Annotated in this window: 213 protein-coding genes and 3 pseudogenes (2 of these 216 cut by a window edge); 134 read left to right on the top strand and 82 right to left on the bottom strand. The window is 59.4% G+C overall.

Annotated features, from left to right (window positions below; genetic code table 11):
- From BMZ46_RS17805 to BMZ46_RS17765, 9 genes are all read left to right on the top strand, one after another.
- Positions 1-835 carry the 3' portion of a Re/Si-specific NAD(P)(+) transhydrogenase subunit alpha gene (locus BMZ46_RS17805; RefSeq protein ID WP_039764785.1) on the top strand. 287 nt of this gene lie to the left of the window's left edge, so only the last 835 of its 1122 coding nucleotides appear in the window; its start codon lies beyond the left edge, outside the window; its stop codon occupies positions 833-835.
- A 15-nt stretch (positions 836-850) separates the two neighbouring features.
- On the top strand, positions 851-1171 hold the full coding sequence (locus tag BMZ46_RS17800; protein WP_003220416.1) for an NAD(P) transhydrogenase subunit alpha part 2: 321 nt from the start codon (positions 851-853) through the stop codon (positions 1169-1171).
- Positions 1171-2604, top strand: coding sequence for an NAD(P)(+) transhydrogenase (Re/Si-specific) subunit beta (locus tag BMZ46_RS17795; protein WP_074689735.1), 1434 nt, complete (start codon positions 1171-1173; stop codon positions 2602-2604). The genes BMZ46_RS17800 and BMZ46_RS17795 overlap by 1 nt, the downstream gene beginning before the upstream one ends.
- Positions 2605-2818: 214 nt before the next feature.
- The gene (locus tag BMZ46_RS17790) at positions 2819-4312 is read left to right on the top strand and encodes an acetyl-CoA hydrolase/transferase family protein (protein ID WP_074689736.1); all 1494 of its coding nucleotides are present in this window, start codon (positions 2819-2821) and stop codon (positions 4310-4312) included.
- Positions 4313-4633: 321 nt separating this feature from the next.
- Entirely contained in the window at positions 4634-4849 is a 216-nt protein-coding gene (locus BMZ46_RS17785) for a DUF1127 domain-containing protein (RefSeq protein WP_011331828.1), read from the top strand.
- 331 nt (positions 4850-5180) lie between these two features.
- Positions 5181-5498 carry a DUF2388 domain-containing protein gene (locus tag BMZ46_RS17780; protein WP_074689737.1) on the top strand — a complete coding sequence of 106 codons (318 nt, stop codon included), beginning with the start codon at positions 5181-5183 and terminating at the stop codon, positions 5496-5498.
- A 107-nt stretch (positions 5499-5605) separates the two neighbouring features.
- Positions 5606-5914, top strand: a complete 309-nt coding sequence (locus BMZ46_RS17775) for a DUF2388 domain-containing protein (RefSeq protein WP_064592548.1) — start codon at positions 5606-5608, stop codon at positions 5912-5914.
- Between the two features lie 27 nt (positions 5915-5941).
- Complete coding sequence (locus tag BMZ46_RS17770; RefSeq protein ID WP_039764795.1) at positions 5942-6262, top strand: DUF2388 domain-containing protein; 321 nt, start codon at positions 5942-5944, stop codon at positions 6260-6262.
- On the top strand, positions 6259-8220 hold the full coding sequence (locus BMZ46_RS17765; RefSeq protein ID WP_039764797.1) for a DUF7844 domain-containing protein: 1962 nt from the start codon (positions 6259-6261) through the stop codon (positions 8218-8220). The genes BMZ46_RS17770 and BMZ46_RS17765 overlap by 4 nt, the downstream gene beginning before the upstream one ends.
- Positions 8221-8285: 65 nt before the next feature.
- Here BMZ46_RS17765 and BMZ46_RS17760 read toward each other — a convergent pair whose 3' ends face one another.
- From BMZ46_RS17760 to trpB, 3 genes are all read right to left on the bottom strand, one after another.
- The gene (locus BMZ46_RS17760) at positions 8286-8729 is read right to left on the bottom strand and encodes an anti-virulence regulator CigR family protein (RefSeq protein ID WP_007953914.1); all 444 of its coding nucleotides are present in this window, start codon (positions 8727-8729) and stop codon (positions 8286-8288) included.
- A gap of 122 nt (positions 8730-8851) precedes the next feature.
- Positions 8852-9664 carry a tryptophan synthase subunit alpha gene (gene trpA / locus BMZ46_RS17755; protein WP_074689738.1) on the bottom strand — a complete coding sequence of 271 codons (813 nt, stop codon included), beginning with the start codon at positions 9662-9664 and terminating at the stop codon, positions 8852-8854.
- Positions 9664-10911: a tryptophan synthase subunit beta gene (trpB, locus tag BMZ46_RS17750; RefSeq protein ID WP_064379337.1), complete on the bottom strand. Its 1248-nt coding sequence runs from the start codon at positions 10909-10911 to the stop codon at positions 9664-9666. The genes trpA and trpB overlap by 1 nt, the downstream gene beginning before the upstream one ends.
- Positions 10912-11023: 112 nt before the next feature.
- Between trpB and BMZ46_RS17745 the strand changes: the two genes are divergently transcribed.
- Positions 11024-11941 (top strand): LysR family transcriptional regulator, encoded by a 918-nt coding sequence (locus tag BMZ46_RS17745; RefSeq protein ID WP_039764803.1) that lies wholly within the window; start codon positions 11024-11026, stop codon positions 11939-11941.
- On the opposite strand, the gene BMZ46_RS17740 is transcribed toward BMZ46_RS17745, so the two are convergent.
- Complete coding sequence (locus BMZ46_RS17740) at positions 11914-12240, bottom strand: ElaB/YgaM/YqjD family protein (RefSeq protein WP_011331820.1); 327 nt, start codon at positions 12238-12240, stop codon at positions 11914-11916. The two genes, BMZ46_RS17745 and BMZ46_RS17740, sit on opposite strands and share 28 nt — an antisense overlap.
- Before the next feature lie 156 nt (positions 12241-12396).
- Here BMZ46_RS17740 and BMZ46_RS17735 point away from each other — a divergent pair, with 156 nt between their 5' ends.
- Both BMZ46_RS17735 and BMZ46_RS17730 read left to right on the top strand, forming a co-directional pair.
- Positions 12397-12612: a dodecin gene (locus BMZ46_RS17735; RefSeq protein ID WP_007953919.1), complete on the top strand. Its 216-nt coding sequence runs from the start codon at positions 12397-12399 to the stop codon at positions 12610-12612.
- A 128-nt stretch (positions 12613-12740) separates the two neighbouring features.
- On the top strand, positions 12741-12965 hold the full coding sequence (locus tag BMZ46_RS17730; RefSeq protein ID WP_039764805.1) for a DUF1161 domain-containing protein: 225 nt from the start codon (positions 12741-12743) through the stop codon (positions 12963-12965).
- 61 nt (positions 12966-13026) lie between these two features.
- Here the strand turns inward: BMZ46_RS17730 and BMZ46_RS17725 are convergent, their stop codons facing one another.
- On the bottom strand, positions 13027-14028 hold the full coding sequence (locus BMZ46_RS17725; RefSeq protein ID WP_039764807.1) for an LLM class flavin-dependent oxidoreductase: 1002 nt from the start codon (positions 14026-14028) through the stop codon (positions 13027-13029).
- A 243-nt stretch (positions 14029-14271) separates the two neighbouring features.
- On the opposite strand from BMZ46_RS17725, the gene BMZ46_RS17720 reads away from it, so the two are divergent.
- Both BMZ46_RS17720 and BMZ46_RS17715 read left to right on the top strand, forming a co-directional pair.
- A complete protein-coding gene (locus tag BMZ46_RS17720) occupies positions 14272-14703 on the top strand; it encodes an OsmC family protein (RefSeq protein WP_011331817.1) in 432 nt (143 codons plus the stop codon).
- 112 nt (positions 14704-14815) lie between these two features.
- Complete coding sequence (locus BMZ46_RS17715; protein WP_074689739.1) at positions 14816-15055, top strand: DUF1161 domain-containing protein; 240 nt, start codon at positions 14816-14818, stop codon at positions 15053-15055.
- 6 nt (positions 15056-15061) lie between these two features.
- Here the strand turns inward: BMZ46_RS17715 and BMZ46_RS17710 are convergent, their stop codons facing one another.
- On the bottom strand, positions 15062-15481 hold the full coding sequence (locus BMZ46_RS17710) for a PA0061/PA0062 family lipoprotein (RefSeq protein WP_074689740.1): 420 nt from the start codon (positions 15479-15481) through the stop codon (positions 15062-15064).
- A 40-nt stretch (positions 15482-15521) separates the two neighbouring features.
- A complete protein-coding gene (locus tag BMZ46_RS17705) occupies positions 15522-15944 on the bottom strand; it encodes a PA0061/PA0062 family lipoprotein (RefSeq protein WP_074689741.1) in 423 nt (140 codons plus the stop codon).
- A gap of 58 nt (positions 15945-16002) precedes the next feature.
- On the opposite strand from BMZ46_RS17705, the gene BMZ46_RS17700 reads away from it, so the two are divergent.
- Entirely contained in the window at positions 16003-17085 is a 1083-nt protein-coding gene (locus tag BMZ46_RS17700; RefSeq protein ID WP_074689742.1) for an aminopeptidase, read from the top strand.
- 102 nt (positions 17086-17187) lie between these two features.
- Here BMZ46_RS17700 and BMZ46_RS17695 read toward each other — a convergent pair whose 3' ends face one another.
- The gene (locus BMZ46_RS17695) at positions 17188-17838 is read right to left on the bottom strand and encodes an HAD family hydrolase (protein ID WP_074689743.1); all 651 of its coding nucleotides are present in this window, start codon (positions 17836-17838) and stop codon (positions 17188-17190) included.
- Positions 17839-17866: 28 nt separating this feature from the next.
- Positions 17867-18412 (bottom strand): gamma carbonic anhydrase family protein, encoded by a 546-nt coding sequence (locus BMZ46_RS17690; protein ID WP_074689744.1) that lies wholly within the window; start codon positions 18410-18412, stop codon positions 17867-17869.
- Between the two features lie 62 nt (positions 18413-18474).
- On the opposite strand from BMZ46_RS17690, the gene prlC reads away from it, so the two are divergent.
- The 3 genes from prlC (at position 18475) to BMZ46_RS17675 (ending at position 22996) form a co-directional block, all read left to right on the top strand.
- On the top strand, positions 18475-20553 hold the full coding sequence (prlC, locus tag BMZ46_RS17685; protein WP_170844917.1) for an oligopeptidase A: 2079 nt from the start codon (positions 18475-18477) through the stop codon (positions 20551-20553).
- Complete coding sequence (locus BMZ46_RS17680; RefSeq protein ID WP_007953955.1) at positions 20550-20840, top strand: YheV family putative zinc ribbon protein; 291 nt, start codon at positions 20550-20552, stop codon at positions 20838-20840. Before prlC ends, BMZ46_RS17680 begins: the two co-directional genes overlap by 4 nt.
- Positions 20841-20953: 113 nt before the next feature.
- Positions 20954-22996 (top strand): M3 family metallopeptidase, encoded by a 2043-nt coding sequence (locus tag BMZ46_RS17675; protein ID WP_074689745.1) that lies wholly within the window; start codon positions 20954-20956, stop codon positions 22994-22996.
- On the opposite strand, the gene BMZ46_RS17670 is transcribed toward BMZ46_RS17675, so the two are convergent.
- Positions 22983-23627 (bottom strand): phosphatase domain-containing protein, encoded by a 645-nt coding sequence (locus tag BMZ46_RS17670; RefSeq protein ID WP_074689746.1) that lies wholly within the window; start codon positions 23625-23627, stop codon positions 22983-22985. The two genes, BMZ46_RS17675 and BMZ46_RS17670, sit on opposite strands and share 14 nt — an antisense overlap.
- A 297-nt stretch (positions 23628-23924) precedes the next feature.
- Between BMZ46_RS17670 and BMZ46_RS17665 the strand changes: the two genes are divergently transcribed.
- The 3 genes from BMZ46_RS17665 to BMZ46_RS17655 are packed head-to-tail and all read left to right on the top strand — an operon-like array spanning position 23925 to position 27772.
- Positions 23925-24671 carry a gluconate 2-dehydrogenase subunit 3 family protein gene (locus BMZ46_RS17665; protein WP_039764821.1) on the top strand — a complete coding sequence of 249 codons (747 nt, stop codon included), beginning with the start codon at positions 23925-23927 and terminating at the stop codon, positions 24669-24671.
- A 2-nt stretch (positions 24672-24673) separates the two neighbouring features.
- Positions 24674-26458 carry a GMC family oxidoreductase gene (locus BMZ46_RS17660; RefSeq protein WP_074689747.1) on the top strand — a complete coding sequence of 595 codons (1785 nt, stop codon included), beginning with the start codon at positions 24674-24676 and terminating at the stop codon, positions 26456-26458.
- Between the two features lie 12 nt (positions 26459-26470).
- Complete coding sequence (locus BMZ46_RS17655) at positions 26471-27772, top strand: c-type cytochrome (RefSeq protein ID WP_039764825.1); 1302 nt, start codon at positions 26471-26473, stop codon at positions 27770-27772.
- A gap of 53 nt (positions 27773-27825) precedes the next feature.
- Here BMZ46_RS17655 and BMZ46_RS17650 read toward each other — a convergent pair whose 3' ends face one another.
- Positions 27826-28128, bottom strand: coding sequence for a hypothetical protein (locus tag BMZ46_RS17650; protein ID WP_007953977.1), 303 nt, complete (start codon positions 28126-28128; stop codon positions 27826-27828).
- Between the two features lie 233 nt (positions 28129-28361).
- On the opposite strand from BMZ46_RS17650, the gene BMZ46_RS17645 reads away from it, so the two are divergent.
- The 3 genes from BMZ46_RS17645 (at position 28362) to BMZ46_RS17635 (ending at position 32007) form a co-directional block, all read left to right on the top strand.
- Positions 28362-29420, top strand: a complete 1059-nt coding sequence (locus BMZ46_RS17645) for a PA0069 family radical SAM protein (protein WP_074689748.1) — start codon at positions 28362-28364, stop codon at positions 29418-29420.
- Between the two features lie 238 nt (positions 29421-29658).
- Positions 29659-30390, top strand: coding sequence for a carbonic anhydrase (locus BMZ46_RS17640; protein WP_064592510.1), 732 nt, complete (start codon positions 29659-29661; stop codon positions 30388-30390).
- Between the two features lie 90 nt (positions 30391-30480).
- On the top strand, positions 30481-32007 hold the full coding sequence (locus tag BMZ46_RS17635) for a SulP family inorganic anion transporter (protein WP_074689749.1): 1527 nt from the start codon (positions 30481-30483) through the stop codon (positions 32005-32007).
- Positions 32008-32058: 51 nt separating this feature from the next.
- Here the strand turns inward: BMZ46_RS17635 and BMZ46_RS17630 are convergent, their stop codons facing one another.
- Positions 32059-32691, bottom strand: coding sequence for a hypothetical protein (locus tag BMZ46_RS17630; protein WP_039764833.1), 633 nt, complete (start codon positions 32689-32691; stop codon positions 32059-32061).
- 369 nt (positions 32692-33060) lie between these two features.
- On the opposite strand from BMZ46_RS17630, the gene coxB reads away from it, so the two are divergent.
- The 4 genes from coxB to BMZ46_RS17610 all read left to right on the top strand — a co-directional run bounded on the left by coxB (position 33061) and on the right by BMZ46_RS17610 (position 37355).
- Positions 33061-34188 carry a cytochrome c oxidase subunit II gene (gene coxB, locus BMZ46_RS17625; RefSeq protein WP_039764835.1) on the top strand — a complete coding sequence of 376 codons (1128 nt, stop codon included), beginning with the start codon at positions 33061-33063 and terminating at the stop codon, positions 34186-34188.
- Positions 34189-34270: 82 nt separating this feature from the next.
- Positions 34271-35863, top strand: a complete 1593-nt coding sequence (ctaD, locus tag BMZ46_RS17620; RefSeq protein WP_039764837.1) for a cytochrome c oxidase subunit I — start codon at positions 34271-34273, stop codon at positions 35861-35863.
- Between the two features lie 27 nt (positions 35864-35890).
- A complete protein-coding gene (locus BMZ46_RS17615) occupies positions 35891-36442 on the top strand; it encodes a cytochrome c oxidase assembly protein (protein WP_074689750.1) in 552 nt (183 codons plus the stop codon).
- A gap of 25 nt (positions 36443-36467) precedes the next feature.
- Positions 36468-37355 carry a cytochrome c oxidase subunit 3 gene (locus tag BMZ46_RS17610; protein ID WP_011331798.1) on the top strand — a complete coding sequence of 296 codons (888 nt, stop codon included), beginning with the start codon at positions 36468-36470 and terminating at the stop codon, positions 37353-37355.
- Between the two features lie 76 nt (positions 37356-37431).
- Here the strand turns inward: BMZ46_RS17610 and BMZ46_RS17605 are convergent, their stop codons facing one another.
- On the bottom strand, positions 37432-37635 hold the full coding sequence (locus tag BMZ46_RS17605; RefSeq protein ID WP_011331797.1) for a twin transmembrane helix small protein: 204 nt from the start codon (positions 37633-37635) through the stop codon (positions 37432-37434).
- A gap of 72 nt (positions 37636-37707) precedes the next feature.
- Here BMZ46_RS17605 and BMZ46_RS17600 point away from each other — a divergent pair, with 72 nt between their 5' ends.
- The 5 genes from BMZ46_RS17600 to BMZ46_RS17580 are packed head-to-tail and all read left to right on the top strand — an operon-like array spanning position 37708 to position 41616.
- The gene (locus BMZ46_RS17600; RefSeq protein WP_074690194.1) at positions 37708-38448 is read left to right on the top strand and encodes an SURF1 family protein; all 741 of its coding nucleotides are present in this window, start codon (positions 37708-37710) and stop codon (positions 38446-38448) included.
- Positions 38414-39007, top strand: coding sequence for a hypothetical protein (locus tag BMZ46_RS17595; protein ID WP_039764840.1), 594 nt, complete (start codon positions 38414-38416; stop codon positions 39005-39007). The genes BMZ46_RS17600 and BMZ46_RS17595 overlap by 35 nt, the downstream gene beginning before the upstream one ends.
- A 10-nt stretch (positions 39008-39017) precedes the next feature.
- Complete coding sequence (locus BMZ46_RS17590) at positions 39018-40097, top strand: COX15/CtaA family protein (protein WP_074689751.1); 1080 nt, start codon at positions 39018-39020, stop codon at positions 40095-40097.
- Positions 40085-40984 carry a heme o synthase gene (cyoE, locus tag BMZ46_RS17585; protein ID WP_007953992.1) on the top strand — a complete coding sequence of 300 codons (900 nt, stop codon included), beginning with the start codon at positions 40085-40087 and terminating at the stop codon, positions 40982-40984. The genes BMZ46_RS17590 and cyoE overlap by 13 nt, the downstream gene beginning before the upstream one ends.
- The gene (locus BMZ46_RS17580; RefSeq protein ID WP_007953994.1) at positions 40981-41616 is read left to right on the top strand and encodes an SCO family protein; all 636 of its coding nucleotides are present in this window, start codon (positions 40981-40983) and stop codon (positions 41614-41616) included. Before cyoE ends, BMZ46_RS17580 begins: the two co-directional genes overlap by 4 nt.
- Positions 41617-41773: 157 nt before the next feature.
- Here BMZ46_RS17580 and BMZ46_RS17575 read toward each other — a convergent pair whose 3' ends face one another.
- The 3 genes from BMZ46_RS17575 to BMZ46_RS17565 form a co-directional block, all read right to left on the bottom strand.
- The gene (locus tag BMZ46_RS17575; protein WP_039764846.1) at positions 41774-42547 is read right to left on the bottom strand and encodes a MetQ/NlpA family ABC transporter substrate-binding protein; all 774 of its coding nucleotides are present in this window, start codon (positions 42545-42547) and stop codon (positions 41774-41776) included.
- 74 nt (positions 42548-42621) lie between these two features.
- Positions 42622-43296 (bottom strand): methionine ABC transporter permease, encoded by a 675-nt coding sequence (locus BMZ46_RS17570; protein ID WP_011331789.1) that lies wholly within the window; start codon positions 43294-43296, stop codon positions 42622-42624.
- Entirely contained in the window at positions 43296-44303 is a 1008-nt protein-coding gene (locus BMZ46_RS17565; protein WP_007953999.1) for a methionine ABC transporter ATP-binding protein, read from the bottom strand. Before BMZ46_RS17565 ends, BMZ46_RS17570 begins: the two co-directional genes overlap by 1 nt.
- Before the next feature lie 260 nt (positions 44304-44563).
- On the opposite strand from BMZ46_RS17565, the gene katE reads away from it, so the two are divergent.
- Complete coding sequence (gene katE, locus BMZ46_RS17560; RefSeq protein ID WP_074689752.1) at positions 44564-46705, top strand: catalase HPII; 2142 nt, start codon at positions 44564-44566, stop codon at positions 46703-46705.
- Positions 46706-46797: 92 nt separating this feature from the next.
- Here katE and BMZ46_RS17555 read toward each other — a convergent pair whose 3' ends face one another.
- Genes BMZ46_RS17555 through zur form a run of 4 tightly spaced genes read right to left on the bottom strand, consistent with a single transcriptional unit; the run spans position 46798 to position 49597 of the window.
- Positions 46798-47511: a PA5502 family lipoprotein gene (locus BMZ46_RS17555; RefSeq protein WP_064592487.1), complete on the bottom strand. Its 714-nt coding sequence runs from the start codon at positions 47509-47511 to the stop codon at positions 46798-46800.
- 37 nt (positions 47512-47548) lie between these two features.
- Positions 47549-48337 carry a zinc ABC transporter permease subunit ZnuB gene (gene znuB, locus BMZ46_RS17550; protein ID WP_007954005.1) on the bottom strand — a complete coding sequence of 263 codons (789 nt, stop codon included), beginning with the start codon at positions 48335-48337 and terminating at the stop codon, positions 47549-47551.
- The gene (gene znuC / locus BMZ46_RS17545; RefSeq protein WP_039764852.1) at positions 48330-49115 is read right to left on the bottom strand and encodes a zinc ABC transporter ATP-binding protein ZnuC; all 786 of its coding nucleotides are present in this window, start codon (positions 49113-49115) and stop codon (positions 48330-48332) included. The genes znuB and znuC overlap by 8 nt, the downstream gene beginning before the upstream one ends.
- Positions 49115-49597: a zinc uptake transcriptional repressor Zur gene (gene zur, locus BMZ46_RS17540; protein ID WP_011331783.1), complete on the bottom strand. Its 483-nt coding sequence runs from the start codon at positions 49595-49597 to the stop codon at positions 49115-49117. Before zur ends, znuC begins: the two co-directional genes overlap by 1 nt.
- Before the next feature lie 57 nt (positions 49598-49654).
- Here zur and BMZ46_RS17535 point away from each other — a divergent pair, with 57 nt between their 5' ends.
- On the top strand, positions 49655-50584 hold the full coding sequence (locus BMZ46_RS17535) for a zinc ABC transporter substrate-binding protein (RefSeq protein WP_074689753.1): 930 nt from the start codon (positions 49655-49657) through the stop codon (positions 50582-50584).
- A 42-nt stretch (positions 50585-50626) separates the two neighbouring features.
- On the opposite strand, the gene BMZ46_RS17530 is transcribed toward BMZ46_RS17535, so the two are convergent.
- On the bottom strand, positions 50627-51580 hold the full coding sequence (locus BMZ46_RS17530) for a homoserine kinase (RefSeq protein ID WP_039764854.1): 954 nt from the start codon (positions 51578-51580) through the stop codon (positions 50627-50629).
- A 61-nt stretch (positions 51581-51641) separates the two neighbouring features.
- Positions 51642-51938 (bottom strand): DUF2782 domain-containing protein, encoded by a 297-nt coding sequence (locus BMZ46_RS17525; protein WP_074689754.1) that lies wholly within the window; start codon positions 51936-51938, stop codon positions 51642-51644.
- A gap of 74 nt (positions 51939-52012) precedes the next feature.
- Here BMZ46_RS17525 and polA point away from each other — a divergent pair, with 74 nt between their 5' ends.
- Positions 52013-54820: a DNA polymerase I gene (gene polA, locus BMZ46_RS17520; protein ID WP_074689755.1), complete on the top strand. Its 2808-nt coding sequence runs from the start codon at positions 52013-52015 to the stop codon at positions 54818-54820.
- Positions 54821-55234: 414 nt separating this feature from the next.
- Here the strand turns inward: polA and yihA are convergent, their stop codons facing one another.
- Positions 55235-55879: a ribosome biogenesis GTP-binding protein YihA/YsxC gene (gene yihA, locus BMZ46_RS17515; RefSeq protein ID WP_074689756.1), complete on the bottom strand. Its 645-nt coding sequence runs from the start codon at positions 55877-55879 to the stop codon at positions 55235-55237.
- Between the two features lie 191 nt (positions 55880-56070).
- Between yihA and BMZ46_RS17510 the strand changes: the two genes are divergently transcribed.
- The 7 genes from BMZ46_RS17510 to BMZ46_RS17480 all read left to right on the top strand — a co-directional run bounded on the left by BMZ46_RS17510 (position 56071) and on the right by BMZ46_RS17480 (position 63412).
- Positions 56071-56376, top strand: coding sequence for a c-type cytochrome (locus BMZ46_RS17510; RefSeq protein ID WP_074689757.1), 306 nt, complete (start codon positions 56071-56073; stop codon positions 56374-56376).
- A gap of 32 nt (positions 56377-56408) precedes the next feature.
- Positions 56409-57020 (top strand): c-type cytochrome, encoded by a 612-nt coding sequence (locus tag BMZ46_RS17505; RefSeq protein WP_039764863.1) that lies wholly within the window; start codon positions 56409-56411, stop codon positions 57018-57020.
- Between the two features lie 200 nt (positions 57021-57220).
- Positions 57221-57862: a thiol:disulfide interchange protein DsbA/DsbL gene (locus BMZ46_RS17500; protein WP_039764866.1), complete on the top strand. Its 642-nt coding sequence runs from the start codon at positions 57221-57223 to the stop codon at positions 57860-57862.
- Between the two features lie 14 nt (positions 57863-57876).
- Positions 57877-58755, top strand: a complete 879-nt coding sequence (locus BMZ46_RS17495; protein WP_074689758.1) for an endonuclease/exonuclease/phosphatase family protein — start codon at positions 57877-57879, stop codon at positions 58753-58755.
- Positions 58752-60842: a GGDEF domain-containing protein gene (locus tag BMZ46_RS17490; protein ID WP_074689759.1), complete on the top strand. Its 2091-nt coding sequence runs from the start codon at positions 58752-58754 to the stop codon at positions 60840-60842. The genes BMZ46_RS17495 and BMZ46_RS17490 overlap by 4 nt, the downstream gene beginning before the upstream one ends.
- 101 nt (positions 60843-60943) lie before the next feature.
- A complete protein-coding gene (locus BMZ46_RS17485) occupies positions 60944-61723 on the top strand; it encodes an N-acetylmuramoyl-L-alanine amidase (protein WP_039764871.1) in 780 nt (259 codons plus the stop codon).
- 75 nt (positions 61724-61798) lie between these two features.
- Entirely contained in the window at positions 61799-63412 is a 1614-nt protein-coding gene (locus BMZ46_RS17480) for an EAL domain-containing protein (RefSeq protein WP_170844919.1), read from the top strand.
- Here the strand turns inward: BMZ46_RS17480 and BMZ46_RS17475 are convergent.
- Both BMZ46_RS17475 and algB read right to left on the bottom strand, forming a co-directional pair.
- Positions 63409-65199: a KinB sensor domain-containing domain gene (locus BMZ46_RS17475; RefSeq protein WP_074689760.1), complete on the bottom strand. Its 1791-nt coding sequence runs from the start codon at positions 65197-65199 to the stop codon at positions 63409-63411. The genes BMZ46_RS17480 and BMZ46_RS17475 overlap by 4 nt on opposite strands.
- Before the next feature lie 10 nt (positions 65200-65209).
- Positions 65210-66556 carry a sigma-54-dependent response regulator transcription factor AlgB gene (gene algB / locus BMZ46_RS17470; RefSeq protein WP_039764876.1) on the bottom strand — a complete coding sequence of 449 codons (1347 nt, stop codon included), beginning with the start codon at positions 66554-66556 and terminating at the stop codon, positions 65210-65212.
- A 427-nt stretch (positions 66557-66983) separates the two neighbouring features.
- On the opposite strand from algB, the gene BMZ46_RS17465 reads away from it, so the two are divergent.
- From BMZ46_RS17465 to BMZ46_RS17440, 5 genes are all read left to right on the top strand, one after another.
- Positions 66984-67268, top strand: a complete 285-nt coding sequence (locus tag BMZ46_RS17465) for a hypothetical protein (RefSeq protein ID WP_074689761.1) — start codon at positions 66984-66986, stop codon at positions 67266-67268.
- 67 nt (positions 67269-67335) lie between these two features.
- On the top strand, positions 67336-67500 hold the full coding sequence (locus tag BMZ46_RS17460; RefSeq protein WP_003177151.1) for a DUF1328 domain-containing protein: 165 nt from the start codon (positions 67336-67338) through the stop codon (positions 67498-67500).
- Positions 67501-67502: 2 nt separating this feature from the next.
- On the top strand, positions 67503-67967 hold the full coding sequence (locus BMZ46_RS17455) for an inhibitor of vertebrate lysozyme family protein (RefSeq protein ID WP_039764879.1): 465 nt from the start codon (positions 67503-67505) through the stop codon (positions 67965-67967).
- Positions 67968-68664: 697 nt separating this feature from the next.
- Positions 68665-69996, top strand: a complete 1332-nt coding sequence (gltP, locus tag BMZ46_RS17445) for a glutamate/aspartate:proton symporter GltP (protein ID WP_074689762.1) — start codon at positions 68665-68667, stop codon at positions 69994-69996.
- 102 nt (positions 69997-70098) lie between these two features.
- On the top strand, positions 70099-71328 hold the full coding sequence (locus BMZ46_RS17440; protein ID WP_074689763.1) for a nucleoside recognition domain-containing protein: 1230 nt from the start codon (positions 70099-70101) through the stop codon (positions 71326-71328).
- A 3-nt stretch (positions 71329-71331) separates the two neighbouring features.
- On the opposite strand, the gene BMZ46_RS17435 is transcribed toward BMZ46_RS17440, so the two are convergent.
- The 9 genes from BMZ46_RS17435 to BMZ46_RS17395 form a co-directional block, all read right to left on the bottom strand.
- Entirely contained in the window at positions 71332-71958 is a 627-nt protein-coding gene (locus BMZ46_RS17435; protein WP_074689764.1) for an ABC-type transport auxiliary lipoprotein family protein, read from the bottom strand.
- Positions 71955-72893 (bottom strand): MlaD family protein, encoded by a 939-nt coding sequence (locus BMZ46_RS17430; protein WP_039764886.1) that lies wholly within the window; start codon positions 72891-72893, stop codon positions 71955-71957. Before BMZ46_RS17430 ends, BMZ46_RS17435 begins: the two co-directional genes overlap by 4 nt.
- 1 nt (position 72894) lies before the next feature.
- On the bottom strand, positions 72895-73698 hold the full coding sequence (locus tag BMZ46_RS17425) for an ABC transporter ATP-binding protein (RefSeq protein WP_039764888.1): 804 nt from the start codon (positions 73696-73698) through the stop codon (positions 72895-72897).
- Entirely contained in the window at positions 73695-74843 is a 1149-nt protein-coding gene (locus tag BMZ46_RS17420; protein WP_064592455.1) for an ABC transporter permease, read from the bottom strand. The genes BMZ46_RS17425 and BMZ46_RS17420 overlap by 4 nt, the downstream gene beginning before the upstream one ends.
- 55 nt (positions 74844-74898) lie before the next feature.
- On the bottom strand, positions 74899-75927 hold the full coding sequence (locus tag BMZ46_RS17415) for a DUF5924 family protein (RefSeq protein ID WP_039764894.1): 1029 nt from the start codon (positions 75925-75927) through the stop codon (positions 74899-74901).
- Between the two features lie 75 nt (positions 75928-76002).
- Positions 76003-77394: a M16 family metallopeptidase gene (locus tag BMZ46_RS17410; RefSeq protein WP_074689765.1), complete on the bottom strand. Its 1392-nt coding sequence runs from the start codon at positions 77392-77394 to the stop codon at positions 76003-76005.
- Between the two features lie 94 nt (positions 77395-77488).
- On the bottom strand, positions 77489-79147 hold the full coding sequence (locus BMZ46_RS17405) for a Na/Pi cotransporter family protein (protein WP_074689766.1): 1659 nt from the start codon (positions 79145-79147) through the stop codon (positions 77489-77491).
- Between the two features lie 214 nt (positions 79148-79361).
- Positions 79362-80129, bottom strand: a complete 768-nt coding sequence (locus tag BMZ46_RS17400) for a TerC family protein (RefSeq protein WP_074689767.1) — start codon at positions 80127-80129, stop codon at positions 79362-79364.
- 71 nt (positions 80130-80200) lie between these two features.
- Positions 80201-81508: a CitMHS family transporter gene (locus BMZ46_RS17395; RefSeq protein WP_007954069.1), complete on the bottom strand. Its 1308-nt coding sequence runs from the start codon at positions 81506-81508 to the stop codon at positions 80201-80203.
- 336 nt (positions 81509-81844) lie between these two features.
- Between BMZ46_RS17395 and BMZ46_RS17390 the strand changes: the two genes are divergently transcribed.
- Positions 81845-82246, top strand: coding sequence for a GFA family protein (locus tag BMZ46_RS17390; RefSeq protein ID WP_074689768.1), 402 nt, complete (start codon positions 81845-81847; stop codon positions 82244-82246).
- On the opposite strand, the gene BMZ46_RS17385 is transcribed toward BMZ46_RS17390, so the two are convergent.
- Entirely contained in the window at positions 82247-82573 is a 327-nt protein-coding gene (locus BMZ46_RS17385; RefSeq protein ID WP_074689769.1) for a DOPA 4,5-dioxygenase family protein, read from the bottom strand.
- 84 nt (positions 82574-82657) lie between these two features.
- On the opposite strand from BMZ46_RS17385, the gene BMZ46_RS17380 reads away from it, so the two are divergent.
- Entirely contained in the window at positions 82658-83317 is a 660-nt protein-coding gene (locus BMZ46_RS17380) for an NAD(P)-dependent oxidoreductase (protein ID WP_074689770.1), read from the top strand.
- Between the two features lie 4 nt (positions 83318-83321).
- Here the strand turns inward: BMZ46_RS17380 and BMZ46_RS17375 are convergent, their stop codons facing one another.
- Positions 83322-84272, bottom strand: a complete 951-nt coding sequence (locus tag BMZ46_RS17375; RefSeq protein ID WP_074689771.1) for a choline sulfate utilization transcriptional regulator — start codon at positions 84270-84272, stop codon at positions 83322-83324.
- Between the two features lie 114 nt (positions 84273-84386).
- Between BMZ46_RS17375 and betC the strand changes: the two genes are divergently transcribed.
- The 3 genes from betC (at position 84387) to BMZ46_RS17360 (ending at position 88506) form a co-directional block, all read left to right on the top strand.
- Entirely contained in the window at positions 84387-85901 is a 1515-nt protein-coding gene (gene betC, locus BMZ46_RS17370; RefSeq protein ID WP_039764911.1) for a choline-sulfatase, read from the top strand.
- Between the two features lie 16 nt (positions 85902-85917).
- Positions 85918-86835 (top strand): choline ABC transporter substrate-binding protein, encoded by a 918-nt coding sequence (gene choX, locus BMZ46_RS17365; protein WP_074689772.1) that lies wholly within the window; start codon positions 85918-85920, stop codon positions 86833-86835.
- 102 nt (positions 86836-86937) lie between these two features.
- On the top strand, positions 86938-88506 hold the full coding sequence (locus BMZ46_RS17360) for a SulP family inorganic anion transporter (RefSeq protein WP_074689773.1): 1569 nt from the start codon (positions 86938-86940) through the stop codon (positions 88504-88506).
- Between the two features lie 7 nt (positions 88507-88513).
- Here the strand turns inward: BMZ46_RS17360 and aroE are convergent, their stop codons facing one another.
- Complete coding sequence (gene aroE, locus BMZ46_RS17355) at positions 88514-89335, bottom strand: shikimate dehydrogenase (protein WP_039764917.1); 822 nt, start codon at positions 89333-89335, stop codon at positions 88514-88516.
- Between the two features lie 9 nt (positions 89336-89344).
- Positions 89345-90259, bottom strand: coding sequence for an oxygen-dependent coproporphyrinogen oxidase (hemF, locus tag BMZ46_RS17350; RefSeq protein WP_007954079.1), 915 nt, complete (start codon positions 90257-90259; stop codon positions 89345-89347).
- Between the two features lie 147 nt (positions 90260-90406).
- Here hemF and BMZ46_RS17345 point away from each other — a divergent pair, with 147 nt between their 5' ends.
- Positions 90407-91384 (top strand): NADPH:quinone reductase, encoded by a 978-nt coding sequence (locus BMZ46_RS17345; RefSeq protein ID WP_074689774.1) that lies wholly within the window; start codon positions 90407-90409, stop codon positions 91382-91384.
- A gap of 23 nt (positions 91385-91407) precedes the next feature.
- Here the strand turns inward: BMZ46_RS17345 and BMZ46_RS17340 are convergent, their stop codons facing one another.
- The 8 genes from BMZ46_RS17340 to BMZ46_RS17305 form a co-directional block, all read right to left on the bottom strand.
- On the bottom strand, positions 91408-92706 hold the full coding sequence (locus BMZ46_RS17340) for a phenylacetate--CoA ligase family protein (protein WP_074689775.1): 1299 nt from the start codon (positions 92704-92706) through the stop codon (positions 91408-91410).
- Positions 92696-93964, bottom strand: coding sequence for an aminotransferase class I/II-fold pyridoxal phosphate-dependent enzyme (locus BMZ46_RS17335; RefSeq protein ID WP_074689776.1), 1269 nt, complete (start codon positions 93962-93964; stop codon positions 92696-92698). The genes BMZ46_RS17340 and BMZ46_RS17335 overlap by 11 nt, the downstream gene beginning before the upstream one ends.
- Positions 93961-95055: a DUF3419 family protein gene (locus tag BMZ46_RS17330; protein WP_074689777.1), complete on the bottom strand. Its 1095-nt coding sequence runs from the start codon at positions 95053-95055 to the stop codon at positions 93961-93963. The genes BMZ46_RS17335 and BMZ46_RS17330 overlap by 4 nt, the downstream gene beginning before the upstream one ends.
- A gap of 42 nt (positions 95056-95097) precedes the next feature.
- Positions 95098-95832 carry an iron-containing redox enzyme family protein gene (locus tag BMZ46_RS17325; protein WP_039764924.1) on the bottom strand — a complete coding sequence of 245 codons (735 nt, stop codon included), beginning with the start codon at positions 95830-95832 and terminating at the stop codon, positions 95098-95100.
- Entirely contained in the window at positions 95810-96481 is a 672-nt protein-coding gene (locus BMZ46_RS17320; protein ID WP_039764926.1) for a GNAT family N-acetyltransferase, read from the bottom strand. Before BMZ46_RS17320 ends, BMZ46_RS17325 begins: the two co-directional genes overlap by 23 nt.
- A gap of 270 nt (positions 96482-96751) precedes the next feature.
- A complete protein-coding gene (locus tag BMZ46_RS17315; RefSeq protein WP_039764929.1) occupies positions 96752-97309 on the bottom strand; it encodes an L-threonylcarbamoyladenylate synthase type 1 TsaC in 558 nt (185 codons plus the stop codon).
- A 54-nt stretch (positions 97310-97363) separates the two neighbouring features.
- Positions 97364-98464 (bottom strand): DNA-processing protein DprA, encoded by a 1101-nt coding sequence (gene dprA / locus BMZ46_RS17310; protein ID WP_039764930.1) that lies wholly within the window; start codon positions 98462-98464, stop codon positions 97364-97366.
- A gap of 79 nt (positions 98465-98543) precedes the next feature.
- Positions 98544-99569, bottom strand: a complete 1026-nt coding sequence (locus BMZ46_RS17305; RefSeq protein WP_039764931.1) for a LysM peptidoglycan-binding domain-containing protein — start codon at positions 99567-99569, stop codon at positions 98544-98546.
- A 169-nt stretch (positions 99570-99738) separates the two neighbouring features.
- Between BMZ46_RS17305 and def the strand changes: the two genes are divergently transcribed.
- From def to BMZ46_RS17280, 5 genes are read left to right on the top strand one after another with little or no spacing between them, the layout of a single operon-like run.
- Positions 99739-100245: a peptide deformylase gene (gene def / locus BMZ46_RS17300; RefSeq protein ID WP_039764933.1), complete on the top strand. Its 507-nt coding sequence runs from the start codon at positions 99739-99741 to the stop codon at positions 100243-100245.
- 56 nt (positions 100246-100301) lie between these two features.
- Complete coding sequence (gene fmt, locus BMZ46_RS17295; RefSeq protein WP_074689778.1) at positions 100302-101261, top strand: methionyl-tRNA formyltransferase; 960 nt, start codon at positions 100302-100304, stop codon at positions 101259-101261.
- A complete protein-coding gene (gene rsmB / locus BMZ46_RS17290) occupies positions 101258-102568 on the top strand; it encodes a 16S rRNA (cytosine(967)-C(5))-methyltransferase RsmB (protein ID WP_074689779.1) in 1311 nt (436 codons plus the stop codon). The genes fmt and rsmB overlap by 4 nt, the downstream gene beginning before the upstream one ends.
- A gap of 22 nt (positions 102569-102590) precedes the next feature.
- Positions 102591-103967 (top strand): Trk system potassium transporter TrkA, encoded by a 1377-nt coding sequence (gene trkA / locus BMZ46_RS17285; protein WP_039764938.1) that lies wholly within the window; start codon positions 102591-102593, stop codon positions 103965-103967.
- A gap of 20 nt (positions 103968-103987) precedes the next feature.
- Positions 103988-104302 (top strand): tetratricopeptide repeat protein, encoded by a 315-nt coding sequence (locus BMZ46_RS17280; protein ID WP_074689780.1) that lies wholly within the window; start codon positions 103988-103990, stop codon positions 104300-104302.
- Positions 104303-104353: 51 nt separating this feature from the next.
- Here BMZ46_RS17280 and BMZ46_RS17275 read toward each other — a convergent pair whose 3' ends face one another.
- Together BMZ46_RS17275 and tag are read right to left on the bottom strand one after the other, a co-directional pair.
- On the bottom strand, positions 104354-105241 hold the full coding sequence (locus BMZ46_RS17275) for a lysophospholipid acyltransferase (RefSeq protein WP_039764942.1): 888 nt from the start codon (positions 105239-105241) through the stop codon (positions 104354-104356).
- 40 nt (positions 105242-105281) lie between these two features.
- A complete protein-coding gene (tag, locus tag BMZ46_RS17270) occupies positions 105282-105839 on the bottom strand; it encodes a DNA-3-methyladenine glycosylase I (protein ID WP_039764945.1) in 558 nt (185 codons plus the stop codon).
- Positions 105840-105920: 81 nt separating this feature from the next.
- On the opposite strand from tag, the gene glyQ reads away from it, so the two are divergent.
- From glyQ to BMZ46_RS17250, 4 genes are all read left to right on the top strand, one after another.
- Complete coding sequence (gene glyQ / locus BMZ46_RS17265) at positions 105921-106874, top strand: glycine--tRNA ligase subunit alpha (RefSeq protein ID WP_003187265.1); 954 nt, start codon at positions 105921-105923, stop codon at positions 106872-106874.
- A complete protein-coding gene (gene glyS, locus BMZ46_RS17260) occupies positions 106871-108925 on the top strand; it encodes a glycine--tRNA ligase subunit beta (protein WP_039764947.1) in 2055 nt (684 codons plus the stop codon). The genes glyQ and glyS overlap by 4 nt, the downstream gene beginning before the upstream one ends.
- 4 nt (positions 108926-108929) lie before the next feature.
- Complete coding sequence (gene gmhB / locus BMZ46_RS17255) at positions 108930-109469, top strand: D-glycero-beta-D-manno-heptose 1,7-bisphosphate 7-phosphatase (RefSeq protein WP_166742338.1); 540 nt, start codon at positions 108930-108932, stop codon at positions 109467-109469.
- A gap of 82 nt (positions 109470-109551) precedes the next feature.
- On the top strand, positions 109552-110331 hold the full coding sequence (locus BMZ46_RS17250; protein WP_039764952.1) for a lysophospholipid acyltransferase family protein: 780 nt from the start codon (positions 109552-109554) through the stop codon (positions 110329-110331).
- 157 nt (positions 110332-110488) lie between these two features.
- On the opposite strand, the gene BMZ46_RS17245 is transcribed toward BMZ46_RS17250, so the two are convergent.
- A complete protein-coding gene (locus BMZ46_RS17245; protein ID WP_039764954.1) occupies positions 110489-112030 on the bottom strand; it encodes a sensor histidine kinase in 1542 nt (513 codons plus the stop codon).
- 166 nt (positions 112031-112196) lie between these two features.
- Between BMZ46_RS17245 and BMZ46_RS17240 the strand changes: the two genes are divergently transcribed.
- Entirely contained in the window at positions 112197-112913 is a 717-nt protein-coding gene (locus BMZ46_RS17240; protein WP_039764956.1) for a response regulator transcription factor, read from the top strand.
- Between the two features lie 62 nt (positions 112914-112975).
- Here the strand turns inward: BMZ46_RS17240 and gyrB are convergent, their stop codons facing one another.
- From gyrB to dnaA, 4 genes are read right to left on the bottom strand one after another with little or no spacing between them, the layout of a single operon-like run.
- Positions 112976-115393 (bottom strand): DNA topoisomerase (ATP-hydrolyzing) subunit B, encoded by a 2418-nt coding sequence (gene gyrB, locus BMZ46_RS17235; protein WP_011331734.1) that lies wholly within the window; start codon positions 115391-115393, stop codon positions 112976-112978.
- Between the two features lie 5 nt (positions 115394-115398).
- Positions 115399-116502, bottom strand: coding sequence for a DNA replication/repair protein RecF (recF, locus tag BMZ46_RS17230; protein ID WP_003220208.1), 1104 nt, complete (start codon positions 116500-116502; stop codon positions 115399-115401).
- Positions 116503-116516: 14 nt separating this feature from the next.
- Positions 116517-117620 (bottom strand): DNA polymerase III subunit beta, encoded by a 1104-nt coding sequence (gene dnaN / locus BMZ46_RS17225; RefSeq protein ID WP_011331733.1) that lies wholly within the window; start codon positions 117618-117620, stop codon positions 116517-116519.
- Positions 117621-117659: 39 nt separating this feature from the next.
- The gene (gene dnaA, locus BMZ46_RS17220) at positions 117660-119183 is read right to left on the bottom strand and encodes a chromosomal replication initiator protein DnaA (RefSeq protein ID WP_039764962.1); all 1524 of its coding nucleotides are present in this window, start codon (positions 119181-119183) and stop codon (positions 117660-117662) included.
- A 568-nt stretch (positions 119184-119751) separates the two neighbouring features.
- Here dnaA and rpmH point away from each other — a divergent pair.
- The 22 genes from rpmH to BMZ46_RS29855 all read left to right on the top strand — a co-directional run bounded on the left by rpmH (position 119752) and on the right by BMZ46_RS29855 (position 141340).
- Positions 119752-119886: a 50S ribosomal protein L34 gene (gene rpmH, locus BMZ46_RS17215; RefSeq protein WP_003213577.1), complete on the top strand. Its 135-nt coding sequence runs from the start codon at positions 119752-119754 to the stop codon at positions 119884-119886.
- A gap of 16 nt (positions 119887-119902) precedes the next feature.
- Positions 119903-120304: a ribonuclease P protein component gene (gene rnpA / locus BMZ46_RS17210; protein WP_039765426.1), complete on the top strand. Its 402-nt coding sequence runs from the start codon at positions 119903-119905 to the stop codon at positions 120302-120304.
- Positions 120297-120542, top strand: a complete 246-nt coding sequence (gene yidD, locus BMZ46_RS17205) for a membrane protein insertion efficiency factor YidD (protein WP_010465488.1) — start codon at positions 120297-120299, stop codon at positions 120540-120542. Before rnpA ends, yidD begins: the two co-directional genes overlap by 8 nt.
- A 2-nt stretch (positions 120543-120544) precedes the next feature.
- Positions 120545-122227, top strand: coding sequence for a membrane protein insertase YidC (gene yidC, locus BMZ46_RS17200; protein ID WP_074689782.1), 1683 nt, complete (start codon positions 120545-120547; stop codon positions 122225-122227).
- A gap of 81 nt (positions 122228-122308) precedes the next feature.
- Positions 122309-123679, top strand: coding sequence for a tRNA uridine-5-carboxymethylaminomethyl(34) synthesis GTPase MnmE (gene mnmE, locus BMZ46_RS17195; RefSeq protein WP_039764968.1), 1371 nt, complete (start codon positions 122309-122311; stop codon positions 123677-123679).
- Positions 123680-124231: 552 nt separating this feature from the next.
- Positions 124232-126130 (top strand): tRNA uridine-5-carboxymethylaminomethyl(34) synthesis enzyme MnmG, encoded by a 1899-nt coding sequence (mnmG, locus tag BMZ46_RS17185; protein WP_074689783.1) that lies wholly within the window; start codon positions 124232-124234, stop codon positions 126128-126130.
- Complete coding sequence (gene rsmG / locus BMZ46_RS17180) at positions 126127-126771, top strand: 16S rRNA (guanine(527)-N(7))-methyltransferase RsmG (RefSeq protein WP_074689784.1); 645 nt, start codon at positions 126127-126129, stop codon at positions 126769-126771. Before mnmG ends, rsmG begins: the two co-directional genes overlap by 4 nt.
- Positions 126772-126789: 18 nt before the next feature.
- Positions 126790-127587 (top strand): ParA family protein, encoded by a 798-nt coding sequence (locus BMZ46_RS17175; RefSeq protein ID WP_039764974.1) that lies wholly within the window; start codon positions 126790-126792, stop codon positions 127585-127587.
- Positions 127588-127596: 9 nt separating this feature from the next.
- Complete coding sequence (locus tag BMZ46_RS17170) at positions 127597-128469, top strand: ParB/RepB/Spo0J family partition protein (protein WP_011336720.1); 873 nt, start codon at positions 127597-127599, stop codon at positions 128467-128469.
- A gap of 148 nt (positions 128470-128617) precedes the next feature.
- A complete protein-coding gene (locus BMZ46_RS17165; RefSeq protein ID WP_003229783.1) occupies positions 128618-129025 on the top strand; it encodes a F0F1 ATP synthase subunit I in 408 nt (135 codons plus the stop codon).
- A 16-nt stretch (positions 129026-129041) separates the two neighbouring features.
- On the top strand, positions 129042-129911 hold the full coding sequence (atpB, locus tag BMZ46_RS17160; protein ID WP_039764981.1) for a F0F1 ATP synthase subunit A: 870 nt from the start codon (positions 129042-129044) through the stop codon (positions 129909-129911).
- 134 nt (positions 129912-130045) lie between these two features.
- Positions 130046-130303, top strand: coding sequence for a F0F1 ATP synthase subunit C (gene atpE / locus BMZ46_RS17155; RefSeq protein WP_003097235.1), 258 nt, complete (start codon positions 130046-130048; stop codon positions 130301-130303).
- 57 nt (positions 130304-130360) lie between these two features.
- Positions 130361-130831 (top strand): F0F1 ATP synthase subunit B, encoded by a 471-nt coding sequence (locus BMZ46_RS17150; protein WP_007954149.1) that lies wholly within the window; start codon positions 130361-130363, stop codon positions 130829-130831.
- Between the two features lie 12 nt (positions 130832-130843).
- The gene (locus tag BMZ46_RS17145) at positions 130844-131380 is read left to right on the top strand and encodes a F0F1 ATP synthase subunit delta (RefSeq protein ID WP_011336717.1); all 537 of its coding nucleotides are present in this window, start codon (positions 130844-130846) and stop codon (positions 131378-131380) included.
- Between the two features lie 21 nt (positions 131381-131401).
- The gene (atpA, locus tag BMZ46_RS17140; RefSeq protein ID WP_039764983.1) at positions 131402-132946 is read left to right on the top strand and encodes a F0F1 ATP synthase subunit alpha; all 1545 of its coding nucleotides are present in this window, start codon (positions 131402-131404) and stop codon (positions 132944-132946) included.
- A 50-nt stretch (positions 132947-132996) separates the two neighbouring features.
- Complete coding sequence (gene atpG, locus BMZ46_RS17135) at positions 132997-133857, top strand: F0F1 ATP synthase subunit gamma (protein ID WP_007954161.1); 861 nt, start codon at positions 132997-132999, stop codon at positions 133855-133857.
- A gap of 27 nt (positions 133858-133884) precedes the next feature.
- The gene (gene atpD, locus BMZ46_RS17130) at positions 133885-135261 is read left to right on the top strand and encodes a F0F1 ATP synthase subunit beta (protein ID WP_007954162.1); all 1377 of its coding nucleotides are present in this window, start codon (positions 133885-133887) and stop codon (positions 135259-135261) included.
- Between the two features lie 45 nt (positions 135262-135306).
- Entirely contained in the window at positions 135307-135732 is a 426-nt protein-coding gene (locus BMZ46_RS17125) for a F0F1 ATP synthase subunit epsilon (RefSeq protein WP_007954164.1), read from the top strand.
- Positions 135733-135850: 118 nt separating this feature from the next.
- Entirely contained in the window at positions 135851-137218 is a 1368-nt protein-coding gene (gene glmU / locus BMZ46_RS17120) for a bifunctional UDP-N-acetylglucosamine diphosphorylase/glucosamine-1-phosphate N-acetyltransferase GlmU (RefSeq protein ID WP_074689785.1), read from the top strand.
- 128 nt (positions 137219-137346) lie between these two features.
- A complete protein-coding gene (locus BMZ46_RS17115) occupies positions 137347-138123 on the top strand; it encodes a DeoR/GlpR family DNA-binding transcription regulator (protein WP_039764989.1) in 777 nt (258 codons plus the stop codon).
- A 2-nt stretch (positions 138124-138125) separates the two neighbouring features.
- Positions 138126-139958, top strand: a complete 1833-nt coding sequence (gene glmS, locus BMZ46_RS17110; protein WP_074689786.1) for a glutamine--fructose-6-phosphate transaminase (isomerizing) — start codon at positions 138126-138128, stop codon at positions 139956-139958.
- A 239-nt stretch (positions 139959-140197) separates the two neighbouring features.
- Entirely contained in the window at positions 140198-141340 is a 1143-nt protein-coding gene (locus BMZ46_RS29855; protein WP_074689787.1) for a TniQ family protein, read from the top strand.
- 557 nt (positions 141341-141897) lie between these two features.
- Here the strand turns inward: BMZ46_RS29855 and BMZ46_RS17100 are convergent.
- Positions 141898-143238: an NtaA/DmoA family FMN-dependent monooxygenase gene (locus BMZ46_RS17100; protein WP_074689788.1), complete on the bottom strand. Its 1341-nt coding sequence runs from the start codon at positions 143236-143238 to the stop codon at positions 141898-141900.
- Positions 143239-143599: 361 nt separating this feature from the next.
- Positions 143600-144613 carry a zinc-dependent alcohol dehydrogenase family protein gene (locus BMZ46_RS17095; protein WP_074689790.1) on the bottom strand — a complete coding sequence of 338 codons (1014 nt, stop codon included), beginning with the start codon at positions 144611-144613 and terminating at the stop codon, positions 143600-143602.
- Between the two features lie 170 nt (positions 144614-144783).
- Between BMZ46_RS17095 and BMZ46_RS17090 the strand changes: the two genes are divergently transcribed.
- Positions 144784-145158 (top strand): winged helix-turn-helix transcriptional regulator, encoded by a 375-nt coding sequence (locus tag BMZ46_RS17090; protein WP_074689792.1) that lies wholly within the window; start codon positions 144784-144786, stop codon positions 145156-145158.
- Positions 145159-145269: 111 nt separating this feature from the next.
- Positions 145270-145419, top strand: a pseudogene (locus tag BMZ46_RS29850) (IS5/IS1182 family transposase); the annotation flags it as partial.
- A gap of 11 nt (positions 145420-145430) precedes the next feature.
- On the opposite strand, the gene BMZ46_RS17085 reads toward BMZ46_RS29850, so the two are convergent.
- Positions 145431-146075, bottom strand: coding sequence for a TetR/AcrR family transcriptional regulator (locus tag BMZ46_RS17085; protein ID WP_074689794.1), 645 nt, complete (start codon positions 146073-146075; stop codon positions 145431-145433).
- Between the two features lie 111 nt (positions 146076-146186).
- On the opposite strand from BMZ46_RS17085, the gene BMZ46_RS17080 reads away from it, so the two are divergent.
- The 11 genes from BMZ46_RS17080 (at position 146187) to BMZ46_RS17030 (ending at position 159917) form a co-directional block, all read left to right on the top strand.
- Complete coding sequence (locus tag BMZ46_RS17080; protein WP_074689796.1) at positions 146187-147080, top strand: NAD(P)/FAD-dependent oxidoreductase; 894 nt, start codon at positions 146187-146189, stop codon at positions 147078-147080.
- Between the two features lie 21 nt (positions 147081-147101).
- Positions 147102-147575, top strand: coding sequence for a methyltransferase family protein (locus tag BMZ46_RS17075; protein ID WP_074689798.1), 474 nt, complete (start codon positions 147102-147104; stop codon positions 147573-147575).
- Positions 147576-148516: 941 nt separating this feature from the next.
- Entirely contained in the window at positions 148517-148945 is a 429-nt protein-coding gene (locus BMZ46_RS17070) for a hypothetical protein (protein WP_074689800.1), read from the top strand.
- Positions 148946-149178: 233 nt separating this feature from the next.
- A complete protein-coding gene (locus tag BMZ46_RS17065; protein ID WP_074689802.1) occupies positions 149179-149694 on the top strand; it encodes a GrpB family protein in 516 nt (171 codons plus the stop codon).
- Positions 149695-150110: 416 nt separating this feature from the next.
- Positions 150111-150626: an Hcp family type VI secretion system effector gene (locus tag BMZ46_RS17060; RefSeq protein ID WP_074687775.1), complete on the top strand. Its 516-nt coding sequence runs from the start codon at positions 150111-150113 to the stop codon at positions 150624-150626.
- 135 nt (positions 150627-150761) lie between these two features.
- Positions 150762-152804, top strand: coding sequence for a type VI secretion system Vgr family protein (gene tssI, locus BMZ46_RS17055; protein WP_074689806.1), 2043 nt, complete (start codon positions 150762-150764; stop codon positions 152802-152804).
- The gene (locus BMZ46_RS17050) at positions 152794-153534 is read left to right on the top strand and encodes a DUF4123 domain-containing protein (RefSeq protein WP_074689808.1); all 741 of its coding nucleotides are present in this window, start codon (positions 152794-152796) and stop codon (positions 153532-153534) included. Before tssI ends, BMZ46_RS17050 begins: the two co-directional genes overlap by 11 nt.
- A complete protein-coding gene (locus tag BMZ46_RS29845; protein ID WP_254778415.1) occupies positions 153531-158384 on the top strand; it encodes an RHS repeat-associated core domain-containing protein in 4854 nt (1617 codons plus the stop codon). Before BMZ46_RS17050 ends, BMZ46_RS29845 begins: the two co-directional genes overlap by 4 nt.
- A gap of 15 nt (positions 158385-158399) precedes the next feature.
- Complete coding sequence (locus BMZ46_RS17040) at positions 158400-158828, top strand: SMI1/KNR4 family protein (RefSeq protein ID WP_092163875.1); 429 nt, start codon at positions 158400-158402, stop codon at positions 158826-158828.
- 335 nt (positions 158829-159163) lie between these two features.
- Positions 159164-159460, top strand: a complete 297-nt coding sequence (locus tag BMZ46_RS17035) for a DUF7660 family protein (protein ID WP_074689810.1) — start codon at positions 159164-159166, stop codon at positions 159458-159460.
- A gap of 139 nt (positions 159461-159599) precedes the next feature.
- Complete coding sequence (locus BMZ46_RS17030; RefSeq protein WP_074689812.1) at positions 159600-159917, top strand: hypothetical protein; 318 nt, start codon at positions 159600-159602, stop codon at positions 159915-159917.
- Positions 159918-160138: 221 nt separating this feature from the next.
- On the opposite strand, the gene BMZ46_RS17025 is transcribed toward BMZ46_RS17030, so the two are convergent.
- The 4 genes and pseudogenes from BMZ46_RS17025 to BMZ46_RS17010 all read right to left on the bottom strand — a co-directional run bounded on the left by BMZ46_RS17025 (position 160139) and on the right by BMZ46_RS17010 (position 163564).
- On the bottom strand, positions 160139-160777 hold the full coding sequence (locus BMZ46_RS17025) for an antitoxin Xre/MbcA/ParS toxin-binding domain-containing protein (RefSeq protein WP_254778416.1): 639 nt from the start codon (positions 160775-160777) through the stop codon (positions 160139-160141).
- 228 nt (positions 160778-161005) lie between these two features.
- Positions 161006-161401 carry a DUF6957 family protein gene (locus tag BMZ46_RS17020; RefSeq protein ID WP_074689814.1) on the bottom strand — a complete coding sequence of 132 codons (396 nt, stop codon included), beginning with the start codon at positions 161399-161401 and terminating at the stop codon, positions 161006-161008.
- A gap of 290 nt (positions 161402-161691) precedes the next feature.
- Positions 161692-161880: pseudogene (locus tag BMZ46_RS17015) on the bottom strand (IS5/IS1182 family transposase); the annotation flags it as partial.
- Between the two features lie 67 nt (positions 161881-161947).
- Positions 161948-163564: a TnsD family Tn7-like transposition protein gene (locus tag BMZ46_RS17010; RefSeq protein WP_074689816.1), complete on the bottom strand. Its 1617-nt coding sequence runs from the start codon at positions 163562-163564 to the stop codon at positions 161948-161950.
- 719 nt (positions 163565-164283) lie between these two features.
- On the opposite strand from BMZ46_RS17010, the gene BMZ46_RS17005 reads away from it, so the two are divergent.
- Genes BMZ46_RS17005 through BMZ46_RS16995 form a run of 3 tightly spaced genes read left to right on the top strand, consistent with a single transcriptional unit; the run spans position 164284 to position 168621 of the window.
- Complete coding sequence (locus BMZ46_RS17005) at positions 164284-165246, top strand: PDDEXK family nuclease (protein WP_224794717.1); 963 nt, start codon at positions 164284-164286, stop codon at positions 165244-165246.
- Positions 165243-167276 carry a transposase gene (locus BMZ46_RS17000; protein WP_074689818.1) on the top strand — a complete coding sequence of 678 codons (2034 nt, stop codon included), beginning with the start codon at positions 165243-165245 and terminating at the stop codon, positions 167274-167276. Before BMZ46_RS17005 ends, BMZ46_RS17000 begins: the two co-directional genes overlap by 4 nt.
- Positions 167269-168621: a transposase gene (locus BMZ46_RS16995; protein WP_081353120.1), complete on the top strand. Its 1353-nt coding sequence runs from the start codon at positions 167269-167271 to the stop codon at positions 168619-168621. Before BMZ46_RS17000 ends, BMZ46_RS16995 begins: the two co-directional genes overlap by 8 nt.
- A gap of 163 nt (positions 168622-168784) precedes the next feature.
- Here BMZ46_RS16995 and BMZ46_RS16990 read toward each other — a convergent pair whose 3' ends face one another.
- Positions 168785-169681 (bottom strand): FitA-like ribbon-helix-helix domain-containing protein, encoded by an 897-nt coding sequence (locus tag BMZ46_RS16990; RefSeq protein WP_074689820.1) that lies wholly within the window; start codon positions 169679-169681, stop codon positions 168785-168787.
- Positions 169682-170115: 434 nt separating this feature from the next.
- Here BMZ46_RS16990 and BMZ46_RS29535 point away from each other — a divergent pair, with 434 nt between their 5' ends.
- The 7 genes from BMZ46_RS29535 to BMZ46_RS16955 all read left to right on the top strand — a co-directional run bounded on the left by BMZ46_RS29535 (position 170116) and on the right by BMZ46_RS16955 (position 179591).
- A complete protein-coding gene (locus BMZ46_RS29535; RefSeq protein ID WP_074689822.1) occupies positions 170116-170706 on the top strand; it encodes a DUF6088 family protein in 591 nt (196 codons plus the stop codon).
- A 247-nt stretch (positions 170707-170953) separates the two neighbouring features.
- Entirely contained in the window at positions 170954-171940 is a 987-nt protein-coding gene (locus tag BMZ46_RS16980) for an AAA family ATPase (RefSeq protein ID WP_074689824.1), read from the top strand.
- A 25-nt stretch (positions 171941-171965) separates the two neighbouring features.
- On the top strand, positions 171966-174392 hold the full coding sequence (locus BMZ46_RS16975) for a S8 family peptidase (RefSeq protein WP_074689826.1): 2427 nt from the start codon (positions 171966-171968) through the stop codon (positions 174390-174392).
- Positions 174393-174614: 222 nt separating this feature from the next.
- Complete coding sequence (locus BMZ46_RS16970) at positions 174615-176321, top strand: ATP-dependent nuclease (RefSeq protein ID WP_074690205.1); 1707 nt, start codon at positions 174615-174617, stop codon at positions 176319-176321.
- Positions 176314-177744: a UvrD-helicase domain-containing protein gene (locus BMZ46_RS16965; RefSeq protein ID WP_074689828.1), complete on the top strand. Its 1431-nt coding sequence runs from the start codon at positions 176314-176316 to the stop codon at positions 177742-177744. The genes BMZ46_RS16970 and BMZ46_RS16965 overlap by 8 nt, the downstream gene beginning before the upstream one ends.
- A gap of 78 nt (positions 177745-177822) precedes the next feature.
- Positions 177823-179097, top strand: coding sequence for a YiiX/YebB-like N1pC/P60 family cysteine hydrolase (locus tag BMZ46_RS16960; RefSeq protein WP_074689830.1), 1275 nt, complete (start codon positions 177823-177825; stop codon positions 179095-179097).
- 86 nt (positions 179098-179183) lie between these two features.
- Entirely contained in the window at positions 179184-179591 is a 408-nt protein-coding gene (locus BMZ46_RS16955) for a hypothetical protein (protein WP_074689832.1), read from the top strand.
- 212 nt (positions 179592-179803) lie between these two features.
- Here the strand turns inward: BMZ46_RS16955 and BMZ46_RS16950 are convergent, their stop codons facing one another.
- Positions 179804-180487 carry a GNAT family N-acetyltransferase gene (locus tag BMZ46_RS16950; protein WP_074689834.1) on the bottom strand — a complete coding sequence of 228 codons (684 nt, stop codon included), beginning with the start codon at positions 180485-180487 and terminating at the stop codon, positions 179804-179806.
- 9 nt (positions 180488-180496) lie between these two features.
- Positions 180497-180832, bottom strand: a complete 336-nt coding sequence (locus BMZ46_RS16945) for a hypothetical protein (protein ID WP_046070196.1) — start codon at positions 180830-180832, stop codon at positions 180497-180499.
- A gap of 262 nt (positions 180833-181094) precedes the next feature.
- Here BMZ46_RS16945 and BMZ46_RS16940 point away from each other — a divergent pair, with 262 nt between their 5' ends.
- The 8 genes from BMZ46_RS16940 (at position 181095) to BMZ46_RS16905 (ending at position 190824) form a co-directional block, all read left to right on the top strand.
- A complete protein-coding gene (locus BMZ46_RS16940) occupies positions 181095-182144 on the top strand; it encodes an adenosine deaminase family protein (RefSeq protein WP_046070195.1) in 1050 nt (349 codons plus the stop codon).
- Positions 182141-182701, top strand: coding sequence for a non-canonical purine NTP pyrophosphatase (locus tag BMZ46_RS16935; protein ID WP_046070194.1), 561 nt, complete (start codon positions 182141-182143; stop codon positions 182699-182701). The genes BMZ46_RS16940 and BMZ46_RS16935 overlap by 4 nt, the downstream gene beginning before the upstream one ends.
- Positions 182698-183492: an SIR2 family protein gene (locus BMZ46_RS16930; RefSeq protein WP_046070193.1), complete on the top strand. Its 795-nt coding sequence runs from the start codon at positions 182698-182700 to the stop codon at positions 183490-183492. Before BMZ46_RS16935 ends, BMZ46_RS16930 begins: the two co-directional genes overlap by 4 nt.
- Before the next feature lie 540 nt (positions 183493-184032).
- Complete coding sequence (locus tag BMZ46_RS16925; RefSeq protein WP_046070192.1) at positions 184033-184659, top strand: DUF6338 family protein; 627 nt, start codon at positions 184033-184035, stop codon at positions 184657-184659.
- A 1228-nt stretch (positions 184660-185887) separates the two neighbouring features.
- On the top strand, positions 185888-187087 hold the full coding sequence (locus BMZ46_RS16920; RefSeq protein WP_239065528.1) for a Fic family protein: 1200 nt from the start codon (positions 185888-185890) through the stop codon (positions 187085-187087).
- 10 nt (positions 187088-187097) lie between these two features.
- Positions 187098-188024: a LysR family transcriptional regulator gene (locus BMZ46_RS16915; RefSeq protein ID WP_074689836.1), complete on the top strand. Its 927-nt coding sequence runs from the start codon at positions 187098-187100 to the stop codon at positions 188022-188024.
- A 104-nt stretch (positions 188025-188128) separates the two neighbouring features.
- The gene (locus tag BMZ46_RS16910; protein WP_064600620.1) at positions 188129-188755 is read left to right on the top strand and encodes a glutathione S-transferase family protein; all 627 of its coding nucleotides are present in this window, start codon (positions 188129-188131) and stop codon (positions 188753-188755) included.
- Positions 188756-188793: 38 nt separating this feature from the next.
- The gene (locus tag BMZ46_RS16905; RefSeq protein ID WP_074689838.1) at positions 188794-190824 is read left to right on the top strand and encodes a 2Fe-2S iron-sulfur cluster-binding protein; all 2031 of its coding nucleotides are present in this window, start codon (positions 188794-188796) and stop codon (positions 190822-190824) included.
- Positions 190825-190828: 4 nt separating this feature from the next.
- Here BMZ46_RS16905 and BMZ46_RS16900 read toward each other — a convergent pair whose 3' ends face one another.
- The 8 genes from BMZ46_RS16900 to BMZ46_RS16865 are packed head-to-tail and all read right to left on the bottom strand — an operon-like array spanning position 190829 to position 199818.
- Positions 190829-191959, bottom strand: coding sequence for a glycosyltransferase family 4 protein (locus BMZ46_RS16900; RefSeq protein ID WP_074689840.1), 1131 nt, complete (start codon positions 191957-191959; stop codon positions 190829-190831).
- Complete coding sequence (locus BMZ46_RS16895) at positions 191960-193090, bottom strand: glycosyltransferase family 4 protein (protein ID WP_039764999.1); 1131 nt, start codon at positions 193088-193090, stop codon at positions 191960-191962. It abuts the gene before it with no gap.
- Positions 193074-194441: a glycosyltransferase family 4 protein gene (locus BMZ46_RS16890; protein ID WP_074689842.1), complete on the bottom strand. Its 1368-nt coding sequence runs from the start codon at positions 194439-194441 to the stop codon at positions 193074-193076. The genes BMZ46_RS16895 and BMZ46_RS16890 overlap by 17 nt, the downstream gene beginning before the upstream one ends.
- Positions 194438-195688, bottom strand: coding sequence for an ABC transporter ATP-binding protein (locus tag BMZ46_RS16885; protein ID WP_039765002.1), 1251 nt, complete (start codon positions 195686-195688; stop codon positions 194438-194440). The genes BMZ46_RS16890 and BMZ46_RS16885 overlap by 4 nt, the downstream gene beginning before the upstream one ends.
- The gene (locus BMZ46_RS16880; RefSeq protein WP_074689844.1) at positions 195688-196485 is read right to left on the bottom strand and encodes an ABC transporter permease; all 798 of its coding nucleotides are present in this window, start codon (positions 196483-196485) and stop codon (positions 195688-195690) included. Before BMZ46_RS16880 ends, BMZ46_RS16885 begins: the two co-directional genes overlap by 1 nt.
- Positions 196486-197928, bottom strand: coding sequence for a mannose-1-phosphate guanylyltransferase/mannose-6-phosphate isomerase (locus BMZ46_RS16875; RefSeq protein WP_039765006.1), 1443 nt, complete (start codon positions 197926-197928; stop codon positions 196486-196488). It abuts the gene before it with no gap.
- Positions 197929-197935: 7 nt separating this feature from the next.
- Complete coding sequence (gene gmd / locus BMZ46_RS16870) at positions 197936-198907, bottom strand: GDP-mannose 4,6-dehydratase (protein WP_039765008.1); 972 nt, start codon at positions 198905-198907, stop codon at positions 197936-197938.
- A complete protein-coding gene (locus BMZ46_RS16865; protein WP_074689846.1) occupies positions 198904-199818 on the bottom strand; it encodes a GDP-mannose 4,6-dehydratase in 915 nt (304 codons plus the stop codon). Before BMZ46_RS16865 ends, gmd begins: the two co-directional genes overlap by 4 nt.
- Before the next feature lie 426 nt (positions 199819-200244).
- Here BMZ46_RS16865 and BMZ46_RS16860 point away from each other — a divergent pair, with 426 nt between their 5' ends.
- The 7 genes and pseudogenes from BMZ46_RS16860 to BMZ46_RS16830 all read left to right on the top strand — a co-directional run bounded on the left by BMZ46_RS16860 (position 200245) and on the right by BMZ46_RS16830 (position 209297).
- The gene (locus BMZ46_RS16860) at positions 200245-201792 is read left to right on the top strand and encodes a glycosyltransferase (RefSeq protein WP_235375855.1); all 1548 of its coding nucleotides are present in this window, start codon (positions 200245-200247) and stop codon (positions 201790-201792) included.
- Positions 201786-203090, top strand: coding sequence for a glycosyltransferase (locus BMZ46_RS16855; RefSeq protein ID WP_074689849.1), 1305 nt, complete (start codon positions 201786-201788; stop codon positions 203088-203090). The genes BMZ46_RS16860 and BMZ46_RS16855 overlap by 7 nt, the downstream gene beginning before the upstream one ends.
- The gene (locus tag BMZ46_RS16850; protein ID WP_074689851.1) at positions 203087-203971 is read left to right on the top strand and encodes a class I SAM-dependent methyltransferase; all 885 of its coding nucleotides are present in this window, start codon (positions 203087-203089) and stop codon (positions 203969-203971) included. Before BMZ46_RS16855 ends, BMZ46_RS16850 begins: the two co-directional genes overlap by 4 nt.
- Positions 203968-205122 carry an acyltransferase family protein gene (locus tag BMZ46_RS16845; RefSeq protein ID WP_074689853.1) on the top strand — a complete coding sequence of 385 codons (1155 nt, stop codon included), beginning with the start codon at positions 203968-203970 and terminating at the stop codon, positions 205120-205122. Before BMZ46_RS16850 ends, BMZ46_RS16845 begins: the two co-directional genes overlap by 4 nt.
- Positions 205116-205934, top strand: a complete 819-nt coding sequence (locus tag BMZ46_RS16840; RefSeq protein ID WP_074689855.1) for a class I SAM-dependent methyltransferase — start codon at positions 205116-205118, stop codon at positions 205932-205934. The genes BMZ46_RS16845 and BMZ46_RS16840 overlap by 7 nt, the downstream gene beginning before the upstream one ends.
- A gap of 48 nt (positions 205935-205982) precedes the next feature.
- Entirely contained in the window at positions 205983-207176 is a 1194-nt protein-coding gene (locus BMZ46_RS16835; RefSeq protein ID WP_074689857.1) for a DUF3142 domain-containing protein, read from the top strand.
- Positions 207163-209297: pseudogene (locus BMZ46_RS16830) on the top strand (hypothetical protein). The gene BMZ46_RS16835 and the pseudogene BMZ46_RS16830 overlap by 14 nt, the downstream one beginning before the upstream one ends.
- Here BMZ46_RS16830 and BMZ46_RS16825 read toward each other — a convergent pair.
- Positions 209294-209923, bottom strand: a complete 630-nt coding sequence (locus BMZ46_RS16825) for a LysE family translocator (RefSeq protein WP_039765022.1) — start codon at positions 209921-209923, stop codon at positions 209294-209296. The pseudogene BMZ46_RS16830 and the gene BMZ46_RS16825 sit on opposite strands and share 4 nt — an antisense overlap.
- A 144-nt stretch (positions 209924-210067) precedes the next feature.
- Between BMZ46_RS16825 and BMZ46_RS16820 the strand changes: the two genes are divergently transcribed.
- Positions 210068-210541, top strand: a complete 474-nt coding sequence (locus BMZ46_RS16820) for an Lrp/AsnC family transcriptional regulator (protein WP_007954205.1) — start codon at positions 210068-210070, stop codon at positions 210539-210541.
- 37 nt (positions 210542-210578) lie between these two features.
- Here BMZ46_RS16820 and lpdA read toward each other — a convergent pair whose 3' ends face one another.
- Positions 210579-211979 carry a dihydrolipoyl dehydrogenase gene (lpdA, locus tag BMZ46_RS16815; RefSeq protein ID WP_074689859.1) on the bottom strand — a complete coding sequence of 467 codons (1401 nt, stop codon included), beginning with the start codon at positions 211977-211979 and terminating at the stop codon, positions 210579-210581.
- 210 nt (positions 211980-212189) lie between these two features.
- Between lpdA and hflK (BMZ46_RS16810) the strand changes: the two genes are divergently transcribed.
- The 5 genes from hflK (BMZ46_RS16810) (at position 212190) to cfaB (ending at position 219503) form a co-directional block, all read left to right on the top strand.
- Positions 212190-214136, top strand: coding sequence for a protease modulator HflK (gene hflK / locus BMZ46_RS16810; protein WP_074689861.1), 1947 nt, complete (start codon positions 212190-212192; stop codon positions 214134-214136).
- Positions 214133-215179 (top strand): protease modulator HflC, encoded by a 1047-nt coding sequence (hflC, locus tag BMZ46_RS16805; RefSeq protein ID WP_045121726.1) that lies wholly within the window; start codon positions 214133-214135, stop codon positions 215177-215179. The genes hflK (BMZ46_RS16810) and hflC overlap by 4 nt, the downstream gene beginning before the upstream one ends.
- Positions 215176-216234 (top strand): protease modulator HflK, encoded by a 1059-nt coding sequence (gene hflK, locus BMZ46_RS16800; protein ID WP_074689863.1) that lies wholly within the window; start codon positions 215176-215178, stop codon positions 216232-216234. The genes hflC and hflK (BMZ46_RS16800) overlap by 4 nt, the downstream gene beginning before the upstream one ends.
- Positions 216231-218138: a heavy metal translocating P-type ATPase gene (locus tag BMZ46_RS16795; protein ID WP_074689865.1), complete on the top strand. Its 1908-nt coding sequence runs from the start codon at positions 216231-216233 to the stop codon at positions 218136-218138. The genes hflK (BMZ46_RS16800) and BMZ46_RS16795 overlap by 4 nt, the downstream gene beginning before the upstream one ends.
- A gap of 177 nt (positions 218139-218315) precedes the next feature.
- Entirely contained in the window at positions 218316-219503 is a 1188-nt protein-coding gene (gene cfaB / locus BMZ46_RS16790; RefSeq protein WP_039765033.1) for a C17 cyclopropane fatty acid synthase CfaB, read from the top strand.
- 2 nt (positions 219504-219505) lie between these two features.
- On the opposite strand, the gene cls is transcribed toward cfaB, so the two are convergent.
- The gene (gene cls, locus BMZ46_RS16785) at positions 219506-220945 is read right to left on the bottom strand and encodes a cardiolipin synthase (RefSeq protein ID WP_074689867.1); all 1440 of its coding nucleotides are present in this window, start codon (positions 220943-220945) and stop codon (positions 219506-219508) included.
- 146 nt (positions 220946-221091) lie between these two features.
- Here cls and BMZ46_RS16780 point away from each other — a divergent pair, with 146 nt between their 5' ends.
- The gene (locus BMZ46_RS16780) at positions 221092-221610 is read left to right on the top strand and encodes a DUF3617 domain-containing protein (RefSeq protein WP_007954220.1); all 519 of its coding nucleotides are present in this window, start codon (positions 221092-221094) and stop codon (positions 221608-221610) included.
- A gap of 46 nt (positions 221611-221656) precedes the next feature.
- On the opposite strand, the gene BMZ46_RS16775 is transcribed toward BMZ46_RS16780, so the two are convergent.
- The 6 genes from BMZ46_RS16775 to folE2 are packed head-to-tail and all read right to left on the bottom strand — an operon-like array spanning position 221657 to position 226869.
- Positions 221657-222994 carry a dihydroorotase gene (locus BMZ46_RS16775; RefSeq protein ID WP_074689869.1) on the bottom strand — a complete coding sequence of 446 codons (1338 nt, stop codon included), beginning with the start codon at positions 222992-222994 and terminating at the stop codon, positions 221657-221659.
- Positions 222995-222997: 3 nt separating this feature from the next.
- Positions 222998-223558, bottom strand: coding sequence for a gamma carbonic anhydrase family protein (locus BMZ46_RS16770; protein ID WP_074689871.1), 561 nt, complete (start codon positions 223556-223558; stop codon positions 222998-223000).
- Complete coding sequence (locus BMZ46_RS16765; RefSeq protein WP_039765040.1) at positions 223555-224430, bottom strand: metal ABC transporter substrate-binding protein; 876 nt, start codon at positions 224428-224430, stop codon at positions 223555-223557. Before BMZ46_RS16765 ends, BMZ46_RS16770 begins: the two co-directional genes overlap by 4 nt.
- A gap of 11 nt (positions 224431-224441) precedes the next feature.
- On the bottom strand, positions 224442-225308 hold the full coding sequence (locus BMZ46_RS16760; protein ID WP_039765042.1) for a metal ABC transporter permease: 867 nt from the start codon (positions 225306-225308) through the stop codon (positions 224442-224444).
- Positions 225308-225976, bottom strand: a complete 669-nt coding sequence (locus tag BMZ46_RS16755) for a metal ABC transporter ATP-binding protein (protein WP_074689873.1) — start codon at positions 225974-225976, stop codon at positions 225308-225310. The genes BMZ46_RS16760 and BMZ46_RS16755 overlap by 1 nt, the downstream gene beginning before the upstream one ends.
- Positions 225973-226869, bottom strand: coding sequence for a GTP cyclohydrolase FolE2 (folE2, locus tag BMZ46_RS16750; RefSeq protein ID WP_039765046.1), 897 nt, complete (start codon positions 226867-226869; stop codon positions 225973-225975). The genes BMZ46_RS16755 and folE2 overlap by 4 nt, the downstream gene beginning before the upstream one ends.
- Positions 226870-226953: 84 nt before the next feature.
- On the opposite strand from folE2, the gene BMZ46_RS16745 reads away from it, so the two are divergent.
- Entirely contained in the window at positions 226954-228153 is a 1200-nt protein-coding gene (locus tag BMZ46_RS16745) for an N-acetylmuramoyl-L-alanine amidase (RefSeq protein WP_074689875.1), read from the top strand.
- Here the strand turns inward: BMZ46_RS16745 and BMZ46_RS16740 are convergent.
- Entirely contained in the window at positions 228150-228524 is a 375-nt protein-coding gene (locus tag BMZ46_RS16740) for a glutamine synthetase (RefSeq protein WP_074689877.1), read from the bottom strand. The genes BMZ46_RS16745 and BMZ46_RS16740 overlap by 4 nt on opposite strands.
- A gap of 223 nt (positions 228525-228747) precedes the next feature.
- On the opposite strand from BMZ46_RS16740, the gene zigA reads away from it, so the two are divergent.
- Positions 228748-229953, top strand: a complete 1206-nt coding sequence (gene zigA / locus BMZ46_RS16735) for a zinc metallochaperone GTPase ZigA (RefSeq protein WP_074689879.1) — start codon at positions 228748-228750, stop codon at positions 229951-229953.
- Positions 229953-230603, top strand: a complete 651-nt coding sequence (locus BMZ46_RS16730; protein WP_074689881.1) for a DUF1826 domain-containing protein — start codon at positions 229953-229955, stop codon at positions 230601-230603. The genes zigA and BMZ46_RS16730 overlap by 1 nt, the downstream gene beginning before the upstream one ends.
- A 4-nt stretch (positions 230604-230607) precedes the next feature.
- On the opposite strand, the gene BMZ46_RS16725 is transcribed toward BMZ46_RS16730, so the two are convergent.
- A protein-coding gene (locus BMZ46_RS16725) for an NADH:ubiquinone oxidoreductase (protein ID WP_074689883.1) crosses the window boundary here: on the bottom strand, positions 230608-230686 show its end. Its footprint extends 278 nt past the window's final position; only the last 79 of its 357 coding nucleotides appear in the window; the start codon falls outside the window, past its right edge — the gene reads right to left on this strand; it ends in the stop codon at positions 230608-230610.

Below are 230686 nucleotides of genomic sequence, written 5' to 3'. Positions count from 1 at the left end.
CAACAACGACACCATCGCGAAGATGGCCGAGTGCGGGATTACCGCGTTCGCCCTGGAAGCGGCGCCACGCACCTCCCGGGCCCAGAGCCTCGACGTGCTGTCGTCCCAGGCGAACATTGCCGGCTATAAGGCGGTGCTGCTGGCCGCCCACTACTATCCGCGCTTCATGCCGATGCTGATGACCGCTGCGGGCACCGTGAAAGCGGCGCGCGTGCTGATTCTGGGTGCTGGTGTGGCCGGGTTGCAGGCGATTGCCACGGCGAAACGTCTGGGTGCCGTCATCGAAGCGTCCGACGTACGTCCGGCCGTGAAGGAACAGATCGAATCCCTCGGCGCCAAGTTCGTCGACGTGCCTTACGAGACCGATGAAGAACGCGAATGCGCGGTCGGCGTCGGTGGTTACGCACGCCCGATGCCGGCGAGCTGGATGCAGCGTCAGGCCCAGGCCGTGCACGAGCGCGCCAGGCAGGCTGACATCGTCATCACCACCGCACTGATTCCGGGCCGCAAGGCACCAACGCTGTTGAGCGCGGACACCGTGGCGCAGATGAAACCCGGCTCGGTGGTCATCGACCTCGCGGCAGCACAGGGTGGCAACTGCCCGCTGACCGTGGCCGATCAGGTCGTGATCGAGAACGGCGTGACCATCGTCGGCCCGACCAACCTCGCCGGTGAAGTCGCCGCAGACGCCTCGGCGCTGTACGCACGCAACCTGCTGGACTTCCTGAAGCTGGTCTTTACCAAAGAAGGCCAGTTCGAAGTGAACCTCGAAGACGACATCGTCGCCGCGTGCCTGATGTGCCGCGACGGCCAAGTCATCCGCAAAAACGCCTAAGCAGGGATTCAGACGATGGAAGAGCTTATCTCCCCCGGTATCTACAACCTGATCATCTTCGTGCTGGCGATTTATGTCGGTTATCACGTGGTATGGAACGTTACACCCGCGCTGCACACGCCTTTGATGGCGGTGACCAACGCCATTTCGGCGATCGTGATCGTCGGCGCCATGCTCGCCGCCGCACTGACCGTCACCCCTCTGGGCAAGACCATGGGCACCCTCGCCGTGGCACTGGCCGCGGTCAACGTATTCGGTGGCTTCCTGGTGACCCGCCGCATGCTTGAGATGTTCAAGAAGAAAGCCCCGAAAGCAAAAGAAGAGGCGCCTAAGTAATGAGCATGAACCTCGTCACGACGCTCTACCTGATCGCGTCGATCTGCTTCATCCAGGCCCTCAAGGGCCTGTCGCACCCGACCACGTCGCGCCGCGGCAACCTGTTCGGCATGCTCGGCATGGCACTGGCAATCATCACCACGGTCGGCCTCATCTATAAGCTGGGCGCCGAGCTGGCGACTGCTGGCATCGGTTACGTGATCGTCGGCCTGCTGATCGGCGGCACCGCCGGTTCGATCATGGCCAAACGCGTTGAAATGACCAAGATGCCGGAACTGGTTGCGTTCATGCACAGCATGATCGGTCTGGCAGCGGTGTTCATCGCCATTGCTGCCGTGGTCGAGCCGCAGTCGCTGGGCATCGTCAAGCAACTGGGCGACTCGATCCCGGCGGGTAACCGTCTGGAGCTGTTCCTGGGCGCCGCCATCGGTGCAATCACCTTCTCCGGTTCAGTGATCGCGTTCGGCAAGCTGTCGGGCAAATACAAGTTCCGTCTGTTCCAGGGTGCACCGGTACAGTTCAACGGTCAGCACAAGCTGAACGCGGTACTGGGTCTGGCGACGCTGATCCTCGGCGTCACCTTCATGCTGACCGGCAACCTCGCCGCGTTCGCGCTGATGCTGGCTCTCGCGTTCGTCATGGGCGTGCTGATCATCATCCCGATCGGCGGCGCCGACATGCCGGTGGTGGTGTCGATGCTCAACAGCTATTCCGGCTGGGCGGCGGCGGGTATCGGCTTCTCGCTGAACAACTCGATGCTGATCATTGCCGGTTCCCTGGTGGGTTCGAGCGGTGCGATCCTCTCGTACATCATGTGCAAGGCGATGAACCGTTCCTTCTTTAATGTACTGCTCGGCGGTTTCGGCAATACAGCAGAAGCCGGTCCTGCCGGTGAGAAGGAAGCCCGTCCGGTGAAATCCGGTTCGGCTGACGACGCGACCTTCCTGCTGACCAACGCCGACACCGTAATCATCGTTCCGGGTTACGGCCTGGCCGTGGCCCGTGCACAGCACGCGCTGAAAGAGCTGACCGAGAAGCTGACCCACCATGGCGTGACCGTGAAATACGCGATCCACCCGGTGGCCGGTCGGATGCCTGGCCACATGAACGTACTGCTGGCCGAGGCCGAAGTGCCGTACGACCAGGTGTTCGAGATGGAAGACATCAACTCCGAGTTCGGTCAGGCCGACGTGGTGCTGGTGCTGGGCGCCAACGACGTGGTCAACCCGGCTGCCAAGAACGATCCGAAATCGCCGATTGCCGGCATGCCGATCCTCGAAGCGTTCAAGGCCAAGACCATCATCGTCAACAAGCGCTCGATGGCCAGCGGCTATGCCGGTCTGGACAACGAACTGTTCTACCTGGACAAGACCATGATGGTGTTCGGCGACGCGAAGAAAGTCATCGAAGACATGGTCAAAGCGGTCGAGTAACCCTCGCCGGCAACACCGAACGCCCCGACTTGTCGGGGCGTTTTTGTTTGCGCAAACCGTCGGACAATTTGCCGCGTTGTTGCAGATCCGGTAACGGTGTTTTACTTGAAACCCGCAAAATAGACGCCTCGTTTGCGACCTTGGTAGCGGGACAGGCGCTCGCGAAATTCACTAGACTGCGCATCCTGCTACTCGCTGCCCGAGAAAATAATCCATGTACCGTGACCGTATTCGCCTGCCTTCGTTGTTGGATAAAGTGATGAGCGCCGCCGACGCCGCTGCGCTGATCGAGGACGGCATGACCGTCGGCATGAGCGGCTTCACCCGCGCCGGCGAAGCCAAGGCCGTTCCCCATGCGCTGGCCGAGCGAGCCAAGGTCACGCCGCTGAAGATCAGCCTGATGACCGGCGCCAGTCTGGGCAATGACCTCGACAAGCAACTGACCGAGGCTGGCGTGCTGTCCCGGCGCATGCCGTTCCAGGTCGACAGCACCTTGCGCAAGGCAATCAACGCCGGCGAAGTGATGTTCATCGACCAGCACCTGTCGGAAACCGTCGAGCAACTGCGCAACCAGCAGCTGAAGCTGCCGGACATCGCCGTCATCGAAGCTGTGGCCATCACCGAACAGGGCCACATCGTGCCGACCACTTCGGTGGGCAACTCGGCGAGCTTCGCGATCTTCGCCAAACACGTGATCGTCGAGATCAACCTGGCGCACAACGCCAACCTCGAAGGTCTGCACGACATCTATATTCCGACCTACCGCCCGACCCGCACGCCGATCCCGCTGGTAAAGGTCGACGACCGCATCGGCAGCACCGCGATCCCGATCCCGCCGGAGAAGATTGTCGCCATCGTCATCACCCAGCAGTCGGACTCGCCGTCCACCGTGTCGTCGCCGGATGTCGATACCAAAGCCATCGCCGATCACCTGATCACTTTCCTCAAGCAGGAAGTCGACGCCGGGCGCATGACCAACAAGCTCGGCCCGTTGCAGGCCGGGATCGGCAACATTGCCAACGCGGTGATGTGCGGGCTGATCGATTCGCCGTTCGAAGACCTGACCATGTATTCCGAAGTGCTGCAAGACTCGACCTTTGACCTGATTGATGCGGGCAAGCTGAGCTTCGCCTCGGGCAGCTCGATCACTCTGTCGGAGCGGCGCAACAGCGACGTGTTCGGCAATCTGGAGAAGTACAAGGACAAGCTGGTATTGCGTCCGCAGGAAATCTCCAACCACCCGGAGGTGGTGCGGCGCCTGGGCATCATCGGCATCAACACCGCCCTTGAGTTCGACATCTATGGCAACGTCAACTCCACCCACGTCTGCGGCACGCGGATGATGAACGGCATTGGCGGCTCGGGCGACTTCGCGCGCAACGCACACCTGGCGGTGTTCGTGACCAAGTCGATCGCCAAGGGCGGCGCGATTTCCAGCGTGGTGCCAATGGTCAGCCACGTCGACCATACCGAGCATGACGTCGACATCCTGGTGACCGAAGTGGGCCTGGCCGACCTGCGCGGCCTGGCGCCACGGGAACGCGCCCGGGTCATCATCGATAATTGCGTGCACCCGGATTACCGCCCGGCGCTGAACGATTACTTCGAAAAAGCCTGTGCGATCGGCGGCCACACCCCGCACATCCTGCGTGACGCCCTGAGCTGGCACATCAATCTGGAAGAAACCGGACGCATGCTGGCGGTGTAATCCGCACAGATTTTCCGCTGGCGCAAACACAGTTTCGTCAGCGGAATTTTGAAAACCGCCGCAGCCGTCAAAAACTGTACTGCTGTACCGGTCTTTTCCTACGGCTTTTGCCTACTCTAATCATCGATTTGGGTAAAAATGCACCAAATAAGCGCAGACAAGTACAGTTTGCGCAATTTTGACCCGTACACCCCCTATAAACAGTTAACTGGTCACTCACAATACAGGTGAACTGTATCTAGAGAGTCTGGCCAAACGAGAGGATCATGGGCACCAGTTAAACCACTACCTAATCCCGCCACAAGCGGAAGGATGTCAACCATGGAACGTACACTCAGTTCCGAACTGTTCTTCGAAGACAAAGCTGTAAAAACCCAGGCTTCCCTGCCTCTGCGCGTTATCGCCAACCTGATGTTGTGGCAGCGCCGCATCTCCAGCCGCCACCAACTGGCTCGCCTGGATTCGCGTCTGCTGGCCGATGCCGGTATCAGCGAAGCACAACGCTACGAAGAGCTGAGCAAGCCGTTCTGGCGCTAAGCAGCGTCGCTGGCTCTGGTCGCTAGACCCACCGCCAGCAACCCGAATTGAATACACAAGACCCGTCGCGGGAAACCGCGACGGGTTTTGTCGTTTGTGGTCTAGGAAAACCGAGTCTCCACCCTGATCATCGAACAGGTACAGTTCTCATAATCTAATTAAAGGCAGGTACAGTTACGAGAAATCGATTAAGGCCAGCATCCTGACCACTGTGCGAAGTCGCAATGGAAGCCTAAGATCCATGCAGAACGTGGCGAATGCTGTGCGACTGGCGTCTGACCTTCAGACACCGAGCCACCTCTCAATACGGTTTATCCACAGGAGTTCTCCCATGTCCCGTCTTCGTCTGCTCAGCGCCGCCGCCATGTTGGCCGTAGCTGCCAACGCCAGCGCCACCAGCTTCATCGTGACCACCGACGCCGTTGTTGGCGCGCTCAAGTCCTCTTCCGATGCCACCTCCGACGTTACTTCGTCCTTCCGTGACGACAAGATCGTGCTCGCTGCCCGTGACGACGCTGCCAGCTTCGTAGCCAGCGAAGGTGAAATCCGTGGCGTGAAACTGGAGAGCGCACTGGATCACATCCGTCATCAGGCTCCGCAACTGAACGCGACCGACGCACAGCTGGCCCAGGCCATTCTGACGATCTAAGCGACAGAAACATTACGGGGCACGCCGGTCGTGTCCCGATGTTTCGGCGCTGGCTCTAGTCCGGGCATTGCGCTAGCCTTGGGACTCGCCAACAGTTGCCGAGTCCCATGCGTTTTCTTTCAAATCTGCTTATCCCTTCTTTACTGCTCACCGCCTGCTGGATTCCTCTGGCAGACGCCTTCGATGTGTCCACACAGAACACCGTCGTCAGCGTCTGGGCCACGGGCATGGTTTCTTCCGCACCGTTCGACCGTAAACTGATCATCGCCGCGCACGACGATGCCGCAGCGTTCGTTGCCAGTGACGGCCAGATGCGCGGCGCACAGCTCGAATCTGCGCTGCATTACCTGCGCAAGAGCCGGCCAAAACTTCATGTCAGTGACCTTGAACTGGCACAGGCAATTCTCGTCCAATAGTCATCCCTGTCCTTTCGGAGTCGTTCCATGCGTAGCCCGCTGATTGCTGCCGCCCTTGGCCTGCTGTTGTTGGCCGATATGGCCCAGGCACACACCCTGGTAGCCACCAGTAACATCATCGTCCGCGCCTCCCAGCGCACCATCGATTTCACCTCCGACACCACTACGTCGATTCGCGATTCGAAAATCATCCGCGAAGCCCATGACGACGCTGCCAGTTTCGTGGCCAGCGACGGTGATATCCGTGGTGCAAACCTGGAAGCGGCCTTCAAAACCTTGCGCACCCGCGTGCCGGAAGCCCGCGACGCCAGTGATCAGGTACTCGCCGAAGCCATCCTCGCACTGTGAGGTCACTCGGCGCCTGGCTGCTGGCCGGGGCGTTGTTGCTGCTTGGCAACAGCGCCCACGCCGGCCTGCAATTGCGGCTCAAGACCGATGGCTTGAGCCCCGCCCAACAACAGGCCAGCCAGGCGCTGCTCGATGAAGCCATGCAGGCATTGCCGCCGAGCTTCATCGAACGCCTGGACCGGCGCATCGATGTCGGCTGGACCGACGACATGCCTGGCAACGCCTACGGTCAGGCAACGCTCGTCTCCGAGCTGGACCTGAACCGCAAACTGCTCGCCGGACTAACCGATGGCAGTGCGGCCAAAGAAAAAACCAATCGCCCCCATGGCACCGTTCGCCGAGAACTGCTGGCCACGGTGCTGCATGAAATCACTCACATTTACGATCGCGCGCGCTTGTGGCCAGCGGCCGAACGCACGCTGATCCAGCGCTGCACCCGGCGCAATAACAGCGCCGGGCTGATCGGCATTCCCGATGAGTGCCGCGGCCAGAACGGTCGGCGCTTCACCCTCAGCGATGATCCACGCCTGCTCGATCTCGCCGGCTGGCAGCAATACGTCGGGCGTCGGGGTGAGCGGGAACAGCACAACCGGCAGATCGCTCGCAGCCCCGACCTCTACGAAATCTCCAGCCCGAAGGAGTTTGTCGCGGTCAACATGGAGTATTTCCTCCTCGACCCGAGCTACGCCTGCCGTCGCCCGGCGCTGTATCGCTATTACCAGGAACACTTCGGCTGGGCACCGCCAGCAAAGGATGAATGCGCCAAAACCTTCGCCTTCCTCAACGCCGGCAACGATTTTGCCAAACAGCCCCTGGGCCAGGTCGATCCGGAACGCGTGTACGCGGTGGATTACCTGTTGGCCGAAGCCAACCAGAACTGGGTCAGTCGTTGGGGCCACAGCATGTTGCGTCTGGTGATCTGCGCACCGGGGCGGCCACGCGGGCCTGACTGCCGACTGGATCTGGACCAGCATCTGGTGCTGTCATACCGCGCCTTCGTCGGCGACGTGCAGTTGTCGAGCTGGGACGGGCTGGTCGGCAAGTACCCGTCGCGCCTATTCGTGTTGCCGCTGGCGCAGGTGATCGACGAATACACCAAGACCGAACTGCGCAGCCTGGCGTCGGTGCCGCTGAATCTCTCGCGCAGCGAAATCGAGGGCGTGGTCGAACACGCCGCCGAAATGCACTGGAGCTACGACGGCAATTACTTCTTCCTCTCCAACAACTGTGCGGTGGAAGGCCTGAAACTGCTGCGCAGCGGCAGCAACAACGCCCGACTCACCGGCCTCGACAGCATCATGCCCAACGGCTTGCTGGAAGTGCTGAAGGGGCGCGGCCTGGCCGACACCAGCGTGCTTGATGATCCGAAAGAGGCGTTGCGCCTGGGTTATCGCTTTGACTCGTTCCGTGACCGTTATCAGGCGATGTTCGATGTGTTGAAGAAGCAATTGCCGATCAAGCAGACAACCGTTGAAGAATGGCTTTCGCTGTCCGCCGAAGAGCGTCGCCCATGGTTCGAACGGGCCGACCTGCGCACCAGCGCCGCGCTGTTGTTGCTGGAACAAGCCAGTTTCCGCCGCCAACTGTTGCTGGCTCAGGATGAGGTCAAGCAACGTTACCTCGGCGCCCGGGAGCTGGAAAACGGTGGCATGGACAAGGCCAACGCGACGTTGCAGCAGATTCTCGCCAACAGCGGCTTCCTCAGCCGGCCGGCAGAATTGCTCGACTCCCGAGGTTATGGCCTGCCGCAACCAAGCGAATTCAGCCGACTGGAAGCAGAAAGCAGCCAGCGCCAGAAACAATTGCTGGCCCTGACCGGCGATCTGGATAAGGAAGTGCGCGCGCTGCTGGAGCCCAAACGAGCAGCCGAGATTGCGGCCAGCGAGGCCAACGTAAAGCAGATTGGCGAACATCTGCGCAAACTGCACAAAGCCTCGGGCGGATTGGAGTTGCCCTGAACAACAGCCCTGAAAACAAAAGACCACAGCCCGTAAAGGCTGCGGTCTTTTTTATTGCCTGACGGTCAGTACAGAACGCCATCCAGTACTTCGTAAACAACCCCGCTACCCACCGCGATCAGCACGATGTCACCGCCGGCACGACGCCATTCATAACCCGGGTAATACGGCAGACGACTCAACGCCCGGTTATCCAGCCGCTCGCCGTAATAGCCGTGGGGCAGCGGCCGGCCACGTACGAGGTGGATGCCTGGAGGGGGCGGCGCACCGCGCACGAAGTAGCCATGATTGTCACGGATCACCTGACGCACCGGGCCGAAGTCCCGAGGCGGCGGGCCGCCGCGATGGTTGCTTTGCCAATCATGGTGATCACCACCGCGATTGTCGTAGTGGCCCTGCTGCGGGCCGCCGTGGTCGTGATCGTCGCGCGGATCGGCGCTGGCCAGCAGCGGTGTCGCGCTGATCATCAGCACGCCCAGACTGGCAATCAGACGTTTCGGCATTTTCATCGGGTCTTTCCTCACTGCACTGACAGCAAAAAGGGATTCAGAACGTGGTTCTGAATCCCTCGGTCTTGCTTGGTTAGTCTGTGCTTGGAGGCTCTAATTCCTCTGTATCAGGAACTTTACCTTCAGCTGACGCGAGCCTTACGCACGCCTTCGGACAGCGCCGAACACAGGCTCAGCACGCCGTCGATGGCCTGGTCCGGCGTGGTCGCGTTGGCGATGTGATCGATCAGCGCCGAGCCCACCACCACACCGTCGGCCAGACGCGCAATGGACGCGGCCTGCTCCGGCGTGCGGATACCAAAACCGATGCTGATCGGCAGATCGGTATGACGACGCAGACGCGCCACCGCCTCCTCGACGTGTTCCAGAGTCGCCGCACCGGCGCCGGTCACACCGGCAACCGACACGTAGTAAACGAAGCCTGAGCTGCCATTCAACACTTTCGGCAGACGCGCATCATCGGTGGTAGGAGTGGTCAGACGGATGAAGTCGATGCCCGCCGCCTGGGCCGGGTCGCACAGCTCCGAGTTATGCTCCGGCGGCATGTCGACCACGATCAGGCCATCAACGCCGGCCTCTTTGGCTTCAGCGATGAAGCGCTCGACGCCGAACTTGTGGATCGGGTTGAAGTAACCCATCAGCACCAGCGGGGTGTCGCTGTTGCCTTCACGGAACTCGCGAACCATTTGCAGGGTTTTGATCAGGTTCTGTTTGGCACCCAAGGCGCGGATGTTGGCCAGTTGGATCGCCGGGCCGTCGGCCATCGGGTCGGTAAACGGCATGCCCAACTCGATCACGTCGGCACCGGCTTTCGGCAGGCCCTTGAGGATCGCCAGCGAGGTGTCGTAGTCCGGGTCGCCAGCAGTGACGAAGGTCACCAGGGCGGCGCGGTTCTGTTCCTTGAGTTCGGCAAAGCGGGTTTGCAGGCGGCTCATCAGTGTTTCTCCTGCTTCGATTGCTCTTGTTGAGAGTGTTCCATGTGGTGCATGACGGTCTGCATGTCTTTGTCGCCGCGACCGGACAGGTTGACCACCATCAGGTGATCCTTCGGCAGTTTCGGTGCGCGTTTGAAGACTTCGGCCAGGGCATGGGCGCTTTCCAGTGCCGGAATGATCCCTTCCAGACGGCAGCACTGGTGGAACGCAGCCAGGGCTTCGTCGTCGGTCACCGAGGTGTACTGGACGCGGCCGATGTCATGCAACCACGCGTGCTCAGGGCCGATGCCCGGATAGTCGAGGCCGGCGGAAATCGAGTGGGCGTCGATGATCTGGCCATCGTCGTCCTGCAGCAGGAAGGTGCGGTTGCCGTGCAGCACACCCGGTACACCGCCGTTGAGGCTGGCCGCGTGCTTGCCGGTCTCGATGCCGTAACCGGCGGCTTCGACGCCGATGATCTCGACGCTCTTGTCGTCGAGGAACGGGTGGAACAGGCCCATGGCATTGGAACCACCGCCGATGCACGCCACCAGGCTGTCCGGCAGGCGACCTTCCTGAGCTTGCAGCTGATCGCGGGTTTCCTTGCCGATAACCGCCTGGAAGTCGCGAACCATGGCTGGATAAGGGTGCGGGCCGGCCACGGTGCCGATCAGGTAGAAGGTGCTGTCGACGTTGGTCACCCAGTCACGCAGCGCTTCGTTCATTGCGTCTTTCAGGGTGCCGGTGCCGGCGACCACCGGGATCACCTCGGCGCCCAGCAGCTTCATGCGGAACACGTTGGCCTGCTGGCGCTCAATGTCGGTGGTGCCCATGTAGATCACGCAGTCCAGTCCAAAACGCGCAGCCACGGTGGCGGTAGCCACGCCGTGCATGCCGGCGCCGGTCTCGGCGATGATGCGTTTCTTGCCCATGCGCCGCGCCAGCAGGATCTGGCCGATGCAGTTGTTGATCTTGTGCGCGCCGGTGTGGTTCAGCTCTTCGCGCTTGAGGTAGATTTTGGCGCCGCCGCAGAACTCGGTCAGGCGCTCGGCGAAATACAGCGGGCTCGGACGTCCGACGTAGTCGCGCTGGAAGTAGGCCAATTCCTCTTTGAACGCCGGATCTTCCTTGGCCGCCTCGTATTCGCGGGCCAGGTCGAGGATCAACGGCATCAGGGTTTCCGCGACATAACGGCCGCCGAACGAGCCAAACAGGCCGTTGGCGTCAGGGCCGTTACGCAGATCGGAGGTGTTCGAAGTCTGGGTCATGGTTCGCTCCAGCGGATTTCACGAGAAGACAATGGCGTTCACTCTACCCCTGACCTTCCAGGCTGAAAACCGATAAGATCGCCACAACCTGTCAGGAAAACTCACAGATATCATGAGCCATGATCTTCCCCCGCTGAACGCCCTGCGCGCCTTCGAAGCCACCGCTCGCCTGAACAGCGTCAGCCAGGCTGCGGAACAGCTACACGTCACCCACGGCGCGGTCAGCCGCCAGCTCAAGGTGCTGGAAGAGCATCTCGGTGTCAGCCTTTTCGTCAAGGACGGTCGTGGCCTGAAACTCACAGATGCCGGCATCCGCCTGCGCGATGCCAGCGGCGAAGCGTTTGATCGCCTGCGCAGCGTTTGCGCCGAACTCACCCAAAGCACCGCCGATGCGCCGTTCGTGCTCGGTTGCTCCGGCAGCCTGCTGGCGCGCTGGTTCATTCCGCGATTGGGACGCTTGAATGCGGATCTGCCGGATTTACGTCTGCACCTGTCAGCCGGCGAAGGCGATCTCGACCCGCGCCGTCCGGGACTGGATGCATTGCTGCTGTTCGCCGAACCGCCATGGCCGGCAGACATGCAAGTCTACGAGCTGGCCAGCGAGCGCATCGGCCCGGTCATGAGCCCGCTGTTCAGCGGCTACCAGCGCCTGCAATCGGCACCGCCCATCGCCCTGCTGGACGAGCCCTTGCTGCACACGACTTCACGCCCGCAAGCCTGGCCGAGCTGGGCGCAGCAAAGCGGCTTCGACGCCAAGGCGTTAAAACTGGGGCAAGGTTTCGAACATTTGTATTACTTGCTGGAAGCGGCCGTCGCCGGGTTGGGCGTGGCAATCGCACCGGAACCGCTGGTGACCGAAGACTTGAAGGCCGGACGCCTGGTCGCGCCGTGGGGCTTCAGTGAAACCCCGGCGCAACTGGCGTTGTGGCTACCCAAGCGCGCCGCGGACGGACGCGCCCGGCAATTGGCGCAGTGGCTCAGGAACGAGCTGCGCCAGACGGATCACTCGCCGCGCTTGAACAGCAAGTAAGCGGCCAGCAGACCCAGCGCACCGACCGCCACACCGGCAGTCGTCCACGGGTGTTCCTGCGCGTAATCGCGGGTGGCGATCCCGGTCTCGCGGGTTTTGACTTTGACTTCTTCGTAGGCATCGCTGAGCAGGCTGCGCGAATGTTTCAGCGCGCTTTCAGCGTTGCTCTTGAGCGCCTTGAGGGTCTTGCGCGACTCGTCAGAAGCGTCGTCCTTCAGGCTTTCCAACGACTTGAGCAGACTCTCGATCTCCGCTTCCATGCTTTGCAACGAGGCTTTGCGTAACGAGGTGTTGGCCATGGTGGCTCTCCTGCATTGGTGATGAGTGGCGTGTGTTGGTTGGGACTTCAGCGTTTCTGGAAAGTGCAGAAAATCTGAACTTCCTCTTGTCCGGATCGCCGAAATCAACACGGCAAATCGCTGCTAGGCTCAATTGCACACTTCAAGGAGAACACCATGAGTGACCATCACACCTACAAGAAAGTCGAGCTGGTCGGTTCGTCCACCAGCAGCATCGAAGACGCCATCAACAATGCGTTGGCCGAGGCCAACAAGAGCATCAAGCATCTGGAATGGTTTGAAGTGACCGAAACCCGCGGCCACATCAAGGATGGCAAGGCTGCCCACTTTCAAGTGACCCTGAAAGTCGGGTTCCGGATAGCCAGCAGCTGAGTTTGGTCTACGCTTCTGAACTTGCGCGCTGGCCGAGTGCCATAGGAATGGCAATGCGCTACGAGGTGAGTGCATCGAGCGAACGGCTCGATGCCCGCCTTAATTAATCCGACCAGGGAGTGCGACCGATGAAGAAGTTGATATTGGCAGTAGGTTTGTTGAGCCTTGCGGGTGGTGCGTTTGCTGCCGGCAAGCCCTGTGAAGAACTGAAGGCTGAAATCGCGGCCAAGCTGGATGCCAAGGGCGTTTCCGGGTATTCGCTGGAGATTGTCGACAAGGGTGCGGCCAGTGGCGGCAAAGTCGTCGGCACCTGCGAAGGCGGCGCCAAAGAGATCGTCTACACCCGCGGCTGATCACGCCGGAAAAACAAAAGCCGACGCTATGCGTCGGCTTTTTTGTGCGCGGCTATCGGGCTCAGCCCTTCATCACCTGCGCCAGCAGTTCGTAGGAATGCAGGCGATCGGCGTGCTCGTACAGGTCGCAGGTGAAGATCAGCTCATCAGCCTGGGTCTGTTCGATCAGCACTTCGAGTTTCGCGCGGATTTTCTGCGGGCTGCCGACCATCGCCAGACCGAGGAAATCACCCACGGCCTCACGCTCGTGGGGCAGCCACAGGCCGTCCATGGTTTTCACCGGTGGGCGCTGCACCAGACTTTGCCCACGCATCAGCGCGAGGATTCGTTGGTACACGGAGGTCGCCAGGTAGTCGGCCTGTTCATCGGTGTCGGCTGCCACCAGCGGCACGCCGAGCATCACATACGGTTTATCGAGCACCGCCGATGGCTTGAAGTGATTGCGGTAGACGCGAATCGCCTCGTGCATGAAACGCGGCGCGAAATGCGAGGCGAAGGCGTAGGGCAAACCGCGCTCACCGGCCAGTTGCGCACTGAACAGACTCGAGCCGAGCAGCCAGATCGGCACGTTGGTGCCGGTGCCCGGCATCGCGATCACCCGCTGATCCGGCGTGCGCGGACCAAGAAAGCGCGCCAGCTCAGCCACGTCTTCGGGGAAATCATCAGCACTGCCGGAACGCTCACGACGCAAGGCACGGGCGGTCATCTGATCGGAACCCGGCGCACGCCCCAGACCGAGGTCGATACGTCCCGGATACAGGCTTTCGAGGGTGCCGAACTGCTCGGCGATCACCAGCGGTGCGTGGTTGGGTAGCATCACGCCGCCAGAGCCGACCCGGATGGTCGACGTGCCGCCGGCCAGATAACCCAGCAACACCGAGGTGGCGGAACTGGCGATGCCATCCATGTTGTGGTGCTCGGCGACCCAGAACCGCGTGTAGCCAAATTTCTCGACATGCTGCGCCAGGTCCAGCGAGTTGCGCAGCGACTGGGCCGGGCTGCCGTTCTCGCGCACCGGCACCAGATCGAGGGTGGAAAATTTTACGTCGGACAGTTGCTTCATAAACCTGCATCTCCGATTGAGGGCGCAGGTGTGTTCTTGGCGAACGCGAACCTGCCCAATTCATAAGCGTGTTGTGTGCAATGAGGGCATATACCCGAGTTTCAATAGCCGATCCGAAATTTCCTACTAAAAAAGTCAACGATTCACATGGGCTGAACTTTGTTCCGACGTCTATCCTCAGAAGCCTTGCAGGCAAAAACCACGACGGCGCGGCATTTCGCGCCCGATTTGAAGGAGGCACACATGGCTATCGTGAAGAAGGCATCCGCGCATTGGGAAGGTGACCTGAAAACCGGCATCGGCTCGATTTCCACCGAAACCGGCGTCCTGCGTGAAGCGCCCTACGGCTTCAAGGCCCGCTTCGAAGGCGGCAAGGGCACCAATCCGGAAGAACTGATCGGCGCCGCCCATGCGGGCTGTTTCTCCATGGCGTTCTCGATGATTCTCGGTGACGCCGGGCTCAAGGCCGACAGCATCGACACCCAGGCCGAGGTCACGCTGGATCAGGTGGACGGCGGTTTTGCAATCACCGCAGTGAAACTGATCCTCAAGGCAAAAATTCCGGGAGCGACCCAGGCGCAGTTCGAGGAGCTGAGCAACAAGGCCAAGGAAGGTTGCCCGGTGTCCAAGGTGCTGAATGCGAAGATCAGCCTGGACGCTTCGCTAGTGAGTTAAGACGATTCAATCGCTTGAGCCGAATCAGAACCCGCCAGGCAAAAATGTGGTCGAATAAATGACAGCAGCTTTCGCGCATCTTCGTGCGCGCTGCTTCGATGGAGCTTCAACCATGAAACGTTTTGCCTTGGCGGTTATCTGTGGCGTGCTGGCAACGTCGGCCTTCGCAGCGCCCAAAGACTGCGAAGAACTCAAGCAAGAGATCGAAATCAAGATTCAGGCGAATGCCGTGCCCTCCTACACCCTGGAGATAGTGTCCAAAGAGGAGGCTGAAAAACACGACGTCGCCATGATCGTCGGCACCTGCGACAACGGCACCAAAGCCATCATCTATCAAAAGAACGACCGCTGATACGTCTCAGATGATGCAGTTGACTTCGCGATCCTCGGCGACGATTTCCCGCTTGTCGTTGTACAGGCGGGCACTCGGGGTGAACGCCAGCGAGCGGCCTTCCAGCCTGTAACGCTGCCCTGCCTCGAAATGATCGTAGCGGATGGTCAGGTAGCACAGGCGCTCCACAGGGCCGGTCATCAGGCTGCCGCCTCCGCCGAACACTTCAAAGTCGAAGCGCACCCGCAACTCATGGCTGCCGGGCGTAACCTGAAAGAAACGCCCATCAGTCAGTCGCTTATTGTCGAGACGCTCAGCCATCAGCAACTTACCGCCCGGGGACGGCGTCGAGAACTCGACCCAGGCCATGTTCGGATCGACGGGGGGCAACGGTGTCTGGCAACCGGCGAGCAGGCTGACGGCGAGCAACAGCATCATCGTACGCATGATGGATGTCCGTGAGTTCGGACATCCAGCATAACGCCGATCAGGTTCGCTGACAGCCCGCCGGCGTGCCCTGGCCCACCACGTTGCGTTGTTGATCGTAGAGTTTGGCCCACGGGCGGAAACCGATGCTTCCCGCCTGCAACTGATAACGCTGGCCGGCGTTGAAATCCTTGAATTTCACGTTCAACTGACAATCACGCCAAAGTGGCTCGGCATCCGGGCCGATGTTGGTCGCCTCGACCGGAAATTGATAACGCACCCTCAGCTCATGGCTGCCGGGCTGCACTTCGAAGTAACGATGATCGACGGCAGCCTTGTCGTCGACTTCCAGCGCCTGCAGCGCCGTGTCCTGTTGCCGGGCATCCAGATCGATCCAGGCTTGCGAGGGGTCAGGGTTCGGCATTCCGAATCCGGCACAACCGGCCAGCGTCAGCACGCTTCCTGTCAGTATCAACATGCGCATAGCGAAGCTCCAATGGGCGGGATAGTCTTGGGCAGACTTTCCGGGGGGATTTCTTATTTTGATCAGGCCGCTTCCAAGCCATGGGTTACTTGATCGCGTTTTGCGGATTTTGTTTCCGGGTGTGATGATTTTGTTGCTCAACGGTTGCTCAAGCCTGAGCTATTACAGCCAGCTGGCCAGCGGTCAGCTGCAGCTTTTGCGGGCGCGGGAGCCGGTGGCCAAGGTGATCGCCGAACCGGCTCGCGACGCCAAACTGCGCACTCACCTGGCTCAGTCCCAGAAAGCCCGGGCTTTTGCCAGCGAACACCTGCATCTGCCGGACAACCAAAGCTATCGCCTCTATGCCGACATCGGTCGGCCGTTTGTCGTGTGGAATGTGTTCGCCACCCCGGAGTTTTCCCTGAGCCCGCAGAACCATTGCTTCCCGATTGCCGGTTGCGTGGCCTATCGCGGCTATTACAGCCAGAGCGCGGCGCGGGGCGAAGCCGCGATTCAGCGCCTGCAAGGCATGGACGTGTCGATCGGCGGCGTCGAGGCTTACTCGACCCTGGGCTGGTTCAATGACCCGATCCTCAATTCGATGATGGGCTGGGGCGACGAGCGTCTGGCAACGCTGATCTTCCATGAACTGGCTCACCAGCGTTTCTATGTGAAGGACGACACCGAGTTCAACGAGTCCTTCGCGACCTTCGTCGAGCAGGAAGGTACGCGGCAGTGGCGAGCGTTTCGCGGCTTGCCCCCGGAAAATGACTCGAAGCTCAAGCAACGGGACCAATTCATTCAGTTGATCCTCGATACCCGCTCACGTCTTGAAAAGCTTTATGCACAACCATTGGCGGCAGCGCAGATGCGCGAGCGCAAGGCGGCGGAGTTCGAACGGTTTCGACACGACTACCGAACAATGCGCGATAGCCAGTGGGCCGGCGACAAACGCTATGACGCCTGGGTCAATGCGCCGTTGAACAACGCGCGGCTGTTGCCGTTCGGGCTGTATGACCAGTGGGTGCCGGCGTTTGCGGCGTTGTTCAGGCAGGTCGGTGGGGATTGGCTGAGGTTTTATGCGCAGGTGGAGAGGTTGGGTGAGTTGCCAGTGACTGAGCGCAAAGCGGCGCTGAAAGCGTTGGTAGATTCGAAAGTCTGAGTGGCTGAAAGGTCCTGTTCGCGAGCAAGCCCGCTCACACATTAAGTCTGTGTTCAACACAAAACCAATGTGTGAGCGGGCTTGCTCGCGAAGGCTATCTGATCAGCGCTGCAAAAATGCCTGATGCAACTGATCCAAAGTCTCGAAGTGATAAGCCGGCGCCTCGGCATTCAACTCTTCAAAACTGCCAAACCCATAACCAACAGCCGCCGCATCCAGACCGTTGCTGCGAGCACCGATCAGGTCATGCTTGCGGTCACCGATCATCAGCGTATTGGCCGGATCCAGACCCTCTTCAGCGATCAGGTGCGCAATCAGCTCGACCTTGTTGGTACGGGTGCCGTCCAGTTCGCTGCCGTAGATCACCTTGAAGTGCCTGGCAAAATCAAAGTGCCGGGCGATTTCCCGGGCGAACACCCACGGCTTCGACGTCGCGATATACAGCTGCCGGCCTTGGCCGCTCAGAGTTTCCAGCAACGGCGTGACGCCTTCGAACACCCGATTCTCGTAGAGGCCGGTGACCTTGAAGCGCTCGCGATAGAAATTCACCGCCTCCCACGCCTTCGCTTCATCAAAACCATAAAACTGCATGAACGCCTGCAACAGCGGCGGGCCGATGAAGTGTTCCAGCTTGGTCAGGTCCGGCTCATCGATGCCGAGTTTGCTCAAGGCGAACTGGATGGAACGGGTGATGCCCTCGCGCGGATCGGTGAGGGTGCCATCGAGGTCGAACAGTACGGTCTGGTAATGCATGAAAAATTCCGGGAAATAGAGAGAAAAGTCAGAGCTGGTCGTAGCCTTCAGCCAGATGCAGGTCCTTGAGCTTCACGTAGTTCGCCGCGCTGTAGGTGAAAAAGGCGTTTTCCTTGTCGGTCAGCGGGCGAACCTGTTTCACCGGACTGCCCACGTACAGAAAGCCGCTTTCCAGGCGCTTGCCCGGCGGCACCAGGCTGCCGGCGCCGATGATCACGTCGTCCTCGACCACCGCGCCGTCCATCACGATGCTGCCCATGCCGATCAATACGCGGCTGCCGACGGTGCAGCCGTGCAGCATGACCTTGTGGGCGATGGTCACATCATCGCCGATCAGCAGCGGGAAGCCGTCCGGGTTGAACGGGCCGGCGTGGGTGATGTGCAACACGCAGCCATCCTGCACGCTGGTGCGCGCGCCGATGCGGATGCGGTGCATGTCGCCGCGGATCACGGTCAGCGGCCACACGGAGCTGTCTTCGCCGATTTCGACGTCGCCGATCACCACCGCCGAGCCGTCGACAAAAGCGCCTGGGCTCAAGCGTGGGGTGTGATTCTGGTACTTGCGAAGGGACACGATTAGTTCTCTCTCTGTCGCCGATAGCTGCGGTGGGTGTCGATTGTAATTAAGATGGGCGCATGTTTCTTCCAGCCAAGGTGCCAACCGTGAGCGTGAACAACCCTCTTCTGCAGTCCTACGACCTGCCGCCGTTCTCCGCGATCCGTGCCGAACACGTGCAGCCTGCCATCGAAACCATCCTGGCCGACAACCGCGCCGCCATCGCCGAAATCCTCAAGACCCAGGGCCAGAACCCGACCTGGGCCGGGCTGGTGCTGGCGATGGACGAACTCAATGATCGCCTGGGCGCCGCGTGGAGCCCGGTCAGCCACCTCAATGCCGTGTGCAACAGCGCCGAACTGCGTGAAGCCTACGAGTCGTGCCTGCCGGCATTGAGCGCCTACTCCACCGAGATGGGCCAGAACCGCGAGCTGTTCCAGGCCTATGAGGCCCTGGCCAACAGCCCGGAAGCCGCCGGTTTCGACGTGGCGCAGAAAACCATTCTGGAACACGCCCTGCGCGATTTCCGCCTGTCGGGTATCGACCTGCCGGAAGCCGAACAGAAACGCTACGCCGAAGTGCAGAGCAAGCTATCGGAGCTGGGCAGCCGCTTTTCCAATCAGTTGCTCGACGCCACTCAGGCCTGGACCAAGCACCTGACCGATGAAGCCGCCCTCGCCGGCCTGACCGATTCGGCCAAGGCGCAAATGGCTGCTGCCGCCCAGGCCAAAGGCCTCGACGGCTGGCTGATCACCCTGGAATTCCCGAGCTACTACGCGGTGATGACCTACGCCCAGGACCGTGCGCTGCGCGAAGAAGTCTACGCCGCCTACTGCACCCGTGCGTCGGATCAAGGCCCGAACGCCGGCCAGAACGACAACGGCCCGGTCATGGATGAAATCCTCGACCTGCGTCAGGAACTGGCGAAGCTGCTCGGTTTCTCCAGCTTCTCCGAACTGAGCCTGGCCACCAAAATGGCCGAGTCCAGCGATCAGGTGCTGAGCTTCCTGCGCGATCTGGCCAAGCGCAGCAAACCGTTTGCCGCCCAGGATCTGCAACAGCTCAAGGCTTACGCCGCCGAGCAGGGCTGCGCCGATCTGCAAAGCTGGGACAGCGGTTTCTACGGTGAAAAACTCCGTGAACAACGCTACAGCGTGGCTCAGGAAACCCTGCGCGCCTACTTCCCGATCGACAAAGTGCTGGGCGGTCTGTTCGCCATCGTTCAACGTCTTTACGGCATCGAAATCGCCGAACTGAAAGGCTTCGACACCTGGCACCCGGATGTACGCCTGTTCGAGATCAAGGAAAACGGCCAGCACGTCGGCCGCTTCTTCTTCGACCTTTACGCCCGCGCCAACAAACGCGGCGGTGCCTGGATGGACGGCGCCCGCGACCGTCGCCGCACGGTCGGCGGCGTGCTGCAAAGCCCGGTAGCCAATCTGGTGTGCAACTTCACCCCGGCCGACAGCGGCAAGCCTGCACTGCTGACCCACGATGAAGTGACGACCCTGTTCCACGAATTCGGCCACGGCCTGCATCACCTGCTGACCCGAGTCGAGCATGCCGGCGTGTCCGGCATCAACGGCGTGGCGTGGGACGCGGTCGAGCTGCCAAGCCAGTTCATGGAGAACTGGTGCTGGGAGCCGGAAGGTCTCGCGCTGATCTCCGGCCACTACGAAACCGGCGAGCCGCTGCCGCAGGATCTGCTGGAAAAAATGCTCGCGGCGAAGAACTTCCAGTCCGGTCTGATGATGGTGCGCCAACTGGAGTTCTCGCTGTTCGACTTCGAACTGCACGCCACCCACGGTGACGGCCGCAGCGTCGCGCAGGTGCTCGAAGGCGTGCGCAACGAAGTCTCGGTGATGCGTCCGCCGGCCTACAACCGCTTCCCGAACAGCTTCGCCCACATCTTCGCCGGCGGTTACGCGGCGGGTTACTACAGCTACAAGTGGGCGGAAGTGCTGTCGGCGGATGCCTTCTCCAAGTTCGAAGAAGACGGCGTACTCAATGCCGACACCGGTCGCGCCTTCCGCGAAGCGATCCTGGCTCGCGGTGGTTCGCAGGCGCCGATGGTGCTGTTCGTCGACTTCCGTGGCCGTGAGCCGTCGATTGACGCACTCTTGCGCCACAGCGGCCTGAGTGAGGACGCGGCAGCATGAGTGAGGCACCCGTGAAGACCAAAAAACGCTTTATCGCCGGGGCGGTCTGCCCGGCGTGCAGCGAGCCGGACAAACTGATGATGTGGAGCGAGGACGATGTCCCGCACCGTGAATGCGTGGCGTGCGGTTACAGCGACACGCTCAATGCCCAGGGGCTGTCGGTGCCGAAAGAGCTGGGCACGCGGGTCAACACCAGCGCGCTCAAGCCTGCACCGGACAAAACGGTTCAGGCGGTGCAGTTCTTCCCGAATCCGAAGCTGAAGAAAAAGCCTGACGAGCAGCACTGATCCTCAACCACCTTCCACGATTCGTCGGTGGAAGGTGGTATTGGCTTAACACCTGTCCCCCGCACTTGCTTCGTAGGCTGGCCTCTTTGCGCCACGCCTCGAAGGAAGCTGCCATGCCCGACACCAATCCCCTCCTGCAACACTGGACGCTGCCACCCTGGCCAGCGATTCGCGCCGAGCATCTCGTGACGGCAGTCAACCGCATCATTGCCGACAATCGACACATCATCGCCCAAGTGATCGCCAGTCAGTCCGAACATCCCGGCTGGGACGATCTGGTGCTGAGCATCGACGAAGCCGATGCCCGCCTCGGTGAAGTCCGCTCGATTCTCGAAACGTTGTCGATGGTCAGGTCCGACGATCCCACCTGGCTCGTGGAAAGCGCCAAGGCGCATCTGGCGATCAATCAGTATCGCTCTGAAAAATCCCGCAATCGCCCGTTGTACGAGGCATACCAGCGTTTGGCACAGAGTTCGATCGCGGCCAGTTTTGATGAGTCGCGCAACATCGCACTGTTGCGGATTCTGCGCCGGTTCAAGCAGTCGGGCATTGAGCTTCCCACTCAACAGCAACAGGAGCTGGCGCGGTTGAACCTCGAGATCGGCGGGTTGGAGCACGTATTTCTGGACAACCTCGAGCGCTGGACCGAGGCGTGGAGCAAGCGTGTCGACGACATTGCGCTGCTCGCAGGCTTGTCGCCGGCGATGAAGGATCGTCTGGCGCGCGCCGCACGCGAGGCCGGGCATGACGGCTGGCTGATCCGGCTGGAGCAGAACACCTGCCAGCACATTCTCAAGTACGCCGAGAACCGCGCCTTGCGTGAGGAATGCTACGTAGCCTACATGACCCGCGCCTCCGATCAGGGCCCACTGGCCGGCCGCTTCGATAACGGCCCGGTGCTGACCAAGCTGCTTGCCTTGCGCCAGCAGAAAGCCCGTTTGCTCGGCCACGAAAACGCCGCGCAACTGAGTCTGGCCAAACACAGCGCCGGGACGACCGCATGGGTCAGTGGTTTTCTCCAGCGTCAGGCGGCGCAGCTGGCACCTGCCCTCGCGCAGGATGCAGAACAACTGGCGGCCTTTGCGCAGCAATGCGGGATCGACCGGGTCCAGCCGTGGGATGAAGACTTCCTCGCAGAACAATGGCGCCAGCAGCAGTTTCCCGGCGCACTGGAAAACCTGCGTGATTACTTCCCACTCGAGGGCACCCTGCGCAGGCTCTTTCTGTTCTGTGAACGGATGTTCGGGATCCGCATCGTCGAGCAGTCCGGCGGCGGGCATTGGCATGACGATGTGCGCCTGCTGGAAATCAGCGAGCATGAACAGCTTATCGGCTACATCTACCTCGACCCGTTTCACCGCGACAAGGCGGTGGACTTTCCCGGCACCACCACACTGCGCAATCGCCGGATCAACGCCGAAGGTCGCCCGGCGCTGCCGATTGCGCTGCTCTACAGCAATTTCACACCGGCCACCGACACCCATCCGTGCCGGCTCGAAATCGACGATCTGCGGGTGCTGTTTCATGAATTTGGCCATTGCCTCCAGCACGTGCTGACTCGCTCGCCCCATCACAGCCTGTCCGGCATCCTGCAACTGGGGCATGAAGCGGCGGAGTTTTCCGGGCAATTGTTCGAGCAGTGGTGTCAGTCGCGGGAGTTTTTGCTGTGGCTGGGTGCGCATTTTCAGACCGGCGAACGCTTGAGCGACGCACGGGTCGAAGCGGTACTGTCAGCTGCTCAGTCCCATTCCAGCCGGCAACAGGCCTTGTTGCTGATGGGGGCGATGATCGATTTCGAGCTGCACCTGACCCACGGCGACGGGCGCTCGGTCGAGGAGGTCTGCACCGATGTGCAGCGCAGTTTGGGTCATCTGCAACTGCCGGACGATCATCGCTTCGCCAATGGATTCGATTACATGGTGACCCAGTACGACGCCTCGGTTTACGCGTACGTCTGGTCGGGCGTGCTGGCTCAGGAAGCGTTCAAGCGCTTCAGCCGGGACTGGGTGTTCAACGCGCAAACCGGCCGTGAGTTTCGTGCAACGTTCTTTGCGCCGGGTGCGGGGCGTCCGTTGCTGGGCGCGGTGGAAGCGTTCGTCGGCCGGCCGGTTGCCGGCCTCGTTGACGGGGAGGCCGGACTAATTACTTCAAATTGACCGTCTGAAACCAGCTCTTCATCGAACACGTGGCAAACGCGCTGGTGCTGCAATCGCCATTGGCCAGCGCGGTGCGTAATTTGTCGACATCGGCCTGCATCACGTAACGCACGCTGTCCCGGAAGTGCCCACTCTCACCAAAGCCGCCTTGAGTCATTTCGTTCAGCGCGTCTTCCTTGCTCCAGCCCTGCACGACGATCCGGTACATCGCCGCCATCAGGCCGGTGCGATCGGAGCCGTGCTTGCAGTGCATCAGCACCGGGCCGTCGGCTTCGGCGGACTGAATGGCACGCAGGGTCTTGAGCACATCGCTGTCGTCCACGTGATTGGTGCGATAGGGCAATTGCACCTGATGGATACCGGGGGCTTTCAGCCAGTTGGAATCCGCTTCCGGCAGGAAGTTGATGACCGTGGCCACCTTCAGGTTGTTCAGCAACGGTACCGCGCCGTCGTCGGGGAGCGCGCTGCGATACAGCGTGGGCGACATCTGGAACAGGTTGTATTGCACCTCTACCGGTTGCGCCCACTCGACGGGACGGGAAGCCGGGGTTTGCGCGGCCTGAGCTGGACTCCAGCTGAACAGGGCCAGCAGCGATAAACAGAATGCGAAGGAAAAACGCGTCAGGAACATGCTTTACGGCGACCGTGTGGGTTTCGTCAGTGAAGACCGCAGCTTGCTAGCCACGTAGTCAAATCCCCGTGAGGCGCTTGTAAAAGAATCGTGAATAGGCCGGTTCCCTTGGTCGAAAAGCGGTCTTTTTTCGGCTGAATCGATTCATCCGGTTGCTTAGCCTGCTACCATTTGTCACATCATGTTGCAGACGTGTACCCCTTCTACCGGTCATTCCGGCCACGTCGCAGCCAGAAAATTCTTGAGCCGTTCGCAGAAACGGCTGACAACCATCAATGCCTGATGAGGTGCATCCCCATGTCTGATGAAGATCGAGACAACCCGCGGCGTGAGTTTTTGCGCAAATCCCTGACCCTTATTCCGGTCGTCACCCTCGCCGGTAGCGGTCTCGGCAGCACGGTGCTGCAAGCCGCGCCTGAAAGCGCGCCTGCCACAGCCCCGGCAAAATCGGCCGCGTTTGAAGCCAGCACTTATCAGCCAAGCTACTTCACCGCCGAAGAGTGGGCGTTCATCAATGCCGCCGTCGCGCAATTGATCCCCAACGACGCACAAGGCCCAGGTGCACTCGAAGCTGGCGTGCCGGAATACATCGACCGTCAGATGAACACCCCCTACGCCGCCGGTGCCCTTTGGTACATGCAGGGCCCGTTCAATGCCGACGCCGCGCCGGAGATGGGCTGGCAGAGCAAACTGGTGCCAAAAGAGATCTATCGCCTCGGCATCGCCGCCACGGATCAGTGGGCAAAATCCATCAACGGTAAAACATTTGCCGAGCAAGACAGCGCTACCCGAGACGATCTGCTCAAGCAGCTTGAAGCCGGAAAACCACAATTCGACGCGGTTCCGGCGAAGATTTTCTTCAGTCTGCTGCTGCAAAACACCAAGGAAGGGTTCTTCTGCGACCCGATCCACGGCGGCAATAAAGGCATGGTCGGCTGGACCATGATCGGCTTCCCGGGCGCCCGCGCCGATTTCATGGATTGGGTGGAACGCAACGAGCAGTACCCCTTCCCGGCAGTTTCGATTCGCGGCGAGAGGGCGTGAGCATGGCAACGGTAATGAAGAAGGTCGACGCAGTGATCGTCGGTTTCGGCTGGACAGGCGCGATCATGGCCAAGGAGCTGACCGAGGCCGGACTGAACGTGCTGGCGCTGGAGCGCGGGCCGATGCAGGACACTTACCCGGACGGCAACTATCCTCAGGTAATCGACGAACTCACCTACAGCGTGCGGAAAAAACTCTTCCAGGACGTTTCCAAGGAAACCGTCACCATCCGCCACAGCATCAACGACATCGCCCTGCCGAATCGCCAGTTGGGCGCGTTCCTGCCCGGCAATGGCGTGGGCGGCGCCGGGCTGCACTGGTCGGGCGTGCACTTTCGGGTCGACCCGATCGAGTTGCGCATGCGCAGCCACTACGAAGAGCGCTACGGCAAAAGCTTCATCCCCAAGGACATGACCATCCAGGACTTCGGCGTCAGCTATGAAGAGCTGGAGCCGTTCTTCGATTTCGCCGAGAAAGTCTTCGGCACCTCCGGCCAGGCCTGGACCGTGAAAGGCCAACTGGTCGGCCAGGGCAAGGGCGGCAACCCGTACGCACCGGATCGCTCGAACCCGTTCCCGCTGGAAGCGCAGAAGAACACGGTTTCCGCACAGCTGTTCGGTAAAGCGGCTACGGAGGTGGGTTACAAACCCTACAACCTGCCTTCGGCAAATACGTCGGGGCCGTACACCAACCCTTACGGCGCGCAGATGGGCCCGTGCAACTTCTGCGGTTTCTGCAGCGGTTACGTCTGCTACATGTATTCCAAGGCCTCGCCGAACGTGAACATTCTGCCGGCGCTGAAGCCGCTGCCGAATTTCGAACTGCGGCCCAATGCCCACGTGCTGCGGGTCAACCTCGACAGCACGAAAACCAAGGCAACCGGCGTCACCTACATCGACGGCCAGGGCCGCGAGATCGAGCAACCGGCGGATCTGGTAATCCTCGGCGCGTTCCAGTTGCACAACGTGCGCCTGATGCTGCTCTCCGGCATCGGCAAACCCTACGACCCGGTCAGCGGTGAAGGCGTGGTCGGGCGCAACTTTGCCTACCAGAACATGGCCACCATCAAGGCGTTCTTCGACAAGGACACCCACACCAACAACTTCATCGGTGCCGGCGGCAACGGTGTGGCGGTGGATGACTTCAACGCCGACAACTTCGACCACGGGCCTCACGGTTTCGTCGGTGGCTCGCCGATGTGGGTCAACCAGGCCGGCAGCCGACCGATCGCCGGCACCTCCAACCCGCCGGGCACCCCGGCCTGGGGCAGTGCGTGGAAACGCGCGACCGCCGATTACTACACCCACCAGGTGTCGATGGACGCCCACGGCGCACATCAGTCCTACCGTGGCAACTACCTCGATCTGGATCCGGTGTACCGCGATGCCTACGGCATGCCGCTGCTGCGGATGACGTTCGACTGGCAGGAAAACGACATCAAGATGAACCGCTTCATGGTCGAGAAAATGGGCAAGATCGCCGAGGCCATGGGCCCGAAAGCCATCGCCGTGATCGGCAAGAAAGTCGGCGACCACTTCAACACTGCGTCGTACCAGACCACCCACCTCAACGGTGGCGCGATCATGGGCACCGATCCGAAGACCAGCGCGCTGAACCGTTACCTGCAGAGCTGGGACGTGCACAACGTATTCGTTCCGGGTGCCTCGGCGTTTCCGCAAGGGCTGGGCTACAACCCCACCGGCCTGGTTGCCGCGCTGACCTACTGGTCGGCGAAAGCGATCCGCGAGCAATACCTGAAAAACCCCGGCCCGCTGGTTCAGGCTTAAGGAGCGATGACCATGAAGACTCTCGTTATCGCGACCCTCGCGCTGCTCGGCTGCACTGCCGTTCATGGCGCCGAAGTTGATCAATCCTTGATCAAACAAGGCGAATACCTCGCCCGTGCCGGCGACTGCGTGGCCTGCCACACGGCCAAGGATGGCAAGCCGTTCGCCGGTGGCCTGCCGATGGAAACCCCGATCGGCACGATCTACTCGACCAACATCACCCCGGATAAAACCGGCGTCGGTGACTACAGTTTCGAGGATTTCGACCAGGCCGTGCGGCATGGCGTGGCCAAAAACGGCAGTACCTTGTACCCGGCGATGCCGTACCCGTCCTACGCCCGTGTCAGCGAACCCGACATGCAGGCGCTTTACGCCTACTTCATGCACGGCGTGGAACCGGTGGCGCAAGAGAACAAGGCCAGCGATATCCCGTGGCCATTGAGCATGCGCTGGCCGCTGATGGGCTGGCGCTGGCTGTTCGCGCCGAAGGTCGAGGATTACAAAGCCGCGTCGGACGACGCCGTCGTCAGCCGTGGGGCGTATCTGGTGGAAGGCCTCGGACATTGCGGCGCGTGCCATACGCCACGGGCCCTGACCATGCAGGAAAAATCCCTGAGCGCGGCCGAAGGCAGCAGTTTTCTGTCAGGCAGTGCGCCGCTGGAAGGCTGGATCGCCAAAAGTTTGCGCGGCGACCACAAGGACGGCCTCGGCAGCTGGAGCGAAGAGCAACTGGTGCAGTTCCTCAAGACCGGTCGCAGCGACCGCAGCGCAGTGTTCGGCGGCATGAGCGACGTGGTCACCCACAGCATGCAGTACATGACCGACGCCGACCTGACCGCGATTGCCCGTTACCTGAAATCGCTGCCGGCCAATGATCCTGCCGACCAGCCACACCAGTACGACGAGAAAGCCGCCAAGGCCTTGTGGAACGGTGATGACAGTCAGCGTGGCGCGTCGGTGTACATCGACAACTGCGCCGCCTGCCACCGCACCGACGGCCATGGCTACACCCGGGTGTTCCCAGCGTTGGCAGGTAATCCGGTGTTGCAATCGGACGACCCGACTTCGCTGATCCACATCGTGCTCAAGGGCGGCACGCTGCCTGCGACGCACACGGCGCCGTCGACGTTCACCATGCCTGGCTTCGCCTGGCGTCTGTCGGATCAGGAAGTGGCGGATGTCGTGAGTTTTATTCGTGGAAGTTGGGGTAACAAGGCATCCCCTGTCACCGCGAAAGAGATTGCCAAGTTACGCACCGACGATATGACTACAACATCAGCCGGTGATCTTGGCCAAGTAACAAGCCACAAATAAGCGCAATAACCCCTGCATGATTAATCATGCGGGGGTTATTTATTTAATGGCTGTTACGGATTGGTAATACTGGCATAGGCTTTGGCCAGGGCAACCAGTTTGGCTCGATCCTGCTCACCGATTTCACCGTCACGATCCACATCGTGCTCCAGACGGCCGATGCTGAAGGTATGGCCGCCATCCCGGGAGGTCGCGGTGACAAAAATCGGATCAACCAGCATTTCGGTCTGTACGCCGGCCTCGGCATCCCAGCCCAGTTCCTTACGCGCCAGTTGCATGGAAACCAGTGTATTGGGTTCCGATGGGCCGGGTTGCATCAGTTGCAGAAAAATACCGCGCGAATTAAAAAACGACATCATCAAATCCTTTTGTCTTTTATATAGTCAAGTGGTGTGAAGCGGAGTGGATACTACGAACTTGAACAGTGAACGAACAGCCAACTTATGTTTCTTCAATTTGCACAACTGCAACTTTAGCTCTAAACAAACTTACAACTAACTGCGCGATTTATTGATGGACGGCTGAACGGTAGTGGATCCTCCGCCACCTTGCGGATACTGTATGCATGTACAGACCAAGGACACCCGTGATGACCAGCCCCTTGCCCCCGCGCGGTCGCGGCACCGCGACCAACCCGCACAACCGCTTCGCACCGAGTCGTTCGGTGGCCGAAGATGATGGCTGGTATCAGGAAGTGCCTTTGACCCAAGGCACCGAAGTCAGCTTTGAGACGGCAAAGACCATCATCACCCGCAACACCTCGCCGGACCTGCCCTTCGACCGCTCGATCAATCCCTATCGCGGCTGCGAGCATGGCTGCATTTATTGCTATGCACGGCCCAGCCACGCCTATTGGGACATGTCGCCGGGGCTGGATTTCGAAACCAAACTGATCGCCAAAACCAACGCCGCCCAGGTGCTGGAAGAACAGCTGGGGAAAAAAGGCTATCAATGTGCGCCGATCAACCTCGGCTCCAACACCGATCCCTATCAGCCGATCGAACGCGAACACCGGATCACCCGCCAGACCCTCGAAGTGCTGCTGCGCTACCGGCATCCGGTGACGATCGTTACCAAGGGCTCGCTGATCCTGCGCGACCTCGACCTGCTCACCGAACTGGCACAACAGCGGCTGGTGGCGGTGATGATCAGCCTGACCACCCTGGACGACGAACTCAAACGCATTCTCGAACCCCGCGCCGCTGCGCCCAAGGCCCGGTTGCGGGCGATTCGGGTGATGCGCGAGGCGGGGATTCCGGTGGGCGTGCTGTGTTCGCCGATGATTCCGATGATCAACGACAGCGAAATCGAAAGCCTGCTGACCGAGGCCCACGCGGCCGGCGCCCAGAGCGCGGCCTATATGATGCTGCGCCTACCGCTGGAGGTGGCGCCGCTGTTCGAGGAATGGCTCGAGGCGCACTACCCGCAGCGTGCGGCGCATGTACTGAGCCTGATCCGCCAGAGCCGTGGCGGCGAGCTGTACGACAGTCGTTTCGGGGCCCGGATGCGCGGCGAGGGTCCGTTCGCCGATCTGCTCGCCCAGCGCTTCGCCAAAGCGATCAAGCGCTTGGGACTCAATCACCGCGAAGGCTTCAACCTCGACTGCACGGCCTTCTGTCCGCCGGGTCGCCAGATGGCGCTGATTTAGGGACAATTGGCCTATGGTTGAGAGGAAGGAATGCTTGGCCCGGTTTACGCCGGTCACGTTTTTTGTGACCTGGAACACACGTTCTAGAGCGCTTGATTCAGTTTGAGTTAAGTTTCGGCAGTTACCTTGTTCATCGAGTGACTGACGGGTCGGGATGACCCGGATGTTCTAAACAGCCACTGGCTTCACACCGGAATACACGGGAACGACTCCCCGAATCCGCCAATGAGGATGAATCATGAGTGACAAGGATAAACAGCCGTTGGCTGCGTCGGCGCAAGCCGCCCCTGTGGCGGAATCCGCCGATGCAGCGTTGAAGCGTATCGTTGACGGCTTTTTGCATTTTCATCATGAGGTCTTTCCGCAGCAGGAAGAACTCTTCAAGAAACTCGCCACGGCCCAGTCGCCACGGGCCATGTTCATCACCTGCGCCGACTCGCGCATCGTTCCTGAACTGATCACCCAGAGTTCGCCCGGCGATCTGTTCGTGACCCGTAACGTCGGCAACGTCGTACCACCCTACGGCCAGATGAACGGCGGCGTTTCCACCGCCATCGAATATGCGGTTCTGGCACTTGGCGTGCAGCACATCATCATTTGCGGCCACTCCGACTGCGGCGCCATGCGTGCGGTACTCAATCCGGACAGCCTGGAAAAGATGCCGACGGTCAAAGCCTGGCTGCGCCACGCCGAAGTCGCGAAAACCATGGTGCATGACAACTGCAACTGCGCCGACGAAAAAGAAAGCATGCCGATCCTCACCGAGGAAAACGTCATCGCCCAACTGCAGCACTTGCGTACCCATCCTTCGGTAGCCTCACGCATGGCGAACGGTCATCTGTTCATCCATGGCTGGGTCTACAACATCGAAACCAGCGAAATCAAAGCTTACGACGCGGATCAGGGATGCTTCCTGCCGCTCGACGGCAGCCATCCGATTCCGGTGGCGACGCCCAAAGCGCGCTTCTAAATCCTCCTAAAAATCCGTGTGGTTTGACGCCGGCCGCTGTTTCAGCGGCCAGGCCTTGCCACGCCTGAAGAAAACTTCGGGAGTATCGCCATGCGTGCGGCTCAATTGAAAGCTGTGTTGCCACGGGAGCTGCTCGCTTCGGTGGTTGTGTTTCTGGTCGCGTTGCCGCTGTGCATGGGCATTGCCATTGCGTCAGGGCTGCCACCGGCCAAAGGCCTGATCACCGGGATCATCGGCGGTCTGGTGGTGGGCTGGCTGGCGGGGTCGCCGTTGCAGGTCAGCGGGCCGGCGGCGGGTCTGGCGGTGCTGGTGTTCGAGCTGGTGCGCCAGCACGGCATCGAAATGCTCGGGCCGATCCTGCTGCTCGCCGGTTTCCTGCAACTGGTAGCGGGACGCCTGAAGCTCGGATGCTGGTTCCGGGTCACGGCGCCAGCGGTGGTGTACGGCATGCTTGCCGGTATCGGTGTGCTGATCGTGCTGTCACAGGTGCATGTGATGCTTGACGCTTCACCGAAACCCTCCGGTCTCGACAACCTCACGGCTTTCCCCGGCGCGGTGGCGCAGGCCTTGCCGTCCTTTGGCTGGCAGGCCGGGCTGCTCGGGCTGGCGACCATCGCGGTGATGTGGCTGTGGGAGAAATTCCGCCCGCATTCGCTGCGCTTCATTCCCGGCGCGCTGCTCGGGGTCGGACTGGCGACAGGCGCCAGCCTGCTGCTGGCGCTGCAAGTGAAGCGGGTTGAAGTGCCGGCGAATCTGGCCGAAGCCATCGACTGGCTGACACCGGCGGATCTGCTCAGCCTGGCCGACCCGACGCTGCTGATCGCCGCGTTCGCCGTCGCCTTCATCGCCAGCGCCGAAACCCTGCTGTCCGCCGCCGCGGTGGATCGCATGCACAGCGGCCCGCGTTCGGATTTCGACCGTGAGCTGTCGGCGCAAGGCGTCGGCAACATGCTCTGTGGTCTGGTCGGCGCGCTGCCGATGACCGGGGTGATCGTACGCAGTTCGGCCAACGTCCAGGCCGGTGCCACCACACGTTACTCGACGATTTTCCATGGCCTGTGGCTGCTGGCGTTCGTGCTGTTGCTGTCGAGCGTGTTGCAGAGCATTCCGGTGGCGAGTCTGGCGGGCGTTCTGGTCTACACCGGTTTCAAACTGGTGGATCTCAAGGCGTTTCGTGGTCTGGGGCGTTATGGCCGGATGCCGATGTTCACCTACGCCGCCACGGCGCTGGCGATCATCTTCACCGACCTGTTGACGGGCGTATTGATCGGTTTCGGCCTGACGTTGTTGAAACTGGCGTTCAAGGCCTCGCGCCTGAAAATCAGCCTCATCGATCTGCCGCAGGAAGGGGAAATGGAGTTGCGTCTGGTGGGCGCCGCGACGTTCCTCAAGGTGCCGGCACTGACGCAGGTACTGGGCAGCATTCCGCCGGGCACGACGGTGCATGTGCCGCTCAATAACCTGAGCTACATCGACCATTCGTGTCTGGAACTGCTCGAAGAGTGGGGCCGGGCGAATGCGGCCAAGGGGGCGAAACTGTTGATCGAGTCTCGCGGGTTGAAGCGACGGCTCGAGGGGCGGATCCGCACCACCACCGGGATCGGAGCGGCGGGCTGAAAACACTTGGGGGAACAGAGCAATCTGTTCCCCCAATCGTTTGCGCCGAGATCAAGCCGCAGGCTGATCCAGCTCCAGGCCCACGCCCAGACGCCGGCTCATGCACGGCCAGCGTTTCCATGCCGCACCGGTGTCCGGGCTGCTGAGTTTCTCGCGGTAGGCTTCCACCGACTCCAGCGCAAAGCTGTCGTCGTCGAGCATGCTGTCCACCGCGTGGTGCACCACTTCGTCGAGTTGGTTGGCAAATTCCTCACCGATCAACTGGTGAGCAATCAGATTGGCGACCGTCATGTCCAAGGGGATCAGTGGCTGGCCGAAATGCTTGATGTACAGGTCGTTGACCTCTTCGACAAAACGGTGCGCCAGATAGGCTTCGTCCAGCAGACTGTCCAGGCCCACGGGTGGCTGGAGGAAGTACTGCTCGGCGATTTTCAGCACCGGTTTGATCTGCGACTCGATTCCCGCTTCCCTGGCGACTTCATTGGCTGCATCCAGCAGGTCTGGCACTTCGTCGATGTAGGCGGCGACAAATCGCGTCAGCACGCCGTTGGCGTCGGTTTCCGGCAACTGGATCGCCGGGTGCAGGTGTTGCATTTGAGCTTCGAGCTGACGGGTCAGCTTTCCGGTTTCAATCTCGTGTTGTCGGGCTATGTGTATTTGCTCGCGCAATGCGGCGGTGTTCATGAAAACTCCAGGAAACAAGGCAATGAAATAGGGAAGACATAACTTAGCTGGCTTACGAAAAATGCTAAGACGCATTTGTCATAATTATTTCATCCTTGATGCACCGGCGTTATATCGGTTTGCCACCACTCGTCTGCATCCTTCTCCATTCGTGCCCTGGAACGCAAGCGTCAGCTGTTTCATTCGATTTACGTCCTCACATTGCATTTCTCGGTGGCTGTCTATACTCGCCATTGAATGGAGTTAGCTGATGACGCCCGACTGCCCACGCAGCAAGGCCCGGCGATTCAAGTTCGTAGTCTGATGCAGCCGCTCCCTTGCCTCTGGTGAAAGCCGGCGGGATAACAAGAACGATAAGGGGAACCCGCAATGATGCGACATCCACACGTCTGGATGGGCCTCCTGTTGTGGTCGATTTTCAGCCCGGTGCACGCTGCCTGGACTGTGAATATGGCGCCTGGAGCGACTGAAATCAGTCACGCAGTATTCGACCTGCACATGACCATTTTCTGGATCTGTGTGGTGATCGGGATCATCGTCTTCGGCGCCATGTTCTGGTCGATGATGGTGCACCGCCGTTCTACCGGGCAGGTCGCCGCAAAATTCCACGAAAGCACCACCGTCGAAATTCTCTGGACCGTCGTCCCGCTGCTGATCCTGGTGGCGATGGCCGTTCCGGCGACCGCGACCCTGATCAAGATGTACGACACCAGTGAGCCGGATATCGATATCCAGATCACCGGTTATCAGTGGAAGTGGCACTACAAATACCTGGGCCAGGACGTCGAGTTCTTCAGCAACCTGGCCACGCCCGCCGAGCAGATCCACAACAAGGAGGCCAAGGGCGAGCACTACCTGCTCGAGGTCGACAAGCCGCTGGTGCTGCCGACCGGGGCCAAGGTGCGCTTTCTCGTGACCTCCGCCGACGTGATCCACTCCTGGTGGGTGCCGGCCTTCGCGGTCAAGCGTGATGCGATCCCCGGGTTCGTCAACGAAGCCTGGACCCGCATCGACAAGCCCGGCCTCTATCGCGGCCAGTGCGCCGAACTGTGCGGCAAGGATCACGGCTTCATGCCGATCGTGGTCGACGTCAAGGAGAAGGCCGACTACGAAAAATGGCTCGCCGAGCGCAAGGCCGAAGCGTTGCAGCTCAAGGAGCTGACCAGCAAGGAATGGACCCTCGACGAACTCAAGGAACGTGGCGACAAGATCTACCACACCACCTGCGTCGCCTGTCACCAGGCCGAAGGCCAGGGCCTGCCGCCGATGTTCCCGGCCCTCAAGGGCTCGAAAATCGCCACCGGCCCGAAAGACGCGCACCTGAGCATTGTCTTCCACGGCAAGCCCGGCACCGCCATGGCGGCGTTCGGCAAGCAGCTGTCGGAAGTCGATATCGCTGCGGTCGTGACCTACGAACGTAACGCCTGGGGCAACAACAAGGGCGACATGGTCACGCCAAAAGAAGTGCTGGAGCTGAAACAGGCGGAAAGCAAATGAGCCGGTCTATTGCGTACTTCGTGAACCGGTCGGGGTCCTGCGCCCCGGCCTGCCCAGTCCACTCACTTGAAGGAGACCGGCCATGAGCGCTGTCATCGATGACCACGGTCATGCCGAGCACGACCACGCCCACGGCCCCGCCAAAGGCCTGATGCGCTGGGTGCTGACCACCAACCACAAGGACATCGGCACGCTGTACCTGTGGTTTGCGTTCTGCATGTTCCTGCTCGGCGGCTCGTTCGCCATGGTGATCCGCGCCGAGCTGTTCCAGCCCGGCCTGCAGATCGTCCAGCCGGAATTCTTCAACCAGATGACCACCATGCACGGCCTGGTGATGGTGTTCGGTGCGGTGATGCCGGCGTTCGTCGGCCTCGCCAACTGGATGATCCCGTTGATGGTCGGCGCGCCGGACATGGCCCTGCCGCGGATGAACAACTTCAGCTTCTGGCTGCTGCCGGCGGCGTTCCTGCTGCTGGTCTCGACTCTTTTCACCCCCGGTGGCGGGCCGAACTTCGGCTGGACGTTCTACGCGCCGCTGTCCACCACCTATGCCCCGGAAAGCGTGACGTTCTTCATCTTCGCCATTCACTTGATGGGGATCAGCTCGATCATGGGCGCGATCAACGTGATCGCCACCATCCTCAACCTGCGCGCCCCCGGCATGACCCTGATGAAAATGCCGCTGTTCGTCTGGACCTGGCTGATCACCGCGTTCCTGCTGATCGCGGTGATGCCGGTGCTGGCCGGGTGCGTGACGATGATGCTGATGGACATCCACTTCGGCACCAGTTTCTTCAGTGCCGCCGGTGGCGGTGACCCGGTGCTGTTCCAGCATGTGTTCTGGTTCTTCGGCCACCCCGAGGTGTACATCATGATCCTGCCGGCCTTCGGTGCCGTCAGCCAGATCATCCCGACCTTCTCGCGCAAGCCGCTGTTCGGCTACACCTCGATGGTCTACGCCACGGCGAGCATCGCGTTCCTGTCGTTCATCGTCTGGGCGCACCACATGTTCGTGGTGGGCATCCCGCTGGTGGGCGAGTTGTTCTTCATGTACGCGACGATGCTGATCGCGGTGCCAACCGGGGTGAAGGTGTTCAACTGGGCCAGCACCATGTGGCAAGGCTCGATGACCTTCGAGACGCCGATGCTGTTTGCCGTGGCGTTCGTGATCCTGTTTTCCATCGGCGGTTTCTCCGGGCTGATGCTGGCCATCGCCCCGGCGGACTTCCAGTACCAGGACACCTACTTCGTGGTCGCGCATTTCCACTACGTGCTGGTGCCGGGGGCGATCTTCGGGATCTTCGCGTCGGCCTATTACTGGCTGCCGAAATGGACCGGCCACATGTACGACGAAACCCTGGGCAAGCTGCACTTCTGGCTGTCCTTCGTCGGCATGAACCTGACGTTCTTCCCGATGCACTTCGTGGGTCTGGCGGGCATGCCCCGACGGATTCCGGACTACAACCTGCAGTTCGCCGACTTCAACATGGTGTCGTCGATCGGCGCGTTCATGTTCGGCGCCACGCAGATCTTCTTCCTGTTCATCGTGATCAAGACCATCCGTGGCGGCGAACCGGCTCCGGCCAAACCGTGGGATGGCGCCGAAGGTCTGGAATGGAGCGTGCCGTCACCGGCGCCGTATCACACCTTCACCACGCCGCCGGAAGTGAAATGAACCCCGTAGCCGTTGAGGACCGCCACCATGGCTGACTCGATTTCGCTGAAGAAACTGGTCACTCGACTGCTCGGCGTGGTGGTGGCGATGTTCGTCTTCGGCTTTGCCCTGGTGCCGATCTACGACGTGATGTGCAAGGCGTTCGGCATCAACGGCAAGACCGCCGGGCAGTACGAGGGCGAGCAGACCGTCGATGCCTCGCGGCAAGTGCGGGTGCAGTTTCTGTCGACCAACACCGCCGACATGCCATGGGATTTCTATCCCAAGCATGACGAGCTGACGGCCAACCCCGGCGCGGTGAACGAGATGATCTTCATCGCGCGCAATCCCACCGACAAACCGATGAGCGCTCAAGCCGTACCGAGCATCGCGCCGAGCAATGCGGCCGCGTACTTCCACAAGACCGAATGCTTTTGCTTTACCCAGCAGGTGCTGCAGCCCGGTCAGCAGATCGAGATGCCGGTGCGTTTCATCGTTGACCGCGACATGCCCAAGGACGTGAAGCACCTGACGCTGTCCTACACGCTGTTCGATATCACCGCCCGACATCCTCCGGTGGCTGCAAACACTGGCGGTTAAGCGTGCCCGATAAGGAGAACAATAAATGGCAACTCATGAGCACTATTACGTCCCGGCCCAGAGCAAGTGGCCGATCGTGGCCACGGTGGGGATGTTCGTCACCGTGTATGGCCTGGCGACCTGGTTCAACGATCTGAAGGCAGCGCGTCCGGAATCCCACGGCCCGCTGATCTTTTTCGTCGGCGGTCTGTTACTGGCGTACATGCTGTTCGGCTGGTTCGGTACGGTGATCAAGGAGAGCCGCGCGGGGTTGTACAGCCCGCAACTGGACCGCTCGTTCCGCTGGGGCATGAGCTGGTTCATCTTCTCCGAGGTGATGTTCTTCATCGCCTTCTTCGGCGCGCTGTTCTACGTGCGGCACATTTCCGGCCCGGCGCTGGGCGGCGAAGGCACCAAAGGCATCGCCCACATGCTCTGGCCGAACTTCCAGTTCACCTGGCCGCTGCTGCACACGCCGGATCCGAAACTGTTCCCGCCGCCCAAGGAAGTCATCAGCCCCTGGGGCCTGCCGCTGATCAACACCATCCTGCTGGTGAGCTCCAGCGTGACCATCACCATTGCCCACCACGCGCTGAAGAAAGGCCATCGCGGCGCGCTGAAACTGTGGCTGGCGATCACCGTGCTGCTGGGTTGCGCGTTCCTCGGCTTCCAGGCCGAAGAATACATCCACGCCTACCACGAACTGGGGCTGACCCTCGGCTCGGGCATCTACGGCGCGACGTTCTTCATGCTCACCGGTTTCCACGGCGCCCACGTGACCATCGGCACGATCATTCTGTTCGTGATGCTGATGCGGATCATGAAGGGCCATTTCGACAACGAACATCAGTTCGGTTTTGAAGCGGCGAGCTGGTATTGGCACTTCGTCGATGTGGTGTGGATCGGCTTGTTCATCTTCGTTTATGTGCTTTAACAGCAGCTGCGAGCCGCGAGCTGCGAGCTTCAAGTCAAAACGGTAAGGCTTGTAGCTTGTAGCTTGGCGCTTGCAGCTACCACGGCACGTGGGACACCAGTTGGCCGCTGTAGAAACCCCAGGCGATCAGGCCGACGGTGACAGCGGCCAACGCCACCCGAACACTCAAGGCGATCACCAGCCGATTCGAGCTGCTGTCGTCCTTGACCAGGAAAAACAGGCCGCTGAACAGGCTGACCACCGTGGCAATCAGCATCAGGACGATGGCTGCTTTGAGCATGGGAAGAACTCCGGGGGAACAAGCGATGCAGTTGAGTATAGCGATCGCACTGACTGATTTTCTGGCGCGGCCATGAAGCGCTTCCGGCCGGGTGTGGTGCCGACACTGGTGGTCGGCCTGCTGCTGCCGTTGCTGATTTCGCTGGGCTTCTGGCAACTGGGTCGGGGCGCGGAGAAAACCGCCCTGCTCGCCAGCTACGCCGAACGCCGCGCCGCCGAACCGATGGCCAGCACCGAGTTGCCGCACAGCGCCGATCCGGCCTTTCGCCGGGTGCATCTGCATGGCCAGTTCGATGCCGCCCACAGCCTGTTGCTGGACAACCGTCAGCGCAACGGCAAGGTTGGCGTCGAATTGCTGCAACCATTCCAGGATCAGCGCAGCGGCCAGTGGCTGCTGGTCAATCGCGGCTGGCTGCCGTGGCCGGACCGGCGCACGGCCCCGCAATTCAACACACCGACCGACCCCGTGAATATCGATGCCTGGGTGTATGTCGCCCCCGGCGCCACCTTCCAGTTGCATGCCGATCCGGTCAGCAGCACCTGGCCGCAAACCGTCACCGCCGTCGAACCCGCGAAGCTGTGGAAAACCCTCGAACGCGATGGTTTCGCCTACGAATTACGCGCCGAACCCGGCCCCGCCAGCTATCAGGCCGACTGGCCGGTAGTCGCGATGGGCCCGGAAAAACACCTCGGTTACGCCGTGCAGTGGTTCGCCATGGCCACCGCCCTGCTCGGGCTCTACCTCTATCTCGGCTGGCACAACGCAAAGGAGAAACACCATGGGAGCGGCCATGAATCCACCCAGCATGTCTGAAACGAAAGTCCCGGCCAGTCGCCGTCGCGGACGCATCCAGTTGCTGCTGATCGTGCTCGGCGTGGTCGGTCCGATGATCCTCGCCACCGGCATGTACAAGTTGCAGTTCTGGGTGCCGGAAGGTCGCAGCTACCACGGCGAACTGATCGGCAACGGTCAGACCCGCGCCGACCTCGGCATCCAGGCTGACGAAACGCGCTGGCAGATGCTCGTGACCGCGCCGAAAGACTGTGCGGTGGACTGCCAGCAACTGGTGTACCTGGCGCGGCAGATCCAGATCGGCCTGGGCCGCGAAGCCGGGCGCGCCAGCCACGCCCTGGCCGCTGCACAACCGTTGGCTGCCGACTATGAAGCCAAGCTGACCCGCGAATACCCGCAGCTGCAACGCTACCCGCTGGACCCGGCGACCTTCAGCAAGGCCACAGGCGACAAGGCCACGCCGCAACTGTGGATCATCGATCCCCACGGCAACCTCGTGCTGCGCTACGACCCGAGCGTCAAGGGCAAGGATCTGCTCAACGACCTGCGCCACCTGCTGAAACTGTCGAACATCGGATAAGGGCATCGTCATGGCCAAACCTGGATTTCGCCTCGCGCTGTTTGCCACCCTGCTGGCACTGATCGTGGTGCTGCTCGGCGCCTACACCCGCCTGACCCACGCCGGCCTCGGCTGCCCGGACTGGCCGGGCTGCTACGGGTTCATCAGCGTGCCGAAAAGCGAAGCCCAGCTGGCCCATGCCGAACTGCGTTACCCCGACTCGCCAGTGGAGGCGCACAAAGGCTGGAACGAGATGATCCACCGTTACTTCGCCGGCACCCTCGGCCTGCTGATCTCGGTGTTGGCCGGTCGCGCGTGGGTCAACCGTCGTCATCCCGGGCAACCGCTGAAGCTGCCGCTGTTTCTGCTGGCGGTGGTGTTCGCCCAGGCGGCGTTCGGCATGTGGACGGTGACGCTCAAGCTCTGGCCGCAAGTGGTAACCGGGCATCTGCTCGGCGGCTTCGCGACCCTGAGCCTGCTGTTTCTGCTGACGTTGCGACTGTCCGGCGTACTGCCGGCGCTGACCGTGCCCAAGCGTCTGCAATATTGGGCGACTGCCGGATTGTTGTTGGTGATCGGCCAGATTGCTCTCGGCGGCTGGGTCAGTTCCAACTACGCGGCGGTGGCCTGCATCGACTTCCCGACCTGCCACGGCCAATGGCTGCCGCCGGCGGATTTCGCCAACGGCTTTCACCTGACTCAACACATCGGCCCCAACTACCTCGGCGGGCAACTCGACAGCGATGCACGCACGGCGATTCACCTGACCCACCGCATCGGCGCGCTGCTGGTGACGGTCGTCCTGCTCGGTCTGGCCTGGCAACTGAAAGCGGTCGGCATGACGCGACTGGCCGGGCTGGTGCTGATCGCCCTCGCCGCGCAGATCACCCTCGGCATCAGCAACGTGCTGTTTCATCTGCCGCTGCCGGTGGCCGTGGCGCACAACGCCGGTGGCGCGGCGCTGCTGCTGACGATGGTGCTGGTCAACTATCACGCGCGAACCAGTCTGGTTCGGGTCAAGCAGCCGATGATCGCGCGCTGGCGCCTGAGCCCGCGCAAACACTCGGCGGCGCCCATCACTATTAAAGGAGAGACGCCATGGCGATTCTGATCGGCGAACGTCCGGCGCAGGCGCTGTGGCGTGATTACCTGGAGCTGACCAAACCGAAAGTCGTCGTGCTGATGCTGATCACCTCGCTGGTGGGCATGTTCCTCGCGACCCGCGCCGGGGTGCCGTGGACGGTGCTGGTGTTCGGCAATCTGGGGATCGCGTTGTGTGCCGGTGGCGCGGCGGCGGTCAATCATGTGGTGGACCGACGCATCGATGCGGTCATGGCCCGCACCCACAAACGGCCGCTGGCGGAGGGCCGGGTTTCGCCCACAGGAGCACTGACCTTTGCGCTGGTGCTGGCGTTGCTCGGCCAGGCACTGCTGCTGACCTTCACCAATCCGCTGACTGCCTGGCTGACCCTGGCCTCGCTGCTCGGCTACGCGGTGATCTACACCGGTTTTCTCAAGCGTGCGACGCCGCAGAACATCGTCATCGGCGGCCTCGCCGGCGCCGCCCCGCCGCTGCTCGGTTGGACCGCCGCGACCGGCCACGTCAGTGCCGAACCGCTGCTGCTGGTGCTGATCATCTTCGCCTGGACCCCGCCGCACTTCTGGGCGCTGGCCATCCATCGCAAAGAGGAATACGCCAAGGCCGACATTCCGATGCTGCCGGTCACCCATGGCGAGCACTACACCAAGGTGCACATTCTGCTGTACACCTTCGCCCTGCTGGCGGTCAGCCTGTTGCCGTACGTGATCCACATGAGCGGCCTGCTGTACCTGATCTGCGCGCTCGGTCTGGGCGCCAGGTTTCTGCAATGGGCCGTGGTGCTGTACCGTGGCACTCGGCCGCACGCGGCGATCAACACCTTCAAGTACTCTATCTGGTACCTGTTTCTGCTGTTCATCGCCCTGCTCGTAGACCACTACTTACTGTTGAACCTATGACTCGAACCCAGAAAACCGTCTTCATCCTCGTCGCCGTGATCGCGCTGATCCTCGGCCTGACCGTCAACAAAGTGCTGAGCGGCAAGGGCCAGGGCGACCCGACTGCATTGATCGACGCCGGCATCATCCTGCTGCCGCAGAGCCGCAACCTGCCGGACGTGACGATGACCAATCAGGACGGCCAACCGGTCACGGTCAACGAGCTCAAGGGCAAGTGGAGCCTGCTGTTCTTCGGCTACACCTTCTGCCCGGACATCTGCCCCACCACCCTCGCCCAGCTGCGCCAGATCAAGAGCGAACTGCCGAAGGATGCCGTGGACAAGTTGCAGATCGTGCTGGTCAGCGTCGACCCGAACCGCGACAACCCTGCGCAGTTGAAACAGTACCTGGGCTACTTCGATCCACAGTTCATAGGCCTGACGCCAAAATCCATCGACGAGCTGCAGAAGGTGGCGAACGCGGTGAGCATTCCGTTCATTCCGGCGGACACCAGCAAGCCGAATTACACGGTGGATCACAGCGGCAACCTGGCGGTGATCGGGCCGGATGGGACACAGCGCGGGTTTATTCGGGCGCCGTTGAATAATGCCAAGCTGGTGGCGCAGTTGCCGGTGATGTTGAACCGCAAGTAAAAACTGAACGCACTAAAAAGGGGACGCCACTGGCGTCCCCTTTTCGTTTTGATCGTTCCCACGCTCTGCGTGGGAATGCAGCAAGGGACGCTCTGCGTCCCAGCGGACGCGGAGCGCCCGGGGATGCATGCCCACGCAGAGCATGGGCACGATCAAATCAGAACGCCGGCAGCACCGCGCCTTTGTACTTCTCGGTGATGAATTTCTTCACTTCCGGGCTGTGCAGGGCGGCGGCCAGTTTCTTCATGGCGTCGCTGTCCTTGTTGTCCGCGCGGGACACCAGGATGTTCACGTAAGGCGAGTCGCTGCCTTCGATGACCAGCGCATCCTTGGACGGATCGAGCTTGGCTTCCAACGCGTAGTTGGTGTTGATCAGCGCCAGGTCGACCTGGGTCAGCACGCGCGGGATGGTCGCGGCTTCCAGTTCACGGATCTTCAGGTCTTTCGGGTTCTGGGCGATGTCCTTGACGGTCGACAGGATGTTGCTCGGATCATTCAGGGTGATCACGCCGGCCTTGGCCAGCAGCAACAGCGCACGGCCGCCGTTGGTGGCGTCGTTCGGGATCACCACGTTGGCGCCGCTTGGCAGCTCTTCGATTTTCTTGAACTTGCTGGAGTAGGCGCCCAGCGGTTCCAGGTGCACGCCGGTCACGGACACCAGGCTGGTGCCCTTGGCCTTGTTGAACTCATCGAGGTACGGCTGGTGCTGGAAGAAGTTGGCGTCCAGACGCTTCTCGGCCACTTGTACGTTCGGCTGTACGTAGTCGGTGAAGACCTTGACCTTCAGATCCACGCCTTCTTTGGCCAGTGCCGGCTTCACGAATTCGAGGATTTCCGCGTGCGGTACCGGAGTGGCAGCAACGGTCAGGGTTTCGTCGGCGTGGGCCGAGAACGCTGCAACGGCAGCCAGGGCAACAATCAGTTTTTTCATTCAGCTAACTCCTTTTTACGGCGCCCGTCTGGCGCCTGCCAGCGAATGGCCGGCTCATGTCATTACAAAACCGGTTATTTGCGCGAGAAGTGCACGACCAGTCGGTCGCCGACCATTTGCAGCACTTGCACCAGAATCAGCAGCAACACCACGGTGACAATCATCACGTCTGTCTGGAAACGCTGATAGCCGAAACGGATCGCCAGGTCACCCAGGCCACCGGCACCGACCACACCGGCCATCGCCGTGTAGGAAACCAGTGTAATCGCCGTCACCGTAATCGCTGCGAAGATGCCCGGACGGGCCTCCGGCAGCAGGGCGTTCATGATGATCTGGCGAGTGGTCGCCCCCATCGACTGGGTCGCTTCGATGATGCCGCGATCGACTTCACGCAGGGCGGTTTCCACCAGCCGCGCGAAGAACGGCGTCGCACCCACCACCAGCGGTGGAATCGCACCGGCCACGCCCAGCGAGGTGCCGGTGATCAGCACGGTGAACGGGATCATCACGATCAACAGAATAATGAACGGCAGCGAACGCAGGATGTTCACCACCAACGACAGCAGCGCGTACACGCCTTTGGCTTCGAGCAACTGGCGTGGGCTGCACAGGAACAGCAGCACGCCCAGCGGCAGGCCGAGCAGCACGGTGAACAGCAGCGAACCGCCGAGCATCATCAGGGTGTCGCCGGTGGCGAGCCAGATTTCGTACCAGTCGATATTGGTGAAGAAACTCATCAGGTCTTCCATTAGCGCAACACCTCCATGTGAACGTCAGCGGCGGTGAAGCGGGCGAACGCCGCTTCCATGTCGCCACCGGTGACGGCGAGGGTCAATTGCCCGTAAGGAATGTCTTTGATGCGGTCGATGCGACCGGCCAGGATGCTGTAATCCACACCGGTTTCCCGGGCGACGGTACCGAGCAACGGCGCGTAGGTCGCTTCGCCCTGGAAGGTCAGACGCACGATGCGGCCCGGCACGTGAGCGAAGTCATCGCGCTGCTCGCTTTCGTCGATCTGCTCGCTTTCCTGAACAAAGCGCTTGGTGGTCGGGTGCTTCGGATGCAGGAACACATCGGCCACCGAACCTTGCTCGACGATCACACCGGCGTCCATCACGCCGACCTGATCGCACACGCGGCGGATCACATCCATCTCGTGGGTGATCAGGACGATGGTCAGTTTCAGCTCGCGGTTGATCTCGGCCAGCAGTTGCAAGACCGACGCTGTGGTCTGCGGGTCGAGGGCGCTGGTGGCTTCGTCGCACAGCAGGATCTTCGGCTTGGTCGCCAGAGCGCGGGCGATGCCGACACGCTGCTTCTGACCGCCGGACAGCTGCGCCGGGTACTTTTTGGCGTGATCGGACAGACCGACCCGCGCCAGCAACTCGGCCACACGCTGGTCGATCTCGGCGCGGGACAGTTCACCGGCCAGGGTCAGTGGCAGCGCGACGTTGTCGGCCACGGTCTTGGATGCCAGCAGGTTGAAGTGCTGGAAGATCATCCCGACCTGCTGACGGAAACGGCGCAGGCCGTTGGCGTCCAGCGCGGTGACTTCTTCGCCGTCGACGATGATCTTGCCGCCACTGGATTGCTCCAGGCGATTGATCAGACGCAGCAGGGTACTTTTTCCCGCGCCGGAATGGCCAATCAGGCCGAACACCTGACCGTTCTCGATGGAGAAGCTGGTCGGGTGCAGCGCGGTGATGTCCTTACCGGCGACGCGGTAAGTCTTATGGACGTTTTGAAACTCGATCACGTAGCGAACCTTGTGGGGCGCGTTGGAAAAGGATCAGCGGTTAGCCGGGCGCGCATTTTAGCCTGTCCGTATAGAGGTTCTTAGCATTTATTTCGCGAATAACCTTCGATTTGGCAATAACAGGATCAAAGGTCATAAAAAAGGAACGCCCGAAACCCTCATCAGTCACTAATTAAGCGACTTGAAAACCCTGGGTGCCGTGCCTGGGAAACACTCAAGCGTTCCGGGGCAATCCCGGGACAAACAGGAGTTCATGACTGATGAGTACCAAGAAACCTGCCAATGACAAAAGCCAACTGGCCGGCACCGATACCCCGGATCGCGCCAACACCAATGCCAAACTCGACAGCCTGGAGAAGTTTCGCTCCGACGCTACCGGTCAGGCCCTGCGCACCAATCAGGGCGTGAAAATTGCTGATAACCAGAACACCCTCAAGGCCGGGGCTCGCGGGCCGTCGCTTTTGGAAGACTTCATCATGCGTGAAAAGATCACGCACTTTGACCATGAACGGATTCCCGAGCGCATCGTCCACGCCCGCGGCACCGGCGCCCATGGTTTCTTTCAGAGCTACGAGAACCATTCGACGCTGACCAAGGCCGGTTTCCTGCAGGATCCGGGGAAGAAAACCCCGGTGTTCGTGCGCTTTTCCACGGTCCAGGGGCCGCGTGGTTCCGGTGACACCGTGCGTGACGTGCGTGGTTTTGCCGTGAAGTTCTTCACCGACGAAGGCAACTTCGATCTGGTCGGCAACAACATGCCGGTGTTCTTCATTCAGGACGCGATCAAGTTTCCAGACTTCGTCCACGCGGTGAAACCCGAACCGCATAACGAAATCCCCACCGGCGGCTCGGCTCACGACACGTTCTGGGATTTTGTGTCGCTGGTACCGGAATCGGCGCACATGGTGATCTGGGCCATGTCCGATCGGGCCATCCCGAAAAGCCTGCGCAGCATGCAGGGCTTCGGCGTGCACACCTTCCGGCTGATCAACGCCGAGGGTAAATCGCGCTTCGTCAAATTCCACTGGCGCCCTACTGCCGGCACTTGTTCGCTGGTATGGGACGAGGCGCAGAAGCTCGCCGGTAAAGACACCGACTACCACCGGCGCGATCTGTGGGAAGCCATCGAGATGGGTGACTACCCGGAATGGGAACTCGGCGTTCAGGTCATCGAAGAGGAAAACGAGCACGACTTCGATTTCGACATCCTTGACCCGACCAAACTGATTCCCGAAGAAATCGTTCCGATCACGCCGCTGGGCAAGATGACCCTCAACCGCAACCCGGACAACTTCTTTGCCGAAACCGAGCAGGTCGCTTTCTGCCCCGGCCATATCGTGCCGGGCATCGACTTCTCGAATGACCCGCTGCTACAAGGCCGGCTGTTTTCCTACACCGACACGCAGATCAGCCGACTCGGCGGGCCGAACTTTCATGAGTTGCCGATCAATCGCCCAGTGGCACCGTTCCACAACGGCCAGCGCGATGCCCAGCACCGTACAGTGATCGACAAGGGCCGCGCGTCCTACGAACCCAATTCCATCGATGGCGGCTGGCCGAAGGAAACCCCACCGGCGGCGCAGGACGGCGGGTTCGAAAGCTATCCGGAGCGCATCGATGCCAACAAGATCCGTCAGCGCAGCGAGTCGTTCAGCGACCACTTCTCCCAGGCGCGGCTGTTCTTCAACAGCATGAGCCCGCACGAGAAAGAGCACATCATCGCCGCCTACAGTTTCGAACTCGGCAAGGTTGAGCGTGAGTTCATCCGGGCGCGGCAAGTGAACGAGATTCTCGCCAACATCGATCTGGAGCTGGCCAAACGCGTGGCGGCCAACCTGGGTCTGCCAGCGCCAGGCAAAGGTACCGTGGACGTGCCTGAAACATCACTGGATCGTTCGCCGGCGCTGAGTCAGGCCAACCTGCTGCCGGAGAACATCAAGACACGAAAAGTTGCGATCCTTGCGGCCAACGGCGTCGATGGTGCGGCGATTGATGCGATGAAGAAGGCGCTGGCGGCAGAAGGTGCGCACGCCAAACTGCTTGGTCCGACTTCGGCGCCGGTGAAGACCGCCGATGGCAAAACCCTGGCGGTAGATGCGTCGATGGAAGGTTTGCCTTCGATTGCGTTCGATGCGGTATTCGTGCCGGGTGGCGCAGCGTCGGTTAAAGCGTTGAGCGGTGACGGCGTGGCGTTGCATTACCTGCTGGAGGCGTACAAGCACTTGAAGGCGATTGCGCTGCATGGCGAGGCCAAACAGTTGCTGGACGTGTTGAAGCTGGAAACGGATGCGGGGTTGGTCGAAGGCAAGGATGTAGGCGCGCTGACCCAGCCATTCTTTGCTGCGATCGGGCAGCATCGGGTCTGGGATCGGGAGCCTAAGGCCAAGGCGATTCCGGCTTGATAGTTTTGTAATTTCTGAAACAGTCATCGCGAGCAGGCTCGCTCCCACAGGAATCATGTTGTACCTGTGGGAGCGAGCCTGCTCGCGATTTTTTATGGTTTACGAGGACTCAAAACCACTTGAGCGGGAACGCTGCGCAGGATCTGCTTTTTGATTTGCAGATCGAAGTCCGGATCAAGCTTCTTAACGCGCTTGGTGATCAACGTCGCCAGCCACGGGTAATCATTGGTGCGCGGGGCCTGAATGCTCACCGCACAGTCGTAATTCACCACATCGGCGGCGATCGCATCCAGCTGGCGGCGAAGTTTGCGGCTATCGGTGATATTCAGCGCAACCGTGGTGCTCTCGGCAGTCGGATCGATCACTTTGGCCTTCGGCTTGGCTTCAGCGGCTTGCAGCGCCGCTTCGGCTTTCTCCAGTTCAGCCTTGCGCGCTTCGGTGATCGCGCCATTGACGCCACCGGTCAGTGCCGGGGCCTTGGGCATCAGCACGCGGGCACGGGCCAACGCGGTTGCGGCCGCATTCACATCGCCCTTCTGCAGGACGATCTGGCTGCGGCGCAGATAGGCTTCGGCCAACTGACGCTGGTATTGCTCAAGGGATTGATCGTTGGGTGTTTCGGCCTGCAAGGCTGCCAATTGGTCTTCGGCAGTGGCCAGTTCGCTGCTGGCCAGGCTTTGCTCCAGCTGTGCGATGGCCGTGGCCCGCGCATCGGGGACTTCGGCCACCGGCGGCGTGCTTTGGCAGGCGCCCAGCAGCACTGAAAAGGCCACAAGGAGCAGATAACGGGAGGCGAACGGCTTCATTCCTGCGACTCTCTATTTGCGCAAAAAACGAGCAAGTCTACACCCCTCGACGGGGCAGAACAAAACTCAGCAGAAACAGTGCGGCCGCCGTCACAACGATTGACGGGCCGGCCGGGGTGTCCTTGAACCACGACAACGCCAGCCCGCCACACACGGCGAGCATGCCCAGCACACTCGCGCCCAGTGCCATCTGCTCCGGCGAACGGGCGTGACGTTGTGCCGCAGCCGCCGGGATGATCAACAGCGACGTGATCAGCAACACACCGACGATTTTCATCGCCACTGCGATCACGACTGCGATCAACAGCATCAGCGCCATGCGCAAACCGGCCACCGGCAGACCTTCGACTTTGGCCAGTTCTTCGTGCACGGTGATTGCCAGCAGCGGGCGCCACAGCGTCACCAGCAACACCAGCACCGCCGCGCTGCCGCCGAGGATCCACGCCAGATCGGTCGGGCTGATCGCCAGCAGGTCGCCGAACAGATAGGCCATCAGGTCGATCCGCACTTCATGCATGAAGCTTAGTACCACCAGCCCGAGAGAGAGCGTGCTCGGTGCAAGAATGCCCAACAGCGTGTCGGACGCCAGTGGCTGGCGCTGTTGCAAAGTCACCAGCAACACCGCCAGCAGCAGGCAGCCCACAGTCACCGCAACGGTCGGGCTGACATCCAGCAGAAAGCCCAGCGCCACGCCGAGCAGTGCGGCGTGGGACAGCGTGTCGCCAAAATAGGCCATGCGCCGCCAGACCACGAACGAGCCCAGCGGCCCCGCGACCACCGCCAGCGCCAGACCTGCAAGCAGGGCGTAGAACAGAAAATCAGCCATGCTTGCAGCTATCTCCGTGAACGTGAGGTTGGCCCGTCAAAGGCCCCTTGACCACCGAACCGTGCAGGTCGTGGGCATGGTCATGATGGTGGTGATAGATCGCCAGGCTCGGCGCATTGTTGCCGAACAGCTCGACAAAAGCCGGATCGCCACTGACCTGCTCGGGATGCCCGGAGCAGCAGACGTGACGGTTGAGGCACACCACCTGATCGGTGGTGCTCATCACCAGATGCAGATCGTGGGACACCATCAGCACACCGCAACCGTGACGGTCGCGCAGACGGGTGATCAGGCTGTACAGCTCGGCTTGCCCGGCAACATCGACGCCCTGCACCGGCTCGTCGAGCACCAGCAGTTCCGGCTCGCGAAGCAGTGCCCGAGCCAACAGCACGCGCTGCATTTCACCGCCGGAAACGCTTTGCACCGGGCTGTCGATGACGTGCTCGGCGCCGACTTCCTTGAGTGCCGCCAGCGCACGCGGGCGATCGACGCCCGGCACCAGCCGCAGAAAGCGCAGCACCGACAGCGGCAAGGTCGGATCGACGTGGAGTTTTTGCGGCATGTAACCGACGCGCAGCTTCGGCTTGCGCCAGACGCTGCCGCTGTCGGGTTTCAGCAGCCCGAGCACGGCGCGCACCAGCGTGGTCTTGCCGGCGCCGTTGGGGCCGATCAGGGTGACGATCTGCCCCGGTTCGACGCTCAGGTGAATGTTGTCCAGCACGTTCTGCCCGGCAAACCGGACCGCCACCTGCTCCAGACGGATCAGCGCATCGCTCATCAAGCCCCCCGGCAACCGGAGCAGAGGCCGACCACTTCGACGGTCTGGGCCTCGACGATGAAGCCGACGTCCTTGGCGCTGTGGACAATCGCATCGCTGATGGTTTTTTGCTCAAGTTCGATGGCGGCATGGCATTCGCGGCAAATCAGGAACTGGCCCTGGTGCGAATGTTTCGGGTGAACACAGCCAACGAAGGCGTTGAGCGAGGAAATGCGGTGCACCAGACCGTTTTCCAGCAGGAAATCCAGCGCCCGGTACACGGTTGGCGGCGCGGCGCGGCGGCCGTCCTGCTCGCTGAGCACGGCCAGAATGTCGTAGGCGCCCAGCGGCTTGTGGCTTTGCCAGACCAGTTCCAGCACCCGCCGGCGCAACGCGGTCAGGCGCAAGCCTTTCTGTGCACACAGGGCATCGGCCTCGGACAGCGCGCTGTGAACGCAGTGCGAGTGGTCGTGAGGACGGCTGGCAATCGGTGTAATAGGCATGAGCGGCGACGAGTTTGGTTAGAGACGTTATTATGTTACCCGTTCTCGCCTCATTGAGTGGTCATCGTGTCCCGACTTTTTTCTGTTTTTGTCGTATTCATCACCGGTTTTCTGCTGATCGGTCCGGCTCAGGCCGAGGTCAGAGTCCTCACCAGCATCAAGCCCCTGCAACTGATTGCCGCTGCGGTGCAGGACGGCGTGGCTATTCCCGAAGTGCTGCTGCCACCGGGGGCTTCGCCACATAACTACGCGTTGCGTCCGTCCGACGTGCGCAAGGTGCAATCGGTGGACCTGCTGTACTGGATCGGCCCGGACATGGAAAGTTTCCTGCCTCGCGTGCTGAACGGTCGTACGTTGCCGAGCGTCGCGGTACAGGACCTGCCTGGCATGAAACTGCGCCGCTTCGCCGCAGACAGTCATTCCCATGCCGAAGAAGCCGACGAACACGACCACGATCATCGTCCGGGCAGCCTCGATGCGCATCTCTGGCTATCGCCGGTGAACGCGCGGGTTATTGCCGACAAAATGGCTGCTGACTTGAGCGCCGCAGACCCGGCCAATGCCGAGCGCTATCAGAGCAACGCCAAGGCGTTCGATGAACGTCTGGATGCACTGGATCAGCGCTTGAAGAAACGTCTGGCCGGTATTGAAGGCAAACCCTACTTCGTCTTCCACGAAGCCTTCGACTACTTCGAGGAGGCCTACGGCTTGAAGCACACCGGCGTGTTCAGCGTAGCGGCGGAAGTGCAGCCGGGCGCCCAGCATGTGGCGGCGATGCGCGCGCGCTTGCAGGAAGTCGGCAAGACCTGCGTGTTCAGTGAGCCGCCGCTACGTCCACGTCTCGCCGAGACCCTGGTGGCAGGCCTGCCGGTGAAACTGGCGGAACTGGATGCGCTGGGCGGGTACACGCCAGCGACGGCTCAGGGTTACGAGCAAGTGCTGGAGAAGCTGGGGAATGATCTGGCGGGTTGTCTCGAATCGCTCTGATACAAAAAAAACCGCAGCCTGTGCAGGCTGCGGTTTTTTCTTTTACAGGGCGAAAGGTAGCGGCGTATTGACCGTCTGACGCTGCGCCAGCCGCTGCTCGAACTCTTTCGGATCGTGAATCAGCACGTCCTGCCCGGCGAACGATTCCGCCGCAATCAGGCGGGATAGCCAGAACCGCACGCACGCCACTCGCAGCATGGTCGGCCACAGTTCGGCTTCGGCCGCCGTGAAAGGTCGCAATGCCGCGTAGGCGCCAAGGAAGGCCCGTGCACGCGGGCCGTCGATCAGGCCGTCATCGTCCGAGCACCAGTCGTTCAGGGCAATCGCCACGTCATAGAGCATCGGCCCGGAGCAGGCGTTGTAGAAGTCGATCAGCCCGGTCAGGTGCGTGCCTTCGAACATTGCGTTGTCGCGAAACAGGTCGGCGTGGATATTTGCCCGAGGCAGCGCGAGAATTTTCTCTTTCTGTTGGGTGATTTCGTCCAGCGCGGTTTGCAGCAGCGCACGCGGCGCGTCGCTCAGGTGCGAAAGAAACTGTGTGCCTTCTTCCAGCATCCAGTCCAGACCACGATCGGTCTTGCGCTTGATCATGTTGTCGCCCTGGGTCGCCAGGTGCAGGTGCGCCTGCAAGTCACCGACCTGCGCGCAATGCTGGGCATTGGCCTGCTTGATGTGCTTGCCGGCCAGGCGCGGTTGCAGCAGCGCCGGCTTGCCTTTCAGCTCGCGCAGGGCCACGCCGTCGGTGGTCCGCAGTGCGTAAGGCACCGGCAGGTCGGCTTCGTGGAGGACGTCGAGCAGGTCGATGAAGAACGGCATTTCCTGCACCGGGCCGCGCTCGACCAGGGTCAGGACGAACTCGCCCTTTTCCATGCTGATGAAGAAGTTGGTGTTTTCGCTGCCGGCGGCGATCCCCTGGAAATCGAGCAGACGGCCGAGCCCGTATGGGGCGAGAAAGGTTTCCAGCTCGGGCCGAGCCAGGGGGGTGAACACAGACATGGTTAAAAACTGCTCAGTTCTGGCGCCGCCATCAAACGGCGCCGATTAAAAGTCAGGAAACTTACTTCCAGGTAAAGATTTCCCACGACGGAATAAGCATATCCGGCTGGTCGGACCGGATGTAGTTCGCGTCCGAACCATCGGCGCGCACCAGGAAATAGGGTTTACCGCCCTTCGGTGTGACCTTGATCGCGTAGACGAATCCACTGCGGCTGTATTCCTGAATGACCTTGTCGCCTTCCGTGTGCGTGCTAATGGTAACTTCCGGCTCCGACGATGGCGCATCATCCGCCGCGATCGCGGCCAGCGGTGAAACAGCAATCAGACTGACCAGCAGCAAGCGATTTAACGTACGCATGATAACCTTGTCCCTTTGTCGTCAACGGTCCCGCTATTCTAGCGCCGGGCCCGCCGAAAAGGTTGATTCTGCTCATGAGCCAAGCCCCCCTCGTCCTGGTGGACGGTTCGTCTTACCTGTACCGCGCCTTTCACGCGCTGCCACCGCTGACCACCTCCAAAGGCCTGCCGACCGGTGCGGTCAAAGGCGTGCTGAACATGCTCAAGAGCCTGCGCAAGCAGTATCCGGACAGCCCGTTCGCCGTGGTGTTCGACGCCAAGGGTGGGACATTTCGCGATGAGATGTACGCCGAATACAAAGCCAACCGCCCAAGCATGCCCGACGACATGCGCGTGCAGATCGAGCCGCTGCACCAGAGCGTGATCGCCCTCGGTTTCCCGCTGCTGTGCGTCGAAGGCGTCGAGGCCGATGACGTGATCGGCACCCTGGCCCGCAGCAGCGCGGCCGCCGATCGTCCGGTGATCATCTCCACCGGCGACAAGGACATGGCGCAACTGGTCGACGGCCACATTACCTTGGTCAACACCATGTCCGGTAGTTCGATGGACGTGGAGGGCGTGAAGGAGAAATTCGGCGTCGCTCCGGAGCAGATCATCGATTATCTGGCCCTGATGGGCGATTCTTCCGACAACATCCCCGGCGTTCCCGGCATCGGTCCGAAGACCGCTTCCGGCCTGCTGGTAGGCGTCAACGGTGGCCTGACCGAGCTGTACGCGCAGCTCGACATCGTGCCGACCCTGCCGATTCGCGGCGCCAAGACGCTGCCGGCCAAGCTCGAAGAGCACAAGGAGATGGCGTTCCTCTCCTATCAACTGGCGACCATCAAGGTCGACGTGCCGCTGGATATCGGCCTCGAGGACCTGCAAATGGGTCCGGAGGACCCGGCCAAACTTTACGAGCTGTACACCCTGCTGGAATTCAAGAGCTGGCTGAATGACCTGGATCGCGATGCCAAGCGCCAGGAACTGAGCGCTGCTGCCGAGCCTGCGCCGGCCGGCGATCTGTTCAGTGCGCCTGCCGAAGAGGAAGCGCCCGCCGCTCCGGCTGAAGCCGCGTACGAAACCATCCTCGATCAGGCGCGATTCGACGTCTGGCTGGAAAAACTGAAGAACGCCAAGCTGTTCGCCTTCGACACCGAAACCACCGGGATCGACGCGCAGCAGGCGCAACTGGTCGGGCTTTCCTTCGCGGTACAGGCCAACGAAGCGGCGTACATCCCGCTGACCCATTCCTACATCGGCGTGCCGGAGCAGTTGGATCGCGACACTGTGCTGCGCGCACTCAAGCCGATCCTTGAAGATCCGAACAAACTCAAGGTCGGCCAACACGCCAAGTTCGACATGAACATCCTGGCCAACTGCGCCATTGGCGGCGATCAGAATGAAGGCATCACTGTGCGCGGGATTGCCTTCGACACGATGCTTGAGTCCTACGTGCTCAACTCCACCGCCACCCGTCACGACATGGACAGCCTGGCGCAGAAATACCTGGACCACACCACCGTGAGCTTCCAGGACATCGCCGGCAAAGGCGCCAAGCAGCTGACCTTCGACCAGATCGCTCTGGAACAGGCCGGGCCGTATGCCGCCGAAGATGCCGACGTGACCCTGCGCCTGCACCAGACGCTGTTCGAAAAACTCAGCGCCATCCCGAGCCTGGCCAGCGTGCTGACCGACATCGAGATCCCGCTGGTGCCAGTGCTCGCTCGCATCGAGCGCCAGGGCGCGTTCGTCGATGCTGACCTGCTCGGCATCCAGAGCATTGAGCTGGGCGACAAGATGGTCGCGCTGGAACGTGAAGCCTTCGAGATCGCCGGTGAAGAATTCAACCTCGGCTCGCCAAAGCAACTGGGCGTGATCCTCTACGAAAAACTTGGCCTGCCAGTGCTGAAGAAGACCGCCAAGGGCCAGCCGTCCACCGCCGAAGAAGTGCTGGCGAAACTGGCCGAAGACGATCACCGCTTGCCGAAAGTGCTCATGGAACACCGTTCCATGAGCAAGCTGAAAAGCACCTACACCGATCGCCTGCCGGAGCAGATCAATCCGCGTACCGGGCGTATCCACACCTCGTACCATCAGGCCGTCGCGTCGACCGGACGCCTGTCGTCGAGCGATCCGAATCTGCAGAACATCCCGGTGCGCACCGCCGAGGGCCGACGCATCCGTCAAGCGTTCGTCGCGCCGAAAGGCTATAAACTGCTGGCGGCGGACTACTCGCAAATTGAACTGCGAATCATGGCCCACCTGTCCCGCGACGAAGGGCTGATGAATGCCTTCCGCAACAACCTGGACGTGCACACCGCCACCGCGGCCGAAGTATTCAAGGTCGAGCTCAACGAAGTGACGTCCGACCAGCGCCGGAGCGCCAAGGCGATCAACTTCGGCCTGATCTACGGCATGGGCGCGCAGAAGCTGGGCAAGGACATCGGCGTCGACACCAAGACCGCCAAGGCCTACATCGACACCTACTTCGCGCGTTACCCGGGCGTTCGCGAGTACATGGATCGCACCCGCGCGCAGGCGGCCGATCAGGGCTTCGTGGAAACGATCTTCGGTCGTCGTCTGTATCTGCCGGAAATCAACTCGAACAAGCCGCAGGATCGCGCGGCCGCCGAACGCACGGCGATCAACGCGCCGATGCAGGGCACCGCAGCAGACATCATCAAGAAAGCCATGGTGGCGGTGGATAACTGGCTGAGCGCTTCCGGGCTGGACGCCAAAGTCATCCTGCAGGTGCACGACGAACTGGTGCTGGAGGTTCGCGAGGATCTGGTCGATCAGGTTCGCGAAGAAATTCGCGTGCACATGAGCGAAGCGGCAAAACTGGACGTGCCGTTGCTGGTGGAAGTGGGAGTTGGCAACAACTGGGACGAGGCGCACTGAGGCCTCTGGGACGCGGCTTTGCTGCGACCGAGCGTCGCGGCAAAAGCACCGAAAACCGCTTAGGCCTGATCGTTCTTGAGTTTATTCCAAAGTTTTTTGAAAAGATTCTGAACTAATCTTGCGACAGGGCACTCAGAGATACTGAATGGCTGGTGAAGCCCTTCGATGCTCCTATGTTGTGTTAAGTGTTGGCAGATATCTGAACCCCGCCCTAGCGGTTCGGAACTTAAACCCCGGAACTTCTCCCTCCCCATATGAAGTCCGGGGCTTTTTTTTGCCTCAAAATTGGCTGTAGCGCGGTCATGCTGCGTTAAAAGCGTTAGTAAAAATGCTCATTTAGGTCCCCTAAACTCCGCTTTTTACTAACACTTTTGCCTTGCCTGACCGCACTACAGCCAATTTTCCATATCCTTATTATTCAGCCGCTGCTTCCGCGCCTTTATCGGCCAGTTCCATCCAGCCTGCCAACACAGTGTAGGCCTCTTCCAGACCCATGCGTTTTGGGGCGGAGAACAGCTGGATAGTCACTTGATCGCCCCACCCCTTACGGATTTCCGACTGCACCTTGAGCAGCGTGTTCTTGGCTGCGCCGTAGGTCAGTTTGTCGGCCTTGGTCAGCAGGATGTGCATCGGCATGCCGGCGGCAACGGCCCAGTCGAGCATCAGCAGGTCGAAATCGGTCATTGGATGACGGATGTCCATCATCAGAATCAAACCCTTCAAACTCTCGCGGCCACCGAGGTAAGCCTCGAGGTGACGCTGCCAGTGCTGCTTGAGCGGGATCGGTACTTTTGCATAACCGTAACCCGGGAGGTCGACCAGACGCCGTTCATCGTCTAGCTTGAAGAAGTTCAACAGCTGTGTGCGACCCGGGGTTTTCGAGGTGCGCGCCAGGCTGGCGTGAGTCAGAGTGTTCAGCGCGCTGGATTTACCGGCGTTGGAACGACCGGCGAACGCCACTTCGAAGCCTTCGTCGTCGGGGCACTGATCGACTTTGGCGGCACTGAGCATGAACGTGGACTGTTGGCACAGGCCGAGGATGGGATTATTGAGTTGCATGGGATTTCCGATGTGGGCGGCGCCGGGATTAGGCGCGGAACGCGGTGTCGCTTCCGTTTCAGTGACGCCAGTATATAATGCCGCAGATTTTGTGTGTGCTTTGTCCCAGCGAAGGATGAAGTTCACGAGAGCGACAGACCTTGATTGCGCATTAGAACGCAGAACGCTCTCAACCCTGAAAAGGTCGTTTTATGACGAAATGGCTGCTGGCTGCCGGAGTCTTGATGCCGCTTTACAGCGCACAGGCTACACAGGATCCGGAAGCCGTGTACAACCGTGTTTGTGGAGCCTGTCATTCCGGCCAACTACCCATGGCGCCCAAAAGAGGCGATCAGGAAGATTGGACGCCGAGGTTGGCGAAAGGTATGGAGACGCTGGTGCAACACGTGACCCAGGGTTTCAAGGCGATGCCGCCGCGTGGTTTGTGCATGGACTGCAGTGCCGAGGATTACCAGGCCCTCATCCTCTGGATGAGCGAGAGTAAGCCCGGTCCATAACTCTTAACCCTTAGCCGTAGTTGGATTAGCTGATGAACAAACTGATCGTGAGTCTGCTGTTGACCGTGGGAATCTCAGGCTTCGCCCATGCCGCAGGCGATGCAGCCGCAGGCCAGGCGAAAGCTGCCGTATGCGGCGCCTGCCATGGCCCGGATGGCAACAGCATGGCGCCAAACTTTCCAAAGCTGGCCGGACAGGGTGAACGCTACCTGACCAAGCAATTGCACGATATCAAGTCGGGCAAGCGCACCGTTCTGGAAATGACCGGCCTGCTGACCAACCTGAGCGATCAGGACCTGGCCGATATCGCCGCCTACTTCGCCAGCCAGAAAGGCAGCGTCGGCGCCGCCGATCCGAAGATCGTCGCTCGCGGTGAAGCCCTGTTCCGTGGCGGCAACCTCGAGAAAGGCCTGCCAGCCTGCACCGGTTGCCACTCGCCGAACGGCGCCGGCAACGCAGCCGCCGGCTTCCCACACCTGGGTGGCCAACACGCTCAGTACATCGCCAAGCAGCTGACCGATTTCCGCAAGGAAGAAGCCGGCCGCAACAACGACGGCGACGCGATGACCATGCGCACCATCGCCCGCAAGCTGAGTGACGAAGACATTGCGGCAGTCTCCAGCTACATTCAGGGCCTGCACTAAGACACGCGATTCGAGCGTTGCGTGCGATGGCCAACGCCTGCCACGTTAACGCTCGATTAATCCGGCGCAGCAAGTATAAAAAGGGTGGCTTTGGCCGCCCTTTTTTGTGGCCGCTGCCGTTACACTACAGAACTCATGCCCGCCAGGATCTGTCTGAAAACAGGTCGCGCGAGGCGACCAAAATTGTCCAGGAGTAAAGCATGCGTAATCTGATCATCAGCGCCGCCCTCGTCGCTGCCAGCCTGTTCGGCGTGACCGCCCAGGCCGCCGAAGCCCCTGCTGCCCCTTACGTCGAACTGAGCAACCCGGTACCGGTCGCCGTGCCTGGCAAGATCGAAGTGGTCGAGCTGTTCTGGTATGGCTGCCCGCATTGCTACGCGTTCGAGCCGGTGATCAATCCATGGGTTGAAAAACTGCCATCCGACGTCAACTTCGTGCGCATTCCTGCGATGTTCGGTGGCCCGTGGGACGCTCACGGCCAGATGTTCCTGACCCTGGAAGCCATGGGCGTCGAGCACAACGTGCACGCTGCCGTATTCAACGCGATCCAGAAAGAACACAAGAAACTGACCGACAAGAACGACATGGCCGACTTCCTCGCCACTCAAGGCGTGGACAAGGACAAGTTCCTGGCGACCTTCGATTCGTTCGCCATCAAAGGGCAGATCGTGAAAGCCCGCGAACTGGCCAAGAAGTATGAAATCTCCGGTGTTCCAACCATGATCGTCAACGGTAAGTACCGCTTCGACATCGGCTCCGCCGGCGGCGCCGAACAGGCGCTGAAACTGGCTGATCAACTGGTGGCCAAAGAGCGAGCGGCCAACAAGGCAGCCGCCAACTAAGCGCGGCAATCGCCATGCGCCGCTGGGGAACCGATCGCGTCGTTGGCCTGCATGAACCGCAGGTCAACGAGCATCACCTGGAATCGACGGGCCTGCCCGCAGACAGCCGTCTGCGCTTGCTCAGCTTCAATATTCAGGTCGGCATCAGCACCGAGCGCTATCGGCACTACCTGACCCGCAGCTGGCAGCATCTGCTGCCGCACCCCGGGCGCTCCAGCAATCTGCAAAAGATCGGCAATCTGCTCGGCGACTTCGATCTGGTCGCCCTGCAGGAAGCCGATGGCGGCAGCCTGCGTTCAGGCTACGTCAATCAGGTCGAACACCTGGCCCAGCTCGGCGCCTTCCCCTACTGGTATCAACAACTCAATCGCAACCTTGGCCGACTGGCCCAGCACAGCAATGGTGTGCTCAGTCGCCTGCGGCCGTGGGCGATTGAAGACCACCCGCTACCGGGCCCAAAGGGACGCGGGGCGATTCTGGTGCGCTTCGGCGAAGGCCCGGAAGCGCTGGTGGTGGTGATGATGCACCTGGCGCTCGGCGCCCGGGTGCGCAGCATGCAACTGGCCTACATCCGCGAGCTGATCGGCGGCTACAAGCACCAAGTGCTGATGGGCGACATGAACACCCACGCCAGCGATCTGCTGCAACACTCGCCGTTGCGCGACCTCGGCCTGCTCGCCCCGCAACTCGAAGCGACATTCCCCAGCTGGCGCCCCCAGCGCTGCCTGGATCATATTCTGCTCAGCCCGACCCTGACCCTGGAAAAGGTCGAAGTGCTGGCACAACCGATTTCCGATCACCTGCCGGTCGCGGTAGAGATTCGTCTGCCGGGTTCGCTCACGGCCGATGCATTGCCCGCGTTGAGCACTGCCCTTCGCGGAACCCCTGAATGAGCGACGAAGCCCAGCGCTGGAAAGAGAAATACCTCAAAAGCATCGAACAACAGGAAAAGCTCGAACGTCGATGGGACGCCCGGCTCGACCTGCTGCGCCGCGGCCTGGTGCGCAGCACGCTGGCAGCAGAAGGCACCGACCGCGTGGTCGACCAGTGCATGAAAGAAATGCGCGACGTGGTGCGCACCGATGACATGGACGCTGGCCTCGCCGCCCTGCTGCCGCGCCTGGAAAAAGCCGTGCTCGATTCCGAGCAGCGTCGGGAAACCCGGATCGAACAGGTCAGCACCGCACTGACTGCGCTGGTCACTCAGTTGCAATCCCTGCCCCTGCCCCGCGATGTGGCCCAGCCGCTGAAGAAATTCGCCAAGCAGCTGGATGGGCGGGTGAGTCAGGCCAGAGAGATGCCGCTGCTGCTCAGCGAACTCAGCGGCTTGCAGGGCAAGGCCTTGAGCCAGCTGGCAACGCCGGCGGAACCGGGACGCCCGGGCTTGTTGCAGCGCCTGTTCGGCAATCGCGACAGCGAGGAAACGCCTGCTCCAGTGGCTCAAGCCGCTGCGGTCGCACCACCAGCGCAGCCACAGCAAGCGCCCGTCACACATGAAGCTGCGCCAGCGCCGGAAGCGGCTGTTACAAGCGCCGAACCGGTCGCCACTGCGAGCGTCAGCCAAGCACCGGTTGCCGCCCCCGTGGCCGAACCCGCGAAAACTCCAGAGCCACCCCCCGAATATCATGCGGAGCCGGAGGTGGCGGCCTTCGAGCCGGCCAGAATTCTCACCGAATCCCCCTCCGCCCCCAGCGAACCAGAAACCACCGAGCCAGAACCGGAGCCGCAGACCTTCACACCTCCTCCGGTTTTCGCGCCGGCAGTGCCCACGGCCATCAACCCCGACGAACTGATCCACCCCGGCGATACCCCGCCGCCCGTGATCCTCGACAGCCTGCCCCTGCCCGAGCCCATCGCCCAGGCATTGGCCGCCATCGATCCGGAACAATCCGAGCACGACATCCTCTACGCCCTGCCGGACTCGCCGGAGCCGTCCTACAGCTCGGTCGCCAAACACATCGAAGACACGCTGATCGGGCTGCTGGATGACCTGACCTTGCCGGAGCGCCATCGCCCGCAAGCCGAGGCCATGCGCGATCGATTGAAAAACGGCCTGAACTGGTACGAATTGCTGCCGATCCTCGACGATCTCGCGACCTTGATGCTGGCCATTACCGACAGCGGCCAGCACGAATTCGAAGCCTACCTGCAGCAACTCAACGAGCGCCTCGAAGCGTTCCAGAGCAACTTGCAGGCCGCCAGCGAAGGCCACGCCGACAACAGCTCTGCGGCGCGAGCGATGGACACGCAGATCCGCGAACAGGTCGACGGCCTGCAGAACAGCGTGCAGGAAGCGGCCGATCTGGACGATCTCAAGCAAGTGCTGGAAAACCACCTCGAAGGCCTGCTCGGCACCATGGATCAGCACCAGAAGCAGCGCGACGCCCGGGAACAGGAAGTGGCTGGACGCCTGAAAAGCCTGGCCGAACGCGTCGCACACATGGAGCAGGAAGCGCAGGGTTATCGCGAACACCTCGAAGAGCAACGCCAGAAAGCCCTGATCGATCCGCTCACCGGCCTGCCCAACCGCGCCGCCTGGACCGAACGGCTCGAACATGAAATCGCCCAATGGCAGCAGCACGGCAATACCTTGAGCCTGGCCATGCTCGACCTCGATCACTTCAAACGAATCAACGACAACTACGGGCATCTGGCCGGCGACAAGGTCTTGAAAATCATCGCCACGGTGCTGCGCAAGCGTTTGCGCGGCAGTGATTTCATCGCCCGTTTCGGCGGGGAAGAGTTTGTCCTTCTGCTCCCGGCCACCCCGCCGGCGGTCGGCGCCAAACTCCTGGAAACCCTGCGCGCCGCCATCGAAGCCTGCCCGTTTCACTTCAAGGGCGAGCGCGTCACGATCACGGTTTCCATGGGGCTGGCGGCATTCCGGCCGGGAGAACACAGCGATCTGGTGCTCAAAAGAGCCGATCAGGCGCTTTACCGGGCGAAAAACGCAGGGCGTAACCGGGTAGAGCTGGGCTGAGGCAATTGTTCCATATTGTTTAAATCAGCCCTTTAAGCGTCGAAGCGCAAGGCGATACGTTACACTGTTGCATTATCGTCTTGCGTGTACTGCCCTCTGCCATGAAATTTTTCACCCTCCTCGCGTCGCTCCTCTTATTGGCCGGTTGTGCCAGCGGCCCGCGTTTCGACACCAGCCATCCTTCGGTCAATCACGACAGCCGTGTGCAGTTCGTGATCGTGCACTACACCTCCGCCTCGCTCGAACGCTCACTGCAATTGCTGACCCACGGCGAAGTCAGCAGCCATTACCTGATCGGCGATGACAAGAACGCCACCATCTATAAGCTGATGGACGAAAACCTGCGCGCATGGCACGCCGGCGAAAGCGAATGGCAAGGCCGTACCTGGCTCAACTCCAGCTCGATCGGCATCGAAATCGTCAATCCGGGCTTCAAGGACACACCGACCGGTCGCCTCTGGTATCCCTACAGCGAAGCCCAGGTGCAATCGTTGATCGTCCTGCTCAAGGACATCAGCAAACGCCAGGGCATCAGCCCGCGCCACATCATCGGCCATAGCGACATCGCCCCGTTGCGCAAGCTCGACCCGGGGCCGCTGTTCCCCTGGAAGCGACTGGCGGCCGAGGGGCTGGGGCTCTGGCCCGACGAGCAAGCCGTGGCACGCCAGCAAGCGCAGTTCGACGCCGAGCTGCCGAGCATCACCTGGTTCCAGAGCCAACTGGCACGCCTGGGCTACTCGACGCCGCAAACCGGTGAGCTGGATGTAGCGACCCGCCATGTACTCGCGGCCTTCCAGATGCACTACCGCCCTGCGCGCTTTGACGGCACGCCGGATGCGCAAACGGCAGCGTTGCTGCTGGTGCTGAATCAGACAAAATAATGACGCCCGCCCGACGGTCAGGGCGAAATCGCAATCAGCAGCTATAACTCATTGGTAATTCTTCGGATATCCATGATGGTTGCTACCCGAGAGACGCTGCGTAGCTGGTTTTATCGCCCCTGGTTTCTGGCGATGATCGCGGCTGTCCTCAGTGCGAGCCTGCTGATCACCGGCGGGCTGTTCGTGGCCGTGCGCCAGGTCGAGCAAAGCGAAAGCCAGGAAATGAACGCCCAGGGGGAGCGGTTCCTGGCACGTCTGGAGCAACTCTTCGGCCAGTTGCGCGAAAGCCTCGACGACCTCGAAGCCCAGCCCTTGCGCAGCTGCGACGACGAAATGATCGCCACGTTGCAGCAAGTGACGTTCAACTACCGCTTCGTCTATGAAGCCGCCTACATGGACGCCACGCGGATTTGCTCCAACCGTCCGCGCCAGGAAGGCCTGTCGGTGATCCGTCCTCCGGACATCAAGGGCCCGACCTACAGCTACTGGCTGAACACCACCACCGAACCCGATGAAAACCGCGCAGCGCTGATGCTCGGGCGCGGCAACTTTCGCGTAGCCACCTCGCGCGGACATCTCACCGACATGGTCGACCTGTTGCCCGGCAGCAGCCTGCTGGTAGTGCTGGATCACGGGACCCGGGCGATTCCGGTGCTCGGCGTTCCACAGGTCTGGCCGCCCACCGAGCCCTGGCCGCCGAAAACCCCGAACGCGCTGCAAGTCACTCAGTCACACCTGATCTACCGCATGCCCACTGACAACCCGGAATACCAACTGGTGCTGATCAGCCCGCGCTCGGGCATGCACATTCCGGAGCTCTGGTGGTGGATGGTGCCTTTCTGTCTGGTGCTCGGTGCGCTGGTGGGCGTTCTGGTGTTCTGGGTCGTGCGCCAGCGCCAGTCGCTCGACGCCGAGCTGCACGGCGCCATCCGCCGTGGCGAGTTGCAGGTGCTTTATCAGCCGATCTTCGATCTCGACAGCCGCAACTGCGTCGGTGCCGAAGCCCTGCTGCGCTGGCGCCGGCCGGACGGCACGCTGACCAGCCCCGACCTGTTCATCCCGATGGCCGAGAACACCGGACAGATTCGCCAGATGACCGACTTCGTCCTGCAACGCCTGCTCGAGCAGTTGGGTCAGTTGCTGCGGGCCAATCCGCAGCTGTACATCTCGGTGAATCTGGCCGCCTGCGACGTGATGGTGCCGCGCATCGGCCAGGTCATGGCGCGGCTGCTGACCCTGCATCGGGTGGCGGCGCGGCAGATTGCTTTCGAGGTGACCGAGCGCGGCCTGATCGATGTGGTGGTAGCCCGGGAAAACCTGCAGGCGCTGCGCGATGTCGGGCATCAGGTGCTGATCGACGATTTCGGCACCGGCTATTGCAGCCTGGCCTATTTGCAAACCCTGCCGGTGGATTGCCTGAAGATCGACAAGGCATTTATCGACGCCCTCGGCCATGACGCTGCCAGCAGCGGTGTCGCGCCACACATCATTCACATGGCCCAGGCGCTGGACCTGAAGGTGATTGCCGAAGGGATCGAATTCGAGTCACAAGCGGCGCTGCTGAGCAGCGAAGGGGTGAAGTTCGGTCAGGGCTGGTTGTTCGCCCACGCCTTGAGCGCGGTGCAGTTCATCGAACTGATTACCCGTGGACGGCGACTCGCCGGCCGCCGGATCGACGACGAAGCCTAAACCGCCAGCGCCATATAGAACTGCGTGCCCTGCCCCGGCCGCGAGTAAACGCCCATCCGCCCACCGTGCAACTGGACGATTTCCTTGCACAGCGCCAGACCCAGCCCGGCCCCACCCTTCTTGCGGCCCACCTGAACGAAGGGTTCGAAAATCCGCCCTTGCTGACCGTAGGCAATCCCTTCGCCGTTGTCTTCGACGCTGATGATCACCCGTTCGCCATGGCGACGGGCCTGCAAGCGGATCAGCCCGTCGCGCGCCGTGTGGCGCAAGGCGTTGTCGATCAGGTTGTCGAGGACTCGATCGAGCTGCGCCTGATCCGCCTGCAAGCGTGGCAGCGGGCTCTGCGCTTCGACGGTCAAGGTAACGCCCTTCTGCGCTGCCGAATCGGCGAAACGCAAACGCGCCTGTTCAAGCAGGTCCTCGATGGAACACGGCGCCAGTGTGAGTTTCTGCAAACCGCTCTGATAACGCGAAAAGTTGAGCAGATCGTTGATCAACTGCATCAGACGCTGCATTTCTTCATTGACCGTGTCGAGCAGATCGGATTCGCGCGACTCCGGAGGAAACTTCGCCCGCTCGCGGAACAGTCCGAACGCCATGTGCATGCCCGTGACCGGCGTGCGCAGTTCGTGGGACGCGCGCAACACGAACTCGCTGCGCACCCGTTCGAAGGCGCGCTGCTCGGTGACGTCGTGCAGGACCATCACGGCGCCGAGTATATGTCCCTGGGTATGGCTGACCGGCGTCAGGCTGTAGGTCAGCAGGCGCGTTTCGCCGTCGACCTCAATGCTCAAATCTTCCGGCGCCCGCTCAAGGTTGCCACCGCGCAACACCAGTTGCAGCTGTGTATCCAGCTCCGGTCGCTGAAGCGCCGTGCCGAGGCCCTCGCCGAAACGGTCGCTGTCCCAGCCCAGTTGTCGCTGGGCCACCGGGTTCAAGTGTTCGAGACGACCCTGACGGTCGATCATCAGCAAACCGTCATCGATGCTGTCGAGCACCGCTTGCAGACGCTGCTGGCCGGCGAGCAATTCGTCGACATTGGTCGCCTGATGTTCGCGCAGGGCTTCGGCCATCAACCCGAAGCGCCGGGTCAGCAAGTTGATCTCCATAGCCGAGGACACCGGCAGGGTCACCTCGAAATTGCCTTGGCCGATATTGTCCGCCGCTTTGGCCAGCGCTTCGATCGGCGCACCAAAACGCCGGGCAATGCCCTGTGCGGTAACGAAGCCAATGATCAGCACCGCCAGCCCCACCAGTCCCAACAGGCCAGCGATCAGCAACGCGCGGTCGCGGGCGGCATGCTGGACTGAATTGATGTTGTCCAGTGCGTGCTTGTGCTCGGTAATCAATCCATTGCGCAGGGTATTGAAGCGCTCACGCAAGTCGCCACCGCCACTCAGGGCAGCAGCCGGGTCGCGGGAGATGTCGAACGCCTGGAGGAAGCTCAGATAATCGGCTTTGGCCTGACTGAATCCATACTGGCGATCGTCGTCTTTCTGCTCCTGGGCGATGCCCTCGTCGAGCAACTGGAAGTAATGCTGTTTGGACGCTTCGAACGCCACGGGGTCGGGCTTTTCGGCGAGCATCATGATCAGTTGATCGCCGAGGGTCTGGCGCAGCTTGAGCCCGAGATCGAGGGTGACGAAGTTGTTGCGGATCAGCGCCTCCTGAGTGCCGGCCATCTGCATCACGCTGACCAGCCCGAGCATCAGCCCGAGCAAGGCCACGGTGATCAGCGCGGAAATGCTCAGGAACAAGCGAGTCCGCAACTTCATCGCCAGTTTCATCGGCGGGCGCTCACAGGTTGTACTGCTTGCGCTTGCGGTACAGGGTCGAGGCGTCAATTCCCAGGGTCTTGGCGGCCTGATCGAGGGTGCCCGCGGTCGCCAGTACTGCGCCGATGTGGGCCTTCTCCAGTTCGTCGAGACTCAGCGCCGCGCCGACCCGTGGCGCATTGTTCGCCGGTTGTTCGGCCATGCCGAGGTGGCTGATTTCCACACGCTCCTGCGGGCAAATGATGCTGGCCCGCTCCACCACGTTACGCAGCTCGCGGATGTTGCCCGGCCAGCGATAGCCCAGCAGTGCTTCGCGAGCTTCGTCACTGAAGCCCCGGGCCGGACGCGCGTATTCCTTCACGAAGCGGGCAAGGAACCGGTCGGCCAGGGTCAGGATGTCTTCGGCCCGCTCGCGCAGCGGCGGCAAATGCAGGGTGATGACGTTCAGACGGTAGAGCAGGTCTTCGCGGAAACGTCCGTCACGCACCATGTCTTCGAGATTGAGGTTGGTGGCGGCAAGGATCCGCACATCGGCGCGACGGGTGACCGGATCGCCTACCCGCTCGTATTCCTTGTCTTGGATGAAACGCAGCAACTTGGGCTGCAATGTCAGCGGAAAATCGCCGATCTCGTCGAGAAACAGCGTACCGCCATCAGCCTGATTGACTCGACCCAGCGTGCTTTCACTGGCCCCGGTGAACGCGCCGCGACTGTGACCGAACAGCTCGCTTTCCATCAGTTCGGCGGTCAGCGACGGGCAGTTGATGGTGACGCAGGATTTCTTCTCGCGCTTGCTCCAGCCGTGAATGGCTCGGGCCAGCTCACCTTTACCGGTGCCGGACTCGCCGAGGATCAGGATGTTGGCGTCAGTGCCCGCCACTTGCCGCGCGGTTTCCAGTACGACTTTCATCGCCGGGCTGTGGGAATCGAGACCGTCCTTGGGTTTGCGAATCTCACCTTCGAGGGCTTCCAGACGCGCCGACAGCTGACGTACTTCCAGTTGCTTGGCGGTCGCCAGGCGCAATTGATCCGGGCTGCACGGTTTGACCAGATAATCGGCAGCGCCGGCCTGAATGGCGTCCACCGCGGTGTCGACGGCCGAATGGGCGGTGACGATCACCACCCGCATCCACGGCGCCTGAATGCGCATCTGCGCCAATACATCCAGGCCGTTGTCTTCGCCCAGACGCAAATCCAGAAAGCACAGATCGAACACCTGGCGTTGCAACAGCGCTTCAGCCTGGGCCGCACTGTTGGCAGTGGCGACAGAATAACCTTCGTCTTCGAGGCAATAACGAAAGGTTCGCAGGATGGCGGATTCATCGTCCACCAGCAGAATGCGGCCTTGGTGCTCAGTGGCTGATTCCATTTTTCCTACGCTCCATAAGTAAATGTCTTGGGTTAGTCCCGGAAAAATCGGGCAAGTTGCATGGTTGATTCTGATCGATTCCAGTCATAGCAGGGTAGCTCTCTCCTGCCCTCACAGCTAATCCACTGATTTTGTTGATTTTTTAAACATCGCACAGTTTCAGGACGGTTTCCTGCCTCCTTTTCTGACATCCGCACCCTGCTCTCAATTCAAAAAGAATGATTTCTCCTACGAAATAATCGTGCATTACGCACGACGCCGCGAGGGTCATCGTGCAGGATGCGTCGTCAGTAACTTTTGCAGCATCTATAACTATCTGATTTTATTAGATTTTTTTAAACAAAAAAGCTGGCATGCGGGCTGCAATACATCACTCAGCCCGGGCAGAAATGCACTGCCCCCACCGAACAAGAGTGAGGAACCCAGGATGACTCGCCAACGTGCCGCCCAAATGCGTATTTCGCCACTGCATCTGCAGCAGGCCCTGTTTGGCGCACTTGCGCTGCTGATCACTCTAATCGCCTGCCAGCAATACCTGCGCTGGGAGCAGAGCCAGCAGAGTGAGCCCCTGATTTCCATGCAACACGCGACGCAGACGCACTTCAGCGCCGTCAGCAGCAGCCAGGCCGACAACGGCGCGATGCGCATGATGGACGTCGACCAGCCACAACCGCTGGGCGACATGCCCCGTGAAGAACGCTGGGTTTTCTGATCAACGAATCTGGGCGCCCCCGCGCCGAGACCGGCAACATCCCTAAATAGAAGCAAGGAGAATCACCATGTTGAGCTGGGCAATCACATTCCTGATCATTGCCATCATCGCCGCAGTACTGGGCTTCGGTGGTATCGCGGGCACCGCCACGGGTATCGCCAAGATTCTGTTTGTCGTGTTCCTGGTGATGTTCATCGCTTCCTTCTTCTTTGGCCGTCGCGGTCGAGGTTGAACATGAAGGGGTTAAAGACACTGGCAGCCGCCCTGCTCCTGGGCGGTAGTGCCATGGCAATCGCGGCCAATGACGGTCAGGCGCGGGTCAACGAACTGTTGAGTTCCGACCCGCAATACAGGGAAACCTGGGAAGGCGTGGTGAAGAAGGAAGAACGCCTGCCGGAATGGGTGATGAACCTGTCCGGCACACCTGACCAGCAGATGAATGCCGTGACCGAAGATGGCGACAAGTATCTGGTCGGCCCGCTCTGCGAATCCGCAGACAAATGCATGAACCATCGCTTGATCGTCGCGTTCAGTTTCGACAAGAAAGACGCTTACGCCATGCTTGTGGATGTGCCCGAAGGACTGCCGGCGGACAAGTCGCCAACGCGACATGCCACCTACCGCTTCCTCGGCAAACCCGATCAGGGCATGCAAAACCTTCTGATGGAAACGCTGAAGAAAGATCCGAACTGGTATTGAACACGAGAGCAGCCGAAAGGCTGTCCTCCATTGCGTCGGCCCGAGGAAGGCCGGTGCATGACCAGGGGGCCGGGACGTTCTGACTGTTGCAGGGTCGGAGTGACCTACGGGTACAGGGAGTGCCTGCGATGAGGGCCGGGTCAGGGTAAAAGCTGCGACGCAAGTTCGCCAACCGGAGTGGTTCGACGGACTTGCGCTGGGCTTTCAACGTGACAAAACGTTGATCCAGAGCGTTCTGCTCAACTTTTTTATCGCTCACACTGCATGCGAAAGCATTTCGCGGTGTTTCCTGGCGACCGTATATCGAGAAAGAGTCGATCGAATCAGTCGGACATTTAGTTTCCGAACGTAGGCTTTTTCCTAAATTTTTCGTCGAAATCACTCGTTCAAAAAATAACCAACCTACGCTGTAATGGCCGGTTCACGGCACTTATGCCTGCCGAAATGTCGTATTCGAACCGGTTGGGACGCCAGTTTCATAAAAAAAAGCTCATGCCGATTCGGCATAGGGTAGGCGTTTACGGCATTAGACGGCGCAACCTTGCATCGGAATAGTTGCGCCTTTTTTCGCCTGCCGGAGAGCCGTAAACACGCGCTTCGGGGCACCTTATACGGAGGCAGATGCACAGACTTTTCCGCTGATGAGCGTTCCAGTTCCTGCATGTGCCTGAGTCAAACGCAAGTAAGGGTAAAGATAATGAAGAAGGCAAAGCTTAGCCTCGCCTGGCAGATCCTCATCGGTCTGGTATTGGGGATTGCAATCGGCGCGTTGCTCAACCATTTCAGCGCCGAAAAGGCCTGGTGGATCAGCAACGTCCTGCAACCGGCAGGCGATATCTTTATCCGTCTGATCAAGATGATCGTGATCCCGATCGTCATCTCTTCCCTGATCGTCGGCATCGCCGGCGTGGGCGACGCCAAGAAACTCGGGCGCATCGGCCTGAAAACCATCATCTACTTCGAAATCGTCACCACCATCGCCATCATCGTCGGCCTGCTGCTGGCCAACCTGTTCCATCCGGGTGCCGGCATCGACATGAGCACCCTGGGCACTGTGGACATCTCCAAGTACCAGGCGACCGCCGCTGAAGTGCAGCATGAACACGCGTTCATCGAGACCATCCTCAACCTGATCCCGTCGAACATCTTCGCGGCCATGGCTCGCGGCGAAATGCTGCCGATCATCTTCTTCTCCGTGCTGTTCGGTCTCGGTCTGTCGAGCCTGCAGTCGGACCTGCGCGAGCCGCTGGTGAAGATGTTCCAGGGCGTATCGGAAAGCATGTTCAAAGTCACCCACATGATCATGAACTACGCGCCAATCGGCGTGTTCGCCCTGATCGCGGTGACCGTGGCCAACTTCGGTTTCGCCTCGCTGCTGCCGCTGGCCAAGCTGGTGATCCTGGTTTACGTCGCCATCGCCTTCTTCGCCTTTGTGGTATTGGGCCTGATCGCCAAGCTGTTCGGTTTCTCGGTGATCAAGCTGATGCGCATCTTCAAGGATGAGCTGGTGCTGGCTTACTCCACCGCCTCCTCGGAAACCGTACTGCCACGGGTGATCGAGAAGATGGAAGCCTACGGCGCACCGAAAGCCATCTGCAGCTTCGTGGTACCGACCGGTTACTCGTTCAACCTCGACGGCTCGACCCTGTACCAGTCCATCGCGGCGATCTTCATTGCCCAGTTGTACGGCATCGACCTGTCGATCAGCCAGCAACTGCTGCTGGTCCTGACCCTGATGGTTACCTCCAAAGGCATCGCCGGCGTGCCGGGCGTGTCCTTCGTGGTGCTGCTGGCCACCCTGGGCAGCGTGGGTATTCCGCTGGAGGGCCTGGCCTTCATCGCCGGTGTCGACCGTGTGATGGACATGGCGCGTACCGCCCTGAACGTGATCGGCAACGCCCTAGCCGTACTGGTCATCGCTCGTTGGGAAGGCATGTACGACGACGCCAAGGGCCAGCGCTACTGGAACTCGCTGCCGCACTGGCGCAGCAAGGAAAAACTGCCGGCCGGTGACGTTTCGAAAAACTGATCCCCGCCCGCCAGGCACCCTGACAAACCCCGGAGAAATCCGGGGTTTGTCGTTTCTGGCGACCCCGCTATCATTCGCCGCATCTTCCGGGGGATTTGACTGATGCTTAATGGCCTGTGGCTTGGCTTCTTCATCGTGGCAGCCGTTTCGGCGCTGGGGCAATGGCTGATCGGCGGCAATGCCGGGATCTTCGCGGCGATGGTGGAAAGCATTTTTGCCATGGCCAAGCTGTCGGTCGAAGTCATGGTGCTGCTGTTCGGCACGCTGACCCTGTGGCTGGGTTTCCTGCGCATCGCCGAAAAGGCGGGGATTGTCGAGTGGCTGGCCAAAGCGCTGGGCCCGCTGTTCCTGCGGCTGATGCCGGAAGTGCCGCCGGGTCACCCGGCCATCGGCCTGATCACCCTGAACTTCGCCGCCAACGGCCTGGGCCTGGATAACGCCGCCACGCCGATCGGCCTTAAAGCCATGAAGGCGCTGCAAGAGCTCAACCCCAGCTCGACCATCGCCAGCAACGCGCAAATCCTGTTCCTCGTACTGAATGCCTCGTCCCTGACCCTGCTGCCGGTGACGATCTTCATGTATCGCGCCCAGCAAGGCGCGCCGGACCCGACGCTGGTGTTCCTGCCGATCCTGCTGGCCACCAGTTGCTCGACCATCGTCGGCTTCCTGTCGGTGGCGTTCATGCAGCGCCTGCGGGTCTGGGACCCGGTGGTGCTGGCCTACCTGATTCCCGGCGCGCTGATTCTCGGCGGTTTCATGGCGTTGCTCGCGACAATGTCGGCCGCCGCACTGGCGGGGCTTTCGTCGATCCTCGGCAACCTGACGCTGTTCGGCCTGATCATGCTGTTCCTGGTGATCGGCGCCTTGCGCAAGGTGAAGGTCTACGAGGCCTTTGTCGAAGGTGCGAAGGAAGGTTTCGACGTTGCCAAGAACCTGCTGCCGTATCTGGTGGCGATGCTCTGCGCGATCGGCGTATTGCGCGCATCGGGCGCGCTGGACTTCGGCCTCGACGGCATTCGCCATCTGGTGGAGTGGGCAGGGTGGGACACGCGCTTCGTCGATGCGCTGCCTACCGCCATGGTCAAACCGTTCTCCGGCAGCGCCGCCCGGGCGATGCTGATCGAAACGATGAAAACCTCGGGCGTGGACAGCTTCCCGGCGCTGGTCGCGGCGACGATTCAGGGCAGCACCGAAACCACGTTCTACGTGCTGGCGGTGTACTTCGGCGCGGTGGGCATCCAGCGCGCCCGGCATGCCGTGGGTTGTGCGCTGCTGGCCGAGCTGGCGGGTGTGCTCGGCGCTATCGGCGTTTGCTACTGGTTCTTCGGTTAAGGCTCAAGGCAGGGCAGGAGGGGCAACTTTCTGCCCTTGCTCCACCGCCCACGCCACGACTTTCGCGGTGAGACGATCACTGGCCTGACCGAACCCGGCCACTACCGCCGGGACCTTCACATCACTGAGCGGCTGACGTTCTTCGAATCGGCGACTGGCGAGAATTCGCTGGTCATAGCCGCGCACCAGCAACGCATCGACACGCACCACCACGCTGGCCTGATTGCCCTGATACTCGGTCTGAAACGCCTGCAGGCTGCCGCCCAATTCCAGGTCTGCCTGGAAGTTGCTGTCATCGGTGCTCAACAGCGACACCCGGCCATCGCGCTGGAATCCATCCAGTAACCGGTTACGCACCAGCACCGGCGCCGGATCGCTCCAGCGCGAGGCCTTGTAGCTGCTGATCACATCGCCCTGAGGAATCACCGCGATGCTTGGTCGGTTCAGCGCTTCACTGGCCTGCAGTTTGTTCAGACGCAGCGACCAGTGCTGAGCCGCCGCCGAACCGGCCGAGGCGGGGGCCTGTGCCGCCGGCAGGCGATAGACATCCGACGGTTCGGACTTGGGCAGGATCGAGCACGCGCTGATCAGCGTGAAGCCGGCGAGGAGGGCGAGGCGAGTCAGCTTCATGGCGTGAACTCCTTGTTCTTGTCACTGCCCAGCAGGTAACCGCTGGGGTTGGCCTCCAGGCGTTGGGAAATGGCGCGCAGCGAATTCAGAGTCTCCCTCAGTTCACGGATCGCCGGGGCCAGGCCGTTGAGGCCCTGCATGCCGCTGTCGAGGGAATTCTGATTCTTGCTGAGCAGGCCGTTGATGGTGACGCTGCTTTGCTCCAGGGATTTCATCGCCTGTTCGGCACTGCCGAGCGCCTGTTTGCCCTGATCGTTGAGCAGGCCGTTGGCGTTGCGCATCAGCGCGGACGTCTGTTCGAGCATGTTGCCGGCCTGTTTGCCGACCGTCGCCAGTTGCTGCATGGCCTGACGCAGGTCGCCGCGCTGATCGTTGATCGAGCCGGTGGTCTGCTCCAGATGCTCGAGGGTCTTGCTCACGCGCTCGATGTTGTCGGCAGAGAACATCTGATTGGCATTACTGAGCAACGTCGTGACCCCGCTCATCAAATCGTTGCTGTCGCTGAGCAGTCGCGAGATGGGCGAGGGCGAGGCGACGATGGTCGGCAGGTTGCCATCATGGCCCTTGAGTTTCGGACTTTGCGGCGTGCCTCCGCTGAGCTGGATGATCGAGGTGCCGGTGATCCCGGCCAGGGCCAGTTTGGCTTCGGTGTCTTCCTTGACCGGCGTGTCGCCGGCCAGACGAATCCGTGCCAGCACCCGACGTGGGTCCTGCGGGTCGAGGCGCAGGCTGACCACGTCGCCGACCTTGATCCCGCTGTACTGCACCGGGCTGCCCCGGGACAGGCCGCTGACCGCCTCGTTGAACACGACTTCGTAATCCTTGAACTCGGTGTCGACACTGGACTTGGCCAGCCACAGACCGAAGAGCAGGGCGCCTGCCACCACAATCACCGTGAACAGGCCGATCAATACATGATGGGCTCGGGTTTCCATGTCAGACCTCGTTGAGCTGTTTGGCGGCGTCCAGCGCCGAGCGGCCGCGAGGGCCGTGGAAGTATTCGTGAATCCACGCGTCGTCGGTTTCCGAGACCACGTCGATGGGACCGGCCACCAGCACCTTCTTCTGCGCCAATACCGCGACGCGGTCGGTGATGGTGTAGAGCGTGTCGAGGTCGTGGGTCACCAGAAATACGCTCAAGCCCAGAGCATCGCGCAGGGTCAGGATCAATTGGTCGAACTGCGCGGCGCCAATCGGATCGAGGCCGGCAGTGGGTTCGTCGAGAAACAGGATGTCCGGATCCAGCGCCAGCGCCCGGGCCAGTGCCGCGCGCTTGATCATCCCGCCGGACAGCGAGGCGGGGTACTTGTCCGCCGCCGACAACGGCAGCCCGGCCAGCGCCAGCTTCACCGCCGCCAGATGTTCGGCGTCGTCACGGCTGAGCCCGGCGTGCTCGATCAGGGGCAGGGCGACGTTCTCGGTGACGGTCAGCGACGAGAACAGCGCGCCTTTCTGAAACAGCACACCGAAGCGCCGCTCGATCAGCGAACGCTCATGCTCCGGCAGGCTCGGCAGGTTCTGGCCGAACACCTTGACCATGCCTTCGCTGGGCTGGCGCAGGCCGACGATGCTGCGCAGCAACACCGATTTACCACTGCCGGAGCCGCCGACCACGGCCAGGATTTCGCCTTTGTACAAGTCGAGATCGAGGTTCTCGTGCACGCTCTGGCTGCCGAAGCGATTGCACAGGCCACGGACTTCAATCACCGCCTCGGAGGGCGCGCGGGGTAGACGACTCACCAGCCCATCTCCATGAAAAACAGCGCAGCGACCGCGTCGAGCACGATCACCACGAAAATCGATTGCACCACGCTTGAGGTGGTGTGGGCGCCGACCGATTCGGCGCTGCCGCTGACCTTGAAGCCTTCCAGACAACCGATAGCGGCGATCAGGAACGCGAAGATCGGGGCTTTGACCAGACCCACCAGGAAATGTTGAATCCCTATGTCGCTTTGCAGCAGCGACAGGAACATCGCCGGCGAGATATCCAGCGACACCGCGCAAACCACCGCGCCGCCGACGATCCCGCAGATCATCGCCAGAAACGTCAGCATCGGCAGCGCCACCAGCAGCGCCAGCACCCTGGGCACCACCAGCAACTCCATGGGGTCGAGGCCGAGGGTGCGAATCGCGTCGATTTCCTCGTTGGCCTTCATCGAGCCGATCTGCGCGGTGAAGGCACTGGCGGTGCGGCCGGCCATCAGAATCGCCGTGAGCAGCACCCCGAACTCGCGCAGGAAAGCGAAGCCCACCAGATCCACGGTGAACACGCTGGCGCCGAAACTGGCCAGCACCGTCGCCCCGAGGAACGCCACCACCGCGCCCACCAGAAAGGTCAGCAACGCGACGATGGGCGCAGCGTCGAGGCCGGTCTGTTCGATGTGGGCGATCATCGGCGTGATCCGCCAGCGCTTGGGCCGGAAAAGGCTGCGGGCGATGGTTTCGAGAATCAGGCCGACGAAGCCGAGCAATTGCAGGGTGTCTCGCCAGACCGTGTCGACGGCCCGGCCGATGCGCGTCAGCAGTTGCACGCTGACGCTGATTTCCGGTTCCTTGATCGGCACGCAGAAGTCGGTCAGCGAACGATACACAGTTTGCAGCAAGGCGCGGTCGGCGCTGGAAATCGTGCAATCGGGGTGTTCGGCGGACTTGCCCAGCCGCTCCGAGCCGAGCAGCTCCACCAGCAGCGACGCACCGGCGGTGTCGAGGGCGCCGAGGCCGTTGAGGTCGATGGGGGTGTTGGCGTCGTACTGGCCGTGGAGCGTTTCGCTCAGTTGCTTGAGGTCGGCGTAATGGGCAAGCGTCCAGTCCCCGGTCACCCGCAGGCGGGCAGGGGTGATCGAGGTGTCCAGGCGGGCACTGCCGGTCATTGGGCTGCTGGTCATAAGCTCCGTGCTTGTTCGGCTATCGAGACGAACCTACGTAATAGCACGAACCCGGTTACTTTTCTTTGGTCGGTGTGCTGTCCGTGACCTCGAAGCGCAGCACGCCAATCACCTGACCGTCCTCGGTCAACACTCGCACCTGCCACTTGCCCGCCGGGTTGCCGGGGAAGTTCTGCTTGTGGGTCCAGGCCCGGTAGCCTTCCTTGCGCCCGCCGTGGATGTCGAGGGCGATGCGGTCGACCTCTTTGCCGTTGAACTGCCAGACGTGATAAATCCGCTCGTCGAGCCCGCGCGGCGCGTTGATCGCGGTGTAGGCGTAGAGCCCGCCGCCACGGATCTGCTCGGCGCTGACTTCCTTGAGGCTGGCGCCCGGAACCCGGTCCTGCACCTGAGTGCTGATCGCCACGTCGGTCATCCACAGCGTCGCCGGCGGCACCCACGAACGCAGGACCCAGCCCACGCCACCGATGCCGACCGTAATGCACAGGATCGCCAAGGCATTGCGCACGGTGCGGATCGGGAAGATCGACGCCAGGCTCGGGAACGACAACACCACCGCAATCCCCAGCGCCCATTTGAAGCTTTGCGAGGTGGTCAGGTGCATGATCACCGGCAGCGCCGTGAGCAGGGCGGCGAACAGGGTCAGGGTGTGCAGCGCTAGGAACGCCCAGCGCCGTGGCGCCAGCCATTTGTAGTAGAGCGGGTCAACGATCGAGATCAGCGCCGCGATGCACAGCAGCCCGGTGAAAAACAGCTGGCCGCTGTTCCAGGTGGTGGTGATGAAGAAGAACGGCAGGACGAAAAACAGGCTTTCCTGGTGGATCATCTGCGTCGCGTAACGCAGCAGCGGCTGGGGGATTTCCCGTTTGAAGATTCGCGTGAACAGTTTAGTCAGGCTGTTTTCCAGCATCAGCCAGATCCAGCTCAGCAGCATGATCGTGGTGATCCAGCTCGCCAGCCCCTGTTGCCGGTCGACCAGAATGAAGCTGCCGACCCCGGAGATGAAACCGCCGAGCGCAATGACCCCGGGATAGCGCTTCATCAGTTCGAGAATGCGCTGGATCAGGAGGGTCAATTTAGACATTTGGGCGGTTCACGACAGTCGAGGAAAAAACCCCGACAGAGTACCGCCCGCCGGGCCGTGTGGCGAGGCTGCCGGTCATTCCGGATGCACGGACTTGCGCCGATGCAGACGCCAGCCGAGCAGCATCAGCACCAACACGCCCAATCCGCCCGCCAGCAGCAACAACACCTGATCGTCGCTGAGCAGCGGTTTCTCGATCCGCAGATAACCCGGTTGCAGCAACAACTCGCGCATGGCCTTGTTCGCCGCCTCCAGCGTCACGCCTTGCAGCTCCCGCGCAGGATCGGCAAAGCGGCCATCCTCGTAGTCGCCCAGCGCGCTCCAGTAATAATCGGCCATGGCGCTGGTGCCTTGCACGGCCCAGGCCTGGTGGGCGATGGCGGCTTGTTTCAAGCGATTGAAGGTGTCGGCGTCGAGGCCGTTTTTCAGCAGGTCGGCCTTGAGGTCTTCCAGCACTTGTTCGGCTTCGGCGATGTCACCGCGATCCAGATCGGCGTTGAGGCTCATGAAGCCGACACCGCCGAACACTTCGCGCTCGGCCCACGGCCCGTAGGACAAACCGTGGTTCAGGCGCAACTGGCGGTATAGCGCCCACTCCAGGTATTCCTTGAGCAGGTCGAAGGTTTCGTCGTACTGGTCGTCCAGCACCGGCTCCGGCACCAGCCAGTGCAGCTTGGCACTGTTGCCGATGAAGCCGCGAGTGATCGTGCGTTCGTGGGCAGCGCTGGCGCGGATGTCCGGCAACGGACGGTGTTCGCTCGGTTCGACCGCTTCAAGTGCGCCCCACGCCCGTTCCAGATAGGCCGGCAGCAGTTTGTCGAGGTCACCAACGACAATCAGGGTCATGTTGTTCGGCGCGTACCAGGCCTTGCGCACCTTCTCCAGCTGCTCGCGAGTCAGGCCATCGACTTCGGCCCGCTGCGGGCATTTCAGGCCCAGCTCAACCGCCAGTTGATTGCTCGCGGTGTGGCCCAGGTCCTGCCGATCGAGGAAGCGTTGCAGCCGGGTGTAATGGCCGCCGTCCTCGCGCTCGACTACCCGTTTGGCCGCGTTGATCGCGTTGTCGTCGAAGCGGGTCTGGGTCAGCAGGTCCAGCAGCAGGTCGAGGACCTTGCGCTGGTTTTTCGCCGGGGCTTCGATGACGAACGTGGTGTCGGCGTTGCTGGTGAAGGCGTTCCAGTCACCGCCGAGTGCCTGCATGCGCTCTTCGAGACCACCTTCACCGGTGGCGTCGATGCCGCTGAACAGCAAGTGTTCGAGCAGGTGCGGCAGCTCCTTTTCATTGCAGTCGAAATCATCGAGACCGACGCCGATCACCAGCCGGATCGCCACGTGCCCACGCTCGGTGCCGGGCTTGAGCAGCAATTGCAGCCCGTTGGGCAGCGCATAGCCTTCGACCTGAAAACGATCCAGGGCGAAGGCGGGCAGGGAACCGAGCAGCAGACAAGCGAACAACAGGCAACGCATAACGAGCTTCCATACGGCTGAATTGGAGATCCGTGTCGTCAGTCCGGCCGCGAGGCCGAACCTTGAGTTACTGACTGACCACAACCCCAGACGTTCAAGGCGAATGCGTGATGTCCGCCATATCGTCCGCCGCCAGCGCGCCGGTATCGGAAGTTTCCAGCACCACATAGGCGCTGCTGCAGAACAGCGAGTTCAAACGTTTCATGTCAGCAATCAGCTCCAGGTGCAACGAACTGGTCTCGATACTCTGCACGATCTTGCGTTGCAATCGGCTGACATGGGCGTGGGCCAGACGCCGTTCCTGGGCGCGAAAGCGACGTTTCTCGCGCAGCAACTGGCGGGCGCTTTCCTTGTCGCCGCTGAGGAACACCGACAGCCCGAGCCGCAGGTTGGCGATCAATTGCTGTTGCAGCCCGGCCAGCTCTTCCAGTCCGTCTTCGGAAAACGACCGGCGTTGCGAAGTCTTCTGCTGCTGCACTTTGCGCAGCATGCGTTCGATCAGGTCGCTGGCCAGTTTGAGGTTGATCGCCAGCTCAATGATCTCCGCCCAGCGACGACTGTCCTGCTCGCCGAGATCTTCGCGGGGCATCTGCGCCAGGTACAGCTTGATCGCGCTGTACAGCGCTTCGACGTCATCGGTCAGCTTGCGCATTTCCTGAGTGATGGCGGTCTGTTTGCCGCGCAGCACGTCGAGGGTCGCGTCGAGCATGTTGTCGATCAGGTCGCCCATGCGCAGGGTTTCCCGGGCGGCGTTGGCCAGTGCCAGGCTCGGCGTGACCAGCGCGGTGGGATCAAGGTGGCGGGGCTTGGCGGTGCCGTTGACCTCCGGCCGCTCCGGCAGCAGCCAGGCACACAACCGCGCCATCGGCCCGACGCTCGGCAGCAGGATCAGGCAACGCGCGGTGTTGTAGAGCAGGTGGAACCCGATGACCATTTCCTGGGGGCTGAAATCCAGGCTGTCGATCCAGTGCACCAGCGGATCCAGCACCGGAATGATCAGCAACAGCCCGATCAGTTTGTACAGCAGGCTGCCCAGCGCCACCTGCCGGCCGGCGGCGTTCTGCATGCTGGTGCTCATGAACGCCAGCACACCACTGCCGATGTTGGCGCCGATCACCAGACCGATCGCCACCGGCAGACTGATCACCGCAGCGCCGGCGAGGGTGGCGGTCAGCAGCACGGCCGCCAGGCTGGAGTAGGAAATCATCGCGAACAGCGCGCCGACCAAGGCGTCGAGCAGGATATCGCCGGTCAACGAGGCGAAAATCACCTTCACCCCTTGGGCATGGGTGATCGGCGCAGCGGCCTCGACGATCAATTGCAGCGCCAGAATGATCAGCCCAAGCCCGATGGACACGCGGCCCATCTGCCCGAGCCGCGTCTGTTTGCGCGACAGAAAGAAAATCACCCCGATAAAAATCAGCAGCGGCGACAGCCACGACAGGTCGAACGTCAGCACCCGCGCCATCAGCGCCGTACCGACATCGGCACCGAGCATGGTCGCCAGGGCCGGGGTCAACGCCATCAGGCCCTGACCGACAAAGGACGTCACGAGCATGGCAGTCGCGTTGCTGCTCTGCACCATCGCGGTCACGAGGATGCCGGCGACAAAGGCCAGCCAGCGTTTGGACATGTTCTGGCCGATCACGTGGCGCAGATTGGTGCCGTACACCCGCAGGATGCCGGTTCGAACGATATGCGTGCCCCAGATCAGCAGGGCCACGGCAGACAGCAAATTGAGCAGGGTGAGCATGCAGACCCCCTGTAATGGCAGCGCCCCAGAGGGGCAAGTGGACGGTACCGCGCAATTTCTACGTTCTGATACTTAAGCTGTAGTTGGCTAACGGTCTGGGCGCCAGCATTGCACAGCTAAAGCGGGGATTGAAACAAAAGTGTCATGAAAACAGGTTCATGCAGCCATGAAAAAAGGGCCCGAAGGCCCTTTGATCTGTTGCGCAGCGTTCGGGTTACTGACCCGGAATATCCTTGCGCAGTTTCACCGGATCCTGCTGTTTGCGTTTTTTCGCGATGGCGGTGCGCATCTTGATGTTGATCGCTTCGACCGCCAGCGAGAACGCCATGGCGAAGTAGACGTAGCCTTTCGGTACGTGCACGTCGAACGACTCGGCAATCAGCACGGTACCGACTACCAGCAGGAACGACAGCGCGAGCATTTTCAGCGACGGGTGCTTGTCGATGAACTCGCTGATCTTGCCCGAGGCCAGCATCATCACCAGCACGGCCACGATGATCGCCGCGACCATGACCGGAACGTGGGACACCATGCCGACGGCGGTGATCACCGAGTCCAGCGAGAACACGATGTCGATGATTGCGATCTGGATGATGGTGTAGAGGAAGTTGCCGCCCTTGCCCGAAGGCTCGTCGCCAGCTTCGTCTTCACCTTCCAGTGCGTGGTACATCTCCTGCGAGCTTTTCCACAGCAGGAACAGGCCACCGAAGAACAGGATCAGGTCGCGGCCGGAAATGCCCTGGCCGAACACTTCGAACAGGTCGGCGGTGAGGCGCATGACCCAGGTGATCGACAGCAGCAACAGGATCCGCGTGATCATGGCCAGGCCAAGACCGAAGATCCGGGTGCGGGCCTGCATGTGTTTGGGCATGCGGCTGACCAGGATCGAAATCATGATGATGTTATCGATGCCCAGAACGATTTCCAGGGCGGTCAGGGTGAAGAAGGCAACCCAGATCTCAGGGTTGGTCAGCCATTCCATGTGTATTCCTTTGAGCGAGTGTTAAACCAGGACGCCAGCAATCAGCTGGCGTCCGGGTGAGTTTGGTGCCGTTACAACGTGCTGAACAGCGGGAAAGTCCCCAACAACAGGGCGGCGACCAGTATGCACAGGCAGACCAGCACTGCCCACTTCAGGGTGAAACGCTGGTGATCGCCGAACTCGATCCCCGCCAGTGCGACCAGCAGGTATGTCGACGGCACCAGTGGGCTCAGCAGGTGAACCGGCTGACCGACGATCGAGGCACGGGCCATTTCCACCGCGGTGATGCCGTAATGGCTGGCCGCTTCGGACAACACCGGCAACACACCGTAGTAGAACGCGTCGTTCGACATGAAGAACGTGAACGGCATGCTCACCAGCGCCGTGATCACCGCCAGGTACGGGCCGAGGAAATCAGGGATCACCGCCAGCAGGCTTTTCGACATCGCATCGACCATGCCGGTGCCCGACAGGATACCGGTGAAAATGCCTGCCGCGAAGATCAGACTGACCACCGACAGCACGCTGCCGGCGTGGGCGGCGACGCGATCCTTCTGCATTTGCAGGCAAGGGTAGTTGACGATCATGGCAATACTGAACGCCACCATGAACAGCACCGGCAGCGGCAACAGGCCGGCGATCAGAGTGCACATCAGGGCCAGGGTCAGCAGGCCGTTGAACCAGATCAGTTTCGGACGGCGGGCATCCGGGAATTGCGAGACGCTGATTTCGCTGTGATCGATTTCGTCGCCGATCAGGTGCAGCTCACCCAGACGCGCACGCTCACGTTTGCCGTAGAAGTAGGCAATGATCAGGATCGCCACCACACCGGCCGCCATCGCCGGGATCATCGGCACGAAGATGTCCGACGGGTCCACGTGCAGCGCACTCGCCGCACGGGCGGTCGGGCCACCCCATGGGGTCATATTCATCACGCCACCGGCGAGGATGATCAGACCGGCCATGATCCGCGGGCTCATGCCGATACGGCTGTACAGCGGCAGCATGGCGGCCACGCAGATCATGTAAGTGGTCGCGCCGTCACCATCAAGGGAAACGACGAGCGCCAGTACGGCGGTGCCGACCGAAACTTTCAGCGGGTCGCCCTTGACCAGTTTGAGGATCTTGCGCACGGCCGGGTCGAACAGGCCGGAGTCGATCATCAGGGCGAAATACAGAATCGCGAACATCAGCATCACGCCGGTCGGCGCGAGCTTGGTAATACCTTCGAGCATCATCGGGCCGATCTTCGGAGCAAAGCCACCGAACAGGGCGAACAGGATCGGGATGATGATCAGAGCGATCAGCGCAGACAGGCGCTTGGTCATGATCAGGAACATGAACGTGATGACCATGGCGAAGCCAAGGAAAGTCAGCATGGGAATACTCCAGGCGTAGCGCGGCTAGGTAAGTGAGCGGATCGGGTTGGATCAGCGCAGAACGGGAAGCACAAGGCGTACGAGCGGAGTGTCAGAAAAAAGGCGTGGGAGGAGGCGCGTTACAGAGGACATCAGAATCACCATTGTTGTTGTTAATTGGGCCTGTCGTGCGAGCAATCACACGCGTTGGCCAACCGGTCTGTTGCCGGCAGTGGGGGCGATCCTAATCGGGGAACCTTTCAGCTACCTTTCGCGCAAGAAAGCTTTGGGCGAACGGCCAACCGGCCGTCGGATGCGGGCTAGAGTCAATGAACACGGGAAGCGGAGGGCAGGGCGATGACTGAGTTGCACAGCGGTGGCTGCCATTGCGGACATATCCGCTATCAGTTCAGCGGAGCGTTGCACGACATCGCCCACTGTCATTGTTCGGTCTGTCGAAAGGTCAGCGGTGGCATCGTCACCACCTGGATCACGCTGCCGGCAGCGAACTTCCAGTGGCTGGCCGGAACACCTTCGCGCTACGACTCTTCAGACAGCTGCGCACGGTTCTTCTGCCCGAACTGCGGCGCACAACTGGCGCTGGTGACGCTGCTCAGCCCCGAGAGCATTGATCTGACGGTCGCCACACTGGATCATCCGGAGCAGGCCGCGGCCGAGCGGCATATCTGGACCGACAGCCAGTTGCCATGGCTGCATTTGGACGAGCATTTACCTGGCGAACCCGAAGAAACCATCTGATTAAAAAACAGACAGATCCAGCGGCCGCATCGCGCCCATCCAGATTGCATGGTCGGTGTGGTCGAGCAAGTCATCGCCGGTGTCCGGGTGCAGGAACACCACCAATCCCTTGCGATTGAGCGCCAGCCACGGCAGCACATCGCCGATCAGCTCCGGGCCGAAGGCCAGCTGGCAGCTCCAGTCCGGGTGCGGGCCGACCGGACGTTCATGCACGCGGCCCATCTTCAATGGAAACAGCGCTGCCGCCTGTTCACACAGCGCCCGCGCCTGTTCGATCGTGCTGGCGTCGTAATAAACGTGAGCGTGATAACCCTTGATCGTCTGCATCGCAAACCCTCTGAATCGGTTCGAACCCTCGGCGTTGCCCGTATGTCACACGCCATACAAGGGAAAACAAAAGGGACCTCAGCCATGAAAAATGCCGAAACCCCGGCGGTGAAAGTGGTGCTCTATGGTGCCATGAGTAGCCTGGGCAGTGCGTTGATGGCTGAACTGCTGCGTCGCCAGCACGAAGTCATCGCGATCCTCGACGATCTGACGGCGCTCGCGCCACGGCCGGGGCTGCGCACCAAAAGCGGTGATTTGCTCGATGCCGAGCGGGTCAATCAGAGCGTGGCCGGCAGCACGGCGGTGATCTGCCTGCTGAATGCACCGGGCTTGCCGCTGAGCAGCGATCATGTCGAGAAGTCCGTGGTGCTGGGGCCGGTGGAACAGGTGCTGGCGGTGGATGCACTGATCGATGGGCTACAGGCAGCGAACGTCTCGCGGCTGTTTGTCATCGGCGAATTCGAAGCACTGGACGATCCGGAAAACGCCGACCCGCTGCAACGCCACGCCGCTCTGGAAGTGCGCGAAGCCCTGCAAAGCAGCCCGCTGCACTGGACGCTGGTGAATGCACCGCGCAGCGTCGCCGGGCTGACGATCGAGCATTTCAATCAGGTCGGCCGCACGCTCGAACCGGGTCTGGCCGAACCGCTGGAGCGCCTGAACCGGGTAGCGGTGGGCATTGCCGATGAGCTGCGGCTGAATTTGCATCTGCGTCAGCACGTGGATTTTGTTGCCGCTTCCTGATCCGTTACACCGCAATCGACGGCAGCGCCAGCCCGGCCAGGGATTCGGCGCTGCTCGCCTGTTCGGCCATCAGCCAATCCACGAACGTCTGGATCAACGCGCCCCGGCGTTTGCGCTGCGGCAGCACCACGTAATAACCGAGACGCGACAGGATGGTCTCAGCGATCGGCCGGCACAACAAACCCTGGGTGAGCAAGTTATCCACAAGGTGCCGCCAGCCGATGGCCACGCCCTGACCGCCAATCGCCGCTTGAATCAACAAAGTGTAATTGTCGAAGCGCAGTTGGCCCGGGGCCGGCGGTGTGCTGATGTTCAGCGCGCGAAACAGACCGCTCCAGTCGAACCAGTTGCTGCTGTTTTCCCCGCGCAGGTGCAGCAATGGAAACTCCATCAATGCCTGGGCGGGCATGGGCAGGGGACGATCCTTGAGCAATTGCGGGCTGCACACCGGGAATACTTCTTCGCTGAACAACCAGTGACTTTCGCCCTGTTTGAAGCGACCGTCGCCGAACAGCACCGCAACGTCGATATCCGGGCGCAGCATGTTGTGATTGCGCTCGCTGGTGACCAGGCTCACGTCCACCTGTGGATAAGCTTCATGGAAGCGGTGCAGACGCGGCATCAGCCAATACGCGGCGAAGGCGAAGTCGGTGGCGACTTGCAGTACTTCGTGCTGCTGTTGTGAGCTGATCGCGCTTAATCCCGCGTCGATATTCTGCAAACCAAGGGTAACTTGCTCGAACAGGATCGAGCCGACCTCGGTCAGTTCGATGCCCCGGTAGATACGATCGAACAGCCGTGTGCCGAGTTGCTCTTCCAGCCGTTTGATCTGCTGGCTGATTGCCGGTTGCGTCGTGCCGAGCTCCACCGCCGCAGCGGTAAAACTGCGATGACGGGCCGCCGCCTCGAAAGCGCGCAGCAGGTCGAGCGACAAATCACCGAGGGCTTCATACATAAGCTGTGCTTATCCTAGTCATTGTCCGGCGCGGGCTTTACCGGATATTGCGTGGACTCCATGCTCGATCGCAGCAATGTCGCATAAATATTCACTATGGAATGCCGCGATCACATGAAGCGCAAGAACATTCTTTTCATCATGGCCGATCAAATGGCCGCGCCAATGTTGCCGTTCTACGGCCCGTCGCCGATCAAACTGCCAAATCTCAGCCGCCTCGCCGAACAAGGCGTGGTATTCGATGCCGCTTACTGCAACAGCCCGCTGTGCGCACCGTCGCGTTTCACCCTGGTCAGCGGCCAGTTGCCGAGCAAGATCGGCGCCTACGACAACGCCGCCGATTTCCCCGCCGACATTCCTACCTACGCCCATTACCTTCGCCGCCTCGGCTATCGCACCGCGCTGTCGGGCAAGATGCATTTCTGCGGCCCCGATCAACTGCACGGTTACGAAGAGCGCCTGACCAGTGACATTTATCCGGCCGACTACGGCTGGGCGGTGAACTGGGACGAGCCCGACGTGCGGCCGAGCTGGTATCACAACATGTCTTCGGTGTTGCAGGCCGGGCCGTGCGTGCGCACCAACCAGCTCGACTTCGACGAAGAGGTGGTGTTCAAGGCTCAGCAATATCTGTTCGACCATATTCGCGAGGATGGCGACCAGCCGTTCTGCCTGACCGTGTCGATGACTCACCCTCACGATCCGTACACGATTCCCAAGGCGTTCTGGGATTTGTACGACGATGCGGATATCCCGCTTCCTACGACATCGGATCAGCATTCACTCGACCCGCACTCCCAGCGATTGCTCAAGGTCTACGACCTGTGGGACAAGCCGCTGCCTGTGGATAAGATCCGCGATGCGCGCCGCGCGTACTTCGGTGCATGCAGCTATATCGACGCCAACGTCGGCAAACTTCTGCAAACCCTCGAAGATTGTGGACTGATGGACGACACGGTCATCGTGTTTTCCGGTGACCATGGCGACATGCTCGGCGAGAAGGGCCTCTGGTACAAAATGCACTGGTACGAAATGGCCGCGCGAGTGCCCCTGTTGATAAGTGCGCCCGGTCAGTTCAAATCGGGCCGTGTCAGCGCTGCAGTCTCCACCGCCGATCTGTTGCCGACCTTTGTCGAACTGGCCGGCGGCAACCTGGAACCGAATCTGCCGCTCGACGGCCGTTCGCTGGTTCCGCACCTGCAAGGGCAGGGCGGTCACGACGAAGTGTTCGGCGAATACATGGCCGAAGGCACCGTCAGCCCGCTGATGATGATTCGTCGTGGCGCCTTCAAATTCATCTACAGCGAAACCGACCCTTGCCTACTCTTCGATGTGGATAACGATCCACGCGAGCAGGAAGAACTCAGCCAATCGCCACAACATCGCCAGCTGTTCGACGACTTTCTTGCCGAAGCGCGGGCCAAGTGGGACATCCCGGCAATCCACCGCGAAGTCCTTGAAAGCCAGCGTCGCCGGCGTTTTGTCGCCGAGGCGCTGACGATCGGCAAACTGAAGAGCTGGGATCACCAGCCGCTGGTGGACGCCAGTCAGCAATACATGCGCAACCACATCGACCTCGATGACCTGGAGCGCAAGGCCCGTTATCCACAACCCTGCCAAAACCAATAACGTTAAGGGGAAGTCCATGGTCAAGTTATCCACAGTCGTGACGGTCAGTCTGCTGGCACTGGGCAGCGCATCTGCGTTCGCCGAGAGCTGCGACACGGTGAAAATGGCCGATCCCGGCTGGAGCGACATCGCCGCGACCAACGCCATCACCGGGTTTCTGCTGGATGGCATGGGCTACAAGGCCAAGGTCGACACCCTCGCGGTGCCGATCACCTTCGGCGGCTTGAAGGATGGCCAGGTCGACGTGTTCCTCGGCAACTGGATGCCGGCGCAGCAGGGTTTCTACGACAAGTTCGTCGCCACCGGTGACGTCACCCAATTGGCGAAGAACCTCGACGGCACCGAATTCACCCTGGCCGTGCCGGATTACGTGTGGGACGCGGGTGTGCATAACTTCGCCGACCTGAATAAGTACGCCGATAAATTCGAGAAGAAGATTTACGGCATCGGCTCGGGCGCGCCAGCGAACATCTCGCTGCAAGAGATCATCAAGAAAAACGACTTCGACCTGGGCCAGTGGAAGCTGATCGAGTCCAGCGAACAGGCGATGCTGGCCGAAGTCTCGCGGGCAGTGAAGAAGCAGAAATTCGTCACCTTCCTCGGCTGGACCCCGCACCCGATGAACGTGCAGCTGAAAATGCACTACCTCAAGGGCGGCGAGAAGTACTTTGGCGACACCGGTAGCGTCTACACCCTGACCCGCAAGGGCTATGCCGAGGCCTGTCCGAATGTGGGTAAATTGCTGACCAATCTTTCGTTCACTCAGGAGATGGAGAACAGCATCATGGCCGAGGTGGTGAACAAGAAGGTCAGCAATGCGGAGGCGGCGAAGGCGTGGATCAAGGCGAATCCGGGGGTGTTGGACAAGTGGCTTGATGGTGTGAAGACCGTGGACGGCAAAGATGCGTTGGCGGCAGTTAACGCCAAACTGTAACTGCGCGGGCCGATCGTTCCCACGCTCTGCGTGGGAATGCCGCAATGGACGCTCCGCGTCCCGGGCTGCGTACAATGCGCAAAATTTCATCCGAGAGGATCCATGGCCCTCCCCAGCCGCCGCTCACTTTTCCCCTTCCTGACCTGGCTGCCCCGGCAGACCCGCGCCAGCGTCGGGCGGGACCTGGTCGTCGGCCTCAGCGGGGCGATTCTCGCGTTGCCCCAGTCGATTGCCTACGCCCTGATCGCCGGTCTCCCACCGGAATACGGGCTCTACGCCGCCATCGTTCCGGTGTTGATTGCTTGTCTGTGGGGCTCGTCGTGGCATCTGATCTGCGGCCCGACGGCAGCGATTTCGATTGTGCTGTTCGCCAGTGTCAGTCCGCTGGCTGTGCCTGCGTCTCAGGACTACATCACCCTGATCCTGCTGCTGACCTTCCTCGCCGGGATTTTCCAGTGGTTGCTCGGCCTGCTGCGCTTCGGCGCGCTGGTGAATTTTGTCTCGCATTCCGTGGTGCTGGGTTTCACCCTCGGCGCTGCGGTGGTGATTGCCATCGGTCAATTGCCGAACCTGCTGGGACTGGATCTGCCGGCCAAGGCGACGGCGCTGGCCAGTCTGATGGATCTGCTGCGCCATCTCGGAGCCGTGGATAAACCGTCGCTGGTCCTTGGTGTGGCCACGGTGGTGGTCGGTGCATTGCTCAAACAATGGCTGCCACGCTGGCCGACGCTGTTGATGACCTTGGTCCTCGGCAGTCTGGCGGTGTGGCTGTGGCCGGCGATGTTCGGCCACGTTCAGTTGGTCAGCGCGTTTGTCGGGCGCCTGCCGCCGTTCAGTGGATTGCCGCTGGATATGGACCTGATTCTGCGCCTGCTGCCCAGCGCCGTGGCGGTGGGCATGCTCGGGCTGGTCACCAGCCTGTCGATTGCCCGTTCGATTTCCGCGCGCTCGCAACAGCTGCTCGATGCCAATCAGGAAGTCCGCGCGCAAGGGCTTTCGAACATTGTCGGGGCGTTCTTTTCGGGATCGTTGTCCGCTGGCTCGTTCACCCGTTCCGGGCTGAGCCATGAGGCCGGGGCGTGTTCGCCACTGGCCGGGGTGTTTTCGGCGTTGTGGGTGGCACTGTTCGCGATTTCGGGTGCGGGGCTGATCGCGCATATTCCGATCCCGGCCATGGCCGGCAGCATTCTGCTGATCGCCTGGGGACTGGTGGATCATCGCGGCATTCGTGCGCTGCTGCGGGTCAGCCGGGCGGAATTCGTGGTGATGGGCCTGACCTGCATTGCCACGTTGCTGCTGGAATTGCAGACGGCAATCTACGCTGGCGTGCTGGCGTCGCTGTTTTTCTACCTCAAGCGCACCTCGCAGCCGAGAGTACAGCACTGGCGTGATGGCGAAGATGATGTACTGCGGGTCGGCGGCTCGATCTTTTTCGGCGCCAGCCACTATCTGCAAGTGCGCCTGCAACGGATGCACGGCGCGCGGGTGGTGATCGAGGCGCAGCAGATCAACTTCATCGACTATTCCGGCGTGGAAATGCTCCATCAGGAAGCCCGGCGCCTGTTGCGCCAGGATCGCAGCCTGACCTTGCGTCAGGCGCGACCGCAGGTGGTGGAGGAGTTGCGCAAACTCGAAGGGCCGGAGAAATGCCCGATCCGCTTCGAGGACTGAGGGCGCCTTACAGCGCCAACTGCCGACGCAATTCCGCCAGAACCGGCGCAGTGTCGGGACGCACACCGCGCCACAGGAAGAACGCCTCGGCAGCCTGTTCGGCCAGCATGCCCAAACCGTCCATCACCACACCCGCGCCGTGCTCGCTGGCCCAGCGGCAGAACGCGGTCGGTTCCTTGCCGTACATCATGTCGTAGCACAAGGTCTTGCCGGGCTCGATCAGGCTTGGGGCAATCGGCGGCACGTCGCCGGTGAGGCTGGCGGAGGTGGCGTTGATGATCACGTCCACCGGCTCGCGCAACCAGTCGTAACCACTGGCCGATACCGGCCCCAGATCACAAAACAGTTCGGCCAGCAGCTCGGCCTTGTCCACCGTGCGATTGGCGATGATCACCGAGGCTGGTTTTTCCGCCAGCAACGGCTCCAGCGCACCGCGCACCGCGCCACCGGCGCCGAGCAGCAGAATGCGTTTGCCGGCGAGGCTGAACCCGGCGTTGACCGTCAGATCGCGCACCAGCCCGGCGCCGTCGGTGTTATCGCCGAGCAGGCTGCCGTCGTCGAGCTTGCTCAAAGTATTCACCGCACCCGCGCGTTTGGCGCGGGCAGTCAGGCTGTCGGCCAGGCGATAGGCGTCTTCCTTGAACGGCACGGTCACGTTGGCGCCGCGACCTTCCTGGAAAAACGCCGTGGCGCAGCCGGAAAAGTCCTCGAGCGGCGCCAGCAGGGTGCTGTAGTCGAGACGCTGCCCGGTCTGTTCGGCGAACAGTTTGTGAATCATCGGCGACTTGCTGTGACCAACCGGGTTACCGAAAACGACGTAACGATCCATCACAAGTCCTCAGGCCTGAGCCAGCCAGTCGCGGTCTTGCAGGAAGTACTCGGTCAGGCGCGCTTCTTCGCTGCCCGGCTCGGCTTTCCAGTCGTAGGCCCAGCGCACTTGCGGCGGCAGCGACATCAGGATCGACTCGGTGCGCCCGCCAGATTGCAGGCCGAACAGGGTGCCACGGTCGTAAACCAGGTTGAATTCGACGTAGCGGCCACGGCGGAATTCCTGGAACTCGCGCTGTTTGGCGGTGAAGGCGTCGTTCTTGCGCCGCTGCACGATCGGCAGGTAAGCGTCGATGTACGCATCGCCGATGGCGCGCATGAAGGCGAAACTGGTGTCGAAGTCCCACTCGTTCAGGTCATCGAAGAACAACCCGCCGATACCGCGCGGTTCGTGGCGATGCTTGATGTGGAAGTAGGTGTCGCACCAGGCCTTGTAGCGCGGGTAGACGTCCGGGCCGAACGGCGCGCAGGCCTGCTCGGCGACGCGGTGCCAGTGGATGCAGTCTTCTTCGTTGCCGTAGTACGGGGTCAGGTCGAAGCCACCGCCGAACCACCAGACCGGCTCTTCACCTTCCTTCTCGGCGATGAAAAAGCGCACGTTGGCGTGGGACGTCGGTACATGCGGGTTGTGCGGGTGAATCACCAGCGACACGCCAAGGGCTTCGAAACCACGCCCGGCCAGCTCCGGCCGATGGGCACTGGCAGACGGTGGCAGGCCACTGCCGAAGACGTGGGAAAAGTTGACGCCGCCCTTTTCGATCACCGTGCCGTTCTCGATCACCCGGGTCCGACCGCCACCGCCGGCCGGACGGGTCCAGGCGTCTTCGACGAAGCGCGTGCCGCCGTCTTCGGTCTCCAGCGCGGCGCAGATGCGGTCTTGCAGGTCGAGCAGATAGGCCTTTACGGCGTCGGTGCGGGTCGTCATGGCTTCACCTTGGATCGGGCGGAACTGCGCGGCGCCCCGCGCAAATGGGCGCGTAGCATACCATCGCAAACCGGCACGCCGCAGTTGACGAAGATCAAGCATGAGCGTTCGATAGGGACCTTCCCAAATGACCCAAGGAGTAGGCAGATGGCCAAGCGAATCCAGTTCCGCGCCCACGGCGGCCCCGAAGTGCTCGAGTACGTTGACTATCAACCGGCCGAACCCGGTCCGCAGCAGGTTCGCGTGAGCAACAAGGCCATCGGCCTGAACTTCATCGACACCTACTACCGCAGCGGTCTTTACGCGCCACCGGCGTTGCCTTCGGGCGTGGGTGCGGAAGGCGCCGGCATTGTCGAGGCCGTGGGCAGCGAGGTCACCCGGTTCAAGGTCGGTGACCGTGTGGCGTACGGCAGCGGCCCGTTGGGCGCGTACAGCGACGTCCACGTTCTGCCGGAAGCGAATCTGGTGCACCTGCCCGACGCCATCAGCTTCGAAACCGCCGCCGGCGTGATGCTCAAGGGCCTGACCGTGCAATACCTGCTGCGCCAGACCTACGAACTCAAGGGTGGCGAAACCATTTTGTTCCACGCAGCGGCCGGCGGTGTCGGCTTGCTCGCCTGCCAATGGGCCAAGGCCCTGGGCGTGAAGCTGATCGGCACCGTCAGCTCGAAAGCCAAAGCCGATCTGGCCAAGGCCCACGGCGCCTGGGAAACCATCGACTACAGCCACGAAAATGTCGCCCAACGGGTGCTGGAATTGACCGACGGGATAAAAGTCCCGGTGGTCTACGACGGCGTCGGCAAGGACACCTGGCCGGCTTCGCTGGACAGTGTGGCGCCCCGTGGCCTGCTGGTGAGCTTCGGCAATGCGTCGGGCGCGGTGGACGGAGTGAACCTGGGAATTCTGGCGGCAAAAGGTTCGCTCTACGTCACCCGGCCAACTCTGGCGACCTACGCCAATAACGCCGAAAACCTGCAGCGCATGGCCGACGAGCTGTTCGGGATGATCACCAGCGGCAAGCTGAAAGTGGATATCAGCCAGCGTTATCCATTGGCTGACGCGGCGAAAGCGCAGACCGAGCTGTCGGCGCGGCGCACCACGGGCTCCACTGTCCTGCTGCCCTGACCACCGATGACCTCGGCTCATCTTCATGACTGTACCGGGGTCTTTTCCGTCGTCACGAAAAACGGCGTCTTGCCGGCCAGGGTAGTTTCGAATTCCTGACGGGCAAGACGCTTCACCTCCAGCCCCAGCACACCGGGCAGCCTGAGCAATGCACTGGCCTGTCCTTCGATTTGCAACGCATCTTCAATGACGCTCTGTGCGTTGGCTGTCAGTACGTCCTCGGCTATGACCAGACGCATGCGTGCCCCCTCGGGCTGTCGATCAATCTGCACCTGGACATCGGTGTTCTGCAGCTGCGGCAAAAGCTGTCGGAGTACGTGCAACACCTGTGACTGAGTGATGATCGCGCCCCCCAGTTTGATCGATGTTTCCACCCGCCCCTCAAGCGCCAGTACCGGCATGGAACTGCCACAGTCGCACTTCGTCACTGTGCGCAGAATTCGCCCACGATCGCCGATCCGGTAGCGCAACAACGGCACATGATCAGGCAGCAGCGGTGTCAGTAAGAACTCACCGGTTTCTTCTTCAGCCACAGCTTGAAGGGTCAACGGATCAACCACTTCGAGCAGCATGGCATCGGCATGCAGGTGATAAAAGCCATGCTCCAGATGGGCGCACTGAAAACCGATGGGGCCAGTCTCCGTCGAGCTGTAGCCCAACGAGCGAATGTTGAGCATCGGCCAGTCCCGGGCCAACTGGTCGCGCAGCTTTTTACTGCAGGGTTCTCCAATGTAGTAAAGCCACTTCAGACTGCACAATTGCACAGCGCCGACTGTTTCATGATTGAACAACGCAGCGGCGAAGGAGGGAGTGCATATCAACGCATCAACCTTGTGTGCCTCAATCAGCTCGGCAACGCGCTGCACACCCATCTGTGAACCGGCAGGCAGCAGGCGTGCGCCAATGTGCTCGACGATGGCTGCCGCGTATTGAAAGGCACCCTGCATTTCCCCGGCTGTCAGGCAGTTGACGACCACCTCAGGGCGTTCGACCGTCGCACCGAACATCCGTGCCCCCAAGGGCGCGATTGCAGCGTTGAACGCCCAGGAATGGGTGATCTGTTTGCGATTGCCGGTGCTGCCTCCCGAGGTCAGGGTCAGTCCGCCGCCCGGTGCTCGATGGGAAGCTTCACCGAGCGCGGAAAACAGCACGCCGCCGGACTCGTCTTCCACCGCCAGAACCGGCAATCGATGCAGATCGGCCAATCCCCGCACTTCCAGGATTCGCGGATACAGCGCACGAAACCACGGCAGTGAACGCGCGTGAGCCAATTTATGCACAAGCGCCTCGGTCCAAACGTCGGTGACCGGTTCATTGCTCATTGCCGCGCCCTCCCTGACGAATGCCCAACTCATCAAATCCGCTACGGACGGCGTTCGCCAAAGACTCCAGATGGAGCTGACTGTGGCTCGCGCTGATGGCCAGACGCAAAATGGCCTCGCCCTTGGCCACCACCGGAAACACCGCGGTGGTGACCGCCATGCCCTGCCGGCGCAAATGCTGCGCCAGGCTTATCGCATCTCTCTCGGCCCCGACACGGATAAAACGAATGGGAGACGCGACGTGATGATTGCCCAGCACCGGCCCCAGCAACCTGTCGACCGTGGCGATGTTTCGCCACAACGCCGCCTGCAACTGCTCCAGTTCCGGGGACAAATGGATTTTGCCGGAAGCGACTGCCGCACCTACCCCGCCAACGGACAATGGCCCGCCAAACGTGTAAGTCGACGCATGGCGCCGAATCATCTCGGCATCGGCTTCGGTGCGCACAGTGATTGCCCCACCGGTTGCACCGAACGCCTTGGACAGCGACGACAGGAGGATCAGCCGGCCGCGCTGGCGTTCATCCGCCGCGTCCAGAGCGTAACCACCTCCGGCCAAGCCATGGATCGAGGTACCGTGGGCGTCATCCGCATAGAGATAACCGTCGAAACGCTCCGCCAGTTGCAGCAGCCGATTGATAGGGTACACACCGCGCATTGAGCCAATGCTGTCGGTCAGGATGATCGGGGTATTACCCGCCGCGACTGCCGTTGAACACGCTTCTTCGACCTGCTCTACGTCGCTGCAATCGCGGCGCTGTATCGGGCCGAATTGCCAGAGAATGCCTTGCAGCACCTGCATCGAAGCGTGAGCGGCACGGTCGACGATCCAGCACGGGCCACGACGCATGGGATACGAGGGCATCTCGCCGGAGCCGAGCAGCGGCAGACAGCCAAGGTGCGCACTGCCCACCGAGTTGAAGGTAACTGTGTGTCCCTGAAATATCCGGTTCAGCAGTTCATCCAGCTCACGCATGGGCGGCAACAGCGCCCGAGTTCGTGCGGCGGCGAACTGCACACCGAAAGACTCCGCAGCGCTCATGGCTCCTCGAATCAAACGAGGATCACATTCCAGGCCCAGATAAGAGCAGGAAAGAAACTCGGTCAGCCGTTCGCCGTTGTCGAGTTCGATCTCCTTGCCTTCACGCTTATCCAGCTTCAGGCCGTTCAGCCCTGCATCGAACAGCTGTTGCTGATCGTCACGCGCTTGCCGGACACGGTTTTTGATCCAATTGACGGTCGGTTGAAAGGTGTTCATCGGGATACCTGCAAAGAGGGAGAGCGGCGATAGACCTGGACATGCCAGAGCTGGGTTCTTTCTCGTGCAATGTCTGCCTGGTACTGGTGGGTGATATCGCAGAAGCCAGGGCAATCGGGTCGCACCACATGCAAATGCCCCCGCATGACCACCTGTGCGTTTTCCGACAGCGCCGGGGCCAGGCGCTGCAAAACGTTCTTGCCGGCCGCTTCGGGCATGAAAGAAGGCACGTCCGACAGCGATACGAAATCGATGTCGGCTTCCCCGGCAGCACAGTCAAGGATGTCAGCCTGCATCACACGTAACTCGCACTGCCGAAGTCCCTCACGGGCCCGCTGGAAGATCTGCGGATCGCACTCCAGCGGAAAGCCTTGTGGATAACGCAGCTCACCGAAAAACAGCATTTGCAGGAAAAAGCTCTCGCGGACCACTTGAGTGGTGAACAACGTATGGAAAATTCCCAGATACGCCGCGCGGGAACTGATCCCGAGGTTGTTGGGTGGAAACGCGCCCTTGTACAACAACGAATTGAGGACCGCCGCGTTTCCCAGCAAAGCGATCACGGCTTTCCAGCGCCTGAGCGGAAAGCGGGCTCGGTAATATTCCGTTTGTTCGTCAAGCTGGCTGAACTGAAAAATGCCCCGGCCGGCCTTGCCGGTAAACAGTCCGGTGATCTTCGCCAACCGCTTCAGGGTTTGCTCGAATGCGCCCATGTAGATCGGCGCTTCCCAACGTCGGGACTGGAAGAAAGCGGACAACCAGCGACGATCCGCCGGCGGTAAAACCAGTTGCTGGAAAAGAGAGCGGCGCCGCGCCCGCATACTTTCCATTCGATAGCCCATGAACGCCATGAACGACTCGTGATCGGTCTGTTCCAGCAGGGCAAACCGCAATCGGGTAAACGCCAGTTGCGGCGCGCTGATATCGGTACAGGTCATGCGTGTCGGGGAGGCGGCCAATAACGGCAACAGCCGGCCGCCGCATCCGGCGATACCCAGCACGTGCCCGGCACGTCTGGGCAGGATCGCGTACTCAAGCGCGGTGTCCTCATCCCCGAGCGTGTAGTTGAGCCGGTCGAAATAATCAGCCATGTCTGCCTCCAGCCATCTGATCGGAACATCGGCGGGCGGCCTTCATTGGTTGGCCAGGGCGTGGAGGAAGTCATAACCGGGCGCCAGCCCGTTTTGCCAGGCCTCGAACTGCTCATAGACCGCCTCAAGCATGTTGCCGGTCAGGCGCAGGCTGGTTTCCATCACGGTGGCAATCGCATCCCAGTCTTCCTGACGCTTGCAGGTGCGCTGCAGCATGAGTTTGATTTCGTTGAAGTGCTCGATATCAATGTCGGAATGTGCAATGAAGAATGTAAGTTGAGCGGGTTTTAGCGACAGTGTTTCACTCAGACTATCTATGAGCGGAGTAATGAACTGGTAGGCATTTTCTGCCCAATAACTATAACCAAGTCGTTGTAGCGGATTACCGGTAAAGGAAATCCAGTATAAGTACGCGATCAATACATCTGTAGCCGGAAGTGCAGGCGGAATATCAAACACTTCATTCTTCAAACCAAGACTCATGACATCGTGTAGTGCCATCTTTTCATGGCCGACTTCCTGTGCCGCATGTTCAAAACAGAACTTTGCATACACAGGATTATCCGCATGTCGGACACCGACCAATCCTTGATTTCGCGCATTGTGCGCCGTGTAGTGAAAAGTCTGAATCATGTAGATCGCATACAAGGCTTTGGAAACGCTGCCCTCACGGATGGCTTTCACCAGCCGCGAACTTTCCAGAATATCGGCCCATGACTTTTCGATTCGCTCATCGAGCAGGCTTAATTGTTGTTCAAAACTGAGAGGCGTATTCATCAACGGAGGTCTCCAATGGGTTGGCGAGCAGGTGGGCAGACTGTTGAAGTGCCGTGAGGATTTGCTGCCATTGAGCCGAGAGCAGCCAGTAATCGCCGCGTTGGCGTTGTTCGATGCGCAGGGCGTCGGTGGTAATGGGCGTCAGGCCGAAGCGCTGGAACAATCGCCGCTGCGGTGATCGGCAGAGCGCGGTAACCCCTTCATAACCCCGCGTGACCGCCCATTCCGTGGCAGCCGCCAGCAGGCCGTTGATCGACATGGGGAACTGAGTTTGCGAGTGACTGATCAAGCGACTGAACTCGACATGGCGCGACAGCGTCGTGGCGGGAGACAGTTGCTGCTGCGCCAGTGAGGCCCATTCGAACGGCGCAGGGGTCACTCTCAATACGGCCGTGGGCCTGTCGTGCTGATACAACAGAAAGTGGGTACTGCGCGAAATAATCGCCAGGCGTGTTTCAAGTGACCTGGCTCTGGGTGTCAACATGTAGTGTTGCAATCGCAGCCGGAAATGGCGAGAAACAAACCGTTCAAACTCTCGTGTGTCTGATCCTGCTTCAAGAATAACGATGCGATAGTTTTCATGACGCCTTTTAAAGGTCGTCTGAATCTCCTGCAGATAATCCGTTAATTGCGAATCCCTGATATCCATTTCTTCTCCGCAGCCGTTAACTTTTCGAAGTTTTCTGAGCGCATTGAAATAATGAATGGTTTTAGAAAAATCGCCACTGTGTGGCTTCTGAGAATAACGTCGGAAAAATTACAACAATTGAATACTTAAAGATTCATCTGACGTAGAAAGGAAAATTTAAAACCAAAACCCGAGTTATTACTTCAGATACATGAAGGAAAAATCGCAGGCACGCGTAGTACTCCTCGCCATGAAAGCCGAGGAGCACTCAAAAATTAACCAAGGGTGGTATCAGGCCGGACGCACGATATTGCCGGTGGCCAGATCCCGAATCAGACTCGGATTCTTGCGACCGCCCAGCGCTCCGCCAAGCACCAGATCGACCTGACCACGGAAATACTGCTCGACCCGCAAGCGCGTGCGCGCTGCCGGCCGCCCCTGCGGATTGGCCGACGTCGAAATCAACGGCCCTACCAGCGAGCACAGATCCCGCACCTGCGGATGATCGCTGACCCGCAGCGCCACGGTGTCATGCACCCCGGTCACCCACTCTGGCAACAGGTTCTGGTGCGGCACCAGCCAGGTGTTCGGGCCCGGCCAGGTGCTGGCCATGCGGTCGATCCAGTCCTGCGGGAAATCCTCGAACAGAAAATCGAACTGACGAATGTTGTCGGCGACGAGGATCAAGCCCTTGTCCACCGAACGGTTCTTGATCGCCAGCAGGCGATCCACCGCTTCTTCATTCCAAGGATCGCACCCCAGCCCCCAGACGGCTTCGGTTGGATAGGCAATCACCGCCCCGGCGCGAACCTCTCGTGCGGCTTGTTGCACACGCCAACTGTTGACCATGAAAAACTCTCCGCAAACAGGTTTCGCGCAGTTTACCGATCTTCAATGTAAAACCTAGCTCACGCGCGCAAACCAGCGGCCGTTTTCGCACACGGCGCGGCCATCCATCTCCAGTTCGGTGAGTGCCGCCAGCACTTTGGGGAGCGCCCAGCCACTGCTGTCGGCCAGCCCCTCGCTGGTGTGCGGCGCCGCGTGCAGCAAGCTCAACAACGGGTTCTCCGGATTCGCTGCGGCTGTGGATACCGGCAGATGCTGCCAGCCGCGCAGGGCTTCGAGAATATGCTCGATGGTTTCCACCAACACGGCTCCGTCGCGTATCAGTTGATGACAGCCCCGAGCGCCGGGGTGATGGATCGAACCCGGAATGGCGTACACCTCGCGCCCCTGTTCCGCCGCCAGCCGTGCGGTGATCAAGGAACCGCTGGCGACACTGGCCTCGACCACCAGCACGCCGAGGGACAAGCCGCTGATGATGCGGTTGCGTCTCGGGAAGTTGCTCGCCGTCGGCCCGGTGTCCAGAGGAAATTCCGAAAGCACCGCACTGCCGGACGCAATCATCGCGTCCGCCAGCCGACGGTTGCGCTGTGGATAAAAGTTTTCCAGGCCGGTACCGAGCACGCCGACCGTTTGCCCACCGACATCCACAGCGGCTTGATGCGCCGCCGCATCGATGCCCAGCGCCAGGCCACTGGTGATGACAAACCCGGCCCCCGCGAGACTGCGGGAAAACGCAGCGGCAGTGTCCATGCCCGGGCGAGAAGCGCGGCGACTGCCGACCATCGCCAGTTGCGGCTTTTCCAGAATCTGCGGGTCGCCAGCGACGAACAGCAGGGGCGGAGGGTCAGGAATCTGCGCCAGCAAGGCCGGGTAATCCGCTTGGTCCCACATCAACAAATGTTGATCCGGACGCTCTAGCCAGCGCAATGCGTGGCTGGCGCCGTCGCGAACTTCAGAACAGCGTCGGGCCTCGGCGCAAGCCGCCGGCAAACCCAGCGAGCGCCAGGCGCTGGCCGGCGCGCCGATCGCCTTCGAGGCGCAGCCGAAGGCTTCGAGCAGTTTGGTGAATCGCTTGGGACCGATTTCCGGCAAGCGGTGCAGGCGCAGGCGCGCTTCCAGTTCTGCCGGCGAAACCGACGGGGAGACAGGCATCATCATGGATCATCCTTGATCGTTATAAGGCCCGAACCTTTCGGAACAAGCTGTGGATAACTCTGTTGGTAACTTGTGAAGCCAGCTAAGGATTTCGCACCTTGTCCAGCACCGCCAGCGAGCGCGATGCGTTCAGCACGAGGCCGTAACTGAGTTTGTCGTAGGTGCGGAACACCATCAGCAATCCGGCACGTTCATCCGGGATTTTCAGCGGCTGGCCGGTGATCCGGTCGCGCACGGTTTCCCCGGTTTTCATCACCACCAGCACGTTGCCTTCGGCCAGACCGTCGCGTTTGCCTTTGTTCAGGGTCACCACGTCCATCGCGCCGATCTGCGTGACGCCGCGCGGCACATCGATGATCAGGCCGTTGATGTCGGTGGAGGGCGCGCTGGGCATGAAGGTCGAGTTGATCGAACGCTCTTCGCCGCTGAACAAGCGGTCACCGAGGCGCACTTCCTGGGTCGTGCGTTGCAGGGCGAGGGTGGCGACGTCGCCTTCGGTGGCGACGATCTCACCACCGCCGATGTCGTCGGCGTTGATCCCCAGAAACTCCTTGCTCTGCGGATCGGTGTAGACCTTGCCCTGGCGGAAGATGCCGTAGACCGGCTGGTTCGGATCGAAATGGCCACGGGCGAAGATCCGGTCACCGGTGCCGCTGAGCACCCGTTCGGCATCGCCGGCGACGATGTACGGCGCCTTGTCGAAGTCCTCGACGTTGTCGACGATGCGGTTGCTCAGCAGAAAGCTGTTGATCGATTTGAGCGGAATGCTCGGAATCGCATCGGCCACCGGACTGGTGCGGATGCGCGGCGACAGCTTGATGGTGCCGCGTGACTCGCCGCGATTGACGGTCAGGCGCGGCTGGCCGTTGACGTAACTGAGCGTCAGCGTGTCGCCCGGATAGATCAGGTTGGGGTTTTCGATCTGCGGATTGGCCCGCCACAACTGCGGCCACTGCCAGGGTTCGCGCAAATATTTACCGGAGATGTCCCAGAGCGTATCCCCCGAAACCACCGTGTATTGCTGTGGAAAACCTTCCTTGAGTTGCACTTGCCCGTACGCGGTACCGGCCGAGGCCAGAAACAGCAGGGCGAGTAGTGATTTCCTCATGCGGTGAATCCCTTTATTATGTGCGTTCGCGTGAAACGCCAGAGCCCCCGTGGCTCGCTCCCTGCTCTATGCTGAAAATCAAGGAGCTACGTTTCACAACGGTAGCCTGCATCTTCGGACCCGCCAGGCCATCGCCCGACTTTACCTCACACGTGCAGCAATCAAGCTTATGGCCATTTTGAACATCCTCGAATTTCCGGACCCGCGTCTGCGCACTATCGCCAAACCTGTGGCTGTAGTGGACGACGAAGTGCGTCAGCTGGTCGATGACATGTTTGAAACAATGTATGAAGCGCCGGGCATCGGCCTTGCCGCGACCCAGGTCAACGTGCACAAACGTATCGTCGTGATGGACCTTTCCGAAGACCGCACCGAACCGCGGGTGTTCATCAACCCCGAGTTCGAACCGCTGACCGACGAAATGGAGCAATACCAGGAAGGCTGCCTCTCGGTGCCGGGTTTCTACGAAAACGTCGACCGCCCGCAGAAGGTCAAGATCAAGGCTCTGGACCGTGACGGCAAGCCTTACGAACTGATCGCCGAAGGCCTGCTCGCCGTGTGCATCCAGCACGAATGCGACCACCTCAACGGCAAGTTGTTCGTCGATTACCTGTCCACGCTCAAACGCGACCGGATCAAGAAGAAACTGGAAAAGCAGCACCGCCAGAACGCTTGATGCCCCTCTCCAAAGGCTTGCTGCGGCAAGCCTTTTTCTTTTTATGAGACTCCCCCATGACTGAGCCACTGCGCATCGTTTTTGCCGGCACCCCGGAATTCGCCGCCGAACACCTCAAGGCCCTGCTGGACAGCCCTTACGAGATCGTTGCGGTCTACACCCAACCGGATCGCCCGGCCGGTCGTGGGCAAAAACTGATGCCGAGCCCGGTCAAACAGCTCGCCCTGGAAAACAATATCCAGGTGTTGCAGCCGCCGACCCTGCGCAACGCTGACGCTCAAGCCGAGCTCGCTGCGCTCAAGCCGGATTTGATGGTGGTGGTTGCCTACGGCCTGATCCTGCCGCAAGCGGTGTTGGATATTCCGCGCCTGGGCTGCATCAACAGCCACGCCTCGCTGCTGCCACGCTGGCGCGGTGCGGCGCCGATCCAGCGCGCCGTGGAAGCGGGCGATGCCGAGAGCGGCGTCACCGTCATGCGTATGGAAGCGGGCCTCGATACCGGGCCGATGCTGCTCAAGGTCGTGACCCCGATCAGCGCCGAAGACACCGGCGGCAGCCTCCACGATCGCCTGGCCGAAATGGGCCCGCCAGCCGTGGTGCAGGCAATTGCCGGTCTGGCCGCCGGCACCCTGGAAGGCGAAGTGCAGAACGATGAGCTCGCCACCTACGCGCACAAACTGAACAAGGACGAAGCACGCCTCGACTGGAGCCGTCCGGCCGTCGAGCTGGAGCGTCTGGTCCGCGCCTTCAATCCATGGCCGATCACCCACAGCACGCTCAACGGCGAAGCGCTGAAAGTGCTGGCGGCGACACTGGCCGAAGGCAAAGGCGCACCGGGCACGATTCTCGGCGCCAGCAAGGACGGCCTGCTCGTCGCCTGTGGCGAACAGGCTCTGTGCCTGACCCGTCTGCAATTGCCCGGCGGCAAGGCGCTGAACTTCAGCGATCTGTTCAACAGCCGTCGTGAGAAATTCGCCACCGGCACCGTGCTGGGTGCAGCGGTGGACGCACAATGAACCCACGTCTGGCCGCCGCCAAGGCACTCGCCGCTGTCCTCAGCGGCAAGGCTTCGCTCAACAGCTCCCTGCCGACGCAACTGGACAAGGTCGAGGATCGCGATCGCGGCTTCACTCAGGATCTGGCGTTCGGCACCGCCCGTTGGCAGCCACGCTTGTCGGCGCTGGCAGAAAAACTGCTGCAGAAGCCGTTCAAGGCAGCGGACGCCGATGTCGAGGCGCTGCTGCTGGTCGGTCTCTATCAACTGCTCTACACCCGCGTCCCGCCGCACGCCGCCATCGGCGAAACCGTCGGTTGCGCCGACAAGCTGAAAAAGCCTTGGGCGAAAGGTCTGCTCAACGCCGTACTGCGCAATGCCCAGCGCGAACATGAGGCGATCTTCGCCGAACTGGAACGCGATCCGGTGGTGCGCACCGCCCACCCGCGCTGGCTGCAAAAATCCCTGAAGGCCTTCTGGCCTGAGCAATGGGAAGCGATCTGCGAAGCCAACAACGCGCATCCGCCGATGATCCTGCGGGTCAACCGTCGTCATCACAGCCGCGATGCCTACCTGGGTCTGCTGACTGAGGCGGGTATCGCCGCACAGCCGTGCACCTTCAGCCGCGACGGCGTCATCCTCGACAATGCCGCCGACGTACGCAGCCTGCCGGGCTTCGCCGAAGGCTGGATCAGCGTGCAGGACGAAGCCGCGCAACTGGCCGCCGACCTGCTTGACCTCGCGCCGGGCCAGCGAGTGCTGGACGCCTGCTGCGCGCCGGGCGGCAAGACGTGCCACATACTCGAAGCCGAACCGGCACTGGCCGGCGTGGTGGCGGTGGATCTGGAAGCCAAGCGTCTTGTGCGGGTGAAGGAAAACCTCGAACGCCTCGGTCTGAACGCCGAACTGATCGCCGCCGACGGTCGCGACACGGCAGCGTGGTGGGACGGCAAACCGTTCCAGCGCATCCTGCTCGACGCGCCATGCTCGGCCACCGGCGTGATCCGCCGTCATCCGGACATCAAGCTGACCCGTCAGGCCGACGACATCGCCGCCCTCGCGCAACTGCAAGGCGAGTTGCTCGACGCGATGTGGAAAACCCTCGAAGTGGGCGGCATTCTGCTCTACGCCACCTGCTCGACCTTGCCGACCGAGAACACCGAAGTGATCGCCGCGTTCCTTGAGCGCACGCCGGGCGCGCGGGAGCTGGATCTGGCCACCGCCGCCGGGATCAAGCAGCCCCATGGTCGCCAATTGCTGGCCCAGCAGGGCGGGCATGACGGGTTCTACTACGCCAAGCTGATCAAGATCGCTGCCGCGCGCGGCTAAACGGATTCAATGGAGTGACTGGATGAAAATCATCATCCTCGGTGCGGGACAGGTCGGCGGTTCGCTGGCTGAACATCTGGCCAGCGAGGCCAATGACATCACGGTGGTCGACACTGACGGCGACCGTCTGCGCGATCTTGGCGATCGCCTCGACATCCGCACCGTGCAGGGCCGAGGCTCGCTGCCGAACATTCTGCGTCAGGCCGGTGCCGACGACGCCGACATGCTGGTCGCGGTGACCAACAGCGACGAAACCAACATGGTTGCCTGCCAGGTCGCTCACACCCTGTTCCACACCCCGACCAAGATTGCCCGGGTGCGCGAAGCGTCTTATCTGACCCGCGAGGAGCAGCTGTTCCAGAACGAGGCGATTCCGGTCGACGTGCTGATCAGTCCCGAGCAGGTCGTCACCAACTACATCAAGCGTCTGATCCAGCATCCCGGCGCCTTGCAGGTGATCGATTTCGCCGAAGGCCAGGCGCAACTCGTCGCGGTGCGCGCCTACTACGGCGGGCCGCTGGTGGGTCAGCAACTACGCCAGTTGCGCGAGCACATGCCGAATGTGGAAACCCGAGTGGCCGCGATTTTCCGCCGCGATCGACCGATTCTTCCCCAGGGCGATACGGTGATCGAGGCCGACGACGAAGTCTTCTTCATTGCCGCCCGTGCGAACATTCGCGCGGTGATGAGCGAAATGCGCCGGCTAGACGAAAGCTACAAGCGCATCGTCATCGCCGGTGGCGGGCAGATCGGCGAACGGCTGGCCGAGGCCATCGAAAGCCGCTATCAGGTGAAGATCATCGAGATGAATCCGGCGCGCTGTCGTTATCTCTCCGACACCCTCGACAGCACCGTGGTGTTGCAGGGCAGCGCGTCGGATCGCGACCTGCTGCTGGAAGAGAACATCGCCGACGCCGACATCTTCCTCGCCCTGACCAACGATGACGAAGCCAACATCATGTCGTCGCTGCTGGCCAAGCGCCTGGGCGCGAAGAAGGTGATGACGATCATCAACAACCCGGCCTACGTCGACCTGATCCAGGGCGGTGACATCGACATCGCCATCAGCCCGCAACTGGCGACCATCGGCACCTTGCTGGCCCACGTGCGGCGCGGCGATATCGTCAGCGTGCACTCGTTGCGCCGTGGCGCGGCGGAAGCCATCGAAGCGGTGGCTCATGGCGATTCGAAGTCGAGCAAGGTCATCGGCAAGACCATCGACAACATTGCGCTGCCGCCGGGAACTACCATTGGCGCGATCATCCGCGATGAAGAAGTGATCATCGCCCATGGCGACACGGTGATTGCCGCCGGCGACCATGTGATTCTGTTCCTTGTGGATAAAAAGCATATTCGCGATGTGGAGAAGCTGTTCCACGTGGGACTGAGTTTCTTCTGACCGACCAAGAGGCGAGACCGATGATCGAATCCCTGGAAAAAATGCTCGCCAAGGGTGTGGATAACTCGCTGCTGCGCTTCGGCTTGGGCAAGGGTTATCTGGATCTGGGAGAGAACGCGAAGGCGGCCGAGCATTTCCAGCATTGCGTAGGCTTTGATCCGAAGTATTCGGCGGCGTGGAAGCTGCTGGGCAAGGCGCAACTGGCGCTGGGTGATCTGGCGGCTGCTCGCCAGGCGTGGAAGCAGGGGCTGGAAGCGGCCCGGGCCCATGGCGACAAGCAGGCGGAGAAGGAAATGATGGTGTTTCTGAAGAAGCTGGATCGGCAAAAGCCGTAACGGCTGTGGATAACCCGTTTTGTCAGATTATCCACAATTGCACATCGCCGATCAGTACCAACGCGCCTCGCCCGGCGGACGCTTCTTGAAGCGCTTCATGCTCCACATGTACTGGCTCGGATAAGCCGCCACATAACGCTCGACCACCTGACTCATCGCTGCGCAGGACGTTTCGGTGTCGGTGCTGTACATCGCTTCCGGCGCGGCTTCGAGGATCACCTTGTAGCCGGAACCGTCCGGCAGACGCAGGGCATGCAGGAACACCCCGACGGCTTTGCCACCGGCGAGCATGTTCGGTACGAACTTGCTGGTCAGGGCCTGAGTGGCGAAGAACGGCACGAAGATCCCGGCGGATTCGGCCGGCTCCGGGTCCGCAGGAATTCCCACCTGACCGCCCTTGCGCACTTCCTTGATGACACTGAGGATGCCTTCCTTGGTCGACGCGGCGACTTTGTTGCCCAGTTGTACGCGTTGTTTGCGCAGCAATTCATCCACAGCCTTGAGCTTTGGTGGTCGGTAGAAAATTATCGGTTTGCACTGGCTGCAATAGAAGTGGTTGAGCACTTCCCAGTTGCCCAGGTGACTGGTGATGCCAACCACGCCCTTGCCCGAGGCCAGCGCGTCTTTCAGCACTTCAAGGCCTTCGACTTCGCGTACCAGGTCGATGGAGCGCTGGGCCGGCCAGATCCAGGCGCAGGCGCTTTCGGTCAGAGACTTGCCGATGTCCTTGAGGCTCTGGCCGACCAGACGCTCGCGTTCGGCCGGGTCCATCTGTGGAAAACATTTGGCCAGGTTGATCCGCACCACGTCGCGGGAACGGTTGGGGGTTTTCCACATGATCCAGCCGATCGCCGAACCCACGGCCTGCACGGCCCGCCACGGAAGCAGGGCAAACAGCCGCAGAGCGCCAACCAGCATGGCGCCTTTAAACTTTTCCACAGGTCACTCCTGATCTTGTGCTGTGCGCGAGGCGGCCATTCTAACCGCCGTTGGCGAGCTGCGCGTAGCGGTCGCAGTCCTGAGTGTGATCCATGACCATGCCCGAGGCCTGCATCAGCGCGTAGCAGATGGTCGGGCCGACGAAGGTGAAACCGGCTTTTTTCAGACCTTTGCTCATGGCCACGGCCTGCGGGGTGATGGCCGGGACTTCGCTGCGATCCTTGAAATGATTGATCACCGGGCGGTTATCCACAAACGACCAGAGAAACGCCACCGGATCTTCCAGCGCCAGCCAGGCCTGGGCGTTGCGCCGGGCCGCGTTGAGCTTGAGGCGGTTGCGGATGATTCCCGGATCGAGCATCAATTCATCGATTTCCGCGTCGCTCATTTGCGCCACGCGCTGTACGTCGAAGCCGAACAACACCTCGCGATATCGCTCGCGCTTGCGCAGCACGGTGATCCACGACAGCCCGGCCTGGAACCCTTCGAGCAAAAGCAACTCGAACAAACCCTGCGCATCGCGTAGCGGCGTACCCCACTCCTGATCGTGGTAAGCCATGTACAGCGGATCTTCGTTGCACCAAAAGCAGCGTGGCATAAGGCTCCAGGGGGTGGAGGTGCGACTGAATCGGGTATACTCCCGCTCTTTAAATCGCAGCCCAAGAAACAGGTGAATTTCGTGAGCCAGCCTACGCCAGCCGTGCGTACCTTCCAAGACTTGATCCTCGCGCTCCAGCAGTACTGGGCCGAGCAAGGTTGTGTGGTACTTCAGCCCTACGATATGGAAGTAGGCGCCGGCACTTTCCACACCGCGACATTCCTGCGCGCCATCGGCCCGGAAACCTGGAACGCCGCCTACGTGCAGCCAAGCCGCCGTCCGACTGACGGCCGTTACGGCGAAAACCCGAACCGTCTGCAGCACTACTATCAGTTTCAGGTGGTCCTGAAGCCGAACCCGGACAACTTCCAGGAACTGTATCTGGGCTCCCTCAAGCATGTCGGCCTGGACCCGCTGGTCCACGACATTCGCTTCGTCGAAGACAACTGGGAATCGCCGACCCTCGGCGCCTGGGGTCTGGGCTGGGAAGTCTGGCTGAACGGCATGGAAGTGACTCAGTTCACCTACTTCCAGCAAGCGGGCGGCATCGAGTGCTACCCGGTGACCGGCGAGATCACCTACGGTCTCGAGCGTCTGGCCATGTACCTGCAAGGCGTGGATTCGGTCTACGACCTGGTCTGGGCTGACGGTCCGTTCGGCAAAGTGACCTACGGCGACGTGTTCCACCAGAACGAAGTGGAGCAGTCCACCTACAACTTCGAACACGCCAACGTCGACAAACTGTTCGAACTGTTCGACTTCTATGAAAGCGAAGCCAAGCGCCTGATCGAACTCGACCAGCCGCTGCCGTTGCCAAGCTACGAAATGGTCCTGAAGGCCTCGCACACCTTCAACCTGCTGGATGCGCGCCGGGCGATCTCGGTGACTGCGCGTCAGCAATACATTCTGCGCGTTCGCACCCTGGCGCGTTCCGTCGCCCAAGCCTACCTGCTGGCCCGCGCCAAGCTGGGCTTCCCGATGGCAACCCCGGACCTGCGTGACGAAGTACTGGCCAAGCTGGAGGCTGCACAATGAGTGCTCAAGATTTTCTGGTTGAACTGGGCACCGAAGAACTGCCACCCAAAGCCCTGAACACCCTGGCCGAAGCGTTCCTGGCCGGTATCGACAAGGGCCTGCAAGCCGCTGGCCTGAATTACGAGAGCAAAACCGTTTACGCCGCGCCGCGCCGTCTGGCTGTGCTGATCACTGCGCTAGCCACCCAGCAGCCGGACCGCAGCATCAACCTCGACGGCCCGCCACGTCAGGCTGCGTTCGATGCAGAAGGCAATCCGACTCAAGCGGCACTGGGTTTTGCCAAGAAGTGCGGCGTCGAGTTGAGCGAAATCGACCAGAGCGGTCCGAAACTGCGCTACAGCCAGAACATCGCCGGCAAGCCGACCGCCAGCCTGCTGCCGACCATCGTCGAAGACTCGCTGAACGATCTGCCGATCCCGAAACGCATGCGTTGGGGGGCTCGCAAGGAAGAGTTCGTGCGTCCGACCCAGTGGCTGGTGATGCTGCTCGGCGATCAGGTCATCGACTGCACGATCCTCGCGCAGAAGGCTGGCCGTGAATCCCGTGGCCACCGTTTCCATCACCCGCAAAGCGTGCGCATCGGTTCGCCGTCGAGCTACCTGGCCGACCTGCGTGCCGCGTACGTACTGGCCGATGCCAACGAGCGTCGCGAAATCATCGGCAAGCGCACCGAAGAACTGGCAACCCGTCAGGAAGGCACCGCGATCGTGCCTCCTGCGTTGCTCGACGAAGTGACCGCGCTGGTCGAGTGGCCGGTACCGCTGGTGTGCTCGTTCGAGGAACGCTTCCTCGACGTGCCGCAGGAAGCGCTGATCACCACCATGCAGGACAACCAGAAGTACTTCTGCCTGCTGGATGCCGACGGCAAGTTGCTGCCACGTTTCATCACTGTGGCCAACATCGAATCCAAAGACCCGCAGCAGATCATCGCCGGTAACGAGAAGGTGGTTCGCCCACGCCTGACCGACGCCGAGTTCTTCTTCAAGCAGGACAAGAAGCAGAAGCTCGAAGCGTTCAACGATCGCCTGCAGAACGTGGTGTTCCAGGAGAAACTCGGCAGCGTCTACGACAAGGCCGAGCGCGTGTCGAAACTGGCCGCGTACATCGCCGCACGCATCGGCGGCAACGCTTCGTGGGCTGCCCGTGCAGGCCTGCTGTCGAAGTGCGACCTGGCCACCGAAATGGTCGGCGAGTTCCCGGAGATGCAAGGTGTCGCCGGTTACTACTACGCCCTCAATGACGGCGAGCCGGAAGACGTCGCCCTGGCGCTGAACGAGCAGTACATGCCGCGCGGTGCCGGCGCTGAACTGCCTGCCACCCTGACCGGTGCGGCCGTGGCCATTGCCGATAAGCTCGACACCCTGGTCGGCATCTTCGGCATCGGCATGCTGCCGACCGGCAGCAAAGACCCGTATGCCCTGCGCCGTGCGGCACTGGGCGTGCTGCGGATCCTGATCGAGAAACAACTGGATCTGGACCTGAACGACGCCGTGGCGTTCGCCGTGAATGCCTTCGGTGCCAAGGTCAAGGCTGCCGGCCTGAACGACGCGGTGCTGGAATTCATCTTCGACCGTCTGCGTGCGCGTTACGAAGACGAAGGCGTGGATGTCGCCACCTACCTGTCGGTGCGTGCCCTGAAGCCGGGTTCGGCGCTGGACTTCGACCAGCGTGTGCAAGCGGTTCAGGCCTTCCGCAAACTGCCGGAAGCGGCAGCGCTGGCGGCGGTGAACAAGCGCGTATCGAACCTGTTGAGCAAGGTGGAAGGCTCGGTGCCGACCGAAGTCCAGGCCAAGTACTTCGACAATGCCAACGAGTTCTCGCTGTACTCGGCGATCCAGCAAGCGGACCAGGCTGTACAGCCAATGGCCGCGGCGCGTCAGTACAACGAATCGCTGGCACGTCTGGCCGCCCTGCGGGAGCCGGTGGATGCGTTCTTCGACGCGGTGATGGTCAATGCCGACGACGCCAATGTGCGGGCCAACCGTTACGCGCTGCTGGCGCGTCTGCGTGGCCTGTTCCTGGGCGTTGCCGACATTTCGCTGCTGGGTTGAGGGACTGCTGTTGAAACTGCTGATTCTCGATCGGGACGGAGTGATCAATTACGACTCCGACGCTTACATCAAGTCAGTGGAGGAGTGGATTCCGCTCCCCGGCTCGATCGAAGCGATTGCGCAGTTGAGCAAGGCCGGCTGGACGGTGGCGGTCGCCACCAACCAGTCGGGCATTGCTCGCGGCTACTACGACCTCGCCACCCTCGATGCCATGCACGCGCGCCTGCGCACGCTGGTAGCGGAGCAGGGCGGTGAAGTCGGGCTGATCGTGTATTGCCCGCATGGACCGGATGAGGGTTGCGACTGCCGCAAGCCGAAACCGGGGATGTTGAAAACCATCGCACAGCATTACAACGTCGCGCTGACGAATGTCTGGTTCGTCGGCGACAGCCTTGGTGACCTGGAGGCCGCCAAAGCCGTCGATTCACAGCCCGTTTTGGTAAAGACCGGGAAAGGCGAAAAGACTCAGGCCAAGACCTTGCCGGTTGGCACCCTGATTTTTGACGATCTCGCGGCAATTGCCGCAGAACTTATCCACAACTAGAGTGCTTCTGAAGTTCCTGACCAGGGATTGATCGGGAGTGCGCTTGAACAGTCGGGCATTGCCCGTAACGGTAAACGTCGCCATGTCGATACTGCAGGCCATCAGAATCTTCCTCTTTTACCTGCTGCTGGGTACCACCGCTCTGCTGTGGTGCAGCCTGAGCTTTTTTATCGCGCCCTTTCTGCCGTTCAAGGCGCGCTATCGTTTCATCAACGTGTACTGGTGCCGCTGCGCCTTGTGGTTGACCAAGGTATTTCTCGGTATCCGTTACGAAGTCAAAGGCGCGGAAAACGTGCCTGACCGGCCCTGTGTGATTCAATCGAACCACCAGAGCACCTGGGAGACGTTTTTTCTCTCCGCTTATTTCTCGCCCTTGAGCCAGGTGCTCAAGCGTGAATTGCTGTACGTGCCGTTCTTCGGCTGGGCCATGGCCATGCTGCGACCGATCGCGATCGACCGCGACAACCCGAAAGCCGCCCTCAAGCAGGTCGCGGCGAAGGGTGACGAACTGCTGAAGGACAATGTCTGGGTGCTGATTTTCCCTGAAGGCACTCGCGTTCCCCATGGCACCATCGGCAAGTTCTCCCGCAGTGGCAGCGCATTGGCGGTGAATGCGGCGCTTCCGGTACTGCCGATTGCACACAATGCCGGCAAGTTCTGGCCGAAAATCGGTTGGGGTAAAAAGCAGGGTGTGATTACCGTGGTCATCGGTGAGCCGATGTACGCCGAGGGCAGTGGCCCGCGCGCCATCGCCGATCTGAATGACCGGGTGCAGGCGTGGAACGAGAAAACGCAACGGGAAATGGGCTCGCTGCCTCCGGCCCCTCAGGCACCGGCTGCGAACGATCAGATCGCTGTCTGAGATTTGTGGATAACCTGTGTACGGTTTGTTCGCAAAATCCCGAATTATCGAATTAAGTGACTGATTTACTTATATATTTCCGAAGCTGATAAAACACCGTAAAAGGTGCATAAGTTTTTTTCGGAAGTAAGGAAACCGGCTGATATAGCCGGTTTTTTTATGCCTGCTCTTCAGCGATCAGTGGCAGTTCCAGACGGAATGTCGTGCCTTGATCGACCACGCTCAGGCACTCGATCCGACCGCCATGGTGATCGACCACGGCTTTGACCATCGACAACCCCAGGCCCACGCCGTCGATGCCCTGTGCAGAAGAAAAGCGCCGGTACTGGCTGAACAGGTCGGGCAGCTCCTCTGCAGCGATGCCTTTGCCTTGATCGGTCAGTTCACAACGCAGCCAGTCGTTGTGGCAACTGACACGCATGTCGACCGTGGATTCGGCGGGACTGTACTTGATTGCATTTTCCAGCAGGTTGAACAGGGCGCGGGTCAACAAGCCTTGATCGGCCAAAATCAGACGCTCCTGTGATTGTTCGTCCATGTCGCTCAAGAGCTCGATGCGTTTTTGCTGAGCGATGGGCAACGCCTGATCCAGAACGTCCATGACCAGCATCCCGAACAGGCTCGGTTGAAACTGGTACGCCTCGGATTCCGCACGGGCCAGCAGAACGAAGCCGTCGGTGAGTTCCAGCGCCCGGCGTACCTGGCGCTCAATCTGTTCGAACAGTGGCGAATCCGTTCCCGCCTGATGTCGGTGCACATCGAGCAGGGCAAGAATCGCCGAATGGGGCGCGCGCAGATCATGGGACAGGAAGCGCAGCAACACACCGCGCTGTTCCTCGGCGGCGCGTTCGGCGCTGAGGTCAGTGAGACTCAGGAGCCAGCCGATCGGCAGGTCGCCATCAACCGGCAACAATGCGGCGCGTTCCAGGCGCAGGCTACGTTCCTTGTGGTCACGAAACTCCAGCAGAGGCAGCTCGGACAGCGGCGGGTGTGGCTCTGTGGATAACTCCGGATAGCCCAGGCCCGCCAGTTGATCGAGCACATCCTCGCCCACCAGATTGTGATCGAACAGGCTCCGGGCCTTGCGATTGCCCAACAAGACTTGCCCCCGTGGATCGCTGATCAGGGTCGCGACCGGCAGATACTCCAGCCCGTCGGCAATGAATCGGCGGGTATCGCGAGTGCGGCTCATGGCTTGCTCAAGCGCCATGATCTGCCCCTGCAAGCGGTCGGCGCTGGGAAACTGCGCCCGACGCCGTTCGGGAAAGACTTTCGGTTCACTGTCCAGCCGCGCCAGCTCCCAGCCGAAGTAGGTCAGCACCACACTCAGGCGTCGCCAGTTCCAGATCAGATAGCCGAACAGCATGCCCAGCACCGCAGGCGTGGGTGACCACCAACGCCGCATTTCAGCCAGGCCTGCACTGGTCAGCAGCACACAGGCCATCCCGCCCAATGTCAGCCAGAGTGCCAGACGCGGGCGCCACAGCAGCAACCCAAGTACGCAAGCGACCAAGGCAACTGAAAGTCCCGCGCCCATCAACGGCGCCGGATCATGCAAATTGATCTGCGCACGCCAGGAAAGCAGTGCAGTCAGCGGCAACAGCACTAGACTTATCCACACCCACTCGCGCACCAGTTGCCGGAACAAACGCTGAACCTGGCTGGGTACGCGGCTTTCGTGTCGGCGGTGGTTATTCATGGGAAACAGGGCAGGGCGGGTTGAATGGTTTCATAGGCGGCCGGTCTGAGGACGTAGACCCGAAGAATCATAGCGGCTCACCCCTCGGCGTGCCGCTTACTTTCACTGCATGGAGTGAGCCGATCCGGTCGGCACCCATTGCCCGAGCGACAAGGAACCACCGCGTATGCGCGTTGCGATACTGGACGATGAACCCGCCGAACTGCGCCGGGTCGAGCAGACCCTGCAACAAATGGCCGAGGCCGGAGGACAGCCCTGGTCACTGCACAGCTTCGAAAGCGGTGAAGACCTGCTGCGACAGTTGCGCCGGGAAACCTTCGACCTGCTGATCCTCGACTGGCAATTGCCCGACCTCACCGGCCTGGCGCTGCTGCGCTGGACCCGCGAACACATGGAAGCCCCGCCGGCCGCCATCATGCTCACCAGCCGCGATGGCGAGAGCGATATCGTTCAGGCCCTGAATGCGGGGGCCGACGATTACGTCAGCAAGCCGTTTCGGCCCAATGAACTGAAAGCCCGAGTTGCAGCGGTGCTGCGCCGGCACAGCCTGCAACGTAGCACCCCGGCCGAGGTTCTGCGTTTCAATGACCTGGTGTTCGATGACGCCGAACTGACCGTCACCCGCGACGGGAAACCGATCGTCATGACCGAGCGCGAGTATCGTCTCGCCCATTGCCTGTTCAGCAACCTCGGCCGACCACTGTCACGGGATTACCTTTACGAACGATTCTGGCCCCACGAAGAGATGTCCACATCGCGACCGCTGGACACGCATATCTATCGCCTGCGCAACAAGCTCGGGCTGACGGCGGATCGGGGTTGGCAGTTGTTGACGATTTATGGGTATGGGTATCGGTTGGAGAGTGTGGCGGCGGGGGAGTGAATCGCAGGCAATAAAAAAGGCCAACGCTGGTGCGTTGGCCTTTTCGTTGGTGCTGACCGGGATCAGAAATCCAGGTTGGACACCGCCAGAGCATTGCTCTCGATGAAGTCACGGCGAGGTTCGACCGCATCACCCATCAGGGTGTTGAAGATCTGGTCTGCGCCAATGGCGTCTTCGATGGTGACTTTCAGCATGCGGCGCACGCTTGGGTCCATGGTGGTTTCCCACAGCTGATCCGGGTTCATTTCACCCAGACCTTTGTATCGCTGGATGGTGTGGCGCTTGGTGCTTTCGGCCATCAGCCAGTCCAGGGCTTCCTTGAACTCGGTGACCGCTTTCTTGCGCTCGCCACGCTGGATGTACGCGCCTTCGTCGAGCAGGGTGCTCAGTTGAGCGCCGAGGGTGACGACGGTCTTGTAGTCGTTGCTGCCGAAGAAATCGCGGTTGAAGGTGACGTAGTTCGACAGGCCGTGGGAGATCAGTTCGACCTCTGGCAGCCACACGCCACGCTCGCGGTCTTCACGCAGGCTGGCCTTGTAGACCAGGCCCGACTTCTCGACGGTGCGCAGACGGACTTCGTACTGGGCCAGCCAGTCCTGCATCTTCGCGTGGTCGCCGAGCATTTCCAGGCTGACGGCCGGCAGATAGATGAAGTGCTCGGTCAGCTCCTGCGGGTACAGGCGCGACAGACGCTTGAGGGTCTTCATCACCATGCGGAAGTCGTTCACCAGACGTTCCAGCGCTTCACCGGAAATACCCGGGGCGTCTTCGTTCAGGTGCAGGCTCGCATCTTCCAGGGCCGACTGCGTCATGTACTCTTCCATGGCGTCGTCGTCTTTGATGTATTGCTCTTGCTTGCCTTTCTTGACCTTGTACAGCGGCGGCTGGGCGATGTAGATGTAGCCGCGCTCAATCAGCTCCGGCAACTGACGGAAGAAGAAGGTCAGCAGCAGGGTACGGATGTGCGAACCGTCGACGTCAGCATCGGTCATGATGATGATGTTGTGATAGCGCAGCTTGTCGATGTTGTACTCTTCGCGACCGATACCGCAGCCCAGCGCGGTAATCAGGGTGCCCACTTCCTGGGACGAGATCATCTTGTCGAAACGAGCTTTCTCGACGTTGAGGATCTTGCCCTTCAGCGGCAGGATGGCCTGGGTCTTCCGGTTGCGTCCCTGCTTGGCAGAGCCGCCCGCGGAGTCACCTTCCACAAGGTACAGTTCGGACAGCGCCGGGTCTTTTTCCTGGCAGTCAGCGAGCTTGCCCGGCAGGCCGGCGATGTCCAGCGCGCCTTTGCGGCGGGTCATCTCACGAGCCTTGCGCGCGGCTTCACGGGCACGGGCGGCGTCGATCATCTTGCCGACAACCAGTTTGGCTTCGTTCGGGTTTTCCAGCAGGAAGTCGGAGAAGTACTTGCCCATTTCCTGTTCGACCGCGGTCTTCACTTCGGAAGACACCAGCTTGTCTTTGGTCTGGGAGCTGAACTTAGGATCCGGCACCTTTACCGAGATGATCGCGGTCAGGCCTTCACGGGCATCGTCACCGGTGGTGGCGACTTTGTGCTTCTTCGCCAGACCTTCCTGCTCAATGTAGTTGTTCAGGTTACGCGTCAGTGCGGAACGGAAGCCCACCAGGTGGGTACCGCCGTCGCGCTGTGGAATGTTGTTGGTGAAGCACAAGAGGTTCTCGTTGAAGCTGTCGTTCCACTGCAGGGCGATTTCCACGCCGATGCCGTCTTCACGCTGGATGTTGAAGTGGAACACCTGGTTGACCGCAGTCTTGTTGGTGTTCAGGTATTCAACGAACGCACGCAGGCCGCCTTCGTATTTGAACAGCTCTTCCTTGCCGCTGCGTTCGTCCTTGAGGACGATACCGACACCAGAGTTGAGGAAGGACAGTTCACGAATGCGCTTGGCCAGGATGTCCCAGCTGAAATGAATATTCTTGAAGGTTTCGCTGGAAGCCTTGAAGTGAATCTGGGTGCCGGTGGTTTCGCTGTCGCCAACGATCGCCATCGGTGCCTGAGGTACGCCGTGGACGTAGGTCTGTTCCCAGATCTTGCCGCTGCGGCGAACGGTCAGGACCAGTTCTTCGGACAGCGCGTTCACAACCGAAACACCTACACCGTGCAGACCGCCGGATACCTTGTAGGAGTTGTCGTCGAACTTACCGCCGGCGTGGAGGACAGTCATGATGACCTCGGCGGCGGAAACGCCTTCCTCTTTGTGCACGTCTACCGGGATGCCACGGCCGTTGTCTTTAACGGTGATGGACTCATCCGGGTGGATGATGATGCTGATGTCGTCGCAATGGCCGGCGAGGGCTTCGTCGATCGAGTTGTCGACCACCTCGAACACCATGTGGTGCAGACCGCTGCCATCGTCGGTGTCACCAATGTACATACCGGGACGTTTGCGCACGGCATCCAGGCCTTTCAGCACTTTAATGCTCGATGAGTCGTACGTATTTTCTTCGCTCAATGCCTTCACTCCCGATGGTCGTGGGTCTGGGTGATACGGCCCTGTTCCACGTGGAACAGAGCGACTGGCGTTTCCGTCTGCCAGCCTTCCCTCAATAATTCGTGATCTACACAGGTGATAAAAACCTGGCAGCGTAAGTCTTCCAGCAAGCGGCACAGCGCGCGACGGTGGCTCTCGTCCAGTTCGGACGGCAAGTCATCCACCAGATAAATACACTGGCCGCGTCGGGCCTGGCTCACCAGATGCCCCTGGGCAATCCGCAACGCACAGACCACCAACTTCTGCTGACCCCGGGACAAGATGTCCGCGGCGTTGTGTGCGCCCAATCTAAGACGCAAGTCAGCCCGTTGTGGACCGGCCTGGGTATGACCCATTTGCTGGTCCCGTTGCACGGATCCGGCAAGTACGGCGCTCAATTCCCGGTCTTTGTCCCAGCCCCGGTAATAGCTGAGCGTCAAACCTTCGAGCTCAACCAGTTCGCTCAAGGTTTGTTCAAAGACTGGTTTCAAGGCTTTGATGTAAGCGCGGCGGTATTCATCGATTTCAGCGCTGGCCTGGCACAGTTCCCTGTCCCAAACCGCTTGCGAAACGGCGTCAAGTGTACCATGCCGCAGCCAGGAGTTTCTCTGGCGCAAGGCCTTCTGCAAACGCTGCCAGGTGGCCATGAACCGTGGCTCGACGTGGAATACGCCCCAATCGAGGAACTGCCGGCGAATCTTCGGCGCACCCTCCAGCAGGCGAAAGCTGTCGGGGTTGATCAACTGCAGCGGCAGAATCTCCGCCAGTTGCGCAGCACTGCGTGCATTCTGACCGTCAATGCGAATCTGGAACTCGCCCTGACGATCGCGAGATATCCCCAATGCACTATGGCCACCCTCGGCAAGTTCAACCTGACCGAATACGGTGCAGGCGAGTTGCTCATACTGGATGACCGGCAACAGCCGCGTGCTACGAAACGAACGGGCAAGCCCCAGCAGGTGAATGGCTTCCAGAACACTGGTTTTGCCGCTGCCGTTGGCGCCGTAAAGAATGTTGATTCGGGGGGAGGGGGAGAAGGTCACCGGGTGCAGATTGCGCACCGCGGTGACCGAAACGCGACTTAACGACATCCAGAGTCAGCTGATTACAGACGCATCGGCATGACAACGTAAGCCGAATCGTCGTTGTCGGACTCTTGCACCAGCGCACTGCTGTTGGAGTCGGACAGGATCAGACGAACCTGCTCGGTGGTCATCACGCCCAGCACGTCGAGCAGATAGCTGACGTTGAAGCCGATTTCCAGAGAGCCGCCGTTGTATTCCACGCCTACTTCTTCTTCCGCTTCTTCCTGCTCCGGGTTGTTGGCCTGGATCTTCAACTGACCGCTGGCCAGTTGCAGACGGATACCGCGGTACTTCTCGTTGGACAGAATCGCGGTACGGCTGAACGCTTCACGCAGCGCCTGACGATCGCCCAGTACCAACTTGTCGCCGCCTTTCGGCAGAACACGCTCGTAGTCCGGGAACTTGCCGTCGACCAGCTTGGAGGTGAAGGTGAATTCGCCGGTGGTCGCGCGGATGTGGTGCTGGCCCAGCACGATGCTGACATTGCCATCAGGCTCGGTGAGCAGACGTGCCAGTTCGAGAATACCTTTACGAGGCACAATCACCTGATGGCGATCCTGCTGGCCGATGTCGGCCTGCATCGAGCACATGGCCAGACGGTGACCGTCGGTGGCCACGGCACGGATCACACCGGTCGACACTTCCAGCAACATGCCGTTGAGGTAATAACGCACGTCTTGCTGGGCCATGGCGAAACTGGTGCGTTCGATCAGACGACGCAGCTTGCTCTGTTCCAGGCTGGTGGTCAGCGAACCCGGGCCTTCTTCCACAGTCGGGAAGTCGTTGGCCGGCAGGGTCGACAGGGTGAAACGGCTACGGCCGGCTTTCACCACCAGCTTCTGCTCGTCGACCTTGATGTCGATCAGCGCATCGTTTGGCAGGCTCTTGCAGATGTCCATCAGCTTGCGCGCAGGCACGGTGATGGAACCCGTTTCAGCCGGCTCCTCGAGTTGCACGCGACCGACCAGCTCGACTTCCAGGTCGGTACCGGTCAGCGACAGTTGCTGGCCATCGACAACCAGCAGCACGTTGGACAGTACCGGCAAGGTCTGTCGGCGCTCGACGACGCCTGCGACCAGTTGCAGGGGTTTCAACAGGGCTTCGCGTTGAATGGTGAAATGCATGGTCTAGTCCCTTGCCTTAATAAGCTGCGCTGGTGTTCATCAAGTGGTCAGTGTACGCAGCAGGTTCTTGTAGTCCTCGCGGATGTCCGCGTCGGATTCCTTAAGTTCATTGATCTTGCGGCAGGCGTGCAACACGGTCGTGTGGTCGCGACCGCCAAACACATCGCCGATTTCCGGCAGGCTGTGGTTGGTCAGTTCCTTGGACAATGCCATGGCCACCTGACGCGGACGAGCGACCGAACGCGAACGGCGCTTGGACAGCAAGTCGGAGATCTTGATCTTGTAGTACTCGGCGACGGTGCGCTGAATGTTATCCACAGAGACCAGTTTGTCCTGCAGCGCCAACAGGTCTTTCAGGGATTCGCGAATCAACTCGATGGTGATGTCGCGGCCCATGAAGTGCGAGTGGGCGATCACGCGTTTCAGCGCGCCTTCCAGCTCACGGACGTTGGAGCGAATGCGCTGGGCAATGAAGAACGCCGCATCGTGTGGCAACTCGACTTTGGCCTGGTCGGCCTTCTTCATCAAGATGGCGACGCGGGTTTCCAGCTCCGGCGGCTCGACGGCAACCGTCAGGCCCCAGCCGAAGCGGGATTTGAGGCGCTCTTCAAGGCCTTCGATTTCTTTCGGGTAGCGATCACTGGTGAGGATGACCTGCTGGCCACCTTCAAGCAGGGCGTTGAAGGTGTGGAAAAACTCTTCCTGGGAACGTTCCTTGCGGGCGAAGAACTGAATGTCGTCGATCAACAGGGCGTCCACCGAACGGTAGAAACGCTTGAACTCGTTGATCGCGTTCAGCTGCAGCGCCTTGACCATGTCGGCCACGAAACGCTCGGAATGCAGGTATACAACCTTGGCATTCGGGTTCTTCTTTAATAGATGGTTGCCCACCGCGTGCATCAAGTGCGTCTTACCCAGACCCACGCCACCATAAAGGAAGAGCGGGTTGTAGCCGTGCTTGGGATTGTCTGCCACTTGCCAGGCCGCCGCACGGGCGAGCTGGTTGGATTTACCTTCGACGAAGTTTTCGAAGGTGAAGGTGCGATTCAGGTAGCTGGTGTGTTTGAGCGCGCCTTCGACTTGCACGGTGCGCTGTTCGGCGCGAACCGGGGCTTGTTGCGAAGCGGCACCGGCCATCGGATCGAAGCTGTCGCGGGACGGCTCTTCACTGATTTCTTCGGTTTTCTGCGTCGAACGCTTGGTCGGTGCAGGCGTGGGAGCTGGCGCTGGCGCGCTTGCCGGCGCGGCATTGGTCTGAGCCTGGGACACTTGCGCAGCGGCCAATGGCGCATTCGGTGCGGCACGCGGTGCCGAACTGCGTTTGCTGCCTATTAATAAGGAAAGCGACGGTGCCAGACCGTTGCCATGCTCATCCAGCAGTTCAAGGACGCGCCCCAGGTACTTTTCGTTGACCCAGTCCAGAACAAAACGGTTCGGTGCGTAGACGCGCAACTCGTCGCCTTCGGCTTCGACCTGTAGTGGACGGATCCAGGTGTTGAATTGTTGGGCAGGCAGCTCTTCGCGCAAAAGCTCCACGCACTGCTGCCAAAGTTCCACTGACACGGATATCCCCTAAGTTGAAAGCCGGTGAGGCAAAAACAAGCGGCCATTGTAGCGGCCAGTCGTCCACTTATCCACATGCAGGTTGCCCGGTGGACATGATTTATCAATGCGTTAAACGAGAAAAAGGCGACCGACGGTGTGTGCATAAGCTCTGTGGATAACCCTATCTGAGCACACTGGACAACTGGGGGCGAAACTCGGTGGATAACCATCCTGTGGATAACCACCCATTCCACACACAGGTTATCCGACAGCACAGCACAGGCTGAACACGGTTTTCCACTGTAGTTGTCATTCTCTGTACATCGCTTGAAACAAGGCCTTGAGCCAGTTATCCACAGACAGTGGTGTTCCTAGCTTTTACAAGCTTTACAGAAAAGCTTTAAATAATTCCCTTCTTTATTTTTATCTCTGGCAAACCGAGTAATCAGGTCCTGACAGCTCCGAAGATCTATTTATAAGGAAACGTTGGTTGGAAATTGACCTATTGGCTTGCTTTCTCTAGAATCCCCGGTCTCTTAAAACGGGGGCCATTCCGGCCCGTTGTGGACGAACCAGGTAACACGACATGAAACGTACTTTCCAACCAAGCACTATCAAACGCGCTCGTACCCACGGTTTCCGTGCTCGCATGGCTACCAAGAACGGTCGTGCCGTACTGTCGCGTCGTCGCGCCAAAGGCCGCGCACGTCTGGCAGTTTGATAATCCGGCACTGGAGGTGAGTCAGGACTTCAGTCGGGAAAAGCGTCTGCTTACTCCCCGGCATTTCAAGGCAGTCTTTGACTCCCCTACCGGCAAGGTTCCGGGGAAAAATCTCCTGCTCCTTGCGCGCAACAACGATCTCGATCACCCCCGTCTCGGACTGGTTATCGGGAAAAAGAGTGTAAAACTCTCCGTCGAGCGCAATCGCCTCAAACGTCTGATGCGCGAATCGTTTCGCCTGCACCAGGATTCACTGGTCGGCTGGGACATCGTTATCGTCGCGCGCAAAGGTTTGGGTGACGTAGAAAACCCCGAATTGATTCAGCATTTCGGCAAACTCTGGAAACGTCTGGCACGCAACAAGCCGGCACCAGCAGTCAAAACCGAAACTGTAGGGGTAGACAGTCCAGATGCGTAAACTGGCACTCGTTCCGATCCAGTTTTATCGCTACGCTATTAGTCCCCTGATGGCCAGTCACTGTCGTTTCTACCCCAGTTGTTCTTGCTACGCGTATGAAGCCATCGAAAATCATGGCCTTCTGCGCGGTGGCTGGCTGACCTTTCGTCGTTTAGGTCGCTGTCATCCGTGGAATCCCGGTGGTTATGACCCGGTTCCACCTATCCCTACCTCCCGTTCTTCTTCGATGGCCGAGTAATCATGGATATCAAACGCACGATCCTGATCGTCGCCCTGGCAATCGTGTCCTATGTCATGGTCCTTAAATGGAACCAGGACTATGGCCAGGCTGCCCTGCCGACTCAGAATGTTGCTTCCAGTACGACTACATCCGGTTTGCCGGACACCGCCACTGGCAATAATGCTGCTGCCAGTGACGATATTCCGCGCGCCGCAAGTGATACCAGCGCACCTGCCGAAACGCCGGTCGCCGTCAGCAAGGATCTGATCCAGATCAAGACCGACGTGCTCGATCTCGCGATCGATCCACAAGGCGGTGATGTTGCCCAGCTGACCTTGCCGCTGTATCCACGTCGTCAGGATCGTCCGGACGTTCCGTTCCAGCTGTTCGACAACGGTGGTGAACGTACTTATCTGGCACAGAGCGGTCTGATTGGCACCAACGGTCCGGATGCAAACCCGGCCGGTCGTCCGATCTACTCCTCGGAGAAGAAGACTTATCAACTGGCTGACGGTCAGGACCAACTGGTCGTCGACCTGAAATTCAGCAAGGACGGCGTCAATTACATCAAGCGTTTCACTCTGAAACGTGGCCTGTATGACGTGACCGTGACCTATCTGATCGACAACCAGAGCGCTCAGCCCTGGTCCGGTTCGATGTTCGCCCAGCTGAAACGCGATGCCAGCGCCGATCCTTCGTCCACAACTGCAACCGGTACCGCGACGTACCTGGGCGCCGCCCTGTGGACAAGTTCCGAGCCGTACAAGAAAGTGTCCATGAAGGACATGGACAAAGCTCAGCTCAAGGAAACCGTCACCGGTGGTTGGGTAGCCTGGCTGCAACACTACTTCGTGACTGCATGGGTTGCTCCGAAGGGCGAAAACAACATCGTCCAGACCCGTAAAGACAGCAAAGGCAACTACATCATCGGTTACACCGGTCCTTCGCTGACCGCTGCACCGGGTGCGAAAGTCGAGACCAGCGCTGTTCTTTACGCCGGTCCGAAAAGCCAGGCGGTGCTGAAAGAGTTGTCCCCAGGTCTGGAACTGACTGTCGACTACGGCATTCTGTGGTTCATTGCCCAGCCAATCTTCTGGCTGCTGCAACATATCCACAGCATCGTCGGCAACTGGGGCTGGTCGATCATCTTCCTGACCATGCTGATCAAAGGGATTTTCTTCCCTCTGTCGGCCGCCAGCTACAAGTCGATGGCCCGCATGCGCGCCGTGGCTCCGAAACTGGCTGCACTGAAAGAGCAACATGGCGATGACCGGCAGAAAATGTCGCAAGCCATGATGGAGCTGTACAAGAAAGAGAAGATCAATCCGCTGGGTGGCTGCTTGCCGATCCTGGTGCAGATGCCGGTTTTCCTTTCCCTGTACTGGGTTCTGCTGGAAAGCGTGGAAATGCGCCAGGCGCCGTTCATGCTGTGGATTACCGACCTGTCGATCAAGGATCCGTTCTTCATCCTGCCGATCATCATGGGCGCGACCATGTTCATCCAGCAGCGTCTGAACCCAACACCTCCGGATCCGATGCAGGCCAAGGTGATGAAAATGATGCCAATCATCTTCACCTTCTTCTTCCTGTGGTTCCCGGCGGGTCTGGTGCTGTACTGGGTTGTGAACAACTGCCTGTCGATTGCCCAACAGTGGTACATCACGCGTAAGATCGAAGCGGCGACGAAAAAAGCCGAGGCGTAACTTACTCTGTGGATAACACCACTCAAAACGCCCCCTAGTGGGGCGTTTTGCTATCTGCCATTTTTGTCTGGATACCGGTTTATGAGCGCACCTCGTGAAACCATCGCAGCCGTCGCTACCGCCCAGGGCCGTGGCGGCGTGGGCATCGTTCGAATTTCCGGGCCGCTGGCCAGTGTTGCGGCCAAAGCCATCAGCGGCCGTGAACTGAAACCACGGTTTGCCCACTACGGCCCGTTCTTCAGTGACGACCAACAGGTGCTGGATGAAGGTCTGGCGCTGTATTTCCCCGGGCCGAACTCGTTCACCGGCGAAGATGTACTGGAACTGCAGGGCCACGGTGGCCCGATCGTCCTCGACATGTTGCTCAAGCGTTGTCTGGAACTGGGCTGCCGTCTGGCCCGTCCCGGAGAATTCAGCGAACGCGCCTTCCTCAATGACAAACTCGACCTTGCTCAGGCCGAGGCCATCGCCGACCTGATCGAAGCCAGTTCTGCACAGGCCGCGCGCAACGCCTTGCGCTCCTTGCAAGGTGCATTTTCCCAACGTGTGCATAACCTCACCGAACAGCTGATCGGCCTGCGGATCTATGTAGAAGCGGCTATCGACTTCCCGGAAGAAGAAATCGATTTTCTCGCCGATGGCCACGTGCTGAGCATGCTCGACAAGGTTCGTAACGAGTTATCCACCGTATTGCGCGAAGCCGGGCAGGGCGCGTTGCTGCGGGACGGTATGACCGTGGTGATCGCCGGTCGTCCGAATGCCGGTAAATCCAGCCTGCTGAATGCGCTGGCCGGTCGTGAAGCCGCGATCGTGACCGAAATCGCCGGCACCACTCGGGATATCTTGCGCGAACATATCCACATCGACGGCATGCCGCTGCACGTTGTGGACACCGCCGGTCTGCGCGATACCGATGACCATGTGGAAAAAATCGGCGTTGAACGAGCATTGAAAGCCATTGGCGAGGCTGACCGAGTGCTGCTGGTAGTCGACGCCACTGCGCCAGAGGCCGCCGATCCGTTCGCCTTGTGGCCGGAATTCCTCGAAACCCGGCCGGATCCGGCGAAGGTCACATTGATCCGCAACAAAGCCGATCTGACTGGCGAAGCCATTGCCCTGGAAGTCAGTGACGATGGCCATGTGACGATCAGCCTGAGCGCCAAATCTGCGGGAGAAGGTCTGGATCTGCTGCGTGATCACCTCAAAGCCTGCATGGGTTACGAGCAAACTTCGGAAAGCAGCTTCAGCGCACGACGCCGGCACCTGGAAGCCTTGCGTCATGCCAGTGATGCCCTGGAACATGGACGTGCCCAGCTGACGTTGGCGGGTGCTGGTGAACTGCTGGCCGAAGACCTGCGTCAGGCCCAGCAGTCCCTTGGGGAAATCACCGGAGCGTTCAGCTCGGATGATCTGCTGGGACGGATCTTTTCCAGCTTCTGCATCGGTAAATAAGCCTTCCGTTGTCCACAGACAGGTCCGTTTGCGACCTGTCTGTTCTCCCTCCCTCGTATTTCCTTCCTCCAGTGCCGGACAGATTCCTGTTCCTGAGCGGATTTTCTGTGTCCGCGATTCCTTCATTCACCCGATTTCTGTGGATTAAGCCCTGTGAATAACTGCCACTGAGGGCAGTTGATAACAGGACCTGAAAGCTGAACATAACTACCTCTGTGGATAACCTACCCTTTCATCCACAGGCTTACACCGGTTATCCAACGGCCTCATGGCGACATGGCCACAGGGTTTTGAATCTCTGTACACATTGAAAATAAAGGCCTGTGTAAATCTATCCACAGAAATCATGGGCAGTAAGAATAAGCTTTAAAACAAAGGTTTTATAAATTTCTCTCTTTTTTATTCTTTTAACCGCGAGTTCTCCACAGCTGGTTAAATTTTGTGCAAAGGGTTCTTTAGGAAGGGCGAAGTCCCTATACTTGCCGACCAGGTCCAGAAACCTGATCTCAAACTATTCCTGAATTACCTACTTAAGCAGGCACGAGGTGCGTGGTGGATTTCCCTTCCCGTTTTGAAGTGATCGTCATCGGCGGCGGTCATGCCGGTACCGAGGCAGCACTGGCCTCAGCACGCATGGGTGCAAAAACCCTTCTGCTGACGCACAACGTGGAAACCCTCGGTGCCATGAGTTGCAACCCGGCTATCGGTGGCATCGGCAAAAGCCATCTGGTCAAGGAAATCGACGCCCTCGGCGGCGCGATGGCCATGGCCACCGATCTGGGCGGTATCCAGTTTCGCGTGTTGAACAGCCGCAAAGGCCCGGCCGTACGGGCGACCCGTGCGCAAGCCGACCGGATTTTGTACAAAGCCGCTGTCCGCGAAATACTGGAAAACCAGCCGAACCTGTGGATATTTCAACAAGCCGCTGACGACCTGATCGTCGAGCAGGAACAGGTACGCGGTGTCGTCACGCAAATGGGTCTGCGTTTCTTCGCCGATTCCGTGGTTTTGACCACCGGTACGTTCCTGGGCGGACTTATCCACATCGGCTTGCAGAATTTTTCCGGTGGTCGCGCCGGTGATCCACCATCGATCGCCCTGGCGCATCGTCTGCGTGAATTGCCGCTGCGTGTCGGTCGCCTGAAAACCGGTACGCCACCACGTATCGACGGCAAGTCTGTGGATTTCTCGGTGATGACCGAGCAGCCAGGCGATACGCCGATCCCGGTGATGTCGTTCATGGGCAACAAGGAACAACATCCACGGCAAGTCAGTTGCTGGATTACCCACACCAACGCCCGCACTCACGAAATCATTGCCGCGAACCTCGATCGCTCGCCGATGTATTCCGCTGCAGGCGAAATCGAAGGCATTGGTCCGCGTTATTGCCCGTCGATCGAAGACAAGATTCACCGATTTGCCGACAAGGAAAGCCATCAGGTGTTCATCGAGCCGGAAGGCCTGACCACCCATGAGCTTTATCCGAACGGGATATCCACAAGCTTGCCGTTCGACGTGCAATTGCAGATCGTGCAATCGATCCGCGGCATGGAAAATGCGCACATCGTGCGTCCGGGTTATGCGATCGAGTACGACTATTTCGATCCGCGCGACCTGAAGTACAGCCTGGAAACCAAAGTCATCGGCGGCCTGTTCTTCGCTGGCCAGATCAACGGCACCACCGGTTACGAAGAAGCCGGTGCGCAGGGTTTGCTCGCCGGTGCCAACGCCGCATTGCGTGCGAAAGGCAAAGAAGCCTGGTGCCCGCGTCGCGACGAAGCCTACATTGGGGTATTGGTCGACGACCTGATCACCCTCGGTACCCAAGAGCCGTACCGCATGTTCACTTCCCGTGCCGAGTACCGCCTGATCCTGCGTGAGGACAACGCCGACCTGCGTCTGACCGAAAAAGGTCGCGAACTGGGCCTGGTCGATGACGCGCGCTGGGCAGCGTTCTGCAAGAAACGCGAAAGCATCGAAATCGAAGAGCAACGCCTGAAAAGCACCTGGGTTCGCCCGGGCACCGCGCAGGGCGATGCGATTGCCGACAAATTCGGCACGCCGCTGACTCACGAATACAACTTGCTCAATCTCTTGAGCCGTCCGGAAATCGACTACGCTGGTCTGGTCGAAGTGACCGGGCAGGGCGCCGAAGATCCACAGGTCGCCGAACAGGTCGAGATCAAGACCAAGTACGCCGGTTACATCGATCGCCAACAGGACGAAATCGCCCGTCTGCGTGCCAGTGAAGACACGAAACTGCCTGTGGATATCGATTACACCAACATTTCCGGTCTCTCCAAGGAGATCCAGAGCAAGCTGGGTGCCACGCGTCCCGAGACGCTGGGCCAGGCTTCGCGGATCCCCGGTGTGACCCCGGCAGCGATCTCGCTGTTGATGATTCATTTGAAAAAACGCGGCGCGGGCCGTCAGTTGGAGCAAAGCGCTTGAGTTCTAAGGTCACTTCGCAACACGCCGAAGAGTTATCCACAGGAGCCAGCGAGCTCGGTGTCAATCTCACTGAAACCCAGCACGAACTGCTGCTGGGTTATCTGGCCCTGTTGATCAAATGGAACCAGGCCTACAACCTGACTGCCGTTCGCGATCCGGACGAAATGGTTTCCCGTCATTTGCTCGATAGCCTGAGCGTGATGTCGTTCATCGAAAATGGGCGCTGGCTGGATGTCGGCAGCGGCGGCGGTATGCCGGGGATCCCTCTGGCGATCCTGTATCCGGACTCGCAGGTGACCTGTCTGGACAGCAACGGCAAGAAAACCCGCTTCCTGACCCAGGTCAAACTCGAACTCAAACTGGATAACCTGCAAGTTATCCACAGTCGCGTCGAAGCCTTCCAGCCTGCACAGCCGTTCAACGGGATCATTTCCCGGGCGTTCAGCAGCATGGAGAACTTCACCAACTGGACTCGCCACCTCGGCGACGCCGATACGCGCTGGCTGGCAATGAAGGGCGTCCATCCGGCGGATGAGCTGGTAGCATTGCCGGCAGACTTCAAACTCGATAGCGAACACGCCCTGGCCGTACCCGGTTGCCAAGGCCAACGCCATCTGCTGATACTGCGCCGCACGGCATGATTGGGAACACAAGCAAGAATGGCTAAGGTATTCGCGATAGCGAACCAGAAGGGTGGTGTGGGCAAGACCACCACCTGCATCAACCTCGCAGCATCCCTGGTCGCGACCAAGCGCCGGGTGCTGTTGATCGATCTCGATCCACAGGGCAACGCCACCATGGGTAGCGGTGTGGATAAGCATGGCCTGGAAAACTCGGTCTATGACCTGCTGATCGGCGAATGCGATCTGGCCCAGGCAATGCACTACTCCGAACATGGCGGCTATCAACTGCTGCCGGCCAACCGTGACCTGACGGCGGCCGAAGTGGTGTTGCTGGAAATGCAGATGAAAGAAAGCCGTCTGCGCAGCGCGCTGGCGCCGATCCGCGAGAACTACGATTACATTCTGATCGACTGCCCGCCGTCACTGTCGATGCTCACGCTGAACGCACTGGTCGCCGCTGACGGGGTCATTATCCCCATGCAGTGCGAGTACTTTGCGCTCGAAGGTCTGAGCGACCTTGTGGATAACATCAAGCGCATCGCTGAACTGCTGAACCCGAACCTGAAAGTCGAAGGCCTGTTGCGGACCATGTACGACCCGCGTCTGAGCCTGATGAACGACGTTTCAGCCCAGCTCAAGGAACACTTCGGCGATCAACTGTACGACACGGTGATCCCGCGCAACATTCGTCTGGCCGAAGCACCGAGCTACGGCATGCCGGCGCTGGCCTACGACAAGCAATCGCGTGGCGCGCTGGCCTATCTGGCCCTGGCGGGCGAGATGGTTCGCCGTCAGCGCAAAAATTCACGCACCGCCGCTGCCCAGCCAACTTAAGGAATCCCCATGGCCGTCAAGAAACGAGGTCTCGGACGAGGACTGGATGCGCTGTTGAGCGGTCCGACTGTCAGCTCGCTGGAAGAACAAGCGGCGCAGGCTGACAGCCGCGAGTTGCAGCACCTGCCGCTGGACCTGCTGCAGCGCGGCAAGTATCAGCCACGCCGGGACATGGATCCGCAGGCGCTGGAAGAGCTGGCGCAGTCGATCAAGGCCCAGGGCGTGATGCAGCCGATCGTGGTTCGCCCGATTGGTGGTGGTCGTTTTGAAATCATTGCCGGCGAGCGTCGCTGGCGCGCGAGTCAACAAGCCGGGCAGGAAACCATCCCGGCGATGGTGCGCGATGTGCCGGATGAAACGGCAATCGCCATTGCGCTGATCGAGAACATCCAGCGCGAAGACCTGAACCCGATCGAAGAGGCGGTAGCCCTGCAGCGCTTGCAGCAGGAATTCCAGCTCACTCAGCAACAGGTGGCCGAGGCTGTGGGTAAGTCCCGCGTCACCGTGGCCAACCTGTTGCGCCTGATTGCGCTGCCGGAAGTCATCAAGACCATGTTGTCCCATGGCGACCTGGAGATGGGTCATGCCCGTGCATTGCTCGGTCTGCCGGACAATCAGCAGGTGGAAGGGGCGCGACATGTTGTCGCACGCGGTCTTACCGTGCGCCAAACTGAGGCACTGGTTCGCCAATGGTTGAGTGGCAAACCGGAGCCGGTAGAGCCTGCCAAACCTGACCCGGATATCGCCCGCCTCGAACAGCGTCTGGCCGAGCGCCTGGGCTCTGCGGTGCAGATCCGCCACGGGAAGAAGGGCAAGGGTCAGCTGGTGATCGGATACAACTCCCTCGATGAGCTTCAAGGTGTGCTCGCACACATCCGCTGAAACAATTCCTCTTGTAGCGCGCAGTCGGAAATCACTACCTGACAGTTGAATAGGGGCAGAACCGCCCCTATACTCTGCGCGCATTTTGTCGGCACAAATTATGCCAAGTTATTGAATTTCGGCAGCCGACCATTGGAGAGCAATAGTGATGGAAACCCGCAAGCCAAACCGCCTGCCGTTCCATCGCCTGGCGGTTTTTCCGGTGTTAATGGCTCAATTTGTCATTTTGCTCATTGCCGCTTTGGCGCTCTGGCAATGGCACGGAGTCGTTGCCGGATACTCGGGACTTTGCGGAGGCCTGATAGCCTTGCTGCCCAATGTTTATTTCGCTCACAAGGCATTTCGGTTTTCCGGCGCCCGAGCAGCCCAGTCCATCGTCCGGTCTTTCTATGCCGGCGAGGCAGGCAAACTGATTTTGACGGCAGTGCTGTTTGCACTGGTGTTTGCAGGTGTGAAGCCACTGGCGCCGATCGCTGTATTCGGCGCCTTCGTGCTGACTCAGTCGGTCAGCTGGTTCGCTCCCCTGCTGATGAGAACAAGACTTTCGAGACCTTAGGGCGTTTGAGGCAACCATGGCAGAAACAACCGCTTCGGGCTATATCCAGCACCACTTGCAGAACCTGACCTTCGGTCAGCTACCCAACGGCGGCTGGGGCTTTGCCCACACCGCAGCAGAAGCCAAGGAAATGGGCTTCTGGGCTTTCCACGTCGATACCCTCGGCTGGTCGGTCGCGCTGGGTCTGATCTTCGTCATTCTTTTCCGCATGGCGGCCAAGAAGGCGACTTCCGGTCAGCCGGGTGCACTGCAGAACTTCGTTGAAGTCCTGGTCGAATTCGTCGATGGCAGCGTGAAAGACAGCTTCCATGGCCGTAGCCCGGTGATCGCACCGCTGGCACTGACCATCTTCGTCTGGGTGTTCCTGATGAACGCCGTCGACCTGGTACCGGTCGACTGGATTCCTCAGCTGGCCATCCTGATCTCCGGCGACCACCACATCCCGTTCCGCGCCGTGTCGACTACCGACCCGAACGCGACCCTGGGCATGGCGTTCTCGGTTTTCGCACTGATCATTTTCTATAGCATCAAGGTCAAGGGCATCGGCGGTTTCATCGGCGAACTGACCCTGCACCCGTTCGGCAGCAAGAACATCTTCGTTCAGGCCCTGCTGATCCCGGTGAACTTCCTGCTGGAATTCGTGACCCTGATCGCCAAACCGATCTCTCTGGCTCTGCGTCTGTTCGGCAACATGTATGCCGGCGAGCTGGTGTTCATCCTGATCGCTGTGATGTTCGGCAGCGGCCTGCTCTGGCTCAGCGGCCTGGGCGTTGTCCTGCAGTGGGCGTGGGCTGTGTTCCACATCCTGATCATCACCCTGCAGGCGTTCATCTTCATGATGCTGACCATCGTCTACCTGTCGATGGCGCACGAAGAAAACCATTAAGACCAGTCTCGACTAGTCTGATGTCCTTCCCGGTCAAACGGGAAGGGGCTCCTCACGGGGCACCATGAAACGATTTGTTTTACCGCTTTAATCTAAAAAACCTAAACCATACGACGTAAAAGTCGGGAGGAAAGATGGAAACTGTAGTTGGTCTAACCGCTATCGCTGTTGCACTGTTGATCGGCCTGGGCGCACTGGGTACCGCAATTGGTTTCGGCCTGCTGGGCGGCAAGTTCCTGGAAGGCGCAGCGCGTCAGCCAGAAATGGTTCCAATGCTGCAAGTTAAAATGTTCATCGTTGCCGGTCTGCTCGACGCCGTAACCATGATCGGTGTTGGTATCGCTCTGTTCTTCACCTTTGCGAACCCGTTCGTTGGTCAGATCGCTGGCTAATCATTCGGATCTCCGAGTGATTTGGTGTGATGGACAACGTAACTGCGAGGTGTTGGCGTGAACATTAATGCGACCCTGATTGGCCAGTCCGTTGCGTTCCTGATTTTTGTACTGTTCTGCATGAAGTTCGTATGGCCTCCGGTCATCGCAGCTCTGCACGAACGTCAAAAGAAGATCGCTGATGGTCTGGACGCTGCCAGCCGTGCAGCTCGCGACCTGGAGTTGGCCCAAGAGAAAGCGGGTCAGCAACTGCGCGAAGCGAAAGCTCAGGCAGCTGAAATCATCGAGCAAGCCAAGAAACGCGGTAACCAGATTGTCGAAGAGGCCGTTGAAAAGGCCCGCGTCGACGCTGACCGTGTGAAGGTTCAGGCTCAAGCCGAGATCGAACAGGAACTGAACAGTGTCAAAGACAAGCTGCGCGCCCAAGTGGGCTTGCTGGCTGTCGGCGGCGCCGAGAAGATCCTGGGTGCCACAATCGATCAAAACGCGCACGCAGAGCTGGTTAACCAACTGGCTGCTGAAATCTAAGCGAGGGCGATCATGGCAGAACTGACCACGTTGGCCCGACCTTACGCTAAGGCGGCCTTCGAGCACGCTCAGGCCCACCAGCAACTGGCCAATTGGTCAGCCATGCTCGGCCTGGCAGCAGCGGTGTCGCAAGACGACACCATGCAGCGCGTGCTCAAGGCCCCGCGACTGACGAGCGCAGAAAAGGCCGCCACGTTCATTGACGTGTGCGGCGACAAGTTTGATGCCAAGGCACAGAACTTCATCAATGTCGTTGCCGAAAACGACCGTCTCCCGCTTCTGCCGGAGATCGCCGCTCTTTTCGACCTGTACAAGGCCGAGCAAGAGAAATCGGTAGACGTTGAAGTGACCAGTGCTTTTGCATTGAACCAAGAACAGCAAGACAAACTCGCCAAGGTTCTCAGTGCACGACTCAACCGGGAAGTGCGCCTGCAAGTCGAGGAAGACAGCTCCCTTATCGGGGGTGTGGTCATCCGCGCCGGCGACCTGGTTATCGATGGCTCGATTCGCGGCAAAATCGCGAAACTTGCCGAAGCATTGAAATCTTGAGTTTGAAGGGGCAGCAGAGCAATGCAGCAACTCAATCCTTCCGAAATAAGTGAAATTATCAAGGGCCGCATCGAAAAGCTCGATGTGACCTCCCAAGCCCGTAACGAAGGCACTGTCGTCAGCGTATCTGACGGCATCGTGCGGATTCACGGTCTGGCCGACGTCATGTACGGCGAGATGATCGAGTTTCCGGGCGGCGTCTACGGTATGGCCCTCAACCTGGAGCAAGACTCCGTAGGTGCCGTTGTACTGGGCGCGTACACCAGTCTGGCTGAAGGCATGAGCGCCAAGTGCACCGGCCGCATCCTCGAAGTTCCGGTTGGTAAGGAACTGCTGGGTCGCGTTGTCGACGCACTGGGTAACCCTGTTGACGGCAAAGGTCCACTGGGCAACACCGAGACCGACGCGGTCGAGAAAGTTGCTCCGGGCGTGATCTGGCGTAAGTCGGTAGACCAGCCTGTACAGACTGGCTACAAGGCTGTCGATGCCATGATCCCTGTCGGCCGTGGCCAGCGTGAGCTGATCATCGGTGACCGTCAGATCGGTAAAACCGCTCTGGCGATCGACGCGATCATCAACCAGAAAGACAGCGGCATTTTCTGCGTCTACGTGGCAATCGGTCAGAAGCAATCGACCATCGCCAACGTGGTTCGCAAGCTGGAAGAAAACGGTGCACTGGCTAACACCATCATCGTTGCAGCGAGCGCCTCGGAATCTGCAGCACTGCAATTCCTGGCTCCGTACTCCGGTTGCACCATGGGTGAATTCTTCCGCGACCGCGGTGAAGACGCGCTGATCGTCTATGACGATCTGTCCAAGCAAGCAGTGGCTTACCGCCAGATTTCCCTGCTGCTGCGCCGTCCACCAGGCCGTGAAGCTTACCCAGGCGACGTGTTCTATCTCCACTCCCGTCTGCTGGAGCGTGCATCCCGCGTTTCGGAAGAGTACGTAGAGAAGTTCACCAACGGCGCAGTGACCGGCAAAACCGGTTCCCTGACCGCACTGCCGATCATCGAAACCCAGGCTGGCGACGTTTCCGCGTTCGTTCCGACCAACGTGATTTCCATCACCGACGGTCAGATCTTCCTGGAATCGGCCATGTTCAACTCGGGCATCCGCCCTGCAGTGAACGCCGGTGTTTCGGTATCCCGTGTGGGTGGTGCCGCTCAGACCAAGATCATCAAGAAGCTGTCCGGTGGTATCCGTACCGCTCTGGCTCAGTACCGTGAACTGGCGGCATTCGCCCAGTTCGCTTCTGACCTGGACGAAGCGACCCGCAAGCAACTTGAGCATGGTCAGCGCGTTACCGAGCTGATGAAGCAGAAGCAATACGCGCCAATGTCGATCGCCGACATGTCGCTGTCGCTGTATGCCGCTGAGCGTGGGTTCCTGACTGACATTGAAATCGCCAAGATCGGCAGCTTCGAACAAGCGCTGATTGCTTTCTTCAACCGCGATCACGCCGATTTGATGGCGAAGATCAACGTTAAAGGTGACTTCAATGACGAAATCGACGCTGGCCTGAAGGCTGGTATCGAGAAGTTCAAGGCCACCCAAACCTGGTAAGCCGCAGCGGGAGCCGCAAGGCTCCCGCTTGCTAACCTGATAGGTGTTACATGGCAGGCGCAAAAGAGATTCGCAGTAAGATTGCGAGCATCAAAAGCACGCAAAAAATTACCAGCGCCATGGAAAAAGTGGCGGTCAGCAAAATGCGCAAGGCACAAATGCGCATGGCTGCTAGCCGTCCTTATGCGGAGCGTATCCGCCAGGTAATTGGGCATCTGGCCAACGCCAACCCGGAATACCGCCATCCGTTCATGATCGATCGCGAAGTAAAGCGCGTCGGTTATGTCGTGGTGAGCAGTGACCGTGGTCTGTGCGGCGGCTTGAACACCAACCTGTTCAAGGCCCTGGTCAAGGACATGGCGGTAAACCGCGAAAACGGCGTCGAGATCGATCTGTGTGTCGTTGGTAGCAAGGGTGCGGCCTTTTTCCGCAACTTCGGCGGTAACGTCGTTGCAGCTATCAGCCACCTGGGTGAAGAGCCGTCGATCAATGATCTGATCGGCAGCGTCAAGGTGATGCTGGATGCCTACCTGGACGGCCGTATCGACCGCCTGTCCGTGGTATCCAACAAGTTCATCAACACCATGACGCAACAGCCTACCGTGGAGCAGTTGATTCCATTGGTGGCGACCCCGGATCAAGAACTCAAGCACCACTGGGACTACCTCTACGAACCAGACGCCAAAGAGCTGCTTGACGGCTTGATGGTGCGTTACGTGGAGTCGCAGGTGTACCAGGCGGTGGTCGAGAACAACGCGGCTGAACAGGCTGCGCGGATGATCGCGATGAAGAACGCTACCGACAACGCCGGTGATTTGATCAGCGATTTGCAGCTGATCTACAACAAGGCGCGTCAGGCTGCGATCACCCAAGAGATCTCGGAAATCGTCGGCGGCGCTGCCGCGGTTTAACGGTTCAAATATTCAGAGGATCCAGCTATGAGTAGCGGACGTATCGTTCAAATCATCGGCGCCGTTATCGACGTGGAATTTCCACGCGACAGCGTACCGAGCATCTACGACGCCTTGAAGGTTCAAGGCGCCGAAACCACTCTGGAAGTTCAGCAGCAGCTGGGCGACGGCGTGGTTCGTACCATTGCGATGGGCTCCACCGAAGGCTTGAAGCGCGGTCTGGACGTCAACAACACTGGCGCAGCCATCTCCGTACCGGTCGGTAAAGCGACTCTGGGCCGGATCATGGACGTACTGGGCAACCCGATCGACGAAGCTGGCCCGATCGGCGAAGAAGAGCGCTGGGGTATCCACCGCGCCGCTCCTTCCTTCGCTGAACAGGCCGGTGGCAACGAGCTGCTGGAAACTGGCATCAAGGTTATCGACCTGGTTTGCCCGTTCGCCAAGGGCGGTAAAGTCGGTCTGTTCGGTGGTGCCGGTGTAGGCAAGACCGTAAACATGATGGAACTGATCCGTAACATCGCCATCGAGCACAGCGGTTATTCCGTGTTCGCCGGTGTGGGTGAGCGTACTCGTGAGGGTAACGACTTCTACCACGAGATGAAGGACTCCAACGTTCTCGACAAGGTAGCCCTGGTCTACGGTCAGATGAACGAGCCACCGGGAAACCGTCTGCGTGTAGCGCTGACCGGTCTGACCATGGCCGAGAAGTTCCGTGACGAAGGTAACGACGTTCTGCTGTTCGTCGACAACATCTATCGTTACACCCTGGCCGGTACCGAAGTATCCGCACTGCTGGGCCGTATGCCTTCGGCAGTAGGTTACCAGCCGACCCTGGCTGAAGAGATGGGCGTGCTGCAAGAGCGCATCACTTCGACCAAGCAAGGTTCGATTACTTCGATCCAGGCCGTATACGTACCAGCGGACGACTTGACTGACCCGTCGCCAGCGACCACGTTTGCTCACCTGGACGCCACCGTCGTTCTGTCCCGTGACATCGCTTCCCTGGGTATCTACCCGGCGGTAGACCCACTGGACTCGACTTCGCGTCAGCTGGACCCGAACGTGATCGGCAATGATCACTACGAGACCGCTCGTGGTGTTCAGTACGTGCTGCAGCGTTACAAAGAGCTGAAGGACATCATCGCGATCCTGGGTATGGACGAGCTGTCGGAAGCCGACAAGCAGTTGGTAAACCGTGCTCGTAAGATCCAGCGCTTCTTGTCGCAGCCGTTCTTCGTGGCTGAAGTCTTCACCGGTGCTTCGGGTAAATACGTTTCCCTGAAAGACACCATTGCTGGCTTCAAAGGCATCCTCAACGGTGACTACGACCACCTGCCAGAACAAGCGTTCTACATGGTCGGCGGCATCGAAGAAGCGATCGAGAAAGCCAAGAAACTGTAATCCAGGCGCCCGGCAACGGGCGCTAATTTAGGTTGAGGCAATCAGATGGCTATGACAGTCCATTGCGACATCGTCAGCGCGGAAGGAGAAATCTTTTCCGGCCTGGTCGAGATGGTGATTGCGCACGGTGCTCTGGGTGATCTTGGTATCGCTCTGGGCCACGCGCCGCTGATCACTAATCTGAAGCCAGGTCCGATCCGCCTGATCAAGCAAGGCGGGGAAGCCGAGGTGTTCTACATCTCCGGTGGTTTCCTCGAGGTTCAGCCGAACATGGTCAAGGTGCTTGCCGATACCGTGCAACGTGCCGCCGACCTGGATGAAGCTCAGGCTCAAGCAGCTCTCAAGGCTGCCGAAGCTGCTCTGCATGAGAAGAGCGCAGATTTCGACTACGGAGCTGCGTCCGCACGTCTGGCCGAGGCTGCAGCTCAGCTGCGCACCGTCCAGCAGATCCGCAAGAAGTTTGGCGGTTGATCCGTCAGCCACTTGTTGTGCGATTGATAAAAAAGGGTAGCCTCGGCTACCCTTTTTTCTTTTCAGAATTCCCGAAACCCGGTCGCAGTTGCTGACCACCCAGGATTGGTAGCCAGTCATGTCTCTTGAAATCGTTATCCTCGCGGCCGGTCAAGGCACCCGCATGCGTTCCGCGCTGCCAAAAGTGCTGCACCCGATTGCCGGCGACTCCATGCTCGGCCATGTTATCCACAGTGCCCGTCAACTTGATCCACAACGCCTTCACGTTGTCATCGGTCACGGCGCCGATGTGGTACGCGAGCGTCTGGCTGCTGACGATCTGAATTTCGTATTGCAGGACAAGCAACTGGGGACCGGCCACGCCACGGCCCAGGCTGTTCCTTTCATCACCGCCGATACCGTACTGATTCTCTACGGCGATGTGCCGCTGATCGAAGTCGAGACCCTGCAACGTCTGCTCAAGCACGTTGTACCCGGGCAGATGGGCTTGCTCACCGTCGAGCTGGACGATCCGACCGGTTATGGCCGCATCATGCGCGATGCCGACGGCAAGGTTGTCGCCATCGTTGAACACAAGGACGCCAGCGAAGCGCAACGGGCGATCACTGAAGGCAACACCGGCATCCTGGCAGTGCCGGCCAATCGTCTGGCGGACTGGATGAGTCGCCTGTCGAACAACAACGCTCAGGGCGAGTACTACCTGACCGACGTGATCGAGATGGCGGTCAGCGATGGCCTGACCGTCGCCACCGAACAACCTCACGATCCGATGGAAGTGCAGGGCGCCAATGATCGCAAACAGCTCTCCGAGCTGGAGCGTCATTACCAGCTGCGCGCCGGTCGTCGCCTGATGGCTCAGGGTGTCACCCTGCGCGACCCGGCCCGTTTCGATGTGCGAGGCGAAGTGACCGTCGGTCGCGATGTGCTGATCGACATCAACGTGATTCTCGAAGGCAAGGTTGTCATAGAGGACGATGTGGTCATCGGCCCGAACTGCGTGATCAAGGACAGCACCCTGCGCAAAGGCGTAGTGGTCAAGGCCAACAGCCACATCGAAGGCGCGGTGCTGGGCGAAGGCAGCGATGCCGGCCCGTTTGCCCGCCTGCGTCCGGGCACTGTCCTGGAAGCCCGCGCCCATGTGGGTAACTTCGTCGAACTGAAAAACGCGCGCATGGGCGAGGGCGCCAAGGCCGGGCACCTGACTTACCTGGGCGATGCCGAGATCGGTGCACGCACCAACATCGGCGCCGGCACCATCACTTGCAACTACGATGGCGCCAACAAGTGGAAAACCGTGTTGGGCGAGGATGTGTTCATCGGTTCCAACAACTCGCTGGTGGCGCCTGTGGATATCTCTGCCGGTGCAACTACTGCAGCCGGCTCGACCATCACTCAGAATGTGGATAACGCGCAATTGGCTGTTGGCCGGGCGCGGCAGAAGAACATCGATGGCTGGAAGCGGCCTGAGAAGATCAAGAAGAGCTGAGTTATCCACAATGCTCAAATTAAAAAAGACCGCTGCCAGCGGTCTTTTTTTTGGGCACCGACTTGACGATTCGCAGCTGATAGGTTTTGATTGCTTCCGTTATCTTTCGAATCGAAACTTAATTAGCCATGTCGAAACGCAACACACCTCAGCGCCGTCACAACATTCTGTCTTTACTCAATGAGCAGGGCGAAGTGAGTGTGGATGAACTGGCCAAGCGCTTCGAAACTTCGGAAGTTACGATTCGCAAGGATCTCGCCGCTCTGGAAAGTCATGGCTTGCTGCTGCGTCGCTATGGTGGCGCGATCACCATGCCCCAGGAACTGGTGGCGGACGTCAGTCAGAACGTTTCCAAATACAAACAGGCGATTGCCCGCGCCGCCGTCACACGCATTCGCGAGCACGCCCGCATCATCATCGACAGCGGCAGCACCACCGCCGCGATGATTCCCGAACTCGGCCAGCAGCCAGGCCTGGTGGTCATGACCAACTCCCTGCACGTGGCCAACGCCCTGAGTGAACTCGAGCACGAGCCTGTGCTGCTGATGACCGGTGGCACCTGGGATCCGCACTCGGAATCCTTTCAGGGCCAGGTCGCCGAGCAGGTACTACGCTCTTACGACTTCGACCAGTTGTTTATCGGTGCCGATGGCATCGACCTGGTGCGTGGCACCACCACCTTCAATGAATTGCTCGGCCTCAGCCGGGTGATGGCGGAAGTGGCGCGGGAAGTGATCGTGATGGTCGAGGCCGACAAGATCGGCCGCAAGATTCCCAACCTGGAGCTGCCATGGAGCAGCGTCCATACCCTAATTACCGATGATCGCCTGCCCCTGGATGCGCGCGATCAGATTCAGGCTCGCGGTATCAACTTGATTTGCGCGACTGTCAGTCAGGAGAAATAAGCATGTGTGGAATTGTCGGCGCGGTAGCTGAACGTAATATCACCGCCATTCTGGTCGAAGGCCTCAAACGCCTCGAATACAGGGGCTATGACAGTGCCGGTGTTGCGGTGTACACCAATGACGGCGCTCTGGAACGCACTCGTCGTGTCGGCAAAGTCAGCGAACTCGACGCGGCGCTGGCCGAACATCCGCTGGTTGGCCGTCTCGGTATTGCCCACACCCGCTGGGCCACCCATGGTGCGCCGAGCGAGCGCAATGCTCACCCGCATTTCTCCGGTGACGTCGCTGTCGTGCACAACGGCATCATCGAAAACCATGAGGCGCTGCGTGAACAACTGAAGGCACTGGGCTACGTGTTCACCTCGGACACTGACACCGAAGTCATCGCTCACCTGCTGACTGAAAAACTCAAGACCTTGTCGGACCTGTCGGACGCTCTGAAGGCTGCGGTCAAGGAGCTGCATGGCGCTTACGGTCTGGCGGTTATCCACGCAAAGCAACCGGATCGACTGGTTGCTGCTCGCAGCGGCAGCCCGCTGGTGATCGGTCTGGGCCTGGGCGAAAACTTCCTCGCTTCCGATCAACTGGCCCTGCGTCAGGTCACCGACCGTTTCATGTACCTGGAAGAGGGCGATATCGCCGAAATCCAGCGGGATAAGGTGCAGATCTGGGACGTGACCGGCAAAGCCGTCGAGCGCCAGACCGTGCAGTACACGGATGGTGCGGAAGCCGCCGACAAAGGCGAGTTCCGTCATTACATGCTCAAGGAAATCCACGAGCAGCCGTCCGTGGTGCAGCGCACTCTGGAAGGCCGATTGAGTGCGAATCAGGTGCTGGTGCAGGCTTTCGGTCCACAAGCTGCTGAACTGTTCGCCAAAGTGCGCAACGTACAGATCGTGGCGTGTGGTACCAGCTATCACGCGGGCATGGTTGCCCGTTACTGGCTCGAAGAGCTGGCCGGGATTCCGTGCCAGGTCGAGGTCGCCAGTGAGTTCCGCTACCGCAAGGTGGTGGTGCAGCCGGACACCCTGTTCGTCACCATCTCCCAGTCCGGCGAAACCGCCGACACCCTGGCCGCCCTGCGCAACGCCAAGGAACTGGGCTTCCTCGCCAGTCTGGCGATCTGCAACGTCGGCATCAGTTCGCTGGTGCGCGAATCCGACCTGACCCTGCTGACCCAGGCTGGTCGTGAAATCGGCGTGGCCTCGACCAAGGCCTTCACTACGCAACTGGTCGGTCTGCTGCTGCTGACCCTGTCTCTGGGCCAGGTGCGCGGTACATTGGGCAAAGGCGTTGAAGCCACGCTGGTCGAAGAACTGCGTCGTCTGCCAACTCGTCTGGGCGAAGCGCTGGCGATGGACAGCACGGTGGAAAAAATCGCAGAGCTGTTCGCCGAGAAGAACCACACCCTGTTCCTGGGCCGTGGCGCGCAATTTCCGGTGGCGATGGAAGGGGCCTTGAAGCTCAAGGAAATCTCATACATCCACGCCGAAGCCTATCCTGCTGGCGAGCTGAAACACGGCCCGCTGGCGCTTGTGGATAACGACATGCCGGTGGTGACCGTCGCGCCGAACAACGAACTGCTGGAGAAGCTGAAGTCCAACCTGCAGGAAGTCCGCGCCCGCGGTGGCGAACTGATCGTGTTCGCCGACGAAAAGGCTGGGATGACCAACGGCGAAGGCACCCACGTAGTGCAGATGCCGCACATCCACGACATCCTGTCGCCGATCCTCTACACCATTCCGCTGCAACTACTGTCGTACTACGTTGCGGTGCTCAAGGGCACGGACGTGGATCAGCCGCGTAACCTGGCGAAGTCGGTGACGGTGGAGTGATGGGCTGCACAAGAGCGCGAATTTGAAGCTACGAAATAAAGTCTGTCGGAACTAAATAAAGTCTGTCGCTGGCGCCTCCGACTCCCCGGTGGAGTAACCGTAACCAGTGACGCTTTCTCCGGTGGTGTTAAAGATTAAAAACGGTCGCAGCGCTCAGGGAGCCGTTCCACGGCATCCCTCACGCAACGGTTTTTTTGGTTTGCTGCCTACTCGGCCGCAGCCAACCTCAGGTCCTTCTGATGCTTTTGCAGATCCAGCCCGATGAGTCCCTCATCTCGTTTGTGATACGAGCAATTCATATCAATCAGTACTCGCCAAAGCGCTCGCTACTCGATGATCTGACTCCTCGTAGCTCCTTCGACACTGAGCAGTTGCGCAAGATTGCTGGACTTATCGGCTGGCCAGGCTGCTATGGGTTCAACCGGTTGGTTCACAACCACACGATGTTGCCAGCGAAGCATGTTATCAAGGGCGACCAGGACATCTCCTATTCTGGACCGCTGTACGCTTCGAAGGCGTCCTGCCTAAACATGCACAGCTCTGCCTACTGCCCGGACTGCGTCAGAGAGGATCTGGAGACTCGGGGGTTTTCCTACTGGAGGCGCTACACCTACCCTGATGTGACGGTTTGCCACAAACACAACACGGTCCTTCTGGAGCGTTGCCAATTCTGCGACAGGCCCTTTTCCTATAGGGGACACAGCCTTGATGTGATGTGGAGAGGGTGTAAAGGCAGGCAACTCTGTGAAGCTCCTTCAACTCCAAATTCGGATGCGCTGGCGCTTCGACGTGCTGTGACATTCCATCGGCTATGTTCGACGCAGAAGGTCATTTCGTATCAGGCCGCTGCTCGCGCTCTGCATGAGCAGGCGGAAACCGTTTTACCAACTATGACCGGAGACGTTGCACTTCAAGTTCAGGAGCTCCAGAAGAAGTTGGGCCGCGTACTCCAGCCACCGGAGGGTGCGCCAACTGCTCTCTCACCTCACATAGCCTCATGGGAGATTGAGGGAATCTTGGAGGCGATTATCCTCGTCTACGAGTCCTGTGATGATTTCCTGATCGATGCGGCCTCGTATGATCACCAAATGCGAACTGTAGATTCGCTTTGGAATACCTATCAGGCGGCAGGACCGTTCTATCCACATTTTGTGGAGGAGGACTACCTTAGTGGGATTGGACACTGGTCTTGTCCTAATCCGAATCCTCATTCTGCGTCCGCCATCACCCGGGATGGCTTTCACACTCTACGGACGAAGGTATATCCATGCTGCAATTCTGCCCCTATCAATGGTAGCGCGAGGCGGATGAAGCCCGAACAGGTGGTGCCCTTACCAGGCATACCCAGAATCAACACGGGCACAAGTTCGACTCGCTCCTGATCCGCATGTTGTAGATGTTGTATCTTCAAACGATTAGATCAACGGCGGTGGTCTGGGTGGGTGGCCGAGCTAGTCTATGCCTATCGGCTCAACGTTAAAGACAACTGTCCTAGGACAGCCCGCAGAATACGGACAAAATCGTACTTTAAGCCAATGTACCTCTGCGCACGGAAACCCCTGATAAATGCCCGTCAGCAGCCAAATACACTGGTGGCTTACTGACAACGAAGTGCTGACGATGGTGGATTTTCGAAAAGCGGCGAACCGCCGAACAGCAGCGCCGGGTGGAGCGTGTCTTGGACGCTCCGGAGAGGTTTTTTGGACCTGTATGAGCAGCCCACTGAACTGCCCTTATTGGCCGATTGCTGCCACTCTCGAGTGACCGCTTTCGGCCAGAAGCGGACGTCGACCAGCGCCCGCTACCAACCATAGTTGCCGTTGGCAATGGGCAAGCTACGACACAAAGCAGTCCTCAGTGAAAATCAGCCCTCATCTGTAAGCCCCTCAGCCCGGCATTCATAAGAACGTGCCTACAAGGCGGTGATGTCGGCGTGCTGTTACTGTTTGTCAGTTGAGACCCGAGGATCTCTGCCCAGCTGTTCGGCGAGACCCATGTGATCGCGCAGGGTTTGCCCCTCGTATCCTTCTGTCCGCAGTCCGCGACGCTTCAGAATCGGAATGACTAGGTCGACGAACTGTTCGATACCGTCGTGTTCGTCGTCGGGGGTGAGGATGAAGCCGTCGCTCGCGTCTCTCTCCATCCACGCCTGCATCATGTCTGCTGCCTCCTCCGGAGTGCCGACGAGCCCAGGGGTCTGGTCGAGCACGCCGTGCCCAAGTATTTCCCTTAAAGTCATTCCACGTCGGGCAAGGTCGACCGCCAGTCCAGATCGCGGCATACGAGGATGAGGTCGAAGGCTCGATATTTCTGCAGGCCTAAGCGCGCGTTCGCAATCTCTCGGGTCCAGGCGGACACCAATCACTGCTGAGAGCTGCGCGAGACGGTTTTCGATCCCCGCTGCCTCTTCGAGGACCATGCGACGTTCGACGGCATCCTTCTTGGACTTTCCAAGACCGAAGGAAACAAATGACAGGAACTTGACCTCATCCGGGCTGCGGCCAACCTGCTCAGTCACGGAACGGATCGTTGCGCGCTGCGATCGTGCCACCTCTATGGTGGAGGGCATGCCTATGATGCCGTTGGCATACATCGCAGCTGCCCGTATGCCATCGCCGCTGGCGAACGGCATGAAGATCACGGGCTGCCCTTGCTCCGACGGTGGTATCTGAAGCGGCCCCCGGGAGGCGACATAACGTCCTTGCATATTGATCGGCTGGATATGCGACGTATCGGCAAACCGGCCAGTCAGCTTGTCCGGCGCACCTGCCTCTCGCTTCCAGCTTCCCCAGAGTGCCTGAGTGATCTGAATGCTCTCATGCAGGCGTTGGTATTTCGCGTCCCGGTCAGGAACCTCAAGCCCATAGTTTGCGAAAGCCTCGAGCTCGTAACTGGGGATGGCGTTCCATCCGGCGCGCCCATGGCTCATCACATCCAAAGCGCGCAGTTGTCGAGCGATGGCATACGGTTCCATGAACGAGGTCGAGGCCGAGGTGACGAGGCCGATCCGACGCGTGGCGGGAGCCACGCCGGCGAGCGTCAGGATGGATTCCATTGAAACGATCGGCGGACCCGATTCAAGGTCTCCCCAGATGAAGACACGGTCGGGATAAAACACAAAGTCCAGTCCGCCGCGTTCCGCGATCTGCGCCGAGCGAATCGCAACGTTGATGTCGGTATATGCGTCTGGCTTAGCCCAAGGCACCCGCCACGCGCCGGGGTGGACACCGTAAGGGCCCGCATAGGTCGTGCCTATCAGCATCTTTCGGGGTTGGGTCATGTGTTCACACCTATGAGAATGGTCACAACCGGGCCTTGGCCTGGAAGGTCCCGGGCAAAATCGACAACATTTGCCACCTGTCGAAGACGGAACTGGCCGAGCTGAAAATTACTCTGCGGAAGTTCGCTAACGGGCAATAAGACTTGCGCGGCGTTGGGTTTGACGCCGCGAAGCGGGAAGACGCTTGCCTAACGGAATAGCAGTTATGAGCGGTAGCGCCCTGCTGGCAAACGTCCGCAGTGTATGGTTTTCAGCCCGTCCGCTTGTGAGGGAAGGGTTCGGGAAAGCGGACATGGCTGCGATCATCGCAAAGCCCCGGGCTCTCGTCGCCCGGGCCCATACCTATTCACATGACGATCGCTCAGTTCGCAACGTCGATCACGACCTTGCCGATGTGGTTGCCGCTTTTGAGCCGCTGATAAGCTGCCTGGTAATCCGCGAACGGGAAGGTCTGATCGAGGACCGGATGCACCTCGTGCAGTGCCATGGCCCGCAGCAGTGCTTCGAAGTTCGCCCTCGGCCCGACCGCCGTTCCCGCCACGTGAAGGCCGCGCGCGAGGATATCGATCGGCGGAAGGCCGCCGCCGAAGCCGCTGGTGAAGCCAACCAGCGAGATGTCGCCGCCCTTGCGGGTTGCCGCCGCCGACTTCACGATCGTCTTCTCGCCTGCGATGTCGATGGTCTTGTCAACGCCTCGGCCGTCGGTGAGGGCGAGGATTTCCTTGTCCCAGTCAGGATGGGTTCGGTAGTTGACCACGGCCGCGGCTCCCAGCGCCTTGAGACGTTCCGCCTTCTCATCGGACGATGTGATCGCGAGGACCTTCGCGCCGAACATCGTGGCCACTTGGAGCGAGAAGAGCGCAACGCCCCCTGTGCCCTGAACCAGCACCGTCTCACCCGCTTGTAGAGGCGACGACAGGTTGAGCCCGGTCCAGGCGGTGACAGCGGCGCACGGTAGAGACGCTGCTTCGGCGTAGGACATGTAGTCCGGCAGGTGAACGATAGCGTTCTCGTGGACCATGATCTGCTCGGCCAGCCAACCGTCGGTGGTCATGCCGAGGCTGTGTAGCTGATACTCCGGACGCGGGGGGCCACCGATCCAGTGCGGGTGGCATGAGGCACTGACGCGATCGCCCACCTTCGTGCGTGTCACGGCTTCGCCGATCGCGACGACCTCGCCCGCTCCATCCGATAGGGGCGTGCCGTTCGGCTTGGTCGGCGAGCCATACTCGCCATCAAGGATGGCCTGGTCGCGGTAGTTCAGGGAGGCCGCCTGAACCTTGATCAGCACATCATAAGGCCCTGGCGTTGGTACGGTCTCGTCGTGCAGTTCCAGGCCCGGCTTGTCGCCGGATGTCCATCGAACAACTTTCATCGTCATCGTCCTCGCTGGTTCGGCTTAGCCGTCCTCGGTCTGAGGGCAAAACGGGCATCAGCTCGTTCGGGCTATAGCCGCAAGATTGCTTTAGGGGCAAAATTAGCTGTAGCTATAGGTATATGCAAGAACCTACCTGTAGGTTTGTTACCCACCAAAAGGTAAGTTAGGTGAATCGAGATTGGAGATGCGAAGACCCTCAGCAGCAGCTCGTATGGGCGGCCGCGACTAGCGAGACCCTGCGGGTGCTTGAGGGAAAGTGGAAAATAGTCATCATCGTCCAGCTTTTCGCAGCCAAGGCGCCGGTGCGGTTCTCGGAACTGCAAAAGCGGGTTGAGGGCGTGAGCCAGAAGATGCTGATCCAGCAACTTAAGGAACTAGAGAAAAACGGGATCATCACGCGGACGGTCTACCCGCAGGTTCCACCCAAGGTGGAGTATGCGCTGAGTGAGCTGGGGCTCGCGCTTGGCCCGTCCATCGAGGCGTTAATCGATTGGGCCTTCTTGAAGTGCGAAGCCAGTCGTGGTGCACCGCCGGAAGGATGATGCCGACCTTTCGGCCCTTGCGTACGAATGGCTGCTTACCAACGTTCGTCGCTGGCATTCGAATGGCTATGAAGGATAGGTAGCAGTCGCTTGTCAACGTCCGCTTCTGGCCGAAAGCGGCCTGCTTGGTACGGCAGCTTTCGGCCAATGGGCTACGATGCTGAGCACTTGCGCCAGTACTGCGACAGTTATCAGACGCAGCCCGTGTTCCCGCTGCGACCCCTAGTGCTCAAACCCAAGACTAGGCCAAGCTACCCCCGAGCGACTAAATACTATTCACTCGCATGGTCGCTGCGACCGTGCGCGGCGACGAACATCGCGACGGCCGACTGGCAATAGGATTCGATTTCGCCCTCTGCTCTCGCCAAATCGAAGCGGGCGATCATCAGTAGATCGGACCCTTTGAAAAGCGCGGCAAACAAACGGGCGGCTTGGTGGGGATCAGGTACGTTGAGGAGCGCCTTCGCGTGAAGCTGGCGCATTAGGGCCTCGATGTCGGCGATGACGTGGGCGGCGCCAGCTTCGTAGTGGCGCCTGCTCAAGTCGTTTTGGCTAGTTTTATCGGCCATAACCATGGCTTCGATACTGCTGACGTCTGGTCTTAACAGCGTGCGCAGTAGAGATGTTCCCACTGCCATAAGTTGGTCTTCCACCGAACCTTCGGCACCTTCAAGCAGGGCCTGTGGCGCAAACGACTGCTGGCAGCCGGCCGCGATGGCTGCGCTGAACAGCGCCTCCTTGTTCTCGAAGCGCCTATAGATGCTGAGCTTGGATATCTTCGCCCGCTGGGCGACCTTGTCCAACGTCGTCGCTTGAAAACCCAATTCCACAAAAAGCTCGCTTGCGGCGTCGAGTATTGTTTGGGCAAGCGCCTCGTTGGTGGGGCGGCCGCGCCGGCCCTGAGTGGTTTCAGTCATAATATTAGTACTTTACAGTATCTTAATTTAAGGTCTACGATACCATTCAGTATCTTAAACCTTCAATCCGAAGGTTACGTTACAACCGACACTCCAGCGGAGCCCATCACCATGAATGACGTCATCATTATCGGCGGAAGTTTTGCCGGTCTCGCCGCCGCTTTGCAGCTTGGCCGTGCCCGTCGCAAGGTCATCGTTCTCGATACCAGCCGACCGCGTAACCGCTTTGCCGGCCATTCGCATGGGCTGCTCGGTCACGATCACACACCGCCACTGGAAATCCTGGCTGCGGCGAGAAAGCAGTTGGCGCGCTATCCAACGGTCAGGCTGGTCATTGCCCGGGCGGAGAAAATTTCTGGCGTAATCGACGATTTCTGCGTTGTCACTGACGATCACGAAAGCCTAAAAGCCCGCCGCTTGATCCTGAGTTATGGCGTCGCCGACCAGATGCCTGATGTTCCAGGGTATGCCGAGAGTTGGGGCACATCCATCGTTCCCTGCCCCTATTGCGACGGCTTTGAAGCCGCCGGCAAGCATTGGGGGCTCGTGTGGTCTGGCCCGCAGTCGCATAACCAGGTCAGGCTGTTCCTCGATTGGACCGACAGGTTGACTGTCTTTGCAGATGGTCACGACATTGCGCCTGACACTAGGGCCGATTTGGCGCACCGCAACATACCTGTCGTCGACGGGCGGATCGTCGAGATCGCCCATCACCAGGGGCATATCGCCACGGTCAATCTCGAAACCGGCTCCCCTGTCGCGGTCGACATCCTATTTGCTCATCCGCGCAACAAGCCGTCCGCAAACCTGCATGAGTCGATAGGCCTCGCCACGATGGATACGCCCACCGGCGTCGTGCTCAAGGTCGACGAGCGTCGCCAAACCAGCACGCCCGGCATCTACGCTGCCGGCGATCTCACCACACCCATATTACCCTCGGTCACCCAGGCATCATCGCAAGGCGCGATGGCGGGTATTTTCGCACAGCAGTCGATGCTGGCTTGAGCGCATAGGGAGGAGATGAATATGGCCGTCCAACCTGACAGCGCGGGGGTGCGCTTCCCTCCACCCTTCATATATCTCGGAGCGCTGCTTTTGGGGCTGGCGGCGGAGCAGTTCGTCGCCCTGCGCTCTTTCGGCATCGACCAGGGGTGGCTGGTCGCGACGGGCGTGCTGCTGTTCGCTGCCGGCGCGGCAACGATGCTTGCGGCGGCGGGGCTCTTCCGGCGCTTGGGCACCAACATTCCGCCCTCGCGACCAACGACCCTCATCGCAACGACCGGTCCTTATCGGTGGACCCGTAACCCGATGTATCTTGGCATGGCGCTTGTCTATGCCGGCATTGCGATCGGCTTCCACGGAGCGATCGCCCTGGCTTTGCTTCCGTTGGTGCTGATAGTGATCCAGAGGCAAGTGATCGCTCGCGAGGAGCGCTATCTCGAAGCGAAGTTCGGCGACGACTACCGGCGCTACAAGGCCGAGGTTCGTCGCTGGCTCTGACTATCCGCAGCTGCCACCCTGCGGGGTTTTTTGACAATCAACACCGTTTTTACTGCCGCGGCTACTGAATGGACCCTGACTTCGTACGTAACCAAGGGCCGCTTCTGGCCGACAGCGGTCGCTCCAGAACGTCCGCTTATGGCCGGTAGCAGTCGTTTGTGAGCGTCCGCTAATGGCCGTTTTCAGCCGGTCTTGGGGGGCAAAAAAACGGCCAAAACGATCCCCAACCGCTGAATGACGGCTAAGAAACCTGATCACCTATCATTACGATAGATACTCCGAACGTTACGCCAGATAGCCGGGTAACTTCAGCCAATGCCCGTAAAGGGGCCGGCAAGTCGAAAATTGTCAATGGACTCAGTGGACGGGTTTGCAGCTCATACCCGTTCAAGGCTTGGCGTGCAGTGCGATGGACGTCCGACCAGTCATATGCAAAGAACCCACGTTTGGCAAAGGCAACGAAAGCGTTTGCACCAGACATGGAAGTAACCAGATCTACATCGGACAGCTCCGGCAATGAAAGGACCCATTCTTCGGAGTTCTCGACGGAGGGAAGTGCGGAGTCAGGAATAGGCCCCGAACCAGCCGTAGTGAAGAGCGCAACCTCCCGATGGCATCAGAGGCTATCCATCCAACATCAAAGTCCTGAAGATCGAGAGAAGTCACCATTGGCATCTACTTTAGAAAAAAGGGACTGGTTAATTTTCGAATTCTAAACTTCCCGGCTCAGCGTGTGTAAAGGCGTGTCTGCAAATTGCCAAGCCGGGAGGAAATGCGACGGATTTATTTTTCCCTGCTCTAAACGGCTGTTTCTGGCCGATTGCTGCCTGTCTCGAAGGGCTGCAACCGGCCAGAAACGAACAGCGCATACATAGAGCTACATACGGTGGAAGCTGCTCTAGTATCCTCGCCGAACAAAATACGCTTCTGGTCCTCAATCTATGCTCCCTCCCGACATCGAAGAATGGCTCCAATCTAACTCTCCCCTTGGCTATACAGCGCATTTGCTAGCTCACCAAGCTAACGTCTCGTTTTACGTCACCACGTTGGGAATCGAGGGTACTGCGTTAGCCGATCTTTATTATCGTTACGGCGCAATGCCTGTTCGAGGATGGTATGAGTTAAACGAAATAGATCAAGTTGAGCAGGCGACTACCTACGCGATCAACGAGCTTGGAGTACCCGTTGATTATCTGGCTCTTTCCGGAGTAGTGGGGCAAGGCATCGTGCTCTACCACCGCTCATCTCAAGCAGTGTTTGATGTAGCGTTCGGTCAGTTCGACCTTCTTCTAAAGGGCGAATTAGCACCTATCGCAGCTACGTTTAGTGGCTTCCTCCAGTGGTGTCGTGACCGAGATCTGGACGACTAAAACACTGGGGAGCGGAAAATTTTTCGTCCGCTTCTCGCCGAATGCGGTCTCTCATGAGCGGCTGCGTTCGGCCAGACGCAGAAGCTGGACAGGACAGCTACCCAACCTCGACCAGATTCTAATTCGATCTGCTAAATCGCCGTAATGCCGAGGTTTCGTTATCAGTCGCTAGCGGATGCAGATGTTTTGACGGAAAATTCGGTGCTTTAGATATTATTCGCCAAGGAACGGACATGGCATTGACCAGCAAGATCACTCCCTATAATCCCACTTGGCCCGTCCGTTTCCTAGCAGACAAACCACTCATCGCTTCGGCCTTTGGCGATGAGCTGATTGCCCTCCACCACGTTGGAAGCACCTCTGTTCCAGGGCTCGCAGCGAAGCCCGAGATCGATGTGCTCATCGAGGTTCACGATCATCGCAATGCCCCGGCGCGGGACGAGGTGTTGATGGGTTTGGGATATGTACGAGGAAGTGATCTATCGGAAGGGCATCATTTCTATCGGCGTAATGTGAATGGGATTCGCACGCACAAGCTCCACGCTTGTACCCGTGGCCACCTTACGATCACCCAGATGCTTGAGTTCAGAGATTTGCTTAGGCGCTATGCCTCGATCCGCCAGCAGTATGAAGCTCTGAAGTTTCAGTTGGAGTCGAGCAATACTGGTGGGATGGCTGAGTATCTGGAGAAAAAGTCTCCGTTTATTATCGCGGCGCTACTTCATGCCGGTATATCCATTCCTGAATGACCGATGGGTTGCTGAGCGACCCCGGAATCAAATTTCCGCTTTTGGCCGATAGCTGCCATGTCTACTTCACATTCAACCCCCACACAAATCTCAAACCGCTTGGCATGGCCTATCGCCATACTGCGCAAGAAGTTGCGCAGTATGTCGTAATATTTCAGGGGGTAAATCCTCTGTAGCCCAAGCGCTGCAAGGGCTGCAGCCAAGTGCGCAAGAAGTTGCGCAGTACTGCGCAACTTCTTGCGCACTTTCTCCCGACTTTCCCGCTGAAAATCGCCCCGAATGATCACCGACTACCGTGGCGCCCCCGCCATCCGGGCACCACGCAAAACCTGGCACGCTCCTTGATAACAGTTCAGCCACCCACCGGGCGATTTCGCCTCCGGGCACCCTCAATTTATCCGCAAGGAGAGCACCCCATGGCAACACCAGCGTACATGTCGGTTACCGGCGAAAAACAAGGCCTGATCACTGCCGGCGCCTTCACCGCCGACTCCGTTGGCAACACCTATCAGGAAGGCCACGAAGACCAGGTGATGGTTCAGGCTTTCAGCCACGACGTGATCATCCCGCGTGACCCGCAATCCGGTCAGCCAACCGGTCAGCGCGTTCACAAGCCAGTTGTGATCACCAAGGTCTACGACAAGTCGTCGCCTCTGCTGCAAGCTGCTCTGACCTCCGGCGAGCGCATGAGCGAAATCGTTATCCAGTGGTACCGTACTTCTGCTCAAGGTACTCAAGAGCACTACTACACCACCAAACTGGAAGACGCGATCATCGTCGCCATCAACAACAAAATGCACAACTGCCAGGATCCATCGAACGCCCACTTCACCCACTTGGAAGAAGTGCAGTTCACCTACCGCAAAATCACCTGGACCCACGAAGTATCCGGTACTTCGGGTTCCGATGACTGGCGTGCTCCAGTCGTTTAATTACGGCTGACCGTTACACGCATCGGCCAGCTCTGCTGGTCGATGTTGTTTACGCCCCTCCAGAATTTCGCGTACGTTGAGCCGCTTTTTTTGCGGTCGTCGACGAGCGCCGCTGTACAGCACGAGGAACAAGGGATGTTCGCGCCGGCCAATGAAACCCACTTTGCCCTGACCATCGAAGGGCTTTCCGCCGACTTTCAGGTGTTTACCCTCACCGGCCGGGAAGCCATCAGCCAGCCTTTTGTCTTTGAGGTGGAGCTGGTCAGTGAGCAGCCGTCGCTGGACCTCGAAACCCTGCTGCACAAACCGGCCTTTCTGCAGCTGTCGCCTGACGGCAGCGGCATCCATGGCCAGATCTACCGCGCCGCGCAAGGCGATTCCGGCAAGCGCTTGACCCGTTATTCGGTGACCTTGCGTCCGCAACTGGCGTATCTCGCGCACCGCATCAACCAGCGCATCTTCCAGAACCTCAGCGTGCCGAAAATCATCGGCATGGTGCTCGAAGAGCACGGCATCCAAGGCAACGCCTACGAATTCAAGACCGGCTCGATCTATCCCGAGCGCATCTACTGCGTGCAATACGACGAGTCGGATCTGCACTTCATCCAGCGCCTGTGCGAAGAGGAAGGCATTCACTACCACTTCCAGCACACCACAACAGGCCACAAACTGCTGTTCGGTGATGACCAGACGGTGTTTCCGAAACTGGCGCCGGTGCCCTATCAGCAAGACTCCGGCATGGTCGCCAGCAACCCGGTGATCAAGCGTTTCGACCTGCGCCTGGAAACCCGCACCAGCCGCACCACCCGTCGCGACTACGACTTCGAAAAACCGCGCCTGACCCTGGAAAGCGAAAACCGTGGCGACGCCCTGCCCGACCTCGAAGACTACGATTACCCGGGCCGCTTCATCGACCGCGAGCGCGGCAAGCACCTGGCCAAACGCGCCCTCGAACGCCATCGCAGCGACTTCCAATTGGCCGAAGGCAAGAGTGATCAGGCACTGCTGGTCAGCGGCCACTTTCTTGCTCTGACCGAACACCCGAAAGCCAAGTGGAATGATCTGTGGCTGCTCACCGAAGTGCTGCACGAAGGCAAGCAGCCGCAGGTGCTCGAAGAGTCGGTGACCAGCGACACCACGGCGCTGAAAGACGATTTCCACCAGGGCTACCGCAACCGCTTCCAGGCCACGCCGTGGGACGTGCCCAATCGCCCGCCGCTGCGCCACCCGAAACCGCGCATCCTCGGCAGCCAGAGCGCGGTGGTCACCGGCCCGAAAGGCGAAGAGATCCATTGCGACCAGTACGGCCGGGTCAAAGTCCAGTTCCATTGGGACCGCGAAGGACAGGCCGACGACAAGACCAGTTGCTGGCTGCGCGTCTCCAGCGCCTGGGCCGGCGCCCAGTACGGCGGCATCGCCATCCCGCGCATCGGCATGGAAGTGCTGGTCACCTTCCTTGAAGGCGACCCCGATCAACCGCTGATCAGCGGCTGCCTGTACCACAAGGAAAACACCGTCCCCTATCCACTGCCGGCGAACAAGACCCGCAGCACCTTCAAGACCCTGAGCTCGATGGGCGGTGGCGGCTACAACGAACTGCGCATCGAAGACAAAAAAGGTCAGGAACAGATTTACCTGCACGCCCAGCGCGACTGGGACGAGAACATCGAGCACGACCAGAAAATCCGCGTCGGCAACGAACGCCACGACACCGTCGAACAGAACAGCTACACCGAGTTCAAAGCCGAAGAACACCACACCGTCTACGCCGACCGCAAAGTCGAAACCCGCGCCAACGACCACCTCACCGTCGGTGTGAATCAGCACATCAAGATCGGCACCGGCCAGTTCATCGACGCCGGCCAGGAAATCCACCTGAGCAGCGGCATGAAAGTGGTGATGGAAGCCGGTGCGGAGCTGACCCTGGTCGGCGGCGGCAGTTTTATCAAGATCGACGCCGGCGGCGTGACCCTGAGCGGCCCGGTGATCAACATGAATTCCGGCGGCAGCCCGGGAAGCGGGACTGGTGCGGCGCCGTTGATGCCCGGTGTGTTGAAACAAGCCGACGCCGACAAGGCCGGCCAGGTCCTGACCCCGGCGCAGATCAACACCCTGAAACGTAACGCGCCGTTCTGCGAAGAATGCGAAAAATGCAAGGCAGGTGCCTGTGCCATCTGAACGAATTACCCCCAAGGACTGGCTGGCGCAACAACCGCTGCAAAGCGGCGAGCGCCTGTATCTGATCATCAGCGCCGCCAGCGACGCCGACGCGCTGAAAACCCTGTACCTCACCGAACCCACCGCCCAGCTCCTGCCGATCTGGGGCGGCACGCCCTATTCCACCTGGCAACCGGTGATGCCCTACCTCACCGAGCTCAAGCCGAATTCGGCCTTCCTACCCTGGATCGCCGAAACTGATGCGCTGGACTGGGGCTGGCTGGCGGTATCGCGTTCAGCGCCGAACGAAGTGTTCGAACATTTGCGCAGCCTGACGCAGGTGAAAATGCCGGACGGCACCGAGGTGTTTTTCCGGTTTTGGGATGGGCGGCATATTTATCCGATCCTGCGGGGGCTTGGGGAGAAGGCTGGAGAAGTGCTGCCGGTGTTTGAGCGGTATTTGATTAATGGCCAAACGCTGGAGGTCGGGACGCGGGTGTTGCCGAAGGTGAAGGATTGGCCGTGGTGGGAGGTGCCCAAGGACCTGCTCAAACAGCTCGCCGAGGATGACCTGAGCACCGTCGTCGACAACCTGATGCAGTGGTTGCGTGAAGACTGCCCTGAGCTGTATTTCGCCTTTCCTGAAAACAACCTGCACCGCAAAGTCGAACGCTTCGTCCGACATCAACCGAATACAGAAGATATGGCAGAGCGCCTCGCCGCCCAGCTGACAAAGGAAGTCAATGCATGATTAGCAGCCCACTGGGAACCTTGGTTCTTCAGGTACTGGACGCCACAGCACCCGACGTCAACCTGATCCTCAAAGACTTCAATAATTGCCTAAGCGACTACAAAAATTGGGCGGATGGTTTCTGGACGGGCTGGGCTATGGACGTCGACCAGAAATTCAAGGTCGGCAACGAAGTCAGCGTTACGCAACGCAGGACCAGAACAGGGGCCGTTGAGACCTTTGCAGTATGTCCTAAGGACGGCAAGTTTACGCTGATCCATGCATTCGAGACTGCGCGCTACGTGCCCATCGGCAATACCCCGGTGCGCATCGAACAGGTCGAAAAAGCAATGATTGGCTACTCCGTGGTGGGAGCCCCGATCAATAAAAAAATTGGCCCCAGTGGTATCGAGACCATCGATAACTGCATCCCAGGAAAACAATATCGCATCACCTTTTTTCCAGATGTCTCCGAAAGTGACGTCAAAGCCCTATATGGTTCTTACAAGGGCGTGATCAGCGATCTAAACGGCTGGTTGAAAAGCGAATGGACGAGCAAATTTCAAGCGCAATGGAGCACCTACTCCGCGGCAGATCGTTCGGGTCGGGCGATGATTCTGCTGAAAGAAGCGCTTGATAGCTTCGAGCAGGCGCTACTCGGTTTCTGGGATGACTTGAAAAACCTTGTAGGTCTTCTGGCCGATCCGATAGGGAATGCCAAAAAGCTTCGCGACTACTTATCAGACCTTGAACTCGAAAAGCTCTACGCGACCTCCAAAGACGCAATTGCCTCTGCCTTGTTGATACTCAACGACGAACCGCTGATGTTCATCTACATCTCGGCAATTGTGGCCTGGGTCGGCATGCTGCCGCCGCAGGTGATCGTCAACGTGATCGCAAGTATAGGCGTCGAGTTCCTGATCAACGTAGTCATCGGTATCTGTCTTACGGGCGGAGCCGGCCTTGCCGTGCGGTTGGGGACCAAGGCCCTGAGCAAAATGAAGCCTGGGGGAGCACTCAAATACCTTGAGGGTTTGGCTGAACAGTTGATGTCGGCTAGCAGCAAACATAGCCTTCCGGCCCATACAGAGCTTTCCAAGCCTGTAATGCTCAAGGCCAAGGATGTTCCACTGGACGCAGGTAAGAAGGCACCTCTTTCCATCGGTGTTACTGATACTGGTGGTGGCCCTGTGCCTCTTCCCAAGACCGTTGATACCCCCACGCTTAAGGAGCCGAACGCCTCGGTATTTGCTCGGAAGAAAACAGAACCGCAAAGCCTGCTGGTGAAAAACGAACAGGTTAATGACGCACCTAAGCAGTCCACGAACCCGGCTAATCAAGCGGCACAGTGCAAATCCAAAACCCGTTGCGAGGGCGACCCCATTTCGATGGTCACCGGTGAGGAACTACTAACCCTCACTGATGGAAAATTGGACGGCCTGCTACCGCTGGTATGGATACGTCTTTACCGCACCAGCGCGGTAGAGATCGACAACCGTCTAGGCTTCGGCTGGAGCCATCCGCTATCACATAGTTTACAAATCAGCGATGACGTCGTGCTGTGGACTGACAACGAAAACCGTCGGACCGAGTTTCCTCTACCTAACGAACAGCGTCCGTCCATCACCAATAGCCTTTCCGAGGCGGCGATTTTCATAGGGGATGCGCCGGGCGAATTGATCTTGGCTCAGGCCGGACAGGACACACGTTTTTATCATTTCCGCGCCGGGCGCCTGACTACCATAAGCGATGCCTACGACAACCAATTGCACATCAGCTATGACTTGGTTGATCGCATCCAGCGCATCGATAACGGAGCGGGACGTTCTTTGCTCCTGCGCTATGAAGATCGCCATATTATCGCCGTTGACTACCAACAATTAGGTCAGGAATACAACGAACGAGGCGAACGCCAAGACCCGTGGCAGACGGTCAAGACACTGGTTAGCTATAGGTACAACGAGCGTAATCAACTGATAAGCGCCACCAATGCCGTTGGGGAAGTGGAGCACTATCACTATGACGAGCAGCATGTAATCCAACAGCGCCAACTGGCCGGCGGCGCAAGCTTTCACTGGGAGTGGGAACGCGAAGGCAAGTGGGCCCGTTGTACTCGTCAGTGGTCCAATATTGCGCAGATCGATGCGCGTTATGTTTGGGGCGATGAAGGCACAGTTACTGTCGCTAATGCAGACGGCAGCGAGCAGATTTACGTCCATGATAAAAACGCTCGACTGGTCAGCCAGACCGGTCCGGATGGTGCAGAAACACAAAGAGCCTATGATGAAAAAGGTCAGCTAATCGCTGAAAAGGACCCTCTTGGCGCCATCACAGAATATCGATACAACGAAGCCGGACGCCTGGTCGCAATCATTCCCCCTGAAGACCAACCGACCACTTACGAGTATCACAACGGTTTCATACGAGTAGTCCGTCGGGGCAAGGCCACTTGGAAATACCAGCGCAACCTCCAGGGCGACATCACCCAGCAGACCGACCCCGACGGCAGTGAGACGTGCTACCGCTACGACCGCCGAGGCCGCTTGCTGGAAATTACCCACCCCGATGGTAGCCGCCATCAGCTCGACTGGAACGGCCTTGGGCAATTGCTTGAAGAACGTCTGCCCGATGGAGGCCAGCGCAAATACCGCTATGATTCATCCGGCCGATTGATCACCCGCCAAGACGAGAGCGGCGCCATCACCCAGTATCAATGGGACGCAGCTCAGCGCTTGGCGCAGATCACTTTACCAGGTGGCACGACACGCACTTTCAGTTACAACGCCTACGGCAAAGTCACCGCCGAACGCGACGAGCTGGGGCGTATCACTCGCTACGAATACGCCGACAACCTGCACTTGGTCAGCCGCCGCATCAATCCGGACGGCAGCCAACTTCACTACCGCTACGACAACTCGCAACTCAACCTCACCGAGATTGAGAACGAGCGCGGCGAACGCTATCAGCTCGACTACTACTCAAATGGCCTGATCCAGCAAGAAATCGGCTTCGACGGTCGCCGCACTGCCTACGAGTACGACCTCAAAGGCCAGTTGCTGAAGAAAACTGAGTTCGGCGACGACGGCAGCGAACTGGTCACCGAATACCAGCGCGACGCTTCCGGTCGCCTCCTGGTCAAAACCCTGCCCGACAGCGAAGAGATTCACTACAGTTACGACGCACTGGGTCGCTTGGTAAATATTGATGATGGTCATTGGCCGCTGGCATACGAATACGATGTACAGGACCGCCTGATCACTGAACATCAAGGCTGGGGCACCACACGTTACGAATATGACAGCGTCGGCCAATTGAGCCACTGTCGCCTGCCCGATGGCAGCACGCTCGACTACCGTCATTTGTCCGGTGGGCGCCTGAGCAGCATCGACCTCAACGGTTCTCGCCTGACCAGCCACCAATTCAGCGCCGGTCGCGAACAACAACGCCAACAAGGACTGTTGCTCAGCCAATACCAGTACGACGAACAAGGTCGTTTGCAAGCACACAGCGTCAGTCAGCGTGATAAGAACCTGTTCCAGCGTCGCTATAAATACGACGCCATTGGCAACCTTTCCGGCGTCGACGACAGCCGCAAAGGCAATCGCAGCTATCACTACGACCCGCTTGATCGTCTGATCAGCGTGCGCGGCGCCACACCGGAAAGTTTTGCCCACGACCCGGCGGGTAACTTGCTTGGCCAAACCAACGAAGGCACCGCCAACCTCGCCAACGTCAAAGGCAACCGCCTGTTGATGCAGGGTGACCGCCATTACGACTACGACGCCTACGGCAATCTAATTCGCGAACGCCGCGGCGCCGCTCAGAAAATCGTCACCGAGTATCGCTATGACTGCCAGCATCGCCTGATCGGCGTCACCTTGCCAGGCGGAAGCAAAGCTAGCTACAAGTACGACGCCTTTGGCCGCCGTGTCGAAAAAACGGTCGATGGCCATACAACCGAGTTCTTGTGGCAAGGCGAACGTCTGATCGCAGAAAGCGCAGAAAGCCGGTATCGCAGCTATATCTATGAGCCTGGCAGTTTCCGCCCTCTGGCAATGCTCGATGGCGAAGGCCCCCTCAAGGCAACGCCGTTCTATTACCAACTAGACCACCTCGGTACCCCTCAAGAACTCACCGACTACAGCGGCGATATAATGTGGTCGGCGAAGTACCGCGCCTATGGCAACCTCGCGGCATTGGATGTCAGTGAAATCGACAACCCGCTGCGGTTCCAAGGTCAGTACTTCGATGCGGAGACGGGCCTCCATTACAACCGCCATCGTTACTACAACCCGGGAACTGGACGGTTTCTGACGCCGGATCCGATCAAACTCGCAGGAGGGTTGAACAACTACCAGTACGTGCCTAACCCCACCGTGTGGGTGGATCCGTTGGGACTGGAGTGTCTAGAGGCGGATGGAGGCAAGGCAGAAACTGGCGGAGCAGTGGATCCGGTTGCAGCAAACCGTAATGAAGCACTAAGCGGTATGGCGACGCCATTGGATCCCCACGCATACAGCGTTTTATACGAGACCAAAATTGGCCCGGATGTGCTAGCCGTTCCGAACCGCGCAGAACATTTTAAGGTTGCGAACGAAAGCCTCTTAAAGTCAGCCGATACTGATGCAGATTTTAATAAAATAATGGAAACAATGGTGCCAGGATTCAGACGTGTAAAGGGCACCAAGATACCTACCAAAGGCATTAGCCCTGGCAAGGAAGTCACATGGCATCACGTACCGGGAACGGATACACTCCAGCTGGTATGGCGCTATCAACATGAACAATCGAAAGGCCCTCAATGGAATGCTCTTTGGCAGAAGATGTTCCACCCCGGAAACAAAGGGGGCTTTGCAGATGGAAAGAAATAATTACGGAGGGCTGACATGAAGTTCGACTGGAGTTCTTTTGGGATTGAACAGGGATCCTCAGTGGATGCCAACACAATTTCACAAGTAGAAAAACTGCTTAATGTAAGTTTTCCAAAGTCATACTTGGACTTGGTCACATATTCCGATGAGGCCTCTCCGGAGATATCTTCATTTCCATATAGCAACAAAGGGACTTGCATAAGCGAATTCTTTTCTTTCTCGCCTGATGTGACCCCGTATACCATCTCATGGTACTCAGGGGCCGGAAAACCCCCAAGACTCCCCAAACAAATGATCCCTATAGCAAGGGATGCGGGTGGTTATCTGATTTGCCTAAATTTCAAAACACCCTGGGTTGCTGTTGAAATATTTGATCCGAGCTCAAGTGAAACCGAATTCGTTGCAAATAACTTTGACGATTTTGTTAATTTGTGGAGTGAGTAAAACAACTTAGTGTTGCCGCTGATGCGATTTTGAACCAGGCTGCCTGAATTCATTGATCTATCCAAATACTCAGCGAATGATGTGTTTACGCGGGGTTTCACGGGCCGCATGTAGGTCAGTCAAAATCAGCAACCCGGGTCAAAATCGTATCAGCGCCAACAACCTGTACGCCCCAAGGTTATGACCGGCAGAGATCGGCCAATAGCTGTCTGTTGTAATCGACTGAAATAGACCCGAAGCGGACGCTGGCAATGGTAGAGGTTGACTGTCTATCTAACTGCATAGCAGCATGCTGGCCAGCACTCTTTCGCTAATCCGCCGATGCAAGGACGCCTATGTCTGTAGATCTTTATGAGTTGTTGGAGAGCGTAAACGATGAGCAATCGTTCATCGGGTTTATCCAGGCGCTTGGTTCTGATTTTTCCAATGAGCGTGTGTTGGAAAAGACGACGCCATCATCCCCCTATGGACCAGGTGCCTTGGGGTGGGAAAATGGGTCTGTAGATACGTTTCTTGATGCAGCGGCTGCTTGGGCGAGCGCCAATAGCAGGAGCTCTCTATCGAATGCTCCAGTATCAAACGTATGGCTGCGTTGCGCGACCATATTGTTGGCTGGCAAGTTTTATGAGTGAGCGCCAGCCCCCTCTACCTTCAAAGTGAATCGAAAAACTCATTCAGTCCGCTTTTGGTCGTTGGCAGTCGATCTCGATGGGCCGCAATCGACCAGAGGCATGCTGACCGCAAGTTATCTTAATCGAAGGAGCGTTTTTAGTGAGCGGCCATAACCACGAGTTGAGAACCGACTTCATAGAGGCGCTCAAGGAAATCACAGCGCTGATGTCCATTGCATACGAACAAACCGGCCCAGTACCGGATGACCATGCGTTAGCTCAAGCAGGTTTAGAGAATGGTGGTGAAATCGTTCTCGATTATGTCGATCACAACGAGGCTGGAATAGCGTTCGAACACCTGCTTTACATGATTAATGAGCCACCGCTTATTGTTTCTGAAGAATGCACAAACATATTGGACCGAATCGCGAAGACCCTGGATATGCCGTTTACAGGGGGCGAAGGCAGCCGCCTATGAAAGGCCGCTATTGGCCGTTTTCTGCCTGTCGCGACTGGCAGCAGTAGGTCAACTGTGGATGTCCTACACTGTTTCGAGGCGGGCAGTAGTCCACCACCAACAAGATGGAGCGTGCGGTTATACCCTCCAGCTCATAATAGCTATACCTATCGACTTTCCGCAGGTCTTAAGGCTGCGGTTGAGCCATGCTGATCGATTTTTCATCATCATGGCGCAAAGGATCAGGCTGACATTCCTTCTGTAGCTTGAGCTAGCAGGTCCTCCACTTGACGCAACCCAGGTGTAGTGGAGAGCATTTCAATTGGGCTTTTGCCTGAAAAGCGAGATTTTGGCTTGGACAGCCATCTTAAGGCCTTCTCAGTGTCACCAAAAAAGGATTCGGCCACCGCAATTGTGTGCGCCAGCCGAAACAAGTGATCGCTCTCACTGGCGGTCAATCGCTCGCAGTTGGCCAATTTAGTCGTGAGCGCGTCGGCAGGTATGATTTTGTCCTGAGCTTCAACGCTGATGAGACCACAGTCGCGCATTGTTGGGATAATGCTTGCCATCAGGCCTGCATCAATCATTTCGTGAATGTGCTGATAAGTCGCGTCCTCGGGGATGCCGAGCAAGACCTTCATGCGGCTTCGATAATTGCCGTCTGCTTGAGCGCGCGAATGGTTGGGGAGTCTGTGAGATCCTTGCGCAGGTTTGCGGATCGGCGTCAGGATGATCGAGTCTCCGACGGTATTGATCGTCAGATCATCCCCGATCGTCAAGCCCATCTCATTAAGCAAGGCGGCTGGCAAATCGACGATGACATCTCCGCTGCCATCGTTGGTGGCCTGAGCCTGAACTTTCCAGCATTCGCTTTGATTCATAACCGGCCACCTAACGTGTCGTCAGAAAAAAGGATTTTCAATGCTCGCTCGCGCAGCGGATCCTGTCATGGAGTAAAAGAGCTATAGGAAGTGTTCGACCCGAAATTGCGACAAGCGGTCTATGCAGTATTTGACGCGACTGGTGACGGGGCGCCGCCACGTGCCGACCCTATCGTTCAATCCTTTCGTGTCCAAGAGTAGTGCACTGGATTCGCGCTGCCGGGAAACTCATTTCAAGCTCAAAAGATCCCTAAGTGTGATTTTCTGTCGGGAGCCTTCACCGAGCAGAACATACAACGTGTTTTTGGTAAAAAAGAGTCCTGCGTCGTCGTAGCTCATTTGGAAGGAGCTACGTACCCAATCTCCAGGATTAAAGCGCTCGCGACTGTCGAGTACGACGCTGCGCGCGTAGACGACCACTGGCTCCAACCCACGGGAACGAAGAGCATCGCACTCTTCGTCGCAGGCCTCTAGCTCAAGCAGCGTCCAGTTTTGGACCAGGCAAAACGAATAATGCGAAAATTTGTTCTGCACAAAGATGGCAGCATCCTCAGCTGACAGGTCGCAGCCGTTGACGCACTCGCCCTGTCCGCTTACGAGTTGCTCGAGTCGTGCGAGGTCCATGTGCGCAATGCCCTCTTGGAGATTGGATATCTATTTCTCTATGCGTCCACAGTCGTGTTAGAGCAACCGCCGATGTCGTTCAGATTGATGTTGAAAGTGTTCCTTCCAAATGTCAAAAGGACTCATCAAGGCTTGCTCCGCAGGCTGATGCCGCATTGAACCAGTGGCCGACACCATGCTGACCCAACCCGATCGGTAAAAATCTAACTCTGGTCATGGTTACAAACTAGGAGCCAGAATCAGTTAAGTTTCGGAAAATGGATCATTCAGGTGCTGGCGGTAACAACTGGTTTTTCACCCGGTACGCCGCGCTGCCGACTCGCATCTGTTGTGACGATGCTGGCGTCCACGGCAAAGCCATCATCCTTGAGCAGGCCTGCGTTCATGTAGCGACGCAGCATCTCAATAAACGGCCAGCGAAACAGATCACTGCCCTGAAAACGGCCGTGTTGATTCTTGGAAAATGTCGAGTGATTGGGAGTCCAGAGGTAGTCGTCGTCGAGCTTGTTCGAACTTTAGCTAGCTACGTTCGGATGCATTAATGCCCTATTCCTGGTCGAGGAGGTCTTGCGGCTTGGAGCGATCCAGCACCTTAGACAGGTATGCTCTGGATTCGGGGTATTGACTTCGATTTTCCAGGCAAGTCGAAAGCATGGGAATCATGGCGTACAGCTGGGCCATTTTGACGGGACCGCGCTGGGGCAAAGCGATCGACTCGCACGCCGTTTGTAACATGCTCAGTAGCCGATAATCCCGGGCCTCCCAGTCAACAGGGTGTTTGTTCACGTGCGCTGGTTTGGCGAAGGTTCGGTCTTCGGCTATCAGCCAAGCTTTGTCGTTTCGGTAAAGCCAGGCGTAGAGAGGAGGCATTGTGTTCCTCAAAGCCTGAACTCCCAATTCAGGATACAAACTGTGCAAATGTTGCCACTGCCTCCTGTGCTCATCGATCTCCCGGCAGAGCTTAGCTTTAAGAGCTAAGGCGTATGTCGCTGGGTGGGCACGCAGCAGCTTATTGATCGTAGACACAGTGATTTGAAATTCTTTACAAAGTTCCTGTTTCGAAACGCCCTCAGCCAGTTTTGACAGTAGATGCTGTTTGAGCTGACCTTTTAGTCGCTTGGGCCTCGGAGAGTTTTTGGCTGGAACCGCAGCGCTTGAAAGCGAGTATCGCCCGTCAGGTATCTGTGATGGAGTGGATGCGACTCGCTGAGCTGATCGGGCCACTTCAGCTTTGTAGGCCTCGATAAAAGAGTGCAGGTCATCAAATAGCCAACCAATCAGAATCAGATGTTTCAGAGGATGAATGCTTCTGCGGGGGGTACGGACAAGCTGGTTAACAAATGACTCTGAGCTTTTTTTGTCTGCCGGCAATGATTCAAAAAGATGAAAGCGGCGGAGCGGCTCGGTGCGGTCGAGCAGTGATGCAGATCCGCTCTCTTGGAGTAAAGCCGTTCGATAGGCCGTGGCGACGGCGCAAGGCTCGAAGGACGTCGCTCGGCCGATGGATGCAAGGTCGATGACATTGTCCGCCAAGGCCAAAAAATCTGGACGTGACCAGAGTTCCTGAGATGAGGTCTGTTCGATCAAGAACTCCTTGGCAGGTAGCGACCATTCAAACCGACCCGACCACCGTCTACTTTTGGTGGATGCCATGAGCCAAGCTTGATGGCGTGGACAGATCAGCACACCTGGATATTGGTGCTTGAGGTGCCAGTAAGCGACGCCATGGGCGTGCACATCCTCGCGCATACAGTACGGACATGCTTTCAACGGGTGTTCAGCGCCAAAGCCGCTTGATACCAAGCCAAGTCGATATTTAATTGAATCAATGCGATCGCTTTTAACAGTTTTTATCGCGTCTTCAATTTTAAATTTATTTTGAAATGGAACAAATAGTGGGAATATTGTGTGATTGAGAAGAATAAATTCTGCACTGCCCCAGTATTCGAACCCATTTCGTTCTAACGCTGAAATTCCGCAGGGGATATCATGTTTTATAAATTTTTGACTCAGTCCCAACACAGCGGTGGATGTCGTCGCAGCATTTAAGTTACCCATTACCAGATGCTGTCGACTGCACAAACTGAACAGTGTTTCGTCGGGTAGCCAGTCCAGCCGAGGGAGTGGCCCTGCCACCCATTCCTGACCTGAAGCGTCGCTCATGCGACCTCCTATGCGGGGTCAGAAGAGATCAGTATAGCAGCCGGCATCTCGTGCTTTGTATCCATTCGGCCTAAACATCGGATGATTATTCACTAATGCGAGGGCTCATAACCGTAGGCATCTACCGCTAGATTTTAATTTCTTTATCATCTAGGTGTGGCAGTTTTTAGCCGTCCAGGCACCGAAATTACTGGAAATTCAGCATTAATTCGCCGTCGGAGGCGAAACTTAGCTGATTTATTCCGGTTGTCAATCGCCATTTTTCGGCGTTACCATGCAGCGTTAAGTAACGGTTACTAAAGGCATTACTGGGACTGGAAGTGCACGGCAAACAAGCGATCAAAACTCTGCCGTAATGAATGGAGAGGCAGCTGCCAAAGTGCGGACATCTAAAATAAGATAGTTGCTGGCCTATTAATCAGGTCCTGAGGAAAGCAAAAATGGAAACTGGATAGAAGACCCAGGAGCCAGATAGACAAAGGCCCAAGTGTGACCTTGGGCCTCTGAGGATAAGTCAGCTTTCGACACCTGACTTATCCATTGTCCATTCACTAGCGTAGGGCGTCAAGCCCTGCACGGCTCCGCTCATCCCGAGGAAAGTAAATTGCGCGTGATGCGGCCATCGGTGCGCCTGCGCGCTATTGGACTACTTATTCATCCGATTCAGGAGGGCTGTTATACGTTGCCTGCTAAGGATGAATGAACGATGGATTAAATTTGTGGATTTTAAAAAATCTTTACTTCGCATTATAGGTCGGCAGGGCAGCTTCAAATGGGGGGATAACTACTTATCCGGAATTTACGCAGTTCCTGGTGAGGCTCCCAAGGGTTCTCGTATTTGCCGCCTTAATAGCAGGAAGCTTGGCCGAGCACTGCATCTTCTTTCTACACCTGAAAGGATCTTCGCCCAACTGGCTCTTTATAATCCCGATGTATTTGAGTTGCACGAGCAGAAGATGCTCAGCCCAATTCCACACGTTCATCCACTTCAAGGGCACCCCTTAGCTGCTGGACTGGAACTGCTGCCAGTGAAGGGAACATCTTTAGTAGCAGAGGAAATCAGGCTCAAACACGCGACTGTAGTCGTGACGTACGGTGATGGTGAGCGCCAGAGGGTTCCCCATCCCTACCTGGGCGATCTGCTTCTCTATATTCAACCGCAAGGCTCAGTCCCCTACGCTGTGAATTGGACAGTGAAGTTGAGCGCGATGGATTTTCATGAGGTCGCTCGGGGAAGCTTGAAGAGCCTAGCGAAACAGAAAGACGACCGCGAGAAAGCTCGCTTGCGTCATGCCTTGGAGGAGGCGTACTACCATAGTGCAGGTATCAGGACTGTCAGGGTTTCTAGGGACCTGCTGGACCCAGTTTTGGTGGCCAACTTGGATCTTCTATATGGCTATCATGATCGCGAAATCAGCCTCGAATCTAATCTTCTTGAGGACTTCTCGCACGATGTCGGTGACTGCGTCGCTCATGGGAGGCCAGTAGCGTCTGTTGCCTTAACGTACGGTCAGCGGTGGGGCCGGCGTGATCTGTTTCTGACGAAGATCTACAAAGACATATGGGAGCGCAAGCTACAGGTCAGTTTGTTTGACCCGATTCTAATCAATCATCCATTGGTGACGGATGCGCCGGATGTTTTGCAAGTCTATGGCTCACTTTTTGCTGGACTGCCCAAATGATCACTGGCTCCAAGCTGAAAGCACCTGAGGGATTTAAAGGGCTGACGAATGATGTCGAATACTATTTCCTTGCAAGTGACGGCAAGGCAAACAGGGCGCGCCTTGTATTTTTTGATGAAAAAGGCACCACTGCGAGCTTGCTAACGTTTTCCCGGCCTGAATTTGATCTGGCTTTGACCAATGGTGATCTTGTCGAATGTGGCAGTGACGCCACACCTCCCTGGTTGAAGGCCATCAGCGGCATTTCAGTGGATCAATTGGAAAAAGATCGAGTTAGGCCGAAGAAAAGCTACGATGAAATGGTTAACAAGCGTTACCTCGCCATAGCTAATCTGGTCGAAGATGCGGAGCATATTCTCTCGAGCGACAAGCCTGAATCGATTATCAACGCCTATGCCGATCAGCAGTCCCCCAAACTGGTTGGAGCCCGGCTGAGGTTTTGGTTTTTTACCTATCTCGTGTTCGGCCGCTCGAAATGGGCGCTTATGCCCAATTTCGGCCGCTGCGGGAAAGGCAAAAGGGTACAAGCAGTAGACGGGAAAATATTGGGAAGGCCGCCTAAGTCGGGACTAAAGTCCCGATTCCCTGCCACGCCCGAAATGCAAGCTTCTATCGTAAATGGATTCATTAAATATAATAATAAAACCAAAACGGACGCTGAGATTTTTGGTGACGTGCTGGTGGGCGAGTTCGGTTGCTTTCCTTTAACAACATCGAAAGGAAAAAAGAAGTTCTATCAACCCGACGGGAAGCCATTTCCCACAAAAGGGCAGTACGATTACTATCTTGGTCAGGTGATAAGTACCAAGGCGTATAGGAAAGCACGTAGAGGTCCGAGCGGGGCTCGAGCGAAGTCCGGTTTTATTGGAAGTTTTTCTCATGACTTGGTCAATGTAAATCAACTTGTTGAGTTTGACGGTTATAACCCTAAAGGCAAGATATCTGGCTTGCTCGAAGGATCCGCTATGGATTCGGCCTGTGTGGTTCGGGGAGTATGTGGTCAGTCTGGAGCCGTCGTCGCCTTGGGATTCTCCGAAAACAAAGAGAACATGGAAGCCTACCGTATGGCCCTGTTTTCGATGGCCATTAGTAAGGTCAAATTTGCCTCATTGTTCGGATTGATCATTAGAGAAGAAGAATGGCCCACTTACGGTTTGCCGCAAAACATTGTCTTCGACCGTGGGCCCGGCTCTACCATGGGCGTACCGATCCGTTCAGAAGCAGTCGCTCGTGGCGAAATGATGAGTTGGTTATCCAGGCTTGAGCTGACTCCTACCCACTCGGGTCAGTCGAAAGCGACGGTTGAATCGTCACACCCTCGGACCAAGTCTGACAATGACCAGCCAACGCATTTTCATAGCTCGCTCAACTTTATCGAAATGTCCAAACGGCATATTCTTCAAGCTATTTACGATAACCATGCTTCAGATGCTGAGGGGAAGATGACGCCTGATATGTTTGAGGTGGGCTTCAGTCCAACCCCACATAATATTTACAAGTTCTATAGTGATCTTGGCTATGATGCGGGAACGGAAGTTAGCTTTGACTACGCCGTGCGAGAATTCCTGACTCCTCATCCGGCGCACATCAAAAGGAGCGGGGTTTATTTTTATGGCCGCAAGTACAACTCTTCAAAGCTGATTGATACCGAAGTTTTTGACAGGATTGCGCTCAATGGCCAGATATCTGTCACAGCGTACGTGATGACCATGTGTGTCAGACATATCTGGATCGAGTTAGAAGGCGTCTTGTACGAACTCGACTTTGTAAAGCCGGCGAGCGTTCACCCCAGCAGTGTCGACATTTCGCTGTCGGATCTTCAAGTGCTCAATGAGAATCGGCTGCGCGGCAAGGCGCAGCTTCGTGAAGAACAACCCGCGATCCTCCAGGATCGCAATGCCCAGTTTCTTCACGCAACAGGCAAAGCCTGGGACAGTGGTACTCGCAAGCTGGGGCGTCCTGCGAAGGGCGGAGCGGCCGAGCGTGATGCCGCTGACCAGAAGCGGTTGATGGGGAAAGGCCATGACTAACATCTTTTCTACGCGCTTTGACGGACCGCACACGCTGGCTGATATCCGACGGTTGGTTACCGTGCATCCTGATCCGGTGACCGGTCTTGAGGAGTTGAGCCCCGCATTAGCCGCTGAGCGTTTGTCAGAGACCCTGAAGACGATTTTCCTTCCCAACCAGTTTTCTTTGGACTTCATCAAAGACAACGTTGATCGTGCGCGCAGCTTTTCCGCCGGGAGTTTTTCCACTGACCAGCAATATCAGCGGCGGCTATATCATCCCCCTGAGGATGAGGCGTTTCCTATATGCCTCACCGGCCTTGCTGGCGTTGGGAAGAGCCAAACTATCAGTGCGCTGATGAAAGTAATGCCTGGACCTGCGCCTTATTCATCCGCCCACTACCATGAACCACATACCTTAATCTCGTACTGGTACGCCAGCGCACGGGGTAAGGCTGGCGGCAGGCAGTTGTTGGAAGACTTCCTCGGCGGCGACGCGACGGGAGTTAGAGCGAACACGTCAAAGCTGCTGACAGAGTGCCGGCGTAGGGTCAATCGTGACGGGGTGTCACTAATGATGCTCGAAGAGATGCAGCATCAGAGCACTGGTCAAGGCGTAGCCCGGGTTACGGATATCCTCCTCACCATGGCAGGGCTTGGGGTCCCGATGATCTATGTGGCGAACTACAGCTTGGGTCACAAATTGCTGACGAGGAACAGTGAGGACAAGCAACGGCTTCTTTCCGATCCCCGCGTAATGCTGCCGGACCATCCTGACTCGAAGACTTGGGAGGAATATGTTGGTGAATGTATCCGGGTTACTGGGCAGCGTGTATCTGCAGATCCAGCCGCACTCAAGCATGAGCTGTATCGGTGTACGTTCGGAATAAAGCGTTTGACAGTGCATCTGATCAAAACGGCTTACCTTGAAGCACGCGCAGAACATCGCTATACGGTCGGTATTGAGGATATCAACAGAGCATATCTCTCAGCCTCCTACTCCAGCAGCAGGCGCGACGTCGAGGATCTATTCCTCCTCAACCTTCAGAGATGTAAACCCGGTTTCAGGTCCGACCTTCGTTGTCCGTTCCCCGTTCCGGTCCAATCGAACGTCTTGGCCTTCACTAAGCAAGATCGTGCCGCCCGGGTCAGTGAGAAGATTTTCGTCGCAGCATTGACGGTCGAGGAGCGTAAGAACTTCGAGCAGATCTATCCACCAGGTTCAGCTTCCAATCCTTCTTCGAAGCCAGAGCGTCAGAAGAAACCGGCTTTACCCAAGCAAACTCGGGAGGGCTTAGAGGTTGCGTACAGCCGGCTGCTATTCGAGTCTAAGGGGGAGCCTAAGCCTCGAGGGCCTGCAAAGTAAGCGCTATGAAAGCAATCGCACACCCTGAGCTTTATCTCGAGGGTGTCGCCTGCCATAGCGCAGACAACACTTGCACGGCCTAGCCCATCAGCATCAATTCGTTTTGAGCCCTCAGGCAGCCTAGTTCAACGGCTATGTCAGCGCGCAGCAGACGAGCCTTACATTATGAAAGCAGGTGATCGCTTTGTTTTGGGCTCATAAAGGCATGTTGTTGCTTCCAGTCAATGCTGGAAGGCGACTTACCTGCGCGCAGTGGGTATAGCCAGGACGCCTTACTGCAGTGCTTGAGATCAAGGTAATAATTGGGGTGGTGGTCCCACATCGCAGATTCATCAATCGGCGCCTCACAATTGTATTCGTTGAGCTGCAAGTTTTGATTCTCATTAAGAAAGTTGATGAAACCTTCTAGGCAGCTATGGCCACCGCCACCCATACGACCATTTAGATAAAAGCGCCCGCTATACCCTGCGGCAATGCTTAGTTTGTCGTCCCTGCATCTGAACATCAGTAAGGTACCGTCATGCCGGCTTAAATTACCTTCGGCATCCTCAGGGGGGCAAAGTCGGACCAGCTTGATATTGTTACCAGTGCCTCTGCTAGCAGGCTCGAAAAACTCGCGATAGTCCTTGCCAATTTCTGGGTATGGAAACATAGAGCTAGAGCCACTGATAAGCCACTCCAGACTGCACCCGTAGCGGTCGGCAATACGTCTCGCCAAATCAAATGGTAGCGCTTCACGACCGTCGATGCAGTTCATTAGCGTTGCCGGCGACGGTTCCCCCAAAGCCAAGGCCAAGTGAGGCAAATCGCTGCGCTCGCTCCAGGAAAAAACGTTGTCTTCGCGCAAGCGCGCAAATAGCTTTTGCAATCGCTGGCCTGTAGAGCGCTGCCAGGATTCGCACAAGGAGGCCGCCCCAGGCTCGGGCGCTTTGATAGATTCAAGGTAGCGCGCCAGACCAAACCGGGTTTCCCCCTCTAGCGAGCGTTCATGCCTAGCAGCTGACTGTAGCAGCAGCTGGTGCAAGTTATCAGGGAAATCGCGAACGCTTAATCTGGCCATGGACGATACTCGCTGTCATTTTGAGGGCATTTTGCTTGCTTGTCGGCATAATAGCGACAAAATGACGGCATGTACTACCTTTTATGATTTGGCTTGGATAACCGCCTTGGTGGGGCCAATAGCAGATCGAGTGAGAGGCGGGTTTGCGTCCGCCGTACTCTTGCCGAGGTCTATGCCGAATTTATCCGATTGCCAGCTCACTGCTGCACTCTCAAAGTGGCGTAACGCCCGCACTTGCAACGTTTTGAGAGTTGCTCTATGTCAGTGACATCTCGGCCTTAAGGGCAATTCCGAGTGAGCGTAAACATATGGCGGCCGTCGTGCTCCAGACGCCTTGAGCCGATTTATGGTCGGGAATGATGAGTACTTGACCAATGTCAGATATAGATACAATCTTCTGACATTAAAGAAAGTCGCGAGAGTTGCTTATTTCTATGAAGACCCTCCCTGAATCGATCGTAGAGCACAGCCGACGTCTGCCTGAGGGCGGCTTGCTGAGCGCCAAGGAGTTTCTGCACTTGGGAAGCCGGGCCGCCGTAGACCAGGCGCTGTCACGATTGGCGAAGGCTGGGCGGCTTATCCGTGCGACTCGTGGGCTTTACCTAGCGGCCATCACCGATCAAGGTAGGTATCTAGCGCCAGCGATAGACAAGGTTGTCAGTGCTCTAGCCTCGAAAAATCAGGAAGAGATCGTCCTTGATGGGGCGCGTTCCGCAAACATGCTGGGCCTGTCGGCGCAGGTGCCCCGTGGGGACGCGTTTCTCACCAATGGGCGCGCTCGGACGCTTCAAGTGGGAGAAGTAACGGCTGAGATCAGACACGCCCCCCTTTGGATGTTAGCGCTTGGTTCCACGACCGCCGGGGCTGTAATTCGAGCCTTGGCTTGGTTGGGAGAGCGGCGTATAGGTGGGGTAATGGAAGCGCTGCGTAAACAGCTGGCTCCCAGCGACTGGCATGCGTTGAGCTCGGTGCGGTCGATATTGCCATCTTGGATGGCTCTTGCAATCGGTCGAGAGGTGGGATGACAGGTTGCAGCTCGGCGGAATTTCGGGAGGGGCCATTTAAGACCACCCCCACATGAACTAGGCTACGCCGCCATGCAACTGCCCGACTCCAAGTGTTAGCACGTATTTCTACAGGTGTTGAATTGGGAATGGAGTGCCTGATTATGAAAATCAAAATGCGAGAAAAGTTATTGGTAATTATGTAGTCATGACAGGAGAGTCAAAGTCTATATGGGTATGTAAATCAATAACTTAGAAGGTGGTGATTATGGCAAATGGTAAAATTCTCCGTCAGTTGTTCCGAGCAGGAACCGCTGGCGATGCCGATGCGTTTCGTCTTGCCTCTAAAGCAGTTATCGAGGAGGAGCGGCAAAAGCAGCATCACCTTCTGGCTAACGATCTGGAGCAAATCCTTTACGGCAGCGATTTGAATCTCAAGTCATCCAGTAATGCGTCTCGAGTTCACTACGACGTACCCGTAGACAAGGAGCGTGGTTTACCACTTCTTGATATAAGAACTCCAAAGCGGTCTCTTGATGAAGTGATACTTCCCCCCAGCAGTTCCGCTGCATTGGAGGAGATCCTTGAGGAGAACCGGCGTGCTGATGTGCTGCGCAGCTACGGCATGAAGCCTGCGGGCAAGGTGATTTTCTTCGGCCCACCCGGCTGCGGAAAGACGCTTGCTGCAGAGGTCGTGGCCTTCGAGCTTGATCGACCTTTAGCTATCGTCCGCTTGGATGCATTGATGTCCTCGTTCTTGGGCGAAACGGCAGCCAACCTTCGTAAGGTCTTCGATTTTATTGGCCAACATCCGTTTGTTGTTCTCTTCGATGAGTTCGATGCCATCGGTAAAGAACGTGGTGATAGTGGCGACCATGGCGAACTAAGACGTGTTGTGAACGCGGTCCTTCAGATGATGGACTCATACGAAGGTCTTAGTTTGATCCTGGCGGCTACCAACCATGAGAAGATCTTAGACTCCGCCATTTGGCGGCGATTCGATGAGTCGATCGAGTTTCCGCTTCCGGATGAAAAGCAGTTGAAGGAGATCTTGTTGCTGAAACTGCGAGGGATCCGTCGTCAATTCGAGATTGACGACAAAGAAGTATTGAAGGAGTTTAAAGGTAAGAGCGGCGCGGATATCGAGCGGGTTATTCGCCGCGCCGCCAAACGGATGATCCTGCGAGAGCAAGAGTTTCTGACCATCAAGGAGCTTAAAAGCGCTCTTGTGCGGGAGGACCTCAGAAAGTCCTAAAACATAAATTTTCAAGGAAGAAGCTGTGGCAACCTACAAGCATCTGAGTATTACACGTGAAGTTCTGGATAACTCGCGTCGGACCAAAAGCCCCCCTCACTTCGTCACCCGCGAAGATCGGCTTGGTCACGGTCAAAAGCTCAACGGTTACTTCGCCACAGCGGAGGGGCTGGCCAAGAAGCAAATTGGCTCTTCAGACAAATCTCCTTACGTTCTAAAGCTGGAGTACGAGGGCGCATTGACCTTCGCCAACCTGAATACGCATGGGTTGGAGTTTATCAGCCAAGAAGGCAAGCAACTCTGCGTAGTGTTCGCGAGCGAAGAGGGTTTGGCAAAATTTACCGCCCATCTACAAAAGCTGGGTGTCATGGACGCCAACTTGACCCATCGCCAGATTCTCGAGGCTATTGCAGGTGTAGATGCGTGGTCCGCAGAAGATCGGAAGAGTTGGGCTCTTAAGAATATAGGGTTGCCAGACACCCCCACCTTCAAACTCGATATCGAACTGTGGCCTATTCAGGTTGCGCATCACCCAAGTCGTGTTCAGCTCACGACCTCTTTCGAGAGCTGGCTAGCCACCGAGCACATCAAGAGGCTCGACAGAATCAATCTGGACAGCCTGCTCATGTATCGGGTCGAGGTCACCCCCCAGCAAGCTCAGTTGCTGCTCAACCAGCGCGATGTTCGTCTGGTGGATCTCATCCCTGCCACTGGCATTAGCATTCAACAGCTGAACCGAGACATCAATGAGTTGCCTCTCAACATCCCGCCACCCCCTAATGACGCAGCCCGCGTTTGCATTCTAGACAGCGGCATTAACGGGAATCATCCCCTCCTGAAGCCAGCAATGGCTGAGAGCGCCTCGTTTGTCGATGAGGAGGGGGATGCAGATGAAGCAGGTCACGGGACCGCTGTGGCCGGCGTTGCCCTGTATGGCGACGTGGAGGGTTGTAACAACTCGAATTTCTGGAAGCCGGAGTTCTGGCTCTTCAATGGAAAAGTCATGAAGAAATGTCCGCATACAGGTAATGCGGTCTACGACGAACTCACTCTCGAGGTATCGCTGACGAAGGCTGTAGAGCATTTCGTCGAACTCGGATGCCGGATCTTCAACCTCTCGCTGGGCAACAATAATGCTCCCTACGATGGTGCGCATGTCAGAGGGCTAGCCTATATCCTGGATGTCCTTTCCCGGCGGTACAACATCTTGTTCGTAGTCTCTACGGGCAATTTCTGTGGCTCCGAAAGCCCACCAGTCCCAACCAACAGTTGGCGCGACGAGTACCCGGAGTACCTAATCGCTGCCCAGAGCGCCATCATCGACCCCGCACCTGCAATGATGGTGTTGACGGTGGGGAGCATCTCCCGACACAACTCTACGATTGACAGCCAGAAGTATCCGGAGATTTACCATCTTTCACCTGCATCGGAAAACCAACCATCTCCCTTCACTCGGCACGGCCCGTCGGTAAAAGGGGCGATCAAGCCCGAGCTCGTTGCGGCCGGCGGCAATCTCGCCAGCCCTATGAGGCAAGCAAACGCACAATGGGCGCCGCACATGCGAGGTTTGGGCGTGTTAACGCTCAACCACCAGTGGACGGGGAATACGGTTTTCAAGGAAATAAGCGGGACCAGCTTGGCGGCGCCGTACATCACTCACCTAGCCGGGCGCCTGCTGAACGCTTACCCGACGGCGTCTGCGAATATGCTTCGAGCAATGCTGGTGAATCAGGCTTATCTGCCGGATGCGGTCACCTCGACGTTTTCGGAGGAGTTTCGAAAGAGCTACAAGAAGGCGAAAGCCACCTGGAACCGCGACGTAGAAAGGGATGTGGCCGGCTATGGTGTGGTGAGTGAGGCTGATCTTTTTAGGTCTTCCGATAACGTCGTGGTGTTGATGTCAGAGGAAACTATTGAGAACGACGGATGCCAGTTCTTCGAACTGCCGTTGCCGGAGGACTATTTGCGCTCCGCTCGAGGGACCAGAGAGCTTTCAATAACACTGGCTTACTCGCCAGTAGTCAGGACTACCCGGATTGAATATCTGGCTACCCAAATTTACTACCGCTTGGTCACTGGCACCTCGCTGGAGGAGGTACAGAAACACTTTAGCCAGGAGATGAAAAAGAAGACGGAGGTACTCAAAGAAGCCAGGGACACAAATCGCGACATTCCCGCCCAAATGAGAAACCATGGCACGGTTCAGTCTTCTCGCTGGACGTTCAAACAAGGGAAACCCGGAGAGAAGTGGTTTGTGGTCGTAGTCAGGCAAGATCGTGACTGGAATCCCTCGGCCGCAGAAAAGGAACAGTATTCTCTGGTGGTTACGGTGGCCGACCGCGACAACGAGCGGGCTCAGCTCTACACCCAAATCCAGACCCGGATAAATGAGCAGGCTGTGGTCAGGGAGCAGCAAAAGGCCAAGATGACTGCTGTTCGATTGCAGAATTGAGAGTGATCGATATTCGCTGTGATTCCTCTCCAGTAGGTATCCCTAAGCCTTCGGGGTAATGCGATCTTCGACGCATGCGTACGGCGAGTTCCCCGGCTCGCTGGATGTCATCTATGATGGGTAAGGCGAATGGCCACTCCTCCAGCTTTCCTTGAGAGCCAGGCGAGGCGCTACAAATGGATTTCGCCTCACTCATAGATGACGTTCAGAGGATACCGGTCGGTGAAAATCAGAAAGATCGTGATCAAGAACTTTCGAGGGGTGAAAGCGCTTGATTGGAACGTACCAACAGCCGACATTCTTTGCCTTATAGGCAAGGGCGACTCCTCAAAGTCCACAATCCTAGAAGCCATCCGGTACACGTTCTATCCCCAGTGGAATCTTGCTCTCAGCGACTCAGATTTTTACCAATGTAAAATCGCTGATCCCATTGTCATTGAGATCACAATCGGGCATTTGGCAGCTGACTTCTGTGCACTCAATAAGTACGGGCTTCACCTACGGGGCTGGGACGCTGCAGCTCAGAAGCTTCATGACGAGCCAGATGATCATTTTGAAAGCGTAGTGACCGCCCGGCTTACCGTCGAAAAGGACCTGGAGCCGAAGTGGACAGTCGTGTGTGATCGCAATCCTGACGGAGTGCAGTTCAAGCAGGCAGACAGAAACAAGGTCGGCGTGGGCCTCATCGGAGTATTTAGTGAACGAGAGCTTTCCTGGGCAAACGGAACTGCTCTTGCCAAGCTGACCGTGGCGCAGAGCTTGAGCGAGCTATTGGCCAATGCATCGAGGACCGCGAGAGGTTCACTCGATGTCGACCGCGCTGTCACCCTGACAAACTTCGACAATGCAGCAACCAAATCACAAGAGATTGCGAAGCTCTTGGGTGTCCCTGTACTTGATGCCTATAAGGCCCATCTCGACTTGGCGTCCATCAACCTGAAAGTTGGCGGTCTTTCCCTGCATGACGGCGAAATCCCATTACGCCAGTTAGGTCTGGGATCTCGCCGAATGCTTCAGTGTGGAATCCAGAAAGCAGGTCTGGAGGAAGGCCATATCACGTTGTTCGATGAGTTGGAGTTCGGCCTCGAGCCCCATCGCATTACGCGTCTCATCAAGCACATTAGGGAGGACAAACGTGGGCAGTATTTCCTAACCACTCATTCGCCCATGGTGCTTCGCGAACTCACGGTGCAGGACCTTCATATCGTCCACAGCAAGGGCGGGGTCGTGACGATCGTCTCTGCTGCCGAGAAGGGCCTCGAAGAGCATGAGGTTCAGGGGAAGATTCGCTCTAGCGCTGAAGCATTCTTGGCCAAAAAGGTCGTCGTATGTGAAGGCGCTACCGAGGTAGGTTTCATAAGGGGCTTTGACGATCACCAACTCGAGAATGGGCAAGATCCATTGTCGTATCACGGTGTGGCGTTGCTGGACGCCAAGGGGGCCAGCAAAGTGAAGGGCATGGCCATTGCCTTCAAAAAACTTGGCTATGACGTGTCGGTGCTAGCTGATGGCGATGCCGAGAAGCAGTTCTCAGCCGCTGATGCTGCTGGGCTTGTGGCGTTAGGAATTCCCTCCTACGTCTGGAGCGACAAACTTTCGCTTGAGGAACGGGCTTTTGCAGATCTGCCCTGGGCTTCCGTACTTGCCAGTTTGACGCTTGCCGGAGTCGAACTTTTCTACTCGGTATACGATCAAGTGCGATCGCAGTATCAGGACGTGCTCGACCCTGACATCAGCGAGTGGCGGGATAGCCCCAAGCTGCGGACTGCAATTGGTGCTGCAGCAAAGAGTGCGGGGTGGTTCAAGGACACTACGAGAGGCGACCAGTGGTTCAAGTCGGTGAGTGCTGCTTTCAACGATCCCGTGTTCGGCAAAACAAATCTCGCCGTAGAGTTGGGAAGGCTTTGGGAGTGGGCCAAGCGTGTCTGAAGACCTCGCAATCAAGCTCAACGACTGTACCTCCAAGGGTTATGTAATCGCGCCAGCGGGGTTTGGAAAGACTCACCTCATCGCAATGGCGGTGCGAGCGTCCAGCGGCCGGCAGCTTATCCTGACGCACACCTTTGCTGGCGTGAACTCGATAAAAATGAAGATGGCAAACTTGGGCGTTCGCGGTTCCCAGTACCAGGTCGATACGATCGCGAGTTGGGCACTTCGCCTCTGTTTGGCATATCCGAAGGCATCAGGGTGGAAAATTGAAAACCCGACCAGCAAACAGTGGAGTAAGTTGTACGAGTGCTGCACCCGTTTGCTGGGCAAAAGGTTCATCCGTGAGGCGGTGTCGTCAAGCTACATAGGTCTCTACGTCGACGAGTATCAAGACTGCTCAGACCTGCAACACGATCTGGTGTGTAGCCTGGCGGAGTTCCTCCCAAGCCGGATTTTGGGTGACCCCCTGCAAGCCATATTCGATTTTGACGACGGCAAGCCCGTTGATTGGGAAGCCAGCATCTATCCCGAATTTGATTGCTTGGGACGGCTGGAGGTGCCTTGGCGGTGGATCAACGCGAAGAGTCCGGCCCTCGGCGAGTGGCTAAAAGAGTCAAGGCGAAAGATTGAGCTCGGCCAAAAGATTGACCTTCTTGCCAAACTGCCACCAAGCGTAATCAGTGTCCACACCCAGCCCGAGTATCTAGCCGCTAAACAGTACTCAGCGCTCTGTGGGCTGTTGAACCATAATGAGAGCGTCATCGCCCTGCACGGTGGCGATCAGCAGTCCAAGAACAAAACGCACCTCTTGGCGAAATCTATGGCCGGACGCTTTTCGTCAATCGAGGAAATCGAAGGGAAAGATCTGCACTTATTCCTTAAAAAGCTTGCGGCAGCAAAGACTGCTCAGGCGGGCTTTCTCCTTGCCCTGAAGTTCGCAACGAAGTGCTTCACAGGTGTAACTCGCACGCTAACTGCAGGCACAAAGCGTGGTGAGGTTACCAACCTTCGCAAGACAACGAAGTACCCACTCGTGCTTCAAGCCGCGAATGACTATTTGTCTGACCAGTCGAGCAGCTATCTCAAGGCATTTTTCCAAACCTTGAAGAGCAACCCTGAAACATCAGCCTATCGCCGTGACTTACTCTATCGTTTCTTGAACGTGCTCAAGATTCATGTTGATGGTCAAGCTACGACGCTCGTGGAGGCCGGTATTCTTTACCAGCGCGAGATGAGGCACTCGGGGCGGCCGATCAGCCATCGTAAGCTGATTGGAACCACATTGCTGGTCAAGGGCCTTGAATATGATCACGCCGTCATTCTTGATGCCGACTCGCTTGATGCGAAGGATTTGTACGTCGCGATGACCCGAGGAGCGAAATCTCTAACCATCATCGGGACAGCTCGGCATCTACCTGCTTGAATACCTATTCAGTTTTGAACATTTTGGATCGGTCACCAATATCCATCGTTCAGTACCTGCACAGGAGCAGTATTCAATATGGAAGGCGAGATGAATGAATTGGAACTGAGACCGCGGGTGTTCGTCTCCGACCTCATCCAGCTCGGCGATATTGTCCTGACAACCACGCCCGACCCCATGAGCAAAACGATCCGTAAGGCCATTGGTGCGGACATCTCTCACGCTATGATTTGTGTGGGGAAGTCGAGTGTGATCGATTCTACTGGTGACGGTGTACATGCACGCAATCTCGAGCGTCTGATACTTGAGCCAGGCTGCGCTGGTCATGTTCTTCGTCCGGTTGCACCCCTGACTACTGACCAACTGCACTCTATTATCGCCTTCGCCAGAGCTGCGGTTGGTACTCGATACACCAAGATCGGCGCCGCCAAGAGTGTATTGGCTGGTTTTGTGGCCGGTCGGAGGCAGTTCTGCTCGCGATTGGTCGCGCAGGCTTATCACAGGGCCGGGGCGAACCTAGTCCCGGATGCTGACTTTTGCCATCCAGGGGAGTTACTGAATAGCGCGGCGCTTTTTGAGGTTCCGAATGTACTGAGAGATCTCAATGCGGAAGAAGAGGCTGGCTGGCGTGAAAATGTTGACCACGTGCAGGTTATGCGGGATTCAACCAATGTCTTGCTTCGGGAAGCCCGAATGCTGTCCTCTGAGATTGAATCACTCAACGACATTGATGCATACCTAGTGGACCATCAGGAGGCAGATGATCACCTAGTAAAAGCTCTGAGAGCTTCAAGGTATCTGGAACTGTGGAAGGATGAGTTTGAAAGGAATGCTTGGCAATATCACGTCGCCTTCATGGAGGGATACAAAAGCTCGGCGGAGCACAAGCAGAGATACTGTGAAGAGCTGCTGGCAAGCGAAAAGTTAGGGCAAAACCGTTTTGTCCTGAACCATGCGGGCTACGTGACTGTGAACGCATTGCATCCGCGCCAATATTTCGCTCTGAAGATAAAGCTTTACGAGCTTTTGACACAGCTACATGATCGTCGCATTAGGGCAGCAACTACTTGGCTTGAGCGTAAGGGGCTGCTTAAGCCAGAGCCTCGCCCGCTGCTTCGTCCGCACACGCTGGAATGGTTCGCTTCGCTGCGTGAGTGGGACCCAAAGCAGGCTGCGATGACGGAAGCGGCCATCCGGGTAGCCGGAAGTTTGGATGTGTGCACTGTCTGTGCAGACGAGCCAGTCTGCGATTATGTCCTCTTGAGTGTTCCACCGGCTGGACCTGGGACGTGTCGACTTTGCGATGACTGCTTTCATATCCGCTCCATTGACGAACCAATGAGGACTTTCTAGCCGTGGAGTAGTTTCATGTCAGCACGTGGGTCACGTTTTCAATCAGTGCCAACAGAAGATACTCAAACAAGCTTAAGAGCGGAAATATGGAAATTTTTAGCGTGATAGCCGGTACTTTCGGTAGAATTTTCGGAAAAATAGCTACACCTTACATAAAGAGCATTTGGTATCGAATCAGAGGCGAAAAATTTTGTAAGCGAGGTAAGCCTAAATACGAAGATGTTATATTCTCCATTGCGGATTACAAAAAGCTTTCAAATTTCATAGCTAGCAACGATGAGGGCATCGTGTTCCTTGACCTCACGATGGATGAAGACAGTTTTCGAGGCGACACTGAAAGTACGGCCCCTTACTTTGTAGCTTTTGAGGATTGCTTTGAAGAACTTGAGGTAGGAGAAAGTCCTTCAATTTTCAAATGCACCGGAACACAGTTTAACGTCCACATATCCCACGTAGAAGGAAGCTGTTTTTTTACTCGCAGCGAGGGTTTATAAGGCTGAGGGGTTACTTCGTGATAATAGGCTACTCCAGACCTTATCAAGGCCTAATGGATTGCAACCTTAGAGGCGTAAGACACGAAGATATAAAAGTGTAGTTTTAATAAGCAGTCAACACCAACTACCCTTTGCCATTTAACCAGTGCTGAAAGCGTGGCAGGTATCCGACTGGACGGGTCCGTAGTCCCTGCCGGCGCGCTTAGCCCTTTCTACCTCCCAAGCCGTTCTTTCACAAAATTATCGGCTTGAAGAACCCGCTTGGACACATGGCGTTCAAATTGCTGTATGGCGTAGCGCATCTCTTTTTTACCCCAACGCTGCTCCAGTTCCATTTGACGTTTCCGCGCCTCAGGTGATCCGAGGATCGATCTCGAATCTATGAGCAATATCTCTCCCTCAGTAGCCTCTTGTGTTCTGGTACTCATCGCGACTTGAGAGCTGTGAGTGCCAACCACGCTAAATCCCATACTCTCGTAAAACTCTACATTTGAGACTGAGCAAGTCAATTCAGCATGAGGATAGCGATCAAGCATCGCGACTAGCAGGTTTTTCCCAATCCTACGTCCTTGATGAGTACTCTTCACCGCCATGTAGCAAACACCGCAAGCGTCGGTCTGCCTCATCACCGGAAGGTAGAGTAGAAACCCAACGACCTCATCTCGCTTCAATTCGTCAAAAGCCAAGAGCAGTTCGACTGGGGCATTAGCGTATCCGATTCGCTCGATGTACAACTCGACCTCACGTACGAGCGCCCACTGGTAAAGGCTATAGAACGCGTTGCTGGCAGGAATCGCGTCAAGCCTCAGGTCAGTGCAAAAAGATGCGGCAAGTTTCAAAACCTGATCAACTGCGGACTTGTCTGGGCATGCTTGGTGATACAAAACGATGGACATCTTATTCCTTTAAGATCTTTTGGATGCGGCTTGGGATGGGGTCAGGATCGTTGGACTGTCTTCGACACCTTGAGCCAGCCGCTCAAGCCCTACTCGGTTGAACGGAAGTTCCACTCCCTGAAAAGCTTCGACCAGTCGGCGCTGCAGGTCGGCTATAGTGGGAAGCTCCTGGTATGCCGTACCAATTCCCCAGCTACCGTCCAAATTCGCGAAATAGGTCGCCAACTCTTCATCGTAACCTACGACGCCATGAGCCTGCCAATCGAAGAATCCGTAGCCTTTCTGATCTTCGATCTCGTCATCATCCAGTGCCGTGAAAATGCTGCCAAATGCAAATCGAGACATCACTACTCCATTTCACTTCATAGACAGCTGGCCGATTAGTCATCGCTGTCTTGTTTAAAAAGCAGCCTACAACATGACCTTGCGATGGTGCTATGAATCAGTAGGCGCCCTTGCAAGCCGTAGCCGTAAAAATGTTGAGCCAGCGACACTAGACGATCTACCTGACCAACTGGTACATAGGATGGCTTTTTGAGATTATCGTAAACAGAAACGCAGTCGGGCGGTGTAGAACTAGGCTCATTACAACGACAAAGGATAGCGCTTGAATCAGTGCCAGATGGATCTAGCAACGACGCCAAATGGGGTCAATGGCCATGAGATTGCACACGAGAGCTTGGTGTTGGAACCTAGCGAGTGTGATCGTGCTGAACTGCATGTACACATGAACGGAGCCATCCCGATATCGACGATCCAAGACATTTTTACGGATGAATTAACTGAGCTGCCGTCTGGTTTCCTGATTGAGCGGGACATGTTGCGACACACACCGTGTCAGTCGCTGGCGTCATACCTGACCCCTTGGCAGGTCTTGCGGCTCTTCCCCAAAAGACGCGAGAACCTGGATCGCCTTTCCTTGGCAGTCGTCGCGAACCTCGCGCAGAACAACGTGCGCTTTGTAGAACTCCGAAGCAGCGTTTTATACCTTGCCGCTCTGCAAAATTGCTCGCCCGCTCAAGCCTTGGAGCGCCTTTTAGAATCGTATAGAGCTGCATCCGACCGCTTCGGTATGCGTCTGGGCTTGGTCCTCACGGTGACACGCGGCGATTACAGTTTGGTTGGCCTAGCTACCCTTCTACAGGCCTACCAAGATCTCGGTGAGCCGGATGATGTGGTGGGGCTAGATCTGGCGGGCGATGAGGAGATTGCGTATCCAGCCGAATTACCGTCGCTATTTCGGAAGGCGAAGGATCGATTCGGACTCGGAATCACCATTCATGCGGGCGAAACTGGTCGCGTGGAAAACGTTCGGTCAGCCGTGGAGTTGTTTGGCGCAGATCGTATTGGCCATGGAACAGCTGCTAGCAAGGATCCTCACCTGCTAGATCTCCTGGCACGACAGGATATTTGCATCGAAGTATGCCCAATCAGCAACAGGCTCACCGGAGCTGTTCCTGTCGACGAGGCCCATCCTCTGTTGGAGTTTCGGCGCCACCAGGTTCCTTTTGTAATTTGCTCGGACAACCCAGCGATTCATCAGCGAGGCCTCGCAGATGATCATGCGACGGCGATGACCGAGGGACTCTCCGCCAGTGATATTTCCGAACAGTTCGACGTCGCGAAGCGGTACTCATTCATAGAGGGTCTAAATTGAAAATCCGTTTCATGTCCGGAAATCAGCACAAGGTCAACGAGGTGCAGCGAATTCTTTCCCCTATCGGAGTGGAAGTCGTGTCGGTGTCACGGAAAATTGAAGAACTGCAAACCGAGGATGTCCACCGCTTGGTGCGGGACAAGTTGACCAAGGCATTTGAGGCTATAGGTCGCCCGCTTTTCGTCGAGCACACAGGGCTCTACCTGAGCGGTCTCAATGGACTTCCTGCGGGTCTAACCCAGATATTCTGGGACAAGCTGGAGGCAGAGCGATTCGTCAAGCTTGTAGCGGGTCTCGAAGATGCAGCAGTGACCGCAAAAACAGTGCTCGGGTATTGTGATGGGCGCCAGATTCACCTGTTCGAAGGCTCCATCGAGGGAACTGTGCCTCTTGTACCGGCCGGTCCAACTGACTTTCAATGGGACTGCGTTTTCGTCCCGAACGGGCACACCCAAACTTTCGCTGAGATGGGACCGGCCAAGGACGCTATTTCCATGCGCCGCAAAGCACTCGATCAGTTCGCCGAATATCTCAAAACTTGTGAGGGCGTAAAATGAACGCTGAGTTGCTACGCGCGCACCGCACCGGCAAACTCATGCTTTTTGTAGGTGCTGGGGTGTCTGCCAATCTAAGCCTGCCTACTTGGGGCGAGCTTATCGCACGCATTGCCCAGGACTTGGGATACGATCCGAAAATCTTCTCCACTTACGGAACACCGCTTGCACTTGCGGAGTATTACAAGAGGAAAAAAGGTACTCTTGGGCCGCTTCGGAGCTGGATGGATCGCGAATGGCACAAGCACAGTACAGATATCTCCACGTCCGAAATCCATCGACTGATTACCCTCGGACGATTTTCACGGATCTACACCACCAACTATGATCGATGGCTGGAAATGGCCCACGACAAGTTCGAGGTACCATACGACAAGATTGCAAGCGTTGCCGACCTAGTATCTGCCGCTGAGGGCCGGCGTCAGATCGTAAAATTCCATGGGGATTTCGATGACGAGTCATCAATCGTTCTCGACGAAACCAGTTACTTTCAGCGATTGAATTATGACTCTCCGCTGGACATCAAGCTCAGCAACGATGTCTTGGGGAACTCTGTTCTCTTCATCGGATACAGCATTTCGGACATCAATATTCGACTTCTGTTTTATCGACTGACGGAGATGTGGGGGCGCTCCGCATTGCCATCCGCCAGACTAAAGTCATATGTATTCACGAATCGGCCGAACCCTGTTGCTCAGGAAGTGCTGGGACAATGGGGAATAGAGATGATCGTTTCGGAAGAGGATGATCCAAAGAAAGCGCTCACGAATTTTCTTCAGGAATTGGTGAGCTAAGAGAATTGGCGGTCTCATCAGCGGAAACTGCATAGGAATGTGGATGAAAGCCGTGTACTTCAGCAGCGCTTCCAGGCATGGCGCGTTGAAGCTGACAGACGCATAGCAGACGGCTTAGCAATGACCAATTCTATAAGTAGCGGCTCCGCGAACACTCTTGGTGGGGGCTTCGCAAGGGCTGCACATTAGTCGAGCGGGTTGAGCTCGAAGTGGCGTTCGAGCGCTGCTTTTTTGAACTCCCGCCTGACAGCCATGGCTGTTGGCGCTGATACGATTTTGACCCAGCCTGCCGGACTTCGTTGACCCACCCGAAAACTCAGCAAACGAAGACCTCGCGCGGGATTTAAAAGGGTGTGTTTAGGTCAGTCAAATTCAGCAGCCTGGGTCAAAATCGTATCCGCGCCAACAGCGCAAGGCCTGCGAAATGAGTTTTTATCAGACCTAATCATGCTAGCAGGGGCGTTGATAGGGCAATATCTGCTCAGCTTGCATTGACCGACTTCTGACGACGACAACAGAACCCAATTAAAAAGGACTGATATGGATATTTGGGCAGCCAACAAGCTTTTCTATTTCATCGCTTTCGTCGTTCCCGGATTCATCAGCCTGAAGATGTACGCGCTTCTTCAGCCGACGCAAGTCAAAGACTCAGCGCAACAATTAATAGACGCCGTCGCCTATAGCTCCATCAACTACGCGCTGCTATTGGGGCCGATTTACGCAGTAGAGAACTTCAACCTCAGAGCATCCTATCCAACGCTTTATGTGTTGTTTTACATCCTTGTAGTGCTGGTTGCTCCGATTGCTTGGGCATGGGCCTTTCTATGGCTTCGCAAAACCCAGCTGCTGCAACGATCGCTTGCGCACCCCACGGGAAAACCTTGGGATTTTGTGTTCAGCCAGCGAGGTCGCTATTGGGTGATAGTGACCTTGGTTGACGGACGTCAAATCGCGGGCCGCTTCGACACAAAGTCTTTTGCTTCGAGCAGTCCGGCACCGGAGCAGATATACCTCGAAGAGGCATGGGTTTTGAGCGAGGGAGGGGGATTCGAACGAAAGAGAAATGACTCCGCCGGTATCATCATACTTGCCAAAGAAATAGCTACACTTGAGCTCTTCAACCTCAAAGACGCTGAGGAAAATGAAAATGTCGAACAAGAAAAATGACTCATCTGAAAGAGTTGCCCCTCCTTCCAAAAAGCGCGATACAGGTCGCGTAAGTAACGGTTATATACCTATTCCAACAAGCGAGCGTGCCCCAGCACCACCACCTAAAAATCCATAAAGGTTTGTTGAGTAAATTCCAGATAATCTTTAGACAGCGGAGCGACTATTAATGTCAGACAAGCAAAAGAACGGCGGTACAAGCGGATCAGGTAATGGCGGACGGCAAGAGTTTAGGGATGGATACTCTCCAAAACCCACCAGCGAAAGTAAATCGGTAGCTCCTCCACCAAAAAATCCTTGAGAAAGGTATAGGAAATGACTGACAAAAACGAAAATGGTAAGCCAGCTCCCGTGCAGGATGGTTTGCAAACTAACGGCTATGTTCCCCAAAGACCGACTTCGCAAGCAGTGGCCAAGCCTGTCGCGCCCCCTCCGAAGCAACCGTAAAGCTTTCTCGACTTGCTGATGTTGTGGTTATGAGAGTTTCCCAGCATCCAGAGTGGTACTGGCAGCGGGCAGTACCTTTTATCCGCAGATTACCGTTCACGATGATCTGCGGTCCGCCCTTGGTTCTCAGAAGGACGGTTGGGGTATGGCATTTTGGTTTGGGTCTTGTGACGGCTGCCTGGGAGGTCGTCAGCCGAAAAAGTGTTTTAACAGAAGATCCACGCGCTGTGCTGGATGCGATGCTCCGAGTGAAGGGCCGCGGGAGAACTGATCGACGTGGATGCGCGGATAATAGCGTCGACGGAACGGCAAAATCTGCATTGGTTGTGGACCGGGTGGTCCCGGGGTTTGGCAGGTCAGGCCCCGAGCACGTCTCGATCATCATTCTCACTGTGCGTGAATTACAAGCGTCAGTATTCAATTTGTGTCGTTAAAATTCATTAAAATCATATGGTTGCGTAATTCCGACAGACTTTATTTAGTAGGTCACACGGTAAGGCCTTAAAAAATGCGGGATGCGACAGACTTTATTTCTGATTAGCCCGTCGGCTAATCCCAGTAATTGCTGGGCTCGATCCGACAGACTTTATTCCGTAGGATCAAATTATTCGCGCTCTTGTGCAGAACACAGATACACCGCAGCAATTCCTACAGAAAATCCGCAAAAAAATCCGCTAACTACACCCATTAATGAAATCTCCTACATTACTCAAGGCTAGGTAATTAAAGGCTTTGAGCGTAATCTTGAATTCGCAAAAAAATCCGCGATTCTGGAGGTTTGATGAGTGCTGAATCTGTCTTGGGAAACCATTGGCTCGAGCCGCTCATGCCTGTATTTCCCAGCGAAATATTGCAACTGGCCGAGCAAGTGCCCTTTCAGGCGGGAAAACTCAGCGCCATGGTTTCTCCCCCCATGCTGCAACGCGTCGGCGGCCTACTGCGTGTCACCAGCAGTTTTTACAGCAACCTGATAGAAGGCCAGTTCACGGAGCCAGTGACGCTTGCCCCGACAGCTCCAAAACGTCACCGCAAAGAGCTCACAGAGCTGGCTATGACGCACATCGGCACACAGCAGGCATTTGAACGAGCACTGACTATGCATAAGGACCTGTCATGGGAAACCCTGTTCAGTCCGGCATTCGTTACGCGCCTGCACAAGCGTCTTTTTCTCGGTGCTTGCGACGAGCAACTGAGCCTGAGTGACGGGAGTCAACTGGTGCCTGGTCAACTGCGGGATGTGGCGAGTCAGGAAGTGCTTGTCGGCAATCACGCGGCCCCCTCCTGCCAATCTGTATCGCCCATGCTTAACCGGATGCAGCAGGTATACGGTCGTTTGCCGGACGCTCGGAGTCGACTGCTTGCCGTCATGGCTTATCACCATCGATTGGCCTGGGTGCATCCTTTCGTTGACGGAAATGGACGAACAGTCAGGCTGGTGACGCATCTCCAGTTGCAGAAACTTGGGCTGGTTTCGCCGCTCTGGTCCTTATCCCGCGGGCTTGCTCGACAGCAGGCGTCCTATTACGCCCGGCTGGCCAACGCCGACAAGCCGCGTCGTGGGGATCTGGATGGTCGTGGTCAACTGACGCAGGCCGGTTTGTTCGAATTTGTCGGTTTCATGCTGGAAACCTGTCTCGACCAGATGCGTTATACAGAGCAGGCGTTGAACATCTCCAATATGCGCGAAAGGTTGCATACCATTTTTGCTTGGGACGAGCGGATCAAGCGAGAGGGAATCAAGCTGGAAACAGCCCGTGCTTTGCATGTTCTGCTGACGCAGGGCACGTTGAGCCGCGCGGATTTCAAAATCTTCACGGGATTGTCCGATCGGGTGGCAACGGATCAATTGAGAAGTCTCGTACAACTGGGTCTGGTTCAGAGTGCGACACCCAAGGCACGTGATCTCTATCCGGGTTTGCCGATCTGGTTTGCTCAACTGTTATTCCCTGACTTGCATCAGCGGATGAACGCCGCGGTTTAGGAGTTGAAAAGTGGATCGCTTTCAGGAAATGCAGGTTTTCGCCATCGTCGCCCAGGAGCAGGGCTTTTCTGCTGCGGCGCGGCGTCTGGGTCTGTCGGCGGCGAGCGTGACCAGGGCGGTGGCGGCGCTGGAGCAGCGGATCGGCACGCAGTTGTTGATCCGGACCACCCGCAGCGTGCATTTGAGCGAAGCCGGTCTGCGTTTCCTGGAAGACTGTCGGAGGATTCTCGCCGAGGTGCAGGAAGCGGAGGATTCCGCTGCCGGCAGTCATACCCAGCCGCGTGGGCAGTTGACGGTGACGGCGCCTGTTTTATTCGGCGAGCTGTTTGTCACGCCGGTGATGGCGCGTTATCTGACGCAATACCCGGACGTTTCCATCAATGCCCTGTTGCTCGACCGGGTGGTGAACATGGTCGAGGAGGGCATCGACGTCGCGGTGCGTATCGGCGAGTTGCCGGACAGCAATCAGCATGCGATCCGGGTCGGTGAGGTACGGCGGGTGATTTGCGGCTCGCCGGAATACTTCGCGGTCCATGGGCGGCCTGCCCATCCACAGGCATTGGCCGGGGCGCCGGTGGTGGCGACTTCGGCCATCGGCCAGCAGCGTAGCTGGCCATTTATGGAACACGGTGAACTCATCGGGGTAAAACCGGAACCGCGTCTGGTGGTCACGGCCAATCAGGCTGCAATCACGGCGGCGTCGCTGGGCCTGGGACTGACCCGGGTGCTGTCTTATCAGGTGGCCAGCAAGGTCGCCTCCGGCGAACTGGAAATCGTCCTCGCCGAGTTCGAACTGCCTGCGTTGCCGATCCATGTGGTGTATCAGGGCGGACGCAAGGCGCCGGCGCGGGTGCGCAGTTTTGTCGATTTCATGGTGAACGCATTGCGTGAGCATCCGGCGCTGAAAAACGCCGCGTTATTTCATCCAGAGAAATAATGGATTGCGTTTGCTGGTGATTCTGTTGTTTTCACGATAGGTGGAAGATGGCTCCCACGGCCGCCGTCCACCCTGAACGGCGCCATCATCCAGCGGAGTCGACCATGCAAGCGATCAAACTCTACAACTTCCCGCGTTCCGGCCACGCCCATCGCGTCGAACTGATGTTGTCACTGTTGCAACTGCCGACCGAGCTGATCTTTGTCGATCTGGCCAAAGGCGAGCACAAACAGCCCGGCTACCTGGCGATCAACAGCTTTGGTCAGGTTCCGGCCATTGATGACAATGGTGTAGTGCTGGCCGACTCCAACGCGATTCTCGTCTACCTGGCACAGAAATACGGCAACGGCCGCTGGCTGCCGAGCGATCCGGTCGGCGCCGCGCATGTGCAGCGCTGGTTGTCCGCTGCCGCCGGGCCGATTGCTTTCGGCCCTGCGGCCGCCCGCCTGATCACGGTGTTCGGGGCGAAGTTCAACGCCGAGGAAGTCATCACCCGTGCGCACAACTTTCTCAAGGTGATGGACCTGGAACTGGGCAAAACCCCGTATTTGGCGGGTACTGAGCCGACCATCGCTGACGTGGCGGCCTACAGCTACATTGCCCACGCGCCGGAAGGCAATGTGTCGCTGGACGACTACGCTAACGTTCGCGCCTGGCTTTCGCGCATCGAGGCGCTGCCCGGTTTTGTCGGCATGCCGCGCACCGTTGCCGGCCTGCAAACCACCGTCTGACATTCAATCTGCACCGATGGTGCAGGGGAGAGACCGTGATGGAACGTTCACCGTGGCACGCTGGCGAGCAACAGTTACAGGCCCATGTCGGCGTTGCCGAGCGCATGGCGGAATTCGGGCGTAAGGTGATTCGCACCTGGATGCCGGATCAACACCGCCAGTTCTATGAGCAATTGCCTTTCATGCTGTACGGCGCGGTGGATGCCGAAGGTCGCCCCTGGGCCAGTGTGCTGGAGGGGGAGCCGGGCTTTGCTCACTCTCCCGAGCCGACGCAACTGCAGTTCGCCAGTCTGCCGGCTGCCGATGACCCGGCGCAGTTACAAGCCGGCGCCGCCATCGGTCTGCTTGGTATCGAACTGCACACCCGCCGGCGCAATCGGCTCAATGGCCACATCGATAATCTTGACGCGAACGGGTTCGGTCTGACGGTGGATCAATCGTTCGGCAACTGCCCGCAATACATTCAATTGCGTCAGTTTCAGCGGGTGCCGCTGACCGATCCGCAGACCCGCAAAGCCGAACACCGTGACAGCCTCGATGACGCCGCCATTGCGCTGATCGAAAGCGCCGACACTTTCTTTGTCGCCAGTTACGTTGATGTCGACGGCGAGCGTTCGGTGGATGTTTCCCACCGCGGCGGTCAGCCCGGTTTTGTGCGGATCGAGGGTAATCGCCTGACGATCCCTGATTTTGCCGGCAACCTGCACTTCAACACGCTGGGCAATCTGCTGCTCAATCCCTTGGCCGGCTTGCTGTTCATCGACTTTTCCACAGGTGATGTGTTGCAGCTCAGCGGTCGCACCGAGATCATTCTCGAGGCGCCGCAGATCGAGGCCTTCCAGGGCGCCGAACGCCTGTGGACGTTTGAGGTGGAGAAACTGGTTCGGCGTCCGGCAGCGCTGGCTCTTCGCTGGCGCTTCGACGGCATGTCACCCACCAGCCTGCTGACCGGTAACTGGGCCCAGGCCGATGCACGGTTGCAGGCCAAGGCATTGGGGGACAGCTGGCGGCCATTGCGCGTGGCAAAAGTCGAAATGGAAAGCCGTCACATCCGCTCGATTTATCTGGAGCCGGACGATGGCGCAGGACTGCCGGTGTTTCTCGCCGGGCAGCATCTGCCGCTGCGGTTCACCCTCGATGGCGAGGTGCACATCCGTACCTACAGCCTGTCCGGCGCGCCGTCGGATGATTTCTTCCGGATCAGCGTGAAACGCGAAGGCCGGGTGTCGACGCACCTGCATGAGCAGATTCGCGTGGGCGATGTGCTGGAGGCGCGCTTGCCTCAAGGGCATTTCACGGTCGCGGCGCTGGAGCATCGTCCACTGGTGCTGTTGGCGGCCGGCGTCGGCATTACGCCGCTGCTGTCGATGCTGCGTGAGGTGGTGTATCAGGGCCTGCGGACCCGGCGGATTCGTCCGACCCTGTTTGTTCAGAGTTCCCGCAGCCTCGCCGACCAGCCGTTCCGCGCAGAGGTGGATCGGTTGCTGGAGGAAGCCGGTGATGCCGTGAAGGTGTTGCGAGTGCTCAGCCAGCCGGAAGACGATCTGGTCGAAGGAAAAGACTTCGATCTGCGTGGCCGTATCGATGGCGATCTGTTGCGCAATCTGCTGACCGACGAGGACTTCGATCAGGTCGACTTCGTGCTCTGCGGTCCCGGCGGTTTCACCCAGGGCATCTACGACACGTTGCGTGAACTGGATGTGCGGGATGCGCAGATCCATGCGGAAACCTTTGGCCCTTCGACGCTCAAGCGCCAAGCCGATCCGGACGCGATCGTGATGGAACAACCGCCGGCTGCGACCACGTCGGTGCCGGTGGTGTTCGAACGTTCAGCCAAGGAAGCGCGCTGGCAGCCCGATGGCGGCAGTCTGCTGGAGCTGGCGGAAAGTCGCGGCTTGCGTCCGGAATTCAGTTGTCGCGGGGGTTCGTGCGGCACCTGCAGGACGCGGCTGATCAGTGGCGCGGTGAATTATCCACAGCCTCCGGCAGAAGTGCCGGAGGAGGGGCAGGTGCTGATTTGCTGCGCGGTGCCGGCGCAGAGTGCCCAGCCGCTGGTGCTGGATCTGTAACGGATCAGGCGTAGGACAACGCCTTTTCTTCCAGCAGCTCCTGATACAGCTCGGTCCATTTGCGGCCCATTTCATCGGCTGTGAATAACTGCCGATAGCGGGCCTCAGCCTTGAGGCCCATTTCGGCGGCGTGGGCCGGGTTTTCCCACAGGGTGCGCATCGCTTCGCGAAATGCCGGTGGATGACTCGGTGGCACCACCAGTCCGGTTTCGTTGTGGATGTTGATGTAGCTGGTGCCGGTGCCGATCTCGCTGGAGATCATCGGTTTGCCGTACATCGCGCCTTCGAGCAGCGAAATGCCGAACGCTTCCGAGCGCAAGTGCGATGGGAAGACGATGGCGTAGCTCAATTGCAGCAGGGCGACCTTGTCTTCGTCGCTCAGCCGCCCGAGGAAATGAATGTTGCGCAGACCCAGGGCCGCGGCCTGGGCGTGCAGTTCCTGCTCCAGCGGGCCGGCGCCGACGATCACCACCGGATAGTCCACGTCTTTCAAGGCTTCGAGCAGGATGTGCAGGCCTTTGTAATAGCGCATCACCCCGACGAACAGGAAAAACTTGTCCCCAAGCTGCTGACGCCAGCGGTTCATGCGCTCGACGTCAGGCTGTGGATAACCGGCCTTGTTCAAGCCGTAGGGGATGACGCGAGTCTTGTCCTGGAATTGCTGCAACACGTCGCTGGTGTGCAGATAGTTCGGCGAAGCCGCGACGATCCGGTCGGCGCTGGCGAGGAAGCGGTTCATCAGCGGGCGATAGAGTTTGAGCAGGTGCTTCTGGCGAATGATGTCCGAGTGATAGGTCACCACCGTCGGTTTGTTCACGCCGCTGGCAAAATGCACCAGATCCATGAACGGCCACGGGAAGTGGTAGTTGATCACGTCGGCTTCGGCGGCCAGTTCACGAAACTGCTTGAACACGCTCCAGGAAAAACCCGTGGAGGCGAACTGGATATCCAGTTTGGCCCGATGCACTTCATGCTGGCCGAGACGCACCACTGCAGGTTCTGGATTGGCGCTGAGGGTCAGCACCTGGCCTTCGATGCCGTGTTGGGCGCCACTTTCGCAGAGTTGAAAGATCACTTGCTCGATACCGCCGACCGAGTCAGGCAGGTACGTCTTGAAGAAATGAAGAACTCGCATTCAACCTCCCATGGCCTGGTGGTAGGCGCCGGCCGTGGCCTGCGCGCAACGCTTCCAGGAAAAAAGCCGTGCCTGCTGCAATCCGGCTTCCCGGCATGCCTGCCAGTGCGCTTGATCATCGATCAGTCGGCTCATCGCATCACGCAAGCCGTCTGCATCGTCAGCTTCAATATAGTTGCCGGCGTCGCCCGCCACTTCCGGCATGGCCGAAGAGCGGGTGATTACCACTGGCGTGCCGCTGGCCATCGCTTCCAGCACCGGCAGGCCGAAACCTTCATACAGCGACGGAAAAATCAGCGCCCGGGCGCCGGCCAGCAATTGCGCGACTTGCTCATCGGGCAGGTAGCCGAGCAGGCACACGTGCCCGCTAGCCAGTGCCTGTCGCAATTCATCACTGAACTGGTCGCGCTGCCAGCCGGCCATGCCGACGATCAACAGCGGGAAACGCTGGCGCACCCGATCTGGCAACAGCGCGTGGGCGCGCAGGGCCAGATTCAGGTTCTTGCGCGGCTCCAGGGTGCCGACGCAGAGAAAGTACTCCCGGTACTCGACCGCATGGGCCTTGAGCACCGCATCGATGGCTTGTGGATCGCGCGGCCTGAAACGCTCGGCGACACCCAGCGGCGCGACCACGAAGCGCTCGGCAGGCAGTCCGAAATACTCCCGGGCCTCGTCAGCGATGGCTTGCGAGTCGGTCAGAATGATCCGCGCCTGGCGTACGCCTTCGGCGAGCCGGCGCTCGATTTCCCGCAGCCGCGCCGGTGGCTGGGTCTCGGGGAAATGCAGGTGCGTGAGATCGTGCAGGGTAATCACGGTCGGGCCATCGAAGGCCAGCGGCCACAGACTCGGTTCGTGGTACAGATCGACCGGTTGCGCCGGGCCCTGATCGAAGCGTTTCTGTTCAAGCCAGCGGCGCGCCTGATAGGCCCCGGGGATCTGCCGCAGCAGCGGCGTCAGGCGCGAATAACCGGGCATCGCCGCTTCCGGCAGTTGCGCACTCCAGCCCCAGCCATGGAACAGCGCCACCTCGATATCGGTTTCAGTGTGCAAGGCATTCACCAGTTCGGCCACGTAATGGCCGATGCCGGTGCGCGGTGCCTGGAGGATGCGGGCGTTAAGGGCTATGCGCATGTTGCCTCGCTGACACCTGAGGTGCCTCCAGCACATGGCGCGCGGTACGCTCGGCCAGTTGCGCGCTGGCTTCCCGCCAGCCGATCCAATGCCAGTCGCTGACATCGCGGGCGGCGGGGAATCGGCCGCTGCGCTCAAAGCTCTGCACCAGATCGGCGAGGCTTTGCGGCGACTGCAGGTCGAAATAGGCCATGAACTCACCGCCGATCTCGCGAAACACCGGGATGTCGCTGCCCATCGCCGGCAGCCCGCGCTGCATGGCTTCCACCAGCGGCAGGCCGAAACCTTCGACGAACGAGGGAAACACCAGCGCGCTGGCATGGGCGTAGGCATGTTCGAGGCTGGTGTCGCTCAAGTCGTTGAACATGAACAGGCGTCGGTTCAGCTCGGGATGATGGCGGATCCGGGCCAGCAGCGCGTCGCACTTCCAGCCAATGCGCCCGGCAATGCACAACCGGGCTTTCGAGCCGTTCGCCCAGGCATGGTCGAAGGCATCCAGCAGATAGTCGTGGTTCTTGCGCGGCTCGATGGTGCTGACCATCAGGAACACCGGCTCCGGTGTTGCGAACAGCTGTTGCAAACGTGGTTCGACGGCGGCTTCGACGCTCTGCAGATCCAGCTCCGAACCGAGGTGAAAGTAGTCGAACCAGCGTTTGCCGACTTGTGCCGACCCGAGGCGACGCTGCATTTCTGCACGCAACTGATCACGCACGGTGGCGGAAATGGCCATGAAGCCGTCGGCGTTGCGGGCGATCCAGTCGAACCACTCGCTGTACACCTCGACCAGCCGCGTGTCGTAAAACTTCGGGTGGGACAGGGGAATCAGATCGTAGATCACCGCAACGATGCCCAGGCCTTCCTGTTTGAGGCGCTCGGCATGCAGGAAAAAGTCCGAATGCCAGGACGAATCCAGCAACACCAGTTGATCGCCCGGCTGGTGTTGCAGCGGCTCGCAGCGTTGGGGCATTTGATAGCGATTGACTAGCCCGACCAGCCGCAGCGGTAGCCCGAATGCACCGAACGAGGTCAGGCGATAGCCGACGTACAACACGCGTCGTGCCAGTTTTGTGCGGCAACGAGTGTCCAGCCGTTGATGCAGCTGCCAGAAACGATGAGCCAGCCGTTCAAGACGTTCGCCAAACGTGACGATGGCATTGAACAGCGGCGAATCCAGCGGCGCCAGACGCTTCACTCGGTACAACTGGCCCTTGAGCAGAACCACCGGCACGCATTCGATCCCTTCGGCGCTCGGCGGCAGCTGTTTGATGACGTTGCGCACCACCCGCTGAATCCCCGAATTGACCTTCGGGTGTTTGAACACGTGGGTGCATTCAACCAGCAGGCGGGTCATGGCGCGCGCTCCGCGAGGCTGTCCGCGTGGCGGGTGATCGAGGTGCTGGCACCCAGCCAGGAACAGCCGACGAAATCTTCCTGACGGTTGTTGATCACGTGAAACACCAGGCCGTAGTCACGCCATTCGAAGTTGCGGTCCAGGTGCGAGTCCAGTCGCGACAGGCTCAGGGCCACGGAGTAATTGCCCTTGCCCAGGCCCATGACGAAGGCGAAGCGATAGATGATGCGTTCACCCGCACTCAGGTCTTCCAGCGCCTGGTTCTGACGGTGGGTGTTGATGCCGTACATGGCCTGGCCCAGGCGATCCTTGATCATGAAGCCGAGCACCAGCCGCTCGATGTCCTGACGAATCTCCACCTCGACTTCCAGTGTCACCGGCTGACCGACTTCGGCGGCGTCGATGGAGCGTCCGCGTTCATCGAGCAGGCGCACGCTGAGGATCCCGGCCTCGCCGGTGCCCGACACAGTGCGTACCTGGCCGCCGTCGAGCAGTTCCTGGCGCACGGTCTGGCCTTCGCGTTCGGCGAGCAGGGCGTTGTAGTAATCCATGACCGCTTCGGGTTTGTCGTGCATCACCATGTGGCCGCCTTCGAGCAGGATCGCCGAGTCGCAGATCGACTGGATCGCGGAGCGGTCGTGGGACACGATCAACAGCGTGGTGCCGGCCTTGCGGAAGCTGCGGATGCGGTCGAAGCTCTTGTGTTGGAAGTAGGCATCGCCCACCGAAAGCGCTTCGTCGACGATCAAAATATCCGGGCGGCGCGCGGTGGCGACGCTGAAGGCCAGGCGCATCTGCATGCCGCTGGAGTAGGTGCGCACCGGGTGATCGATGGCCTCGCCGATTTCCGCGAAGCGTTCGATGTCCGGCATCAGCGCTTCGATGTCTTCGACCTGCATGCCCAGCAGTTGCCCGGCCATGATTGCGTTCTGTCGGCCGGTGAAGTCCGGGTGAAACCCCATGCCCAGTTCCAGCAGCGCCGCGACCCGGCCCTCGAGTTGAATCTGGCCGCAGGTCGGTTGAGTGGTGCCGGTGATCATTTTCAGCAGGGTGCTTTTGCCGGCGCCGTTGACCCCGACAATCCCCACCGCTTCACCGGGAGCGATTTCAAAATTCACGTCCTGCAGCACCCAGTGCTGGCGATGGCGCATCGGCGAAAACGGAATCAGCCATTCGGCCAGGCGACTCCAGCGGGTGGGGTACTGCTTGTAGGCCTTGCCCAGGCCTGTGACGCGTATGTGCCCCATCAGAGTTCATCCACCATTTCGCCGACCCGGCGGCGGAACAGGCGCAGGCCAACCGCGCACAACAGCAGGCCGATCACGAAGATTGGCAGCAGCGAACTCCACACCGGCCACTGACCATAGAGAAACAGATTCTGGTAACTGCCGATCAGGTTGGTCAGCGGATTGAGCTGCAACAGGCGCTGCACCCACTCGGGCAGGATGCTCAGCGGGTACACGATCGGCGTCAGCCAGAACCAGAATTGCAGGCAGATGGCGAACAATTGCCCGACATCGCGAAAGAACACGTTGAGCACGCCGAGGATCATCCCCAGTCCGGCGCAGAACAGCACTTGCAGCGCCAGCAGCGGCACCAGTGCCAGCAACGCCATGCCCGGCCAGCGCCCGCTGATCAACAGAAACCCTAGGAACAGGCCGATGATGATCGCGAAGTTGATTCCGGCATTGAGCAGCACGATCACCGGCAGGCAGAGGCGCGGGAAGCTGATTTTCTTCAGCAGGTTGGCGTTTTCCAGAAACATGTTCTGGCTGCGCAGGGTGATTTCCGAGAACAGGCCCCAGGTCAGCAGCCCGGCGCACAGGTAGACGCTGTAGGCCATGCCGTCGTCCACGCCGGGCAGGCGGGCGCGCATGATGTGGGAAAAGATCACCGTGTACACGATGATCATCGACAGCGGGTTGAGTACCGTCCACAGCGCGCCGAACAGCGAATTGCGATACCGCGCTTGAAACTCCCGCTTGACGCTACCGAGGATGAAACCCCGGTAGTCGTGCAGCGAGCGGTACAGGGAAAGCAGCATTCACACCGTCCTGCCGTATTGGTCTTCGAAGCGGACGATGTCGTCCTCTCCCAGGTATTCACCGCTTTGTACTTCGATGATCACCAGGTCGATCACGCCGGGGTTTTCCAGACGGTGCTTGTGACCGGCGGCAATGAACGTCGATTCGTTCTTCGCCACCAGGGTCGTGCCGCTGCCGTTGTTGGTGACTTTGGCCATGCCTTCGACCACCACCCAGTGTTCATTGCGGTGATGGTGCATCTGCAACGACAGCTTGCCGCCGGGTTTGACCACGATGCGCTTGATCTTGAAGCGCGGGCCTTCTTCGAGCACGGTGTAAGTGCCCCACGGACGGCTGACCGTACGATGCAGGCGATAGGCTTCGTGGGATTTGTCCTTGAGCTGTTTGGCCACGCGTCGCACATCCTGGGCACGGTCGGCGTGGGCTACCAGCACGGCGTCGGCGGTGTCGATGATTATCAGGTCTTCCACACCGACGGCAGCCACCAGCCGGCCATCGCTTTGAACGAAGTTGTTGCGGCTGTCGATGAAGATCGCTTCGCCGCTGGCGCGGTTGTTATCCGCGTCCGCCGGCACCAGCGCGGCCACTGCACCCCATGATCCGATGTCGCTCCAGTCGAAACCCGCCGGCACCACCACAACCTTTTCCGAGCGCTCCATCAGTGCGTAGTCGATGGAGATGTCGGTGATCTCGGCGAACAGCTGGGGCGACAGTTCCTGTTGCAGGCAACCGGCGGTTTCCACCGGTTCGCTGGCGGCCATGCAGGCGCGGGCCTGTTCCAGCAGCTCGGGGGCGTGCAGCGCCAGCTCGGCGATCACCGTTGCGGTGGAGAAACAGAACATCCCCGAATTCCACAGAAAATTGCCGCTCTCCAGATAATGGGTGGCGGTCTGCAGGTCGGGTTTTTCCACGAATCGCTGGACCTTGGCCGCGCCCCGGTCGTTGAGCGGTGCGCCGGTCTCGATGTAACCGAAGCCGGTTTCCGGGGCGGTCGGCACCACGCCAAAGGTCACCAGATAACCGTCCTTCGCCAGATTGACCGCGTGCTCGACCGCGCTTTTGAGCGCCTCTTCATTGACGATCAAATGGTCGGCGGGCATCACCACCATGATTGCCGCATCGCCGTGCAGGGCTTGCAGCGACAGTGCCGCCGCCGCAATGGCCGGTGCGGTGTTGCGTCCGGTGGGCTCGAGCAGGAAGTGTCCGCGATGCCGGGACAGGCGCGCGGCCTGATAGTGATCCTTGCTCTGGAAGTAGTACTCGCGGTTGGTCACCGTGACAATGTCGCCCCAGCCGTCCAACAGCGCGGCGGCGCGCCGGTAGGTCTTGCCCAGCAGGGACTGGCCGTCGGGCAGGGTCATGAACGGCTTCGGATGGCCTTCGCGGGAAACCGGCCACAAACGGGTGCCGGCACCGCCGGACAGAATCACGGGGATCAGCATTGCCTGCCTACTCCTTGGCGACGCGTTTCATGTCCGCATCCATCATCATGCGGATCAGGGTGTCGAGGTCGGTCCTGGGTTTCCAGCCGAGCACGCGCTGGGCCTTGGCCGGGTTGCCGAGCAGCACTTCGACTTCCGCCGGGCGGAAAAACGCCGGGTCGATCTTCACATAATCCCGGTAGTTCAGGCCGACGTGATCGAAGGCGATGCGGCACATCTCGCGCACGGTGGTGGTGACGCCGGTAGCGACCACGAAATCGTCGGGCTTGTCCTGTTGCAGCATCAGCCACATGGCCTCGACGTAATCACCGGCAAAGCCCCAGTCGCGCTTGGCGTCGATGTTGCCCAGGGCCAGCTCCTGCTGTTTGCCCTGTTTGATCCGGGCGGCGGCGTCGGTGACCTTGCGGGTCACGAATTCGATGCCGCGCAGGGGCGATTCATGATTGAACAGAATGCCGCTGCTGGCGTGCAGGTTGAAGCTTTCGCGGTAGTTGACGGTGATCCAGTGGCCATAGAGTTTGGCCACGCCGTAAGGACTGCGCGGGTAGAACGGGGTGTTCTCGTCTTGCTGCTCGGCCTGGATCAGACCGAACATTTCGCTGGTGGACGCTTGATAGAAACGCGTGTGCGGGCTGAACTGACGGATCGCTTCGAGCAGGTGGGTCACGCCCAGGCCATCGACGATCCCGGTGGTCACCGGTTGGTCCCAGGAGGCAGCGACGAAGCTCTGGGCTGCCAGGTTATACACCTCGTCCGGTGCCGACTTGATCACCGCGCGCTGCACCGAGCAGGCATCGGCCATGTCGCCATCCAGGTAGACGATGTCCGCTTCGACGCCCATCTCCCGCAGGCGCCAGCGTGAATCGCTGCTGCGCCGTGCGACAAGGCCGTGAACCTTGTAACCCTTGTCGAGCAGCAGCTTGGCCAGATACGCGCCGTCCTGGCCGGTGATTCCGGTGATCAATGCACTTTTTGTCATTCTTGTCGTACTCGCGTCTCCCAGTCGGACAGGATCGCCCGCAGGGATTGTTGTGTAGTGATTTGCGGCGTCCATCCTGTGGTCCGGGCCAGCCGTTGGTGGCTGCCGCAGACGCGACGCTGATCCGCGCGGCGCATGCGTGCCGGATCCTGAACCAGTTGCAGCTTGACCTGGGCCAGGTCGCCCATCTGTTCGATGAGGCTGCGGATGCTTTGCTCATGGCCTGAGCAAATGTTGTAGACCTGTCCCGGCGTGCCTTTTTCCAGCAGGGCGAAATAGGCCGAGACTACGTCTCCGACGTCGAGGAAATCGCGGGTGACATCGATGTCGCCGACTTCCAGGCGCGGCGCTTGCAGCCCTTGCTTGATGCGGTTGATCTGCCGCGCGGCGCTGGCGATGACGAAGCTGTCCTTCTGCCCGGTACCAATGTGGTTGAACGGCCGCGCGACCATTACCGGCCAGCCTTCGCTCAGCCCCCATTGCAGGCTGAGGAACTCCGCCGACAGTTTGCTGACTGCATAGGGATTGCGCGGGCAGGGTGGTTGTTGTTCGGTGATCGGCAGCGCGGGTTCTTCGACCTGGCCGTAGACGTCGCCCGAACTGACATACAGGAACGTGCCCTTGAAGCCGCGGGCCTTGAGGGCCTGCAACAGGTTCAGGGTGCCGAGCAGGTTGATGTCGAAGGTACGTGCCGGATCGCGGAAAGCTTCAGGGACAAAGGTCTGGCCGGCCAGATGAATGACCGCATCGGGCAGTTGCGGCCACAGGTCGATGAGGCTGTCCGGTTTTGTCAGGTCATAGGCAGAGGCGGCAGGCAGCAGCTGCCACGTCGCGTCTTCCCCTTGCAGACGTGACTGGATGTGTTGTCCTACGAACCCACTGAGGCCCGTGATGAACAGACTTTTTTTCAAACAGCGACCCCTTGGTCTTTAACTTTCACCTCTTCCCACAGGCTTTAAGGGAATGTCTGTCAGACCCCTGAAAAAACCGGGCAGAACGGCAGGTGAAGTCATTGTTGTAGTTGTTTGGCTGCCAATCTGTGCCAATTGCGCAGCAATTTCAACCGGCCAAACCGTGACCGGTCAGTTCTCGTCAGAGTAGTCGGGTTTTTCTCGCCGGGCGGTTCCCGAAGGCGCGACGGATGTGTTTAGAATGCCCCTCGTCGCGATCCCCGGCGGCTTTTCGCAAGGATCGTGCGACAGGGTAAAACCGACCATTAAAACAAGAACAGAGACGTGCCCGATGACGCAGGACGAACAGCGCTGATGCCGGTTCGATCCGACGCCCGGCCGTCATAGCGTGAAGCTGCCGGGATGGCGGTTGCACCGTGGGATGCCATGAATTTCATTCTCTACTCGGACGTCAACGACCGCTCCATCAGCCAGAGTCTGGGGCGTCCCGAATACAGCTACTACTTCGTGCTCAAGGCCTATCGCCCGGTGCTGGAAAGCCTGGGGCGAGTGCATGTGGTGTCCACTAGCGCCGAGGTTGATCCACTCTACCGACAACTGCTCGCCGCCGGTGAAAGCAGCGTTTTCCTGTCCTTCACGCCGCCACAAAATACCCCGACCGACCTTGAATGCCCGACAATCTGCGTGATTGCATGGGAATTCGATTCGATCCCCGATGAATCATGGGACGATGATCCGCGCCACGACTGGACGCAGATGCTCGCCCGACAGGGACGGGTCATCACGCTGTCGAGCCACACTGCCCGGGCGATCCGCCGCGCCATGGGCGAGGACTTTCCGGTACTCGTGCTGCCGACGCCCTTGTGGGAAAACTTCGCCGCCATTCGTGAGCAACATGTCAGTGAGCCGATCAATCCCGGCGCGACCCTGGCCATCAAGGGCTGCATTTTCGACAGTCGCACGCTGGCGTTATCTGCCGACGATCTGTTGCCCAAGCCGCTGACTGCCGAACAACTGGCTGAAATCGAGGCACTGCGCCCGCCACCGCTGACGTTCAAACGCCGCCTGGTCATTGCCCGTCATTATCTGCGTCTGTGGAGGCTGGGGGCGGGTGAAGAACGGGTGAAGTTCCTGCATCACTGGTACTGGGAAGGTGTGCAGGATCTGCTGTCGGATCGCACGCACGCCTGGCTCGAGAAACGCCTGCCGGCCATTGCCGCTCCGCATGCGGTGGCCGTGGCCGAGCCACCGCCGCTGGATCTGCCGGACACGTCCTCGGTGGTCGAGACCACGGTGGAAGGCGTGATCTACGTGACGGTGTTCAACCCCAGGGACGGCCGCAAGAACTGGCATCATCTGGTTACCGCCTTCTGCTGGGCCTTTCGCGAAACGCCTGACGCGACACTGGTGCTGAAGATTACCCAGAACGATCTGGCGTCCTACTACAGCGAACTGATGACCCTGCTCGCACAACTGACACCGTTCGCCTGCCGGGTGCTGGTGATGCATGGTTATCTGGACGACGCGCAATACGCGCGGCTCTACCAGGCTGCGAGTTTCTACGTGAACGCCTCACGCTGCGAAGGCCTGTGCCTGCCATTGATGGAGTTCATGTCCAGCGGCAAACCGGTGATCGCCCCGGACCACACGGCCATGGAAGATTACATCGACGACACGGTGGCCTTCGTCGTGCAGTCCAGCGAAGAGCTGACGATCTGGCCTCAGGACACCCGCATCATCTACCGCACCCTGCGCTATCGGCCGGACTGGGCTTCGCTCAAAAGCGCCTATGAGAACAGCTACCGGATGGCCAAGGCGCAGCCGCAGGAATACGCGCGCATGTCTGCCGCCGCTGTCGAACGCATGCACGATTACTGCGCGTTTGCCCCGGTACAACGGCGCATGGCGGACTTTTTCGGCCTCGTGCCGCTGGCTGCCGATGCCGCCCCCGTGACGGACAACGCCTCATGCTGATCATCATTCATTCGGAAACCAACCAGCACACCATCGCGCAGAACCTGGGGCGTTCGGAGTACAGCTATTACTTCGTGCTCAAGGAGTATCGCCCGGTGCTCGAACGCCTTGGGCGTGTGGTGGAAGTCGTCGATCCGGCGCGCGAAGTCGATGCGTTGTATCTGGAATGCCTGTCCCGTGGCGAGCCCTGCGTGTTCCTGTCGTTCTCGCCGCCGCACCGCACGCCGATCCACCTGGCATGTCCGACGTTGCCGGTGTTCGCCTGGGAATTCAGCACCATCCCCAACGAACCCTTCGACAACGAGCCGCGCAATGACTGGCGCACGGTGCTCCGGGCCTGCGGCGCGGCGATCACCCATTCCACCTACACGGTCAACGCCGTGCGCGAGGCCATGGGCGCCGATTACCCGATTGTCGCGGTGCCGGCGCCGGTGTGGGATCGCTTCGCGGCCCGTGGCGCGCAGCTTCAGGGCCAGCCCTCGACAGGGCCGGTACGCCTGACGATCAAGGGGCTGGTGGCCGACAGTCGTCAGCTTGATCTCAATGCGTTTGGCCCGAAACACCTGCGCCGTGGCCAGGGTATCGATTTCCAGGCACCGGTGCGCGAGCAAGAGTTGCTACTGGAGGGGGTCGTCTATACCTCGGTATTCAATCCCGGTGACGGACGCAAGAACTGGGAAGACATGCTCAGCGCCTTCTGTGTGACGTTTCGCGATGTCGAAGACGCGACACTGGTGCTCAAGCTCACGCACCACGATGCCGAAGAGGCGCTCAGCGACATTCTTCATCATCTGTACAAGAACCAGTCCTACCGCTGTCGCATCGTGCTGATTTACGGCTACCTCGCGGATGCCGACTACGAGCGTCTCGTGCAGGCCACCCGGTACGTGGTCAACACGTCCTACGGCGAGGGCCAGTGTCTGCCACTGATGGAATTCATGTCCTGCGGCAAGCCGGCTGTGGCGCCGCGGACCACGGCGATGATCGATTACCTGAGTACCGATAACGCATTCGTGGTGGAGTCCACCGATGAACTCACCGCCTGGCCTCACGATCCGCGCAAGGCGTTCCGCACGTTGCGCTATATGACCAACTGGGCGTCGGTCTGTGTGGCCTATCGCGACAGCTATGAGGTGGCGAAGAACGATCCCGGGCGCTATGCACAGATGTCGGCGCAGGCCGTTGCCAGCCTGCAGGCGTTCTGCAGTCAGGCGGTGGCCGAGCAGCGGTTGCGCGATTTTCTCGTTCAGGTACACGAGCACCTTGGTGCCGCTGCAACGGAAGCCACGGGGACATGATCCGCGCATGGCTGAGGCGTTTGCGTCCGGTTGCGCACCCGGCGCCGGTATCCGTGCCTGAACCGGTTGCCGCGGGCGTGTCGCCCAGGGATGTGGGTCTGCATGACGCCATGCTCGACGGCTGGTTTCACGGCGACAGTGGTGAGTTGCTCAAGGGCTTTGTCATTGACGCGGACGACACCCTGCTCGACGTGGGGTGTGGCGAGGGTGTCGCGACATTGTTCGCCGTGCGCCAGGGCGCCTCGGTGATCTTCACCGACAGCGAACACGACAAGGTGCGCGACCTCGCCCGACAAGTCGAAGCGCAGAGCCGCAAGGCCAGTCTCGGTCTGGTCAGCAACAGCCTGCCATTGCCGCTGAGCGACGGCTGTGCGAGCAAGGTCGTGTGCATGGAAGTGCTGGAACACATCGATCATCCCGAGCCGTTCATGGCCGAGCTGGTACGCATGGGCCGTCCCGGTGCGCTGTACCTGCTCAGCGTGCCGGCACCGGTGGGCGAGCATTTGCAGCAGGGCATCGCCCCGGCGGGTTATTACCAGTCGCCCAATCATGTGCAGATCTTCACCCCGGAACGCTTCGCGGCATTGGTTGAGGATGCTGGTCTGGTGATTGAGCATCGTCAGGCCACGGGATTTTTCTGGGTCATGGGCATGATTTTTTTCTGGGCCAGCGAGCGGGCTGCCGGCCGTGACCTTGGCGGTGCCGTGCGCGACCGGATCCAGGCGCCGTATCCACCGTTGATGGAGAGCTGGGCCAGAACCTGGCAGGACTTGCTGGCGCAGCCAGACGGTTTGGCGATCAAGCAGATGCTCGACCGGTTCATGCCCAAGAGTCAGGTGATCATCGCCCGCAAACCGCTCGATGCAGGACCTGTGTCATGAGCGGCAAGCGGATCATGGACATCGAAGTCCTGCGCGCTTTCGCGGTACTCGGCGTGCTGTTTCATCACCTGCAGGGCAGCCTGTTCACCGACCCGGTGCCGCTGCTTGAAAGGGTTCATGCCTGGGCGCAGCCGTGGTGGGGCGTCGACTTGTTTTTTGCGATCTCCGGGTTTGTCATCGCCCGCAGCCTGATCCCGGCGCTGCGCGGTTGCAGCAATCGCCAGGAATACTGGGAGCAGACGCGCAATTTCTGGCTGCGTCGGGCGTTTCGTCTGTTGCCCTCGGCCTGGCTGTGGCTGGCGTTGATGCTGCTGGCGTGCGTGTTTCTGAATCGATCAGGCGCGTTCGGGACGTGGTCCGCCAACGTCCAGGCCACGTTGGCCGGGGTGCTGCAGTACGCCAACTTCCGCTTTGCCGATGCGTTCTTTCATTACGAATACGGCAGCAGTTTCGTCTACTGGAGCCTGGCGCTGGAGGAGCAGTTCTACCTGTTGTTCCCGCTTGTGATCATGCTGTGCCGCAAGTATCTGGTGTGGGCATTGCTGGCGCTGGTGGCGGTGCAATTGTTCACGGTGCGCACGCCGCTGTTGATGGTGATTCGTACCGATGCGCTGGCGCTGGGTGTGCTGTTGGCCATGTGGAGCGTGCAGCCGGGTTATCGCCGTTGGGAGCCGGTATTCCTGCGGCGGCCATGGGCCGGAGTGTTCGCGCTGATCGGCCTCGGAGCGCTGCTGAGCTTCATGGCCACCGACCGTTTCACCTTCGCCGGTTACCGCATCGGGTCTATCGCCGTGCTCAGCGCCGTGCTGGTGTGGATCGCTTCATACGACCGCAATTACCTGCTGCCGGCCGGTGGCCTGCAACGACTGATGGCATGGATCGGCAGCCGCTCCTACGGCATTTACCTGATCCACATCCCGGCCTATCAACTGGTGCGGGAACTGATTTTCCGTTTGCAGGGTGCCGGCCTGCCGAGCCCGGCCGGGCATCCGATCATGACGCTGCTGATTGCCGGTGGCCTGATCGTGCTGCTCAGCGAACTCAATTACCGCTTGATCGAAATGCCCATGCGCAATCGAGGCGCCACGCTGGTGAAACGCCTCGGCACCTCGCGAACCGTTGTCTCGCCCCCTGGAGCCACCTCATGCTGAGCCTTTTGAAAAAACTCACGGCGGCTCCGGCCCCCGCACACGCTGTCGCACCGGTCGCCGACAAGGTCGACCCTTACATGCTCGGCCTGCACGACGCGATGCTCAGCGGCTGGTTCAACCAGGAAACCGGCGAGCTGTTCAAAGGCTTCCCGGTGACCGCCGACGACACCTTGCTGGACGTTGGCTGCGGCGACGGTGGCAACGTGCATTTCTGCGGCATGCGCGGGGCGAAGATCATCATTGCCGACATCGACGGCGCCAAGGTCGAAGCGACTCGCCAGCGCCTGAGCGATACGCCGGCGCGTGGCGTCGAATGCCATGTGACCGACTGCAATCCGCTGCCGATCGCCGATGGCACCGCCACTCGCGTGGTGTCCACTGAAGTCATCGAACACGTCGACGACCCGGCGCAGTTCCTTGCCGAACTGGTGCGCGTCGGCCAGTCGGGCGCGCTGTATCTGCTGAGCGTGCCGCACCCCAGCTCCGAAGACCTGCAAAAAGACATCGCCGCGCCGGAGTATTTCCAGAAGCCCAACCACATTCGCATCATCAGCGAAGAGCAGTTCAAGGCGATGGTCAGCGAGGCGGGACTCGAGATCATCAGCCATAGCCAGTACGGCTTTTACTGGTCGATGTGGATGATGCTGTTCTGGGAAGCGAAGGTCGAATTCAGCAACCCGGATCATCCGCTGCTCAACCATTGGGCCGAGACCTGGCAAGCGGTGCTCGACTCGCCGCGCGGCGCGCAGATCAAGCAGGCGCTGGATGCGGTGGTGGCGAAAAGTCAGGTCATCATTGCCCGCAAGCCCTGAACGCTTTTGTGTAACCTTGCAGCCTGATGTCTCAGGGATCTGCAAGGTATGCGCTTTATCATCGGGTGGTCCGCCCTGGTGGCTGTGTTGTTGCTGTGTGCTTGTGAGCGACAGGACGCAGTGCCACTCGATCAGCAACTTTACGTCTGGCAACGGCAATGGACGCCGGCCCATGAGCTTGCCCTGAATAACAGTCGCAACGACTTTTCGACGTTGCGGGTCTTGGCGTTGCAGGCGTTCCCGAATGCCGGATGGAGCCGGGCACGCGTCGATTCTGCGTTGCTGAGACGCGATGCCCGGCCGTTGATCGCGGTGATTCGCCTCGACGGCCAGCTCAAGGCGCTCGATTCGCAAGCGGTCACGGCGCAGATCCTCCAAGTGCTTGCTGACTGGCAAGGTCAGGGGCTCACGCTGGCCGGCATCGAGATCGACCATGACGCCGGCAATGCCCGCCTGCCTGCTTACATCGGATTCCTTGCTCACTTGCGTACGGCATTGCCGGCCAATCTGCCCCTGAGCATCACTGCGTTACCTGCCTGGCTCGACAGTCCGCAATTGCCGGCGTTGCTGGCGACCGTCGACAGCAGTGTGTTGCAGGTGCATGCCGTCAGCGATCCGCGTCGCGGTCTGTTCGACTCCGAACAGGCGCAGCGCTGGGCCAAGGCCTGGGGGCGAGTGACCGACAAACCGTTTTATCTGGCGCTGCCGGCCTATGGTGTAGCGCTGTTGCCGGATGTCGATGGCGCTCCGGTGGTGGAAAGCGAAGTACCGCTCGAGCGCGGTGGTCAGCGGCGCGAATTGCTCGCCGATCCGCAACAACTGGGCCGACTCGCCAATGAATTGCGCGAGGATCGCCCGGCGCATCTGGCCGGCCTGATCTGGTTTCGTCTGCCGTTGGCCAACGACCGCAGAGCCTGGAGCCTGAGCACGCTGCGCGCGGTCGCCCGAGGCGATGCGTTGAGCAGCCAGCTCGGCGTGGTGTTTACCGAACAGAATGGCCTGCAAGACATTGCCCTGCGTAACGTCGGTAACCTCGACAGCGCCTGGCCCGCCCGCATCACCATCCAGGCCCGGGGCTGCGAAGGCGCTGACGCGCTCGCCGGTTATTCGTTGCAACAAGACCCGGATCTGCTTACCTTCACCCGCCTGCGCGACGGCCGATTGCCGGCGGGAGGGCAGCGCGCGATCGGTTGGGCACGCTGCGCAAATATTGATCAAGGAGGTTCGCATGTTGACCCGTAACTGGCCCCGCCATCTGCTGTGCCTGAGCCTCAGCCTGCCGCTGGGCTCGGCGCTGGCCTGTGGCCCGGACTTCCCGATGCGTCTGCTCGACGATCGCGGGCAATCGCGGAGCTGCCGGAGGGCAACTTCAGGTTCGAGATCAGTCGCCTCGGCAAAACCATCGCCGGGCTGAAGAACGTCACCGCCGCCACCCACAATCCGGATGACATCTACGCCGAGGCGCCAGAACCCGCCGAGGTGCGCGACAAGGCCGAGCAGATCGGCCTGACGCCTGAACAGCAAGCGCTGGTCAAACAGCTGCGCAGCCTGACCGACGCGCGTCAGGTCGACGCGCAGGGTGCGAGCCTGCCGGCGGAACTGCGTCTGTATGTGGCGGGCGCGGTGGCGTTCGGCGCCGGTGACCATCAACTGGCGGTCGAGTATTTCCGTCAGTTGCTGGCGCTGCCGGCCGATCAGCGTGGGTTGCGCAGCACCTGGGCTGCCTATTCTCTGGGCCGGGCGTACTTTGCCATGAGCAGCGAAGCGGGCGATGCGCTTGAAGCCTGGGAAAACGCTATCGACGCGTTCCGCCAGACGCGGCAACTGAGCATCGACGGCTTCAGCGATCCGCTGGAACTGGGCGTGGCCAGCCTTGGCGAAGAGGCGCGGGCGTTGCGCATGGCGGGTGACTGGAACAACGCCATCAAGCTGTATGCCGCGCAAAACCTGCACGGCTCGAACGTCGGTTACACCTCGCTGAAGCAGTTGATGAACGAACTGGCCGAGGAGCCCGAAGATCGGCTGGCGAAATTGCTGCGCCGCGAAGCGGTGCAGCAACTGGTGACCGCCTCGCTGATCAGCCGCATTGGCTGGTCGTTCGGCGATGAACCGCCGAACGAGAAGAAACTGGTCAAAGCGCTGCAAGCGAGTACCCGAGGCAGCCTCGACAACGCTGATCGCCTGGCGGCGATGAATTATCAGCAAGGCGATTACGCCAGCGCCAAGGCGTTCCTCGAACACGCGGGCGACAGCGGTCTGGCGTGGTGGCTGCGGGCAAAACTGGCGGTGCGCGATGGCGATCGGAACGCAGCGGCTGCGGCCTACGCGAAGGCTGCGCAAGCGTTCCCGCAGGACGAATCCTGGGGCGAGCGGCGTACGGCCGACTGGAATCTCGAAACCGTGCAGCCGAAATGCCGGGTCGAGGGCGAGCGCGCGATCCTTGCGCTGCAACGTGGCGAGTACCTGCAGGCCTTCGACCAGTTGTATCGCAGCCAGCACCTTTACTGGTTCGACGCTGCGACCGTGGCCGAGCGAGTGCTGACGGTCGAGGAGCTGAAAAACTATGTCGATACCAACGTGCCGGCACCGCCCGCGCTGAGCCAGCAGGATCGCGACAATTACGTGCCGCTGCCGGTGGCCGCCAGCCTGCGCAATCTGCTGGGGCGGCGCTTGTTGCGTGAGGGGCACTACGCAGAAGCGGTCGGTTATTTCGACAATGCCGATCTGCAGAACAAGGCCCGGCTCTATGGCGAGCAACGCCTGAAGGCCGACTCAGCGTGGTGGCCGACCCAACGTGCCAGCGCACTGTTCAATGCTGCGTGGACAGCCCGTGAGTGGGGCATGGACATCCTGGGCTACGAAATGGCCCCGGATTACGCGACCTTCGGCGGCAACTACAGCCTGGAAAACACCGAGCTGAAAGTCGGGCCGCTGGTCAGCGAGGCCGAAGTGCGACGTCAGAAGGCCAGTGAAGCGCAACCGGATGAGCGTTATCACTATCGTTTTGTCGCCACGGCGCTGGCCAGTCGTGCGGCAGATAATCTGCCGCACACCAGCCAGGCGTTCGCCGCTGTGTTGTGCTCGGCGGCGGGCTGGAACAGCAGCCTGGAAGAGCAGAGCGCGTTGTACAAACGTTATGTCGATGAAGGGCCGTACGTGCCGTGGGCCGTGGATTTCGGCCATCAATGCCCTTATCCGGATTTTGAAAACGCTGACAAGCGCTACGTCACTCAGGTGACCGATTCGGTGCGTTCGACACTGCGGCCGTACAAGTGGCCGGTGCAGATCGGAGCGATCGTGGCCTTCACTGCTGTGGCGTTGCTGCTGATCACCCGCCGCCAGCGTAAGGCCCGCAAAGCCTAAGCCTGCTGGACGAACGTCAGGCGCACGGCGAAGCCGATCAACAGGCTGCCGAACAGCCACTGCTGCACCCGCTGGGCCGTCGGGCTGTGTTTCAGCCAGCGGCCCAGCGCGGCGCCGGTCAGGGCGTAGGCGCTGTCGAACAGCAGACCTGTGCCCACCAGCATCGCACCGAGCACGGCGAACTGGGTCAGCACCGCTGCGCCATTTGCCACGATGAACTGCGGCAGCAGCACCGAGCAGAACAGTAACGCTTTCGGGTTGAGCAGGTTGGTCAGCAGGCCGCGGCGGATGGCTGCATACCACTGCGCATGACTGTCCGTCACGGTGCCGGCGTCCAGATCCGGCAACAGCGTGGTGCGCAGGCATTGAATGCCGATCCACAGCAAATACGCCGCCCCGGCGATCCGCACAGCATCGAAGGTCCACGGCGCCGCCTTGAACAGCGCCGCCAGCCCCAGCGCCGCGAGCGCTACATGACAGCCTCGGGCGATGGCCAGACCCACCGCCGTGGCCAGCGCTGCGCCGCGTCCCTGACGGGCACCGGTCTGCAACAGCAGGATCATGTCCGGGCCGGGCAACAGAAAGACCACTGCCAGCGCCAGGAAAAACAGCCAGAGACTTGCCATATCGCACCCCTTTCGTTGTCGATTCGGTAGCCTCAGTCTAGGGCCGAAGGGCAGGGCAGGTGGTTGCGTAGTCAGCTTCTAAAGGCCTCTGGATTGGCATAATCTGCGCTCTTTCACCGCGAAAACCATCAGGATCTGCCAACCATGAAACTGGATGCCTTCGACCGCAAGATTCTTGCCGCACTGCAACGGGACGGACGCCTGAGCAACGTACAACTGGCCGACGAAATCGGCCTGTCGGCATCGCCGTGCCTGCGCCGGGTGCGGATGCTCGAAGAGGCCGGGGTGATTCGCGGATATCAGGCCAATCTGGACCGTGATGAAGTGGGGTTGGGGCTGACGGTGTTTGTCGGGGTCAAGGTCGAGCGCCACAACGACGAACAGGCCGAGGCATTCCACCGGGCGGTGACCGCATTGCCGGAGGTGATTTCAGCGTTTCTGGTGTCCGGGGAATCGGACTTTCTGCTGCAAGTGGTGGTGCCGGATCTGCGCGCCTACGACCGCTTTCTCACCGGTTGCCTGTTGAAGCTGCCGGGGGTGAGCGATATCCGCAGCAATTTTGCGATCCACACGGTGAAAACGCCCGGCGCATTGCCGCTGGGGCATCTGCCGTCCTGATACTTCCCGCATTGCGCGGGAAGTATTCGCACAGTGCTTACATCTGCGTCGCCATCCCTTCGACATTCATTGCCGCCTGACGCAACGCTTCGGAGCGGGTTGGATGCGGGTGACAGGTCAGCGCGATGTCTTCGGCCGAGGCGCTGAATTCCATGGCCACGCAGAACTCGCCGATCATTTCGCTGACGCTCGGGCCGACCAGGTGTACGCCGAGGACTTCGTCGGTGCGCTCATCAGCGATGACTTTGGCAAAGCCTTCGGTCTCGTGATTGATCTTCGCCCGGCTGTTGGCGGTGAACGGGAATTTGCCGACCTTGTACGCCCGGCCTTCAGCCTTCAGCTGCTCCTCGGTCTTGCCGACGCTGGCCAGCTCCGGGCGGGTGTAGATCACGTTGGGAATCAGCTCGTAATTGACCTCGCCGGCCTTGCCGACGATCTGCTCGATGCAGGCCATGGCTTCGTCTTCGGCCTTGTGCGCGAGCATCGGCCCGGACGTCACGTCACCGATCACCCACACGCCAGGCGCTTCCGTGCGATGCTGTTTGTTGGCGAGCATGCCGCGTTTGTCGGTGCTCAGGCCGACGTTTTCCAGGCCCAGGCCCTGGATGTACGGACGACGACCGATGGCCACCAGCACATAATCGGCCTCGAGGATTTCCGCGCTGCCGCCAGCGGCAGGCTCGACGCTGAGTTGTACGCCAGTGGCCGAGGAGGTGGCGCTGGTCACTTTGGAGCTCAGCTTGAAGCTGATGCCTTGTTTACTCAGTGAGCGTTGCAGAGTCTTGCCGGCTTCGCCGTCGACACCGGGGCAGATGCGGTCGAGGTATTCCACCACGGTTACCTGCGCACCGAGCCGGCGCCAGACCGAACCGAGTTCGAGGCCGATCACGCCTGCGCCGATCACCACCAGATGTTTGGGCACTTCGCTCAAGGACAGCGCGCCGGTGGAGTCGAGGATGCGCTTGTTGTCGATCTCCACGCCGGGCAGGGGAGTGGGCTCGGAGCCGGTGGCGATGACGATGTCCTTGGCAGTCAGCTCGATCCGGCTACCCTGATCGCCGGTCACGCTGACTTTTCCGGGGCCGTCGATGTGGCCCCAGCCTTTGATCCAGTCGACCTTGTTCTTGCGGAACAGGAATTCGATGCCTTTGGTCAGGCCGCTCACGCTTTCGTCTTTCTGCTTCATCATTTGCGCAAGGTTGAGCGTGGGTTTGACCTCGATGCCGAGGTTGGCGAACTCCGCTCCCAGCGCCGCTTCGTACAGCTCTGACGCATGCAAAAGCGCCTTGGACGGCATGCAGCCGACGTTCAGGCAGGTGCCTCCCAGCGTGGCGCGGCCCTCGACGCATGCGGCCTTGAGGCCCAGCTGGCCGGCGCGGATCGCTGCGTTATAACCGCCGGGGCCACCGCCCAGAATCACCACGTCATAGTTGCTCATGCTTTTACTCCTGGCTGAAGGATGCGGATCGGTAAAAGTAGTTGGTGCTTAAAATTACGAACGTAATATGTGCGTTTCCAGACATTTCGGTCAAGGCTTCAGGCAAGCGACAGGTTGCCCATCTTTGAATGATGCAAATGAGTACAAATATTTCACGACTTTCGTTATATCGTAACGATATGTGCAGTGAGCCAAAGAGTTTGGGGGGATATGCAAGTCGATCTGGATGAAGGCACGCCGGTGACCGGGTTGCCGCGCTTTCAGCAAGCGGCAACGCAGGGCCGGCGTTTGCGTCGCCTGGCGATCGGTCTGGGCGCGCTGGCCGGGGCAGGGTGGGTGCTGGCATTTTTTGTCGGGCTGTTTGCGCCGCAATCGCTGTGGCCCGCGTTGCTGGTCAATCAGAGCGCGGCGTTGCTGGTGCTGGTGGCCGGTCTGCAATCGGCGTGGTGGGTGACGCAATGGCGGGCGCGGGTGATCAATCCCGTGGTGCCGGTGACGGTTGCTGAAGAACCTGCGCCGGATGGCTGGTACGAGCGGCTGCTGGATCGCATGAGCCAGCGCAGTCTGCAGCTGCTCGGACAGATCGGCGCGGCCACGGTGTGGCTCGGCGGTTGGTCGTTGCTGGTGCTGCTGAGCCTCGAGCAGACGTGGAATCTGACGCTGCCGGCGGCGGGTGTGGGGTTGTCCGCCACGGTCGGCGCGGCTATCGCGTTGCTCTTGGCGTTCGGTCTGCTGGTGCTGGAGCGGCAACTGGCGCAGGAAAACCCGGCGCAATGGCCCGAGGCCGGAGCGCTGGCGCAACTAACGCGAGTTGCAATCATCAGTCTGGTGCTGGGCGCGTTGTGCCTGTTGTTCGCCAGTGACAGTGCGATCTGGCCGGTGCGTCTGGCAGTGTTGATCGGCATTCTGCCGGGGCTGGTTGCCCTGGAATTGCTGCTGCGTGCACTGCTGTCGTTGTTCAGCCCGCGCCGCGAACAACTCGAACCGGTGCTGCTGGCCCGTAGTTTCGTCGCCGATCTGCTGCGCTGGCCGCCACAACCGTTGCTTGCGTTGCAGCATGAGTTGCATAACCGCTTCGGCATCGATCTGCGTCAGATCTGGGCCTTCAGTTACATGCGCCGCGCGTTCTTGCCGGTGTTGGTACTGGTAGCAACGGTGGGCTGGTTGCTCACCGGCCTTCACGAAATTCCGATGCAAAGCCGTGGCATTTACGAGCGTTTCGGTAAACCGGTGCAGGTGTTCGGGCCGGGGCTGCATGCGGGTTTGCCCTGGCCGTTGGGGCGTGTGCTGAATGTCGAGAACGGCGTGGTCCATGAATTGGCGACCAGCGTCGGCGAGAACCCGGCACCCGTGCAGTTGGACCCGGCAGAAGGTCCGGCGCCACTGACAGCCAACCGTTTGTGGGACGCCAGTCACGTCAATGACAAGTCCCAGGTTATCGCCAGCAGCCGGGGCGATCAGCAGAGCTTTCAAATCGTCAACATGGACGTGCGCTTCGTCTATCGCATCGGCCTGAGCGATCAAGCCGCACTGGCCGCCACCTACAACAGCGCCGATGTGCCGACGCTGATCCGCAGCACCGCCAGCCGGATTCTGGTGCATGACTTTGCCTCGCGCACACTCGATGGTTTGCTTGGCGAGGACAGGACCGGACTCGCCGAAGAAATCGGCCGCGCCGTGCAAAGCGATCTGCAGAAACTCGACAGCGGCGTGGAAATTCTCGCCACAGTGGTCGAAGCGATACACCCGCCGGCCGGTGCGGCCAATGCCTATCACAGCGTGCAAGCGGCGCAGATCGGCGCTCAGGCGTTGATCTCTCGCGAGCGCGGCGCCGCTGCCGAAGCGAGTAACCAGGCGCAGTTGCAGGCCAGCCTCGCTCGGGATCAGGCCAGTGCCAACGCCCATGAAATCAATGCCACCGCCCGGGCGGCGGATCTGAAGTTCAGCGCCGAACAAAAGGCCTACGCCAGCGCCGGCCAGGCCTTCGTGCTGGAGCAATACTTCAGCCAACTCAGCCAGGGTTTGAGCAAAGCCAAACTGTTGGTACTCGACCATCGCCTGGGCGGCAGCAGTAACGCACCGACCATCGACCTGCGTACGTTCACGCTGCCGGCAGATCCGGCGCGCACCACCGCTCAGCCAGGAGCCACCCATTGAGCCAGTCGCACACTCACGATCACCATGACCACAGCGGCCACGATCATGCTCATGGCGGCGGTCATCACCATCACGGGCATCATCACCATCACCACGGTGCGCCGGAAGAGGCAGGGCCTTTTCCGTGGAAACGTATGGGCTGGGCAGCGTTGCTGGTGGCGTTCGCCATCGCGGCGGCGAGCCTGGTGCAAGTGCGCTCCGGTGAAGCCACGGTCATCACCCGTTTCGGCAATCCGTCCCGCGTGTTGCTGGAGCCGGGTCTGAGCTGGCGCTGGCCGGCACCGTTCGAAGCGGCGATTCCGGTGGATCTGCGTTTGCGCACAACCTCCAGCGGCTTGCAGGACGTCGGCACCCGCGACGGTTTGCGCATCATCGTTCAGGCGTACGTGGCCTGGCAGGTGCAGGGCGATCCCGACAACGTGCAACGCTTCATGCGCGCCGTGCAGAACCAGCCGGACGAAGCGGCGCGGCAGATTCGCACGTTTGTCGGCTCGGCACTGGAAACCACGGCCAGCAGTTTTGATCTGGCCAATCTGGTCAATACCGATGCCAGCCAGGTTCGCATCGCCGATTTTGAAGCGCAGTTGCGCCAGCAAATCGATCAGCAACTGCTCGCCACTTACGGCGTGCGGGTGGTGCAGGTGGGCATCGAACGGCTGACATTGCCATCGGTGACCCTCACTGCAACGGTTGACCGGATGCGCGCCGAGCGCGAAACCATCGCCACCGAGCGCACGGCCATCGGCAAGCGAGAGGCAGCGCAAATCCGCTCCGCCGCCGAACGCGATGCGCGCATCGTGCAAGCCGATGCCACGGTGAAAGCTGCCGATATCGAAGCCCAATCGCGGGTGGAAGCGGCGCAGATTTACGGACGTGCTTACGCCGGTTCGCCGCAGCTGTACAACTTGCTGCGCTCGCTGGATACCCTCGGCACCATCGTTTCGCCGGACACCAAACTGATCCTGCGCACCGACGCCGCGCCGTTCCGGGTGTTGGTCGACGGTCCGCCCAATCTCGACAGCAAGAGCGGATCGCAGCCATGAATGAAGTTCCACGTGGAACACATTCGCTGAACAGTCCGTGGATTCAAGCGGGACGTCTGGCGTTTTTCGCTCTGTATGCGGTGACAGTGCTCGCGGCATTGGCCTGGGCGTTTTCCAATGTCCGGCAGATTGACCCGCAAAACCGCGCGGTGGTTTTGCATTTCGGAGCGCTGGATCGCATTCAGAATGCCGGGTTGTTGTTGGCGTGGCCGCAGCCGTTCGAACAGGTGGTTTTGTTGCCGGCGGCGGATCGGGTGATCGAGCGCAGAGTGGAAAACTTGCTGCGCAGCGATCAGGCCCTGCAGGCGGATCGCGTGGCAACCTTCGCCACGCCGCTGAGTGATGCGCTCGCCGGTTCCGGTTATCTGCTCACCGGTGACGCCGGTGTTGTGCAGCTGGATGTGCGGGTGTTCTACAAGGTCACCGATCCTTATGACTTTGTGCTGCAAGGCGAGCACGTGCTGCCGGCGCTGGATCGAGTGGTGACCCGCAGCGCAGTGGCGCTGACGGCCGCGCGGGACCTGGACACGATTCTGGTCGCACGACCAGAGCTGATCGGCGCTGACAATCAGGCCGGCGAACGTCGCGAACGACTGCGCGGTGATCTGGTGCAAGGCATCAACCGCCGCCTCGCCGAGTTGAAGGCGAGCGGTCAGGGCATCGGCATCGAAGTGGCACGGGTCGATGTGCAATCGAGTCTGCCGGAGCCGGCGGTGAGTGCGTTCAACGCCGTCCTCACCGCCAGCCAGCAAGCCGACAAAGCGGTCGCCAATGCCCGCACCGAGGCCGAGAAACTTACCCAGTCCGCCAACGAACAGGCTGACCGCACGCTGCAAGTCGCCCACGCCCAGGCCGGTGAGCGCCTGGCCAGAGCTTCCGCCGACACGGCGACGGTATTGAGCCTGGCCAAGGCGCAACAGCAGGGCACTGACCCGCAAATGCTGTTGCGTCTGTACCGCGAGCGGATGCCGAAGATTCTCGGTCAGGCCGGTTCGGTCACCACGGTCGATCCAAAAGACGATTCACGCCTGATCATTCAGGGAGCCAGCAAATGACTGCCACCACCACCGCACCGAGCTTGTTGTCCTCGGCCGAACAACGCCGCGCCGCGCGCCAGTTGACCTTGGCAATGCTCGCCCTCGGCTTGCTTGGTCTGGGGTTGATCTGGCGCTGGTTGATGCCGGAACAGACGGGCGTCAGTCAGTTGCTGCTCGGATTTGCTTCTTTGTTAGTCGCGGTGCCGGTAATGCGTTCGGCGTGGTTCAGCCTGCGTTATCCGAGCCTGCACGGCATCACCGACCAGTTGATCGCCCTGGCGATGATCGGGGCCTGGGCCACGGGCGATCTGCTCACGGCGGCGCTGTTGCCGATCATCATGATCTTCGGCCACGTGCTGGAAGAACGCAGTGTGATCGGTTCCGAGGAAGCGATTCATGCCCTCGGCCAATTGACCCGCAGCCACGCGCGCAAGGTGCAGGCGGACGGCTCGATCATCGAAGTCGACAACGGCACGCTCAAGGCCGGCGACAAAGTCGAAGTGCGCGCCGGGGATCGAGTGCCGGCGGACGGTCGGGTTTTATCCGGCCAGGCCAGCCTCGATACGGCGTCGATCACCGGTGAGTCGGTGCCGGTCGAGGCGGGCGTCGGCATGGCGGTATTCGGCGGTGCGATCAACCTCGACGGGCTGCTGCGAATCGAAGTGACTCGCACCGGGGATGAATCCACCCTCGGCAAGGTCATCGCGCTGATGCAGAACGCCGAACGCTCCAAGCCACCGATCACCCGGTTGCTCGAACGTTATGCCGGCAGCTACATGGTGCTGGTGTTGCTGCTCGCGGCGGTGACCTGGTTTATCACCAACGATGCGCAGGCGATGCTCGCGGTGCTGGTGGCAGCATGCCCATGCGCGCTGGTGTTGTCGGCACCTGCCACGGCGATTGCCGGGGTGGCGGTGGCGGCGCGGCACGGGATTCTGATTCGCAGTTCGGCATTCCTTGAGGAGCTGGCCGATCTCACTTCGCTGGTCGTCGACAAGACCGGCACCCTGACGTACGGCACGCTGCGCTTGCAATCGATCAACAGCCTGCGAGCAGATCACGGGTCGGTGATGGCGCTGGCTGCAAGCCTGGGTGCGGCTAGCAGCCATCCGGTCAGCCGCGCGCTGGCCGGACTGGTCAGCGCAGAAGAGGCGCTGGTGCTGACCGATATTCATGAGCGGCAGGGGCTGGGCGTAGTGGCCAAAACCGCGCAAGGCGACGCCGCACTCGGGCGTCCGGAGCTGTTTGCGCAGTTGGGCATCCCGACCACCGCCATCCCCGAACACGATGGCCCGATTGCCGGGCTGGCACTGAACGGCGAATTCCTTGCCTGGCTGTTGCTGGCCGACACCGTCAAACCGGAAGCGCGATTTGCGTTGAGCGAACTGCGTGATCTCGGGTTGGGGCGGCAACTGCTGTTGACCGGTGACCGTCAGAGCGTCGCGCAAACCCTCGCCAGGGATGTCGGCCTGCACGAAGTCGAAGCCCAGGCGTTGCCCGAAGACAAGCTCAATCGAGTGCTCAAGGAAATCGACAACGGCTTCCGGCCGATGGTGGTCGGCGACGGGATCAACGATTCGTTGGCGCTCAAGGCGGGTGTTGTGGGTGTGGCGATGGGCGCGGGCGGCGCGGATATTGCGCTGGCATCCGCCGATATCGTACTGATCGGCAGCGACCTGCGGCGGCTCGGCACCTGTGTGCGCCTGAGCCGCCAGTGCCGACGGACCTTGCAGGTGAACGTGATCATCGGTCTGGGCTGGACGCTGGCCATCGTGGTGTTCGCGGCCTTCGGCTGGCTCGGTGCGGCGGGGGCGATGATCGCCGCGTTGCTGCACAATCTGAGTACGCTGTTGGTGCTGGGCAATGCCGGACGCTTGCTGCGTTTTCAGGAACCACTGCTGAAGCTCAAAGCGTCGGACTGATCAATTTTCGAACTGTGCGCCGGTCTCGCAGTCATTTGAGAAGGCGCACTGAACCAGGGATGACAGCGCGATGACAGCCTCTGAGGCTGATAGTCGGCGACTATCAAATCGATAGCCTGCTAATTTTCAAGGATGGTCTACCCTCAGATCAGACGTCTGAAACCAGGGGGATATTCCATGCTCGCGCAACTTCCACCGGCCTTACAGAATCTGCAGCTTCCGCTACGCCTGCGACTCTGGGACGGCCATGAATTCAATCTGGGCCCGACGCCCAGTGTCACCATCGTGGTCAAGGACCCGTTGATGGTGTCCCAGTTGACCCATCCAAGTCTCGACGCGCTGGGGGCGGCGTTCGTCGAGGGCAAACTCGAACTGGAAGGCTCGATCAGCGAGGTCATCCGGGTGTGCGATGAGTTGAGCACGGCGCTGCTCGACGAGGACGAAGACAGTCAGCCGGTGCGCACCGTGCATGACAAGGAAACCGACGCCAAAGCCATCTCCTATCACTACGACCTGTCCAACGCGTTCTACCAGCTGTGGCTGGACAGCGACATGGCGTATTCCTGCGCGTATTTCGAAACCGGCAGCGAATCCCTGGAGCAAGCCCAGCAAGCCAAGTTCCGGCACCTGTGCCGCAAGCTGCGCCTGCAGCCCGGCGACTATCTGCTGGACGTGGGTTGTGGCTGGGGCGGACTGGCGCGGTATGCCGCCCGTGAGTTCGGCGCCAAGGTCTTCGGTATCACCCTGAGCAAAGAGCAACTGGCCCTGGCCCGCGAGCGAGTGAAAGCCGAAGGTCTGGAAGACCAGATCGAACTGCAACTGCTTGACTACCGCGATCTGCCCCAGGACGGGCGTTTCGACAAAGTGGTCAGCGTCGGCATGTTCGAGCACGTCGGCCACGCCAACCTCGCCGAATACTGCAAAACCCTGTTCGGCGCGGTGAAAGAGGGCGGTCTGGTGATGAACCACGGCATCACCGCCAAGCACACCGATGGCCGCCCTGTGGGGCGCGGCGCCGGGGATTTCATCGAGAAATATGTGTTCCCCAACGGCGAGCTGCCGCACCTGGCGATGATCTCGGCCGAGATCAGCGAAGCGGGTCTGGAGATCGTCGACGTCGAGAGTCTGCGCCTGCACTACGCGCGCACCCTGGACCACTGGAGCGAACGGCTGGAGGACAACCTCGAAGCCGCTGCGAAACTGGTGCCGGACCAGGCGCTGCGTATCTGGCGTCTGTACCTGGCGGGCTGCGCTTATGCGTTCGCTCGCGGCTGGATCAACCTGCACCAGATCCTCGCCGTGAAGGCCCATGCCGATGGCAGCCATGAACTGCCGTGGACGAGGGACGACATCTACCACCCTTGAACCTAGAGGATCGGTGAAATCAGCCGGGCGATCCGCATACCGACCTGTTGCAGGCGATGGATCTCCCGGCTTTCTTCTTTGGCGACTTCGTAGGCCTGGGCGAAATCATCGTTGAGCATCTGTTCCACGCTGGCGGCAAATTCGCTGTCGACGGTCAGCAGCATTACCTCGAAATTCAGCCGGAACGAGCGGTTGTCCAGGTTGGCACTGCCGATGGCGCTGATTTCGCTGTCGATCAACACCACTTTCTGATGCAGGAAACCCGGTTCGTAGCGGAATACCCGCACGCCGGCGCGTACCGCTTCGAACGCATACAGGCTGGAGGCGGCGTAGACGATGCGATGGTCGGGGCGCGAAGGCAGCAACAGGCGCACGTCGACCCCGCGCAATACGGCGAGGCGCAATGCTGCGAATACGGCTTCGTCGGGAATGAAGTAGGGGCTGGTGATCCACACGCGCTCGGTGGCGGCGTGGATGGCCTCAACGAAGAACAGCGAGCAGGTTTCGTAAGCATCCGCCGGGCCACTGGCGAGCAATTGGCAAAGCACGCCGTCCTCCGGGTACGCGTCCGGCAGGATCAGCGGCGGCAATGACCGCGCGGCCCAGAACCAGTCTTCGGCAAACGACTCCTGCATGCACGCCACCACTGGGCCGCGCACCTGGACGTGAGTGTCGCGCCACGGCGCCAGCGGTGGTTTTTCACCCATGTACTCGTCGCCGACGTTGTGGCCGCCGACAAACCCGATCAGCCCGTCGACCACCACGATCTTGCGGTGGTTGCGAAAATTCACCTGGAAACGATTGAGCCAGCCGCTGCGGGTGGCAAACGCCTTGACCTCGACGCCTCCGTCGCGCAGCGCCTGCACGTAGCTGTGGGGCAGGGCGTGGCTGCCGATACGGTCGTAGAGCAAATGGATCACCACGCCTTCGGCGGCTTTCTTCAGCAGCAGGTCACGCAGGCGCTGACCGAGACGATCGTCGTGAATGATGAAAAACTGGATCAGCACCGCTTCCCGCGCCTGGTCGATTGCGTGGAAAATCGCCTCGAAGGTCGCCGCGCCATTGATCAGCAATCGCACTTCATTGTTGGCCAGGCACGGCATGCGCCCCAGCTTCGGCATCGCCCGCAACGAATCGTAAGCATTCGAGGCGCGGGCGGTCAGGGCCTCTTCCACCCACGGCCGCCAGTTGAGCTCGGAAATCGCCAGGCGCATTTGTTCGTTGGCCTGACGGCGGGCCTTGATGTAGCCATCGAAGGTGCTGCGGCCGAACACCAGATAAGGAATAAGGGTGAGGTAGGGAATGAAGATCAGCGACAGCGCCCAGGCGATCGAGCCTTGGGCGGTGCGTACGGTCAATACGGCATGGATCGCGGCGATCGAGCCGAGGGTGTGTATCAGGGCGATCAGGTAACCGAAAATGTGCGGTCCGAAATAATCCATGGGGCAACCTTGCTCCTGAAGATTCAATGCTTAACAGACCATGTTCCATGGCGATTGTCGCTATTTGTTTTCACGCCGTCAGCGCCCGCCATGAACCGAAACAGGCGGCCGGCGTCTAACGGCCACTACTGATCAGGAGTTTTTCAATGAACGTTCGTCTGCTGGGTTTGGCGCTGGGCCTGGGTTTGGCCTTGCCGGTGGTTGCTCAGGCGCAAATGCTGCAGCCGGGGTTGTGGGAAATGACGTCGAGCAATGTGAAGGTCGATGATCAGGTGATGGATGTGCAATCGATCCTCGGCCAGATTCAGGGCCAGATCACCCCGCAGCAGCGGGCGGAACTGGAGAAGCAGGGGATCAATATCGGTGGCAAGGGTATCCGCGCCTGCCTGACGCCGCAGCAGGTGGCGACCAACGATATTCCGCTGGCGGACCCGCAGTCGGGCTGCAAACAGCAGATCACCGAGCGTGTCGGCAACCAGTGGAAATTCCGCTTCAGTTGCCCGAAAGCCCAAGGCACCGGCGTCGCGACGTTCCTCAGTGACCGCGAGTTCACCACCGTCGCCAATGGCACTTTCAATGCGATCGGGATCAACCAGAAGGGCAGTCTGGAAACCCGGGCAGTCTGGCTGGGTCAGGATTGCGGCACGGTCAAACCGAGAGCGTAACGTCATTATCGAAACCGCCTCCACATCGAGTGGAGGCGGTTTTTTTTCAGCGCATGAAACGCAGCGGCAATCCTTGGCAGTTGTCGTGGATCCGATGGTCATGCCACGCGATCTGCCCCGACACCATCGTCGTGCTGACCCGATGCCGAAAGCTGCGCTGAGCGAACGGCGTCCAGCCACATTGCGACAGAACCGGTTGGCGGGACACCGCGACACCCCCAGGCTCCGGTTGAACCAACACCAGATCCGCCCAATATCCTTCACGTAAATAACCGCGATCCGGAATGGCAAACAGATCGGCCACCCGGTGGCTGGTCTTCGCCACCAGCGTGGTGATCGGCAATACGCCATCCGCCACCAGTTCCAGAAGCGCCGGCAGCGCGTGTTGCACCAGTGGCAGTCCAGACGGCGCCTGTTCATACGCTTGCTGCTTTTCCGCCCAGGTGTGCGGTGCGTGATCGCTGCCGATCACGTCCAGTCGATTGCTCAGCAGTGCCTGACGCAAGGCATCACGATCGGCTTGGGACTTGATCGCTGGATTGCATTTGATCAGGTTGCCAAGCTTCGGATAGTCACGGTCATCGAACAGCAAGTGATGCAGGCAGACTTCGGCGGTGACGCGTTTTTGCGGCAGCGGTTTGTCTTCGAACAACGCCAGCTCGCGGGCCGTTGTCAGGTGCAGGACGTGCAGGCGAGTGCCATGACGTTTGGCCAGATCCACCGCCAGAGACGATGAACGAAAGCAGCTGTCGGCATTGCGGATCTGCGCGTGGGCATCGGGCGGCAGTTGGTTGCCGAAGCGTTCGCGCAGGTTCGCGGCATTCGCATCGATGCTCGGCGTGTGTTCACAGTGGGCCAGCAGAATCGTCGGCACTTTGGCGAACAGACGCTCGAGGGTGTTGGGGTCGTCCACCAGCATGTTGCCGGTGGACGCGCCCATGAACACTTTGACCCCGGCCACTTCGCTCGGGTTGAGTGCTGCGACCGTGTCCAGATTGTCGTGACTGACGCCGAAGTGAAAACCGTAGTTGGCCACCGAGTTGATTGCCGCCCGGCGCTTTTTGTCGGCCAGCGCGTCAAGGGTAAGGGTGGCAGGGTTGGTGTTCGGCATGTCCATGAAACTGGTGATGCCGCCGGCCACGGCTGCACGGGACTCGGTGTGGATGCTGCCCTTGGCCGGCGCACCCGGCTCACGGAAATGCACTTGGTCATCAATCATTCCCGGCAGCAGCCATTGACCGTCGGCGTCGATTTCACGGGTCGCGTTTTCCCCTTCGATGCTGCCGGCGATCTTGACGATGCGCCCGTGGCTGACCAACAGATCGGCGTCGAACTCACGCCCCTCGTTCACCAGCCGCGCATTGCGAATCAACACACTGCTCATGATTCAGAACTCGTTCTGCAAGGCTTTGTAGCCGCGCACCAGGTCGACGTTGGTGCGCGCCACATCTTCGGAAAACTCCGAAGCGCTCACGCTCACCGGCGGGAATTGCGAGAGGTCGGTGCCCGGGCCGATGCGCGTGGTGGAGGGCACGTAGAACGCGTCCGGCAGATCCCGACCGTCGACCACCGAGTTGTGCCGCACCACACAGCCGTTGCCCACGACGCAATTAAACAGCACGCTGTTGAAACCGATGAACACCCGGTCGCCGACCGTGCACGGGCCATGCACGATCGAGCGGTGGGCGATGGAGCTGAATTCGCCGATAGTCACCGCCGCGCCGGATTTGGAGTGGATCACCACGCCGTCCTGGATGTTCGAATTGGCGCCGATGGTGATCGGCTCCATGTCGCCCGTGGCGTCCACTTCATCGGCGCGGATCACCGCGTACGGGCCGACGAATACGTTTTCACCGATGACGACTTTGCCGCAGATGATCGCGGTTTTATCGACGTAGGCAGACTCGGCAATCTGCGGCAAATCACCGGAAGGATTTTTACGGATCATGGTTGGCTCAGGGCTTGGTAAAGAGTGTTGAGGTTGTATTCGAACAGCCCTGTGAAGGTGCTGGCCGGACCGCTGGCGGCGAGGGCGTCGGAGTACAGCGTGCCGCCGATGTGTGCGCCGCTTTCGTCGGCGATCTGTTTGAGCAGGCGCGCGTCCTTGATGTTTTCCATGAACACCGCTTTAACCTTGGCCTGACGAATCTGGGTGATCAGCGCGGCGACTTCGGCAGCGGAAGGTTCGCGTTCGGTGGACAGACCTTGTGGCGCCATGAAGTCTATGCCGTACGCCTGACCGAGATAACCGAAGGCGTCGTGGCTGGTGACGATCTTGCGGTTGCCCGGCGGCAAGGAACCGAGCTTGGCTTTCGCCTGGGCGAGGAGGGCGTAGATCTGTTTCAGGTAGACCTGGCTGTTGCGCTCGTAGTCGGCTTTGTTTGCCGGGTCAGCAGCGATCAGCGCCTTGGTGATGTTGGCGACGTACAGCTCGGCGTTCGCCAGGTTGTGCCAGGCGTGAGGGTCGGGAACGGTTTCGCCGTCCTCATCCAGCGAGCGCGGAATTACGCCGCGACTGGCGCTGATCACCGGGGCTCTGGTGTCGGTGCTGGCGACCAGCCGATCCAGCCACGGCTCGAAACCCAGACCGTTCTTGACGATCAGTTTCGCCTTGAGCAGGGCTTTGGCGTCGTCCGGAGTGGGTTCGTAAGTGTGGGCATCGGCGTCAGGGCCGACCATGTTGGTGATCTGGATATGCTCGCCGCCGACCTGATGCACCATGTCGGCAAGGATGCTGAAACTGGTGACCACCGGCAGTTTTTCCGCCGCCGATAACGACATCGACAGCATCAGGCTGAACAGCACGAGTAGAGCGCGCATCGGGAAACACCTCATTGGGATGTGAGCAAAGGCGGGCGGCGCAACAGACCGTGCACCGGTCCGAACACCACGGACAACAGGTAACCGCCGCCGGCGACCAACACGATGGCCGGTCCGCTGGGCAGCGAGTAGTAGAACGACAGCAACAGGCCGAGCCATACCGATGCGCAACCGATGAGCGCGGCGATGGCAATCAGGATCGGCAGGCGCCGGCTCCAGAAGCGTGATGCGGCGGCGGGCAGCATCATCAGGCCGACCACCATCAAGGCGCCGATGGCCTGGAAGCCAATCACCAGATTGAGCACCACCAGCGTCAGGAACACGCCATGGGCCACGGGGCCGAGTCGGCTGACCGTGCGCAGGAAAAACGGATCGAGGGTGTCGAGCAGCAAGGGTTTGTAGATCAGCGCCATGGCCATCAGGCTGAGTGCCGACACCCACAGCATGCCGTTGAGGGTCGGCCCATCGACCGCCAAAGCGGAGCCGAACAGCAGGTGCAGCAAATCGAGTCGCTTGCCGGCGATGCCGAGAATCAGCACGCCGCTGGCTAACGAGATGGGATAGATCGCGGCGAGGCTGGCGTCTTCGCGCAGGCCGGTGCGCCGGGTGATCCACGCGGCGAGTCCGGCCATGCTCAGGCCGGCACCGAGTCCGCCGAGGGTCAAGGCCGGCAGACTCAACCCGGCGAACCAGAACCCCAGCGCGGCGCCGGGGAGGATGCCGTGGGCGACGGCGTCGCCAATCAGGCTCATCCGGCGCAGGATCAAAAACACGCCCAATGGCGCGGTGCTGCACGCCAGGACCAGACCGCCGAGGAGGGCCCGGCGCATAAAGACGAACTCGTGGAACGGTTGCCATAAATGGCTCAGCGTGAGCATCAGGCCACCTGCGTGTGAGGTGTTTGCTGAATGAGGTCGGTGCTGCTGCCGAATGCGCAGCCGCTCTGTTTGATCAGCAAGGTCTGTGGAATGTGTTGGCGCACGGCGGCAAGGTCATGGCAAACCACCACCAGGGTTCGTCCTTGTTCGTGCCAGGCATGCAGGTGTTGCCACAACAGTTTCTGCCCCAGCTCGTCGAGCGCGGCATGGGGTTCGTCGAGCAGCAGCAACGGAGTGTCGGCCAGACTCAATCGGGCGAGCAGGGCGCGTTGCAGTTCTCCGCCGGAGAGGGCCATCAGGGGACGATGTTCCAGTCCGCTCAGATGCCAGTCTTCCAGTGCGGATTCGAGACGCTGGGCTCTGAGATGCGACGACAGTCGGCGTCCCCAGAAACCGGCTGCCACCAACTCTTGAAGACTGATCGGGAACTGTCGATCCAGATGCTGTTGCTGAGGCAGGAAGGACAAACCGCTTTGGCGTGGAACACCTAGTTCGACTTTGCCAGCCAGCGGTCGCTGTAATCCGGCGATGACTTTGAGCAGGCTGCTTTTGCCACTGCCGTTGACGCCGATGATTGCCGTCAGGCTGCCGCTTTCCAACCTCAGGTTGAGCGGTGCGGTAAGCGGTTGGCCGGGGGCTCCCCAGCTCATGTTCTGGCAACGAATCATGGCTGCTCCCGGCGCCAGTGACTCTCGGCGACGGCGTCGTGAGCATGAAGGCTTTCGGCGTGGATGACCCGTACGTGGAATTCGCTGACACCGGGTGAGCGACGCAGTGCCAGGTTCAGGCGTCGGGCAGCGTCTTCGCAGAACATCAGGTTCTGGCCATTGGCGAGGGCGAAGGCTTGTTCGTCGGCGCGCTTTACGGCGGTTTGTACGGCGGTGCCGAGGGCTGCTTCGGCGTCATTGATGATGGACGTCAGGGGTAGTTCGTCGACGAATTCGTCCAGGTGCAAATGCAACTGGGCGGTACTGCGTTGGCTGTGAGGTGTGGCCACGATGCCTTGGGTCGAGCCCAGCCACGCCAACACGTCGGCGTGCTGCAGTGGCTTGTTGGCAAAGTCTTCGATGAATTGTTGCTGGATCAGTTGCCTCGCCAATGCTGCAGAACACGGGCAAGTCGACGAGTAAGCCACCTCCATTTTCAGTTCCACGTGGAACATTTTGCTTTTCAGGTGGGCTGAAACAGTGACGGGGTAGGTTTTCCATCCTGCCAAAGGACTGACCAATGCCGACCTTCTCAGCAATAAATCTGTGTGGATATTGAGATAGGCGGCTTCGGAAAGATCTTCGTGGCTGTCGAGAAAACGCTGCAGAACTTTTCGCAAAAGGGCGGGAGAAAGGTTCTCCTGCTCCAGCGCTTCCAGCCCCAGATAGAGCCGCGACATGTGAATGCCGCGTGCGTCTCCATCATCAAGACTGACGCCTGCATCCGCTTTTGCAGCCAAGCGTTGGCCTTCGATAAACACAGGTAATGCAATACCGCACATTCCCACCCATTCGAGTGGCAGGGCCTGGCGGGCGGCTTGAGCCGCGACATCCGGCAAAGTCAGCGCGTTCATGAGCAGTTCCATCATGGTGATTGAATTTAATGTTACATTATAACAATTCAAACCACGATGCCTTTTTCATGAACAGGCTTTCATATGCACAGACGCCACTTGCTCAACCTGATGCTGGCCAGCGCGGCCTTTGTTTTGCCTTTTTCGGTGTCCGCCACGCAGATACGCAATGCGCGGCTTTGGCGTTCGGATGACAAGCTTCGGCTGGTGTTCGATCTGAGTGGTCCTGTGAGCTACAAGACCTTCACCTTGAGTGCGCCGGATCGGTTGATCATCGATTTGAGCGGCGCCAGCCTGAGTGGGGATTTCAGCCAGTTGGCGTTATCCGGCACCCCTATTCATTCGATCCGCTCCGGCCATTTTGGCCAAGGGAACACCCGGATCGTGCTGGATTTAAGCAGTCCGGTTCAGCTCAATTCATTTTTGTTGGCGCCTCAAGATGGGCAAGGACATCGCCTGGTTTTGGACTTGATGAGCGCATCATCGGGGCCGCCTCCAAGCGTTCCACGTGAAACACCCCAGGAAAAATCCCACCCCAAGCGCGACATCATGGTGGTGGTCGACCCTGGTCATGGCGGAAAAGATCCGGGTGCAATCGGCGCCAAAGGCGAGCGGGAAAAGGATGTGGTTTTGTCTATTGCACAACTACTCGCACGTCGGCTTAAACGAGAGAAAGGATTTGATGTGAAGCTGGTTCGTAACGACGATTTCTTCGTCCCGTTGCGCAAGCGTGTGGAGATTGCGCGTCAGCACAAGGCCGATATGTTCATCTCGGTGCACGCCGATGCTGCACCGCGTCTGACGGCTTCCGGGGCGTCGGTGTACTGCTTGTCCGAAGGTGGCGCTACGTCCGCCACCGCGCGGTTCATGGCGCAGCGTGAGAACGGTGTGGATCTGCTCGGTGCAACCAGCCTGCTCAATCTCAAAGACAAGGACCCGATGCTCGCCGGCGTGATCCTCGACATGTCGATGAACGCAACCATCTCCGCCAGCTTGCAACTCGGAAACACAGTGCTGGGCAGTCTGGCTGGCATCACTACGCTGCACCAAAAGCGCGTGGAACAGGCTGGATTTGCCGTTCTGAAATCGCCGGATGTGCCGTCAATTCTGGTGGAAACCGGGTTCATTTCTAACGCGCGGGACAGTCAGCGTCTGGTGACCGCGCGTCACCAGCAGGCCGTAGCAGACGGTTTGTTTGAGGGCTTGCAGCGCTATTTCCAGAAGAATCCACCTGTCGACAGCTACATGGCCTGGCAGCAAGAGCAGAAAGGATCGCGGGTTTAACAGCCGGTGATCCGGCTGCAGGTGAACTTTGCGCTGCTGCCGCCTGAGCTGGAAAACCGATTGATCGTCGTCCAGCCCACGCGTCGGTTGTAGCCAACCCAGGCTTCCCCATCGGAAGCGATGCCGGTGAAGAACGTCAGTTGCCCGTAGCGGCTGTTGGTTTGTGCCCAATAGCGGTTTCCCGCTTTTTCAAATCCACGCAGGTACATCGTGCTGCCGACGGTGTTGACGCTGTAGGCGTTGCCGTTGGCATCGATGCACGCCAAAAGGTTCGCGCTGCGCGTGCAATTGGCGAGCCCCGGCACTTGTGCTTCGGCATTCAGCGTCAGCAATGCCAGCCAGATAAACGAGTATTTCAACGCGGTTTTCATGATGTGACTCGGCGATGAATTGATTGCAGCTTCCGGCCCTTTGTCACTTTGGGCAAGAAGAGAGTGGATTGATTTTGTTGTTATACTATAACATTAATCGGACAAGGCTTTCCGTGGCTTCCATTTCAAGCGTCTGCTTCCCTGGTGATCTCATCGAAGCTCAAGAACGCTCGCCCCGAGAGCCTACAGCGCTGTTTAGCGATCGTCTGATGAGGTTTATCCAATGTCTTCCCGACTTCCCGTGACCGTTTTGTCCGGCTTTCTCGGCGCCGGAAAAAGTACACTTTTGAATTACGTACTACGTAACAGAGACGATCTGCGTGTGGCCGTTATCGTCAACGATATGAGCGAGATCAACATCGATGGCAGCGAAGTCCAGCGTGATGTCAGCCTGAATCGTGCCGAAGAGAAGCTTGTGGAAATGAGCAACGGCTGTATCTGCTGTACGTTACGCGAAGACCTGCTTGAAGAGGTCAGCCAGTTGGCTCGTGATGGCCGCTTCGATTACCTGCTGATCGAATCCACGGGAATCTCCGAGCCATTGCCAGTGGCCGAGACGTTCACCTTCCGAGATGAGCAGGGCCAAAGCCTCGCCGACATCGCTCGCCTCGACACCATGGTCACTGTAGTCGACGGTATGAATTTCCTGCCGGACTACCAGGCCGCGGAAAATCTCGCCTCTCGTGGGGAATTTCTTGGTGAAGAAGATGAACGTTCGATCACCGATCTGCTGATCGAGCAGATCGAATTCGCCGACGTCCTGTTGATCAGCAAGATCGACCTGATCAGCAGCCGCGAGCGGGAAGAGTTGATAGCCATTCTCAGACGCCTCAACGCTCAGGCCGAGATCATTCCGATGGTCATGGGTGAGGTACCGCTGGAGAAAATTCTCAATACCGGTCGTTTCGACTTCGAAAAGGCCGCCCAGGCCCCGGGCTGGTTGCAGGAATTGCGTGGCGAACATGTGCCGGAAACCGAGGAGTACGGCATCGCATCCACGGCCTATCGGGCGCGCCGGCCCTTTCATCCGCAGCGTTTCTTCGACTTCATCGATCGTCCTTGGGTAAACGGCAAACTGCTGCGCTCCAAAGGCTTCTTCTGGCTGGCCAGCAAACCCACCGACGCCGGTAGCTGGTCTCAGGCAGGTGGCCTGATGCGCCACGGTTTCGCCGGGCGCTGGTGGCGCTTCGTGCCTAAAGAACAGTGGCCGCAGGATCAGGAAAGTACCGCCGCGATTATGGAAAACTGGATCGCCAGCGTAGGCGATTGTCGCCAGGAGCTGGTGTTTATCGGGCAGAACATCGATTTCGCACAGCTGTCGTCGGAACTCGATGATTGCCTGCTGACCGATGCCGAGATGGCGCTCGGTACTCAAGGCTGGCTACAGCTACGTGATCCTTTTGGCTCCTGGCACGACGAGGTCGCCTGATGCTCGCCCTGAAACCGCTGCCAGGCAGCACGCGTCACCAGTCTTTCGGCCAGACCCCTCAGGCGCTGGCGAACATACTCGACAATGAAATCAACCTCGCGGTCTGGCAACGACAGCTTCCGCTGCACATTGCCGAATTTGCGGACTTATTGTTGTCTCTGAACGAACCTTACGCCGAGGCGCTGTGCCTGGAATTGCCGGACGAAGACGCAGAACCGGATCTCACGGGACTGGCCAGCGGCTTTCGCGATCTGGAAGGCTACGAAGGGTTTGTCGCCGACTTGAAATGGCTGGTCAGCGCCTTCGCCTGCCTGCTGGGCGCGCGGCGAATCGGCTTGCGCCTGCGGGTGCTGGACAAGGCGATGTGTCCGCGTTTCCACGTCGATCATGTGCCGGTGCGGTTGATCACCACGTACGCCGGTGTCGGCAGTGAATGGCTAAGGGAAGGGCAGATGGACCGTCGGCAACTGGGACAACCGCAAGCCGAGCCCCAGGATATGTCACGGATTCAGCAATTGAATCGCGGCGAAGTGGCATTGCTCAAGGGCGAAAAATGGCACGGCAACGAAGGTTTCGGCCTGATTCATCGCTCGCCGCAACCGGCGCCAGGTGAGCGGCGGCTGATGCTGACCCTCGACTGGCTCGGATAGCGCCTCAGGGCTTGAGCCATTTCCCCTGGCTCTGAGCCTCGCAATAGGGCTGCAAATACGCCGTATCGGTGGCCACGCCGTAA

The organism is Pseudomonas sp. NFIX49 (genome assembly GCF_900115915.1).
Lineage (GTDB): Bacteria > Pseudomonadota > Gammaproteobacteria > Pseudomonadales > Pseudomonadaceae > Aquipseudomonas > Aquipseudomonas pharyngis.
This window is presented reverse-complemented; position numbering and strand designations above follow the sequence as displayed.

Excerpts from the sequence above, each read along its gene's own strand:
- BMZ46_RS17800 (WP_003220416.1), top strand. The coding sequence starts at position 851 with ATGGAAGAGCTTATCTCCCCCGGTATCTACAACCTGATCATCTTCGTG.
- BMZ46_RS17795 (WP_074689735.1), top strand. The coding sequence starts at position 1,171 with ATGAGCATGAACCTCGTCACGACGCTCTACCTGATCGCGTCGATCTGC.
- BMZ46_RS17790 (WP_074689736.1), top strand. The coding sequence starts at position 2,819 with ATGTACCGTGACCGTATTCGCCTGCCTTCGTTGTTGGATAAAGTGATG.
- BMZ46_RS17785 (WP_011331828.1), top strand. The coding sequence starts at position 4,634 with ATGGAACGTACACTCAGTTCCGAACTGTTCTTCGAAGACAAAGCTGTA.
- BMZ46_RS17780 (WP_074689737.1), top strand. The coding sequence starts at position 5,181 with ATGTCCCGTCTTCGTCTGCTCAGCGCCGCCGCCATGTTGGCCGTAGCT.
- BMZ46_RS17775 (WP_064592548.1), top strand. The coding sequence starts at position 5,606 with ATGCGTTTTCTTTCAAATCTGCTTATCCCTTCTTTACTGCTCACCGCC.
- BMZ46_RS17770 (WP_039764795.1), top strand. The coding sequence starts at position 5,942 with ATGCGTAGCCCGCTGATTGCTGCCGCCCTTGGCCTGCTGTTGTTGGCC.
- BMZ46_RS17760 (WP_007953914.1), bottom strand. The coding sequence starts at position 8,729 with ATGAAAATGCCGAAACGTCTGATTGCCAGTCTGGGCGTGCTGATGATC.
- trpA (WP_074689738.1), bottom strand. The coding sequence starts at position 9,664 with ATGAGCCGCCTGCAAACCCGCTTTGCCGAACTCAAGGAACAGAACCGC.
- trpB (WP_064379337.1), bottom strand. The coding sequence starts at position 10,911 with ATGACCCAGACTTCGAACACCTCCGATCTGCGTAACGGCCCTGACGCC.
- BMZ46_RS17745 (WP_039764803.1), top strand. The coding sequence starts at position 11,024 with ATGAGCCATGATCTTCCCCCGCTGAACGCCCTGCGCGCCTTCGAAGCC.
- BMZ46_RS17740 (WP_011331820.1), bottom strand. The coding sequence starts at position 12,240 with ATGGCCAACACCTCGTTACGCAAAGCCTCGTTGCAAAGCATGGAAGCG.
- BMZ46_RS17735 (WP_007953919.1), top strand. The coding sequence starts at position 12,397 with ATGAGTGACCATCACACCTACAAGAAAGTCGAGCTGGTCGGTTCGTCC.
- BMZ46_RS17730 (WP_039764805.1), top strand. The coding sequence starts at position 12,741 with ATGAAGAAGTTGATATTGGCAGTAGGTTTGTTGAGCCTTGCGGGTGGT.
- BMZ46_RS17725 (WP_039764807.1), bottom strand. The coding sequence starts at position 14,028 with ATGAAGCAACTGTCCGACGTAAAATTTTCCACCCTCGATCTGGTGCCG.
- BMZ46_RS17720 (WP_011331817.1), top strand. The coding sequence starts at position 14,272 with ATGGCTATCGTGAAGAAGGCATCCGCGCATTGGGAAGGTGACCTGAAA.
- BMZ46_RS17715 (WP_074689739.1), top strand. The coding sequence starts at position 14,816 with ATGAAACGTTTTGCCTTGGCGGTTATCTGTGGCGTGCTGGCAACGTCG.
- BMZ46_RS17710 (WP_074689740.1), bottom strand. The coding sequence starts at position 15,481 with ATGCGTACGATGATGCTGTTGCTCGCCGTCAGCCTGCTCGCCGGTTGC.
- BMZ46_RS17705 (WP_074689741.1), bottom strand. The coding sequence starts at position 15,944 with ATGCGCATGTTGATACTGACAGGAAGCGTGCTGACGCTGGCCGGTTGT.
- BMZ46_RS17695 (WP_074689743.1), bottom strand. The coding sequence starts at position 17,838 with ATGCATTACCAGACCGTACTGTTCGACCTCGATGGCACCCTCACCGAT.
- prlC (WP_170844917.1), top strand. The coding sequence starts at position 18,475 with ATGTTTCTTCCAGCCAAGGTGCCAACCGTGAGCGTGAACAACCCTCTT.
- BMZ46_RS17680 (WP_007953955.1), top strand. The coding sequence starts at position 20,550 with ATGAGTGAGGCACCCGTGAAGACCAAAAAACGCTTTATCGCCGGGGCG.
- BMZ46_RS17675 (WP_074689745.1), top strand. The coding sequence starts at position 20,954 with ATGCCCGACACCAATCCCCTCCTGCAACACTGGACGCTGCCACCCTGG.
- BMZ46_RS17670 (WP_074689746.1), bottom strand. The coding sequence starts at position 23,627 with ATGTTCCTGACGCGTTTTTCCTTCGCATTCTGTTTATCGCTGCTGGCC.
- BMZ46_RS17665 (WP_039764821.1), top strand. The coding sequence starts at position 23,925 with ATGTCTGATGAAGATCGAGACAACCCGCGGCGTGAGTTTTTGCGCAAA.
- BMZ46_RS17660 (WP_074689747.1), top strand. The coding sequence starts at position 24,674 with ATGGCAACGGTAATGAAGAAGGTCGACGCAGTGATCGTCGGTTTCGGC.
- BMZ46_RS17655 (WP_039764825.1), top strand. The coding sequence starts at position 26,471 with ATGAAGACTCTCGTTATCGCGACCCTCGCGCTGCTCGGCTGCACTGCC.
- BMZ46_RS17650 (WP_007953977.1), bottom strand. The coding sequence starts at position 28,128 with ATGTCGTTTTTTAATTCGCGCGGTATTTTTCTGCAACTGATGCAACCC.
- BMZ46_RS17645 (WP_074689748.1), top strand. The coding sequence starts at position 28,362 with ATGACCAGCCCCTTGCCCCCGCGCGGTCGCGGCACCGCGACCAACCCG.
- BMZ46_RS17640 (WP_064592510.1), top strand. The coding sequence starts at position 29,659 with ATGAGTGACAAGGATAAACAGCCGTTGGCTGCGTCGGCGCAAGCCGCC.
- BMZ46_RS17635 (WP_074689749.1), top strand. The coding sequence starts at position 30,481 with ATGCGTGCGGCTCAATTGAAAGCTGTGTTGCCACGGGAGCTGCTCGCT.
- BMZ46_RS17630 (WP_039764833.1), bottom strand. The coding sequence starts at position 32,691 with ATGAACACCGCCGCATTGCGCGAGCAAATACACATAGCCCGACAACAC.
- coxB (WP_039764835.1), top strand. The coding sequence starts at position 33,061 with ATGATGCGACATCCACACGTCTGGATGGGCCTCCTGTTGTGGTCGATT.
- ctaD (WP_039764837.1), top strand. The coding sequence starts at position 34,271 with ATGAGCGCTGTCATCGATGACCACGGTCATGCCGAGCACGACCACGCC.
- BMZ46_RS17615 (WP_074689750.1), top strand. The coding sequence starts at position 35,891 with ATGGCTGACTCGATTTCGCTGAAGAAACTGGTCACTCGACTGCTCGGC.
- BMZ46_RS17610 (WP_011331798.1), top strand. The coding sequence starts at position 36,468 with ATGGCAACTCATGAGCACTATTACGTCCCGGCCCAGAGCAAGTGGCCG.
- BMZ46_RS17605 (WP_011331797.1), bottom strand. The coding sequence starts at position 37,635 with ATGCTCAAAGCAGCCATCGTCCTGATGCTGATTGCCACGGTGGTCAGC.
- BMZ46_RS17600 (WP_074690194.1), top strand. The coding sequence starts at position 37,708 with ATGAAGCGCTTCCGGCCGGGTGTGGTGCCGACACTGGTGGTCGGCCTG.
- BMZ46_RS17595 (WP_039764840.1), top strand. The coding sequence starts at position 38,414 with ATGGGAGCGGCCATGAATCCACCCAGCATGTCTGAAACGAAAGTCCCG.
- BMZ46_RS17590 (WP_074689751.1), top strand. The coding sequence starts at position 39,018 with ATGGCCAAACCTGGATTTCGCCTCGCGCTGTTTGCCACCCTGCTGGCA.
- cyoE (WP_007953992.1), top strand. The coding sequence starts at position 40,085 with ATGGCGATTCTGATCGGCGAACGTCCGGCGCAGGCGCTGTGGCGTGAT.
- BMZ46_RS17580 (WP_007953994.1), top strand. The coding sequence starts at position 40,981 with ATGACTCGAACCCAGAAAACCGTCTTCATCCTCGTCGCCGTGATCGCG.
- BMZ46_RS17575 (WP_039764846.1), bottom strand. The coding sequence starts at position 42,547 with ATGAAAAAACTGATTGTTGCCCTGGCTGCCGTTGCAGCGTTCTCGGCC.
- BMZ46_RS17570 (WP_011331789.1), bottom strand. The coding sequence starts at position 43,296 with ATGGAAGACCTGATGAGTTTCTTCACCAATATCGACTGGTACGAAATC.
- katE (WP_074689752.1), top strand. The coding sequence starts at position 44,564 with ATGAGTACCAAGAAACCTGCCAATGACAAAAGCCAACTGGCCGGCACC.
- BMZ46_RS17555 (WP_064592487.1), bottom strand. The coding sequence starts at position 47,511 with ATGAAGCCGTTCGCCTCCCGTTATCTGCTCCTTGTGGCCTTTTCAGTG.
- znuB (WP_007954005.1), bottom strand. The coding sequence starts at position 48,337 with ATGGCTGATTTTCTGTTCTACGCCCTGCTTGCAGGTCTGGCGCTGGCG.
- znuC (WP_039764852.1), bottom strand. The coding sequence starts at position 49,115 with ATGAGCGATGCGCTGATCCGTCTGGAGCAGGTGGCGGTCCGGTTTGCC.
- zur (WP_011331783.1), bottom strand. The coding sequence starts at position 49,597 with ATGCCTATTACACCGATTGCCAGCCGTCCTCACGACCACTCGCACTGC.
- BMZ46_RS17530 (WP_039764854.1), bottom strand. The coding sequence starts at position 51,580 with ATGTCTGTGTTCACCCCCCTGGCTCGGCCCGAGCTGGAAACCTTTCTC.
- BMZ46_RS17525 (WP_074689754.1), bottom strand. The coding sequence starts at position 51,938 with ATGCGTACGTTAAATCGCTTGCTGCTGGTCAGTCTGATTGCTGTTTCA.
- polA (WP_074689755.1), top strand. The coding sequence starts at position 52,013 with ATGAGCCAAGCCCCCCTCGTCCTGGTGGACGGTTCGTCTTACCTGTAC.
- yihA (WP_074689756.1), bottom strand. The coding sequence starts at position 55,879 with ATGCAACTCAATAATCCCATCCTCGGCCTGTGCCAACAGTCCACGTTC.
- BMZ46_RS17510 (WP_074689757.1), top strand. The coding sequence starts at position 56,071 with ATGACGAAATGGCTGCTGGCTGCCGGAGTCTTGATGCCGCTTTACAGC.
- BMZ46_RS17505 (WP_039764863.1), top strand. The coding sequence starts at position 56,409 with ATGAACAAACTGATCGTGAGTCTGCTGTTGACCGTGGGAATCTCAGGC.
- BMZ46_RS17500 (WP_039764866.1), top strand. The coding sequence starts at position 57,221 with ATGCGTAATCTGATCATCAGCGCCGCCCTCGTCGCTGCCAGCCTGTTC.
- BMZ46_RS17495 (WP_074689758.1), top strand. The coding sequence starts at position 57,877 with ATGCGCCGCTGGGGAACCGATCGCGTCGTTGGCCTGCATGAACCGCAG.
- BMZ46_RS17490 (WP_074689759.1), top strand. The coding sequence starts at position 58,752 with ATGAGCGACGAAGCCCAGCGCTGGAAAGAGAAATACCTCAAAAGCATC.
- BMZ46_RS17485 (WP_039764871.1), top strand. The coding sequence starts at position 60,944 with ATGAAATTTTTCACCCTCCTCGCGTCGCTCCTCTTATTGGCCGGTTGT.
- BMZ46_RS17480 (WP_170844919.1), top strand. The coding sequence starts at position 61,799 with ATGGTTGCTACCCGAGAGACGCTGCGTAGCTGGTTTTATCGCCCCTGG.
- BMZ46_RS17475 (WP_074689760.1), bottom strand. The coding sequence starts at position 65,199 with ATGAAACTGGCGATGAAGTTGCGGACTCGCTTGTTCCTGAGCATTTCC.
- algB (WP_039764876.1), bottom strand. The coding sequence starts at position 66,556 with ATGGAATCAGCCACTGAGCACCAAGGCCGCATTCTGCTGGTGGACGAT.
- BMZ46_RS17465 (WP_074689761.1), top strand. The coding sequence starts at position 66,984 with ATGACTCGCCAACGTGCCGCCCAAATGCGTATTTCGCCACTGCATCTG.
- BMZ46_RS17460 (WP_003177151.1), top strand. The coding sequence starts at position 67,336 with ATGTTGAGCTGGGCAATCACATTCCTGATCATTGCCATCATCGCCGCA.
- BMZ46_RS17455 (WP_039764879.1), top strand. The coding sequence starts at position 67,503 with ATGAAGGGGTTAAAGACACTGGCAGCCGCCCTGCTCCTGGGCGGTAGT.
- gltP (WP_074689762.1), top strand. The coding sequence starts at position 68,665 with ATGAAGAAGGCAAAGCTTAGCCTCGCCTGGCAGATCCTCATCGGTCTG.
- BMZ46_RS17440 (WP_074689763.1), top strand. The coding sequence starts at position 70,099 with ATGCTTAATGGCCTGTGGCTTGGCTTCTTCATCGTGGCAGCCGTTTCG.
- BMZ46_RS17435 (WP_074689764.1), bottom strand. The coding sequence starts at position 71,958 with ATGAAGCTGACTCGCCTCGCCCTCCTCGCCGGCTTCACGCTGATCAGC.
- BMZ46_RS17430 (WP_039764886.1), bottom strand. The coding sequence starts at position 72,893 with ATGGAAACCCGAGCCCATCATGTATTGATCGGCCTGTTCACGGTGATT.
- BMZ46_RS17420 (WP_064592455.1), bottom strand. The coding sequence starts at position 74,843 with ATGACCAGCAGCCCAATGACCGGCAGTGCCCGCCTGGACACCTCGATC.
- BMZ46_RS17415 (WP_039764894.1), bottom strand. The coding sequence starts at position 75,927 with ATGTCTAAATTGACCCTCCTGATCCAGCGCATTCTCGAACTGATGAAG.
- BMZ46_RS17410 (WP_074689765.1), bottom strand. The coding sequence starts at position 77,394 with ATGCGTTGCCTGTTGTTCGCTTGTCTGCTGCTCGGTTCCCTGCCCGCC.
- BMZ46_RS17405 (WP_074689766.1), bottom strand. The coding sequence starts at position 79,147 with ATGCTCACCCTGCTCAATTTGCTGTCTGCCGTGGCCCTGCTGATCTGG.
- BMZ46_RS17400 (WP_074689767.1), bottom strand. The coding sequence starts at position 80,129 with ATGGAATGGCTGACCAACCCTGAGATCTGGGTTGCCTTCTTCACCCTG.
- BMZ46_RS17395 (WP_007954069.1), bottom strand. The coding sequence starts at position 81,508 with ATGCTGACTTTCCTTGGCTTCGCCATGGTCATCACGTTCATGTTCCTG.
- BMZ46_RS17390 (WP_074689768.1), top strand. The coding sequence starts at position 81,845 with ATGACTGAGTTGCACAGCGGTGGCTGCCATTGCGGACATATCCGCTAT.
- BMZ46_RS17385 (WP_074689769.1), bottom strand. The coding sequence starts at position 82,573 with ATGCAGACGATCAAGGGTTATCACGCTCACGTTTATTACGACGCCAGC.
- BMZ46_RS17380 (WP_074689770.1), top strand. The coding sequence starts at position 82,658 with ATGAAAAATGCCGAAACCCCGGCGGTGAAAGTGGTGCTCTATGGTGCC.
- BMZ46_RS17375 (WP_074689771.1), bottom strand. The coding sequence starts at position 84,272 with ATGTATGAAGCCCTCGGTGATTTGTCGCTCGACCTGCTGCGCGCTTTC.
- betC (WP_039764911.1), top strand. The coding sequence starts at position 84,387 with ATGAAGCGCAAGAACATTCTTTTCATCATGGCCGATCAAATGGCCGCG.
- choX (WP_074689772.1), top strand. The coding sequence starts at position 85,918 with ATGGTCAAGTTATCCACAGTCGTGACGGTCAGTCTGCTGGCACTGGGC.
- BMZ46_RS17360 (WP_074689773.1), top strand. The coding sequence starts at position 86,938 with ATGGCCCTCCCCAGCCGCCGCTCACTTTTCCCCTTCCTGACCTGGCTG.
- aroE (WP_039764917.1), bottom strand. The coding sequence starts at position 89,335 with ATGGATCGTTACGTCGTTTTCGGTAACCCGGTTGGTCACAGCAAGTCG.
- hemF (WP_007954079.1), bottom strand. The coding sequence starts at position 90,259 with ATGACGACCCGCACCGACGCCGTAAAGGCCTATCTGCTCGACCTGCAA.
- BMZ46_RS17345 (WP_074689774.1), top strand. The coding sequence starts at position 90,407 with ATGGCCAAGCGAATCCAGTTCCGCGCCCACGGCGGCCCCGAAGTGCTC.
- BMZ46_RS17340 (WP_074689775.1), bottom strand. The coding sequence starts at position 92,706 with ATGAGCAATGAACCGGTCACCGACGTTTGGACCGAGGCGCTTGTGCAT.
- BMZ46_RS17335 (WP_074689776.1), bottom strand. The coding sequence starts at position 93,964 with ATGAACACCTTTCAACCGACCGTCAATTGGATCAAAAACCGTGTCCGG.
- BMZ46_RS17330 (WP_074689777.1), bottom strand. The coding sequence starts at position 95,055 with ATGGCTGATTATTTCGACCGGCTCAACTACACGCTCGGGGATGAGGAC.
- BMZ46_RS17325 (WP_039764924.1), bottom strand. The coding sequence starts at position 95,832 with ATGAATACGCCTCTCAGTTTTGAACAACAATTAAGCCTGCTCGATGAG.
- BMZ46_RS17320 (WP_039764926.1), bottom strand. The coding sequence starts at position 96,481 with ATGGATATCAGGGATTCGCAATTAACGGATTATCTGCAGGAGATTCAG.
- BMZ46_RS17315 (WP_039764929.1), bottom strand. The coding sequence starts at position 97,309 with ATGGTCAACAGTTGGCGTGTGCAACAAGCCGCACGAGAGGTTCGCGCC.
- dprA (WP_039764930.1), bottom strand. The coding sequence starts at position 98,464 with ATGATGATGCCTGTCTCCCCGTCGGTTTCGCCGGCAGAACTGGAAGCG.
- BMZ46_RS17305 (WP_039764931.1), bottom strand. The coding sequence starts at position 99,569 with ATGAGGAAATCACTACTCGCCCTGCTGTTTCTGGCCTCGGCCGGTACC.
- def (WP_039764933.1), top strand. The coding sequence starts at position 99,739 with ATGGCCATTTTGAACATCCTCGAATTTCCGGACCCGCGTCTGCGCACT.
- fmt (WP_074689778.1), top strand. The coding sequence starts at position 100,302 with ATGACTGAGCCACTGCGCATCGTTTTTGCCGGCACCCCGGAATTCGCC.
- rsmB (WP_074689779.1), top strand. The coding sequence starts at position 101,258 with ATGAACCCACGTCTGGCCGCCGCCAAGGCACTCGCCGCTGTCCTCAGC.
- trkA (WP_039764938.1), top strand. The coding sequence starts at position 102,591 with ATGAAAATCATCATCCTCGGTGCGGGACAGGTCGGCGGTTCGCTGGCT.
- BMZ46_RS17280 (WP_074689780.1), top strand. The coding sequence starts at position 103,988 with ATGATCGAATCCCTGGAAAAAATGCTCGCCAAGGGTGTGGATAACTCG.
- tag (WP_039764945.1), bottom strand. The coding sequence starts at position 105,839 with ATGCCACGCTGCTTTTGGTGCAACGAAGATCCGCTGTACATGGCTTAC.
- glyS (WP_039764947.1), top strand. The coding sequence starts at position 106,871 with ATGAGTGCTCAAGATTTTCTGGTTGAACTGGGCACCGAAGAACTGCCA.
- BMZ46_RS17250 (WP_039764952.1), top strand. The coding sequence starts at position 109,552 with ATGTCGATACTGCAGGCCATCAGAATCTTCCTCTTTTACCTGCTGCTG.
- BMZ46_RS17245 (WP_039764954.1), bottom strand. The coding sequence starts at position 112,030 with ATGAATAACCACCGCCGACACGAAAGCCGCGTACCCAGCCAGGTTCAG.
- BMZ46_RS17240 (WP_039764956.1), top strand. The coding sequence starts at position 112,197 with ATGCGCGTTGCGATACTGGACGATGAACCCGCCGAACTGCGCCGGGTC.
- recF (WP_003220208.1), bottom strand. The coding sequence starts at position 116,502 with ATGTCGTTAAGTCGCGTTTCGGTCACCGCGGTGCGCAATCTGCACCCG.
- dnaN (WP_011331733.1), bottom strand. The coding sequence starts at position 117,620 with ATGCATTTCACCATTCAACGCGAAGCCCTGTTGAAACCCCTGCAACTG.
- rpmH (WP_003213577.1), top strand. The coding sequence starts at position 119,752 with ATGAAACGTACTTTCCAACCAAGCACTATCAAACGCGCTCGTACCCAC.
- yidD (WP_010465488.1), top strand. The coding sequence starts at position 120,297 with ATGCGTAAACTGGCACTCGTTCCGATCCAGTTTTATCGCTACGCTATT.
- yidC (WP_074689782.1), top strand. The coding sequence starts at position 120,545 with ATGGATATCAAACGCACGATCCTGATCGTCGCCCTGGCAATCGTGTCC.
- mnmE (WP_039764968.1), top strand. The coding sequence starts at position 122,309 with ATGAGCGCACCTCGTGAAACCATCGCAGCCGTCGCTACCGCCCAGGGC.
- BMZ46_RS17175 (WP_039764974.1), top strand. The coding sequence starts at position 126,790 with ATGGCTAAGGTATTCGCGATAGCGAACCAGAAGGGTGGTGTGGGCAAG.
- BMZ46_RS17170 (WP_011336720.1), top strand. The coding sequence starts at position 127,597 with ATGGCCGTCAAGAAACGAGGTCTCGGACGAGGACTGGATGCGCTGTTG.
- BMZ46_RS17165 (WP_003229783.1), top strand. The coding sequence starts at position 128,618 with ATGGAAACCCGCAAGCCAAACCGCCTGCCGTTCCATCGCCTGGCGGTT.
- atpB (WP_039764981.1), top strand. The coding sequence starts at position 129,042 with ATGGCAGAAACAACCGCTTCGGGCTATATCCAGCACCACTTGCAGAAC.
- atpE (WP_003097235.1), top strand. The coding sequence starts at position 130,046 with ATGGAAACTGTAGTTGGTCTAACCGCTATCGCTGTTGCACTGTTGATC.
- BMZ46_RS17145 (WP_011336717.1), top strand. The coding sequence starts at position 130,844 with ATGGCAGAACTGACCACGTTGGCCCGACCTTACGCTAAGGCGGCCTTC.
- atpA (WP_039764983.1), top strand. The coding sequence starts at position 131,402 with ATGCAGCAACTCAATCCTTCCGAAATAAGTGAAATTATCAAGGGCCGC.
- atpG (WP_007954161.1), top strand. The coding sequence starts at position 132,997 with ATGGCAGGCGCAAAAGAGATTCGCAGTAAGATTGCGAGCATCAAAAGC.
- atpD (WP_007954162.1), top strand. The coding sequence starts at position 133,885 with ATGAGTAGCGGACGTATCGTTCAAATCATCGGCGCCGTTATCGACGTG.
- BMZ46_RS17125 (WP_007954164.1), top strand. The coding sequence starts at position 135,307 with ATGGCTATGACAGTCCATTGCGACATCGTCAGCGCGGAAGGAGAAATC.
- glmU (WP_074689785.1), top strand. The coding sequence starts at position 135,851 with ATGTCTCTTGAAATCGTTATCCTCGCGGCCGGTCAAGGCACCCGCATG.
- BMZ46_RS17115 (WP_039764989.1), top strand. The coding sequence starts at position 137,347 with ATGTCGAAACGCAACACACCTCAGCGCCGTCACAACATTCTGTCTTTA.
- glmS (WP_074689786.1), top strand. The coding sequence starts at position 138,126 with ATGTGTGGAATTGTCGGCGCGGTAGCTGAACGTAATATCACCGCCATT.
- BMZ46_RS29855 (WP_074689787.1), top strand. The coding sequence starts at position 140,198 with ATGCTTTTGCAGATCCAGCCCGATGAGTCCCTCATCTCGTTTGTGATA.
- BMZ46_RS17100 (WP_074689788.1), bottom strand. The coding sequence starts at position 143,238 with ATGACCCAACCCCGAAAGATGCTGATAGGCACGACCTATGCGGGCCCT.
- BMZ46_RS17095 (WP_074689790.1), bottom strand. The coding sequence starts at position 144,613 with ATGAAAGTTGTTCGATGGACATCCGGCGACAAGCCGGGCCTGGAACTG.
- BMZ46_RS17085 (WP_074689794.1), bottom strand. The coding sequence starts at position 146,075 with ATGACTGAAACCACTCAGGGCCGGCGCGGCCGCCCCACCAACGAGGCG.
- BMZ46_RS17080 (WP_074689796.1), top strand. The coding sequence starts at position 146,187 with ATGAATGACGTCATCATTATCGGCGGAAGTTTTGCCGGTCTCGCCGCC.
- BMZ46_RS17075 (WP_074689798.1), top strand. The coding sequence starts at position 147,102 with ATGGCCGTCCAACCTGACAGCGCGGGGGTGCGCTTCCCTCCACCCTTC.
- BMZ46_RS17070 (WP_074689800.1), top strand. The coding sequence starts at position 148,517 with ATGCTCCCTCCCGACATCGAAGAATGGCTCCAATCTAACTCTCCCCTT.
- BMZ46_RS17065 (WP_074689802.1), top strand. The coding sequence starts at position 149,179 with ATGGCATTGACCAGCAAGATCACTCCCTATAATCCCACTTGGCCCGTC.
- BMZ46_RS17060 (WP_074687775.1), top strand. The coding sequence starts at position 150,111 with ATGGCAACACCAGCGTACATGTCGGTTACCGGCGAAAAACAAGGCCTG.
- tssI (WP_074689806.1), top strand. The coding sequence starts at position 150,762 with ATGTTCGCGCCGGCCAATGAAACCCACTTTGCCCTGACCATCGAAGGG.
- BMZ46_RS29845 (WP_254778415.1), top strand. The coding sequence starts at position 153,531 with ATGATTAGCAGCCCACTGGGAACCTTGGTTCTTCAGGTACTGGACGCC.
- BMZ46_RS17040 (WP_092163875.1), top strand. The coding sequence starts at position 158,400 with ATGAAGTTCGACTGGAGTTCTTTTGGGATTGAACAGGGATCCTCAGTG.
- BMZ46_RS17035 (WP_074689810.1), top strand. The coding sequence starts at position 159,164 with ATGTCTGTAGATCTTTATGAGTTGTTGGAGAGCGTAAACGATGAGCAA.
- BMZ46_RS17025 (WP_254778416.1), bottom strand. The coding sequence starts at position 160,777 with ATGAATCAAAGCGAATGCTGGAAAGTTCAGGCTCAGGCCACCAACGAT.
- BMZ46_RS17020 (WP_074689814.1), bottom strand. The coding sequence starts at position 161,401 with ATGGACCTCGCACGACTCGAGCAACTCGTAAGCGGACAGGGCGAGTGC.
- BMZ46_RS17010 (WP_074689816.1), bottom strand. The coding sequence starts at position 163,564 with ATGAGCGACGCTTCAGGTCAGGAATGGGTGGCAGGGCCACTCCCTCGG.
- BMZ46_RS17000 (WP_074689818.1), top strand. The coding sequence starts at position 165,243 with ATGATCACTGGCTCCAAGCTGAAAGCACCTGAGGGATTTAAAGGGCTG.
- BMZ46_RS16995 (WP_081353120.1), top strand. The coding sequence starts at position 167,269 with ATGACTAACATCTTTTCTACGCGCTTTGACGGACCGCACACGCTGGCT.
- BMZ46_RS16990 (WP_074689820.1), bottom strand. The coding sequence starts at position 169,681 with ATGGCCAGATTAAGCGTTCGCGATTTCCCTGATAACTTGCACCAGCTG.
- BMZ46_RS29535 (WP_074689822.1), top strand. The coding sequence starts at position 170,116 with ATGAAGACCCTCCCTGAATCGATCGTAGAGCACAGCCGACGTCTGCCT.
- BMZ46_RS16980 (WP_074689824.1), top strand. The coding sequence starts at position 170,954 with ATGGCAAATGGTAAAATTCTCCGTCAGTTGTTCCGAGCAGGAACCGCT.
- BMZ46_RS16960 (WP_074689830.1), top strand. The coding sequence starts at position 177,823 with ATGGAAGGCGAGATGAATGAATTGGAACTGAGACCGCGGGTGTTCGTC.
- BMZ46_RS16955 (WP_074689832.1), top strand. The coding sequence starts at position 179,184 with ATGGAAATTTTTAGCGTGATAGCCGGTACTTTCGGTAGAATTTTCGGA.
- BMZ46_RS16950 (WP_074689834.1), bottom strand. The coding sequence starts at position 180,487 with ATGTCCATCGTTTTGTATCACCAAGCATGCCCAGACAAGTCCGCAGTT.
- BMZ46_RS16945 (WP_046070196.1), bottom strand. The coding sequence starts at position 180,832 with ATGTCTCGATTTGCATTTGGCAGCATTTTCACGGCACTGGATGATGAC.
- BMZ46_RS16930 (WP_046070193.1), top strand. The coding sequence starts at position 182,698 with ATGAACGCTGAGTTGCTACGCGCGCACCGCACCGGCAAACTCATGCTT.
- BMZ46_RS16925 (WP_046070192.1), top strand. The coding sequence starts at position 184,033 with ATGGATATTTGGGCAGCCAACAAGCTTTTCTATTTCATCGCTTTCGTC.
- BMZ46_RS16920 (WP_239065528.1), top strand. The coding sequence starts at position 185,888 with ATGAGTGCTGAATCTGTCTTGGGAAACCATTGGCTCGAGCCGCTCATG.
- BMZ46_RS16910 (WP_064600620.1), top strand. The coding sequence starts at position 188,129 with ATGCAAGCGATCAAACTCTACAACTTCCCGCGTTCCGGCCACGCCCAT.
- BMZ46_RS16905 (WP_074689838.1), top strand. The coding sequence starts at position 188,794 with ATGGAACGTTCACCGTGGCACGCTGGCGAGCAACAGTTACAGGCCCAT.
- BMZ46_RS16900 (WP_074689840.1), bottom strand. The coding sequence starts at position 191,959 with ATGCGAGTTCTTCATTTCTTCAAGACGTACCTGCCTGACTCGGTCGGC.
- BMZ46_RS16895 (WP_039764999.1), bottom strand. The coding sequence starts at position 193,090 with ATGCGCATAGCCCTTAACGCCCGCATCCTCCAGGCACCGCGCACCGGC.
- BMZ46_RS16890 (WP_074689842.1), bottom strand. The coding sequence starts at position 194,441 with ATGACCCGCCTGCTGGTTGAATGCACCCACGTGTTCAAACACCCGAAG.
- BMZ46_RS16885 (WP_039765002.1), bottom strand. The coding sequence starts at position 195,688 with ATGGGGCACATACGCGTCACAGGCCTGGGCAAGGCCTACAAGCAGTAC.
- BMZ46_RS16880 (WP_074689844.1), bottom strand. The coding sequence starts at position 196,485 with ATGCTGCTTTCCCTGTACCGCTCGCTGCACGACTACCGGGGTTTCATC.
- BMZ46_RS16875 (WP_039765006.1), bottom strand. The coding sequence starts at position 197,928 with ATGCTGATCCCCGTGATTCTGTCCGGCGGTGCCGGCACCCGTTTGTGG.
- gmd (WP_039765008.1), bottom strand. The coding sequence starts at position 198,907 with ATGACAAAAAGTGCATTGATCACCGGAATCACCGGCCAGGACGGCGCG.
- BMZ46_RS16860 (WP_235375855.1), top strand. The coding sequence starts at position 200,245 with ATGAATTTCATTCTCTACTCGGACGTCAACGACCGCTCCATCAGCCAG.
- BMZ46_RS16855 (WP_074689849.1), top strand. The coding sequence starts at position 201,786 with ATGCTGATCATCATTCATTCGGAAACCAACCAGCACACCATCGCGCAG.
- BMZ46_RS16850 (WP_074689851.1), top strand. The coding sequence starts at position 203,087 with ATGATCCGCGCATGGCTGAGGCGTTTGCGTCCGGTTGCGCACCCGGCG.
- BMZ46_RS16845 (WP_074689853.1), top strand. The coding sequence starts at position 203,968 with ATGAGCGGCAAGCGGATCATGGACATCGAAGTCCTGCGCGCTTTCGCG.
- BMZ46_RS16840 (WP_074689855.1), top strand. The coding sequence starts at position 205,116 with ATGCTGAGCCTTTTGAAAAAACTCACGGCGGCTCCGGCCCCCGCACAC.
- BMZ46_RS16835 (WP_074689857.1), top strand. The coding sequence starts at position 205,983 with ATGCGCTTTATCATCGGGTGGTCCGCCCTGGTGGCTGTGTTGTTGCTG.
- BMZ46_RS16825 (WP_039765022.1), bottom strand. The coding sequence starts at position 209,923 with ATGGCAAGTCTCTGGCTGTTTTTCCTGGCGCTGGCAGTGGTCTTTCTG.
- BMZ46_RS16820 (WP_007954205.1), top strand. The coding sequence starts at position 210,068 with ATGAAACTGGATGCCTTCGACCGCAAGATTCTTGCCGCACTGCAACGG.
- lpdA (WP_074689859.1), bottom strand. The coding sequence starts at position 211,979 with ATGAGCAACTATGACGTGGTGATTCTGGGCGGTGGCCCCGGCGGTTAT.
- hflK (WP_074689861.1), top strand. The coding sequence starts at position 212,190 with ATGCAAGTCGATCTGGATGAAGGCACGCCGGTGACCGGGTTGCCGCGC.
- hflK (WP_074689863.1), top strand. The coding sequence starts at position 215,176 with ATGAATGAAGTTCCACGTGGAACACATTCGCTGAACAGTCCGTGGATT.
- BMZ46_RS16795 (WP_074689865.1), top strand. The coding sequence starts at position 216,231 with ATGACTGCCACCACCACCGCACCGAGCTTGTTGTCCTCGGCCGAACAA.
- cfaB (WP_039765033.1), top strand. The coding sequence starts at position 218,316 with ATGCTCGCGCAACTTCCACCGGCCTTACAGAATCTGCAGCTTCCGCTA.
- cls (WP_074689867.1), bottom strand. The coding sequence starts at position 220,945 with ATGGATTATTTCGGACCGCACATTTTCGGTTACCTGATCGCCCTGATA.
- BMZ46_RS16780 (WP_007954220.1), top strand. The coding sequence starts at position 221,092 with ATGAACGTTCGTCTGCTGGGTTTGGCGCTGGGCCTGGGTTTGGCCTTG.
- BMZ46_RS16775 (WP_074689869.1), bottom strand. The coding sequence starts at position 222,994 with ATGAGCAGTGTGTTGATTCGCAATGCGCGGCTGGTGAACGAGGGGCGT.
- BMZ46_RS16770 (WP_074689871.1), bottom strand. The coding sequence starts at position 223,558 with ATGATCCGTAAAAATCCTTCCGGTGATTTGCCGCAGATTGCCGAGTCT.
- BMZ46_RS16765 (WP_039765040.1), bottom strand. The coding sequence starts at position 224,430 with ATGCGCGCTCTACTCGTGCTGTTCAGCCTGATGCTGTCGATGTCGTTA.
- BMZ46_RS16760 (WP_039765042.1), bottom strand. The coding sequence starts at position 225,308 with ATGCTCACGCTGAGCCATTTATGGCAACCGTTCCACGAGTTCGTCTTT.
- BMZ46_RS16755 (WP_074689873.1), bottom strand. The coding sequence starts at position 225,976 with ATGATTCGTTGCCAGAACATGAGCTGGGGAGCCCCCGGCCAACCGCTT.
- folE2 (WP_039765046.1), bottom strand. The coding sequence starts at position 226,869 with ATGAACGCGCTGACTTTGCCGGATGTCGCGGCTCAAGCCGCCCGCCAG.
- BMZ46_RS16745 (WP_074689875.1), top strand. The coding sequence starts at position 226,954 with ATGCACAGACGCCACTTGCTCAACCTGATGCTGGCCAGCGCGGCCTTT.
- BMZ46_RS16740 (WP_074689877.1), bottom strand. The coding sequence starts at position 228,524 with ATGAAAACCGCGTTGAAATACTCGTTTATCTGGCTGGCATTGCTGACG.
- zigA (WP_074689879.1), top strand. The coding sequence starts at position 228,748 with ATGTCTTCCCGACTTCCCGTGACCGTTTTGTCCGGCTTTCTCGGCGCC.
- BMZ46_RS16730 (WP_074689881.1), top strand. The coding sequence starts at position 229,953 with ATGCTCGCCCTGAAACCGCTGCCAGGCAGCACGCGTCACCAGTCTTTC.